213 protein-coding genes, 1 tRNA gene, 1 other RNA gene and 13 pseudogenes (2 of these 228 running past the window's edge) are annotated in these 222514 nt (G+C 64.5%); 136 read left to right on the top strand and 92 right to left on the bottom strand.

The annotated features are described in order from the left end of the window. Together ACRQ5J_RS07975 and ACRQ5J_RS07980 are read left to right on the top strand one after the other, a co-directional pair. On the top strand, positions 1-183 hold the final stretch of the coding sequence (locus ACRQ5J_RS07975; protein WP_432382407.1) for a hypothetical protein. Its footprint begins 597 nt before the window's first position; 183 of the gene's 780 nt are visible here — the last part of the coding sequence; its start codon lies beyond the left edge, outside the window; its stop codon occupies positions 181-183. 14 nt (positions 184-197) lie between these two features. Continuing rightward, on the top strand, positions 198-1070 hold the full coding sequence (locus ACRQ5J_RS07980; protein WP_432382409.1) for a hypothetical protein: 873 nt from the start codon (positions 198-200) through the stop codon (positions 1068-1070). Between the two features lie 288 nt (positions 1071-1358). Here the strand turns inward: ACRQ5J_RS07980 and ACRQ5J_RS07985 are convergent, their stop codons facing one another. After that, positions 1359-2267 (bottom strand): LysR substrate-binding domain-containing protein, encoded by a 909-nt coding sequence (locus ACRQ5J_RS07985; protein WP_432382411.1) that lies wholly within the window; start codon positions 2265-2267, stop codon positions 1359-1361. Positions 2268-2363: 96 nt separating this feature from the next. Here ACRQ5J_RS07985 and ACRQ5J_RS07990 point away from each other — a divergent pair, with 96 nt between their 5' ends. Next, on the top strand, positions 2364-3596 hold the full coding sequence (locus ACRQ5J_RS07990; RefSeq protein ID WP_432382412.1) for an MFS transporter: 1233 nt from the start codon (positions 2364-2366) through the stop codon (positions 3594-3596). Between the two features lie 172 nt (positions 3597-3768). Then, positions 3769-4098 carry a hypothetical protein gene (locus ACRQ5J_RS07995; RefSeq protein ID WP_432382414.1) on the top strand — a complete coding sequence of 110 codons (330 nt, stop codon included), beginning with the start codon at positions 3769-3771 and terminating at the stop codon, positions 4096-4098. A 19-nt stretch (positions 4099-4117) separates the two neighbouring features. Here ACRQ5J_RS07995 and ACRQ5J_RS08000 read toward each other — a convergent pair whose 3' ends face one another. Both ACRQ5J_RS08000 and ACRQ5J_RS08005 read right to left on the bottom strand, forming a co-directional pair. Then, positions 4118-4558: a GNAT family N-acetyltransferase gene (locus tag ACRQ5J_RS08000; RefSeq protein WP_432382416.1), complete on the bottom strand. Its 441-nt coding sequence runs from the start codon at positions 4556-4558 to the stop codon at positions 4118-4120. Continuing rightward, positions 4559-5788, bottom strand: coding sequence for a CaiB/BaiF CoA transferase family protein (locus ACRQ5J_RS08005; protein ID WP_432382417.1), 1230 nt, complete (start codon positions 5786-5788; stop codon positions 4559-4561). Between the two features lie 131 nt (positions 5789-5919). Between ACRQ5J_RS08005 and ugpQ the strand changes: the two genes are divergently transcribed. The 8 genes from ugpQ to ACRQ5J_RS08045 all read left to right on the top strand — a co-directional run bounded on the left by ugpQ (position 5920) and on the right by ACRQ5J_RS08045 (position 14489). Further along, positions 5920-6672, top strand: a complete 753-nt coding sequence (ugpQ, locus tag ACRQ5J_RS08010) for a glycerophosphodiester phosphodiesterase (RefSeq protein ID WP_432382419.1) — start codon at positions 5920-5922, stop codon at positions 6670-6672. 68 nt (positions 6673-6740) lie between these two features. Continuing rightward, entirely contained in the window at positions 6741-9353 is a 2613-nt protein-coding gene (gene alaS / locus ACRQ5J_RS08015; protein WP_432382421.1) for an alanine--tRNA ligase, read from the top strand. Positions 9354-9564: 211 nt separating this feature from the next. Then, positions 9565-9822: a sulfurtransferase TusA family protein gene (locus tag ACRQ5J_RS08020; RefSeq protein ID WP_432383609.1), complete on the top strand. Its 258-nt coding sequence runs from the start codon at positions 9565-9567 to the stop codon at positions 9820-9822. 172 nt (positions 9823-9994) lie between these two features. Further along, the gene (locus tag ACRQ5J_RS08025) at positions 9995-10744 is read left to right on the top strand and encodes an electron transfer flavoprotein subunit beta/FixA family protein (RefSeq protein WP_432382422.1); all 750 of its coding nucleotides are present in this window, start codon (positions 9995-9997) and stop codon (positions 10742-10744) included. A 12-nt stretch (positions 10745-10756) separates the two neighbouring features. Next, the gene (locus ACRQ5J_RS08030) at positions 10757-11689 is read left to right on the top strand and encodes an electron transfer flavoprotein subunit alpha/FixB family protein (RefSeq protein WP_432382424.1); all 933 of its coding nucleotides are present in this window, start codon (positions 10757-10759) and stop codon (positions 11687-11689) included. A gap of 146 nt (positions 11690-11835) precedes the next feature. Next, positions 11836-13626 carry an acyl-CoA dehydrogenase C-terminal domain-containing protein gene (locus ACRQ5J_RS08035; RefSeq protein WP_432382426.1) on the top strand — a complete coding sequence of 597 codons (1791 nt, stop codon included), beginning with the start codon at positions 11836-11838 and terminating at the stop codon, positions 13624-13626. 115 nt (positions 13627-13741) lie between these two features. Continuing rightward, a complete protein-coding gene (locus ACRQ5J_RS08040) occupies positions 13742-14095 on the top strand; it encodes a metallophosphoesterase family protein (protein ID WP_432382428.1) in 354 nt (117 codons plus the stop codon). Positions 14096-14111: 16 nt separating this feature from the next. Continuing rightward, positions 14112-14489, top strand: coding sequence for a metallophosphoesterase family protein (locus tag ACRQ5J_RS08045; protein WP_432382430.1), 378 nt, complete (start codon positions 14112-14114; stop codon positions 14487-14489). On the opposite strand, the gene ACRQ5J_RS08050 is transcribed toward ACRQ5J_RS08045, so the two are convergent. Continuing rightward, entirely contained in the window at positions 14470-15438 is a 969-nt protein-coding gene (locus tag ACRQ5J_RS08050) for a proline dehydrogenase family protein (protein ID WP_432382432.1), read from the bottom strand. The genes ACRQ5J_RS08045 and ACRQ5J_RS08050 overlap by 20 nt on opposite strands. A 56-nt stretch (positions 15439-15494) precedes the next feature. Continuing rightward, the gene (locus tag ACRQ5J_RS08055) at positions 15495-15923 is read right to left on the bottom strand and encodes an NINE protein (protein ID WP_432382433.1); all 429 of its coding nucleotides are present in this window, start codon (positions 15921-15923) and stop codon (positions 15495-15497) included. Between the two features lie 219 nt (positions 15924-16142). On the opposite strand from ACRQ5J_RS08055, the gene rpsP reads away from it, so the two are divergent. From rpsP to ACRQ5J_RS08095, 8 genes and pseudogenes are all read left to right on the top strand, one after another. After that, entirely contained in the window at positions 16143-16391 is a 249-nt protein-coding gene (gene rpsP, locus ACRQ5J_RS08060) for a 30S ribosomal protein S16 (protein ID WP_432382435.1), read from the top strand. Positions 16392-16409: 18 nt separating this feature from the next. Beyond that, the gene (rimM, locus tag ACRQ5J_RS08065) at positions 16410-16949 is read left to right on the top strand and encodes a ribosome maturation factor RimM (protein ID WP_432382436.1); all 540 of its coding nucleotides are present in this window, start codon (positions 16410-16412) and stop codon (positions 16947-16949) included. A gap of 24 nt (positions 16950-16973) precedes the next feature. After that, positions 16974-17720 carry a tRNA (guanosine(37)-N1)-methyltransferase TrmD gene (gene trmD / locus ACRQ5J_RS08070; protein WP_432382438.1) on the top strand — a complete coding sequence of 249 codons (747 nt, stop codon included), beginning with the start codon at positions 16974-16976 and terminating at the stop codon, positions 17718-17720. Positions 17721-17805: 85 nt separating this feature from the next. Continuing rightward, on the top strand, positions 17806-18189 hold the full coding sequence (rplS, locus tag ACRQ5J_RS08075) for a 50S ribosomal protein L19 (RefSeq protein WP_432382440.1): 384 nt from the start codon (positions 17806-17808) through the stop codon (positions 18187-18189). A gap of 81 nt (positions 18190-18270) precedes the next feature. Then, complete coding sequence (locus tag ACRQ5J_RS08080) at positions 18271-18939, top strand: CoA pyrophosphatase (protein WP_432382442.1); 669 nt, start codon at positions 18271-18273, stop codon at positions 18937-18939. A gap of 52 nt (positions 18940-18991) precedes the next feature. Next, a pseudogene (locus ACRQ5J_RS08085) lies at positions 18992-19955 on the top strand (CobD/CbiB family protein). Between the two features lie 189 nt (positions 19956-20144). Then, positions 20145-20474, top strand: a complete 330-nt coding sequence (locus tag ACRQ5J_RS08090; RefSeq protein ID WP_155463641.1) for a DUF3579 domain-containing protein — start codon at positions 20145-20147, stop codon at positions 20472-20474. A 73-nt stretch (positions 20475-20547) separates the two neighbouring features. After that, entirely contained in the window at positions 20548-23301 is a 2754-nt protein-coding gene (locus ACRQ5J_RS08095; RefSeq protein ID WP_432382444.1) for a M16 family metallopeptidase, read from the top strand. Positions 23302-23343: 42 nt separating this feature from the next. On the opposite strand, the gene ACRQ5J_RS08100 is transcribed toward ACRQ5J_RS08095, so the two are convergent. The 19 genes and pseudogenes from ACRQ5J_RS08100 to ACRQ5J_RS08190 all read right to left on the bottom strand — a co-directional run bounded on the left by ACRQ5J_RS08100 (position 23344) and on the right by ACRQ5J_RS08190 (position 37559). Then, positions 23344-23679 carry a DUF192 domain-containing protein gene (locus ACRQ5J_RS08100; protein WP_432382445.1) on the bottom strand — a complete coding sequence of 112 codons (336 nt, stop codon included), beginning with the start codon at positions 23677-23679 and terminating at the stop codon, positions 23344-23346. Continuing rightward, entirely contained in the window at positions 23670-25136 is a 1467-nt protein-coding gene (gene lnt / locus ACRQ5J_RS08105) for an apolipoprotein N-acyltransferase (protein WP_432382447.1), read from the bottom strand. Before lnt ends, ACRQ5J_RS08100 begins: the two co-directional genes overlap by 10 nt. 144 nt (positions 25137-25280) lie before the next feature. Then, on the bottom strand, positions 25281-25646 hold the full coding sequence (locus ACRQ5J_RS08110; RefSeq protein ID WP_432382449.1) for a hypothetical protein: 366 nt from the start codon (positions 25644-25646) through the stop codon (positions 25281-25283). A 20-nt stretch (positions 25647-25666) separates the two neighbouring features. Further along, positions 25667-26377 carry a TadE/TadG family type IV pilus assembly protein gene (locus ACRQ5J_RS08115; protein WP_432382451.1) on the bottom strand — a complete coding sequence of 237 codons (711 nt, stop codon included), beginning with the start codon at positions 26375-26377 and terminating at the stop codon, positions 25667-25669. A gap of 168 nt (positions 26378-26545) precedes the next feature. Further along, a complete protein-coding gene (locus ACRQ5J_RS08120) occupies positions 26546-26959 on the bottom strand; it encodes a tetratricopeptide repeat protein (RefSeq protein WP_432382452.1) in 414 nt (137 codons plus the stop codon). A gap of 11 nt (positions 26960-26970) precedes the next feature. Beyond that, the gene (locus tag ACRQ5J_RS08125) at positions 26971-27840 is read right to left on the bottom strand and encodes a type II secretion system F family protein (RefSeq protein ID WP_432382454.1); all 870 of its coding nucleotides are present in this window, start codon (positions 27838-27840) and stop codon (positions 26971-26973) included. A gap of 10 nt (positions 27841-27850) precedes the next feature. Next, on the bottom strand, positions 27851-28876 hold the full coding sequence (locus ACRQ5J_RS08130; RefSeq protein WP_432383610.1) for a type II secretion system F family protein: 1026 nt from the start codon (positions 28874-28876) through the stop codon (positions 27851-27853). Further along, a pseudogene (locus ACRQ5J_RS08135) lies at positions 28849-30412 on the bottom strand (ATPase, T2SS/T4P/T4SS family); the annotation flags it as partial. The gene ACRQ5J_RS08130 and the pseudogene ACRQ5J_RS08135, both read right to left, overlap by 28 nt. After that, a complete protein-coding gene (locus ACRQ5J_RS08140) occupies positions 30399-31799 on the bottom strand; it encodes a type II and III secretion system protein family protein (protein WP_432382456.1) in 1401 nt (466 codons plus the stop codon). The pseudogene ACRQ5J_RS08135 and the gene ACRQ5J_RS08140, both read right to left, overlap by 14 nt. A 28-nt stretch (positions 31800-31827) precedes the next feature. Next, positions 31828-32850: a Flp pilus assembly protein CpaB gene (gene cpaB / locus ACRQ5J_RS08145; protein ID WP_432382458.1), complete on the bottom strand. Its 1023-nt coding sequence runs from the start codon at positions 32848-32850 to the stop codon at positions 31828-31830. Then, the gene (locus tag ACRQ5J_RS08150; protein ID WP_432382460.1) at positions 32847-32987 is read right to left on the bottom strand and encodes a hypothetical protein; all 141 of its coding nucleotides are present in this window, start codon (positions 32985-32987) and stop codon (positions 32847-32849) included. The genes cpaB and ACRQ5J_RS08150 overlap by 4 nt, the downstream gene beginning before the upstream one ends. Positions 32988-33127: 140 nt before the next feature. Further along, positions 33128-33796, bottom strand: coding sequence for a hypothetical protein (locus tag ACRQ5J_RS08155; RefSeq protein ID WP_432382462.1), 669 nt, complete (start codon positions 33794-33796; stop codon positions 33128-33130). Then, positions 33787-34599: a hypothetical protein gene (locus ACRQ5J_RS08160; RefSeq protein WP_432382464.1), complete on the bottom strand. Its 813-nt coding sequence runs from the start codon at positions 34597-34599 to the stop codon at positions 33787-33789. Before ACRQ5J_RS08160 ends, ACRQ5J_RS08155 begins: the two co-directional genes overlap by 10 nt. A gap of 70 nt (positions 34600-34669) precedes the next feature. Next, positions 34670-35368: a hypothetical protein gene (locus ACRQ5J_RS08165; RefSeq protein ID WP_432382466.1), complete on the bottom strand. Its 699-nt coding sequence runs from the start codon at positions 35366-35368 to the stop codon at positions 34670-34672. Then, complete coding sequence (locus ACRQ5J_RS08170) at positions 35353-35919, bottom strand: hypothetical protein (RefSeq protein WP_432382468.1); 567 nt, start codon at positions 35917-35919, stop codon at positions 35353-35355. Before ACRQ5J_RS08170 ends, ACRQ5J_RS08165 begins: the two co-directional genes overlap by 16 nt. Then, positions 35850-36281, bottom strand: a complete 432-nt coding sequence (locus tag ACRQ5J_RS08175) for a hypothetical protein (RefSeq protein WP_432382470.1) — start codon at positions 36279-36281, stop codon at positions 35850-35852. Before ACRQ5J_RS08175 ends, ACRQ5J_RS08170 begins: the two co-directional genes overlap by 70 nt. Positions 36282-36377: 96 nt before the next feature. After that, positions 36378-36698 (bottom strand): pilus assembly protein TadG-related protein, encoded by a 321-nt coding sequence (locus ACRQ5J_RS08180; protein WP_432382471.1) that lies wholly within the window; start codon positions 36696-36698, stop codon positions 36378-36380. A 73-nt stretch (positions 36699-36771) separates the two neighbouring features. After that, on the bottom strand, positions 36772-37038 hold the full coding sequence (locus ACRQ5J_RS08185; protein WP_432382473.1) for a Flp family type IVb pilin: 267 nt from the start codon (positions 37036-37038) through the stop codon (positions 36772-36774). A gap of 281 nt (positions 37039-37319) precedes the next feature. Then, positions 37320-37559, bottom strand: coding sequence for a hypothetical protein (locus ACRQ5J_RS08190; protein WP_432382475.1), 240 nt, complete (start codon positions 37557-37559; stop codon positions 37320-37322). A 188-nt stretch (positions 37560-37747) separates the two neighbouring features. Between ACRQ5J_RS08190 and ACRQ5J_RS08195 the strand changes: the two genes are divergently transcribed. Further along, complete coding sequence (locus tag ACRQ5J_RS08195) at positions 37748-38593, top strand: OmpA family protein (RefSeq protein WP_432382476.1); 846 nt, start codon at positions 37748-37750, stop codon at positions 38591-38593. On the opposite strand, the gene ACRQ5J_RS08200 is transcribed toward ACRQ5J_RS08195, so the two are convergent. Then, positions 38509-39531 (bottom strand): glycosyl hydrolase, encoded by a 1023-nt coding sequence (locus ACRQ5J_RS08200; RefSeq protein WP_432382478.1) that lies wholly within the window; start codon positions 39529-39531, stop codon positions 38509-38511. The genes ACRQ5J_RS08195 and ACRQ5J_RS08200 overlap by 85 nt on opposite strands. Positions 39532-39629: 98 nt before the next feature. Here ACRQ5J_RS08200 and ACRQ5J_RS08205 point away from each other — a divergent pair, with 98 nt between their 5' ends. The 3 genes from ACRQ5J_RS08205 to ACRQ5J_RS08215 are packed head-to-tail and all read left to right on the top strand — an operon-like array spanning position 39630 to position 43304. Further along, positions 39630-40073 (top strand): Rrf2 family transcriptional regulator, encoded by a 444-nt coding sequence (locus ACRQ5J_RS08205; RefSeq protein WP_432382480.1) that lies wholly within the window; start codon positions 39630-39632, stop codon positions 40071-40073. Beyond that, positions 40060-40962, top strand: coding sequence for an NAD(P)/FAD-dependent oxidoreductase (locus ACRQ5J_RS08210; protein ID WP_432382482.1), 903 nt, complete (start codon positions 40060-40062; stop codon positions 40960-40962). Before ACRQ5J_RS08205 ends, ACRQ5J_RS08210 begins: the two co-directional genes overlap by 14 nt. Continuing rightward, on the top strand, positions 40959-43304 hold the full coding sequence (locus tag ACRQ5J_RS08215) for a winged helix-turn-helix domain-containing protein (RefSeq protein WP_432382483.1): 2346 nt from the start codon (positions 40959-40961) through the stop codon (positions 43302-43304). Before ACRQ5J_RS08210 ends, ACRQ5J_RS08215 begins: the two co-directional genes overlap by 4 nt. Here the strand turns inward: ACRQ5J_RS08215 and ACRQ5J_RS08220 are convergent. Continuing rightward, positions 43275-44462 (bottom strand): MFS transporter, encoded by a 1188-nt coding sequence (locus ACRQ5J_RS08220; protein WP_432382485.1) that lies wholly within the window; start codon positions 44460-44462, stop codon positions 43275-43277. The genes ACRQ5J_RS08215 and ACRQ5J_RS08220 overlap by 30 nt on opposite strands. A gap of 191 nt (positions 44463-44653) precedes the next feature. Beyond that, the gene (locus tag ACRQ5J_RS08225; protein ID WP_432382487.1) at positions 44654-47356 is read right to left on the bottom strand and encodes a TonB-dependent receptor; all 2703 of its coding nucleotides are present in this window, start codon (positions 47354-47356) and stop codon (positions 44654-44656) included. Between the two features lie 367 nt (positions 47357-47723). Here ACRQ5J_RS08225 and ACRQ5J_RS08230 point away from each other — a divergent pair, with 367 nt between their 5' ends. Then, positions 47724-48464 carry a GntR family transcriptional regulator gene (locus ACRQ5J_RS08230; RefSeq protein ID WP_432382489.1) on the top strand — a complete coding sequence of 247 codons (741 nt, stop codon included), beginning with the start codon at positions 47724-47726 and terminating at the stop codon, positions 48462-48464. 39 nt (positions 48465-48503) lie between these two features. After that, on the top strand, positions 48504-49667 hold the full coding sequence (locus ACRQ5J_RS08235) for a glycoside hydrolase family 18 protein (protein ID WP_432382491.1): 1164 nt from the start codon (positions 48504-48506) through the stop codon (positions 49665-49667). Positions 49668-49769: 102 nt separating this feature from the next. On the opposite strand, the gene ACRQ5J_RS08240 is transcribed toward ACRQ5J_RS08235, so the two are convergent. The 7 genes and pseudogenes from ACRQ5J_RS08240 to ACRQ5J_RS08270 form a co-directional block, all read right to left on the bottom strand. Beyond that, on the bottom strand, positions 49770-51077 hold the full coding sequence (locus tag ACRQ5J_RS08240) for a tetratricopeptide repeat protein (RefSeq protein ID WP_432382493.1): 1308 nt from the start codon (positions 51075-51077) through the stop codon (positions 49770-49772). A gap of 72 nt (positions 51078-51149) precedes the next feature. Beyond that, a complete protein-coding gene (locus ACRQ5J_RS08245) occupies positions 51150-52415 on the bottom strand; it encodes an MFS transporter (protein ID WP_432382495.1) in 1266 nt (421 codons plus the stop codon). Positions 52416-52499: 84 nt separating this feature from the next. Next, the gene (gene nagZ, locus ACRQ5J_RS08250; protein WP_432382497.1) at positions 52500-53999 is read right to left on the bottom strand and encodes a beta-N-acetylhexosaminidase; all 1500 of its coding nucleotides are present in this window, start codon (positions 53997-53999) and stop codon (positions 52500-52502) included. Between the two features lies 1 nt (position 54000). After that, complete coding sequence (locus ACRQ5J_RS08255; protein WP_432383611.1) at positions 54001-55014, bottom strand: SIS domain-containing protein; 1014 nt, start codon at positions 55012-55014, stop codon at positions 54001-54003. Between the two features lie 5 nt (positions 55015-55019). After that, a pseudogene (gene nagA / locus ACRQ5J_RS08260) lies at positions 55020-56116 on the bottom strand (N-acetylglucosamine-6-phosphate deacetylase). Between the two features lie 13 nt (positions 56117-56129). Then, on the bottom strand, positions 56130-57005 hold the full coding sequence (locus ACRQ5J_RS08265; RefSeq protein ID WP_432382499.1) for a BadF/BadG/BcrA/BcrD ATPase family protein: 876 nt from the start codon (positions 57003-57005) through the stop codon (positions 56130-56132). Between the two features lie 299 nt (positions 57006-57304). After that, the gene (locus tag ACRQ5J_RS08270) at positions 57305-58384 is read right to left on the bottom strand and encodes a GIN domain-containing protein (protein ID WP_432382501.1); all 1080 of its coding nucleotides are present in this window, start codon (positions 58382-58384) and stop codon (positions 57305-57307) included. Between the two features lie 244 nt (positions 58385-58628). Here ACRQ5J_RS08270 and ACRQ5J_RS08275 point away from each other — a divergent pair, with 244 nt between their 5' ends. From ACRQ5J_RS08275 to ACRQ5J_RS08285, 3 genes are read left to right on the top strand one after another with little or no spacing between them, the layout of a single operon-like run. Then, positions 58629-58814: a hypothetical protein gene (locus tag ACRQ5J_RS08275; RefSeq protein WP_218303964.1), complete on the top strand. Its 186-nt coding sequence runs from the start codon at positions 58629-58631 to the stop codon at positions 58812-58814. Continuing rightward, the gene (locus ACRQ5J_RS08280; protein WP_432382502.1) at positions 58796-59326 is read left to right on the top strand and encodes a hypothetical protein; all 531 of its coding nucleotides are present in this window, start codon (positions 58796-58798) and stop codon (positions 59324-59326) included. The genes ACRQ5J_RS08275 and ACRQ5J_RS08280 overlap by 19 nt, the downstream gene beginning before the upstream one ends. Before the next feature lie 25 nt (positions 59327-59351). Next, positions 59352-61160: an AAA family ATPase gene (locus ACRQ5J_RS08285; protein WP_432382504.1), complete on the top strand. Its 1809-nt coding sequence runs from the start codon at positions 59352-59354 to the stop codon at positions 61158-61160. Here ACRQ5J_RS08285 and ACRQ5J_RS08290 read toward each other — a convergent pair whose 3' ends face one another. Beyond that, positions 61161-61508: a GFA family protein gene (locus tag ACRQ5J_RS08290; protein WP_432382506.1), complete on the bottom strand. Its 348-nt coding sequence runs from the start codon at positions 61506-61508 to the stop codon at positions 61161-61163. A 64-nt stretch (positions 61509-61572) separates the two neighbouring features. On the opposite strand from ACRQ5J_RS08290, the gene ACRQ5J_RS08295 reads away from it, so the two are divergent. From ACRQ5J_RS08295 to bufB, 6 genes are all read left to right on the top strand, one after another. Next, positions 61573-62271, top strand: coding sequence for a general secretion pathway protein GspB (locus ACRQ5J_RS08295; RefSeq protein ID WP_432382508.1), 699 nt, complete (start codon positions 61573-61575; stop codon positions 62269-62271). A 68-nt stretch (positions 62272-62339) separates the two neighbouring features. Continuing rightward, a complete protein-coding gene (locus tag ACRQ5J_RS08300) occupies positions 62340-62525 on the top strand; it encodes a hypothetical protein (RefSeq protein ID WP_432382510.1) in 186 nt (61 codons plus the stop codon). A gap of 46 nt (positions 62526-62571) precedes the next feature. Continuing rightward, on the top strand, positions 62572-63108 hold the full coding sequence (gene mobB, locus ACRQ5J_RS08305; protein ID WP_432382511.1) for a molybdopterin-guanine dinucleotide biosynthesis protein B: 537 nt from the start codon (positions 62572-62574) through the stop codon (positions 63106-63108). Positions 63109-63164: 56 nt separating this feature from the next. Then, the gene (locus ACRQ5J_RS08310; protein ID WP_432382513.1) at positions 63165-63356 is read left to right on the top strand and encodes a YjfB family protein; all 192 of its coding nucleotides are present in this window, start codon (positions 63165-63167) and stop codon (positions 63354-63356) included. A gap of 150 nt (positions 63357-63506) precedes the next feature. After that, positions 63507-63758 carry a BufA1 family periplasmic bufferin-type metallophore gene (locus ACRQ5J_RS08315; RefSeq protein ID WP_432382516.1) on the top strand — a complete coding sequence of 84 codons (252 nt, stop codon included), beginning with the start codon at positions 63507-63509 and terminating at the stop codon, positions 63756-63758. 3 nt (positions 63759-63761) lie between these two features. Next, complete coding sequence (bufB, locus tag ACRQ5J_RS08320) at positions 63762-65465, top strand: MNIO family bufferin maturase (protein ID WP_432382517.1); 1704 nt, start codon at positions 63762-63764, stop codon at positions 65463-65465. Here bufB and ACRQ5J_RS08325 read toward each other — a convergent pair. Together ACRQ5J_RS08325 and ACRQ5J_RS08330 are read right to left on the bottom strand one after the other, a co-directional pair. Next, positions 65439-65711, bottom strand: a complete 273-nt coding sequence (locus ACRQ5J_RS08325) for a DUF883 family protein (protein ID WP_432382519.1) — start codon at positions 65709-65711, stop codon at positions 65439-65441. The genes bufB and ACRQ5J_RS08325 overlap by 27 nt on opposite strands. A 164-nt stretch (positions 65712-65875) precedes the next feature. After that, positions 65876-66094 (bottom strand): RNA-binding S4 domain-containing protein, encoded by a 219-nt coding sequence (locus ACRQ5J_RS08330; RefSeq protein ID WP_432382521.1) that lies wholly within the window; start codon positions 66092-66094, stop codon positions 65876-65878. Between the two features lie 184 nt (positions 66095-66278). Between ACRQ5J_RS08330 and ACRQ5J_RS08335 the strand changes: the two genes are divergently transcribed. After that, a complete protein-coding gene (locus tag ACRQ5J_RS08335) occupies positions 66279-67199 on the top strand; it encodes a hypothetical protein (protein WP_432382522.1) in 921 nt (306 codons plus the stop codon). On the opposite strand, the gene fumC is transcribed toward ACRQ5J_RS08335, so the two are convergent. Then, on the bottom strand, positions 67196-68593 hold the full coding sequence (gene fumC / locus ACRQ5J_RS08340) for a class II fumarate hydratase (protein WP_432382524.1): 1398 nt from the start codon (positions 68591-68593) through the stop codon (positions 67196-67198). The two genes, ACRQ5J_RS08335 and fumC, sit on opposite strands and share 4 nt — an antisense overlap. Before the next feature lie 118 nt (positions 68594-68711). Between fumC and ACRQ5J_RS08345 the strand changes: the two genes are divergently transcribed. Both ACRQ5J_RS08345 and ACRQ5J_RS08350 read left to right on the top strand, forming a co-directional pair. Further along, positions 68712-70589 carry a type IV pilus assembly protein FimV gene (locus ACRQ5J_RS08345; protein ID WP_432382526.1) on the top strand — a complete coding sequence of 626 codons (1878 nt, stop codon included), beginning with the start codon at positions 68712-68714 and terminating at the stop codon, positions 70587-70589. Between the two features lie 123 nt (positions 70590-70712). Further along, positions 70713-71930: an aminotransferase class I/II-fold pyridoxal phosphate-dependent enzyme gene (locus ACRQ5J_RS08350; RefSeq protein ID WP_432382527.1), complete on the top strand. Its 1218-nt coding sequence runs from the start codon at positions 70713-70715 to the stop codon at positions 71928-71930. Positions 71931-72020: 90 nt separating this feature from the next. Here ACRQ5J_RS08350 and ACRQ5J_RS08355 read toward each other — a convergent pair whose 3' ends face one another. The 3 genes from ACRQ5J_RS08355 to ACRQ5J_RS08365 all read right to left on the bottom strand — a co-directional run bounded on the left by ACRQ5J_RS08355 (position 72021) and on the right by ACRQ5J_RS08365 (position 73670). Next, a complete protein-coding gene (locus ACRQ5J_RS08355) occupies positions 72021-72299 on the bottom strand; it encodes a flagellar protein FliT (RefSeq protein WP_432382528.1) in 279 nt (92 codons plus the stop codon). A gap of 155 nt (positions 72300-72454) precedes the next feature. Next, a complete protein-coding gene (locus ACRQ5J_RS08360) occupies positions 72455-73282 on the bottom strand; it encodes an HDOD domain-containing protein (RefSeq protein ID WP_432382530.1) in 828 nt (275 codons plus the stop codon). A 94-nt stretch (positions 73283-73376) separates the two neighbouring features. Beyond that, positions 73377-73670 carry a hypothetical protein gene (locus tag ACRQ5J_RS08365; RefSeq protein WP_432382531.1) on the bottom strand — a complete coding sequence of 98 codons (294 nt, stop codon included), beginning with the start codon at positions 73668-73670 and terminating at the stop codon, positions 73377-73379. Positions 73671-73917: 247 nt separating this feature from the next. Here ACRQ5J_RS08365 and ACRQ5J_RS08370 point away from each other — a divergent pair, with 247 nt between their 5' ends. Together ACRQ5J_RS08370 and ACRQ5J_RS08375 are read left to right on the top strand one after the other, a co-directional pair. Beyond that, positions 73918-74556 (top strand): class I SAM-dependent DNA methyltransferase, encoded by a 639-nt coding sequence (locus tag ACRQ5J_RS08370; RefSeq protein ID WP_432382533.1) that lies wholly within the window; start codon positions 73918-73920, stop codon positions 74554-74556. A 68-nt stretch (positions 74557-74624) separates the two neighbouring features. After that, complete coding sequence (locus ACRQ5J_RS08375; RefSeq protein WP_432382535.1) at positions 74625-74816, top strand: CsbD family protein; 192 nt, start codon at positions 74625-74627, stop codon at positions 74814-74816. A gap of 101 nt (positions 74817-74917) precedes the next feature. Here the strand turns inward: ACRQ5J_RS08375 and ACRQ5J_RS08380 are convergent, their stop codons facing one another. Then, on the bottom strand, positions 74918-77122 hold the full coding sequence (locus ACRQ5J_RS08380) for an alpha/beta fold hydrolase (protein WP_432382537.1): 2205 nt from the start codon (positions 77120-77122) through the stop codon (positions 74918-74920). 105 nt (positions 77123-77227) lie between these two features. Next, positions 77228-78580, bottom strand: a complete 1353-nt coding sequence (locus ACRQ5J_RS08385) for an MATE family efflux transporter (RefSeq protein WP_432382538.1) — start codon at positions 78578-78580, stop codon at positions 77228-77230. Between the two features lie 93 nt (positions 78581-78673). Here ACRQ5J_RS08385 and ACRQ5J_RS08390 point away from each other — a divergent pair, with 93 nt between their 5' ends. Both ACRQ5J_RS08390 and ACRQ5J_RS08395 read left to right on the top strand, forming a co-directional pair. Continuing rightward, positions 78674-78988, top strand: coding sequence for a beta/gamma crystallin-related protein (locus ACRQ5J_RS08390; protein ID WP_432382540.1), 315 nt, complete (start codon positions 78674-78676; stop codon positions 78986-78988). Positions 78989-79084: 96 nt separating this feature from the next. Beyond that, positions 79085-79744, top strand: coding sequence for a beta/gamma crystallin family protein (locus ACRQ5J_RS08395; RefSeq protein ID WP_432382542.1), 660 nt, complete (start codon positions 79085-79087; stop codon positions 79742-79744). A gap of 258 nt (positions 79745-80002) precedes the next feature. Here the strand turns inward: ACRQ5J_RS08395 and ACRQ5J_RS08400 are convergent, their stop codons facing one another. Beyond that, positions 80003-80446, bottom strand: a complete 444-nt coding sequence (locus ACRQ5J_RS08400; protein ID WP_432382544.1) for a DUF6641 family protein — start codon at positions 80444-80446, stop codon at positions 80003-80005. 600 nt (positions 80447-81046) lie between these two features. Here ACRQ5J_RS08400 and ACRQ5J_RS08405 point away from each other — a divergent pair. The 7 genes from ACRQ5J_RS08405 (at position 81047) to ACRQ5J_RS08435 (ending at position 88463) form a co-directional block, all read left to right on the top strand. Further along, positions 81047-82555: a hypothetical protein gene (locus ACRQ5J_RS08405; protein ID WP_432382546.1), complete on the top strand. Its 1509-nt coding sequence runs from the start codon at positions 81047-81049 to the stop codon at positions 82553-82555. 488 nt (positions 82556-83043) lie between these two features. Further along, entirely contained in the window at positions 83044-84078 is a 1035-nt protein-coding gene (locus tag ACRQ5J_RS08410; protein ID WP_432382547.1) for a ParA family protein, read from the top strand. Next, the gene (locus tag ACRQ5J_RS08415) at positions 84078-84656 is read left to right on the top strand and encodes a HEPN domain-containing protein (protein WP_432382549.1); all 579 of its coding nucleotides are present in this window, start codon (positions 84078-84080) and stop codon (positions 84654-84656) included. The genes ACRQ5J_RS08410 and ACRQ5J_RS08415 overlap by 1 nt, the downstream gene beginning before the upstream one ends. Positions 84657-84864: 208 nt before the next feature. After that, positions 84865-85431, top strand: a complete 567-nt coding sequence (locus ACRQ5J_RS08420; RefSeq protein ID WP_432382550.1) for a tyrosine-type recombinase/integrase — start codon at positions 84865-84867, stop codon at positions 85429-85431. A gap of 388 nt (positions 85432-85819) precedes the next feature. Further along, positions 85820-86308 (top strand): hypothetical protein, encoded by a 489-nt coding sequence (locus tag ACRQ5J_RS08425; RefSeq protein ID WP_432382552.1) that lies wholly within the window; start codon positions 85820-85822, stop codon positions 86306-86308. A 71-nt stretch (positions 86309-86379) separates the two neighbouring features. Next, the gene (locus ACRQ5J_RS08430; RefSeq protein WP_432382554.1) at positions 86380-86736 is read left to right on the top strand and encodes a winged helix-turn-helix domain-containing protein; all 357 of its coding nucleotides are present in this window, start codon (positions 86380-86382) and stop codon (positions 86734-86736) included. Positions 86737-87086: 350 nt separating this feature from the next. After that, a complete protein-coding gene (locus ACRQ5J_RS08435; RefSeq protein ID WP_432382556.1) occupies positions 87087-88463 on the top strand; it encodes an FG-GAP repeat domain-containing protein in 1377 nt (458 codons plus the stop codon). 31 nt (positions 88464-88494) lie between these two features. On the opposite strand, the gene ACRQ5J_RS08440 is transcribed toward ACRQ5J_RS08435, so the two are convergent. The 4 genes from ACRQ5J_RS08440 to ACRQ5J_RS08455 all read right to left on the bottom strand — a co-directional run bounded on the left by ACRQ5J_RS08440 (position 88495) and on the right by ACRQ5J_RS08455 (position 91319). Then, positions 88495-88659 carry a hypothetical protein gene (locus ACRQ5J_RS08440; protein ID WP_432382558.1) on the bottom strand — a complete coding sequence of 55 codons (165 nt, stop codon included), beginning with the start codon at positions 88657-88659 and terminating at the stop codon, positions 88495-88497. Positions 88660-88892: 233 nt separating this feature from the next. Next, positions 88893-89678 (bottom strand): AAA family ATPase, encoded by a 786-nt coding sequence (locus tag ACRQ5J_RS08445; RefSeq protein ID WP_432382560.1) that lies wholly within the window; start codon positions 89676-89678, stop codon positions 88893-88895. A 71-nt stretch (positions 89679-89749) separates the two neighbouring features. Beyond that, positions 89750-90571: a hypothetical protein gene (locus tag ACRQ5J_RS08450; RefSeq protein WP_432382561.1), complete on the bottom strand. Its 822-nt coding sequence runs from the start codon at positions 90569-90571 to the stop codon at positions 89750-89752. A 121-nt stretch (positions 90572-90692) separates the two neighbouring features. Further along, positions 90693-91319 (bottom strand): hypothetical protein, encoded by a 627-nt coding sequence (locus ACRQ5J_RS08455; RefSeq protein WP_432382563.1) that lies wholly within the window; start codon positions 91317-91319, stop codon positions 90693-90695. Between the two features lie 368 nt (positions 91320-91687). Between ACRQ5J_RS08455 and ACRQ5J_RS08460 the strand changes: the two genes are divergently transcribed. Further along, positions 91688-93259 carry a hypothetical protein gene (locus ACRQ5J_RS08460; RefSeq protein ID WP_432382565.1) on the top strand — a complete coding sequence of 524 codons (1572 nt, stop codon included), beginning with the start codon at positions 91688-91690 and terminating at the stop codon, positions 93257-93259. 177 nt (positions 93260-93436) lie between these two features. On the opposite strand, the gene ACRQ5J_RS08465 is transcribed toward ACRQ5J_RS08460, so the two are convergent. Next, positions 93437-94471 carry a tyrosine-type recombinase/integrase gene (locus ACRQ5J_RS08465; RefSeq protein WP_432382566.1) on the bottom strand — a complete coding sequence of 345 codons (1035 nt, stop codon included), beginning with the start codon at positions 94469-94471 and terminating at the stop codon, positions 93437-93439. A gap of 341 nt (positions 94472-94812) precedes the next feature. Here ACRQ5J_RS08465 and ACRQ5J_RS08470 point away from each other — a divergent pair. Both ACRQ5J_RS08470 and ACRQ5J_RS08475 read left to right on the top strand, forming a co-directional pair. After that, positions 94813-95753 (top strand): annotated as a pseudogene (locus ACRQ5J_RS08470) (DnaJ C-terminal domain-containing protein). Between the two features lies 1 nt (position 95754). Then, positions 95755-96078, top strand: a complete 324-nt coding sequence (locus tag ACRQ5J_RS08475; protein WP_432382568.1) for a MerR family transcriptional regulator — start codon at positions 95755-95757, stop codon at positions 96076-96078. Here the strand turns inward: ACRQ5J_RS08475 and ACRQ5J_RS08480 are convergent. Then, complete coding sequence (locus tag ACRQ5J_RS08480; protein ID WP_432382569.1) at positions 96056-97219, bottom strand: LysR family transcriptional regulator; 1164 nt, start codon at positions 97217-97219, stop codon at positions 96056-96058. The genes ACRQ5J_RS08475 and ACRQ5J_RS08480 overlap by 23 nt on opposite strands. Positions 97220-97319: 100 nt before the next feature. On the opposite strand from ACRQ5J_RS08480, the gene ACRQ5J_RS08485 reads away from it, so the two are divergent. The 3 genes from ACRQ5J_RS08485 to pncB all read left to right on the top strand — a co-directional run bounded on the left by ACRQ5J_RS08485 (position 97320) and on the right by pncB (position 100099). Further along, a complete protein-coding gene (locus ACRQ5J_RS08485; RefSeq protein ID WP_432382570.1) occupies positions 97320-97931 on the top strand; it encodes an FMN-dependent NADH-azoreductase in 612 nt (203 codons plus the stop codon). Positions 97932-98018: 87 nt separating this feature from the next. Then, a complete protein-coding gene (locus tag ACRQ5J_RS08490; RefSeq protein ID WP_432382571.1) occupies positions 98019-98906 on the top strand; it encodes a cysteine hydrolase in 888 nt (295 codons plus the stop codon). After that, positions 98903-100099 carry a nicotinate phosphoribosyltransferase gene (gene pncB, locus ACRQ5J_RS08495; RefSeq protein ID WP_432382572.1) on the top strand — a complete coding sequence of 399 codons (1197 nt, stop codon included), beginning with the start codon at positions 98903-98905 and terminating at the stop codon, positions 100097-100099. The genes ACRQ5J_RS08490 and pncB overlap by 4 nt, the downstream gene beginning before the upstream one ends. Before the next feature lie 28 nt (positions 100100-100127). Here pncB and ACRQ5J_RS08500 read toward each other — a convergent pair whose 3' ends face one another. From ACRQ5J_RS08500 to ACRQ5J_RS08510, 3 genes are read right to left on the bottom strand one after another with little or no spacing between them, the layout of a single operon-like run. Further along, positions 100128-100430 carry a hypothetical protein gene (locus ACRQ5J_RS08500; protein ID WP_432382573.1) on the bottom strand — a complete coding sequence of 101 codons (303 nt, stop codon included), beginning with the start codon at positions 100428-100430 and terminating at the stop codon, positions 100128-100130. Between the two features lie 25 nt (positions 100431-100455). Next, on the bottom strand, positions 100456-100755 hold the full coding sequence (locus ACRQ5J_RS08505) for an antibiotic biosynthesis monooxygenase family protein (protein WP_432382574.1): 300 nt from the start codon (positions 100753-100755) through the stop codon (positions 100456-100458). Between the two features lie 26 nt (positions 100756-100781). After that, positions 100782-101417, bottom strand: coding sequence for a TetR family transcriptional regulator (locus tag ACRQ5J_RS08510; RefSeq protein ID WP_432382575.1), 636 nt, complete (start codon positions 101415-101417; stop codon positions 100782-100784). A gap of 157 nt (positions 101418-101574) precedes the next feature. Between ACRQ5J_RS08510 and ACRQ5J_RS08515 the strand changes: the two genes are divergently transcribed. Continuing rightward, positions 101575-101961, top strand: a complete 387-nt coding sequence (locus ACRQ5J_RS08515; protein WP_432382576.1) for a hypothetical protein — start codon at positions 101575-101577, stop codon at positions 101959-101961. A gap of 149 nt (positions 101962-102110) precedes the next feature. Further along, positions 102111-102470, top strand: a transfer-messenger RNA (tmRNA) gene (gene ssrA / locus ACRQ5J_RS08520). Between the two features lie 326 nt (positions 102471-102796). Here ssrA and ACRQ5J_RS08525 read toward each other — a convergent pair. The 5 genes and pseudogenes from ACRQ5J_RS08525 to ACRQ5J_RS08545 all read right to left on the bottom strand — a co-directional run bounded on the left by ACRQ5J_RS08525 (position 102797) and on the right by ACRQ5J_RS08545 (position 105649). Then, entirely contained in the window at positions 102797-103264 is a 468-nt protein-coding gene (locus ACRQ5J_RS08525) for an RES family NAD+ phosphorylase (RefSeq protein WP_432382578.1), read from the bottom strand. Next, positions 103261-103659, bottom strand: coding sequence for an antitoxin Xre-like helix-turn-helix domain-containing protein (locus tag ACRQ5J_RS08530; RefSeq protein WP_432382579.1), 399 nt, complete (start codon positions 103657-103659; stop codon positions 103261-103263). Before ACRQ5J_RS08530 ends, ACRQ5J_RS08525 begins: the two co-directional genes overlap by 4 nt. 324 nt (positions 103660-103983) lie before the next feature. Continuing rightward, positions 103984-104103 (bottom strand): annotated as a pseudogene (locus ACRQ5J_RS08535) (DUF3761 domain-containing protein); the annotation flags it as partial. A 123-nt stretch (positions 104104-104226) separates the two neighbouring features. After that, positions 104227-104691 (bottom strand): carboxymuconolactone decarboxylase family protein, encoded by a 465-nt coding sequence (locus tag ACRQ5J_RS08540; protein WP_432382581.1) that lies wholly within the window; start codon positions 104689-104691, stop codon positions 104227-104229. 85 nt (positions 104692-104776) lie between these two features. Further along, positions 104777-105649: an RNA polymerase sigma-70 factor gene (locus tag ACRQ5J_RS08545; RefSeq protein WP_432382582.1), complete on the bottom strand. Its 873-nt coding sequence runs from the start codon at positions 105647-105649 to the stop codon at positions 104777-104779. A 154-nt stretch (positions 105650-105803) separates the two neighbouring features. Here ACRQ5J_RS08545 and ACRQ5J_RS08550 point away from each other — a divergent pair, with 154 nt between their 5' ends. Continuing rightward, entirely contained in the window at positions 105804-107075 is a 1272-nt protein-coding gene (locus ACRQ5J_RS08550) for an O-acetylhomoserine aminocarboxypropyltransferase/cysteine synthase family protein (RefSeq protein WP_432382584.1), read from the top strand. Here the strand turns inward: ACRQ5J_RS08550 and ACRQ5J_RS08555 are convergent. The 5 genes from ACRQ5J_RS08555 to ompA all read right to left on the bottom strand — a co-directional run bounded on the left by ACRQ5J_RS08555 (position 107072) and on the right by ompA (position 111706). Next, the gene (locus tag ACRQ5J_RS08555) at positions 107072-108169 is read right to left on the bottom strand and encodes a hypothetical protein (protein ID WP_432382585.1); all 1098 of its coding nucleotides are present in this window, start codon (positions 108167-108169) and stop codon (positions 107072-107074) included. The genes ACRQ5J_RS08550 and ACRQ5J_RS08555 overlap by 4 nt on opposite strands. 104 nt (positions 108170-108273) lie before the next feature. Next, positions 108274-109311, bottom strand: coding sequence for a hypothetical protein (locus tag ACRQ5J_RS08560; RefSeq protein ID WP_432382586.1), 1038 nt, complete (start codon positions 109309-109311; stop codon positions 108274-108276). 169 nt (positions 109312-109480) lie between these two features. Then, entirely contained in the window at positions 109481-110173 is a 693-nt protein-coding gene (locus ACRQ5J_RS08565) for an HAD family hydrolase (RefSeq protein WP_432382587.1), read from the bottom strand. A gap of 2 nt (positions 110174-110175) precedes the next feature. Continuing rightward, on the bottom strand, positions 110176-110871 hold the full coding sequence (ubiG, locus tag ACRQ5J_RS08570) for a bifunctional 2-polyprenyl-6-hydroxyphenol methylase/3-demethylubiquinol 3-O-methyltransferase UbiG (RefSeq protein ID WP_432382588.1): 696 nt from the start codon (positions 110869-110871) through the stop codon (positions 110176-110178). A gap of 121 nt (positions 110872-110992) precedes the next feature. Further along, positions 110993-111706 (bottom strand): outer membrane protein OmpA, encoded by a 714-nt coding sequence (gene ompA, locus ACRQ5J_RS08575; protein WP_432382589.1) that lies wholly within the window; start codon positions 111704-111706, stop codon positions 110993-110995. 402 nt (positions 111707-112108) lie between these two features. Here ompA and gyrA point away from each other — a divergent pair, with 402 nt between their 5' ends. The 16 genes from gyrA to ACRQ5J_RS08655 all read left to right on the top strand — a co-directional run bounded on the left by gyrA (position 112109) and on the right by ACRQ5J_RS08655 (position 129852). Then, complete coding sequence (gyrA, locus tag ACRQ5J_RS08580; RefSeq protein ID WP_432382591.1) at positions 112109-114739, top strand: DNA gyrase subunit A; 2631 nt, start codon at positions 112109-112111, stop codon at positions 114737-114739. A gap of 84 nt (positions 114740-114823) precedes the next feature. Continuing rightward, positions 114824-115372 (top strand): DUF2059 domain-containing protein, encoded by a 549-nt coding sequence (locus ACRQ5J_RS08585; protein WP_432382592.1) that lies wholly within the window; start codon positions 114824-114826, stop codon positions 115370-115372. 19 nt (positions 115373-115391) lie between these two features. Continuing rightward, positions 115392-116498: a 3-phosphoserine/phosphohydroxythreonine transaminase gene (gene serC, locus ACRQ5J_RS08590; protein WP_432382594.1), complete on the top strand. Its 1107-nt coding sequence runs from the start codon at positions 115392-115394 to the stop codon at positions 116496-116498. Positions 116499-116504: 6 nt separating this feature from the next. Continuing rightward, on the top strand, positions 116505-117578 hold the full coding sequence (pheA, locus tag ACRQ5J_RS08595) for a prephenate dehydratase (protein ID WP_432382596.1): 1074 nt from the start codon (positions 116505-116507) through the stop codon (positions 117576-117578). Between the two features lie 15 nt (positions 117579-117593). Next, complete coding sequence (hisC, locus tag ACRQ5J_RS08600; RefSeq protein WP_432382598.1) at positions 117594-118703, top strand: histidinol-phosphate transaminase; 1110 nt, start codon at positions 117594-117596, stop codon at positions 118701-118703. Next, positions 118704-119726: a prephenate dehydrogenase gene (locus ACRQ5J_RS08605; RefSeq protein WP_432382600.1), complete on the top strand. Its 1023-nt coding sequence runs from the start codon at positions 118704-118706 to the stop codon at positions 119724-119726. A 99-nt stretch (positions 119727-119825) separates the two neighbouring features. Then, positions 119826-121139, top strand: a complete 1314-nt coding sequence (aroA, locus tag ACRQ5J_RS08610) for a 3-phosphoshikimate 1-carboxyvinyltransferase (protein ID WP_432382602.1) — start codon at positions 119826-119828, stop codon at positions 121137-121139. A gap of 5 nt (positions 121140-121144) precedes the next feature. After that, positions 121145-121813, top strand: coding sequence for a (d)CMP kinase (gene cmk, locus ACRQ5J_RS08615; protein ID WP_432382603.1), 669 nt, complete (start codon positions 121145-121147; stop codon positions 121811-121813). Positions 121814-121883: 70 nt separating this feature from the next. Beyond that, on the top strand, positions 121884-123560 hold the full coding sequence (gene rpsA / locus ACRQ5J_RS08620; protein ID WP_432382605.1) for a 30S ribosomal protein S1: 1677 nt from the start codon (positions 121884-121886) through the stop codon (positions 123558-123560). Between the two features lie 10 nt (positions 123561-123570). Then, positions 123571-123876 (top strand): integration host factor subunit beta, encoded by a 306-nt coding sequence (locus tag ACRQ5J_RS08625; RefSeq protein WP_008446215.1) that lies wholly within the window; start codon positions 123571-123573, stop codon positions 123874-123876. Positions 123877-124088: 212 nt separating this feature from the next. Continuing rightward, positions 124089-124394 carry a LapA family protein gene (locus ACRQ5J_RS08630; RefSeq protein WP_432382610.1) on the top strand — a complete coding sequence of 102 codons (306 nt, stop codon included), beginning with the start codon at positions 124089-124091 and terminating at the stop codon, positions 124392-124394. Between the two features lie 9 nt (positions 124395-124403). Beyond that, positions 124404-125579 (top strand): lipopolysaccharide assembly protein LapB, encoded by a 1176-nt coding sequence (gene lapB, locus ACRQ5J_RS08635; RefSeq protein ID WP_432382612.1) that lies wholly within the window; start codon positions 124404-124406, stop codon positions 125577-125579. Between the two features lie 88 nt (positions 125580-125667). After that, positions 125668-127035, top strand: coding sequence for a UDP-glucose dehydrogenase family protein (locus tag ACRQ5J_RS08640; RefSeq protein ID WP_432382613.1), 1368 nt, complete (start codon positions 125668-125670; stop codon positions 127033-127035). Positions 127036-127046: 11 nt separating this feature from the next. Continuing rightward, positions 127047-127970, top strand: coding sequence for a D-glycero-beta-D-manno-heptose-7-phosphate kinase (rfaE1, locus tag ACRQ5J_RS08645; RefSeq protein ID WP_432382614.1), 924 nt, complete (start codon positions 127047-127049; stop codon positions 127968-127970). A 103-nt stretch (positions 127971-128073) separates the two neighbouring features. After that, positions 128074-128370, top strand: a complete 297-nt coding sequence (locus tag ACRQ5J_RS08650; protein ID WP_432382615.1) for a ComEA family DNA-binding protein — start codon at positions 128074-128076, stop codon at positions 128368-128370. Positions 128371-128529: 159 nt separating this feature from the next. After that, a complete protein-coding gene (locus ACRQ5J_RS08655) occupies positions 128530-129852 on the top strand; it encodes an MBL fold metallo-hydrolase (RefSeq protein WP_432382616.1) in 1323 nt (440 codons plus the stop codon). A gap of 10 nt (positions 129853-129862) precedes the next feature. Here ACRQ5J_RS08655 and ACRQ5J_RS08660 read toward each other — a convergent pair whose 3' ends face one another. Beyond that, complete coding sequence (locus ACRQ5J_RS08660; protein ID WP_432382618.1) at positions 129863-130159, bottom strand: hypothetical protein; 297 nt, start codon at positions 130157-130159, stop codon at positions 129863-129865. Positions 130160-130212: 53 nt separating this feature from the next. On the opposite strand from ACRQ5J_RS08660, the gene ACRQ5J_RS08665 reads away from it, so the two are divergent. Next, positions 130213-130635: a hypothetical protein gene (locus tag ACRQ5J_RS08665; protein ID WP_432382620.1), complete on the top strand. Its 423-nt coding sequence runs from the start codon at positions 130213-130215 to the stop codon at positions 130633-130635. On the opposite strand, the gene ACRQ5J_RS08670 is transcribed toward ACRQ5J_RS08665, so the two are convergent. Next, positions 130632-132398 (bottom strand): FAD-dependent oxidoreductase, encoded by a 1767-nt coding sequence (locus ACRQ5J_RS08670; protein ID WP_432382622.1) that lies wholly within the window; start codon positions 132396-132398, stop codon positions 130632-130634. The genes ACRQ5J_RS08665 and ACRQ5J_RS08670 overlap by 4 nt on opposite strands. A 123-nt stretch (positions 132399-132521) precedes the next feature. On the opposite strand from ACRQ5J_RS08670, the gene cysM reads away from it, so the two are divergent. Then, positions 132522-133424, top strand: a complete 903-nt coding sequence (gene cysM, locus ACRQ5J_RS08675) for a cysteine synthase CysM (protein ID WP_432382623.1) — start codon at positions 132522-132524, stop codon at positions 133422-133424. Between the two features lie 73 nt (positions 133425-133497). On the opposite strand, the gene ACRQ5J_RS08680 is transcribed toward cysM, so the two are convergent. The 6 genes from ACRQ5J_RS08680 to ACRQ5J_RS08705 form a co-directional block, all read right to left on the bottom strand. Next, positions 133498-133854 (bottom strand): hypothetical protein, encoded by a 357-nt coding sequence (locus ACRQ5J_RS08680; protein WP_432382625.1) that lies wholly within the window; start codon positions 133852-133854, stop codon positions 133498-133500. A gap of 424 nt (positions 133855-134278) precedes the next feature. Next, on the bottom strand, positions 134279-135280 hold the full coding sequence (gene mltB, locus ACRQ5J_RS08685) for a lytic murein transglycosylase B (protein ID WP_432383612.1): 1002 nt from the start codon (positions 135278-135280) through the stop codon (positions 134279-134281). Next, on the bottom strand, positions 135169-135441 hold the full coding sequence (locus ACRQ5J_RS08690) for a hypothetical protein (RefSeq protein ID WP_432382627.1): 273 nt from the start codon (positions 135439-135441) through the stop codon (positions 135169-135171). The genes mltB and ACRQ5J_RS08690 overlap by 112 nt, the downstream gene beginning before the upstream one ends. Continuing rightward, the gene (locus ACRQ5J_RS08695; RefSeq protein ID WP_432382629.1) at positions 135438-137618 is read right to left on the bottom strand and encodes a transglutaminaseTgpA domain-containing protein; all 2181 of its coding nucleotides are present in this window, start codon (positions 137616-137618) and stop codon (positions 135438-135440) included. Before ACRQ5J_RS08695 ends, ACRQ5J_RS08690 begins: the two co-directional genes overlap by 4 nt. After that, positions 137615-138619, bottom strand: a complete 1005-nt coding sequence (locus ACRQ5J_RS08700) for a DUF58 domain-containing protein (RefSeq protein WP_432382630.1) — start codon at positions 138617-138619, stop codon at positions 137615-137617. Before ACRQ5J_RS08700 ends, ACRQ5J_RS08695 begins: the two co-directional genes overlap by 4 nt. Before the next feature lie 6 nt (positions 138620-138625). Beyond that, positions 138626-139546 (bottom strand): AAA family ATPase, encoded by a 921-nt coding sequence (locus tag ACRQ5J_RS08705; protein ID WP_432382632.1) that lies wholly within the window; start codon positions 139544-139546, stop codon positions 138626-138628. 45 nt (positions 139547-139591) lie between these two features. Here ACRQ5J_RS08705 and ACRQ5J_RS08710 point away from each other — a divergent pair, with 45 nt between their 5' ends. Then, positions 139592-140518: a histone deacetylase family protein gene (locus ACRQ5J_RS08710; protein ID WP_432382633.1), complete on the top strand. Its 927-nt coding sequence runs from the start codon at positions 139592-139594 to the stop codon at positions 140516-140518. 60 nt (positions 140519-140578) lie between these two features. On the opposite strand, the gene ACRQ5J_RS08715 is transcribed toward ACRQ5J_RS08710, so the two are convergent. Together ACRQ5J_RS08715 and ACRQ5J_RS08720 are read right to left on the bottom strand one after the other, a co-directional pair. Then, entirely contained in the window at positions 140579-141928 is a 1350-nt protein-coding gene (locus tag ACRQ5J_RS08715; protein ID WP_432382635.1) for an OPT family oligopeptide transporter, read from the bottom strand. Positions 141929-142040: 112 nt separating this feature from the next. Next, positions 142041-142721, bottom strand: a pseudogene (locus tag ACRQ5J_RS08720) (OPT family oligopeptide transporter); the annotation flags it as partial. Here ACRQ5J_RS08720 and ylqF point away from each other — a divergent pair. Further along, positions 142695-143645 (top strand): ribosome biogenesis GTPase YlqF, encoded by a 951-nt coding sequence (ylqF, locus tag ACRQ5J_RS08725; RefSeq protein ID WP_432382637.1) that lies wholly within the window; start codon positions 142695-142697, stop codon positions 143643-143645. The pseudogene ACRQ5J_RS08720 and the gene ylqF sit on opposite strands and share 27 nt — an antisense overlap. An 80-nt stretch (positions 143646-143725) precedes the next feature. Here the strand turns inward: ylqF and ACRQ5J_RS08730 are convergent, their stop codons facing one another. Continuing rightward, the gene (locus ACRQ5J_RS08730) at positions 143726-144520 is read right to left on the bottom strand and encodes a DODA-type extradiol aromatic ring-opening family dioxygenase (protein ID WP_432382639.1); all 795 of its coding nucleotides are present in this window, start codon (positions 144518-144520) and stop codon (positions 143726-143728) included. A gap of 140 nt (positions 144521-144660) precedes the next feature. On the opposite strand from ACRQ5J_RS08730, the gene ACRQ5J_RS08735 reads away from it, so the two are divergent. The 5 genes and pseudogenes from ACRQ5J_RS08735 to ACRQ5J_RS08755 all read left to right on the top strand — a co-directional run bounded on the left by ACRQ5J_RS08735 (position 144661) and on the right by ACRQ5J_RS08755 (position 149311). Beyond that, entirely contained in the window at positions 144661-146589 is a 1929-nt protein-coding gene (locus ACRQ5J_RS08735) for a TonB-dependent receptor (protein WP_432382641.1), read from the top strand. Beyond that, positions 146589-147479, top strand: coding sequence for a cobalamin-binding protein (locus ACRQ5J_RS08740; RefSeq protein ID WP_432382643.1), 891 nt, complete (start codon positions 146589-146591; stop codon positions 147477-147479). The genes ACRQ5J_RS08735 and ACRQ5J_RS08740 overlap by 1 nt, the downstream gene beginning before the upstream one ends. Before the next feature lie 78 nt (positions 147480-147557). Next, complete coding sequence (locus ACRQ5J_RS08745) at positions 147558-148211, top strand: thiol:disulfide interchange protein DsbA/DsbL (RefSeq protein ID WP_432382645.1); 654 nt, start codon at positions 147558-147560, stop codon at positions 148209-148211. 22 nt (positions 148212-148233) lie between these two features. Further along, positions 148234-148566, top strand: coding sequence for a hypothetical protein (locus ACRQ5J_RS08750; protein ID WP_432382646.1), 333 nt, complete (start codon positions 148234-148236; stop codon positions 148564-148566). Next, positions 148566-149311: pseudogene (locus ACRQ5J_RS08755) on the top strand (SDR family oxidoreductase). Before ACRQ5J_RS08750 ends, ACRQ5J_RS08755 begins: the two are co-directional and overlap by 1 nt. A gap of 176 nt (positions 149312-149487) precedes the next feature. Here ACRQ5J_RS08755 and ACRQ5J_RS08760 read toward each other — a convergent pair. From ACRQ5J_RS08760 to ACRQ5J_RS08790, 7 genes are all read right to left on the bottom strand, one after another. Further along, the gene (locus tag ACRQ5J_RS08760) at positions 149488-150387 is read right to left on the bottom strand and encodes a LysR family transcriptional regulator (protein WP_432382648.1); all 900 of its coding nucleotides are present in this window, start codon (positions 150385-150387) and stop codon (positions 149488-149490) included. Continuing rightward, positions 150380-151240 (bottom strand): efflux RND transporter periplasmic adaptor subunit, encoded by an 861-nt coding sequence (locus tag ACRQ5J_RS08765; RefSeq protein ID WP_432382649.1) that lies wholly within the window; start codon positions 151238-151240, stop codon positions 150380-150382. The genes ACRQ5J_RS08760 and ACRQ5J_RS08765 overlap by 8 nt, the downstream gene beginning before the upstream one ends. Positions 151241-151262: 22 nt before the next feature. Continuing rightward, positions 151263-151436 (bottom strand): DUF1656 domain-containing protein, encoded by a 174-nt coding sequence (locus tag ACRQ5J_RS08770; protein ID WP_432382651.1) that lies wholly within the window; start codon positions 151434-151436, stop codon positions 151263-151265. A 15-nt stretch (positions 151437-151451) separates the two neighbouring features. Next, positions 151452-153590 (bottom strand): FUSC family protein, encoded by a 2139-nt coding sequence (locus ACRQ5J_RS08775; protein WP_432382653.1) that lies wholly within the window; start codon positions 153588-153590, stop codon positions 151452-151454. 10 nt (positions 153591-153600) lie between these two features. Beyond that, positions 153601-154047: a MarR family winged helix-turn-helix transcriptional regulator gene (locus ACRQ5J_RS08780; protein WP_432382655.1), complete on the bottom strand. Its 447-nt coding sequence runs from the start codon at positions 154045-154047 to the stop codon at positions 153601-153603. 100 nt (positions 154048-154147) lie between these two features. Beyond that, complete coding sequence (locus tag ACRQ5J_RS08785; RefSeq protein ID WP_432382657.1) at positions 154148-155575, bottom strand: efflux transporter outer membrane subunit; 1428 nt, start codon at positions 155573-155575, stop codon at positions 154148-154150. Between the two features lie 71 nt (positions 155576-155646). Next, complete coding sequence (locus ACRQ5J_RS08790) at positions 155647-155850, bottom strand: hypothetical protein (protein WP_432382658.1); 204 nt, start codon at positions 155848-155850, stop codon at positions 155647-155649. Between the two features lie 155 nt (positions 155851-156005). Between ACRQ5J_RS08790 and ACRQ5J_RS08795 the strand changes: the two genes are divergently transcribed. After that, entirely contained in the window at positions 156006-156356 is a 351-nt protein-coding gene (locus tag ACRQ5J_RS08795) for a hypothetical protein (RefSeq protein WP_432382660.1), read from the top strand. Between the two features lie 16 nt (positions 156357-156372). Here ACRQ5J_RS08795 and ACRQ5J_RS08800 read toward each other — a convergent pair whose 3' ends face one another. The 5 genes and pseudogenes from ACRQ5J_RS08800 to ACRQ5J_RS08820 all read right to left on the bottom strand — a co-directional run bounded on the left by ACRQ5J_RS08800 (position 156373) and on the right by ACRQ5J_RS08820 (position 160038). Further along, a complete protein-coding gene (locus ACRQ5J_RS08800; protein ID WP_432382662.1) occupies positions 156373-157275 on the bottom strand; it encodes a LysR substrate-binding domain-containing protein in 903 nt (300 codons plus the stop codon). Further along, positions 157275-158315, bottom strand: coding sequence for an L-glyceraldehyde 3-phosphate reductase (mgrA, locus tag ACRQ5J_RS08805; protein ID WP_432382664.1), 1041 nt, complete (start codon positions 158313-158315; stop codon positions 157275-157277). The genes ACRQ5J_RS08800 and mgrA overlap by 1 nt, the downstream gene beginning before the upstream one ends. Before the next feature lie 69 nt (positions 158316-158384). Beyond that, positions 158385-158962 (bottom strand): annotated as a pseudogene (locus ACRQ5J_RS08810) (superoxide dismutase). A 120-nt stretch (positions 158963-159082) separates the two neighbouring features. Further along, positions 159083-159898 carry a substrate-binding domain-containing protein gene (locus tag ACRQ5J_RS08815; RefSeq protein WP_432382666.1) on the bottom strand — a complete coding sequence of 272 codons (816 nt, stop codon included), beginning with the start codon at positions 159896-159898 and terminating at the stop codon, positions 159083-159085. After that, entirely contained in the window at positions 159895-160038 is a 144-nt protein-coding gene (locus ACRQ5J_RS08820; RefSeq protein ID WP_432382668.1) for a LacI family DNA-binding transcriptional regulator, read from the bottom strand. The genes ACRQ5J_RS08815 and ACRQ5J_RS08820 overlap by 4 nt, the downstream gene beginning before the upstream one ends. Before the next feature lie 238 nt (positions 160039-160276). On the opposite strand from ACRQ5J_RS08820, the gene glk reads away from it, so the two are divergent. Further along, entirely contained in the window at positions 160277-161275 is a 999-nt protein-coding gene (gene glk / locus ACRQ5J_RS08825; RefSeq protein WP_432382669.1) for a glucokinase, read from the top strand. 33 nt (positions 161276-161308) lie between these two features. On the opposite strand, the gene xseA is transcribed toward glk, so the two are convergent. Both xseA and ACRQ5J_RS08835 read right to left on the bottom strand, forming a co-directional pair. Continuing rightward, positions 161309-162670: an exodeoxyribonuclease VII large subunit gene (xseA, locus tag ACRQ5J_RS08830; protein ID WP_432382671.1), complete on the bottom strand. Its 1362-nt coding sequence runs from the start codon at positions 162668-162670 to the stop codon at positions 161309-161311. A 304-nt stretch (positions 162671-162974) separates the two neighbouring features. Further along, positions 162975-163169 carry a hypothetical protein gene (locus ACRQ5J_RS08835; RefSeq protein WP_432382673.1) on the bottom strand — a complete coding sequence of 65 codons (195 nt, stop codon included), beginning with the start codon at positions 163167-163169 and terminating at the stop codon, positions 162975-162977. A 453-nt stretch (positions 163170-163622) separates the two neighbouring features. On the opposite strand from ACRQ5J_RS08835, the pseudogene ACRQ5J_RS08840 reads away from it, so the two are divergent. The 8 genes and pseudogenes from ACRQ5J_RS08840 (at position 163623) to ACRQ5J_RS08875 (ending at position 170447) form a co-directional block, all read left to right on the top strand. Then, positions 163623-164227 (top strand): annotated as a pseudogene (locus ACRQ5J_RS08840) (MotA/TolQ/ExbB proton channel family protein). Positions 164228-164236: 9 nt separating this feature from the next. Further along, entirely contained in the window at positions 164237-164671 is a 435-nt protein-coding gene (locus tag ACRQ5J_RS08845; protein WP_432382675.1) for an ExbD/TolR family protein, read from the top strand. Between the two features lie 96 nt (positions 164672-164767). After that, positions 164768-165892 (top strand): tetraacyldisaccharide 4'-kinase, encoded by a 1125-nt coding sequence (gene lpxK, locus ACRQ5J_RS08850; protein ID WP_432382677.1) that lies wholly within the window; start codon positions 164768-164770, stop codon positions 165890-165892. Beyond that, positions 165873-166049: a Trm112 family protein gene (locus ACRQ5J_RS08855; RefSeq protein ID WP_008446346.1), complete on the top strand. Its 177-nt coding sequence runs from the start codon at positions 165873-165875 to the stop codon at positions 166047-166049. The genes lpxK and ACRQ5J_RS08855 overlap by 20 nt, the downstream gene beginning before the upstream one ends. Before the next feature lie 13 nt (positions 166050-166062). Continuing rightward, positions 166063-166809: a 3-deoxy-manno-octulosonate cytidylyltransferase gene (gene kdsB, locus ACRQ5J_RS08860; protein WP_432382679.1), complete on the top strand. Its 747-nt coding sequence runs from the start codon at positions 166063-166065 to the stop codon at positions 166807-166809. A 176-nt stretch (positions 166810-166985) separates the two neighbouring features. After that, positions 166986-167642 (top strand): adenylate kinase, encoded by a 657-nt coding sequence (gene adk / locus ACRQ5J_RS08865; RefSeq protein WP_432382681.1) that lies wholly within the window; start codon positions 166986-166988, stop codon positions 167640-167642. Between the two features lie 124 nt (positions 167643-167766). Beyond that, entirely contained in the window at positions 167767-169902 is a 2136-nt protein-coding gene (locus tag ACRQ5J_RS08870; protein ID WP_432382683.1) for a sodium-translocating pyrophosphatase, read from the top strand. A 65-nt stretch (positions 169903-169967) separates the two neighbouring features. Further along, a complete protein-coding gene (locus ACRQ5J_RS08875) occupies positions 169968-170447 on the top strand; it encodes a hypothetical protein (protein WP_432382685.1) in 480 nt (159 codons plus the stop codon). Between the two features lies 1 nt (position 170448). Here ACRQ5J_RS08875 and ACRQ5J_RS08880 read toward each other — a convergent pair whose 3' ends face one another. Further along, entirely contained in the window at positions 170449-172449 is a 2001-nt protein-coding gene (locus tag ACRQ5J_RS08880; RefSeq protein WP_432382687.1) for a TonB-dependent receptor domain-containing protein, read from the bottom strand. 129 nt (positions 172450-172578) lie between these two features. Next, the gene (locus tag ACRQ5J_RS08885) at positions 172579-173019 is read right to left on the bottom strand and encodes an OsmC family protein (protein ID WP_432382689.1); all 441 of its coding nucleotides are present in this window, start codon (positions 173017-173019) and stop codon (positions 172579-172581) included. Positions 173020-173123: 104 nt separating this feature from the next. Between ACRQ5J_RS08885 and ACRQ5J_RS08890 the strand changes: the two genes are divergently transcribed. From ACRQ5J_RS08890 to ACRQ5J_RS08950, 13 genes and pseudogenes are all read left to right on the top strand, one after another. After that, positions 173124-173276 carry a hypothetical protein gene (locus tag ACRQ5J_RS08890; protein WP_432382691.1) on the top strand — a complete coding sequence of 51 codons (153 nt, stop codon included), beginning with the start codon at positions 173124-173126 and terminating at the stop codon, positions 173274-173276. Between the two features lie 124 nt (positions 173277-173400). Further along, the gene (locus ACRQ5J_RS08895) at positions 173401-174159 is read left to right on the top strand and encodes a 3-hydroxyacyl-CoA dehydrogenase (protein ID WP_432382693.1); all 759 of its coding nucleotides are present in this window, start codon (positions 173401-173403) and stop codon (positions 174157-174159) included. A gap of 94 nt (positions 174160-174253) precedes the next feature. Further along, positions 174254-176032 (top strand): gamma-glutamyltransferase, encoded by a 1779-nt coding sequence (gene ggt / locus ACRQ5J_RS08900; protein WP_432382695.1) that lies wholly within the window; start codon positions 174254-174256, stop codon positions 176030-176032. Between the two features lie 37 nt (positions 176033-176069). Continuing rightward, positions 176070-177244 (top strand): annotated as a pseudogene (locus ACRQ5J_RS08905) (patatin-like phospholipase family protein). Positions 177245-177247: 3 nt separating this feature from the next. Further along, a pseudogene (locus ACRQ5J_RS08910) lies at positions 177248-178399 on the top strand (ligand-binding sensor domain-containing protein); the annotation flags it as partial. A 265-nt stretch (positions 178400-178664) separates the two neighbouring features. Beyond that, positions 178665-182093, top strand: coding sequence for an ATP-binding protein (locus ACRQ5J_RS08915; RefSeq protein WP_432382697.1), 3429 nt, complete (start codon positions 178665-178667; stop codon positions 182091-182093). A gap of 81 nt (positions 182094-182174) precedes the next feature. Beyond that, entirely contained in the window at positions 182175-182888 is a 714-nt protein-coding gene (locus ACRQ5J_RS08920) for a response regulator (RefSeq protein WP_432382699.1), read from the top strand. 92 nt (positions 182889-182980) lie between these two features. Then, entirely contained in the window at positions 182981-184576 is a 1596-nt protein-coding gene (locus ACRQ5J_RS08925) for an AMP-binding protein (protein ID WP_432382701.1), read from the top strand. Position 184577: 1 nt separating this feature from the next. Then, positions 184578-186866 carry a bifunctional salicylyl-CoA 5-hydroxylase/oxidoreductase gene (locus ACRQ5J_RS08930; RefSeq protein WP_432382703.1) on the top strand — a complete coding sequence of 763 codons (2289 nt, stop codon included), beginning with the start codon at positions 184578-184580 and terminating at the stop codon, positions 186864-186866. Further along, entirely contained in the window at positions 186856-187338 is a 483-nt protein-coding gene (locus tag ACRQ5J_RS08935; RefSeq protein ID WP_432382705.1) for a MarR family winged helix-turn-helix transcriptional regulator, read from the top strand. The genes ACRQ5J_RS08930 and ACRQ5J_RS08935 overlap by 11 nt, the downstream gene beginning before the upstream one ends. Further along, positions 187335-188189: an enoyl-CoA hydratase family protein gene (locus tag ACRQ5J_RS08940; protein WP_432382707.1), complete on the top strand. Its 855-nt coding sequence runs from the start codon at positions 187335-187337 to the stop codon at positions 188187-188189. The genes ACRQ5J_RS08935 and ACRQ5J_RS08940 overlap by 4 nt, the downstream gene beginning before the upstream one ends. Beyond that, on the top strand, positions 188189-189349 hold the full coding sequence (locus ACRQ5J_RS08945; RefSeq protein ID WP_432382709.1) for an acyl-CoA dehydrogenase family protein: 1161 nt from the start codon (positions 188189-188191) through the stop codon (positions 189347-189349). Before ACRQ5J_RS08940 ends, ACRQ5J_RS08945 begins: the two co-directional genes overlap by 1 nt. 1 nt (position 189350) lies before the next feature. After that, positions 189351-189739, top strand: a pseudogene (locus ACRQ5J_RS08950) (RidA family protein). A 1-nt stretch (position 189740) separates the two neighbouring features. On the opposite strand, the gene ACRQ5J_RS08955 reads toward ACRQ5J_RS08950, so the two are convergent. Further along, a tRNA-Arg gene (locus ACRQ5J_RS08955) sits at positions 189741-189815 on the bottom strand. A 63-nt stretch (positions 189816-189878) separates the two neighbouring features. After that, a complete protein-coding gene (locus ACRQ5J_RS08960) occupies positions 189879-191813 on the bottom strand; it encodes an acyltransferase family protein (RefSeq protein WP_432382711.1) in 1935 nt (644 codons plus the stop codon). Positions 191814-192044: 231 nt separating this feature from the next. On the opposite strand from ACRQ5J_RS08960, the pseudogene ACRQ5J_RS08965 reads away from it, so the two are divergent. From ACRQ5J_RS08965 to ACRQ5J_RS09110, 30 genes and pseudogenes are all read left to right on the top strand, one after another. Then, positions 192045-193950: pseudogene (locus tag ACRQ5J_RS08965) on the top strand (ATP-binding cassette domain-containing protein). A 1-nt stretch (position 193951) separates the two neighbouring features. After that, complete coding sequence (locus ACRQ5J_RS08970) at positions 193952-194611, top strand: CAAX prenyl protease-related protein (RefSeq protein ID WP_432382713.1); 660 nt, start codon at positions 193952-193954, stop codon at positions 194609-194611. Between the two features lie 40 nt (positions 194612-194651). Then, positions 194652-195866 (top strand): XrtB/PEP-CTERM-associated polysaccharide biosynthesis outer membrane protein EpsL, encoded by a 1215-nt coding sequence (gene epsL, locus ACRQ5J_RS08975; RefSeq protein ID WP_432382715.1) that lies wholly within the window; start codon positions 194652-194654, stop codon positions 195864-195866. A gap of 7 nt (positions 195867-195873) precedes the next feature. Next, complete coding sequence (locus ACRQ5J_RS08980; protein WP_432382717.1) at positions 195874-197256, top strand: undecaprenyl-phosphate glucose phosphotransferase; 1383 nt, start codon at positions 195874-195876, stop codon at positions 197254-197256. Positions 197257-197451: 195 nt separating this feature from the next. Then, positions 197452-198318, top strand: a complete 867-nt coding sequence (locus ACRQ5J_RS08985; RefSeq protein WP_432383613.1) for an EpsD family peptidyl-prolyl cis-trans isomerase — start codon at positions 197452-197454, stop codon at positions 198316-198318. Between the two features lie 58 nt (positions 198319-198376). Further along, positions 198377-199159, top strand: a complete 783-nt coding sequence (gene epsE, locus ACRQ5J_RS08990) for a polysaccharide export protein EpsE (RefSeq protein ID WP_432382719.1) — start codon at positions 198377-198379, stop codon at positions 199157-199159. Between the two features lie 40 nt (positions 199160-199199). Beyond that, on the top strand, positions 199200-200612 hold the full coding sequence (epsF, locus tag ACRQ5J_RS08995; RefSeq protein WP_432382721.1) for a chain length determinant protein EpsF: 1413 nt from the start codon (positions 199200-199202) through the stop codon (positions 200610-200612). A gap of 16 nt (positions 200613-200628) precedes the next feature. Then, complete coding sequence (epsG, locus tag ACRQ5J_RS09000) at positions 200629-201510, top strand: chain length determinant protein tyrosine kinase EpsG (RefSeq protein WP_432382723.1); 882 nt, start codon at positions 200629-200631, stop codon at positions 201508-201510. Positions 201511-201570: 60 nt separating this feature from the next. Continuing rightward, positions 201571-202488 carry an exosortase B gene (gene xrtB, locus ACRQ5J_RS09005; protein WP_432382725.1) on the top strand — a complete coding sequence of 306 codons (918 nt, stop codon included), beginning with the start codon at positions 201571-201573 and terminating at the stop codon, positions 202486-202488. Between the two features lie 179 nt (positions 202489-202667). Then, on the top strand, positions 202668-203186 hold the full coding sequence (epsI, locus tag ACRQ5J_RS09010; RefSeq protein ID WP_432382727.1) for an exosortase-associated protein EpsI, B-type: 519 nt from the start codon (positions 202668-202670) through the stop codon (positions 203184-203186). After that, the gene (locus ACRQ5J_RS09015) at positions 203183-204556 is read left to right on the top strand and encodes an O-antigen ligase family protein (protein WP_432382729.1); all 1374 of its coding nucleotides are present in this window, start codon (positions 203183-203185) and stop codon (positions 204554-204556) included. The genes epsI and ACRQ5J_RS09015 overlap by 4 nt, the downstream gene beginning before the upstream one ends. Further along, positions 204549-205814 carry a lipopolysaccharide biosynthesis protein gene (locus tag ACRQ5J_RS09020; protein ID WP_432382731.1) on the top strand — a complete coding sequence of 422 codons (1266 nt, stop codon included), beginning with the start codon at positions 204549-204551 and terminating at the stop codon, positions 205812-205814. Before ACRQ5J_RS09015 ends, ACRQ5J_RS09020 begins: the two co-directional genes overlap by 8 nt. Before the next feature lie 42 nt (positions 205815-205856). Then, positions 205857-206522: an acyltransferase gene (locus ACRQ5J_RS09025; RefSeq protein ID WP_432382733.1), complete on the top strand. Its 666-nt coding sequence runs from the start codon at positions 205857-205859 to the stop codon at positions 206520-206522. Positions 206523-206543: 21 nt separating this feature from the next. Further along, positions 206544-207434 (top strand): glycosyltransferase family 2 protein, encoded by an 891-nt coding sequence (locus ACRQ5J_RS09030; RefSeq protein ID WP_432382735.1) that lies wholly within the window; start codon positions 206544-206546, stop codon positions 207432-207434. 49 nt (positions 207435-207483) lie between these two features. Next, on the top strand, positions 207484-207657 hold the full coding sequence (locus tag ACRQ5J_RS09035) for a hypothetical protein (RefSeq protein ID WP_432382737.1): 174 nt from the start codon (positions 207484-207486) through the stop codon (positions 207655-207657). Then, positions 207630-208769, top strand: coding sequence for a glycoside hydrolase family 5 protein (locus ACRQ5J_RS09040; protein ID WP_432382739.1), 1140 nt, complete (start codon positions 207630-207632; stop codon positions 208767-208769). Before ACRQ5J_RS09035 ends, ACRQ5J_RS09040 begins: the two co-directional genes overlap by 28 nt. Positions 208770-208889: 120 nt before the next feature. Then, positions 208890-209852: a glycosyltransferase gene (locus tag ACRQ5J_RS09045; protein ID WP_432382741.1), complete on the top strand. Its 963-nt coding sequence runs from the start codon at positions 208890-208892 to the stop codon at positions 209850-209852. Between the two features lie 114 nt (positions 209853-209966). Further along, positions 209967-210986, top strand: coding sequence for a capsular biosynthesis protein (locus tag ACRQ5J_RS09050; RefSeq protein WP_432382743.1), 1020 nt, complete (start codon positions 209967-209969; stop codon positions 210984-210986). Positions 210987-211005: 19 nt separating this feature from the next. Continuing rightward, complete coding sequence (locus ACRQ5J_RS09055) at positions 211006-211731, top strand: WecB/TagA/CpsF family glycosyltransferase (RefSeq protein ID WP_432382747.1); 726 nt, start codon at positions 211006-211008, stop codon at positions 211729-211731. A gap of 47 nt (positions 211732-211778) precedes the next feature. Further along, positions 211779-213101 (top strand): UDP-glucose dehydrogenase family protein, encoded by a 1323-nt coding sequence (locus ACRQ5J_RS09060; protein ID WP_432382749.1) that lies wholly within the window; start codon positions 211779-211781, stop codon positions 213099-213101. A 24-nt stretch (positions 213102-213125) separates the two neighbouring features. Continuing rightward, entirely contained in the window at positions 213126-214274 is a 1149-nt protein-coding gene (locus tag ACRQ5J_RS09065; RefSeq protein ID WP_432382751.1) for a sugar phosphate nucleotidyltransferase, read from the top strand. A gap of 16 nt (positions 214275-214290) precedes the next feature. Continuing rightward, complete coding sequence (locus ACRQ5J_RS09070) at positions 214291-215709, top strand: mannose-1-phosphate guanylyltransferase/mannose-6-phosphate isomerase (RefSeq protein ID WP_432382752.1); 1419 nt, start codon at positions 214291-214293, stop codon at positions 215707-215709. Next, positions 215690-216376, top strand: coding sequence for a hypothetical protein (locus tag ACRQ5J_RS09075; RefSeq protein ID WP_432382754.1), 687 nt, complete (start codon positions 215690-215692; stop codon positions 216374-216376). The genes ACRQ5J_RS09070 and ACRQ5J_RS09075 overlap by 20 nt, the downstream gene beginning before the upstream one ends. Before the next feature lie 278 nt (positions 216377-216654). Further along, positions 216655-217191 carry an FxDxF family PEP-CTERM protein gene (locus tag ACRQ5J_RS09080; protein WP_432382755.1) on the top strand — a complete coding sequence of 179 codons (537 nt, stop codon included), beginning with the start codon at positions 216655-216657 and terminating at the stop codon, positions 217189-217191. A 114-nt stretch (positions 217192-217305) separates the two neighbouring features. Next, positions 217306-217593: a hypothetical protein gene (locus tag ACRQ5J_RS09085; protein ID WP_432382757.1), complete on the top strand. Its 288-nt coding sequence runs from the start codon at positions 217306-217308 to the stop codon at positions 217591-217593. Further along, positions 217578-218330, top strand: coding sequence for a TIGR03790 family protein (locus ACRQ5J_RS09090; RefSeq protein ID WP_432382759.1), 753 nt, complete (start codon positions 217578-217580; stop codon positions 218328-218330). The genes ACRQ5J_RS09085 and ACRQ5J_RS09090 overlap by 16 nt, the downstream gene beginning before the upstream one ends. Before the next feature lie 102 nt (positions 218331-218432). Then, positions 218433-218684 carry a lamin tail domain-containing protein gene (locus tag ACRQ5J_RS09095; protein WP_432382760.1) on the top strand — a complete coding sequence of 84 codons (252 nt, stop codon included), beginning with the start codon at positions 218433-218435 and terminating at the stop codon, positions 218682-218684. 8 nt (positions 218685-218692) lie between these two features. Next, positions 218693-221434: an ExeM/NucH family extracellular endonuclease gene (locus ACRQ5J_RS09100; RefSeq protein ID WP_432382762.1), complete on the top strand. Its 2742-nt coding sequence runs from the start codon at positions 218693-218695 to the stop codon at positions 221432-221434. A gap of 20 nt (positions 221435-221454) precedes the next feature. Then, positions 221455-222084, top strand: a complete 630-nt coding sequence (locus ACRQ5J_RS09105; RefSeq protein ID WP_432382764.1) for an NF038129 family PEP-CTERM protein — start codon at positions 221455-221457, stop codon at positions 222082-222084. A 91-nt stretch (positions 222085-222175) separates the two neighbouring features. Continuing rightward, on the top strand, positions 222176-222514 hold the start of the coding sequence (locus ACRQ5J_RS09110) for a winged helix-turn-helix domain-containing protein (protein WP_432382766.1). 360 nt of this gene lie beyond the right edge of the window; the window shows 339 of its 699 coding nt (coding positions 1-339); its start codon is at positions 222176-222178; its stop codon lies off the right edge, out of view.

The raw sequence follows: 222514 nt of genomic DNA on the forward strand, positions 1-222514 counted from the left end.
TTCCCGGAATTCCGCCACAGCGCCGACCTGGCCGACGCCGAGTACGACGACGACCCGGACGCCGAGCCGAGCATCCTGCAGCGCTCGACCAAGGAGCTGTTGTACCGGCTGCGCAAGCAAGTGCCGTCCACGCGCAGCGCGAAAACCTCGCGCCGCTCGGTCGGCACCAACATCTTCTCGTAACGGGTGCCTGATCGATGCTGCCTGCCATTGTAGTAGCAACCCTGCCGCGCCTGACCCGCGCGATCCAGCAGTTCGCCAAGCACCCCGACGATGACGCCGCCTACACGCTGGCCGACGAGCTGACCGGCATCACCGCCATGGTGGCCGAGAAGTTCACCAACGACCGCACCGCCGAGGGCATCCAGAAGGCATTGCAGCTGACCACCGGCTGCGTGTCGCTGGGGCTGGACAGCGCGCTGCCGGGCGAGGACGACCTGGCCGCGCTCGACCTGCTGATCGACGAGGGCGCCGAGCATGCGTTCCAGATCGGCTTCCGCATGATCAAGGACCTGGCGAGCCTGCCGGAGGACACGCTAGTCGGCGAGTACGACACCGACCCGGTGTACGCCGCGCGGCGCCTGCGCGAGAAGTTCATCGACATCTGCCTGACCGATCCGAACCAGAACTGGGATGGCGCCGCGCGCTATGCGGTGCAGCTCAGGCAGCGCAAGGAAGTGCAGGCGGTGGTGCGGCTGGCCGGCTGGCTGCGCCGCCACAACACCGACGGCCCGGTCAGCGATGCCGACCTCAACGCCGAAGGCGTGATCGCGCTGGCGATCATCTTCGCGGTCGAGGGCGGCGGCATGATCGTCGCCCGCACCGGGCAGAAGGAGTTCGAGCGCTTCGTCAAGGCGGTGCGCAAGAACAAGCCGGACTACGAGGCCGGCTGGGCCGAGCTGGTGGCCAAGGTGCCGGCGCAGCATCATCCGGTGCTGCTGGAGCGCATCGACAGCTATCGCCAGAGCTGCACGGTGCTGCAAAACATCAAAGGTCGCACGGCGATGAAAACGCTGTTCGCGGAACTGGAAAACTACGCCGGCTCCGAGCTGGACGCCGACTACTCCTGAGCAGCGAAACCGCCCGTCGCACCCGCGCAGGCGGGTGCCCATGCGGCGTATCGCCAACCGCCGCACAGCCGTCGCACCCGCGCAGGCGGATGCCCATGCGGCGTATCGCCAACGGCCGCACAGCCGTCGCACCCGCGCAGGCGGATGCCCATGCGGGCATCGCCAACCGCCGTACAGCCGTCGCACCCGCGCAGGCGGATGCCCATGCGGGCATCGCCAACCGCCGTACAGCCGTCGCACCCGCGCAGGCGGGTGCCCATGGAGTGCATGCTCAGCACGGGTTGCCGCCTACGCAGCAACGACGGCGGCGCCGGCCTCAGCGCTTGCCACCTCCACGAACGCCGCCACCAGCGGCGAAATCGCATCCCGCCGCTTGGCCAGATACAGCGCCGTAGTGGCCTCCGCATCCGCGAGCGGCCGATAACACACCTCGCGCATACGAATAATATCGAACGAACCCGGCAACACCGACACGCCGCAACCGGCCGCCACCAGGCCAATGATGGTGGACGCCTCGCCGGCCTCCATCGCAATGGTCGGCTTGAAGCCGGCCGCGCGGCACAGGCGGTTGATCTGCGGATGGATGCCGGTGCCGGCGCTCTCCGGATACATCACCAGCGGCTCACCCTTCAGATCGCTGACCGCGATGCGCTGCTTGGCCGCCAGCGGATGGCCGACCGGCAGCACCATCACCAGCGGATCGCGCCGCAAAATCGTCAACTCCACCGAATCGGGCAGGTTCAGCTCCGGCGGCCGCACCAGGCCCAGATCCAGCTCGCGCGCGGCCAATGCCTCGATCTGGCCGACGGTCGACATCTCCTTCAGCGTCAGCTGCACGCCCGGATAGCGTTGGCGATAACGGTTGATCACCGCCGCAAACAGCGGCGTCAGCGGTGTGGAAAACGTAAAGCCAACCTTGATCTCGCCGGCTTCGCCGCGCTCGGCCCGGCGCGCGGTCAGCATCGCCTGTTCGGACAGGGCCAGCACGCGGCGCGCATCCGCGAGGAACAGCTTGCCGGCCTCGGTCAGCCGCACCCAGCGCTTGCTACGTTCGAGCAACTGCGCGCCCACCTCGGCCTCCAGCATCTGGATCTGATGGCTGAGCGGCGGCTGGCCGATATGCAGCCGCTCGGCCGCGCGGGTAAAGCTCAATTCCTCGGCAACGGCGACGAAATAGCGCAGATGGCGTAGTTCCATTATCTTTAAAAAGTATGACTGAAGGTTTAAATATATATTGGACGGATTAATGACGCAATCCTAAGATGGGTTCATCGCACCTCGCAGGAAAAGCCCATGTCCCTCAGCGCCCACTCGGCCACCGCCATACCGGCCACCGCTGGTCCCCGCATCGCCGGCGGCAGCGCGGAATTCAAGCGCAGCAACCGCGCCATGTTCTTCGGCGGCTTCGCCACGTTTGCCCTGCTGTACTGCGTGCAGCCGCTGATGCCGCTGCTATCGCACGAATTCGCGCTGACGGCGGCGCAAAGCAGCATGGTGCTGTCGATCTCGACCGGCGCGCTGGCCGTCTCGCTGCTGGCGTCGAGCGCCATCTCCGAGCGCCTCGGGCGCAAGCCGCTGATGGTGGGCGCGATGGCGGTGGCCGCCATCATGACCCTGCTGTGCGCCTTCGCCCACAACTACCCGCAACTGCTGGCGATGCGCGCCTTGCTGGGCGTGGTGCTGGGCGGCATGCCGGCCATCGCCATGGCCTACCTCGGCGAAGAGATCGAACCGCAATCGCTGGGCCTGTCGATGGGCTTGTACATCAGCGGCAGCGCCTTTGGCGGCATGGCGGGGCGGGTGCTCACTTCGGTGCTGAGCGACCATTTCTCGTGGCGCCTGGCGTTGGCGGTGGTCGGCGTTGCGGGCATCGCGGCGGCGCTGGAATTCTGGCGCAGCCTGCCGGCATCGCGCCACTTCCACCCGGCGCGCGGCGGCTGGCGCATGCTGCCGGCCGGCTTCAGGCTGCACCTGTCGGACGCCGGGCTGCCGTGGCTATTCGCGCTGGCCTTCCTGGTGATGGGCGCGTTCGTCAGCCTGTACAACTACATCGCCTACCGGCTGTTGGGCGGGCCGTTCGGCCTGAGCCAGAGCGTGGTGGGCGCCGTCTCGTTCTTCTACCTGCTGGGCATCTACAGTTCGGTCTGGGCCGGCCGCCTGGCCGACCGGTTCGGCCGCCGCCACGTGTTGTGGGTAATGGCGCTGATCATGCTAAGCGGCCTGTTGCTGACCTTATCGAACTGGTTGCCGCTAATGCTGCTGGGCGTAGCGGTATTCACCTACGGCTTCTTCGCCACGCACTCGGTGGCCAGCAGCTGGGTAGGGCGGCGCGCGGCCAGCAACAAAGCGCTGGCGTCGGCGCTCTATCTATTCTTCTACTACCTCGGCTCCAGCGTTATCGGCTCGGCGACAGGCGTCATGTGGGGGCAGGCTGGGTGGCCAGGCGTGGTCGCCGTGCTAGCGCTCTCCCTCGTGCTGGCGCTGTTGGTCGCCGTCCGCCTGCGCCGTCTCCGGGGTCAGGTCTGACATTCGCACACGGGCTCAACTGCGCAGCAGTTGAGCCCGTGCGAATGTCAGACCTGACCCCGGATGTATTTGCGCGCGGGCTGATCTGGATCAGTGTTTGGCGCGATGGATGAAACTGCTTTTGGCCTCTGCGGTCGAATTCGCATCGGCGGATTCTTGATAGGAGGTCATCATGTTGCATGCTAATGATTTACAACACCGGTTTTATTTTGTCGAACGCGCGGTGCGATTGGCCGCCCAGGCGGCGTCGGCGGAGCCGGGCTTGCCGCGCGAGCTCCGTGATTGCATCGAGCTGATGGATAGGCACGCCGACAATGCGCGCGAGGTGTTGCAATCCGCCGATGACGCGCGCGTCCGCAAGCTGGTGCGCGATCTTGAGATCCTGGCCGAACGGGCCAGGCGCATCTGCAATTACATCCCTACCTTGTCCGGTCAGATCAAGGGCGCCGTGACCCATATGCATAGCCAGATCCAGGAACTGAAGCGTGACATGAGTGTCTGACAGGAGGACGCGCTGACCGCTACGGCCGGATCACGGCGATCATCTCGCCAATGTCGTCGAGGCCGGTTTCTTCAAAGCCGAAGCCGCGGTAGAAGACCCGGGCTTTGGCGTTGTCCGGCTTGTAGCAGATGGTGATCAGCTTGACGTCGGGCTTGGCTTTCAGCTCGGCCAGCAGCAGCTCCATCGCGCGCCGGCCTATGCCTTTGCCTTGCTGCGCGTAGTCGACCATGAAGCGGTAGATGCCGTATTCGCCGATGTTGTTGTTTGACTGCTTGTCGTACAGCAGGAAGCCGGCCGGCTTGCCCTGATGGTAGATGCCGCGCGGGATGTAGTCGTCGTAATACCTGGCCTGCGCGATCGAATACGCGTTGCTGGCCAGGTAGCCGCGCTGGTGCTCGGGCAGCTCCATGTCCATGAAATCTTCGAAATTTTGGGCGGTAATCTCTTCTAAGGTGACCAATTACAAAACTCCTTTTGCCCGCAGGGCTGCGATGTCTTCGTCGCTGCGGCCCAGCAGCTCGCGCAGCACCGCGTCGGTGTGCTGGCCCAGCAGTGGCGGGGCGACGGCGTTGTCGGTCGGCGTGGCGGACATCCGCATCGGACTGCGCACCAGTTTGGTGGTGCCGGCGGTCGGGTGCTGCACGTCCATGACGATGCCGCGCGCTTCCACCTGCGGGTTGCGGTAGACCTCGTCCAGGTTGTTGATCGGCCCGCACGGCACGCCGACCGATTCCAGCTTGCTGATCCAGAACTCGCGCGATTGCTGCAGCACCATCTCGGCCAGCAGCGGCACCAGTTCGTCGCGGTGTTTCACCCGCAGCGGGTTGGTTGCGTAGCGCTCGTGATGGGCCAGATCCGCGCGTCCGCCGGCCTCGACAAACTTCTGGTACTGGCCATCGTTGCCGGTCGCCACGATGATGTAGCCGTCCGCGCACTGGAAGGTCTGGTACGGCACGATATTCGGATGTGCATTGCCCCAGCGCCTGGGCGCCTTGCCGCTGTTCAGGTAGTTGCTGCCGGCGTTGGCCAGCATTGCCACTTGCACGTCCAGCAGCGCCATGTCGATGTATTGGCCTTCGCCGCTGCGGTCGCGGTGCGTCAGCGCGGCGAGGATGGCGATGGTGGCGTACATGCCGGTCATCAGGTCGGTCAGCGCGACGCCGGCTTTTTGCGGTCCGCCGCCCGGCAGGTCGTCGCGCTCGCCGGTCACCGACATCAGCCCGCCCATGCCTTGAATCAGAAAATCATAACCGGCGCGGTGCGCGTACGGCCCGTCCTGGCCGAAGCCGGTCACCGAGCAGTAGACCAGGTCCGGCTTGATGGCGCGCAGCGATTCGTAATCGAGGCCGTAGCGCTTGAGCTGGCCAACCTTGTAATTTTCCAGCACGACATCGGACTGGCGCACCAGTTCGCGCAGCAGTTGCTGCCCCTCGGCGCTGGCGATATCCACCGTCACCGAGCGCTTGCCGCGATTGGCGGACAGGTAGTAGGCCGCCTCGGTCGTGTCGTTGCCGTCGGCATCGCGCGCATACGGCGGCCCCCAGGCGCGGGTGTCGTCGCCGCTGCCGGGACGTTCGATCTTGATGACGTCCGCGCCGAGATCGGCCAGATTCTGCGAACACCACGGTCCCGCCAGCACGCGGCTCAGGTCGAGCACGCGGATATGGCCTAACGCTTTGTGAGCTGTCATGATGCGTTTTACCTTTTGAGTAACAATCTGGCCGCTAGTGTAGTGCTTAGTCCACGCGCTTGCCACCTGTTTGACGGCGCCGCCATTCGTGATAACGTTGCTATCCTTGCCATGACAACCAAGACACTGCCATGTGGCCCTATCCCAAAATTGTTGCACATCGCGGCGGCGGCACGCTGGCGCCGGAAAACACCCTGGCCGGCCTGCGCGCCGGGCTGGCGCGCGGCTTTCGCGCCGTCGAGTTCGACGTCATGCTGTCGCGCGACGGCATCGGCATGGTGGTGCACGACCCGGAATTCGGTCGCACCGTGGCGGGGCAGGGCAGCGTGGCGCAGACCGACGCCAGCGCGCTGGCCCGCATGGACGCCGGCGGCTGGTACGGCGATGCCTTTCGCGGCGAGCCGGTGCCGTTCTACACCCAGTTCATCGATTTTTGCAAGGCCGAAGGCATCTGGATGAACGTGGAAATCAAGCCGGCCGACGGCTTCGACGCGGCAACCGGCGCCTGGGTTGCCAAAGTAACACAGGACAGCTACGCCGCCGAGTTGGCATCCGGCAACCCGGCCGCCTGTCCGCTGCTGTCCTCGTTCAGCTATGCGGCGCTGGCCGCCGCCCGCGACGCCGCCCCCGAGTTGCCGCGCGGCTATTTGCTGGACCAGATCCCGGCCGACTGGCAGCAGCAGGCGCGCGAGCTGGGCGCGGTTGCCATCCACACCAACCACAAGCACCTGACGGCCGCGCTGGCCGCCGCGATCAAGAGCGCCGGCTACGGCTTGTTTTGCTATACCGTCAACACGCCCGAGCGCGCCCGCGAGATCCTGTCGTGGGGCGTGGACGGTTTTTGCACCGACCGTATTGATTTGATCGGCCCGGCCTTCACCTGAAACCCTGCGGCCCCTGTGGTCATATATAATCAACCCTTTGCATTTGCCAGTTACCACTAGCTCACGACATGAAATCATCCGAAATTCGCGAAAAATTCCTCAAATTCTTTGAGTCCAAAGGTCACACGATTGTTCGTTCCAGCTCCCTGGTGCCTGGCAATGACCCGACCCTGCTGCTGACCAACAGCGGCATGGTGCAGTTCAAGGATGTGTTCACCGGTACCGACAGCCGCCCGTACTCGCGCGCCACCTCGGTGCAGCGTTGCGTGCGCGCCGGCGGCAAGCACAACGACCTGGAAAACGTCGGCTACACCGCGCGTCACCACACCTTCTTCGAGATGCTGGGCAACTTCAGCTTCGGCGACTATTTCAAGCGCGACGCCATCAACTTCGCCTGGGAGCTGCTGACCAAGGTGTATAACCTGCCGGCCGAAAAGCTGACCGTCACCGTCTACCAGGAAGACGACGAAGCCTACGATATCTGGGCCAACGAAGTGGGCGTGCCGAAAGAGCGCATCATCCGCATCGGCGACAACAAGGGCGCGCGCTACGCCTCGGACAACTTCTGGCAGATGGCCGACACCGGCCCGTGCGGCCCGTGCACCGAGATCTTCTACGACCACGGCCCGGACATCTGGGGCGGCCCTCCAGGCTCGCCTGAGGAAGACGGCGACCGCTTCATCGAAATCTGGAACCTGGTGTTCATGCAGTTCAACCGCGACGAGGCCGGCGTGCTGCACAAGCTGCCGAAGCAATCGGTCGACACCGGCATGGGCATGGAGCGCCTAGCCGCCGTGCTGCAGCACGTGCACTCGAACTACGAGATCGACCTGTTCCAGGCCCTGATCAAGGCTGCCGCGCGCGAAACCGGCACCACTGACCTGGAAAACAAGTCGCTGCGCGTCATCGCCGACCACATCCGCTCGGCCGCGTTCATGATCGTTGACGGCGTGATACCGGGCAGCGAAGGCCGCGCCTACGTGCTGCGCCGTATCATCCGCCGCGCGCTGCGTCACGGCCACAAGCTGGGCCAGACCAAGCCGTTCTTCTACAAGCTGGTGGCCGACCTGGCCATCGAGATGGGCGCCGCCTATCCGGAGCTGGAAGAAGCCAAGGACAACGTCGCCAAGATGCTGAAGGCCGAGGAAGAGCGCTTCGGCGAAACGCTGGAAACCGGCATGAAAGTGCTGGAAGCGCAGCTGGCCAAGGACGGCAGCGGCATCGACGGCGCCACCGCCTTCACGCTGTACGAAACCTACGGCTTCCCGCCGGACCTGACCGCCGACATCTGCCGCGAACGCGACATCAAGTTCGACCAGGAAGGCTATGACGCCGCGCTGAAGGAAAGCCAGGAACTGTCGCGCAAGGGCGGCAAGTCGGTCAAGGACGCCAAGGTTGAATACTCGGGCGAGAAGAACAAGTTCATCGGCTACGACAGCCTGAGCCACGCGACCGCCAAGGTCATCGCGCTGTACGCGGCCGGCTCGCCGGTGCAGCAACTGGCGGCTGGCCAGCCGGGCATCGTGGTGCTGGACACCACGCCGTTCTACGCCGAGTCGGGCGGCCAGGTCGGCGACCAGGGCGTGATCGGCAACGCCGGCGCGCGCTTCGATGTCAGCGACACGCTGAAGATCCAGGCCGACGTGTTCGGCCACCACGGCGTGCTGGCGTCCGGTTCGCTGAAAGTCGGCGACGCGGTCAGCGCCGACGTCGACCAGGCCAAGCGCGCGCGCACCATCCGCAACCACTCGGCCACCCACCTGATGCACAAGGCCCTGCGCGAAGTGCTGGGTTCGCACGTGGCGCAGAAAGGCTCGCTGGTCGATCCGGACAAAACCCGCTTCGACTTCAGCCACAACGCGCCGCTGACCGCCGAGCAGATCGCCGAAGTGGAAGCCAAGGTCAACAAGGAGATCCTGGAAAACCACCCGACCAAGGCGCAGCACATGTCGTTTGACGACGCCGTCAAGCACGGCGCGATGGCGCTGTTCGGCGAGAAGTACGGCGACGAAGTGCGCGTGCTCGACATCGGCACCTCGAAAGAGCTGTGCGGCGGCGTCCACGTGCAGCGCACCGGCGACATCGGCTTGTTCAAGATCGTCTCGGAAGGCGGCGTCGCCGCCGGCATCCGCCGCGTCGAAGCCGTGACCGGCGAAGGCGCGCTGGCGCTGGTGCAAGGCATGGCCCGCAAGCTGAACGAAGCGGCCGCCGCGCTGAAATCGAATCCGGACGAGCTGACCGTCAAGATCGGCGCCGTGCAGGACCAGGTCAAGTCGCTGGAAAAAGAACTGGCGGCGCTGAAGTCGAAACTGGCGGCAGGGCAGGGCGACGAGCTGGCCTCGCAGGCGGTCGACGTCAAAGGCATCAAGGTGCTGGCGGCAACGCTGGACGGCGCCGACGTGGCCGGCCTGCGCGAGACCATGGACAAGCTGAAGGACAAGCTGAAGACCGCCGCCATCGTGCTGGCCTCGGTCAACGACGGCAAGGTCAGCCTGATCGCCGGCGTCACCGCCGACAGCACCGCCAAGGTCAAGGCGGGCGAACTGGTCAACTTCGTCGCACAACAAGTGGGCGGCAAAGGCGGCGGACGCCCCGATATGGCGCAGGCCGGCGGCACCGATCCATCGGGTCTGCCAGCGGCGCTGGCCGGTGTTCCGGCGTGGATCGGCGAGCGTGTCTAAGCCCCGTTAAACCGCTATAGAGCTGTGTTTATGCGGCCTGCGGGCGACTGGTTGTCGCGCGCAGGCCGTTGTCGTCTGCACGGTCCTGTTGTATACTTTCCAGCTTCCGTTGTGAACTTGCAACGTACAACGAACTATTTTGGTGCAGCGCGTCATCCCCTCAAAAAGGAGTAGTATGGCGACACCTCCCAACAAACGAGCGGGTTTCTTGATGAGCGACACGATACTAGAAAACGAAATCATCGAATTCCACAAGGAATTGGATGCACGCGGTCTGAATTGCCCGCTGCCTATCTTGAAGGCCAAGAAAGCACTTTCCGAATTGCAAAGCGGCGAAGTGCTGCGCATCATGGCGACCGACCCCGGTTCCGTGCGCGACTTCCAGGCATTTTGCAAACAAACCGGCAACGCCCTGTTGTCGCACGTCCAGACTGGCCGTGAATTCGTCTTTTTGATGCAGCGCAAATAATCGCCGCTGGATTTTCCCCTTAGAAATTCGTCTGAAGGATTTATTTTTTAGACGATTTCTACTAGCGAAAAATAGCACGATCGTGCTTTGATTTCTTGTGCGGGGCGGATTTCTCATATAATCTAGCCCACATTATTTGTCCCGAATTCTAATTTTTCCCAAAGGCACAGCTATGAAAGTCTTGGTACCTGTCAAACGCGTGGTGGACTACAACGTCAAAGTGCGTGTGAAGTCCGACAACACCGGCGTCGATATCGCCAACGTCAAAATGTCGATGAATCCGTTCGACGAGATCGCGGTGGAAGAAGCCACCCGTCTGAAAGAAGCTGGCAAAGTGACTGAAGTGGTGGCCGTGTCGGCCGGCGTGACCCAGGCGCAGGAAACCCTGCGCACCGCGATGGCCATCGGCGCCGACCGCGGCATCCTGGTGGAAACCAGCGCCGAGCTGGAGCCGCTGGCGGTCGCCAAGCTGCTCAAGGCCGTGGCCGACAAAGAGCAGCCACAACTGATTATCCTGGGCAAGCAGGCAATCGACGACGACTCCAACCAGACCGGCCAGATGCTGGCTGCGCTGCTGGGCTGGCCGCAAGCGACCTTCGCCTCGAAAGTGGTGCTGGAAGACGGCAAAGTCACCGTCACCCGTGAAGTCGACGGCGGCCTGGAAACGCTGGCGCTGACGCTGCCGGCCATCGTCACCACCGACCTGCGCCTGAACGAGCCGCGCTACGTGACGCTGCCGAACATCATGAAGGCGAAGAAGAAAACGCTGGACGTGACCAAGCCGGAAGACCTGGGCGTCGATGTCAGCCCGCGCCTGAAAACGCTGAAAGTCGCCGAACCGGCCAAGCGCTCGGCCGGCATCATCGTCCCGGACGCCGCCACCCTGGTCGCAAAACTGCGCACCGAAGCTAAAGTTATCTAAAGGAACCCGAACATGGTCGCATTAGTTATCGCAGAACACGACAACGCCAGCCTGAAGGCAAGCACCCTGCACACCGTGACCGCGGCGGCGCAAGCCGGCGGCGACGTGCACGTCCTGATCGCCGGTTCCAACGCCGGCGCTGCCGCCGCTGCCGCCGCGCAGATCGCCGGCGTGTCGAAAGTCATCCACGCCGACGCTGCCTACTTCGCCGACGGCCTGGCCGAGAACATTGCCGAGCAGGCGCTGGCCATCGCCGCTTCGTACAGCCACATCCTGGCGCCAGCCACCGCCTACGGCAAGAACATCCTGCCGCGCGTGGCCGCCAAGCTGGACGTCGCGCAGATTTCGGAAATCACCAAGGTCGATTCGCCGGACACCTTCGAGCGCCCGATCTACGCCGGTAACGCGATTGCCACCGTGCAGTCGTCGGACAAGGTCAAGGTCATCACCGTGCGCGCCACCGGCTTCGACGCCGCTGCCGCCAGCGGCGGTTCGGCTGCCGTGGAAACCGTGGCTGCCGTGGCCGACTCGGGCAAATCGTCGTTCGTCGGCCGCGAAGTGGCCAAGTCGGACCGTCCGGAACTGACCGCCGCCAAGGTGATCGTCTCCGGCGGCCGCGGCATGGGTTCGGGCGAGGCGTTCAAGATCCTGGAGCCGCTGGCCGACAAGCTGGGCGCGGCCATGGGCGCATCGCGCGCCGCGGTGGACGCCGGCTACGTGCCGAACGACTGGCAGGTCGGCCAGACCGGCAAGATCGTCGCGCCTAACCTGTACATCGCGGTCGGCATCTCGGGCGCGATCCAGCACCTGGCCGGCATGAAAGACTCGAAAACCATCGTCGCCATCAACAAAGATCCGGAAGCGCCGATCTTCTCCGTTGCCGACTACGGCATCGTAGGCGACCTGTTCGAAGTCGTGCCACAGCTGGTGTCCGAACTGGGCTAACAGCACGTAAAACACACCCGAGGCCACGCTGATCCGGATGCCGGATTGCCGTGGCCTTCTTTTTAACCTCGTCGCTCCCGCGCAGGCGGGAGTCCATACTCAGCATGGGTTTGCGCCTGCGCGCGAACGACGGTGAGGAGACAAAAATGGCATACCAACCACCGATCAAAGACATGCTGTTCGTAATGAACGAACTGGCCAACCTGAAAGCAGTCAGCGAACTGCCGGGCTGCGAAGACGCGACGCCGGAAACCGCCGAAGCGGTGCTGGAAGAGAGCGCGAAATTCGTCGCCGCCGAAATCGCCCCGCTGAACCACGCGGCCGACAAGGAGCCGAGCTACTGGACCAAGGACGGCGTCGTCACCTCCAAAGGCTTCAAGCAAGCCTTCCGCCAGTTCGCCGAAGCCGGCTGGCAAGGCCTGCAACACCCGACCGACTTCGGCGGCCAGGGCCTGCCGAAGCTGGTCGGCACCCCCTGCGTGGAAATGCTGCATGGCGCCAACATCTCGTTCGCGCTGTGCCCGCTGCTGTCGGACGGCGCCATCGAAGCGCTGCTGACCGCCGGCGACGACCAGCTCAAAGCCACCTACCTGGAAAACCTGGTCACCGGCAAATGGACCGGCACCATGAACCTGACCGAGCCGCAAGCCGGCTCCGACCTGGCCGCCGTGCGCACGCGCGCCGAGCCGCAGGGCGACGGCACCTACAAAATCTTCGGCACCAAGATCTTCATCACGTATGGCGATCACGACATGACCGACAACATCGTCCACCTGGTGCTGGCGCGCACGCCGGACGCGCCGGCGGGCGTGAAGGGCATTTCGCTGTTCATCGTGCCGAAATTCCTGGTCAACGCCGACGGCTCGCTGGGCGCGCGCAACGACGCCCACTGTGTTTCGATCGAACACAAGCTCGGCATCAAGGCCAGCCCGACCGCCGTGCTGCAATTCGGCGACAACGGCGGCGCCATCGGCACGCTGGTGGGCGAAGAGAATCGCGGCCTCGAATACATGTTCATCATGATGAACGCGGCGCGTTTTGGCGTCGGCCTGCAGGGCATCGGCCTGTCTGAGCATGCCTACCAGCATGCGCTGGCGTATGCCAAGGAGCGTGTGCAATCGCGCGACCTGAACGGCTCGCCGGCCGGCGTGGCCATCATCAACCACCCGGACGTGCGCCGCCTGCTGATGAATATGCGCTCGCAAACCGAGGCCGCGCGCGCGCTGGCCTATGTCGGCGCCTCGCTGTACGACAAGGCGCACCACAGCGCCGACGCCGATGAGCGCGCGCAGCACCAGGCCGTGTACGAATACCTGGTACCGATCATCAAAGGCTGGTCGACCGAACTGTCGCAGGATGTCGCCAGGGATGGCGTGCAGATTCATGGCGGCATGGGCTTCATCGAAGAGACGGGCGCCGCCCAGCATTACCGCGACGCCAAAATCCTGACCATCTACGAGGGCACGACCGCCATCCAGGCGAACGACCTGATCGGCCGGAAGACCGTGCGCGACGGCGGCAAAGTCGCCAAGGACCTGATCGCCCAGGTGCGCGCCACCGAAGCCGAACTGGGCACGCAGGACGGCGCCGACTTCGCCGCCATCCGCAAGCAGCTGGCGCAGGGCGCGGCCGAACTGGAGGCGGTGGTGGACTACGTGGTTGCCAACATCAAGTCCGACATCAAAGGCGTGTTCTCGGGCAGCGTGCCTTACCTGAAGCTGGCCGGCATCGTGCTGGGCGGCTGGCAGATGGCGCGTGCCGCGCTGATCGCGCAGCAGAAGCTGAGCGCCGGCGAGGGCGATGCCGGTTTCTACAAAGCCAAGATCGCCACGGCCCGTTTCTTTGCCGAGCACATCCTGTCGCAAGCGGCCGGCATCCGCACCTCGATCACCGAAGGCAGCGCCGGCGTTCTCGCCCTCGACATCGAGCAGTTCTAGTAGCTTCTCCGCCCCGTCATTCCCGCGCAGGCGGGAATCCATACAGCGCCTGATCATTGGCTCAGCATGGATTCCCGCCTGCGCGGGAATGACGTTGGGAGGGTATGATGTGCTGATGCGCATTGCTTTCGTTTCTGACATTCACGGTAACCTACCGGCCCTGGAGGCGGTGGTGGCGGATATCGCCCGGCGCGGCGCCGATCTCGTCGTCAACCTGGGCGACAGCCTGTCGGGCCCGCTGTTGCCGCTGGAGACGGCGCACTTTTTGATGGCGCGGCAGGACTGGCTGCACCTGGCCGGCAACCATGAGCGCCAGATCCTGCACCCGCACCAGCGCACTGAATCGGATGTGTTTGCCCATGCGCGGCTCGGCGCGCCCGAGCTGGCATGGCTGGCGGGCCTGCAGCCGCAGCGGCGGCTGAATCCGGAAGTGCTGCTGTGCCACGGCAACGCCGCGCAGCGATCATGAGTATTTTCTGGAAACGGTGGCGCCGGGCGGCGCGCGCATGGCGTCGCCGGCCGAGGTCGAGGAGCGCCTTGCTGGCGCTGAAGCGGCCTTGGTCGCTTGCGGCCACAGCCACGTGCAGCGCGCCATGCGTTCGGCGTCGGGCTGCCTGATCGTCAATCCCGGCAGCGTCGGCTTGCAGGCTTACGACGACGATCATCTCCACTATCACATCATGCAGAACGGCTCGCCCGACGCGCGCTATGCCATTGTCGAACGCGGCGCGGCAGGGTGGGGCGCCGCGCTGATCGCCGTGCCCTACGACTGGCGCCCGATGGCCGAGCTGGCCGCGCGCAACGGCCGGCCCGACTGGGCGCACGCGATCGCCACCGGCTACGCTAGGCCATCACATCAATAATCGCCTGGTAGACCCGCAGCGGTTCCTCGGCGATGCGGTTGAGCACGTAGAGGAAATGCTCCTGGCCGAACACGGCGTATTCGCGTGTCGGCAAGCCGCGCGCCCGCAGCCCGTCGATCTGTTCGGTGCCGAGGCCGATCAGCGATTCAAATTCGAACCAGCGCGGGTCGATGCGTTCTTTCAGGATTAGCGCGCCAAGATCGGCCTGGATGCTGCGGTCGTGCGTGGCGATCGAGCATTTGTGGCCGCTCAGTAGCAGTTCCTGCGCGTAGCGGCGATAGGCCGCCGCCAGTTCTGGGCTGTTGCGCTCGTGGGCCACGCCGTCTGGCTCCAGGAACGCGCCTTTGACCAGGCGGATGCGGCCGGGCAGCTTCATCAATGCGGGCAGGTCCCGCGCGGTGCGCAGCCGTTTGGCCGGCACGGTGATGCCGACATTGCGCAAGTCGTCTTCGCGGTGCAGCCGCGTGTAGAGGGCGTAGATGTCGTCGGCACGGTCGATGCCTTCCATCGAGATCATCACCTCGCGGTTGATCTCGGCGGCGGCCAGCGCAATGCGGCGCGCATTGCGGTAGCCCAGTTCGCCATCGACCAGCAAGCCGAGGTGCGACAGGTCGAACGACACCGAACAGTTCAGATTGCGCGCGCCGATGCCGCGCACCAGTTCCATGAACACCTCCGTCTCGGCCATGGCGAAGGCTTCGTCACGCACGCTTTCGCCCATGTATTCGGCGGACGCGGCGTGGCCGCGCGCGATGATCTGCGTCACCCGGTCCAGCGCCTCGTCCACGGTCTGCCCGGCCACATAACGCTGCGAGACTTTGTGCATATAGGGCCGCAGCAGCGGATCGGTGCAGAATTTTTCCTTGGCAGCCTCGTCCAGCGCCAATGCGCGCAGCGTGCTGGCGGCCTGGTCAACTATGCCTTGCCATTCGGTGGGGAAGGTACTCATGAAATCCTTGCGCGAACACGACCGCAACCGCACGGGGGGCGTGGTGGTTCTTGTGGTTAGCCGTAAGCGCCGCCAGTGTACAGCAAGTCAAACAGGCGCGAGATGGTGGCGATCAGGCCGCCGGCGCCTATCATCATGCTGGCGACCAGCAGCACGGCCACCGGCCAGCGCGTGTCGGACCGGCGGCCGCTGGCGGGGTTGTAGCGGGCGTCCCATTTTTCGTCGGGCGTGAGGCCGAGGATCAGCGCCTGCAACATGCCGGCCAGGCCGGACAGCATCACCGGCAGCAGCTTGTAGAAGCCGTCCGCCTGCGGCGCCAGTTGCGCCACCAGCCAGGCTGTCGGCAGGCTGGCCAGATGCAGCCACAGCCACGGATCGCGCCAGCCGCGCAGATACAGCCGCTGCATGCCGATGCCGCCGAACAGCAAGGCCAGCAGCGTGGCGAATGTCTTGTTTTTGTGACGGGGCTGGTGCAAAACAGTCATGGTTGTTCAGTTAATAGCCGTGAAAGCAGCAGTATCAGGCATAATACCGCCCCCGGCACGCCTTTTTGCGGGCAAGCCTATTGCCCTGAACGCCGGAACAAGGGATAATCTTTGATTACCCTACATGCCCAATTATTTCATTAACGCTTGCTGCTCCGCGGCAAAGCGCGCTATAATTTGCGGCTTTTTCCGTCCTAGCACAAATTTTTTGGAAATATTATGGTCGTTATTCGTTTAGCTCGTGGTGGTGCCAAGAAGCGCCCTTTCTTCAACATCGTTGCAACCGATTCGCGTAACCGTCGCGATGGCCGTTTCATCGAGCGCATCGGCTTCTACAACCCAATGGCTTCGGGCCAGGAAGTAGCCCTGCGCATCACCGAAGACCGTCTGGCGCACTGGCAATCCGTTGGCGCACAACTGTCGCCTACCGTTGCTCGTCTGGTTGCTCAAAACAAAAAAGCAGCCTAAGCAAGACTGGTTACCGGTTTGACCGATAAGATTGCATCCGGGGTGAAAGTCCCCGACGATTTGGCACAGGTAGGCTTTGTCTTCGGTGCTTACGGCGTTGCTGGCTGGGTCAGGATTCGTCCTTTCTCGGAAGATGCGGATGCACTCCTCAAGGTCAAAACCTGGTGGTTGGAAAAACCGTCGTTGCACGATGTGGACGTTCAGCAGGTCAAACTGCATGGCGGCGATGTCGTGGCGCGTCTGGTGGGTGTGACCGACCGGAACGTGGCTGAGTCGCTGAAAGGCGCCGCAGTGTTCATTCCGCAAAGCCGCTTCCCGGCGTTGTCCGACGATGAGTTTTACTGGGCCGATCTGATCGGTCTGGAAGTAGAGAATCAGCAAGGTGAGCACCTGGGTAAGGTGACTGACATGATGAGCAACGGTCCGCAGTCGATCTTGCGCATCACCCCTGGCGAAGTGGAGGCGCAAGAGCGCCTGATCCCATTTGTGGACGCGTTCATCATCAAGGTGGACAAGGACGCCAAGAAGATCATCGTCGACTGGGGCCTTGATTACTAAGCGCAACATTGAGGGCGGTTCGCCATGCAATTCGATGTCGTAACCCTGTTCCCGGAAATGTTTGCCGCGATTACGCAGTCGGGTGTCACCCGGCGCGCGTTTGAACAGAATAAATGTGGCCTGTCGTTGTGGAATCCGCGTGATTTCACCACCGACAATCACCGCACCGTGGATGATCGCCCGTATGGCGGCGGCCCCGGCATGGTGATGCTGGCCAAGCCGCTGGAGGCGACGCTCAACGCCGCGAAGCAGCGCCAGACCGATGCCGGTCTGCCGGCGCCGCGCGTGGTGTTCATGTCGCCGCAGGGCAAGCAGTTGACGCATGAACGCGTGATGCAGCTGAAGCAGGAACCCGGCCTGGTGATATTGTGCGGCCGCTACGAAGCAGTGGACCAGCGCCTGCTCGACCGCATGGTCGACGAGGAAATCAGCCTCGGCGATTTCGTGCTGTCCGGCGGCGAGCTGCCGGCGATGGCCTTGATGGACGCGGTGATCCGCCTGCTGCCCGGCGTACTGAACACCGACGCCTCGGCCATCGAAGACAGCTTCTTCAACGGCCTGCTGGATTCGCCGCATTACACGCGGCCTGAAACGTATGAAGGAGTGGGCGTGCCGCCGGTGCTGATGGGCGGCAACCACGCCGAGATTGAAAAATGGCGCCGCCAGCGCATGCTGGAGGCGACCGCGCGCAAGCGACCGGATTTGCTTGTCAAGGCGCGTGAGGCAGGACTGCTCACCAAGCGTGACGAGCAATTTTTGGCAGGCCTCTGAGCCTGTCTGTTATAACCCCATCCTCTACTGGGCACGAGTGGCAGCACTCAGAGCGCGCCAGCACGATGGTTTATGGAGTCTCAAAATGAACGTGATTCAACAACTCGAGCAAGAAGAAATCGCTCGCCTGGGCAAAAACATCCCTGAATTTGCTCCTGGCGATACCGTGGTAGTCAACGTGAACGTAGTCGAAGGCACCCGCAAGCGCGCCCAGGCTTACGAAGGCGTGGTGATCTCCCGTCGCAACCGTGGCCTGAACTCGAACTTCATCGTTCGCAAGATCTCGTCCGGCGAAGGCGTTGAGCGTACCTTCCAGCTGTACTCGCCGCTGATCGCTTCGATCGAAGTGAAACGCCGCGGTGACGTACGTCGCGCCAAGCTGTACTACCTGCGTGATCGTTCCGGCAAATCGGCACGTATCAAGGAAAAACTGCCAAACCGTCGCCCAGCGGCGAAAGCAGCCGTTTAATCACGGTTGTGTTTGGAAAGGGCGCCGCGCAGGCGCCCACGAAAGGCGCCTCGGGCGCCTTTTTGTCATTAAGGAGTTGTCATGGCCAAGCCCCCGTTCGATCCCCAGCAACTGCCGATAGAAGCGATTGCCGGCGAAGCCGCCGTCGCCGCCGAGCGCCTGGCGCCGGCCTGGCTGCGCAGCCGCTTCGCCGCGCCGCCCGCCTGGACGCCCGAAGGCGGCGAACGCGCCTTGCCGGGCCGTGGCGAGCGCGCGCCGACGCCGGCCTCGGTGCTGATACCGCTGGTGCAGCGCGAGCACGGCCTGACGATACTGCTGACCCAGCGCAACGCCGACCTGACCGACCATCCGGGCCAGGTCAGCTTTCCGGGCGGCCGCGCCGAGCGCTACGACCAGGACGCCATCGATACCGCGCTGCGCGAGTCGGAGGAGGAGATCGGCCTCGACCGCCGCCACGTCGAAATCCTCGGCACGCTGCCGCAGTACCTGACCGGCACCGGCTATTGCGTCACGCCGGTGGTGGGGCTGGTGCAGCCGCCGTTCGCGGTGACGGCCGACCCGTCCGAGGTAGCGGCGATCTTCGAGGTGCCGCTGGCCTTCCTGATGGACGGCATGAACCACCAGCGCCTGTCGGTCGACATGGCGGGCGGGCGCCGCACCTTTTATGCGATGCCGTACGAGGGTTATTACATCTGGGGTGCGACGGCCGGCATGCTGCGCAACCTGTTCCATTTCTTGCGCGCGGGGTAAGAACTAGGCTATCGTACTGCCATTAAGGCTATGCCAACGCAAAGGACGTTTAATGACATTTCTTTCCATCTTGTGCGCGCTGCTGATCGAGCAGATGAAACCGCTGCGCGCAGACAATCTGATTTACGCCGAGATCAAGAGTCTGGCGTTGCGGATGGAGACCTGGTTCAACGCCGGTCACTCGACCCACGGCCGCCTCGGCTGGTTCCTGATGATGGTGCTGCTGGTGGTGCCGACCGGCGCCATCTACTGGGTACTGAAGTACTACAACTGGACGCTGGCGGCCTTCGCCTGGAACGTGCTGATCATTTACCTGACGCTGGGCTTCCGCCATTACAGCCACTACTTCACCTCGATCCAGCTGGCCCTGAACGCCGGCGACGAGACCGGCGCGCGCGCTGCTGGCCGAATGGACCAGACTCGACACCGTTGGCATGGAAGTATCGGAAATCACCCGCATCGCCGTGGAAAAGTCGCTGGTGACCACGCACCGCAATGTGTTCGGCGTGTTCTTCTGGTTCCTGATGCCGCTGGGCCCGGCCGGCGCGGTGATGTACCGCGTGTCCGAATACCTGGCGCGCGCCTGGACCGAGCCGGAGCACATGCGCAACGAAGCCTTCGGCCAGTTCGCCGCGCGCGCGTTCTACTGGATCGACTGGATACCGGTGCGCCTGACCGCCGTGGCCTTTGCCGTGGTCGGCAACTTCGAGGATGCGATCTACGCCTGGCGCAACTTCGCCCATCGCTGGACCAATGAGGCGCTGGGCATCATCCTGTCGGCCGGCGGCGGCGCCATGGGTGTGCGCCTCGGCACGCCGGCGGAAAACGCCGTGCGTGCGCAGGTGGTGGACGCCAACACCGTCGATATCGAACTGGAAGACGATGTGATGCCGGGCGAGGAGCCGAATATCCGCTCGCTGCAAAGCACGGTCGGCCTGGTCTGGCGGGCGCTGTTGTTGTGGATGCTGTTGTTGTTGCTGATCTCTAGCGCGTGGTGGCTCGGCGCATCGCCTTAAGGGGTACAATAGCGGTATTGCTCTGGTGCAGGTATGGATATTCCTGCACCAAAGTGGAATTCGGTAGGGAAATGGCTTTACGAATCAATGGCTTACTAATTTAACTCTTCTATAAGATATAATACGTAAGATCCTATCCTCCACGCACTCTTGTTACCAACAAGTATCAACGCAGAAGCAGCCGCGCCTATGTCAGTTCAAAAACCGGCAGAACAGCAAGATTCGTTCTTCATCCTTGGCCAAACCAGCAATGGCAGGCAGTTCCGTCCCAGCGACTGGGCCGAGCGCCTGTGCGGCGTCATGGCCTGTTTCAAGCCGGAAGGCTCGGGTGGCGGCCGCGACTCGCACCTGCAATTCTCTCCTTACGTCACGCCTACCGTGGTCAACGGCGTCAAATCGGTGGTGGTCAACGGCAAGCTGCGCGCGCTGGAACCGATGGCCTATCACTTCGTGCTGTCCTTCGCCAAGGACAACGACCTGCAAGTGGTCGACGCCTGCCTGGTCCCGGAAAAGAATTAATTTTTCCTTAAGTATCTGTTCAGCGTAGCGTGCTGGGCGTATGCTGCGAGTTCTATCTTTTTTGCGAGAGACCATGAACCACAGCCGTCTGAAACACGCCGCCGCCGCCAGCTTCCTGCTGTGCGGCTTGTCCTTCGTCGCCACCGGAAGCGCCTGGGCTGCCGCAGCCGCGCCAGCGCTGCCGGCCGGCGTGGTCAAGGGACCGTCCGTGGAAGGCATCACCGAATACCGGTTGCCGAACGGCCTGAAAGTGCTGCTGTTCCCGGACGCCTCCAAGCCCACCGTCACCGTCAACGTCACCTACCTGGTCGGCTCGCGGCACGAGAACTATGGCGAGACCGGCATGGCGCACTTGCTGGAACACCTGATGTTCAAGGGCTCGCCGAAGAACAAGAGCATTCCGCAGGAGTTCTCCAATCGCGGCATGGAATTCAACGGCACCACCTCCAACGACCGCACCAACTACTTCGAAGTGTTCCAGGCCAGCCCGGAGAACCTGAAGTGGGCGCTGGAGATGGAGGCCGACCGCATGACCAGATCCTTCATCTCGCGCAAGGACCTGGATTCGGAAATGACCGTGGTGCGCAACGAATACGAAAGCGGCGAGAACAGCCCGTTCGGCGTGCTGCTGAAGCGCATGCAGAGCGTGGCCTACGACTGGCATTCCTACGGCCGTTCAACCATCGGCAACCGCAGCGACATCGAGAACGTCAAGATCGAGAACCTGCAAGCGTTCTACAAAACCTACTACCAGCCGGACAACGCGGTGCTGCTGGTGGCCGGCAAATTCGATCCGGCGCAGACGCTGTCGTGGATCACCAGGTCGTTCGGCGCGATTCCGAAACCGAAGCGCGCCTTGCCGCCGTTCTGGACCGTCGAGCCGACGCAGGACGGCGAGCGCAGCTTCACCGTGCGCCGCAAGGGCGATGTGCAGATCGTCGCGCTGGGCTACAAGATTCCAAGCGCGCTGCAGGCGGACAGCGATGCGCTGAGCTTTATGTCGCAGATACTTGGCGACGAGCCGACCGGCCGCCTGCACAAGCAGCTGGTGGAAAGCGGCAAGGCGGCGCAGGTGTTCAGCTTCGGCATGACCGGCTACGCGCCGGGCCTGCAAATCATCGGCGCGGTGGTCAAGGCGGGCCAGCCGCTTGAGCCGGTGCGCGAGGCGCTGACCGATGCGGTCGAGAGCTTCGCCAAGACGCCGCCTACCGAAGAGGAGATGGAGCGCACCCGCCGCAACTTCGCCAACAGCATCGAGAAGTCGCTCAACGATCCGCAGCAAGTCGGCGTCGCCTTGTCGGAAGAGATTTCGCTGGGCGACTGGCGCCTGCTGTTCAAGAGCCGCGACCAGCTGCCCGAGATCACCTCGAAGCAGGTGGCCGATGCCGCCGCGCGCTATCTGAAGCGCGATAACCGCGTGGTCGGCGAGTTCATCCCCGAGGATAATCCGCAGCGCGCCGACATTCCCGCCGCGCCAGGCGTGGCCGAGGTGATGAAGGACTTCAAGGGCAAGGACAGCGTGCTGACGTCGGAGGTGTTCGATCCGAGCCAGGACAACATCAACGCCCGCACCGAAATCAAAACCATCGGCGGCCTGAAAGTGGCGCTGCTGCCGAAGAAGAATCGCGGCGAGGCGGTGTCGGTCAGCCTGTCGCTGCACTGGGGCGATGAACAAAACCTGAAGAACAAGCTGGTGGTCTCGGAGTTCGCCAACGAGATGCTGATGCGCGGCACCAGCAAATACACGCGCGAACAACTGGCGGACCATTTTTCCAAACTGAAGATGACCGGCAGCCCGTATCGCTTCGACACCACCGGCCCGAATCTGGACGCGGCGCTGCGACTGGTGGCGCATGTGCTGAAGGACGCTTCGTTCCCGCAGTCCGAATTCGAGCAGTTGCGCCAGCAATGGATCGTCGGCCTGGAATATTCGCGCAGCGAGCCGCAGGTGCTGGCCAGCGAGGCGCTAGACCGTCACTTCAACCACTATCCTGAAGGCGATGTGCGTAACGCGCTGACCGTGGACGAACGCCTGGCGGCGGCCAAGGCGCTGAAGCTGGAGGACGTGATCGCCTTCCACCGCGAGTTCTACGGCGCCAGCCAGGGCGAGCTGGCCATCGTCGGCGATTTCGACAAGGCCGCGATCAGCAAGACCATCGACGAAAGCTTTAGCGGCTGGAACAGCAAGGCGTCGTATGCGCGCATCCTCAACACCAACGAGGACAAGAAGCCGGTGCACGTGGTGCTGAATGCACCTGACAAGGAAAACGGCTTCTACACGGCGCGCATGAATCTGGACCTGAACGACAACGATCCTGAGTATCCGCTGCTGGACCTGGCCAACTACATGTTCGGCGGCGGCGCGATGAAGTCGCGCATGATGGACCGCATCCGCCAGAAGGACGGCCTGTCCTACGGCGGCGGCAGCGGCATCCAGGCCGGCGACGACGACCGCGCGGGGCAGTTCGGCATGAGCGCCATCGCCGCGCCGCAAAACCTGAAGAAGCTGGAGGCGGCCATTCGCGAGGAACTGGAGCGCGCGCTGAAGGACGGCTTCACGCAAGCGGAGCTCGATGGCGCCAAATCGGGCCTGTTGCAGCAGCGCGTGCAGAACCGCTCCAAGGACAACGTGGTCGCATCGGGCTGGACGCGCAACCTGTACAACAATCGCACCTACAGCTGGAGCAAAGAGTATGAAGCGAAGCTGAAGGCCGCAACGCTGGCGCAAGTCAACGCCGCCTTCCGCAAGGTGATCGATCCGGCGAAACTGTCGATCGCCATCGCTGGCGACCAGTCCAAAGCCAATGCCCCGGCGGCCAAGCCATAGGCCCGCTGGTATGCGCCTGGATGCCAGGCGCATGTTGCCGGCTTAAGGCGCCAGGTTGGCGGCGGCCAGTTGCGGCCAGCGCTGGCCCGGCGCCAGGCCGTGCCGTGCGGCCGCTCCGCTGGCCAGTTCAAGACAGCTATGGGCGTGCCATGTGGCGGCCGTGCGCCAGGGCCTTACATCCGGCGACACCGACAGGATGGTGCCCTCGCGGTCGAGGAATACTACGTCGATGGCAAAGCGCATCCAGGCCGTGTGGATGTTCGAACAGGGCAGCAGCAGCAGGGCCTCGTCGGGCGCCAGTGCGCGCCGTCCCAGCAGGCCAAGCAAGCGTTGCCGGAAGCTGCGGGCAATAGTGATGTGCAGTCCATTCAATTGCATAGGCGTTTCCAGGTAGCGATCAGCAGCACGGCCAGCATCGTCAGCAGCAGCGGGGTGTCGCCGGCGCGCATATACGGTGTGGCGCCGTCGCGCAGGCCGGCGCGACCGGCCAGCACCCCGGTGGCCTGCTCGGGCAGCGCATCGACGATGGCGCCGGATGGATCGATCAGCACGCTAGGCCCGCCGTTGGAGGCCTGCAGCACCCAGCGCCCGGTTTCCATCGCCCGCAGCTGGCTGGCCTGCGTGTACTGGGCGGCGGCGTAGCTGCCGTGCCCCCAGCTCAAACTGTTGAGGACGGCCAGCAGCTGGCCTTGGCCGGCCTGCTGCGCTATATAGTTCCCAAATTGGTTTTCATAGCAAATGGCCAGGGCCACCCGCACGTCGGGATGCGTCAGGCGCAGTGGCGCCTGTGTGGCGGCGCCGGGCAGCAGGCCGCCGAACTGCACGCTCAGGCGGCGCGCCAGCCAAGCCAGCGATTGCGGCATGCGCTCGGCCAGCGGCACCAGCTTGACCTTGTCATAGCGGTAGGCCTGGCGCGCGCCGGGCAGCAGGCCAAAGGCGCTGTTGCTGCTGGCGCCGATCAGCCCTGGCTGCGGCTGCGCACTCGCCATCGCTCCGAGCACGATGGCGCCATTGCGGTTGGCCAGCTGCTGCCATTGCTCGCGCACGGCCGGCGGCATGGCGTCCCACTGGATCGGCAGCGCGGTTTCGGGCAGCACGGCGAGGTCGGCCTGGCCACCGTCGACCAGGCGGGTGTAAAGCGCATGGGCCAGGTACGCCGATTGCGCACCGGAGCGCTCGGCCGGGCGCTGATCAGCCTGCACGATACGCACGCTGAGCGAGCCGCTGTCGGCGGTCCAATGGTGGCTGCGCAGGAGCTGGCCGGCCAGCAGCAGTGCGGCCAGCGCCAGGGCTTGGACGGCGGCCAGGCGCACCGCATGGGCTGGCCACTGTGCGCGCGGCAGCAGCCACTGTGCGGCCAAGGCTGCGGCCAGCGCGTTAAGCAGGCCCAGGCCGTGCACGCCAAGCAGCGGCGCGTAGCCGGCCAGCGGGCCGGCGCTATGGGCGCTGCCGCTGGCAAGCATGGGCAGGCCACCCAGCAGGCTGCTGCGCAGCCAGTCGCACAGGGTCCAGGCGCTGGCGATTGCGGCTGCCCGCAGCCATGGCGAGCCGATCCGGGACAGCGGGCCGACAGCCAGCGCGGCGGCGGCCGGGAACAGCGACAAGTAGCCGATCAGCAGCGCGCCCAGCGCCGCAGACAGGGCCACGCCTGCTTCGGAGGTTTGCATCAGTCCCTGGATTACCCACCACAGGCCGGTTCCGAACCAGCCCAGCCCAAAAGCAAAGCCGCAGGCGGCGCGGCGCAGCGGCGCCATGGCGGGCAGCAGATAAAACAGGGCCGCCAGACAGGGCGGCGCGAACCACCAGGCGTGAATGGGCGCCAGCGATACGCTCATGGCTGCGCCCAGCAGCAGTGCTACTGGCAACGCCTGGGCAAAGACAACGCGGCCGCCGGCGGAACCCAGGGATGGCGCGTGCAGTGGCGCGATGCAGGCCATTTCAGCGCACGCCAGCCAGCTCACGGGTGAGGGCCTCGACATTCATGCGGTGGCGGTGCAGCACCTCAGCGGTGGCGCGCAGTGCGCGCGCTTGCTGCAGCGCCTTTTTTCGTTGAGCAATTCATCCTCCAGGATGGCGCGGCGGCCTGCATCGAGTTCGCGCTGGCGTTCGCGCGCGAGCACCGGGAAGCCTGTCACAGCGGGAGCGGCGCGCGCCACCCCGGCCGGCGCGGCGGCCACCGGCGGCGTCTGCGGCGCCACATTGCTCAGTACTTCCATTCCGCTGGCAGGGTCGACGTGGCGGTGCACGTCGGCGCGTGCCGGGCTGGCCAACAGCGCCAGCCAAAGGACTGGCAGCGCGGCTGTACGCAATGCAATGCTCAATTCGGTGTTCAATTCGGTGCTCAATTCATTGCTCCATGCCACGCTCAATTGAAGTTGGAGGCCAGCGGCGGCACGGTCATGCGCACCACTGCCTGGGAAATCAGCGGCACCCCGTCGCGCGCATAGCACAGGCGGTCGGCGGGCGGAACGGCAGGGTTCTTGTAATCATTGAGTACCCCAGCCACTATCTTGTTGATGATGGGGAAGACCATCACATAGCAGTGTCGCACCTGCACCTTGAGCAGCAGCGCGTCGGAGCGGCGCTGCTGCGATGCGCTGCCCACCGGGTTGCTGGCGGCCAGGCCATACACCGGGATCACTGTGGCGCCATTGCGGGTCACGCCGAAATCCTTGAACGCGTCCCTGGTGGGGTTGAGCGCGGTGAAGCTGCTGAGGGTCAGGCCGATGTCGGCCATGGCGCCGGCATAGGCTGCACCCATCACCTGGGCGTAGTTACTGGCGGTGATATCCTTGAGGCCGCCGCTACCCATGGCGCGCATGCCTTGCGCCACGTATAGCGGTGCCAGCGCGGTGGCGTAAGCGCGCCGCATTTCGCTGCGGTCGCCACCCGAGGCGGCGCCGGCGCGCGCCACCGACAGCGCGGCCAGGTTGACCGTGTTCTTGGCCAGCATGAACATCCCCATCTGCAGCACCGCCATCAGCAGCGGCACCAGCACGAAGAAGGCGACCACGTAGAACTCGACGGTGGCGGCGCCGCGCTGGCGGCCGCGCCCGGCAGCGCCGCCCAGCTTCACGGCAATTCCGCCCGGATCGCGGTGTTGTCGCTGACACCGGCCGGGACAGCCACGGCCGGCGGCACCGGCGCGGTGACGGGGGAGACGGCGCCGGCGGGGGGACCGCCGCTGGCCGCGCCAGCGCTGTCGCGGACGGCATGGTCAGTTCCACGTCCTGTAGCAGCGCGGTCAGGGCGCGGCGGTTGTCGGCCGAGATCTGACCGCTGGCCACGGCGCGCTGGGCCGCTTCGCGGAACTGTCCCAAGTGCGCCAGGGCCAGGTTGGCGTAGGCTTTTGCAGCCGTGGATCGAGCGTCAGCGCACGCTCAAAGGCCTGCTGAGCATAGCCCGGCTGGTTGGTGCGCAAGTAGACGGTGCCAAGCCGGTACCAGCCCGGCGCACTGTCGGGATAGGCCGTCACCAGACGCACATACAGGCGCCCGGCGCTGCGCATGTCGCCAATGGCGATTGCCTGTTCGGCCAGGGCGCCCAGTTCTTCCATGGCGGCCGGGATCGGCGTGTCGGCGCTGGCCGCAGGCGTGGTAGTGGCGCAGCCGGCCAACTGCAGGCAAAGCAGGACGGCGGCGAAGCGGAAGTATTTCATCATATTCCTCGTCAGTGAAAGGCGGTCATCATCTTGACCGCGATCGGAAAGCCCAGCACCACGAAGGTGCAGGGGAAGATGCACAGGATCAGCGGACCCAGCATCTTGACCGGCGCCTCCATGGCCATCTTTTCGGCGCGCGCGAAGCGTTCGTTGGTGCGTTGCGTCGATTGGGCGCGCAGCACCGCGCCCAGGCTGGCGCCGGTCTTCTCGGCCTGCACCAGGGTGGTGGTGAGCGAAGTGACCGCGTTTGTGTCCATGCGCTCTTCAAGCATGCGCAGCGCGTCGACCCGGCCGCGCCCGGAGCGCACCTCGCGCAACAGGCGGGCGAAGGCGCGCCGCAGCGGGCTCTCGGCAGTCTTTTCCACCGCCACCGTGATGCCCACCGTCAGATTGCAGCCCGATTCCACGGCCAGGGTCAGCATGTCCAGGAAGTTGGGCAAGTGTTTGATCACTTCCAGTTCGATGCGCTTGACCCGGTCGCGCATCCAGACGTCCAGATAGACATAGCCGAAGGCGGCCCCGGCCAGCGGCAGTACCAGGCTGCTACGCTGCAGCATCAGGCACATCAGCAGCACCAGCAGCATGAACACCAGCGCGTAGGCCAGCTTGGCGGCGAACCACTGCTGCGGCGAGAGCGCGTAGTCCAGTTCCACCTTGCGCAGCTTGCGGATGGTTTTTTCGCGGTATTCCACGCTCAGGCGCGGTCCCAGGTAGAAGGCCAGCACATTGATCAGCGGCCAGACCGCGCGCAGCATGGACGGCGGCTTGTCGGCATAGGTGCGGTCCTCGTTCTGCACCGCCGTCAGGATGCGGTAGAAGAATACCGCCAGCGCCAGCACGGTGAGCGCGAACAGGGCGGGCAACAGGATCTCTATCATAGACGCGCCCCTAGACGTCGATGTTGACGATTTTGCGTATCAGGACGAAGCCGGCCAGCAGCATCATCGCGATCACGCCCAGCACGGCGTAGCCGTACCAGGTGTTGAACAGCGGCGCCATGGCTTCCGGCTCCATCTCCGACAGCACCCACATCAGCAGCAGCGGCAGCGAGCCGACGATCCATCCCTGCAGCTTGCCCTGCGAAGTCAAGGCGTCGATCTTGTCTTCCATGGTCAGCTTGCGGCGCATGGTTTCGGCCAGGCGTTCCAGCGACTCGGTCAGGTTGCCGCCCACCTCGCGCGCAATGCGCATGCAGGTGGTAAACATGGTGTACTCCTGCGAGCGCACGCGCTGCTCCAGCCCTTCAAGCACTTCGTCCATCGCCACCCCCATGCGTAGCTCGCGCACCACCAGGCCGAACTCCTGGCGCGACGGCAGCGGCAACTGGTCGGCCAGCAGGCCTAGCGCCTGCTGCAGGCTCAGGCCCGAGCGCAGCGCGCCCACCAGCGCGTCCAGGGTGTCGGGCAACTGCCGTATCATGGCCTTGCGGCGCTTGATGTTCAGGCGCTTGTGAATGTACTTGGGGCCGAGCAGGCAGGCCGCCGCCGCCAGCCCGGCCAGCAGTGGATTGCCGGTCAACAGCAGCAGCGCCAGCGTCACCACCAGCATCGCCGCCAGGCTCACCCGGGTCAGCTGGCGCGCTTCCATGAAGATGAACATTTCCGACAGGGCGGTACGCGTTTGCTCCAGCACGTTCTGGCGGTAATTCTGGGCGAAGCGCCGGCCCAGCGTCCACAGCGCCAGGCTGGCCATCACCACGCACAGGGCAAAGCCCAGCGCCAGCAGGGTGGGCAGCATGCCGTCAGCCATGGACGCCCCCTTGTCGGTACGGCCGAACAGCGACATGTCGACCGGCACGCCCTGCTCGCGCAGGTTTTCGTAAAAGCTAGGAACGTAACCGGAAGGCATGAATTGGCCGCGCACCTTGCCGTCTTCGTAGAAACCGTGGCGCTGGAAGCGGAAGATCTCCTGCATCTGGATCACACCACCCTCCATGCCGGTGATCTCGGTGATGCTGGTGACCTTGCGCGTGCCGCAGGCATAGCGGGTCTGCTGCACCACGATCTGCACGGCAGCGGCGATCTGCTCGCGGATGGCCGCCGCCGGCAAGTCCATGCCCGCCATCATCACCATCACCTCCAGGCGCGACAGCATGTCGCGCGGGGTATTGGCGTGGGCCGTGGTGAGCGAGCCGTCGTGGCCGGTGTTCATGGCTTGCAGCATGTCGAGCGCCTCGCCGCCGCGGCACTCGCCGATGACGATGCGGTCCGGCCGCATGCGCAGCGCGTTCTTGACCAGTTCGCGGATCGTAATCTGGCCGCGTCCCTCCACGTTGGGCGGGCGCGCCTCCAGCGTCACCAGGTTGTCGTGGTACAGCTTCAGTTCAGCCGCATCCTCGATGGTGACGATGCGCTCCTGCGCCGGAATCAGGTTGGAAATCACGTTGAGCAGCGTGGTCTTGCCCGAGCCGGTACCGCCCGAGATCACGATGTTCTTCTTCTGCTCCACGCAGATGCGCAGGAACGCCACCATGCCAGGGTCCAGCGTGCCGTAGGCAACCAGGTCCTCCACCTGCAAGCGGCGCTTGGCGAATTTGCGGATCGAGATGGTCGGTCCCTTGAGCGCAATCGGGCGTATCACGATATTGACACGCGAGCCGTCCTTCAGGCGCGCGTCGCACAGCGGCGAGGACTCGTCGACGCGGCGCCCGATCGGCGAGACGATGCGCTCGATCACGCCCATCAGCGCCTTCTCGCTGCTGAAGGCAATACTTGAGCGGGCGGTGCGGCCGGCCCGCTCGATGAAGATGTCGTCGGCGCCGTTGACCATGATTTCAGTCACGCTGTCGTCGGCAAGCAGGCTCTCCAGCACCCCCAGGCCGACCGCCTCGTCCAGCACGAAGCGCGCCAGTTCTTCGCGATCAAGCTCCTCGCCCAGCTCCAGCCTGGGCATCAATTCGTCGATCAGCTTGTGCGCTACCAAGCGCAGTTCGGCATCGCCCATGCGGGTGACATCCCGGCGCCGCAGGTCGAGTGTCTGGATCAGTTCCGCATGCACCAGGCCGGCCGCCTGGGAAAGCGCCTGCTGGCGCGCCCGTTCGGCCTCGCTGGCTGCGCCCTGGGCGGCGGCGTGGCTGCTGGGCGGGTCGCTGGCGGCGGCGCGATCGTTGAAACCGGCCGCCGGCGCGGACACAGCGGCGGCGGGCTGGCCGCCATGCGCAACTTCGCGCGCCGGTTCGCCCAGGGCCTTGACCCGCATCAGCTTGCCGCCGATGGCGATATTGTCGTCCACCCGCAGCGGACCGTAGCGCACGATGCGCTCGCCGTTGACGAACACGCCTGACAGCGAGGCCAGGTCGGTGGCGCTGACGCTGCCATCCGGCTCGCGCGCCAGGCGCAGTGCGCGCTTGCCTGCCGCCGCGCCCAGCGGCAGCGGCGAATCGGCTTGCGCGCCGAGCACGGCGGCTTCCTCCAGCACGCAATCGGCGCCTTCATATTCAAGGGTGATCATGGCTTACTCCGTCACGCTCAGGGTGGCGCGCGGCGTGGCGCCAAGCTGGTGCTCGCGCATCTTGCGTTCGATGTCGTACAGCTTGTCCTTGTTTTACATCTTCCGGGTCGCGCGCCTGCGGCGTGGCCTGCACCAGGCGCGGCGTGATGATGATGGCCACATCGCGCTGGGTTTTCTCGCTCTGCTTATTGCGGAACAGACCGCCGACCAGCGGCACGTCGCCGAAGCCAGGCACCTTCTGCTTGTCGCCGGTGGCCTCGTAGGCGTACAGCCCGTTGAGCACCACGGTCTCGCCGTCGCGCGAATTGAATTCGGCGCTGGAGCGGCGCTTGAGCAGACCCGGTATGCCGTTGACGGCGACCGCGCGGTCTATGCTGCTGACCTCGATATCCACCTTGGCGTAGATGGCGCCAGTCTTGTCGGTCACCGGCGTCACTTCAAGGATGATGCCGTACTCCTTGAACTCGACCGTCATCGCGCCCAGGCCGTTGGAGACGGGCAGCGGGATTTCCCCGCCGGTGATGAAGCGCGCCTTCGAGCCGCTGCGCGTGCTCAGGCTGGGCGCGGCCAGCATCTGGGCGTCGCCGTCCTGCACCAGCAGATTGATGCGCGAGGTGATGGTCGAGGCCAGCGTGATGAAGCCCTTCGGCGGCCAGACCTTGTTGGGCAGGCCGGGGCCGATCTCGAAACCGGCGTCGGCCGGGTTGGGGATGTAGCGGAAGGTGTTGTTGCCGGCGATGTCGGCGATCAGGCCGGCGGCCGGGCCGTTGATGGACGAGTCCCAGGCGATGCCCAGGTCGCGCGAACCGCGCTTGGTCAGCTCGACCACCTTGACGTCCAGGTGCACCATCTGCTCCCAGCCGATCTTGCCGATGAAATTGACCACCTGGTCCGGGTACATCTTCTGGATTGCCTGGGCCCGTTCCTGGTTGGTGTCGCTGACCATCTCGCCTTCCAGCACAATGCGCGAGCCGGCAATGCGGGCGTGCACGTTTTCCACCGAACCAAGCAGGCGGTTGACGTCGTCCAGCGTGCGCTTCAGGTCGGCCGCCAGCACCCGCACCACCAGCTCGCGCTGGACGCCGTCCTTGAGCCACAGGTGTAGCGTGGTGGTGCCGGGCGCCTCGGCCAGGATCAGCAGCTGGTTGGCCGCCACGGCGGAGGCGGAAATCACCTTGCCGTCGCCGATGGCGATGCGGGCTGCTGTCAGCGGCAGCACGCGCGCCTCGCCGGCAAACAATTCCAGCTGGTCGGGAATGGCCGGGCTTGCGGCCGGGAAGGCGGCCGCTGGCGCCGCAACCGGCGCCGCCACCAGGCGCGCGTGCGGCAACATGGCCAGGCACAGTGCCAGGCAGGCGCTGTGGTACAGGGTAGGAAGCATTTTCATGTTGTGGGTTGGGAGTGCTGGAGTGGGTTCAGGGTTTGGTGGTCAACATATAGGTGGGACGGCTGGCCGGCGCCGCCGGCGCGATGCCGAGCCGGCTCTGGACGTCGGCGGCGCTGGGTGCCGGCTTGGCTGCTGGGGCGGGCGTGGCAGCCATCTGTGGCGCCAGGCTGGCCAGCAGCGTCTTGCCGACCTCGGCCTGCACCTTCTCGGCGCTGCCGCTGCCGCCGATGATCATCTCTATCTGGTTGCCGGCCGCAGCGCTGGGCGCGGCCACCACCTGCTTGAAGCCGACTTCGTCGAGCAGCTGGTGGGGCGGTACCGGCGCCTTGTCGTCGGGATTGCGCAGCACAGCCGTCAGCTGGCCCAGCTTCTGGCCCAGCAGCACCTGCTCGGCCTGGGCCGGCGGCAGTTTCAGCGTCACGGTGGTGAAGTCCACTGCCACCTCGCGCGCCTGGCCGTCGGCGTCCTGCACGGTGCGCTTCTGGGTGGTTTTGCCGGTGGCGATCACCGGTACCGACTGCAGCAGGGCCCGCACATGCAGCATTTCCTTGCCGCCGGCGCCGTAGGAGTTGGCGGTGCGGCCGGGGCCGGTAAACATCAGGTCGATAATGTCGCCCGGCACCAGCATGCCGGAAATGGAGCTGATCTCGTCGACCGGGAAGGTGATGGCGCGCTCGCCTTTTTCCACCGTGGTGGACAGCGCCGCGCGGTCCATCCGTTCCAGCGCGCCACGGTCGATCGGGTCGCCCGGCTTCATGGGCACCATCAGCTTCTGGCCGGCCACCTGTTCCAGGTCGTCCGGCACCAGCGCCGTGCTCGACAGGTAGCGCTGCGGGATCGAGCGCACCGCCAGATTCTCCTCGGACAGCGGGGCGCCGGCCGGGATCTCGGTCTTGGCGACGATCACCTGCTTTTTCTCATAAGAGTTGATCAGCTTTTGCTCGGCGTTGGAGAGGTAGCTGCGGAAATAATGCTGGGCGCCGATGAAGCACAGCGCGCCCAGGGCGATGGCGCCGCCCAGCAGCAGCGTGTTCTTGGATATTTTTTTCACGGGGTCACCACGCACTCAGAACACGGACACGAGCAGGCTGTAGGCGCGGAAAAGCTGCGCACCGCGCGCGCCAGGTATTCCGCCAGCGGCATATTGTTGCTCAGCGCGTGCGGCACCAGCATGATCAGCGCCACCACGGTGGTGACCAGCAGGTATTCGATGATGGCCTGGCCGTGCTGGCGCAGGGGAGGGGCGGAGTGGTCATGATGTTCCTAATTGAATGATCATTTATGGTAATAATTTCGGCGCACGCATCATCCGCTGATGCGGCGCCGGCCTAGCGCTTGCGTATCAGGGTGTTCATCATCAGCATGGCGCCATCGCGCTGCGCGCTCACGGTAGCGTCGAACTGCTGTTCGCCGCGGTTGGCGGCCAGCAGCACGCCATCGGCCGACTTCTGCAGTGTGTGGCGGGTCCAGCCGCGCGCGCGCAGCGCCGCCTCCAGCGCCTGGGCGCTGGCCTCGACTGAACGGCTGGAAAAGGCAATCACCTGCTGCGACTGCTTTCCCTGGTCAGTCGAGTCGATCACCGACACTGCCGTCATGGCGGCCGGCAGCGGCACGGCCAGGCTAGGCTCGCGGCGCAGCTGCGGCGAGGTCAGCGCAACCATGCCTTCCAGTCCGGCGCCGGCCTGGCGCACCTGGAAGCTGCGGTGCTCGGGGCCAAGGGTCTGGTTCAGCACGGTCCAGCCGGCCACCTGGCTGCGGCTGACGCTGCCGCGCACATGGCCACGCTCCCAGCTGTCCTGCACCTGCTGCAGCAATGCCTCGGCCTGCAGCGTGGTGTTGAAGCGGCGCATCTGCATCGGGACGCCGTTGACCACCATCGCGTCGCCCAGCGGCGCCAGCGCCAGGCTGTCGGGAAGATCCTGCCAGCCGGCTGTGGCGGCTGCCGGCAGCGCTGCCAGCAGCGCGCCCAGCACCAAGGGACGGCGTGCTAGTAACATGGTCCGGCCCCGTTGTAGGCTGCCAGGTTGCGCGGCTGGCGCAGGCGGTCGGCCGGCACGATGTCGGGGCAGATCCGGCCCAGCGCCAGTTCGCGCATGTCCGGCTCGATCACCGACACGACCGTGGTGAGTGCCCCGATCACGCCGCGGATGTCGTCCAGGCGCCCGGCTGCGACGTAGGCGCGGCTGCGCTCGGCCGCCTGGCGGGAATTGGCCGCATCCCATTGCTCGGTGACCACCGAGGCGCTTTCCTTCAGCTTCAGGTTGAACTTGTTCCATGGCGCCGGCAGCGACGCCACGTTGGCTACCGCCACGCTGACGGTGCTGGTATTCACGCCGCCCGCTGGCAAAGGCTCGCCGCCGGTCAGCGCGCCCAGCGCCGGCCCCAGGCTGCCGGCCACGCTGCCGACGGCAGCGGCGGCCTTGCCTGGCAAGCCGCCGGCAGACATGCCCAGCTGCACGTCACGCGGGCGGGCGATCAGGCGGGCGTTGCCGGCGTGATCGCGCCACACGGCGCTTTGCGCACCCCAGCTGTCGCTGGCGGCCTTGCTGTCGGTGTGCTTGTAGGCGTCACGGTTCCAGCTGAAAAGGCGGGCGCGCAACTGGTTGCCCAACTGCGCGTCGCTGAGCTGGGCGCTGCTTTGCGCGGTGCGCTCCCAGGCCGCATAGCGCGCGGCCTGAATGGTGGTGGCTTGCAGGTCGTGAAACTTGCCCAGGTACCAGATGCCGAGGAACAGCAGGCCGCAGATCCCGACCACCACCACCAGTTCAACCATGGCCTGGCCCCTGGCGAGGCGGGCCATCAGTGCGCTCCCGGCTCGGCGAAGGCGTTGGCCGGCAGCTTCCCGCCGACGCTGGCGCGCTCCACTTCGGTCACCAGCTCGGTGTCTGCCAGCGGACTTTTTTGCGCGCGTAGGCGACGATGGCGCGGCCGTCGATGTTGGACAGGATAGCGCCCTTGGTGTCGAGGATGCACATCTCTTTCATGCTAGGCAGGAAGCCGGGGCTGCCCGGCGCCATGCACTTGTAAGCGCGTCCGCCGATCTGCTTGGCCACGCTGTAGATCTCGGCCGCGCCCTGGTCGGGGCCGGCCGCCGGCTGCGGTTCGTTGTCCCGCACCTCCCGTTCGCCCTCGGCGGAGACGCCAATATAGCGGCTGCGCTCCGGGCTGCCAACGGTGGTGCTGCTGCTGTAGGCGATCTGGGTGGCACAGCCGTTTTGCGGGGTGGCCAGGTGGCTGGCGAGGGTATAGAGCTCTTCCTGTTCAAAGAAGCGGTGCCCGTCGCTGCGATAGGTCGTGCGTATCATCACATAATCCTTGGGCAGCGTGACCAGCGGCTTGACTGCCACACCGCTGGCCTTGGCTGCCGCAGCGCACATCTGGTAGGCCGCGCGCGCGATGGCGGTTTCCTTTTCCACCGAGACCGGCCTGGTGGCGATCACCAGTTCGTAGCTTTGCCCGGCCTTGCCTTGGGCCGCTCGGTCCGCCCCGCCGGCGTTCGATTCGCTGCACGCCGCCAACATCATCGCGGCAGCGCCCGCCACTACACCCGCCATTATTTTGAAACGCATGTTCCAGCTCCTCCTAATAAAGCATTAATTGACGGCAGTCCCTTGGCGGTATCGGCGGTGATACGCGCGTCGCGGCTGTCGGTGGCCATGAAGGCGTGCCAGTAGGGATTGAACAGGCCGGCCTTTTCGCCGGCGCCATCGCTGCGTGCCACCGGCCGCTCGAAGGCCACGCAGGCCTCAGCCATGGCGTACACGCCGGCGTCCTTCCCCTGGTATTGCGGGTCCTGCTCGATTACTGCGCCGTTCAGCAAGGCTGTTTGGGCGCGCCCGGCGCTGCGCGCGGTGGCGATGTTGGCGCCGGCCACCACCACTTCAATGGCGAAGGGCAGGCGCGGATCGGTCTTTTGCAATTGCGGTGCTTCCAGGTCGCGGTAGCCAGGGAAGCGCAGCTGGATATTCTTGGCATACTTGCTGCTGTTGGCGGCGCTGCGCGCGTTGCGCCCATCCTGGTGGTTCCACTCGTTGATCTGGCCGTGGCTGCCTATGCCGGTGGCTTGATTGTTGCCATAGGCCTGGGCGCCCCCCAGGCAATCGGGGCCTTGACCTTCCACTCGCCCTTGAGCGGATTCCAGACTGTGCGCAGCTCCAGCGAGTCCAGTCCCTTCCACGCGTCGTAGTCGATCAGGTCGGTGCCGCCCTGCTTGCGCAATTCAAACACCCACGGCAGGCCGGCCTTCCAGTCGCGCTCCTGCACAAAGCCGTCGCGCGAGTTGAGTGTGACCTCGCGCAGGCGCACGCGCTGGTCGCTATTGCCCATATTGCGCCGCCCAGCGCTGTAGTTGCGGGTAAAACCGGCCCAGTCGCGCAGGTTGAGCGCCACCAGCGCCTTGCCGCCTATGCTCACCGACGCACCGTTCTGCTGGGCCACATTGAAGGCCAGTTCCTCGGCCGCCAGCGGCGCCAGGGCTGTCAAAGGTGATCTGCGCCGCGTGCTCAGCGTTGCTCAGGCCGCGCATGCCCAGTTCGGCTATCGGCAACAAATCCTGCATGCTGCGATCGACCTGGCTTATCACCTGTTTGACCGCATTGACCTCAAGCGCGATGGGGGCACGAACTTGGCAATCATATTGATGTTGCTTACCAGCTTGTCGAGATACCCGACCCAGGAACGCAGGCTGACCGACTGGGCGATTGTCACTTCGTTGACCACCATCGCCCGGTTCATATAGGCCTGGAAATTCAGATTGCGTGCCTGCCAGACCGCGCCGCTGTAAGCGGCGGCATCGGCAGCGTTCATGGCACGCATCTTGGCATTGGTAACCTGGCCCGAGTTAAAAGCGACCAGCATCATGCCTATCATGGCGGCGGCGAAGCCGAGGAACAGCACCATCGATTGTCCTTGTTGCCGGTGAACGTACAAAGCCATCGCCCGCTCCATGTCCGTAGTGATACGCAGTGCCCGATTACTTGGCGGTGGTAGCGCTTTCGAAGTCTTTGAGGCCCTTGGTCTTGGCGCGCGAGTTCGAATCATTGCCGCCAGTGTCAGCCAGGGTACGGGCGCCGCCACTGGCCTGGCCTGCCAAGGTGGATGCTGCGATCGAGGTCTGGCCGCGCACCACGTCGCCGAAGGCGGTGTAGACGCCGACTGCGCCAATGGCGATCAGCGCCACGATAATGATGTATTCGGTCATGCCTTGGCCGCGCTGCGATTTCAGGGAAAGACGTTTCATATTGACTCCTTGAGGTGGTTGGATTGCTTGCGGTAGAGAGGGTTGAAACTACGTCGGCTGCGCAGCCAAGGCGAATCTTAAGACTGACTGAAGAGTGCGATAAAGCGTTTTTTTCAGTTCATTTCCCTATAAAAATTTCCTATTTGTATCGAACGCACCCCTCAAAAATGTCTACGGTAAACTTCGCCACTTTTGTTTTTGTTGCATCATTTCCTGATGTTAATATATTATCTTTCTCAGGAGATATGCTCGTAGCAGGCAGTAATTTTTTGGGAAAACTATTAACTAGCAGCTTGCTCGTCATGACAATGCTGTAAATCGTTGTTTTTAATGAATCTGTTTTCTATGCTGGCCAAAGAAAGCGGACCTGGGCATTGCTTGGGGCAGGCTGAAAACGCAGCAGTGTGAGTATTGATTAGTATTGCGAGGAAAATTTTCTCGATATAAATAAAATAATTTTTATTTGTTGTTTTTTTAATACGCCGCAGGCGCCCACTTTTATGCAGGAGTATCGATTTCATGTCCTATAAAACGCTGGTAGTGCTCACTATGTCGTGCCTGGCGCTGGCTGCCTGCCAAAAAAGCCGAGCCGGAGGCTGCCCCGTCCGCCGCCGCAGTTGCTGCGTCCACCACAGCACCTGCTTCGCCGGCGCCCGCAGCGCCCGCCGCCGCACCCGCCGCCACACCAGCCGCCTTCGATCCGGCCAGCGTGCCACTGTCGAGCGCGCAACTGCCGCCGTTTCCATATTTCGACTGGCCTGCAGCGGTGCAGGCCGGTGGCAAGAACCAGGTGGTCGATGCTGAATTCGAGCGCGGCTACATCGCCATCGGCCAGCAATTGCGGCCGGTGGAAGGGCGTATCAATGTGCGCTCGTTTTATCATTCCGACGCCAAGCTCAGCGAGCTGGCGTCGCTACGCAACTATGAGAATGTCATCACGGCGCTGGGCGGCGTCAAGCTGCCGGCCGCCGATCCGTCCAGCGACGCCTTCATCCAGGCCAATGGAGGCGAGCGCTACAAGATCGAGCGCACCTTCCTGCACCTGCCGGATATCCGCTACAACTACAGCGCCTACCTGATACGCCGGCCCGACACCAACATCTGGGTCAGCCTGGGCATCAGCGACTCGCGCACACTGATCAGCGTGATCCAGGAAAAAGCCATGAGCCAGAGCGTGGCCCTGATCTCGGCCGACGACATGGCGCGCGAACTCGGCGCCAAGGGCCGGGTGGCGCTGTACATCAACTTCGATGTAGACAAGGCCACGCTGCGCGACGATGGTATGCCGGTGGTGGCGGAAATCGACAAGCTGCTGCGGGCCCAGCCAGATCTCAAGCTTGCCATCGAGGGCCATACCGACAATAGCGGCAACGCCCAGCACAACAAGGACTTGTCGCGCCAGCGCGCCGAGGCCGTGCTGGCCAGGCTGGCTGGCGGCGGCATCGACAAGGCGCGCCTGTCGGCCGCCGGTTATGGCGCGGAAAAGCCGCTGGCCGACAACGGCAGCGAGGAAGGGCGCGCCAAGAACCGGCGCGTGGAACTGGTCAAGCGCTGACGCGTTTCAAAACTTTGGCAGGCGGTCCAGCGTGATGACGCGTGGGTCGTTATAGACCCTGCGCTTGTGGGCGTTGGTGTTGTGGTGTTCGCCGGTCCAGAAGTTGTCGGGGAGGTAACGCCGGCGGGGCCGGCGCTATCGTTCCAGACCAGGAACCACAGCCACCATTCGCCATCGGCCGCGCTTTGGGCGGGATCGGGGATGTGGCTGGTTTCGGTGAGTGCGACCGGCTTGCCGTGCTGCCGGGTTTTGCGATACGCCTCGCTGTAATTGTTTTCGTAGACGTCGTAGCCGGTGATGTCCACCACGTCATCGCCCGGATACCAGGCCGGGTCCTGGCCATTCCATACCCAGATCAGATTGCGCAAGCCATGCTTGTGCGTCAGGCGCTCGTGCATGTGGCGCCATAACGCGATATAGCCCTCGCGCGACGTGCCCCACCAGAACCAGCCGCCGGCCGCCTCGTGCAAAGGGCGCCACAGCACCGGCACGCCGGCATCCTGCAAGCGCTTGAGTTCCAGCGCGATGCGGTCGATGGCCGGATCGATGTCGCTCCAGTCTTCCACCGGCAGCTTGAATGGCGTCTTCCTGGTATAGAACTCGCCGTTCTGCATGCGCCAGTGCCAGTGAAAACTCACCAGCCCACCTTTGCGCGCCCAGGCGATGGCTTCCTCGGTCTGGTGGCGGCCATCGGCTTCGGTGGCGTCGTAATAGTTCATGAAATCGTAGCCCATCAGCGCCGGGTATTTGCCGGTGTCGTCGTGCACGCGTTCGGCCATGTCGATGCTGTCCTTCCACGTCAGGTCCGCCTGGCCGGCGATGATGTTCTTGCCCCAGATGCCGCGCAGGTAGTCGTAGACGGCCTGGGTGCGCGCATCGCGTGGCGTGGCGCCGGCGGTGGTGAGGGCGAAAGCGAGGAGGAGGGCGAGGTATCTCATGCATTCAATGTACCGCCGCCGCGTGCCGCCTGCAATGGCGCAGCTTCAGTTTAGCGTGTTGCGTGCACGTTGTGCGATTATGTACTATCATTAGTTACATGAGACGAGACAGCAAACTTTCCTCCATCCTGCACGTGCTGCTGCATATGGCGCATGGCGACAGGCCGTTCACCTCCGACGAACTGGCGGGCTTCCTCGGCACCAATCCGGTGCTGGTGCGGCGCGTGCTGGCGGGTTTGCGCGAGCGCGGCTACGTCGGCTCCGGCAAGGGCCATGGCGGCGGCTGGAGCATCACCTGCGACCTGCGCAAAGTGACGCTGCACGATATCTACCAGGCGGTCGGCTCGCCGACCGTGTTCGCGATGGGGAACCGCGTCGAGCAGCCGCAATGCCTGGTGGAGCGTGCTGTCAACGAGGCGCTAGGCAGCGCCTTCGACGAGGCCGAGGCATTGCTGATCTCGCGCTTCAAGGACGTCACGCTGGCGGAGCTGTCGGCCAGTTTCAACACCCACCACAAAGGAGTACACCATGCGCACCGCTGAATTTGACGTGATCGTAGTAGGCGGCAGCTATGCCGGATTGTCGGCAGCCACACAACTGGCGCGCGCCCGCCGCCGTGTGCTGGTGATCGACGCCGGCCAGCGCCGCAACCGGTATGCCCGGCATTCGCATGGCTTCCTTGGCCAGGATGGCAGCGAAGGCGCGGCCATCGCCGCCGAAGGGCGCGCACAGCTGATGAAGTATCCGACCGTGCGCTGGCAGGAGGGCGCGGCCACGCAGGCGACGCCGCACGACGGCGGCTTCCGCGTTACGCTGGCCGACGGCAGCGCGCACCACGCGCAGCGGCTGGTGCTGGCTACCGGCATGGCCGACGAGCTGCCGTCGATTCCGGGCCTGGCCGAACGCTGGGGCAGCAGCGTGTTCCACTGCCCGTACTGCCACGGCTACGAACTGAATCAGGGCCGCATTGGCGTGCTGGCCACCAGCCCGCATTCCTTTCATCATGCGATGATGCTGCCTGATTGGGGCACTGTCACGCTCTTCCTCAACGGGGCGTTCGAGCCGGATGCGGAGCAGCTGGGCAAGCTGGCGGCGCGCGGCGTCGCGATCGAGCGCACGCCGGTGCGCGCGGTCAGCGGCACCGCCACAGTGGCCTTGCAGGACGGCCGCGCGACGGAACTGGACGGCCTGTTTGTGCTGAGCCGCCTGCACAGCGCCAGCCCGCTGGCCGAAGCGCTGGGATGCGAGATGGAAGAAGGGCCGATGGGCCGCTACGTCCGTACTGATATGATGAAGGCTACCAGCGTACCCGGCGTGTACGCCGCCGGCGATGCCGCGCGCATGGCCGGCAGCGTCGCCTTTGCGGTGGCCGACGGCGCCATGGCCGGTGCGGCCTCCCATCAATCATTGATCTTCGGTTTGCCTACATGAGTCTTCGCGACGACCGCAGCGCCGCCTTCGGGCGCTACCAGATTTTCCCCGAGCTGCGCGTGCTGCTGCGGGACGGGGAGAAAATCGACCTCGGGCCGCGCGCGTTCGACGTGCTGTGGATGCTGGTGGAGGCCAACGGCGCGGTGGTCGGCAAGGATGAGTTGATCGCCCGCGTGTGGGGCGGCGCCATCGTCGAGGAAAACAATCTGCAGGCGCAGATGTCGGCCATCCGCAAGGCGCTGGGCACGGACCGCGACATGATTTCGACGGAGTTCGGCAAGGGCTATGCGCTGTCGGCCGGCAGGCAGGAGCGCAGCGCGCCGCAGCCGGATTTCCCGCATCCGGTAACCTCGCTGGTGGGGCGCGCCGGCGAGCTGGATGAGATCCAGCGCCTGGTCACCGAGCGCCGTTTCGTCACGCTGACCGGCCCCGGTGGCATCGGCAAGACGCGCCTGGCCATCGAGACGGGCCATCAACTGCGCGCGGCATTCGCGGATGGCGTCTACATGGCGGAGATGGCCAAGATCGCCGAGAGCGAACAGGTTCCGGCCGCCATTGAGGCCTGTCTGCTGCTGACGCAGGCGCAGCTGCGCACCAAGCGCCTGCTGCTCATCGTCGACAATTGCGAACACCTGGCCGAGCCGATTGCGGCGCAGGTGGAAGCGCTGCTGAACAACGCTCCCCGGCTGCACATACTGGTGACGGCGCAAGAGCCGCTGGATGCGGCGGGCGAGCATGTCTATCGTCTGGCGCCGCTGTCGGTGCCGCCGGCCGATATCCAATCCGCCGACGCGGCGCTGGCGCATGCGGCGGTGCGGCTGTTTGTCGAGCGGGTGGCGGCCGGCATGCATCAATTCGCGCTGGACGATGCGCTGGCGCGCGATGTCGGCGCCATCTGCCGCCAGCTGGACGGCATGCCGCTGGCGCTGGAGCTGGCCGCCGCGCGCGTGCCGGTGCTGGGCATCGCCGGTGTACTGGCGGGACTGAACGACAGGTTCAAGCTGCTGACCGCCGGCCGTCGTACCGCCTTGCCGCGCCAGCGCACGCTGCGCGCGACGGTCGACTGGAGCCACAATCTGCTCGACGAGGAGGAGCGCCGTCTGTTCCGCCGCCTTGCGGTATTTGCCGCCGGCTTCACCGCCGACGCGGCGCGCCATGTCGGCGCGCCGGAGCATGCGGAATCGTGGGATACCATCGATGTGCTGAGTAGCCTGGTCGCCAAGTCGCTGTTGCAGCCAGAGTTGAGCGGTCCTGTGCCGCGCTACCGCTTGCTGGAGACGATCCGCGTGTACGCGCTGGAGAAGCTGGCCGACAGCGACGAAGTGGCGGCGACGGCGCAGCGCCACGCGGCCTTCTTCGCGCAGCTGGCGCGACAGGCCTCCGACGATTGGCGCTTGAGCTATCAGGCCGACATCGACGATATCCGCGCCGCGCTGGATTGGGCGTTTTCGTCGGATGGCGACGAGCAAACCGGCATCGACATCCTTACCCACTCGGCGCCGTTCTGGAACCAGCTGTCGCTGCATGGCGAATGCCAGCGCTGGCTTACGCTGGTGCTGAACGGCGAAGGGCCGGCCATCGCGCCACGCCAGGAGATGGCGCTGCAGGTGTGCTACGGCACCTCGCTGGCGTGGGCGCGCGGTCCGGTCGATGAAACGCTGAAGGCGTGGACGCGCGCGCTCGACCTGGCGCATCAACTGTCGGACCTGGAGACGCAATTGCAGGCGCACTACGGCCTGTGGCTGTACAACCTGCGCTGCGAGCGCTACGCCGAATCGCTGGCGCATGCGAACCAGCTGGCGGACCTCGCGGGCGGCGCCGGCGATCAGGAAGCGTTTGTCGTCGGCCAGCGGCTGGCAGGCGTGGCGCAGCTGTTCATGGGCCAGCAGGACGAATCGCGCCAGCAGATCGAAGCATCGCTGCGCTGGTACGAGCAAGGCCGGCCGACGCAGCTATCGCGCTTCGGCATGGATCAACACGCGGCGGCGCTGGCGTATCTGGCGCGCGTGCTGTGGTTCCAGGGACATGCCGGCGAGGCGCTGGAAGCGGCAGCGGCGGCGGTGGAGCGGGCACGCGATATCGATCACGCCTGCTCGCTGTGCTGCGCGCTGGCGGAAGGCTGGTGCCTGGTGCACGCCTTGCATGGCGACGAGGTGGCGGTCGAGCAGGCCGCCGCCACGCTGATACGCACGGCGGCCAAGCACGGCCTGGGACTATGGGAGAGTTACGGCGATACGTTCGAGCGCTGGGTCGAGGCGCGCCGCGCCGGCGATGCGGATGCCGCCGCCGCTATCCTCGAGCGCCTGATCCACTCAGGCGCGCCGCCGGGACTGGGCGACTAGCGCCAGCAAGGCCAGCGTGATGCCCAGCGCGGACACGCCGGTCCAGCCGTAATCCTTCCACGCCAGCATGGCGCAGGCGGAACCCGCCGCGCCGCCGAGGAACATGCCGCCCATCAGGATGGCGTTCATGCGGCTGCGCATTTCAGGACGCAGCGCCTGGATGATGTGCTGGTTCGACACCTGCGCGCTCTGCGCGCCGAAGTCCAGCATCAGGATGCCGACCACCAGGCCGGCCACCATGCCCCATACGCCCAGCAGCAGCCACGAAATCACCATCACAAAGCAGGCGAAGCCGATCACCACGTGCGGGCCGCGACGGTCCGAAACCTTGCCGGCGATGGGCGCGAACAGCACGCCGGCCGCGCCGACAAAGCCGAACAGACCGGCCACTTGCGCGCTCAGATGGTATTGCCCGTCCAGGTGCAGCGTCAGGGTGGTCCACAGCGCGCTGAAGGAGCCGAACACGCAGGCCTGCACGATGGCGGCGCGGCGCAACGCCGGTTCCTCGCGCCAGATGCTGAACAGGGACGCGATCAGCGAAGCGTAGCTGTCCTTCGTCTTCGGCTGGTTGCGCGGCAGGATCTGCGACAGGATCGCGGTCATGATGACCGCCATGCCGATGCCGACCCAGAACATGGCGCGCCAGCCATAACGCTCGCCGATGGCGCCGGCCAGCACGCGGCCCAGCAGGATGCCGCACAGCAGGCCGCTCATCACGGTGCCAATGGTGGCGCCGCGCCGCTCGGGCGCCGACAGCTCGGCGGCGAACGGCAGGATCTGTTGCGTCACGCTGGTGACGACACCGAGCAGGATGGAGGCAGCCACCACCGACCACGCGTTCGGCGCCAGGGCCACGCCGGCCAGCGCCACGGTCAGGGCAATGTACTGCGAAAGAATGAGACGCCGGCGCTCAATGCGATCGCCGAGCGGCACAAGAAACAGCAAACCCAGGGCATAGCCAAGCTGGGTGACGGTCGGCACGAAGCCGATGATGGATTCCTGGCCGGGGAAGGCCGCTTGCATAATCACCAACAGCGGCTGGTTGTAGTAGATGTTGGCGACGGCGACACCGCAGGCCATCGCCATCATCAGCGTCATGCCGAAGCTGATGGAGGTGGATGACGGCAGCGTACCGTTGATGGATTGTGAATGATTCAACAACTGCTCCAGCTTGATCAAAGCGGGAGTGTGAGGCAGGGCGGGGAAAAGTCTTTGCCGCGAATTTTCAGAGGTCTGAAAGTGCAGTGCTGCGTCCGGGGAGAATATCCCGTCGTTCCCGCGCAGGCGGGAACCCATAGAACGCGTGCGTGCACGCTCAGCATGGATTCCCGCCTGCGCGGGAATGACGGTTAGTATTTGCCGTGCAGGGTCAGGTACACCTGGCGGCCGTTTTTGTACAGCGAGCCTGGCAGGTCCATCACGCCGCCGGTGTGGATCACCGAACGCACCATCGGGTTGTTCAGGTCCTTGCCGTCCAGGGTCACGCTGTAGTTCTCGGTGATCTGGTAAGCCAGCGACGCCGACAGCGTGCCGATCGACTGCTGGAAGGCCGCGCTGTTACGGCTGGTGCCGTTCAGGAAGCCCGAACGCCAGCTGTAGGTCAGGCGCGCGCTCAGCTTGTCCTGCTCGTAGAACAGGCCGACGTTGTAGGCGTTCTTCGAGGTGCCGATCAGCGTGCAGTCCGGGTAGTTCAGGTTACCGCACGGCGAGCCAGGCGCCTTGCCGGTTTCCTTGCCCAGCGTGTAGGTATAGTTGGCATTGATGCCGAAGCCCTTTGGCAGCTCCTGCACGTAGGCGAACTCCAGGCCCTTGACTTCCGCCGAGGTGTTGACCGGGGTGCTGACCTGGTACACCGTGTTCTTCTTCTGCAGCTGGTTGTAGAAGGTGGCGGTGCTGGAGCCGTAGGTCACGTAGCCGTCCAGCGACGAGTAGAAGGCGCCGGCCGACAGCATCGATTTGGGCGCGAAGTACCATTCGACGCCGAGGTCGAAGTTGCTGGCGCGGATAGGACGCAGGTTCGGGTTGCCGACGTTGCCGGTGCCCTGAACGTCGCGCAGGTCGACGCCGGCCATCATGCCCAGCTCCGGGCGCGCCATGGTGCGGCTGGTGCTGAAGCGCGCCACCAGGTCCTTGTGCAGGTCGAGGCGGAAGTTCGCGCTCGGCAGGAAGTCCAGATAGCTGTTGGAATAGCGTTTCGGCTCGAAGCCGCCCGATGGGCCGATCTCGTAGCGGTTCACTTCCTCGGTGGTGTGCACCACGCGCACGCCGAAGTTACCCGACAGGCTCTCGGTGCCGAAGTTGGCCATCACGAACACCGACTGGGTCGGTTCCTTGATGACGAATTCGTTCTGGCGCAGATTGCCCGAGTAGCTGCCGTACTTCGACAGCCAGCCGTTGACGGCGTCCTGCGAGAAGGTCCAGTAGCCGGCGCCGTTGGCGCCGATGTCCTTGAAGTCGTTCGGGAACGAGATCAGGCCGGACATCGGCAGGTTGGCCACCGAGTCCAGGCCGGGCAGCGCGTTGATGCCGATGGCGGTCAGGTCGCGCTTGTGCTCTGCCACGCGCGCGCCGAATTCCAGGCTGCTGACGGCGCCCCAGTCGGTGCGCAGGTTGCCGCTGACTTCACCGTAGGTTTCCTTGTCGTTGGCGGTGACGTGCGAGCCGTAGGTGTAAGGCGTTGCCTGATTGCCGCCGATGGAGAATTTATCGGCGCCCGGAATGTTGTAAATCACAGCCGAGCCGGCGTCCTTGATGGTGTAGCTGCCGCCGGTCCACGGCATCCATACGCCCAGCGCGCCGCTGACGGTGTTGCCGACGCCCTTGGTGGTGCCGATGCGGCCCTTCATGGTCAGCTGTTCGTTGACGCGCCACTTGGCGTCGATGTCGAAGAAGCGCGATTTGCTTTCCGCCACGGGGCGGCTGAATTCCTCCTGCACGGCGCTGGACATGGTGGCGCAGGCGGTGCAGTTGGCCGGCACGCCGCCGGTCAGCTGGGTGATGGCGCCGTTGCTGACGGTGCCGCTGACGGCGCCGGCCGGGAAGTTGGTGGTGGCCCACGACGGCGCCAGGAAGCGGCCCAGCGACGACATGAAGTTGTGGTTGATGTTAGGCGCATCCAGGTGCGAGCTGAAGGCGGTGACGTCGATCATCAGGTCGCGGTTAGGCTTGAACTGCACGTCGAGCAGGCCGCCCTTGCGGGTGCGTTCCTGCTCGAACCAGGCGGTGCCGCCGAGGTAGTTGGCCATGGCGCCGGCGGCGCCGGGAATCGCGTTGGCGGCCGGGCTGCCGGCTTCCGCGCGGTCGTACCAGATCTGGTTTTCCTGGCCGACGCGGCTCAGCTTGCGCTTCTGGTGGAAGCCTTGCACCAGCACGCCCAGCGTGCCTTCGTCGTTTTTCCACGCGACCATGCCGCTCAGTTGCGGGTCGGTCTTGCCGGCGTTGGACGAGTAGACGCCGCCGGCGCTCACCTGGGCGTTGAAGGTTTTCTTGAAATCCAGCGGCTTGCGGGTCTCGATATCGACCACGCCTTCGGCGCCGCCTTCGAGCAGGCTCGCTTGCGAGCCTTTGTGCACCGTCACGCGGCCGATCAGTTCGGAAGGGAATAGCGAGAAGCTGACGCTGCGGCCGCCGCCGATGATGTTGTCGGCGAACCAGTCGCCGCTCGACACGGTGTGGCCGTTGAGGGTGGTCAGGGTCAGGCCGAACGGCGTGCCGCGCAATGCCACGCGGTCATTCTCGCCGAACGAGCCTTCGCCGCCGCCGGCCGCCGCCACGCTAACGCCGGGCAGGCGTTGCAGCGAGTCGGCCACGTTCTTGTCCGGCATTTTGCCGACGTCTTCGGCGGTGATGACTTCGACCAGCGTGTCGGAATTACGCTTTTGGTTCAAGGACTGCTGCAGCGAAGCGCGGATGCCGGTGACCACCACTTCCTGTGGCGCCTCCTGTGCTTCCTGCGCCTGGGCGGAGATGGCCGCGCCCATGATCATCAGGCCGACCGCTGCCGCGATGGGTGTCAGTTTGGACTGTTTCGTGTTATTCGAATGGTGATACATATTCCCTCCCGTTGTTGAAGGCTCCGCCGAGCCCACTGATTGTTGATGTGTCGTCTGTCTTTTTTAAATCACGTTCAAAACCAATCCAACGCCAATATACTCGCGTTTTAATACCAGATCGCTACCACTTTAAAATTCTTTTTGTTATGTTGTATGCGGCATACAAAGTGACATTCTGACAATGCATCAATACCGGATTGATAGTGGTATGGAAAACCGCTGTGCACGTTTGCAACAGGCAGAGAGGCTTTACCTAAAGGGATTATGCCGAAGAAAAGATTTTATTTGGACTGCCGGGACGGAAGGTGCTGGATTGCTGGTATTTTGTTGGTATTATCGTCGCACAATGTCACCGTGGAGCGGGCCGATGACCTTACTGGTACATATCCGACAGCACCTCAATGAGACCAGTAAGCTGCCGCTTTATCAGCGATTGCAGCGCGCGCTGCGCTCGGCGATCGAGCAGCATTTGCTGCAACCGGAGGACGCCTTGCCGGCCGAGCGCCAGCTGGCGGCAGACCTGGCGATGTCGCGCATCACGGTGCGCAAGGCGATCGACGGCCTGGTGAGCGAGGGCGTGCTGGTGCGCCGGCCCGGCTCGGGCAATTTCATCAACACGCGCATCGAGAAAAATTTCGCCAGGCTGACCTCTTTTTCGGAAGACATGCGGGCGCGCGGGCGCACGCCGCGCAGCGTGTGGCTCAAGCGTTCCGAGGGCATGGTGACGCCGGACGAGGCGATGCGCCTGCGCCTCAGTCCCGGCTCCAGGGTGTACCGTTTCAACCGCATGCGTTATGCGGACGATGTGCCGATGTGCCTTGAATACGCGACCATCGTGGCGTCCTGCCTGCCGTCGCTGGAGTCGGTGGACGTGTCGATGTACGACGCGCTGGAAAAAACTGGCAACCGCCCGGTGCGCGCCTTGCAGCGCCTGTCGGCGCTGTTGCTGAATGCGGAGCAGGCCGCGCTGCTGCAGGCGAAGGAGGGCGATGCCGGCCTCGCCGTCGAGCGGCTGGGCTTTTTGCGCGACGGACGCGCGGTGGAATTCTGCCGCTCGTACTTCCGTGGCGATATGTATGACTTTGTGGCGGAACTCAATGCAAACTAAATTACTCCCCTGATCGCCGCGCTGGCGATCTCCCCGGCCATGGCGTCGGAAGTGATTGGCTATTATCCGGGCTGGAAGCATCAGGCCTATCCGGTGTCGTCGGTGGACGCCTCGAAGCTGACCATGGCGCTGTACGCGTTCGCGGACCTGTGCTGGGACGGCAAGCATGGCAACGCCGATCCATCGGTGAACGATGTGGCGCCGTGCCAGGAGCCGCTGAACGGCGCGCTGGCGTGGCGCAACGAGGGCGAGGACGGCGCCAACCTACGCGCGCTGGTGGCGCTGAAGCAGCGCAATCCGCGCTTCAAGGTGGTGCTGTCGGTCGGCGGGTGGGACTGGTCGAACCGCTTTTCGAATGTGGCGGCGTCGCCGGAGGCGCGGGCCAACTTCATCGCCTCGTCGCTGAAGACCATGCGCCGCTATGGGCTGGATGGCGTGGATCTGGACTGGGAATATCCGGGCGAAGCCGGCGTGCCTTGCGTGAAGGGCGAGGTGTGCGCGCGTGCGGAGGACCGGCAGAACTTCATCACCTGGGTGCGCGAGCTGCGCACGGCTTACGATGCGGCGGGTAAGCAGGATGGCAGGCATTACAGCATCACCATCGCGGCCGGCGCGAATGGCAATTACGTTGGCGATGGCGTGTGGCTGAAGGAGCTGGCGCGGCAGCTGGACTGGATCAATATCATGTCCTATGACTACCATTCGCCATGGGCCGGCAAGACCAGCGGTCATCATGCGGCGCTGTTTGCCGATCCGCAGGACCCGGTCACTTCCGGCGGCGGCCACGCGGCGCGTTCGGTGCAGCGCTATCTGGCGGCCGGCGTGGCGAAGGAGAAGCTGGTGCTGGGCGTGCCGTTTTATGGCTACGGCTGGAAGGGCTGCGCAGCGGGGCCACAGGGCGACGGCCAGTACCAGCAGTGCGAGGGCGGCGTGACCGACGGCGGCAGCGGCGGTCCTTCGTATGGCTACAATGTGCTGCTGCGGCGTGGCGAGGATTACAGGCGCTATCGCAATGCGGCGGCGCGGGTGCCGTTTATGTACAGCGCCACGGAGCGGGTGTGGATTTCGTATGAGGACCCGCAGTCATTGCGGGAGAAGGCCGGGTTTATCAAGCAGCAGGGCTTGCGTGGGGCGATGTTCTGGGAGCTGAGTGCGGATGGCGAGGGGGAACTGCTGAATACCTTGTCGTCGGCGATGAAATAACCCCCGTCGTCATTCCCGCGCAGGCGGGAATCCATACTGAGTTTGCCGTTGAGGCGTTCCATGGATTCCCGCCTTCGCGGGAATGACGGTGGGGGGAAGGTCTTACTTCTGTTCGGCCGGTGCGATTTTTGGCGCGTTCTGGTAGTTGATCCAGTAGCGGGCCAGGTCGGCGCGCGGGTCGTTGCCGCTGGCCAGTGGGGTCAGCACGGCGATCGACTCATCCTTCTTGCCCGAGATGGCCAGCGCATAGCCCAGGCGCAGCTTGGCGTCGTCAGGGTTTTTCGATACGCCCTTGGCGATACCTTGCTTCATCAGGTCGATGCCCTTGTCGTTCTGGCCCAGGGTCACGTAGTTGTAGCCCAGGTTGACCAGGCCGACGCCGTCTTTCGACTTCTGCGCGGCAGGGATGCCGGCGTCGATGTTTTTCGCATCGTCCGCAGCGCCCTTGTTGGCGGTGGCGCGGATTTTTTCGATCTGCGCCTTGTATTGACCGGCAGGGATGGCGCCTGGGTAGGCCTTGTCCAGCGCGATCTTCGCTTCGGTGAAGAAGCCGCCCAGCGATGCCAGCTCGGCCTGTTCGACGTAGTCCTCAGGCTCCATGCGGCCCGGCACGGTGACGGCCTTCAGGCGCACCAGGTCCAGGTCCAGGCGGTTGTTGTAGGTCTTCTTGCCACGGGTGCGGCTCAGCAGGTCGTTCCAGTAATCTTCGGTCGGGTAGTAGCGGGTCAGCTCTTCCACGGCTTGCAGATAGGTGTCGGCTTCCTTGTTCTTGGCGCCGACGTTGGCCAGCACCAGCAGCGTGTCTTTCGGCGGCGCGGTGTTGGCGGCCTTGGCGGCGGCGATGTCCTTCTGCGCTTCGGTCTTGGCGGTGGCGAAGTCGTTTTTCAGGAAGTAGGCGCGCAGCGCGTATGGACGGAACTTGGCTTTGTCGCCGGTCTCGTTGCCATAACGGTCGAACCATTCGATCGCTTTGTCGAAGTCTTTCAGGTTGCTGTAATAGATGTTGGCGGTGGCTTCGATGAAGCGCGCTTTTTCTTCAGGCTTCAGCTGGCCGGAATCGATGATCGCCGCCAGCGCCTTGACGCTGGCTTCATTGTTTTCCTGTGCCTGGGCCAGTTGCAGGCGCATGCGGTTCAGGATGAAGGCTTCGTAAGGCGTGACGTTCGGCAGCGCGGCTGCCTGGTCGATGCGGCTCTGGAATTCGGTGTAGTTCTTGGCGTCGATCAGCGGCTTGGTTTGCGCCGGGTCGATCAGTTTGTACATCTCTGGACGAACGGTGTTCGCTGGCTGTTCAGGCGCCTTCTTTTCTTCCGCGGCGTGGACTGGGGCCAGGCCCATGATGGCCGGTGCGGCGTTCAGGCCAATGGCGGCCAGGAGCAGGCTGATACGAGCAAGACGTTTATGGGACATGGTTATCCTTCAATCAAACAAATAGGGATGTTAACCCGCGTATTGTTACACAAAACCGGGCGATCGCCGAATTCAACGGTGCTGTGGCCGGGCGGTCATCGGAATCAGCTGCGACAGCACCGCCACCGGGACGGCGCAGACCATCACCCAGATGAAGAAGTGTTGATATCCGAGCGCGATCTGGATGTCGCCGCTGAATAGCTTGAACAGCACGAAGCCGAGCTGCATGATGCCGGTGGCGAAGGCGTAGTGCGCGGTCTGGTATTTGCCCGGCGCGACCACCTGCATCATGTACAGGATCAAGCCGACGAAGCCGAAGCCATAGCCGAACATCTCCACACTGAGCGCCGCGCCGATGATGCTCAACTGCGTCGGCTGGAAGTAGGACAGCAGGTAGAAGGCGGCGTTGGGCAAGTTGACCGCGAGGATCAGCCACAGGATGGCGCGCTTGAGGCTCAGCCACGAGGTGAAGTAGCCGCCGGCGATGGAGCCGACCAGGAAGGCCACGGTGCCGACCGTGCCATACACGGCGCCCACTTCGGCGGTGGTGAGTCCAAGGCCGCCGAGGTGGCGCGCCTCGCGCAGGAACAGCGGACCGATCGACTGCACCTGCGCCTCGCCGGCGCGGAACAGGATGATGAAGACGATCGAAACCCAGATGCCCGGCTTGCGGAAAAATTCGACGATCACCTCGCGCAGCGTGCGGGCGATGGCGGCGGCGTTGTTGTCGGCGCTGACCGCGTTCTTTGCCAGCGGCAGCGCCCAGCCGTTGTACAGGCCCAGTGCCACCATCATGGCGCCGAGGATGCAGAAGCAGATGGTCCATGCCGGCACCACGCCCAGCGTTTTTTCAAAGTGGCCGGCCAGCAGCAGCAGGGCGCCGGTGGTGAAGAACTTGGCGGCGTTGAAGAAGGTCCCGGTCCAGCCGGCGTATTTGGCCTGTTCTTTTTCATCGAGGCTGGTGATGTACAGGCCATCGCAGGCGATGTCGTGGGTGGCGGCGGAGATGCCGACCAGCGCCAGCATCGCCATGCAGGCGGCGAACCAGAACGGCGCGTGCAGCGCCAGCGCCACGCCGCCCAGGCACAAGCCGCCGAACACCTGAAAGAAGGTGACCACCAGTTTTTTGCTGCTGGCCAGTTCGAGGAAGGGGCTCCACAATGGTTTGAATACCCAGGCGAAGCCGATCAAGCCGGTCCAGTGATTCAGTTCGTCATTGGGCACGCCCATGCTCTTCAACATCTGGTTGGCGACGATGGCTACCGCGAAGAAGGGCAGGCCCTGCGCGAGGTAGAGGCTGGGGACCCAGAACTTCGGATTGCGTACTTGCTCTTTCATGCAGCGTATCTCCGCCAGCACGTCATTCCCGCGCAGGCGGGAATCCATGCCGAGTATGGGCTCCCGCCTGCGCGGGAGCGACGGTTATTGTTCGAAGCCGGGGACCGGTGCGTTGCCGGTGGCTTGCAGTTCGCCCGACAGCCAGGCGTTGACGGCGTCCAGCGCCGGCCTGGCGAAGCCGTAGGTCAGCAGCGCCGGCGCCTGGATGTCCAGCGCCTGATACGGATTCCACAGCGCCAGATGCAGGTCCGGACGCCAGGTGGCCCGCGCGTGCTCGCCATAGCGCAAACGCGAAGTGGATGCCAGCATGGTGTAGCGGCCGTCCTGCGGCAGCGTGTTCCAGTCAGAGGTGCCGGCGTCGGCAAAGGTCACCAGATCGACGTCATACAGCTTGCGCAGCGACTCGGCCACCACGGCGGCCGGCACGCCGGCTTCCGAAACGCCGTCGCTGACCACGTCCTGGCGCGCCACCAGCCGCACCTTGGCGCCGGCCGCTGGGCGCTGGGGCGCGCTGCCGCCAGCGCTGTAGGCGGTGAGCGCGCGGCGCCAGCCCTCGGCCATGATCTCGCGGTCGGTCGCGTCCTCATCGTAGGCGCGCGGCTGGCATGGATAGGCGCGCGCCAGCGACGCCAGGCGCGCCAGGCGCGTGTCGATGTCAGCCTGCGACAGTTCGCCCGAAGCGATGGCGGCGGCGATGGCGTCCAGCGTTTCGTTCTGCGTTTCGGTGGTGCCGAGCGCCATCACCATGTCGGCGCCGGCGGTCAGCGCGCGCACGGCGGCGTTGCCGACGCCATAGCGTCCGGCGATGGCGTGCATGTCCATGCCGTCGGTGATGATGATGCCCTTGTATTGCCACTCGTCGCGCAGCAGGTCGTTGAGGATGCGGCGCGACATGGTGGCCGGGTTGTCGGCGTCCAGCGTCGGGTAGACGATGTGCGCGGTCATCATGGCCGGCGCGGCAGCGGAAGCGATGCGGAACGGCGCCAGTTCCAGCCGGTTCAGTTCTTCGACCGGCTTGTCCACGGTCGGCAGGTCGCGGTGCGAGTCGACATTGGTGTCGCCGTGGCCGGGGAAGTGCTTGACGCAGCAGGCCACGCCTTGCGCGTGGCTGCCGGCCATCCACGCCATCGCCAGTTCGGCGGCGCGCCGCGGCTCGGCGCCGAAGGAGCGCTCGGCGATGACCGGATTGTGCGGGTTGTTGTTCAGGTCCAGCACCGGCGCGAAGTTCCAGTTGAAGCCCAGCGACTTGACCGCGCGCGCGACGGCGGCGCCGGTGCGCCAGGCCAGGTCGGTGTCGTCGGCCGCGCCCAGGCCCATGGCCGCTGGCGGCGCCGGCACCCAGGTCGAACGCACCACGGCGCCGCCCTCCTGGTCGATGGCGATCAGCGCTTCCTCGCCCATGACGGCGCGCAGGTCGGCGGTCAGCCTGGCCAGTTGATCGGAGTCGGTCATATTGCCGCGGAAAAGGCAGACCGCGCGGATGCCGTTCTCCTTCAGGAACTGCGCGGTGGCCGCGTCCAGCACCGTGCCCGGAAAGCGGATCATGATCAGCTGCCCGGCGATTTTTCTCAGCTTGTTTTGCATATCAGTTGGTCTTGGTGACTTTGCTCAGGTGGCGCGGCTGGTCCGGGTCCATGCCGCGCGCGGCGGACAGTTCGGCCGCCATCTTGTAGAAGGCCTGGATGGCGACGATCGGATCGAGATCCGGCGTGGCGGCAACCGGCAAGGTCAGGTCGCGTTCCGCCACGTCGGCCGGCGCGGCCAGCAGCACACGCGCGCCACGGCCGCGCATCTCGTTCGCCAGCGCCAGCAGGCTCGCTTGCGTCGGGCCGCGCGTGGCGAAGATCACCAGCGGGTAGCCCTCGTCGATCAGCGCCATCGGGCCGTGCTTGATTTCCGCGCCGCTGAAGGCTTCCGCCTGCAGCGCCGAGGTTTCCTTGAATTTCAGCGAGGCTTCCAGTGCGACCGGGAAGCTGATGCCGCGCCCGACCACCATGATGTTGCGCGCCGGCGTAAGCACCTCGACGGCCTTCGACCAGTCCTCGGTGGTGGCGGCGCGCAGCGATTCCGGCAGCGCTTCCAGCCCGGCCAGCAGTTCCGGGTCGTTCTGCCACGCGGCCACCAGGCGCGCGCTGGCCACCAGGCTGGTGATGAAGCTCTTGGTGGCGGCCACGCTTTGCTCCTTGCCGGCGCGCAGCGGCATCGCGTATTCGGCGGCCTTGGCCAGCGGCGAGTCGATGTCGTTGACCAGCGCGATGGCGGTGGCGCCGCCATCGCGGAAGTATCTGATCGGCTCCACCACGTCCGGGCTTTGGCCGGACTGCGAGATCGAAATGGCCAGCGTGTCGCGCGTGATCAGCGGCGATTTGTTCAGCGTCACCAGCGACATCGGCAGCGACGCCACCACCCGTCCCAGGCGCGCCATGATCAGGTAGGCGGCGTAGGCGCAGGCGTGGTCCGAGCTGCCGCGCGCGATGGTCAGCGCGGTGGAGAACGGCGTGCTCCTCAACTTGCGGCCCAGTTCCGCGTACTGCTCGCCGTCGTTGGCCAGTTGCAGGGCGACGCAGTCGGCGGCGGACAGGGCTTCTTTCAACATCATTGAGGTCACAGCGGTTCTCCTTCGATATAGACGGCTTTGAGGTTCAGGTCACGGTCGAGCACCACGAAGTCGGCGAACGCGCCGGGGGCCAGGCGGCCCCGCTCGGAGAGGCCGAGATAGTCGGCCGCATAAGTGGAGACGCGCGCCGAGGCATCGGCCAGATCGAGGCCGAGTCCGACCAGGTTGCGCAGCGCCTGATCCATGGTGAGGGTGCTGCCGGCCAGCGTGCCGTCGGGCAGGCGCACGCCGCCCATGCATTTCATGACCTTGTGCCGGCCCAGCATGTACTCGCCGTCCGGCATGCCGGTGGCGGAGGTGGAGTCGGTGACGCAGTAGAGGTTGGGGATGCAGCGCAGCGCGGTGCGGATGGCGCCCGGGTGCACGTGCAGCAGGTCCGGTATCAGCTCGGCGTAGCTGGCGTGGGCCAGCGCGGCGCCGACCATGCCGGGTTCGCGATGGTGCAGGCCGGGCATGGCGTTGAACAGGTGGGTGAAGCTGCGTGCGCCTTGCCTGAGCGCGGCCACGCCATCCTCGTAGCTGCCCAGCGTATGGCCGATCTGCACGCGCATGCCGGCGTCGGCCAGTTCCTTGACCAGCGCCTGGTGGCCGGCGATTTCCGGCGCCACGGTGATGACGCGCAGCGGCGCCAGTTGTTCCAGCTTCTCGACATCGGCCAGCGTGGCCGAGCGGGCGTAGGGCGGCTGCGCCCCAGCTTGCCGGAGTTGATGAACGGCCCTTCGAGGTGGGCGCCCAGCACCCGCGCCTCGCCCTTGCCGCGCGCGGCGGCGGCCTTGCCGATGCCTTGCAGCGCCAGATCGATGTCTTCCGGCGGCGCGGTCATGGTGGTGGCCAGCATGCTGGTGGTGCCGTGGCGCGCGTGGACGGCGGCGATGGTGTGGACGGCGTCGCCGCCTTCCATCACGTCGCGGCCGCCGCCGCCGTGCACGTGCAAATCGATAAAGCCAGGCAGGATATACCGCGCTGCGTTGAGCGCGGGATCGGCGCTGGCGCCGCTGATGGCGGTGATGCGGTCGTTGAAAGTGAGTTCACCGTGGACCCAGCCGGAAGGGGTCAGGATATTACCTTGGATTGCATCGCTCATCTGCGCGACTCCGCTACGAATTCGTGTGTTGTTGGATCAGGCGCAGGGCGCCGGCGGCCGAGTCGCCGCGCGGGCTGGCGAGGCGCGGCAGCAGCGACGCCGGCAGGTAAGGGCGCAGCGGCGCGGCCAGGCCGCCGCACAGGGCGATCGGCAGGGTGCCGCCGGCGTCGAGCGCATCGGCCATCAGCAGCACCTGGCGGCCCGCTTCGAGCAGGATGGCGCGTGCCGTGTCGTCGCTGTCGCCGTGGCGCAGGACGATGCGCGCCAGCTGCGCGAAGGCGGTCTGGTTGGCGTGGCCGAGCCAGCGCTGCACGGCGTCGCGGTCGCCCGCCTCGCCGCAAGCGCGGGCGATGTCGGCGGCGAAGGCGCCGGCCGGCACGCGGCCGTCGAGCGCTTGCTGCACGTGGTTGATGGCGCGCAGGCCCATCCAGGCGCCGCCGGCCTCGTCGCCGGAAGGGAAGCCCCAGCCGCCGACTTCGACGTGGCGGCCGTCGGCCAGCTTGATTTCGCCGACGCTGCCGGTGCCCAGCGCGATGATGGCGCCGGGCTGGCCGCCGTGGGCGCCGAGCACGGTGGTGTGGCCATCGCTTTCCAGCGCCACGCGGGCGTAGCCGGGATTGGCGGCGACGAATTCGGCCGCCCATTGTCGGTTGTGGACGCCGGCCAGGCCGAGGCCGATGGCGACGGCGGCTTTGTCGGGGAAGTCGAGGCCGGCGTTGCGGAAGGCCTGGGCGGCTGCCGCGTCGACGGCGGCCCAGGCGTTGGCGATACCGTGGAGCAAGGCGGACGGGCCGCCGGCGCCTTGCGCGATTTCGCTGCCGTCGGCGCGCGCCAGGCGCACCCTGGTGCCGCTGCCGCCGCCGTCAACGCCGATGAAAAAGTCGATCATGTTTACCTGGAGAAAGCTCTGGCCGGGATGGCCCGCGATGAAGGGCACTATAGGGTTGGCCAACCAGCTTGTCAACAGGTATTTAACTGGTATTAAAAAATATTGAAGTGGACTATCCCTAATCAAATCGAATCGCCGCGCAAGTCATTGTTTCTGCTAAATAAAATGCATTTTCCAGCTTGCCGCTGCCAAGTGTCATTTGCATGCCACTTTTGTCCGGGGTCAGGTCTGACATTCGCACACGGGCTCAACTGCGTAGCAGTTGAGCCCGTGTGCGAATGTCAGACCTGACCCCGGTTTTAGCGGTGGTAGGTGACGAGATGGGTACGCTTGCTGTCGGCCTGGTCGGCCAGCGCTACCACGGCGTTGCCGCTGCCGCGCACCGTGACGTCGGTCTGGCGCGTGCATAGCTCGCGCGCGTCGAGGTCGCCCGAGCCGCTGACTTGCGCGCTTAGCACGGCGGCGTTGCCGGCCAGCGTCATGTTGCCGGGGCCGCTGAGGCGGGCGCGCACGCTTTGCGCGTCCAGCCCGCGCACCGTCAGGTCGCCCGAACCATGCACTTCGGCGTCGAGCTTTTTGATGTGGCCAGCCAGGCAGGCGCCGCCCGAACCGCGCAGTACGGCGCTGGCAGCGTCGGTGCTCAGCGCGCAGGCGTCGAGGTCGCCCGAGCCGCGCACCTCGGCCCGCACTTCCCTGGCCGTGCCGCGCAGCGCCACCGAGCCGGCGCCGTGCAGCGAGGCGCTGACGCGGCCGGCGCGCAGGTCGCCGATGTCGAGGTCGCCCGAGCCGCTGACCACCAGGTTCAGGTCTTGCGTGACGTTGCCGGCGTCGAGGTCGCCCGAGCCGTGCATCTGCACATTCAGGCCGCCCGCCTGCAGGCCGCGCAGGTCGAGGTCGCCGCTGCCGTTGGCCGTGACGCTTAGTTCGCCGACCTTGCCGCTGGCGCGCAGGTCGCCCGAGCCGTCCGACACCACCGTCAGCGCCCGCCCCTGGTAGCGTTGCAGCTCGACGTCGCCGCTGCCGGCGTTGCGCAGGCTTTTGAGGTTGGCGGCGCTGATGCGCAGCGTCATTTCCTGCGCGCTGTGCTTGCCCCAGCCGAGGTTGATGGTCCAGCCTTGTTGCTGCTGGCGCGGCGCGCGCACCGTCAGCGTGTCGTTGGCTACCGAGGTTTCGATCTCGGCCAGCCGCTGGCGCGGGCCGCGCAGTTCGATGGTGTTGCCGGCGTCCGGCGTGATGATGACGGTGAACGGGCCCATCAGGTTGATGGCGCTGAACGCCGGCACGGTGCGCGTCTCGCTGCCGCTGTCGGCGGCGTGGACGGCGGTGCCGGTCAGTAGTACGCTGCCAGCGAGCGCGGCGCGGAGGATCGTCTGCTTCATGTTGGTCTCGGTATGGGAAGTGGCGAAAACTGGACGATATGGCATTGCCGCGCCGCCGTCGCGGGCTTTCGGACGGACGCGCCAAAGCGTGGGATCAACTGCAAAAAACCGGGGCTGAGCCGCGCTTGGGCCGCGCCGTTGCGCCGCCGTCGTTGTTTGTGTGGCCGCGCCGCGGCCGTGGTGTCATAATGCATGCATCAAGTTGCAGCAGCGATCGGCGCGCGCAGGTTGAACGGGAGGGCACATGATCAAGTACTTGGGTTCCAAGAGCACCAGCGATGGTGGTGTGCTGTATGTGTTTTTGATTAACGGCTTGCAGAAGGAAATCAAGGAGCATGCCTTGAAACAGTATCCGGGCTGCTATGAGGCATTGCCGCCGACGGCCAAGGCGCGCATCAGCGCCAACCGCGCGTGGCTGTCCAAGACGTGATGCGGGCGCGACGATGCTGGACCGGCGTCGTGCTGGCGCTCGCCTGTGGCGCGGCCGCCGCGCAGTCGGCGCCGACGCATTTCGGCACCGTGGTCGGCAATGGTCTGCTGTGCCGCGACCATACCGACAATATCTTTTTCTACAATTATTTCGTCAAGCATTTCGGCAACTGGTATAAGCACGAGGGCGGGGCGTACTGGTTCCGCACGGCCGGCGCCTCGCTGTGGGGCACCGAGATTTCCGAGGTGATGGTCAGCGACGATACCAGCACCTTTATCTTTGTCGGCGCGGTGGCCGAGGCGACGCCGGAGGACCTGGAGAAGGCCATCATCCGTCAGGTCGGCACCCATTACACCGTGATCGATACCTCGGCCTATCCGGTGCGCGAGGCCAAGCCGGCCAGCCGCATCGTGTATTTCGACACCAAGGCGAAGATTTATTGCGCCAAGTACAAGCCGCTGCCGCCGGTGCAGCCGCCGCCCGTGCGCCAGCAGCCACAACGGCTAAAATAGGCGACCGCGCACTCTCTGGGCTTTCATGTACACGCAATTTTTTCATCTGAAGCAATCGCCGTTTTCCATCGCGCCTGATCCCCGCTACCTGTTCATGAGCGAGCGCCATCGCGAGGCGCTGGCGCACCTGCTGTACGGCGTCGGTTCCGGCGGCGGCTTTGTGCTGCTGACCGGCGAGATCGGCGCCGGCAAGACCACCGTGTGCCGCTGCTTCATGGAGCAGATTCCCGACAACTGCAAGCTGGCGTATATCTTCAATCCCAAGCTGTCGGTGGAGGAGTTGCTGCTGTCCATTTGCGACGAGTTCGGCATTGAGCTGGCGCCGGCCGGCGCCGGGGCGGTCAGCGTCAAGGCGTATGTCGATGTGATCAATGCGTATCTGCTGGCCAGCCATGCGCAGGGGCGCAACAATGTGCTGATTATCGACGAGGCGCAGAATCTGTCGGCCGAGGTGCTGGAGCAGTTGCGCCTGCTGACCAATCTGGAAACCAGCGAGCGCAAGCTGTTGCAGATTATCCTGATCGGCCAGCCGGAGCTGCGCGCGATGCTGGCGCGGCCGGAGCTGGAGCAACTGGCGCAGCGGGTGATCGCGCGCTATCACCTGGGCTCGCTGTCGGAGGCGGAGACGGCGACCTATATCGAGCACCGGCTGGCGGTGGCCGGGGCGACGGCCATCGCGCCGTTTCCGCGCAAGCTGATGGGGCTGGTGCATGGCTTGACCAAGGGCGTGCCGCGCCGCATCAATCTGTTGTGCGACCGGGCGTTGCTGGGGGCGTATGTGGAGAATTTGCCGCAGGTGACGCGCAAGATTATCAAGCGTGCGGCCAGCGAGGTGTTTGCCGGGCAGCAGGCGGCGCCCGGGCGTGGCGCCTGGGCTGGCGGCGTGGACGCGGGCGCTGCTGCGCGCTGGCCGCTGGTGGCGGCGGGCGTGCTGGGCGGCGTGGTGGTCAGCGCGCTGGCATGGCAGTTGGCGTCGCGCGACGTGCGGCCGGTGGCCGACGCGCTGGCGCCGGCCGGCATTGTCGGCACGGCTGCTAATGCGTCCGCGGACGGCGGCCAGGTCAGACTGGCGCCAGGCGCGGCCCCGGGCGGAGCGCCCGGCGGTATTGCCGCCGGCGCGGCACTCCCCGGCGGGCCATTCGGCGATGTTGTAGGCGGCGCAGCGGTTTCCGCCGCAGCGCGCGGCGGTGTTGCAGGCGGCACGGCGGTTTCCGGCGGAGCGCTCGGCAATGGCGGCGGCGGCGGGGCGGCGCTGCCGCGCCCGGGCGGCGATGCGGCGGCGGCGCTGCGCCAGCTGGCCGGCCTGTGGGGGCTGAAACTGACCGATGGCGAGCCGTGCCAGACGGCCGCGCGCGCCAATCTGCGCTGCCTACCGGTGAAAGGGGGCATCGAGGAGTTGCGCCTGCTCGACCGTCCCGCCATGCTGAAACTGCACGACGATCCCGCCGCGCCCAATTACGTGCTGCTGACCGCGCTGACCGACGACCACGCCACCATCGTGGCCGCCGGCGGCCAGCCGCAGACCGTCAGCCTGGCGGCGCTGGCAAGCCGCTACGACGGCGAGTTCACCACGTTCTGGCGCGCGCCGCGCGCGTGGCGCGACGAGGTGCGTGTTGGCGACCAGGGCGCGGATGTGGACTGGCTGGCCAAACGCCTGTCGCAGCTCTACGACCTGCCCAAGCCGCGCGAGAACCAGCCGCTGGACGCCGCCTTGCGCAAGCGGCTGGTCGAGTTCCAGGGCGCGCAAAACCTGAAGGCCGACGGCGTGGCCGGGCCGAAGACCTTCATCCGCCTGTATCAGCTAGGCGGCGTGCAGGAGCCGCGCCTGCGCTGATTAGCTGGCGCGGCCGTCGTAGTGGTGCACCGGGATGGCGTCGAGCTCGATGTTGTCCAGGCAGCGCAGGTTGATGGCGGCGGTGGCGTCGCCGTTGGGCGCCGTGCCTTCGGCGTACGGGTGGATGCCGCAGTGGGGGCAGAAACGGTGGCGGATGTGGTGCTTGTTGAACAGGTAGGTGCTGGCGTTGCTGTCGGGCGTGAGCAGCGTCATGGCGCTGCGCGGGATGAACCACAGCAACGATCCCTTGCGCTGGCACATCGAGCAGTTGCAGGCGAGGGCGCCGTCGATGTCGCCCTCCGCCTCGAATCGGATTTGGCCGCAATGGCAGCTGCCGGTGTATTTCATGGGTTGTCTCCGTCGCGTTGTCGCTGACGTGTAAGATAACGCGATATCGGATTCATTTAAAGCTATGTCTTATATTTTGGAAGCCTTGAAGAAGGCGCAGGCAGAACGTCAACTGGGCAACGCGCCCACCATCCACGCGCCGGGCTTGCAGTCGGCCGAGCAACGGCCGGCGGCGCGCTTCAGCCTGCCGATGCTGGCAGCTGTGCTGGGCATGGCGGCAGTGATCGGCGTGCTGCTGGTGCTGGTGTGGCGGCCGTTCAGCCCATCCGCGCCGGATGCGGCGACGCCAGCGGCCACCGCGCCAGCCGCCTCGCCGGCGTCCGCGACAACTGCCGCAACACTGGCCGCCGCGCCCGCAGCGCCGATTCCGCTGCCGGCGCCGGTGGCGGACCTGCCGCCGTCGGTGGCCAATCTGGCGCGTGCGACGGCTGCGGCGCCGGCTGCGACCACGGCACAAGCTATGCCACTGTCCAGCGCACCGGCACCCGCCGCCGCCGCCGCCGCCGCCGCCAAACCAGCCGTCGCGGCCGAGGAGCCGGTGGTCAATCTGCGCGAACTGCCGGAGCCGATCCAGCGCGCCATCCCGCCGGTCACCGTGGGCGGCTATATCTACTCGAAGAACGCCGCCGACCGCCTGTTGCTGGTCGATAAGGTGTTGCGCCGCGAAGGCGAGGAGGTCGCCCCCGGCCTGCTGCTGGAAAAGCTGCACCCGAAAGAGGCCGTCTTCAATTTCAAAGGCTACCGCTACCGCGTTCCGTATTGAACGGTAACTCGCCTGTCACAAAGTCATGATATTTTTCTATCATTGTGAACTCAGCAAGGAAAAATATCATGAAACAGATGAAGTATCTGCCGTTCCTGATCGCCGCCGCTTCCTATATGCCGCGCGTGCATGCTGCCGAGCTGGCCCCGTCCGGCGAGCTGGACACATGGAGCCTGCTGCTGGTGTGCCTCGGCCTGATCGTGCTGGCCGCCGCCGGCCGCCGCCGCGCCGCCGCCATCAAGCTGGAGGACTGAGCGGGGCGTATAATGCCTGCCATCAATAAGTTGTAAGGGGCAGGCGATGCAACAAGACAGTCCGCGCCAGGTGCTGGGCGTGATCGGCACGTCCGGCAGCGGCAAAACCACGCTGCTGGAACATTTGCTGGCGCAGTTGGCCGCGCAGGGCCTGAAGGTCAATGTCATCAAGCACAGTCACCACGATTTGCAGTTCGAGCCGCCGCACAAGGACAGCGCCCGGCTGCGCGCGGCCGGCGCCGCCGAGGTGATGGTCGGGTCGCCGTTCCGCTACGCCATCATCCACGAGCTGCGCGGCGCGCCCGAGCCGACGCTTGACGAGCAGCTGGCGCGCATGGCGCCAGCCGACCTGACGCTGCTGGAGGGATTCAAGACCTATCCGATCGATAAGCTGGAAGTGTACCGCGTCGAGGCCGGCCGCGATCCGCTGTATCCGCACGACCAGCGGGTGGTGGCGGTGGCGGCCGACCATCCGCGCCCGGAGGGCCTGCGCGCCAGCGTGGCCTGGCTTGATATTAATCAGCCGCAGCAAGTTCTTGCCTGGTTGCTCACGCATCTGAAAAAAACTTCAGCGCCGGGCTAAAGTTGGCCCGGCGCAGGCCGTCAAACATCGGTGATAGCCCTTATTGGAGGTACACCATGGACGTGACGAGCATTGCCCAAACCGCGACTTCGATTGCCGATACCGGCACCAAGCAGGCCGTTGGCATCGCTGTGTTGAAGAAGGCGCAGGATATCGCGGCGTCCAGCGCCAGTGCGCTGATCGAGTCGATCCCGCCGGTGCCGAACCTGCCGCCGCATCTGGGCAACAATATCAACACCAAGGCCTGACCGGGCCCTCGCGGCCGCCGCCGCGACCTTCTCGCGCGCCGCCCGGCGCGTGGCGCGTTCGCGCATTTTCCCCACCACTCAGACGACAGGTGCGTACCGGCAAGATTGCTGGTACGCTGCGGGTGCTTTCAACTTTTTGGAGACCTCACCATGAATAAACGTCATGCCCTGATCGCCGCCGCGCTGGCGACCGTATGCGCGACGCAAGCCGGCGTCGCTGCCGCCGCCGACGACAAGGAAAAGTGCTACGGCGTGGCCAAGACGGGCCAGAACGATTGCGCCACCGCCGCCCATTCCTGCGCCGGCCAGGCCAAGACCGATAACGCGGCCGACGAATGGAAGTATGTTGCCAAGGGCACTTGCGAGAAGACCGGCGGCAAGACCACGCCGCCCGCCAAGTAAGCCGTGACTGCGGTGATGGGCGGCCTTGGCCTCGGCGTGGGCGTTGGCCTGAGGGCGCCGCATTACCGCGCATTTCTCGACCAGCGGCCGCGCGTCGGCTGGCTGGAGGTTCATAGCGAGAATTATCTTGATGCCGGCGGCTGGGACTGGCATGTGCTGGAGCGTTTGCGCGCCGATTATCCGGTCAGCCTGCACGGCGTGGGGTTGGGGCTGGGCTCGGCGCAAGGGTTTTCCGACTCGCATTTGCAGCGCGTACGCGCGCTGGTGGCGCGGGTGCAGCCGGCGCTGGTGTCCGAGCATTTGTGCTGGGGGGCGGTGGCCGGGCGGCAGTTGCACGATTTGCTGCCGCTGGTGCTGGACCGGGCGGCGCTCGACCTGATGGCGGCGCGCGTGGCGCGGGTGCAGGATGCGCTCGGGCAGCGCTTGTTGCTGGAGAATGTGTCGAGCTATGTGCGCTTCCATGCGGATGCGATGAGCGAGGCGGAGTTTCTGGCCGCGCTGGCGGCGCGCACCGGCTGTGGGCTGCTGCTCGATATCAATAATTTGTACGTGAACCAGTGCAACCATGGCGAGGATGCGCTGGCGGCCATGGCGGCGATCGCGCCCGGCATGGTGGGCGAACTGCATCTGGCCGGGCATCTGGTGACGCCGCAGGCGGTGATCGATCATCACGGCGACCGCGTGGCGGAGCCGGTCTGGCGCCTGTATGAGGCCGCCTTGCAGCGCTTCGGCGCGGCGCCGACCCTGATTGAATGGGATAGCGCCATACCGCCGCTGGACGTACTGCTGGCCGAGGCCGCCAAAGCCGAAACCCTGCACGCCCGCGCGCCGGCCGTGAGCGCCGCGCCGGCCCCGCGTTGCCCGGCCCCTCGCACGGATACCGCGGCAGCAGCGCCGCACGTGGCTGCTGCGCCCGGCGATGGCGATGGCGATGGCCTGGCGGCGGGGCAGCGCTTGTTTGCCGGCGCGCTGTTCGATGCCGCACTGGGCGCGCCGTTGCTGGCGCAGTGCAAGCCGGCGCACGCCGAGCAGCGACTCGCCTTGTATCGCGGCAATCAGACCGAGACGTGGCGCAAGACGCTGGCGGCTGCGTTTCCAGTCGTGCTGGCGCTGGTCGGCGAAGAGTTTTTCGGCGGCCTGGCGCGTGCCTACGGGCGCGCGCTGCCGCCCGATAATCCTGATCTGAATCAATTCGGGGCCAGTTTCGCCGCTTTCCTGCGCGACTTCGCGCCTGCCGCCGAGCTGCCTTACCTGGCCGACATGGCGGCGCTGGAATGGGCGCTGCACCGCGCCCATTATGCGCCGGCGACGCCGGCGGTCGATGCCGGCTGGCTGGCGGCGCTGTCGCCCGGCGAAGTTGAGGCCGCCACGTTCCGGCTCCATCCGGCTGCGCAGCTGCTGTCGTCGGCTCATGCGGTGGCGCCGCTGTGGCTGGCGCACCAGCCCGGCAGCGGCGTGGCGTTTCCGCAAGACATGCGGCAAGCCAGCCACGCGCTGGTGGCGCGGCCGCAGTGGACCCCGCTATTGGCGCCGCTAGGCGCGGCCGCCCACGCGGCGCTGACGGCGCTGGCGCAAGGGCAAAGCTTCGGCGCCGCGCTCGATGCGGCGTTCGCGCTGCAGGACGATTTTGATGTGACGGCCAGCCTGCAACAGTGGCTGGCGCTGGGCGTGCTGGTGGCGTCAGACGTCGCGCTTGAAGGCGCGTAGCAGCTTGGCCTCGCCGGTAAGGTCGCGGTGCAGCCGGCTGGCGATGGCGGTCAGCTCGATCATGCGGTCGATCTGCACGTCTTCGAAGCGCGCCAGTTCGGCGGTGGCGTTGTGCAGCGCCTGGGCCAGCTTGTCGCGCGCCGCCTGATACAGCGCGCCGTGGTAGTCGCCGGTGTTCTTCAGCAGTTCTTCGGCGTTTTCGATGACCTGGCGTAAGTCGTCCAGCAGGCTTTCCTGGCTGGGCATGCTGGGTTCCTGCGCGTCCATGACATCCCCCCGGTGAGCTACTGGTTGAAAAGACAAGCATCCGTCAGCCCACTATAGCGGGGCCGGCGGCGCCGGATTTGCGCCAGATCAAACGCCGGCGCGTCTGCCCATCTTAACTGATTATTTCTTTCGGGAAAAATAAATTACGCGCTGACCACAGTTATTTGCACGTCACCGAGGCTGACCCGCTGGCCGGCGCGGATCTTGGCGGTCTTGCGCAGTTCCTGCTTGCCGTCGACCTTGACGTCGCCGCTGGCAACGATCTGCTTGCCGGCGCCGCCGCTGTCGCACAGGCCGACCAGTTTTAACAACTGGTTGAGCTCGACAAATTCCCCGTTCAATTCGAAACTTACTTTCTGCATTTTATCCTCTGCTGCCGTGATGTGAAGCCGGCGTTGCCGCGCCCATGAGCTAGTGTAGCGGCATTCCGACAGGCGCGCAGTTTACCTTATTGCTTGTCATTGCTAGGTAGAAAAGAAGTTGCTATTCTGATTTTGACTGCTGAAGTTTTAAGCAGGGCGCAACGACCTTCGAGCGAGTTGCATCATGAATAAGCTTGCCTTTGCCGCAGCCGTGCTGGGCTGCCTTGCCGCCGTCCACGCCGCCGCCGATCCGTTGGCGCCGGTTTCTCCGTTCGATACGCGCGCCGATGCCGCCTTGCTGTTCGCGGCGGCCGACCGCCAGGCGGCGCTGGCCGAGGCGCTGGGCGGCGCCGTCACGCCGCGCTGGCGGGTCGGCATGACGCCGCTGCCCGATCCGCTGCGGCCGGCGCCGGAGCCGCGCCGCCAGCGCTATTTGAGCGGCGCCGAGTTTGAGCAGAAGATGGGACGCGGAACCGGCATCGTCAGCGTCGGCCTGTTGCGCGAGGCTGGCGGCGCGCCCGGCATGCAGAGCATGTCGATGCTGCTCAATACGCGGCCGACCACGCGCTTTACCTCGCTGTCGCTGGGTTATGCGCTGTCGCCGCGCAATGCGCTGGTGGCGATGGCCTCGTATGGCAAGACCGAGGGCATCGGCAGCCCCGATAGCTTGCTGGCGCAGGTGTCGGCGGTGCGCACGCTGGCTTATAGCATCGGCTATGCGCGGCGGCTGGACGACCGCGACCGGCTGGCGGTGACGTGGTCGATGCCGGCGCGGGTGCGCGGCGGCGCGCTCGACTACAGCGGCGCGGCCGCTGGCGTGGGTAGCGCCGGTGGCGCGGCCAGCATGGCCGGGGCGGGCGGCACGGCTGGCATGGCGGCCGGCGGCAGCGCCGGGACGTATGGCATGGCGCTGGGCGCGCCGCGCTTGAACCTGCGGCCGACCGCCGTTGAGCGCGACCTGGAGTTCAGCTACACGCGCGCCTTCGGCCGTGACGGCGGCCGCGGCCGCCTGACCGGGGCGGTGATGTGGCGCGTCAACCCCGGCCACGACGCCAACGCGCGGCCGGACCTGCTGACCGGGGTGCGCTATTCCTACGGTTTTTAGCCCTTGGCGCCCGGCCGGGTCATGTCCAGCGGCACGATCCATTGGGCGAACTGCTCGGCCGTGACGTAGCCCAGCGCCAGCGCCGCCTCCTGCAGCGTGCTGCCTTCGTGCTGCGCCTTTTTGGCGATGGCGGCGGCCTTGTCGTAGCCGATGTGCGGCGCCAGCGCCGTCACCAGCATCAGCGAGCGCTCCATCAGCTCGGCGATGCGGGCGCGGTTCGGTTCGATGCCGTGCACGCAGTGCTCGTCGAAGCTACGCATGCCGTCGGCCAGCAGGCGTGCGCTTTGCAGGAAGTTGTGGGCGATCAGCGGCTTGTAGACGTTCAGTTCGAAGTTGCCGGAGGCGCCGCCCATGGTGATGGCGACGTCGTTGCCGAACACCTGGCAGGCCAGCATGGTCAGCGCCTCGCATTGGGTCGGGTTGACCTTGCCCGGCATGATCGAGCTGCCCGGCTCGTTTTCGGGGATGGTGATTTCGCCCAGGCCCGAGCGCGGGCCGGAGGCCATCCAGCGCACGTCGTTGGCGATTTTCATCAGCGCGGCGGCCAGCGTTTTGAGCGCGCCGTGGGCGCTGAGCAGGGCGTCGTGGCCGGCCAGCGCGGCAAATTTGTTGTCGGCGCTCTCGAACGGCAGCCCCAGCGCCTGTGCCAGTTCGGCGGCGATGCGGCCGGCGTATTCCGGGTGCGCGTTGAGGCCGGTGCCGACGGCGGTGCCGCCGGCCGCCAGTTGCAGCACGCCGGGCAGGGCGGCGCTGATGGCGCGCTCGGCGAAGTCGAGGTGGGCGACGTAGCCGGAAAATTCCTGGCCCAGCGTCAGCGGCGTGGCGTCCTGCAGGTGGGTGCGGCCGATCTTGACGATGTCGGCGAAGGCGTCGACCTTGCTTTGCAGGCTGGCCCGCAGCTGGCGCAGCGCCGGCAGCACGTTGTTGGCCAGCGCCTGGGCGGCGGCGACGTGGATGGCGGTGGGGAAGATGTCGTTGGACGACTGGCCCTTGTTGACGTCGTCGTTGGGGTGCAGCTTGCGCGCCTCGCCGCGCACGCCGCCCATCAGCTCGGAGCCGCGGTTGGCCAGCACTTCGTTCATATTCATATTCGACTGGGTGCCAGAGCCGGTCTGCCAGACGGCCAGCGGGAATTCGCCTGGGTGGCGGTTGGCCAGCACTTCGTCGGCGGCCTGGGTGATGGCGCTGGCCTTGGCGCCGTCCAGCAGGCCGAGGTCGAGGTTGACGCGGGCGGCGGCGCGCTTGACGCTGGCCAGCGCGTGGATCAATTCGACCGGCATTTTTTCGCTGGAGATGCGGAAGTGTTCCAGCGAGCGCTGGGTTTGCGCGCCCCACAGTTGCGCGTCGGGCACGTCGATCGGGCCGAAACTGTCTTTTTCGCTACGGGTGCTCATGTGAATCCTAGGTAGGGAAGGGAAGGTGAATGAGTGTAGCGCAGTTTGGAAAAATTAACCGAGGGCTACAAAAACGCGAAATCGCGCCGTTATAGCTGTTACACTTTTTGGAATGATGATGCAGCACAAGCTCCTGACCTTGCTAATTTGTTCATGGCTGGGCGCCGTTCAGGCGGCCGAGCTGGGCGATGTCGCGCCGCGTTCGTATATCGGCCAGCCGCTGGCGGCCGATATCGACCTACTGGCGCTGACGCCGGACGAGCTGGCCAATCTGCAGGTGCGGCTGGCCGACGCCAATGTGTATCGCGGCGCCAATGTGGCGATGAATCCGGCCTTGGCGACGGTACGCGTGCAGGTGGAGCGGCGCGGCCAGAAGCCGGTGCTGCATGTGACGACTACCCGGCCGGTCGAGGCCGATTATGTGCATTTGTATTTGCGGCTGGGGGCGCCGGGACGGCAGGATGTGCGGCTGGCAACCGTGTGGCTGCAGCCTGATCCGAATCCGGCACCGCCGCCGCAACCTGCCGTGCCGCCGGCCAGCACGCTGACCCCGGCCCAGGCGGAGCAGATCGCCGCGCAGGCCAGGGCCACCCGCGAAACCGCTGCCAGGGATGCGGCGCTGAAAGAGGCCGCGAGCAAGGCGTCTGCGGCGAAAGAGGGCGTGGCGAAGGAGGCGGCGCGTGATGCGGCGGCGCCGACGAAGGAGGGCGTGTCGAAGGAGGTCGCGGCGCGCGATGCGGTAGCGCCGTCGAAGGAGGGGGCGGTGAGGGAGGCGGCGCGCGATGCGGCAGCGCCGGTGAAGGAGGCTGCGGCGAAGGCGGCGTCGGACGAGGCGGCCAGGCAGGCTGCTGCGGCGCCGGTGCGCGACCGCAGCAAACCAGCGCCGTTGCCGTCGATGCATGAGGCGGAAACCGGTACGCCCGGCGAGGTGAAGGCTGCTGCGGCCGCGCGCCGTATCGCCGGCGTGTGGGTGACCGCCGACGGCAAGCCGACCCGCGCGCCGACAAGTGCGGACGCGGCGCCAGTGCCGGAAGGCGTGGCGCAAGCCTTGCTGCCGTTGGCGCCGCTGCCGCTGCCCAAAGGCGTCAAGCGGCCGGCGCCACGGGCGTGCGCGCCGACCGGCATGAGCGCCAAGGAGTGCCAGGCGCTCGATGCGCATAACGCTGAATTGTCCAGCAAACTGGTTGAGCTGGAGGGCAAGATGCGCGCGTTGCAAGGCGCGCTGGGCGGCGCGGCGCCGGCCGCCCTGGCAGCCGCGTCGAAAGCGACGCCCGCCAGCGATTCGCCAGCCACGGCTGCATCGCCGGCTGCAAAGGCCGGTGTGGCGCCCGGCGCGGCAGCCGCTTCCGGAGCGACGTCGAGCAACATAGCCGCTTCGAGCAACGTAGGGCCGTCCGGCGCAATGTCGGCGACGGCCAGCTTGTCGACACAAGCGGCGCCGGAGGCGCATGCGGCCAAGGCCACGGCCGGCGAGGGCGCCTCGGCGCAGCCGGGGGCGGGCGCCGCGGACAAGGGCGGCAAGACTGACGGGGCGCATAGCGCGGTTGCGAATGCTGACAGCGTTGCGGGCGCTGGCGCGGCGTCAGCATCTGGCGCATCGCCCGCATCGGCTGCGTCGGTCGCGTCGGCTGCATCGGCGGCATCGGGCGAGGCCGGTGCAGCGGACGCGGCGGCGGCGGCGCCGGTGGCGACCAAGCAGGTTCGCGTGTTGCCCAAGCTGAAGTACAAGAAGGAGAAGCCGCCCGAGCCGCAGACCGATTACACGCTGCCGCTGGTCGCCGGCGGCGTCGGCTTGCTGGCGCTGCTGGGCGCGGGCTTCTTCTGGTGGCGCAAGAAAAAATCCGGCAAGGGGCCGCTGAAGATCTGGCAAGGCTTCCGCAAGAAGAAGGCGCCCGACGCCGCACCGACCGCCGCCGAACCGGCTGGCGCGCCCGCCGCGCCGGCATCGGCGCCTGCCGCCGCTGCGACCGCCATGGCCGAGCCGGTGGCGCAGTAATGCGTTTTGCGCATGCGCTCATGCGATATGTGCATAAGCATATAGCTGTAAGCTCTGTCTGATGGCTCTCTTTCTGGGGTATAGTGTTTGGCGCTAATTTCCCACCATTGAAAGACTTCCCACATGAGCGCAGCAGCAGATTACCAAGCCCAATACCAAGCCTTCAAACAACTCGGCCTCAAGCTCGATATGTCGCGCGGCAAGCCGGCGCCAGCGCAGCTCGACCTGTCCAACGCCTTGGCCGACGCGCTGGCCAGCTACAAGGCCGCCGACGGCACCGACGCCCGCAACTACGGCGGCAGCGTCGGCCTGCCGGAAGCGCGTGCACTGTTTGCCGAGCTGCTCGCGGTGCCTGCCGCGCAGGTGGTGGTCGACAGCAGCGCCAGCCTGTCGCTGATGCACGATGTGATCGTCTACGCGCTGCTGAATGGCGTGCCGGGTCACGCGCCATGGGTGCAGAACCCGGTCACCTTCCTGTGCCCGGTGCCGGGCTATGACCGCCATTTCGCCATCTGCGAGGCGCGCGGCATCAAGATGATTAATGTGCCGATGAACGACGACGGCCCCGACATGGATGTGGTCGAGAAGCTGGTGGCCGAGGACGCCAGCATCAAGGGCATGTGGGTGGTGCCGAAGTACAGCAATCCGGGCGGCGTGGTGTTCTCCGACCAGGTGGTGCAGCGCCTGGCCGCGATGAAAACCGCCGCGCCGGACTTCCGCCTGCTGTGGGACGACGCTTACCGCTTCCACCATCTGGGCGAGCAGAAGCTCGCGGTGGCCAGCATCCTGGACGCTTGCGCCGAGGCTGGCAACCCGGACCGCGCGATTGTGTTTGCCTCGTCGTCGAAGATCAGCTGGGCCGGTTCGGGCGTGGCTGCGCTGGCGGCGTCGCCGGCCAATATCGCCTGGTGGACCAAGCATGCCGGCTTCCGCAGCATCGGCCCGGACAAGATCAACCAGTTGCGCCATGTGGCGTTCCTGAAGGACCTGCCGACGGTGGAGGCGTTGATGGAAAAACATCGCCAGCTGCTGAAGCCGAAGTTTGATGCAGTGCTGGAGCAGTTCCAGGCGCTGCTGGGGGATGTGCCGGGCGTGTCGTGGACTCGTCCGCAAGGCGGCTATTTCATCGATCTGGTGACGCCGGACGGTGCGGCCAAGCGCACTGTGGCGCTGGCCAAGGAGGCCGGCATTACGCTGACGCCGGCCGGCGCGGCTTTCCCGTATGGGCTTGATCCGAAGGATAGGCATATCCGCATCGCGCCGAGCTTCCCGTCGCTGGAGGAGATCAATCAGGCGGCCCAGGGGATTGCGCTGTCGCTGCGGGTGGCGTTGGCGGGATAAGCACGTGGTTCCCGCGCGGGCGGGAATTCGTGCCGGGCGTCCGGTGGGCGCTCTATGGATTCCCGCCTGCGCGGGAATGACGGAGGGGGATTACTGGCGGGTGAGGCCGGGGACGGCGTTCATCCACGGCTCGGTGATGTCGCGGATTTCGCGGTCGTTGGCGAGGATTTGTTTCAGCAGGTCGATCTTGCGCAGACGCTGGCCGCCGCTCAGGGCCGGCACGCCGGCGCCGGCGGCGCGCGCCTCGGTGGCGCATTGGCCTTCCAGCTTGCCCAGGCGGTCCAGGTCTCCGATGCGTGCAGCGGCGGCCATTTGATTGGTCAAACCGGCAATGTTTTCGTACATCGAGAGAACGTCGGAAGAGGTCATATACCCACCTGGCAAAAGTTAAGCGGAGTACCGCATGTCTTGATTAACGTCGCCTCGCGGGGGAACTTTAGGGTTTTTTTGAAAAAAATCTGAAAAAAATCGAAAAAAAATCCGCCTGCAGCTAAACAGGCGGATTTTGATGATGGAAGAATAACTTATTTGACCAACTCTTCCAGGCCGGCGCTCAGTTCGTCCGGCGGCGGCATGTCGTCGACCAGCGCGTTGTCTTCCAGGCCCAGCTCCTCGGCCAGGTCGACCGGGTAGCAGGCGGCGATTTCCTCGTCGTTCAGGCCGGCCTGGGCCACGCGGGCGCGCCATGCGGCCAGCGCCACCACGGCGGCCAGGCGGTTCAGTTCGCCATTATGGTGGGGGTCCGGGAAGGCCGAGATGGTTTCCGAGAAGGCGGCCGGGAATTTCCAGCGCTTGGCCAGCTCGGCGCCGACGTCGGCGAAGGTGAAGCCCAGCGATTGCTGTTCAGCGTCGAGGCGGCGCGGGTCCATCGGGCCGGCCACCTTGTCCAGCGCCATCGCGTGTTCCGGCGCGGCCGAGTGGATCACCAGCTGGCCGATGGCGTGCATCATGCCGATGGTGAAGGCGAGGTCGGTGTTTTCCTTGGTTTTCTTGGCGATCCATTTGGCCGCCACGGCGGTGTGCAGGCTGTATTTCCAGAACTGCTTGAGGTCGAGGCCGGGCACGGTCTTGAAGCCGCTCACCAGGCCGGAGCTGATGACCAGCGTGCGCACGGTAACGAAACCGAGCATCAGCACGGCGTCTTCGACGGTGCCGATGCTGCGCGAGACGTGGTAGTAGGCCGAATTGGCCAGGCGCAGCAGCTTGGCGCTCAGCACCGGATCCGTCGACAGTTTTTTTGCAATCTCTTCGGTCGAGACGCTGGCCTTGTCGAAGCTGCTGATCAGCTCTTCCACGACCTTGGGCGCGGTAGGCAACGCAGTCGGATTCTGGAACAGGGCATCAAGTTTCATATTTAATCTCCTTGGTGATAGTCGCGTTGCTATAGGCTAACTATATAGGGATTCTTCGATTACCAGAAGAGATTTGGGCCGCATTCGTCGCTTTTCAGTGATCGTCGTCGAGCAGGTCATGGGCGCGGCGCTGTTTCGGAAAACGCCGCTCGGTGATGGTAGTCGGTTGGTGGTCAACGTGCTGGATCAGCAGCATGGCGGCGTTCAAGGTGGTGTTCATGGCCTTGGCCGCCTTCGCGACCGCTTCGGCCGGCGACAGCGGCTGCTTGTCGAGGCGCCTGGCGATGTGCGCGCGCAGCTGCGCGGCGTTACTCCAGTGACGTTCGTCGGGCAGCAGCACCCACAGGTCACGCCAGGCATTGCGGCCGTCGCCGGTGATCTCGGTCACCGAACAGCTGCTTCCATTGGTAGCCGCGCAGCAGCGAGCGCACGGCAGCGCTTTGCGCCATCCACAGCTTGAGTGCGCAGGTCTCCGCTTCGGTCGGCGACAGCGTGCTGGCTGTTTTGTGCAGATGAGAAAGTAGCTCGGCATATACAGCCGGGGGTATAAAATCAATGCGTGCGGCATCCGTGCTCGTTTGGATGTCGCACTCAATCAGGCAATAGGAGCAGGGTAGGTATTCTCATGGCAATTTATGGATAAGATACAAGACATCACGCAGGCGACGCTGCGCCACTACGAGGCGACGGCTGAGCAGTTCTTCGCCGGCACCATCGATCACGATGTGAGCCAGAACATCGCCGCCTTGTTGCAGGCGATCCAGTCGACAGCGCCGTATCGGCTGCTGGACCTGGGCTGCGGGCCGGGCCGCGATTTGAAGGCGTTCAAAGCGCTCGGGCACGAGCCGGTCGGCGTCGACGGCTCGGCGCGTTTCGTCGAGATGGCGCGCGCCTACAGCGGCTGCGAGGTGTGGCAGCAGGATTTCGTCGGACTGGATTTGCCGGCGCGGCATTTCGACGGCATCTACGCCAATGCCTCGCTGTTCCACGTGCCGCGCGCGGCGCTGCCGCAAGTGCTGCGCGACCTGCATGCCGCGTTGAAGACCGGCGGCGTGCTGTTCAGCTCCAATCCGCGCGGCGACAACCGCGAAGGCTGGACCGGCGCGCGCTACGGCAGCTACCACGACTACCCCGCCTGGGAGCGTTACGTGACCGCAGCGGGATTCGAAGCAGTCGAGCATTACTACCGCCCAACAGGCCTGCCGCGCGAACAACAGCCATGGCTGGCCAGTGTTTGGCGTTGTGTACGTGAGCGCACGGAAGCGCGAGCATGAACAGCCTATAGTGGAGTCCATGCACACAGCACTGGGCTGTGTGTCCTTTAGCTAATAAGGAGTTCATCATGAACAAGGACCAAGTCAAAGGCAAGGCCAAAGAAGTCGGCGGCAAAATCCAGGAAGAGGCTGGCAAGCTGGTAGGCAGCTCGGAGCAGCAGGCCAAAGGCCTGAACAAGCAGGCTGAAGGCAAAATCCAGAAAGGCTACGGCGACGCGAAAGAAGCCGTCGAGGATGTGGTCAAAGGCAACCGCAACTAATTGCGCTAACTACGTCGTTCCCGCGCAGGCGGGAATCCATAGGGTGTTGGCAAACCAGCGCTCCATGGATTCCCGCCTGCGCGGGAATGACCGTTGGTGAATCACTCGGGCTTCAGGTTCTTCTTGAAGAAGGCCTCGATATTGCCCCAGACGTGACGCTGGGCGACCTGGCCGGAGATGCCATGCTTGGCGCCCGGATAGGTCATCAGGTCGAAACGCACCTGGCGCTTGACCAGCGCGTCGATCATGCGCGTGGTGTTGGTAAACAGCACGTTGTCGTCGGCCATGCCGTGGATCAGCAGCAGCGGCGACTTCAGGCCATCCAGATGCGAATACACGCCGCTATATTCATAGCCGGCCTTGTTCTCCTTCGGCGTACCCATGAACTGCTCGGTGTAGTGGGTGTCGTACAGCGACCAGTCGGTCACCGGCGCCACCGACACGCCCATGGCGATCTTGTCCGACGCTTCCGCCAGCAGGCGCAGCGACATGAAGCCGCCGTAGCTCCAGCCGAACACGCCGATGCGCTTGGCGTCGACAAAGCTCTGCTGGCCCAGCCACTCGATGCCGGTCAGCTGGTCTTCCACTTCGACGCGGCCCAGCTGACGGTAATTGGCGTCGGTAAAGGCGCGCTCGCGGCGGAAGGAGCCGCGGTTATCCAGCCGCCAGACGACAAAGCCCTGCTGCGCCATGTACTGGTCGAAGAAATTGCCCCATTTGCGCGACACGTGCTGCGAGTGCGGGCCGCCGTAGGTCGACAGGTAGACCGGGTATTTTTTCGACGCGTCGAAGCCGGACGGCTTGATGATCGAGTAGTACAGCGTCTGGCCGTCCTTGGCCTTGAGCGTGCCGTACTCGGTCTTCAGGTGGGCGTCGAGGTATTTGCCGTAAGGGTGACTGGCGTTCAGCTCGTTTTTTTCCAGCCACTGGATCATCGCGCCGTCCGGCTTGCGGATGCTCACTTGCGGCGGCGTGTCCGGGTTCGAATAGGTGTCGACGAACACTTCGCCGTTGCGGGCGAAGGCCGAATCGTGCCAGCCGTCGCCCTGCGTCACGCGGGTCGGCTGGTCGGCCGTGCTGCCGTCGAGCTTGAGCGCATAGGTCTGGCTGTCGATCACGGCGTCGCGGTTCGACTGCACGAACACGCGGCCGTTCTTCTCATCGACGGCCAGCAGGCGGTCGATGCCCCATTCGCCCTGGCTGATCGCATGTTTCAGCTTGCCGTCCAGGCCGTACAGGTACAGGTGCTTGCGGCCGCTGCGTTCGGACGACCAGATGAAGCTCTTGTTGTCCGACAGGAAGCGCAGGTCGTCAAAGATGCTGACCCAGGTTGGCGAGGTTTCGGTGATCAGCACTTTTTGCGCCAGCGTGGCGGCGTCGACCGAGACCAGTTCCAGCTTCTTCTGGTCGCGGCTCTGGCGCTGGAACAGCAGCGCCTTGCTGTTGGCGCTCCAGTCGGCGCGCACCAGGTAGATATCCTTCTCGGCGCCGAGGTTGACGTCGCGGATCGCGCCGCTGACCGGCGAGACGATCTTCAGTTCGACCAGCACGTTCGGATCGCCGGCGGCCGGGTAGCGCTGCTCGACCACCTCGGTGCGGTCGGCGAAGATTTCAAAGCGGCGCACCACCGGCACCGGCGCTTCGTCGTAGCGCTTGTAGGCGATGGCGGAATCGTCCGGCGCCCAGTAATAGCCGGTGGTCTGCGACATTTCCTCCTGCGCCACGAACTCGGCTTCGCCATTGTGGATGGTGCCCTTGCCGTCGCTGGTCAGCTGCTTCTCTTTGCCGGTGCTGAGGTCGATGACGAACAGGTTCTGGTCGCGCACGTAGGACACATAGCGGCCCTGCGGCGAAATCTTCGGATCGAGCACATTGCCGCTGGCGACCATGCGCGCCTGGTCCGGCTTGCTCGCCTCGATCAGGTACAGGTTGCCGGCGATCGGCACCAGCAGGCGCTTGCCGTCCGGCGACCAGCTATAGCTCAGGATGCCCTTCAGGCTGGCGGTGCGGGCGCGCTCGCGGCGCGCCTTCTCGGCGTCCGACAGGTTTTCCTCCGGCACCAGCACCTTGGAATCGACCAGGCGGTGGGTGGTCTTGTCCTTCAGGTTGTATTCCCACAGGTCGAGCTGGAACTGGTTGTCGTCGCGGCCGCGCAGGAAGGTGACGCGGGCGCCGTCGGGCGACACTTTCAGGCTGCGCACGCCGGGGCCGGACAGCGACGGGTCGCTGTGGATGCGGTCCAGGGTCAGTTTTTCCGCCGAGGCGGCGCCCGACAGCAGGGCGAGGAAGCAAAGGATGAAGCGCATGGAGTCTCTCGAATAGGCAGAAGCCGAGACGATACCAGACGCACACCGCCGTGGCGAGACGGCAAGATTGGGAATCCGTGGCCGAAAACCGTTTTTCCTTCGGCGCTAGCCGATCTTCTCCAGCGACAGCTTGTGCAGCGCCCAGCTCAGCAGCACCGCCGCCACCGTCAGGCCGATGGTCAGGCCGATCCAGAAACCGGCCGCCGCCATGTCGTGGCCCAGCCCCAGCCAGCAACCGAGCGGCAGCGCGAAGCCCCAGAACGCCAGCAGCTGGATCTGCATCGGCTGGCGCGTGACCTTGTAGCCGCGGATGGCGCTCGAGGTCGCCACCTGGGTGGCGTCCGACAGCTGGAACAGCGCGGCAAACAGCAGCAGGTAGGCGCACAGCGCCTGCACCGCCAGGTCGGAGGTGTAGGCGGCGGCGATCTGCTGGCGCAGCGCCACCATCAGCAGCGCCGACAGCAGGCCGACGCCCAGCGCCATGCCGACCCCGACCCAGGCGACAAAGCGCGCGCGCACCGGCTGGCCCTCGCCCATGGCCTGGCCGACGCGGGTGATCAGGGCGATGCCAAAGCTGAGCGGCACCATGAAGGTCAGCGAGCTGAAGTTGAGTGCGATCTGGTGCGCGGAAATCTCCACCACGCCGTAGCGCGCCACCAGCAGGCTGACGGCGCCGAAGGCGCTGACCTCGGCGAAATACGTGACCCCGATCGGCAGGCCGAGGCGCAGCATGGCGCCGATCTCGGGCCAGTGCGGCCACTCCCAGTGGGTGAACGGGAAGGTCGGGCGGTACACCGGCTGGCGGCACACCCACCACAGCATGGCCGCCAGCATCAGCCACATGCACAGCCCGGTCGAGACGGCGCAGCCGACGCCGCCCAGCGCCGGCAGGCCCCAGTTGCCGAACACCAGCAGCCAGTTGACGAACACATTGAACAGCAGGCCGGCGATGGCGATCACCATCACCGGCTTGGTCTGGTTGATGCTGGTGCTGTAGCCGTACAGCGCGCGGTAGGCGGCGAACGGCGGCAGGCCGATGCTGATGATGTGCACGAACAGCGCGGCCTGGTCGTGCACATGCGGCGCCAGCCCCAGGTGGTCGAACACCAGGGTCGCCAGGTTGGCCAGCAGCATCGCCACCACGCCCACGCCCAGCGCCTTCCACAGCGACTGGCGCACCGCGTGCGGCACCCTGGCCAGCGCGCCGGCGCCGACGTCGTGCGCGACGATGGAGTTAATCGCCATCATCACGCCGCTGACGGTGACCAGGATGATCGACCACACCGACGCCCCCAGCGACACGGCCGCCAGCTCGTCGGCCGAGGTATGGCCGGTCATGGCGACGTCGGCCACGCCCATGCCGACCGTGGCCAGCTGGCCGACCAGCACCGGCCAGGCCAGCGTCCACAGGGCGGCGATTTCACGGCGGACGTTGGGCAGGGTAAAGGTATGCGGCATGGCAAATAAAGTCGTTACAGAAAGGCACAATTTTACTGTGTTGCCAACACTTTTGCGCGCTATGATGCAGCCACCTTTGCTCCGGAGACCGCCATGCGTTCCATTCTCGCCGCCGTGCTCTGCACCGCCTGCGCCGCCGCCCAGGCCGGCGACATCACGCTGTACTCGCACGCGCGGCTCGGCGGGCCGGCCATCACGCTGCACGAAGCCACGCCCGACCTCGACCCGCTCGGCTTCAACGACAAGACTTCCAGCGTGGTGGTGCACAAGGGCAGGTGGCAGGTGTGCGCGGAAAAGCACTACCGCGGCAAATGCATGATTCTGGACGTGGGCGAGTACGCCGAATTGCCCGGTTTCGACAATATGGTCTCGTCGGCGCGCGAAGTGGACGCGCCGGCGCGCAAGTGAGGCCTTACAATTGCTTGCACATTCATCATAGTTTCCTGTCAGCGACATTTACCTCGCCGGCGTTAACTGCCCATTTCATCATTAACGAGTCACCCCATGAAAACGATACTCTCGCGCCTGTTGACCACCACCTTGCTGCTGGCCGGCTGCGCCCACGCCGGCGAAGTCACCCTCTACACCGACGACAACTACGGCGGCCGCGCGGTGACGGTGCGCGGCGCCACGCCGGACCTGTCGCAGCTCGGCTTCAACGACCGCGCCTCCAGCGTCATCGTCCGTTCCGGCACCTGGGAACTGTGCGAGCACGCCGGCTTCCAGGGCCACTGCATCACCCTGCAGCGCGGCGAATACCGCCAGCTGCAGGGCTTTAACGACGTCGTCTCGTCGGTGCGCGAGGTCGGCGACCGCCGCGACGACCGCGATGGCCGCGATGGCCGCGATGGCCGCGGCCCGGGCTGGCGCGGCGACCGCGATGAGCGCGACGGCCGTGGCGGCGGCTATGGCCGGCGCGAGCCGATCGTGCTGTTCGCCCAGGCCGGCTTCGGCGGCCGGCGCGCCGAGCTGACCGGCGACGTGCGCAAGCTCGACGACTACGACTTCAACGACCGCGCCGGCTCGGTGATCGTCAACGAAGGGCGCTGGGAACTGTGCGAGCACGCCAACTTCGGCGGCCGCTGCATCGTGCTCAATCCGGGCCGCTACGACGTCCTCGACGACATGAACAACCGCATCTCGTCGGTGCGCCGCCTGCGCTGATGGGAGGGGCCGCCACGCGGCCCGCACGGATGGTGCAATTGCGCTAGACTGGCGCTAGTACAAAACGGAGCGGGCAACGTGGAATACAAGGATTACTACCAGACCCTGGGCGTGGCCAATTGCCAGTAGGGCTAAATCGTCGGTAGACCCTGGCGTACAAAATACGTACAAAATTTGCGAACTTTCGGCTAGCTTATTGCACCTTCGAAAATGACAAAGCGCCCATTGCGGGCGCTTTTGCTATCTGGGCTTTACGGATCACTTCTTAGCGAAGCCTTTGCGCAGCGCGCCGCTCGTCACTTCGATCTGCGCATCCAACTCGCCAGCCGATACAGCAGCTTTCAGCGTTTCCAGCGTCGGGATCAGGTCAGCTTGTGCCGCCAGCTCGATTGCTACTTTACCCTTTGCCAGTTCCAGCGGCTTGGTGCCGTATTTGACGACCAAGCACAGCTTGCCGCTGTCATCGGTAAACCACCAAGGCTTAACGCGTTTCGGCATTTCAACGCGCTTGCTCTCGCCGGATTCCTGATCTTTTACAGTGCGCAGACGCGTTGGCGCGTACACGCCGCCGTCTTGCTGGGCTTGGGCGTAAGCGACTTGTTCGTTCAGTTTTGCGATCAGCATATCGCGGCGACGTGCGATTGGCGAAACAGGGGCAGGGCGTTTTGCGGTAACGATTTTCAAGCTGTTGAGCAGGGACATTTTTGCCGTCCTTAGTAGTTGTTCATGTAAAGGATGGTGCGCTAAAGTTGATAAAAAATCAACAAAAGAGTGATTTGTCGCGCTACAAGTGTCGGATCAACCGACACTAAGCGCCCATCTCTCTGGCTAGGTGATCTAAATGAGTAGGAAGGTATTACTGGAACAGTAGTTAGATCAGCTATAGCAACCTGACAAAAAGACATTTGACTGTACAAAAAGACAGCGAATGTGAGTTACAATCGGCTTGTACCATCCCTTCACGGCAACACCCTTTATTGGAGTGAAATATGTCGAACAAAGTAACGGGCACGAAAGCGGCAAGTAGCGCATCGAAGGTGCTTCACAGCAATTCCACCGGTGCAAATTCTAAAACTAGCGCGGGGAGTACGCTGTCGCAAGTCGCGCCAGCAAAGGTGACTTCGGCTAAGGCCGCCACAGCAGCCTCTGCTGTATTACGAGACGGTCGGACAAGCGCCGCATCTAAGAGCGCAGCAGGTTCAGCGTTGGCCCAACGAAAAAAATAACATGTAATAACGACGGCTCCATAAGTGGGGCCGTTTTTATACTAATTAAAAATAACTCAATAGCTAGGGTAGAGGAATGTTTGATTTATTCGGTGGCGCTAATTATGTGAAAACTGACGAATTTGATTCGTTTAAAAAAGCAGTGGCTGAGCAAATTGCTGGGCTGAAGAGTGAAATCGCATTAAAAGTGACGGATTCAGAGGAACTGGCGAGAAATGCTGCTGAGAATGCAGTGGCCGCGGAGTTGCGCGTTAAGGGGTTAGAGGATCAGTTTAAAAACGCGTTGACTGCATTAAATCAATTCCAAGCCTCCGCCAAAGAGGAATTGGATAGTCTTTCGCTTGAATGCAATAAAGCGAGAGAGACGAGTAACATACTACAATCATCTATTAATGAAGTGCAAGCGCTCTATTCATCGGTATTGGCTGCAAAGTCCGAGGTGGATGCTGCTAAAGAAAGCATACATTCAGACATAGACTTAATCAACGAGGCGCTGGAAACGAGTAAAACTCTTCCAGATTCGGTTGATGAAATACAAGGTATTTTAAAAAATTCGGAAGGGATTTACGCGAACATAAGTGATCTTTTGTCTCACTCCGCATCTAAGAAGGGGGAAATTGATGAGCTGAGAGATAAAATATTGGGAAAGGATATGGAAGTTGACGGATCTAACGTGCACGTCGACGGAATAAAGGATAAGTTGGAAAAATCCTATTTTGATGTTGAATCTAGGGTGAAAAACTTAGAATCTGAAATCCAGATTGTTACTGACGCTGTTAATTATAGCCATGAAAAACAACTGGAAAAGAATTTGGCAGATTTCGAGCATTTAGTCTCAAGATCAAATGCGCGAATAGACGAGGTTGATAGTCAACTGAAGGATTTGTTGCCAGGAGCGATGGCAGCGGGCCTAAGTGCAGCCTACGCAAAGAAGAAAGATGATGAAACTAATTCTTTAATTAAATCGGAAGAAAAGTTTCAAAAATCGATATTCGCTATGGCTGCCATATCGGGTATTCCTCTTATCGTTGACACGTATTTGTTATTCGGGGAGAAAATAGGCATTATAAAAGTTATTCAAGATACGCCTAATCTTCTGTTGGCTATTTTGCCTTTATATTTACCAGCGCTTTGGATAGCGGTTTCTCTTAATAAGAAAATAAATTTATCAAAACGTTTAATTGAAGAGTATACGCATAAAGAGGTTTTGGGTAAGACTTTTGCTGGTATTTCCAATCAAATAGACACGCTTAATTCTGGAGACGGGGTAAGGGAAGAGTTACGAACACGCTTGCTCTTTAACCTGCTTCAGGTCAGCGCTGAAAATCCCGGCAAGCTTATTACAGATTATAATAAAACCGATCACCCTTTAATGTCTGTGCTTGATAATAGTAAGAAACTCTCTGACTCAATGGAGGCTTTGTCGAAAATTCCCGGCCTAGAAGCTATTACAAAAGGACTTGCAGCCAGAGCAGCAAAGAAATTTGAAGAAACAGCTAAGGATGTTGCTAACGGAATCAATGCCAATACTACCTTAGAAGATAAGGATGAGAGCGACAACAAAGTGGACGAAAAGAAGGAATAGGCAGGTGGCTAGTTACCTCGTTCATTCACGAAACCACCTTACCCCTTAGCATTGTCGGGCTACCACGCGGTCATATATGTCGGTTCACATACAGCTTTGGTGAACCGCAGTAGGCACGCATCAAATGCCCCGTTGCTTACATGGCTTTGAGGTCCGCCTTGCGCCAGTTTGATAGCTGCAATGAGTATTGATTCAAGTCGCTAGATAATCGTGCTTTGGAAATGAGTGCTCGGTTAGTTTGGACCGTACATAGAACTGCCTGGTGTTCCGTCAGACGCGTAGTGGCGGCGTCGAATTATTCCTAGCAATGCCACGTCGATCACTCTGAACACTTGCCAATGAGTCCGGGTGGGAGCCTGCTACTGAGTTGGGCCAGATCTGCTACAAATTTATGCAAAAGATCTCGACAGATTCGGTGCAACCTAACGCAGAGTGATATAGTTCGTAATATTTCTTGTATCTAACAACTGTCACCGGTAGAGAACAACATGTCATCCTATGCTTTTTGGAATAACAAGGGCGGAGTCGGTAAGAGCTTTTTGTGTTTCGCTGCTGCTTGCGAGTACGCACATCAGAATCCAGATATTGATGTCGTTGTGATAGATCTTTGCCCGCAGGCTAACACATCGGAAATGATTCTTGGAGGCCAGCCGGAAGGTGCGAAGACAATCAAGAAATTTTTGAAAACTGGAGTGGATCGTATCAGTGTCGGTGGTTACTTGGAGCAACGATTAAATTCTCCATTCCAACAAATTGACGATGCAGAACGATACACGATTCAGGCTTCTACGTATAATGACAAGATCCCGGGAAATCTTTCACTTGTGTGCGGAGATAACTTGGTTGAGGTTTTGGGGGAGGCAATTCGACAAACTGCCCAATTAGTTGTTCCGGTTACGGCGTGGAAAAAAGTCATTAGCTGGATAAAAGATTTACAGGATGCCATACGAGAAACCAGAGATAACGATTGCGTATTCTTTATCGATTGTAATCCAAGCTTTGCCATTTACACACAACTAGCAGTTGTTGCGGCAGATAATCTTGTAATTCCCTTTACAGCTGATGAAAGTTCAAGGCGAGGAATTGAAAATATTATCGCTTTGCTTTATGGACAAGGCGATGAATATATCGCGTCGTTTGCTCGGCTGAGTTTTTTCAAGAGGGCTAAAGAAGAGGGGATAGCTCTTCCCCGACTACATACCTTCATATCTAATCGTGTTACTTTATTTGATGGCGAACCTAGTAAAGCTTTTCAGGCCGCCCACAAGGCTATTAAAGCAACTATTGAAAGTATCTTTAAAAAGCATCGCACGGTTTTCGCATATCCTAAAGTCGCCGTCAGCGATAGATTTGTTGACTTCCCGGATTATCATGGTGTTTCAATCGTCGTATCCCTTACGGGTACTCCGATTCATAAGTTGAAAGCGGGTCCTAAAACAATTAATGGCGAGCGTATTCAAGTTAATATCGGCTCTCTGAATAGTTATAAGGACGCGCTTAAGACTCTTGTCGAGTTTCTTTAATGGCCTCCGCCGCTAAAGTGAAGTTTGACGTTCTGTTGGAGCGCTCGGAAGCTTTATCTAAAGTAGCAGGAACGTTAAAGAAAAAAACTGAACAACCATCTAAGACGGTACTGCTTCATGCCGCCTTAGCTAGTCAAGTGGCGGCTTGGGAAGTTTATATTAAAAACTTGTTGGCGGAATATTTTCTGAAGACAGGAAAGCCTACTGATGCAAGTTTTTCTGCAATACACAGTTTGCTGCAAGCACGTATGAAGGTCGCGGCAAAGAAATTAAACACGCCTAATAGCGAGCATTGTCGCGAATTTTTATACACCTTCAGTGGGTTCGATCCCTGGCCTAGTTGGGCCGGTGCTAAATTTGATAAAACTATCTTTGGCAACTCCTTACATAGCCGAAATCGACTGGATGAAATATTTCTGGTGCGTCATAGTTTTGCTCACGGATTCACCATGCCTGCTCACTCTTGGAACACTAATGCTGCGGGAGCCCCGCATTTAGATTGTAAAAACGTAAGCTGTTGTGCAAAGTTTTTTCTGATCTGTGTATTCGAACAGATAACGCATTTTCGAGCTACATAGCAACGCAGCATGGTATTGCTAAACCTTGGTAGTGATTTGATTTTTCAATAAGAAATTTCGATAACATAGAATGTAAGAAAATAGCGAAATCCTTACATTTCTTGCTAGTCAGTTGAAAATAAAGGCTTTTCTGTAAAGTCACTTTTCGATTGATTTATTAAACCAAAGGTTGCATCCTCCGATGCGTTAAATCCTTTGGTTTTCTTATATGGCACAGGCAAAAACACTCACCGAAAAAGAACTTAAGCGCATGCTTGCGTTCGTTGCGATTAAACGGCATGCAGCCAGAAACCGCGCAATGTTGTTGATGACTCACTTAGCAGGAATGCGCGTCGGCGAATTGGCTGCGCTGTTGGTTAAGGATGTGCTATCCGAAGATGGCCGTGTTAGGCCCGAAATCCGATTGCTGCCGGAGCAGACAAAAGGAAATAGGGCACGTACAGTCTTTTTAAACGAACGCCTGCAAAAGGAACTTGCCGCGTATCTGGCAACATTGAAGCGAGTGCAGGCCGACATGCCGCTGTTCTATACACAGAAGCGCCTGGCTTTCAGCGCTAATACGTTGTGTCAGCACTTTCACTTCCTGTACAAAGAAGCAGGTATCGACGGTGCCAGCAGTCATTCAGGCCGTCGGACGTTCATCACAAATCTGGCAAGCAAAGGCGTGGGCGTCCGCGTGTTAATGGCATTAGCTGGGCACCAGAACATTGCGACCACGCAGCGCTACATTGATGTAAACGACGAGATGCAGCGGGTAGCCGTGGAGCTTGCGTAGTCCACTATGCCGTAGTGGAGAACAGCTGCAAATAAATATTGCAGGAGGCTACAATCAAATGCGATATTCCGAACTCATCGAAAACAACGTAACAGTCAAGGCCCCGCTTACTGCGGACCCGAAATGTAAAGCGAAGACCAAATTAATTCGTATCCCAGCGGGGGCAGGACCGGTACGTATATACATCAGGGATGGCAAGCTCTTTGTCATTTCTGACCAACCGCTAGAGCGCAGCACGTTGCCTTAATCTAGTTGCAAACGGCGTTGCCCGTTACAATGCTACAAAGCATCTTTAATAGGTTGCACGCACAGCATGACTCGGCCAACTTCACCTTCGAATTTAAGTCTGTACATGGTACTTGGCACGATATGCCTTCATGGACTGATGATGATCGCGAACGAGCTATTTTTTCGACGTGCTGAATTCCTACAGGGCATCGGCTGGGTTTATTTGCCAGCCGGTACACGCTTATTATGTACACTGATGTTTGGACGAGCTGGGGCCATCGGGTTACTGATATCGGGTTGGCTCGCCTGCTACTGGTATTACTTCCCTGGCGACGCGTTACGTGCGACGAGCGGCACAATTGCAGGTGCGATAGGTCCGTATCTGATCTATCTCGCCGCGCAATCGCGATATGGATTGCAGGCGTCGTTGACGAACCTGACGCCGCAGCGATTACTGCTGTGCGCTGTCGGCTGTTCTATCGCGAGTCCTGTACTTCATCATTTATGGTTTTCCATACATGGCGGTCGCGATCTGCTGCCGGGCCTGTTTGTAATGATGATCGGTGACTTGCTGGGAACATTGATTGTTCTGTACACAGCGAAAGGTATTCTGTCTTTGCTGCCGCTACCTGAGCGCAGACTACGGTAAACCGTGTGCTAAAATTTGTAGCGATTCAATTGTCGGTTCAGCCGACAATGTCCGAGTAGTTTAAAACGAACATGACACCTCCTAAACGCCCAGCTGAAATCTACATGCGCTTCCTGCAATTGGCCGATGCCCTGCGTGGCCTGCCATCTCTGGAAGCGCTTGATCCACTGGAAGAACGCATTCTTAGCATCGTCGCGCTTGCTACTCAACAAGATGAGCGGTTGTCAGTCCGCGATATGATGGGCAAGAAAGAATTAGGTGCTCCTGCCACAGTTCATAGCCGCTTGACTTCTATGCGGGAAAAGGGCTGGCTGATGTTGACCGATACCGAAGACACCCGCCGTAAGCAGGTAGAGCTAACCCAAGAAGCCTTGAAGTATCTCGATAAGCTCTCCAAGTGCATGCTCAAGGCTGCTACTTTAAGCTGAATCATGGATCTGTCATAGATCTGCTGCGTAGCGGGTTTATTGCCTTGATGGGCGCAACACGTAATACCTTTTAGGATGTGTTTCGTTGCACCTGCTATCTACCTCTAGTCCTTCCTAATCCGAGTCGCCTTCCTAGTTGCTGCGGTGTGAGCATTGCCGTCTTTTTCTTTTCGATGCAAGTATCACCAGCTCGGTTGACTTGCGGCGGTCCCTGACCGACGTTGTTTTCCTATGCGCGGCATATTTCGAAAGTTGCACTTAGGCTATTTTTCGGTTAGATTGATCTAATATTCATAACGATCTAAAAAATAGATCGGTTTGGATTGGCCTTAACCAACTAGGGGAAATAAATGAAGCGTTTCAATCTGCTGTTTGCTGGAATCGTGGCTAACGCCATCGTAGGTTGTGGTGGTGGTTCCGGTAGTGCCACGCCAAGTAACCCAATAGCTCCTACCACTCCGGTCCCAACTGTATCGCTAAATATTGACTCATCAAGGGTTGCGGTAGGACAGTCCGCTAAGCTCACGTGGTCTTCGACAAACGCGACGTCTTGTACGGCGTCGGGAGCTTGGGCGGGTACGAAGGAAAATTCGGGAACTATATCGCAAGTGTTAAGCGCGCCGGGATCACTGACATATACATTGACATGTACAGGCGCAGGTGGCTCAGCAAATCAATCAGTCCTTTTGACAGTTGCGATTCCGCTCCAAAAAACGTCTTACGCGAACGCTAAGCAAGTAGGCCTTGAGCAGATAGAGTTGCCGCAGGCAGCCGATACCGTCCAAGCATACGCTCGCGCTGACTTCAAAGGGAGCGGAGCTATCTCGCTCTTCACTGCTAAGGTGATGTATAAGTTAGAGACTAGTACTGCCGCAACGGCAGAGCCTAGTGTGTTCGCTTTCTGGACGAAGTCTGCAAACGGTTCTTGGGTTAAAGAAGACGCAATGATCGACAGCACGGTCGGGTGCGTGCATCCACGTAAGGCTGTGGTGGCAGATTTCAACAACGATGGCAAGCCAGACGTCCTTGTTGCTTGCCAGGGGTACGATGGTGGTCAATACGCCGGCGAAAAAATGTTCTTGGTTCTCAGTACCCAGAGCGGCGTGTATCACAGCACGCCATTGCAAGACTTTGTGGGTTTCTTCCACTCGGTATCGGCTGCTGACCTGAACGGCGACGGCAATGTAGATTTTGTGGCCGTTGATCCGAACTCCCCACAAGCGCTGCGTATGTTCATGGGGAAAGGCGACGGCACTTTCACCGAAGCGTTTGACAAGTTCCCAGCATATGTTCAAAACCGTGATTTTTATACTGTTGAGCTGGTAGACGTTAACGGCGATAACATGCTCGATATGCTGGTTGGCGGACATGATTGGCAGGGTGACTCAAAGGCTGCTTACATTCAAGGCAACGGAACAGCAAACTTCAATACCGCTGTGGTTACGGTATTGCCTACCGTTCCGGATCATGGCGTAGTGTTAGACTTTTTGGTGGCGAACGGTTCGATTTACGTTGATCGTACTTCTGGTGGCGGAAACGCAGGCTTCTACCAGAGCAAGGTGATCCAGAAAATTGATATCGCGAGTATGCGATCCTCGGTACCGTTCATCAAACTTCTTTCGACAGCGGAGCCGGGAGAGTACTACCCGTGGTTCCCTTGGCTATTGAAGACTGGTGCAGGAATTCAAAGTGATAACGTCCATTTGTCGACTGCGATTGTTGAGTGACATTTTAGGCCAGTAAGCTTTGCGCTCTGTCCTATCGCACTTCCATGGGGCCGCGCCACCAACTGACAAAGCTGCTTCCGTACTGAGCCTCGATGGCAGCTTTGGCATTCCAGCTGTTGTGGGCGTGGACTCTGACGTCAATCGGTTTTTGCGTGCCATTGATGCGGATAACGATAGTGCCTTCATATAGGTCCATCTGACTCTCCTGTTGTTGGAAAATCAGATGGTAGGACGGCCTGGCATATAGATCAACTTGTTGGGATGGTGAATGCAGCGCAATCCGGCAGAATGGCCAGGCAGTCAGGCCTGCGATTTTTGGAGCTTGGGACTAGCTTACTACTAGCTGATGCTGAATTCCTTGCCAGGCGTCGATGTCGTCTGCTCTTGCAATAAAAAAGCGACCCAGCTTAACTCTGGGTCGCTTTCGTGTTACGGAGTCGTTGGACCCGGCTGCGGTTGCTGCGCCACTGGTTGACCGGCCATAACAATGGGAGTCATAGGGATGGCTTGCTGCTGTTGTGGCATAGTTGGTGGAGCGGTCACTGCAACGGAATTAGCAGTGGTGGCTTGCTGCTGGATGATTGCCATCTTCAGCTGGAATATTATTTCACGCGCATCGAATTTTGCGACCAATACCAAATTCTCCAAGAATGCATCGGAAAAAGAACTTGCGCTAACACCCTGCTTTGCGAGAAGAACGCGCAAGCGTGGAAGCCAAATTTTCGGATTTGTTGGGTTGAACGATACTTCGATACAGCGGCTGCGTAATGCAGCTTCAAGCACATGCAGGTTATTAGTCGTGAAGATAAAAACTGCATCAACCATCTCCATCACGGATTTCAACTGAGTACGCGCTTGAGGCGTCAAATTGTCTACTTCATCCAGAATGATGTAGCGAATTCCACTGCCCGGACTGACTGAGATATGGCTTAGCTGCTTTTGCAAAGATTGGATGAATTCGACGCCATTTTTACCGACGGTGCATTGATGCTTTTGTACATCTGGGGTATTACCGCCATTGGGCTGACAAGCTTCAATCAGCGGCGGCATAAAAGCAGCCAGCGCTGTCTTGCCAGTCCCAGGTTCGCCATGCAGCAGAACTCCCGTTTTTCCAGCGTAGGGAAACTCAATTTCACCATTGGCGATCAGCGAAATTTTCCGCGCTTCGGCAAGGGACTCAAAAACGATGTCATTGATGGTTTGCGGTGCGGACATGTGTGTTCCTTATATAAGTTTAATGATGCTGGTGCAATTTGCACCAGCAACAACTAACGAGATTAGGATTGTTATTTCAGCGTACGACCAAGTGCGGCGTAGATCGAATCAACCATCTTCGAGTCGTTCAAAACGAGTTTAATGACAACGCTGCCGTCAGCCTGCTGGCGCAGAATCGCCAATCCATCGCTTTCATTGCCCAGTTTCGCAATCGCTGGCAACTGACCATATGGAATCTTCGTCAGGCAAGCATTCAGAGTCGAATCTTTAGCCTTGTTGATGCGCTCAGTCATGATTTCTTCAGGACTGCGGACGGACTGCATTTTCTCCGTACCATCGGAGTTGAGCTTTTTCCGGACTTCCTGAATACCACCGTTATCATTCAGCCACCGGATAAAGTCTTTAGGCTCGACACTTGGTTTCTGATTCTGAGCGGCTTTGATGACGTGGACAAAGCCAGACGCGCGCTTGGATTCTTTTCCAAAGGCGAGCTTAACGATCAACTGATAGTAGGACTTTCCCTCGATGCCGAGGGCGGCGCATTTTTCTTCAAGAGTAGCTTTGTTTGCTGCTCTTACAGACTCTGATTTGTCGTTGAAGACGATGCAGGCAGAGTAGGTTACACCTAGCAGCTGCTGAAGCGTGTCACGATATTTACCTTGGTATTCGGCGATTTTTACCAAGTGATCTGCAAAGGTCAAAATTTCATGCGACGGAGTGCTGGTCTTGATTGACGTACTTGCCTCTACCGCGGGCAATGACAAGTTATATGCAGCCGGATAGGCATGATTCAGATGCGACTGGAACCACGAGCGTCGCTTGAGAATACGTTGACGCGCCGCGAGCTTAGCAATGGTTGGACTCGGGGCAAAATTGGGTTTATTAGTTCTCATAAAAACTCTCCTATTCAGGGCGGTGTATAAAGTTGTCCGCTGCGCAGTGGATAGGAGAATCTTAATTTTCTGCTGTAGGTAGGTCTATGCGTTTGCTACTTTGACGGTTGCGTTTGCTACTTTAGCGTTTGCTTTTGCTACCAAACTGCATATCCGAAAGCCACGAAGTGATGGTGCGTTCGGCCTGATCAGGCTTCAATCTCACGTCGGCTACGGATGCCGCAAGTATCTGATCCTTAATCTTTAGCGCTGCCTGCCGACGACTAGGGAACGGTTTGTTAGTGACCGGATCTCCTTTTTCTGCTAGTTCACGTGCAAGTTCTCTCAATGGCGTGTAGCGCTCCTTTCGCTGAGCTCCACCTGATTTCGCACGATTTACAAAAGCCTTCTTGACCAATCCCTGCGTAAATCCAAGGCCATAGGCGACGCCCATCCAATACTGGGCATGACTTACACCAAGCCATGAATTCTCATCGTCCGTGCCATAGCAGTGGAGCGCACCGACGACGTAGGCACAGGACAGGCGGATCATGTCTATATTTGAGATTTCGTTTGTTGTTTCGAACCCATCTTCTATCTCATTGGGATCTGGTTGCAACTCCATCATTGGCTCGAAAATTTCGGTATAAAAAGCATCGACCTCGCTGCTGATGCCGAGCTGATAGTACATATCACTTAGTTGGGCAACCAGCTGTTGAGCGATTGCGATGACGGTAGGTGTGTTGTCCGGGGATGTGGTTGAATTCATTGCGATATAAAAATTGTATCGGTATTGAAGTTATAGCGGTTTAGGCCAGTGTCACTATACCGCGCTTATGCCAAAAGTTGAAATCCACTGAAGCTAAATATGTGCGAGAGCATTCGTCAGCTCTCATCATCAGGAGATAACATTGAGTAACACAACATCCCAGCACGAGTCCGTGCGCCCATCCCATTTCACATCAAAACAGCGTGCGGATGCACGAAATCAAGCATTTGGCTACAACCGAAAAAAGTGCGCGACGTAGTAGAAGAAAGCACGGCAAACAACAAGCCAGAACACTTGGCATTTGGTACTGCACATCCGATTGACTCATTTGCTTTCCGTTCGTGCGTCATTTCCCGCGAGGTACAGAAATGAAAGAACGAATTTCTGCCGCTCTTATAGCCAAGTACTCGACGTTGAAGCCGTACCAGATCGAGAAGAGTGTCGACAAATATGTAACTGTCATGTTGAGCGCAATTGCTGAGTCTGTTCGTAAGTTCGGCTTTGAAGATGATCAGGTATCGCTATCCCTCGATGACATTGCGAAGCTGGTTGGTCGCATAAAAATCAAGGGCAAAGATTTTAAGGTGTCCACGCTGTTTAATGCAGATCGCAATACATCGTTGGTCATTGTGGATTTTCCGGGTCAGATAGGCAAGATTGCGCGAGTGTCTCTTAATCCTGTGTATCAGACTGAAATCATGCAGGCGCTCGCTAAAATCGATGCGCCTGTTGCCAGCGCGGGGAGTGAGGATCGAGCGGCCAATATATATACGTCGATTGATTTGCTAACGCTTGATAGCTTTATCGAAAACACCAAAGACGCTTACATGACGGCCTGTCAAAAAACACTTTCGAGCAATGAGAATTATCGGAAGGCGCTTCTTAGAAACCTTTTGAATGCTCGGCACATCAAGTCATCGATCACAGAAGAAGACGGCCAGTATGTGTTTGCCGAATACTGGGAGCAAAGCGACAGTGGCCGCTGCTATGGGCATGGCACTAGTTTGCAGCGAGTATCAAAAGAAGTCAGGCATGCCGCGCTTGGACGTTGCCACATGTATGACGTCAAGGCCGCCAGCTATGCATTGCTGACAGGCTTGGCACTTGAAATTGATCCGACGCTTGATGTTGATGTGCTTGTAGACTACGTTAGTCATCGAAGCCGAATTCGGAAAGCTATTGCCGCTGATGTTGGCATTAATGAAGAGAAGATGAAAGAGATCTTTACGTCGCTGGGGTTCGGCGCGAAGACAGCCAATAATCCATTCGCCTCAATCCGCAAGACACTGGGCGAAACTGCTTACTGCCGCCTGATGGTTAATGATCAATTCGTCAGAATTGGTGATGCTATGAACATGGTTCGTGAAACGATAGCCGGGCATTTCCCAGACAGTTTTGAGTTTTTGGGTCGGCACTACGATTCGGTTTGTCCGCGCACAGGAAAGACGCGTAAGAAGGATCAAAAGCTGGCTTGGATATATCAGGCTATGGAAGCTGAAGCGATTACGCGCTTTGGTGTTGATGCCGCCGAAGCTGGCTACCAACCTCTGCTGTTTGTTCATGACTGTGTGTACTTCAAACATAAGTTGCCAGAGGCTGTGTTGTCGAAGATTACGAATGATTTGCAGAAGACGTTCCCGTTGTTGGAAGCCGATTACGAAGGGATCTATCCGATACACACTGATGACTTTATCGATCCCGTTTATGCACAAGAGGCCAAGCGTATTGAACAGCACAAGGCATTGATACGACAACTTAGCGGTGATGCAATGTCCCCAGAACCGGTGCAGACGGATACCAGTCCTTGGCATGAAGAATTTGCAGGTTGGATGGCGATGAGCGATGTGCCGGATTTTTCAAAATTCGTATCAGTGGAAGCTTTGCCAGGAGGGAGTATTGATTTGGGGCGCAGCATCGATCTATGGCATGCCTGTAGGTAGGACTGTGAGTTGAAGCCGATGCTGCAAAAATGAAAAGGCCCGGTCACAAACCGGGCCATGTCTAGCAGTCGTCAAATTGCACAGCGGAGGAGATGCCCGCAAATCTATTTATACATGCGGCATTATTCGTTTAAAACGAATGCTAACGAGCGGCACCAGAGTGTAAAGCGAAGAAGTTCAATTGCGCTCGAATACCGCCAATGCCTTGCTGGCCACTTCGCTTGGCTGGGAATGCAGATAGACCATCGTGCTACTAATCTGTTTGTGGCCGAGGAATTTCTGCACCATAGTAATGTCCATGCCTGCACGCAGTAGGCGAGTTGCAGCGGTATGCCGGAACGTGTGGCTGGTGATCTTGCCAGCATCAAGGTTAATGCCGGCGCGTTTGACGATAGTGTTGACCCAAGCTGCATTGGTCTTATAGGTGCCGCGTTTGGAAGGGAACACCCAGTCGTCGATTCTGGCCTTGTATCGACGTTCCATGACGGCACGCAATGCGCTAGTCATCAGCAGCAATGTATCGTTGCTGCGTTTGAGTCGGCGGACAAGAACAGTGTTGGCGGTAAAGTCGATGTCGGACCAACGAAGGTTTTGCGCTTCGTTGATCCGTGCGCCAAGGTGCAGCAGGCATACCAGAACGTCCTGATTGTCCCGACGTTGCGCATCGGTGAGTGCGGTCTTTCCCGGGTACTTCGTGTTAGGGCAAGTGGCGGAAAGTATGGCTGCTTCTTCTTGCTCGGTGATGATACGGAAGCGCGTCTGTTTTGGTTTGATCTTATCGACTTTGGGGCCAGCTGAAAGCTGGTTCTCAGCGCAGTAGTTGACCAAAGCATTCCAATACATGATCGCTACCGTGATCGTGTTATGGGCATAGCCATCAGCCTGCATAATTCTCACAACTGCTTGTACTTGGCGCTTTTGCACAGCAGAGAAAGGGATGTTAGGAATGGCTGCTTTCCAGCGGGTCATATGCGTGCAGGCATTGCCGTAACCGCCTGTGTTTTCACGTTGCTCCAGAAAGGCTCTAATCGCGTCATGGACATTTATCGGTCGTTCGCCGTCGTAGATGACGGATTGCACTGCTTCGTGTTCCCATTTGCGGGCCAATGTTTCGGCCAGCTTTTTGTCAGCCGTCTTAGTTGAACGGTTGAACATTACGCCGTCGATCATTTTGCGCCAATACCAGGAGCCGTTGCGAAATTCCAATGCCATTTAATCGTGACCTTTGTGCTTTACGGCTGCGTACAAAATACGTACAAAAAGCAGTAGCAGCCGCATACAAAAACAGTATTGCGGAGGCCTTGGAGGATGCATTCTGGTTGGTTTTTAATCAACAAAAGAATGACGTTACTCAACTGTGAGAAATCGTAAAGCTGACCCTGCCCGACAAAATTGGAAAAATCGAATTAACTTAGAAGTTGACAGCTTGCGGTAGCCTTCCTGATTTCTTCCTCGCTGGACGTCTTGGCCACGACTTAAGGGTGACAGTATCTGCCTACACGTTTCGGGCTTTTTCGGTAGACTGACAGTCATAGCATACGGGAGCGCGTAACGTGGAATACAAGGACTACTACCAGACCCTCGGCGTGGCCAGGAGCGCCAGCGAGGACGACATCAAAAAGCGTATCGCAAGCTGGTGCGGAAATACCATCCGGACGTCAGCAAGGAAGCCGACGCGCAGCAGAAAACCCAGGACATCAACGAGGCCTACGGCGTGCTCGGCGACGCGGAAAAGCGTGCCGCCTACGACGAGCTCGGGCGCGGCCAGCAATACCGCGCCGGCCAGCAATTCCGTCCGCCGCCGGACTGGGGGCGCGGCTTCGGCGGCGGCGCCGGCCCCGGCCCCGGCCCGGGCAGCGCCGGCGGCGGCTTCGGCGACAGCGACTTCTTTTCCGACCTGTTCGCCAACTTCGGCGGCGGCCGGCGCCGGCAAGCGCCGCAGCGGGGCGACGACCATCACGCCAGCATCACCATCGACCTGGCCGACACCTACAGCGGCGCCACCCGCACCATCAGCCTGATGGTGGCCGAACGCGACGCCCAGGACCGCATCGTCACGCGCGAGCGCAACCTCAGCGTCAACATCCCGAAAGGCGTCACCGCCGGCCAGCAGCTGCGCCTGTCCGGGCAGGGGCAGCAGGGCGCCGCCGGGCCGGGCGACCTGTACCTGGAAATCCAGTTCCGGCCGCACGCGCGCTACCGCATCGACGGCCGCGACGTCTACCAGACGGTGCCGGTGGCGCCGTGGGAGCTGGCGCTGGGCGGCGAGATCGAGGTGACGACGCCGTCCGGCAAGGTGCACGTGACCGTGCCGGCCGGCTCGCAAAGCGGGCGCAAGCTGCGCCTGCGCGGGCGCGGCATTCCCGGCAAGGAGGCCGGCGACCTGTATCTGCTGCTGGAAGTGGTGCTGCCGCCGGCCGCCACCGACAAGGCCAGGGAACTGTATCAAACGATGGCGCGCGAGCTGGCCTTCAACCCGCGCGCGGGAGGCTGACATGGGAGAGATATTGACCGCGGTGGTGATCGACGACGCCGCCCTGACGCTGGAAGAACTGGCCCAGGCCTGCGCGGTGACGCCGGACTGGGTGGTGACGCGGGTGCGCACCGGCATCCTGCTTGGCGGCGGTCACGACACCGACCGCAGCGCCGAGCCGAGCAGCGCCTGGCGCTTTGCCAGCGCCGACCTGGTGCGCGCGCGGCGGCTGTGCCAGATCGAGCGCGACTTCGACGCCAACGACGACGTGGCGGCGCTGGTGGTCGACCTGTCGGAGGAAATCCGCCGCCTGCGCGGCAAGCTCAACGCGGCCGGAGTGAAATAGGCGCGGCCAGCGCCAGCCCGTCCGCCGCGTCCGGCGTCGGCAGGCGCGGCCGCCGGCGCGCCGGCTTGTCCGGCGCCGCGCCGGTGCTGGCCGCTGTGGCCGCGCCCTCGGCGCGCGCGGCCGGCGCCTGCGCGCACTCGCTCAGCGCGTGGTAGGCGTGCGGCTGCGCCGCCCAGCGCGACGCCTCGGCGGCGTGGGCCGCATGGGCCGCCAGCTCGGCCTGTTCGCGCTCGGTCAGCGGCGCCGGCTGCGCCAGGTCGAGGAACTGCTGCATCAGCCAGCGCGTGGCCGGCCCCGGCTCCTCGTCGCCGCGGCGGATCACATACAGCGGGAAGCTGAACGAACTGCCCTCGGCGATCTGCAACTGCACCAGCCGGCCGGCGTCCAGGTCCCACTGCACCACCTCCAGCGGCATATTGCCCCAGCCGACGCCGTTGCGCAGCAGCGCGTGCTTCGAGCTGAGGTCGCCCAGGCGCCAGTCGCGCAGCGCCAGCACGCCGAAATCCTGGCCTTCGGTCAGCGTGCTGCGGTCGGTCAGCACCAGCTGCGTATGCTCGCGCAGCAGCGCGCTCGGCACGATGCCGTCGATCTGCGCCAGCGGATGGTCGGGCGCCACCACCGGCACCATGGTGACGAAGCCGCAGGCCTGGCGCTCGATCACGTCCGGCGTGCCCGGCATCCAGCCGCTGATGCCGATGCGGCAGGTGCCGTCGGCCACCAGTTGCGTGACCGCGCCCAGCGCCTCGGTGCGCAGGCGCATCGACACGGTCGGAAACTCGCTCTGGAAGGCGCGCAGGATGCGCACCAGCTTGCAGGTGGAAAACATCACATCGACCACCAGCGACACCTCGGCCTCCAGCCCGGCCGACAGCGCCTTGGCGCGGGCGCGCATGCCGTCGACCTTGAGCGACACGGCGCGGGCGTCGGCCAGCAGCGCCTTGCCGGCCTCGGTCAGGGTGGGCTTGCGCTTGCCGCGGTCGAGCAGCGCGACGTTGAGCTGCTGCTCCAGGTTGGCGATGGTATAGCTGATGACCGACTGCGTGCGGTGCAGCGCCCGCGCCGCATGGGCGAAGCCGCCATGGTCGATGACGGCGATGAACACGCGCAGCTGGTCGAGGGAGGGCAGGCCGGGATCACGCATAATCGAAATTCTCGATAGATCAAATAGAAATAAACAGGATTCCATCGATATTATAAGCGCTTTATGATCGTCCCATCTCCCACCCCCAAGGACAGCGATCATGACCACCATTCTCCACATCGACAGCAGCGTGCGCAGCACCGGCTCCCTGACCCGTCAGCTGGGCGGCGAATTCGTCGCCAAGCTGCGTGCCGCCGACCCGGCCGCCAGGCTGGTCACGCGCGACCTGGCGGCCAGCCCGGTGCCGCACCTGACCGAACAGACCATCGGCGCCTTCTTCACGCCGGCCGCGCAGCGCAACGCCGAGCAGGCCTACGCCGTCAAGACCTCGGACACGCTGGTCGACGAGCTGCTGGCGGCCGACACCATCGTCATCGGCGCGCCGATGTACAACTTCTCGATCACCTCGGGCCTGAAGGCATGGATCGACCACATCGCCCGCGCCGGCCGCACCTTCCAGTACGGCGCCAACGGTCCCGAGGGCCTGGTCACCGGCAAGAAAGTCTACGTGGTGGTCGCCAGCGGCGGCGTCTACAGCGAAGGCCCGGCGGCCGCCTACGACCACGTCACCACCTACCTGCGCGCGGCGCTGGGCTTCCTCGGCATGAGCGACGTCACCTTTGTCGTGGCCGAAGGCGTGGCGATGGGCGAGGCGGCGGTCGACAAGGCGCTGGCCGACAGCCGCGCCAAGCTCGACGCCATCGCCGCCTGATCGCCGGCGGCCGGCAGTCGGCCGGCAACCGGCAACCGGCCGCGCCGCGCTGCGGTATGATGCAGGCTTCATTCCATGGAGCCTCACATGAAACGGAATCTACATCTGTTGATGATAGACCCGCAAAACGACTTTTGCGACCTGCCCGCCAGCTACCTGCCAGTGGACCCCGTCACGCGCCAGCCGCTGGCGCCGGCCCTGCCGGTGCCGGGCGCGCACCAGGACATGCTGCGCCTGGCCGGCCTGATCAACCGCGGCCGCGCCGGCATCACGGCGATCAGCGTCACGCTCGACTCGCACCACCGCTTCGACATCGCCCACCCGACCTTCTGGCGCCACGCCGACGGCGCGGAAGTCGCGCCGTTCACCGAAATCACCGCCGCCGACGTGCGCGCGCACACCTACCAGCCGCGCCACCTGGCCGCGCTGCCGGTCGCGCTGAACTACCTCGACCGGCTGGAAGCGGCAGGCCGCTATCAGCTGATGGTGTGGCCGGTGCACTGCGAAATCGGCAGCTGGGGCCACAACGTCCACGCCGACGTGCGCGCCGCCTACGGCCACTGGGAAGAGGCGTCGCTGGGCATCGTTGCCAAGCTGGCCAAGGGCGCCAATCCATGGACCGAGCACTATTCGGCGGTGCAGGCCGAGGTGCCGGACGCGGCCGACCCGGACACGCAATTCAACACCAAATTCGTGCGCACGCTGGCCGAGTCCGACTGCATCTACGTCGCCGGCGAGGCCGGCAGCCATTGCGTCAAGGCCACCGTCGAACACATCGCCGACTATTTCGAGCAGGAATACGGCGCCGCGTCGCTGGCCAGGCTGGCGCTGATCACCGATTGCATCAGCCCGGTCACTGGCTTCGCCGCCCAGTACCAGGCTTTCCTGCAAGCGATGGCGGCGCGCGGCGTGCGCCTGCTGCAGGCCGCCGACGTGCAGGCCGAACTGCTGGCCAACGCCGGGGAGGCGGCATGAAGGCGCCGGTCGTCCGCAGCCTGCTGGAAACGGACCTGTACAAATTCACCATGTGGCAGGCGCTGCTGCACGGCCACCCGAACTCGCACACCGAATACGAATTCGTCTGCCGCAACACGCCGGCCTTCCCGCTGACCGAGCTGCTGCCGCAGATCGAGCACGAGCTCGACCACCTGTGCTCGATGAGCTTCCGCGACGACGAGCTGAACTACCTGCGCTCGCTGCGCTACATGAAAAGCGACTTCGTCGACTTCCTCACGGTCTTCCGCTTCCAGCGCAAATTCATCGCCGTCAGCGCCGACGGCGAGACGCTGAAAATCCACGCGGCCGGGCCGCAGGTGCACGTGATGGGGTTCGAGATTTATGTGCTGTACATCGTCAACGAGCTGTACTTCCGCCGCTTCGACCAGGACGCCGCGCTGGCCGAGGGGCGGGCGCGGCTGGCGGCCAAGATCGCCAGGCTGAAGGCCTTCGGCCAGGAGCCGGCGCAGTACTACCCGTTCGAGCTGTCGGACTTCGGCACCCGGCGCCGCTTCTCGGGCGCCTGGCACGACGAGGTGGTGCAGCGGCTGGCGCGCGAGGTGCCCGAGTACTTCAAGGGCACCTCCAATGTCTACCAGGCGATGCGATACAACCTGATACCGATCGGCACCATGGCGCATGAATACATGCAATCGTTCCAGGCTTTCGGCGTGCGCCTGCGCGATTTCCAGAAAGCCTCGCTGGAGGCGTGGGTGCAGGAATACCGGGGCGACCTCGGCATCGCCCTGACCGACGTGGTCGGCATGGATGCCTTCCTCGACGACTTCGACCTGTACTTCGCCAAGCTGTTCGACGGCCTGCGCCACGACTCGGGCGACCCGGTGGCGTGGGGCGAAAAAGCCATCGCCCACTACGCCGCGCTGCGCATCGACCCGAAGAGCAAACGGCTGGTGTTCTCGGACGGCCTCAACCTGGACAGCGCGATCGCGCTGTACCGCCACTTCGGCGACCGCATCATGACCGGCTTCGGCATCGGCACCCACCTGACCAACGACGTCGGGCTGGCGCCGCTGAACATCGTCATGAAGCTGGTGCAGTGCAACGGCCAATCGGTGGCCAAGCTGTCGGACTCGCCGGGCAAGACCATCAGCAAGGACGAAACCTTCCTGGCCTATTTGCGGCAGGTGTTCCACCACCCGCTGGTGTCCTAGCGGGCACGGCCGGCCGTCCGCGCCGGCGTCAGGCCTCGGTGGCGCCGAAGCCGCCCATGATGGCGTCGGCGCGCTCGCGCTCATCGTCGTCGTAGACGTCGACCGACAGCATGGCGCCGGCGCGGTGGCGCGCCGCGGCGGCGGCGGCCGGGCCGCCCGGCGTCAGCGCATCGAGCAGGTTGCCGACGGTGCTGGTGGCCACCGACGGCGGCAGCTCGGCGTGCCGGGTCAGCTTGACGCTGGCCAGCGCGAAGCCGCCGGACAGCAGCGCGCTGCGGGCGCTTTCGGCGTCCGACGGTTGCGGGAAATTGCGGTGGATGGTGCGGGACATGATGGCCTCCTTGTTGTTATGTGATTCAAAAACCGGCGACGACGGTGCGGAAATGCTCGACCTTGGGGGCCTGGGCGAAAAAGCCGCCGACCAGCGCGCGCCAGTCCTGAAAGCCGGCGCTGCCGCGGAAATCGACCGTGTGGTGTTCCAGCGTCTGCCAGCCGATCACCAGGTGATAGGTGTCGGGCGTTTCGATATCGCGGTCGAGGCGCAGCGACAGGCAGCCGGTCGCGGCCTGGAAGATCGGCACGGCGCGGGCCACGGCGGCCTGGAAGGCGTCATGCTCCGCAGGTTTGATATACAGCTCGGCAATCTCGTAAATCATGAACGGTCCTGGCAGTTGGGATGGCCCTATTGTGCCTCAAGCGCGGCCGGCGTGCGCAGGATGAAGCGCATCGCCTGGTGCGCCAGCTCACCGACATCGGCGCCGCTGCCGGGTTTGTACCACTGGACGGTCCAGTTGAGCGCGCCGAACAGCAGCAGGCGGTCGAACTGCGACGGCGCGCCCCAGGCGCCGGACTGCTGCAGCGCGGCGATGGCGTCGTCCCACACCGCCTCGTAGCGGTCCTTCAGCGGCGCCAGGCGGGCGCGCGCGGCCGCATCGAGCGAGCGCCACTCGTACAGCAGCACGGCTACGCAATGCTGGTCCGGCGCCAGCAGCGTGTGCAGATGGGCCGCGACCAGGCGCTGCAGCATGGGGCCGGGCGCCAGCGGCTCGGCGGCAATCGCCTCGACCTCGGCCAGCGCGCGCTGCATGCCTTGCTCCATGATGGCGGTCAGGATCTCCTGCTTGGTCTTGAAATGGTAAAACCAGCTGCCGGCCTGGATGCCGGCGGCGGCGGCGATGTCGCGCACGGTGGTGTTGTCATAGCCCTTGGTGCGGAACAGCAGGGCGGATTTTTCGATCAGTTCGGCGCGCAGGCCGCCGCCTTCGCCCTTGTGCGGGCGGCCGCGTTTCTTCGGGGGCTGGACGGCGTCGTCGGGCATGGCGGCGTGCGGGCGGAATGATGACCAGCCCATTCTAATGCAGCCCACAAGCCGTCTCAACAGTGTGCTGCAACGCAACAACAGCCAGCGCTTTGCGCTGCCTCAAACCGCAGGCCCGAACCGCGCCTAAGCTCAGGCGAGGACACCGGAGACGATCATGCGATCCCCGGCTCAGCTTGACAACGAACAGCCCGCGCGCAAGGATGAAGACATGGACAACGCCACCGACAAACTCAGGGACGACATGAACGCGGCCTTCCGCGAAATCAATGCCAACTTCCGCGAAGTCAACGCCCGCATCGACGCCTTGCAGCGCGAAACCGCGGCGCGCATCGCCGAGCTGCGCCAGCAGACGCTCGACCAGTTCAGGCTGGTGGACGCCAAAATCGACGAACTGCGGCGCGAAACCCGTGCGCGGATCGACGCCCTGATCCAGGAGAGCAACCGCCGCCTGGAGCGCAGCGACGCACAATTTCGCTGGCTGGTCGGCCTGATGCTCGCCGCCCTGCTAGGCACGGCCGGCCTGCTGGTCAAAGCGTTGTAGGAAGTGTTGGTGCCGGTATATTTCCCGACCGCCGGCGCCGGTAGTAGTCGCCGTGGGGCGCTAATGAAAGACATCATAGCGGCCAAATATGACTGGCGTTTGACGCGGATGGCAGGTCCGGCCAAAGTCGGGTAGAATACAAGTTCTGTGGGGCCGACCTGGTTTCGACGTGGGTTGCAAAGCAGAACAGGGCATACCGAGGCCTGGTTACCTCGTAAATACACCCAGAAATCAATAACTGCAAACGATAACTCGTACGCACTGGCAGCCTAAGGGCTGTTAGCTCCTAAACGCTTCTTCCCTGGGGCGGACCGTTAAAAGTCAAGGAGTCATTTACAGGGAATCGCGCTGTAACGGGTCACTTGAAGCAGCGCTAAATTTAAGGTGAATCGCCTGTCCAAAACGTGCACATCCGTGTTGTACAGGTTAAATTAAATGATAGTGCTAAGTATGTAGAACTGTCTGTAGAGTGCTTGCGGACGCGGGTTCGATTCCCGCCGGCTCCACCACTTATTCGCTTTAAGCGGCCTCAGCCGCACCAAAAACCCGCCTCCGAGCGGGTTTTTTACTATGAGCCCCGTCCTGCGTAGTCCAACAATGACCGCCGGCATCCGGAGAGAGTGTGGGGTACCTCCTTCGGGTATGTGCTGTCGAGCTTTCGACGTTACCCCTGTTCCCTTTGGCGCCTCCAGTAAACGCTAAGCCGACAGCAAAGTCGTACAAGCTTTACGACGAGCGCGGACGGTTATGTGCCGAGCTTCTATTATCAAGCGTAGCATCTTGCTTGCGTGAAAGGTTCACACTTTGTCACTCAACCGCTGAAAGGGGAGGCGGTTCAAAAGTAGCGCGGATCGTAGTGCCATTTGCGCAGGACCGTCGCTACTATTCTCGCGGTGTCGGGGTGCTGCGGATTGATGAGTACGTTAGATTCTTCCGGGACGATTACCGAAGGCACTACCAACAGCGCGGTTGCCCGACTCATTAGCCATGTCTCGCCCGCTTGGATGCTGATCATCCCAGCTGGCGTGGCATCCCAGCCGACCGGCGGTGACAGCACCTGGCGTGCAGCCCATACGTCGTCTGGCACGTCGACACGTACGAGGTAGCGATTCAGCGGTAAGCCGCCGCTACGCAGATGCACAATGGTCTCGTGGACGGCCAGCGAAATATTCTCGGAGGTGTAGGTCACGGCCAAGCCAATGGGGTTCCAGCGTCCGCCCGTGTTCTTCGCTCCGGTACCTGAAAGGTCATTGGCGGCGTATTTGGCGGTAGTCGCCGCGATTCGCCACAGCGCTACCGTCACGCGTATGCCCCGCTCTGGGCCATCTCTAGCAAGTTACCCACGTACTTCTGGCCTTCCACGGTATCCATGAAGCTGCCTGGGGTGGCGCCACCCAGTGCGGGCAGCGGCGCGGCCAACCAGTTTGCCAGCCACTTCGCAGCATCGAATTCCGGGGCGTTCTCGCTATCGATCATTGCTTCCACCTGGCCGATCAATGCTTCCATCCCCATGACGCGTTCGGATTCCTCGGGCGACAGGGATTGATCGCGCAGTACCTTGCGGTTAATCGTTGCACGCGATAGGCCGAGCGAGTCCATCAACGCCTCTTTCGGTATGCCCATGATCGAGGACAGTTGGCCTACGCGCTGCGCAGCCACGCCGGTGCGAATGGTGTGGATCTTGTCGGTGAAGTCCATCTTGTACAAAGCAACGAATGCTCCCGCTTTGCCGACCTTCCTTACAGCGACGGCGCTTCTCTTCGTAGCGACTTTTTTACTGCGGGCGCAGTTGCCGGTCGCACCGCCGCAGGGGAGGTGCGCTTGGTGGCGGGTTTGGCGGGCTGGACTCGAGTGCGCATGCATGGCTCCTTTGATCCTTCAGAATAGCTCAAGTGAGTGAGTCGGGCAACTGGCTCGTATCGCTGGTGCTCCCTATGAAGGCCAAGCAATTCAAATGACGCCGGCCCACCATCCGGATGCAAGTCCAAAGGCCCCGGCGCGCCAGCTCCGGGGCCTTTGTTGTTATAGCCAGGCCGCCACGCCGCCGTGTTGCGAGCAGGTGCCGCGCCGGCTTTGGCTGAAGCTGTAGCTGCCATCGCGGCACTTGGCGCTGGCGGCGGCCGGCGCCTCGTAGGCCGGGGCTTTTGCGCCGCAGCCGGGGTGGCCCACATCAAGCCCAGCGCGAACAGCGCGCCGACGATCGCCTTAATGGTAACTCCTGATTAATTGCCAAGTTACCATCTTAACCGAATTTCCTGTCGGAATTTAGAAGCCGGGGGCGGGCACTTCGGGGATCTGGTTGTGCAGGCTGGCGTTGATGGCGTTCCAACCGCGGATCACGGCGATGGCGTAGCTCAGTTCGGCGATTTCGTTGTCGGTGAAGTGTTCCTTGAGCTGGGCGAAATCGGCGTCGGTCGGGTGCTGATGGGGCAGGGCGTTGACCGCCTCGGCCCAGTTCAGCGCCGCGCGTTCCAGTGCGCTGAAGAACGGCGCCTCGCGCCATCCGGCGACGGCGTTCAGGTGGCGCGGCTCGGCGCCTTGCTTGATCAGGTCGCGCCAGTGCATGTCGACGCACACGCCGCAGCCGTTCAGCTGCGACACGCGCAAATTGACCAGCTCGACCAGCCGGGTGCCCAGCGAACTTTTCTTGACCGACGCCGATAGCGCGATCATGGCTTGCAGGTTGGCCGGGGCCAGTTGGAAGAAGGGAATACGGGCTGCTTGCGTCATGATGATGCCTTTCACAGGAGCGCGGGACGCACCGCGCGCCCCGCATATGTCTAAGACGGGCCGCTCGCGCCGCTTGTGACGGCTTTCAGCAAATAGTTTGCGGCACGCCGGTCAGCTTGTCCGGATTGCGGACCACGAAGACGGCGGCGATGCGGCCTTGTTCGATGCGGAACGCCTGCGCCGACTCCAGCTGGCCGTCGACATAGCGCAGCAGCCCCGGCTCGCCGTTGACGCGCGCCGGGCGGTACAGCACCCGCTGCGGAAACTTGTTCTCCAGCGACCAGAACGAGCCGGCCACGCGGCCGGCGCCATGCAGCACGCGCAGATAGGCTTGCACCTTGCCGCCGCCGTCGGCCACCAGTTGCACGTCGTCGGCCAGCATGGCTTTCATGGCCGCCCGGTCGCCGAGCTGGGCGGCGGCCATGAAGCGGCCCAGCAGCGCGCGGTGCTGCTCGCGCGGCACCTCGAAGCGCGGCCGGTGCTGCTGCACGCGTTGCTGCGCGCGGTGCACCATCTGCCGGCAGGCTGCCTCGCTCTTGCCCAGCAGGGCCGCGATGTCGGCGTAGTCGTGCTCGAACACCTGGCGCATCAGGAAGGCCGCGCGCTCCTCCGGCGACAGCCGTTCGAGCACCCACAGCAAGGCCATCGACACCTCGCTGGCCAGCTCGGCGCTGCTTTCCGGGGTCTGCTCGTCGGGTTCGACGATGGGTTCGGGCAGCCACCAGCCGACGTAGGCCTCGCGCTCGGCCAGGCGCGCGCGCAGGCGGTCGATCGCCAGCCGGGTGGTGATGGTCACCAGCCAGGCCTCGGGCGATTGCAGCCCGGCGCGGGCGCTGGCGTGCCAGCGCAGCCAGGCGTCCTGCACCACGTCCTCGGCGTCGGCGCGGGTGCCCAGCATGCGGTAGGCGGTGGCGAACAGGCGCGGGCGCAGCGCCGCGAAAATTGTCGTGTCAGTCATCATGAACCTTAGACGGGGCAGACGGTCTGTCTGTGACAGCCGCCGTGTGACAGCTTAGCTTATCCGGAATGCGCATTTGCATTTTTGGAATCATTCGTCGCCAAGCGGGCGGCTTCGCGCTAACTTGGGCGGCGCCAACCAAGGAGACCACCCCATGCAACTCGAAACCATCGCCGTCCACGGCGGCTACCAGCCCGACCCGACCACCCGCGCGGTGGCGGTGCCGATCTACCAGACCGTCGCCTACGCCTTCGACGACACCCAGCACGGCGCCGACCTGTTCGACCTCAAGGTGCAGGGCAATATCTACACCCGCATCATGAACCCGACGCAAAACGTGCTGGAAGAACGCGTTGCCGCGCTCGAGGGCGGCGTGGCGGCGCTGGCGCTGGCCTCCGGCCAGGCCGCCATTACCTACGCCATTCAGACCATCGCCGAGGCGGGCGACAACATCGTCTCGGCCGCCACGCTGTACGGCGGCACCTACAACCTGTTCGCCCACACGCTGCCGCAGTACGGCATCAGCACCCGCTTCGCCGACGCCGCCGACCCGTCATCGTTCGCCGCGCTGATCGACGCGCGCACCAAGGCGGTGTTCATAGAATCGATCGGCAACCCGCTCGGCAACATCACCGACATCGCGGCGATTGCCGCCGTCGCCCACGCGCACGGCGTGCCGCTGATCGTCGACAACACGGTCGCCACGCCCTACCTGCTGCGCCCGTTCGAGCATGGCGCCGACATCGTGGTGCACTCGCTGACCAAATACCTCGGCGGCCACGGCAACTCGATCGGCGGCGCCATCGTCGACTCCGGCAAGTTCCCCTGGGCCGAGCACAAGGAGCGCTTCAAGCGCCTCAACGAGCCGGACGTGTCCTACCACGGCGTGGTCTACACCGAGGCGCTGGGGCCGGCCGCCTACATCGGCCGCGCGCGCGTGGTGCCGCTGCGTAACACCGGCGCCGCGCTGTCGCCGTTCAACGCCTTCTTGATCCTGCAAGGCATCGAAACGCTGGCCCTGCGCATGGAGCGCATCGTCGACAACACGCGCAAGGTGGTGGACTTCCTCGGCGCCCACCCCAAGGTCCAGTGGGTCAACTACGCCGGCCTCGAAGGCCACAAGGATTACGCGCTGGCGCGCAAATACCTCGGCGGCCGGCCGTCGGGCGTGCTGACGTTCGGCGTACTGGGCGGCAAGGAGGGCGGGGCGCGTTTCCAGGACGCGCTGCGGCTGTTCACGCGGCTGGTCAACATCGGCGACGCCAAGTCGCTGGCTTGCCATCCGGCCAGCACCACCCATCGCCAGCTCAACGAGGCCGAACTGGCCAAGGCCGGCGTGACGGTGGACACGGTGCGGCTGTCGATCGGCATCGAGCACGCCGACGATTTGCTGGCGGACCTGGAGCAGGCGCTGGCGGCGGTTTAGGACGGCGCTTTGTCCGGCACCGGTACGCGCTCGACGATGACGTTGCCGTCGACCACCGTGCAGTCGATGACATGGCTGCGCGAGACGCCGGCGTGGCGCGAATACAGCTGGTGGTAGTCGCCCGTCTCCTCCAGCCGCAGGTCGATGCGGAAGCTGGCCAGGTTGTTGGCCTGCGCCACCTCGCGCACGCGCTGGCGGCGCACGTCGGCCTCCTTGTCGCTGCGGCCGTGCATCTCCGGCCCCTCGAAGTAGCGGATCAGCGCGCACTCGACCACGTCGATGCGGTCTTTTTGCAGCATGTCGGCCGCCACCGCGTTCTGGTTGACCGGCATCGCGGCCGGGTCGCCGGCGGCCGACATCACCTCGACCGACATGCGCTGCACCAGCAGCAGCATGTCGCGGTCCTCGCTGTGGCGCTGGTGCACGCGCTGCACGCCCATCACGCGCGCGCGCGCCAGGCGGCCCAGCGGGTCGCGCGTCTGGCCGACGTACTGCACCTCGGTGGCGTCGTGGTAAGGGTTGGCATACTGCTGCAACACGTCGTGGATCGACAGCGCCTCGATCAGGCCGCCCCAGTTGAGCGTGACGAAGCGGTCGCTCAGCACCACGGCCGGCTTTTTCAGCGTGGCGGCAAACGGCACCGTCAGCTCGATGGTCAGCGTCTCCTTCTTTTCCTCGACGCCGACCAGCAGCGGCAAGCTCAGCTTGAGCGAGAAGAAGCCCCAGCTGATCTTGCCGTTGGGGTCGAAGCGGATGCGCGGGCGGTTGACGGCGAAATAAATCAGCCGCTTCTCGCTGGCCGCCTCCAGGTCGAACTGCATGCGCCGCAGGTAGCGGCCGACCGGGTCGCGGATGTCCGGCACTTCGGGGAAGCCGGCGATCAGGTCATACCAGTGGAATTTGGCGTCGGACACGGTGACCGCCCAGGTCTGCGGCGCGGCGCTGCGCTGCGGCATCAGCGGCAGCAATTCCTCCATGGCGTCCTGGGGCGGCGCCACCAGGTCGTGGAATGGCTCGGGCGCGTCCTCGAACAGCGCGCCGATGCCCAGCTCTTCCGGCGACGGATCGGGATAATCGTCGTCGTCATTGCTCATGTGCGCGCTCCAAGTGTGTCATAGTGTGGTGATTATAGTGCCTGGCACGTGTTATTTCCATGTGGAAATGTGTCGCAGCGTCAAGAAACCACCCACTGTAGCACTTACTGCTGGCGCGCGCCCCTGGCTGGCGCCGGCAGTGGCATGGGCGCAACCTGGGCCTGGCCGTCGGCCACATAGCAGCTCAGCAGATGACGCCGCGCGGCGCTGACGAATTCCGAGCACAGGTAGTTGTAATAGCCGGCGTCCTCGGGCGCCAGCGCCAGGTCGATGGTGTATTGCACCAGGTGGTTGCTGGCCTGCACCGCCGTCAGCCGCTCGGCGCGCGCCTTGCGCTCGTCGCTGTGGCGCCAGCGCGGGGTGCTGCCCTCGAAGTAGCGGATCAGCGCCGCCTCGATGAGGTCGGCGCGCTCGGCCTGCAGCGCCGCGGCCGCCAGCGGATGCTCGTTGTGCGGCAGGGCGGCCGGGTCGCCGTCGGCGCAGCTGACCTCGACGTCCATGCCGACCACCAGGATCAGCGTGTCGAAATCCATGCCGCACTGGGCGCGCAGCTTGTGCAGCGCCGGCAGCCGGCCCTTGCCGAGCCGGCCCTCGGGGTCGCGGGTCTGGCCCACGTACGCCACCTTGCTGGGCAGCTTGAGCGCGTGGGCGTAGGTCTGCAGCAGGTCGTGCACCGACAGCACCTCGACCAGGCCGCCCCAGTTCAGGCTGACGAAATTCTCGGTCAGGATCACGGTCGGCTTCTTCATGGTGGCGGCGAACGGCACCTTCAGCTCGACGGTGATGGATTCCTTGGCCGCCTCGGCGCCCAGCAGCAGCGGCAAGGTCAGCTTGAGCGAAAAGAAGCCCCACTGGACCACGCCGGTGATGTCGAAACGCACGCGCGGGCGGGTCACGGCGAAAAACAGGTGGCGCTTTTCGGCCGTGGCCTCCAGCTCGAACTGCATGCGCCGCATGTAGCGGCCGATCGGATCGCGGATGTCGGGCCGCTCGGCGAAGCCGGCGATCAGGTCGTACCAGTGGTATTTGGCGTCGGCCACGCGCACCATCCAGCTCTGCGGCGCGCTGGTGCGCTGCGGCAGGGTGGCGAATGAATCTGCATAAGGCTGCGGGAGTTGGGCAACCTGTTCAGGAAAATCCATGATGCACCTGATGGGAAAGTTGAGTTGTCGGCGACTGTGCTTCCCCTCATCAGCGTGGTCTTGGCTATCAGGAAATAAGTAATGCTACGCAGTCATGCGGGAGACTACGCCTGATCTGTCTGTGCGGCAACAAAAATAATATGACATGCATCTTCCGCGCAACGCCGGCTCAGGCCGCCAGCGCGCTGCCGGCCAGCGCCGCGCGCAGCAGCGCCAGCAGCTCGTGCGGCTGCTGGAACAGGTAATCGGCCTGCCAGCTTGCCGGCTCGGTGGCGCCGCAGTAGCCCCAGCCGCAGGCGATGGTCAGCATGCCGGCCGCCTTGCCGGCCTGGATGTCGCGCAGGTCGTCGCCGACATACCAGCACTGCGCGGGCGCCAGCTGCAGCCGGTTGGCGGCCTCCAGCAGCGGGGCGGGGTGGGGTTTGGCGTGGGCCGTGGTGTCGCCGGAAATCGCGCAGGCCGCGTGGCCGAGGCCGATCTGCGGCAGCAGCGGCACGGTGAAGCGTTGCGACTTGTTGGTCACCACGCCCCACGGCAGCCCGGCCGCCTCGATGCCTTCGAGCAGCGCCGGGATGCCGTCGAACAGCCGGCTGTGCACCGCCATCGCCGCCTCGTAGTTGCTGAAGAACTCGTCGCGCAGCGCGACATAGCCGTCATCGTCGGGCGTCATGCCGAACGCGGCGCCGATCATGCCGCGCGCGCCGGCCGAGGCGGTCGGGCGCAGGACGGCGTAGTCGGTGGGCGCCAGGCCGCGCACGCTGCGCAGCAGGTTGACGGCGGCGGCCAGGTCGGGCGCGGTGTCGGCCAGCGTGCCGTCGAGGTCGAACAGGATGGCGCGTGGCGCGGCGGGCGTGGTGGTCATGGTCACAGGGGGCGGCGCGCGGCCACCAGGTAGTTGACGCTGGTGTCGTCGTTGAGCGAATAGATCTTGGTCAGCGGGTTGTAGCCCATGCCCTTGAGGCCGGCCACTTCCAGCCCGGCGCTGCGGATGAACTGCGACAGCTCGGACGGCGTGATGAACTTTTCGTAGTCATGCGTGCCCTTGGGCAGCATGCGCAGGATGTACTCGGCGCCGATGACGGCGAACAGATAGGACTTCGGATTGCGGTTCAGCGTCGAGAAGAACACCTGGCCGCCCGGTTTGACCAGGGTGGCGCAGGCGCGCACGATGGCGGCCGGGTCCGGCACGTGTTCGAGCATCTCCATGCAGGTGACCACGTCGAACTGGCCCGGCTCCTGCGCCGCCATCTCTTCGGCGGCGATCAGCTTGTAGCGCACCGGCACGCCCGATTCCAGCGAATGCAGGTCGGCCACCTTCAGCGCTTTTTCGCCGAGGTCGATGCCGGTGACGGTGGCGCCCTTGCGCGCCATCGACTCGGACAGGATGCCGCCGCCGCAGCCGATATCGATCACCTGCTTGCCGGCCAGCGGCGCGCGGGCGTTGATCCATTCCAGGCGCAGCGGGTTGATCTCGTGCAGCGGGCGGAACTCCGAGGTCGGGTCCCACCAGCGGTGGGCGAGTTCGGCGAATTTTTGCAGTTCTAATGGATCAGCATTCATGGCAACAATTGGAAAAGACTAATACCGCTATTCTAAAGCACGGACGAAAAAGCCCCGTCAGCCTGAACGCGCTCAAGATCGCGTTCAGTGCGGACGGGGCTTTTGGGGTCAGGCTAAGCGATTACTTGCTGGTGCCGACCACTTCGATTTCCACGCGGCGGTTTTTGGCGCGGCCTTCGGCGGTTTTGTTGTCCGCCACAGGTTGTTTCTCGCCCTTGCCTTCGGTGTACACGCGGTTGGCTTCAACGCCTTTCGAGATGATGTAGGCCTTGACCGCTTCAGCGCGGCGTACCGACAGCTTCTGGTTGTACTCGTCCGAGCCAACCGAGTCGGTGTGGCCGACGGCGATGATGACTTCCAGGTTGATCGAACCCAGTTTCGAGGTCACGTCGTCCAGCTTGGCTTTGCCTTCTGGTTTCAGCACGGCCTTGTCGAAGTCGAAGAAGGCGTCAGCGGCGAAGCTCACTTTTTGCGCGGTTGGCACTGGTGCCGGGGCCGGGGCCGGGGCTGGTGCGGCTGGCGCCGGCGCCACTGGCGGCGGTGGTGGCGGCGGTGCTACGCACTTGCCGTTTTCCAGTTTCTCTGGCTCAACGCAGATCGGCAGATCGCAACCTGGCACGGCGTCGGCCGGGGTCCAGTAGCCGGTGCGCCAGCACAGGCCGAACGGGTCGCGGGCGATGACGCCGCGGGCGTCCTGCACGTAGGCGCTTTTCGGCGTCGCGGCCTGGATGTCCTGGGTTACCGGTGCGTACGGTGGTGCGGTAGGTGCGGTCTGCGCGATGGCCGAACCGGCAAATGCAGCCGAGATGGCCAGCATCGAAATCAGTTTTTTCATATTTTTCTTCCTTTCGGGGTGATATCTGCAGAAAACTGCGCCATGAGTTCTTTGCGTGGAGGAATTCTACCACGCAGGGGCGTCAGGCTCGGTTCCCGCTTGTGAATCAAGCAATTGACTTCTCGGCTATTTTGCCACAAGCGGTTAAAGTCGTTTAAAAAGCTCCAACATGGCGCCATTTCGGATTCGACCAAAATGTTGTTTTGTTGCAACGTGATTGTCGATAATAATTGAGTAATGTGTCATGAATATTACAACTTGTTACCGATCGCAATCGTGCGCAACACCGCATAGGTACGGGCGCGACGCGGATTTCCGCTAGTTGCCGTACACCCATGCTAAAATCGTACGCTTGCCTGTCTCTTGGGAGAGGCTCAATAAACCACAGTAAACGACCCGCCAATGGATCAATTCGCAAAAGAAACAATTCCTATTTCCCTCGAAGAAGAGATGCGCAAGAGCTACCTCGATTACGCGATGAGCGTGATCGTCGGCCGTGCCTTGCCGGACGTGCGTGACGGCCTCAAGCCGGTGCACCGTCGGGTCTTGTACTCGATGCATGAAATGAACAACGTGTGGAACCGTCCGTACGTCAAGTGCGCCCGTGTGGTGGGTGAGACCATGGGTAAGTATCACCCGCACGGCGACGCGTCGATCTACGACACGCTGGTGCGGATGGCGCAGGACTTTTCGCTGCGCTACATGCTGGTGGACGGCCAGGGCAACTTCGGCTCGGTCGACGGCGACGGCGCCGCGGCAATGCGGTACACCGAGTGCCGTCTGGACAAGATTTCCAGCGAACTGCTGGCCGACATCGACAAGGACACGGTCGACTTCCAGCCGAACTACGACGGCAAGGAAAAAGAGCCGACCGTGCTGCCGACGCGCATCCCCAACCTGCTGATCAACGGCTCGTCCGGCATCGCGGTGGGCATGGCCACCAATATTCCGCCGCACAACCTGCACGAGGTGATCGACGGCGCGCTGCACGTGCTGAACAACCCGGACTGCTCGATCGACGAGCTGATCGAACTGATCCCGGCGCCGGACTTCCCGACCGGCGGCACCATCTACGGCGTCTCGGGCGTGCGCGACGGCTACCGCACCGGCCGCGGCCGCGTGGTGATGCGCGCCAAGACCCACTACGAGGAATACGGCAAGGACGGCGGCCGCACCGCCATCATCGTCGACGAGCTGCCGTACCAGGTCAACAAGAAGTCGCTGCTGGAGCGCATCGCCGAGAACGTCCGCGACAAGAAGCTGGAAGGCATTTCCGACATCCGCGACGAGTCCGACAAGTCGGGCATGCGCGTGGTCATCGAGCTCAAGCGCGGTGAAGTGCCGGAAGTGGTGCTGAACAACCTGTACAAGCAAACCCAGCTGCAAGACACCTTCGGCATGAACATGGTGGCGCTGGTCGACGGCCAGCCGAAGCTGCTGAACCTGAAGGAAATGCTGCAGTGCTTCCTGTCGCACCGCCGCGAAGTGGTGACGCGCCGCACCGTGTTCGAGCTGCGCAAGGCGCGCGAGCGCGGCCACGTGCTCGAAGGCCTGGCCGTGGCGCTGGCCAACATCGACGAGTTCATCGCCATCATCAAGGCGGCGCCAACGCCGCCGGTGGCCAAGACCGCGCTGATGGAAAAATCGTGGGACTCGTCGCTGGTGCGCGAGATGCTGGCCCGTACCGGCGAGGGCGACACCGTGGGCGGCATCGACGCCTTCCGTCCCGAGCACCTGCCGAAGCACTACGGCATGCAGGCCGACGGCCTGTACAAGCTGTCGGACGACCAGGCGCAAGAGATCCTGCAAATGCGCCTGCAACGCCTGACCGGCCTGGAACAGGACAAGATCGTCAACGAATACAAGGACGTGATGGCGGAAATCGCCGACCTGCTGGACATTCTGGCCAAGCCGGCCCGTGTGACCACCATCATCACCGACGAAATGACTTCGATGGTGGCCGAATTCGGCGACCGCAGCAAGGACCCGCGCCGCTCCAACATCGAGCACAACGCCTCCGACCTCAACACCGAAGACCTGATCACGCCGCAGGACATGGTGGTCACGCTGTCGCACACCGGCTATATGAAGGCGCAGCCGATCTCCGAGTACCGCGCGCAGAAGCGCGGCGGCCGCGGCAAGCAGGCCATGGCCACCAAGGACGAGGACTGGATCGACCAGCTGTTCATCGCCAACACCCACGACTACATCCTGTGCTTCTCCGACCGCGGCCGCCTGTACTGGCTGAAGGTGTGGGAAGTGCCGCAAGGCTCGCGCAACTCGCGCGGCAAGCCGATCGTCAATATGTTCCCGCTGGCCGACAACGAGAAGATCACGGTGATCCTGCCGCTGTCGGGCGAGAACCGCAGCTTCCCTGAAGACCACTATGTGTTCATGTCGACCAGCCTGGGCACCGTGAAGAAGACGCCGCTGAAAGACTTCAGCAATCCGCGCAAGGCCGGCATCATCGCGGTCGACCTCGACGAGGGCGACTTCCTGATCGGCGCCGCGCTGACCGACGGCGAACACGATGTGATGCTGTTCTCCGACGCCGGCAAGGCGGTGCGCTTCGACGAGAACGACGTGCGGCCGATGGGCCGCAATGCCCGCGGCGTGCGCGGCATGAACCTCGACGAGGGCCAGCGCGTGATCGCGCTGCTGGTGGCCGAGAACGAGCAGCAGTCGGTGCTGACCGCCACCGAGAACGGCTTCGGCAAGCGTACTCCGATCACCGAGTACACCCGCCACGGCCGCGGCACCAAGGGCATGATCGCGATCCAGACCTCCGAGCGCAACGGCAAGGTGGTGGCCGCCACGCTGGTCGATTCGACCGACGAGATCATGCTGATCACCACCGGTGGCGTGCTGATCCGCACCCGCGTGTCGGAGATCCGCGAGATGGGCCGCGCCACCCAGGGCGTGACGCTGATCGCGGTGGAGGACGGCACCAAGCTGTCCGGCCTGCAGCGCGTGGTGGAGACCGACATCGACGAAGTCGAGCTGGAACCGGGCCCGGATTCAGCGACGGCGTAACGCTCACTTAACAGGAGCCAGCGGGGCCACGACTATTGCGCGCCAATAGAACTGGCCCCGTTTTTATTGATAACAGGAGATCGCATGAAAAAAATCGTAGCATCGTTTATCACTGCGCTGGCGCTGGTGGCCCCGGGCGTCCACGCGCAAACCGCCGACGCGGCTTCCACCGCGGCCGCCAAGGAATTGTTCGAGTCGATGAATTACCGCGTGGTCCTGCAAGGCATGATGCAGCAGATGACGCAGGGCATGGCCGCCTCGATGCGCGGCGGCGCCGAAGCGGCGATCAACAACAACCCGAAGTTCGGCCCGGAGGAGAAGAAGCAGGCGCTGGCCAAGATGGAAGCCGAGCTGCCGGCCGTGGTCAACGCCATGCAGCAGGTGATGAGCGATCCGTCGCTGGTCGACGATATCCTGAACGAGACGGTGCCGGTCTACGCGCGCAATTTCAGCGCCGATGAACTGAAACAGATCACCGCCTTCTACCGCACGCCGGTGGGCGCCAAGATGCTGGCCAAGATGCCGCAGCTGACCGGCGAGGGCATGCAGATCGGCCAGCAGATCGTCCAGCGCCGCATCGGCCCGATGCTGCAAAAGCTACAGCAACAACAGCAACAACAGCAACAGAAATAAATCACACTGAAGGAACGCAATGACGCACATCTACAATTTTTCCGCCGGCCCCGCCGTACTGCCGAAGGAAGTGCTGACCCAGGCTGCCGCCGAAATGCTGGACTGGCACGGCAGCGGCATGTCGGTGATGGAGATGAGCCACCGCGGACCGGAGTTTATGTCGATTTACCAGGCGGCGGAGCGCGACCTGCGCGCGCTGCTGGCAGTACCGGACAATTACAAGATCTTGTTCATGCAGGGCGGCGGACTGTCGCAGAACGCCCTGATTCCGTTGAACCTGCTGGGCCACAAGCCCGCCGGCGCAACCATCGATTTCATCCACACCGGTTCGTGGTCGGGCAAATCCATCAAGGAGGCCGGCAAGTACGCCAACGTCAACATTGCCGCCGCGTCGACGCGGGCGGTGCCGCCGCAGGCCGAGTGGCGGCTGACGCCCGGCGCCGCCTACCTGCACATGTGCACCAACGAGACCATCGACGGCGTTGAATACGACTTCGACGCCGGCGCGCCCGACGCGGCCGACCCGCGCCTGGCCGGCGTGCCGCTGGTGGCCGACATGTCGTCGCACATCCTGTCGCGCGTGATCGACGTCTCGAAATACGGCGTGATCTTCGCCGGCGCCCAGAAGAACATCGGCCCGGCCGGCGTCACCATCGTCATCATCCGCGACGACCTGCTAGGCAAGGCGCTGCCGGCCTGCCCGTCGGCGTTCGACTTCAAGCTGGTGGCCGACAACGACTCGATGTACAACACGCCGCCCACCTACGGCATCTACATCGCCGGCCTGGTGTTCCAGTGGCTGAAGGCGCAGGGCGGCGTGGCCGAGATGGAGCGCCGCGCCAAGGCCAAGGCCGACCTGCTGTACGCCGCGCTGGACGCCGACGACTTTTACCAGAACCGCGTGGCGCCGCACAACCGCTCGCGCATGAACGTGCCCTTCTACCTGAAGGACGAAAGCAAGAACGAGGCATTCCTGGCCGGCGCCAAGGCGCGCGGGCTGCTGCAACTGAAGGGCCACAAGTCCGTCGGCGGTATGCGCGCATCGATCTACAACGCGATGCCTATCGAGGGCGTGCAAGCGCTCGTGGACTACTTGAACGAATTCGCCGGCCGCGCCGGCAAATAAGCCCCTATGAACGACAAACTCAAACCCTTGCGCGAAAAGATCGATTCGATCGACGCGCAAATCCTCGACCTGCTGAACCAGCGCGCGCGCGTGGCGCAGGAAGTCGGCCATGTGAAGGCCGAAACCGGCGCGCCGGTGTTCCGCCCGGAGCGCGAGGCGCAGGTGCTGCGCGGCGTGGCCGAGCGCAATCCGGGCCCGATGGGCAACGCCGAGCTGCAAACCATCTGGCGCGAGATCATGTCCGCCTGCCGCTCGCTGGAAAAGCGCGTCACCGTGGCCTTCCTCGGCCCGGCCGGCACCTACAGCGAGCAGGCGGTGTACGAACAATTCGGCACGGCGGTCGATGTGCTGTCGTGCGCCTCGATCGATGAGGTGTTCCGCGCCACCGAGGCGGGGACGGCGGAATTCGGCGTGGTGCCGGTCGAGAATTCGACCGAGGGCGCCATCGGCCGCACGCTGGACCTGCTGCTGCATACGCCGCTGACCATCAGCGGCGAGGTGTCGATCGCCGTGCGTCACAGCCTGCTGACCGGCAGCGGCAATATGGACGGCGTGACCGCCATCTGCGCCCACGCGCAGGCGCTGGCGCAGTGCCAGATCTGGCTCAACAACAACTACCCGGACCTGGAGCGCATCGCCGTTTCCTCCAACGCCGAGGCGGCGCGCATGGCGCGCGACAACCACACGCTGGCGGCCATCGCCGGCGAGCGCGCCGGCGTGCGTTACAGCCTGGGCACGGTCAAGGCCAACATCCAGGACGACCCGCACAACCGCACGCGCTTTGCGGTGATCGGCTCCCTGCAGGCCGGCCCGTCGGGCGAGGACCGCACCTCGCTGGCGCTGGCGGCGCCGCACAAGGCGGGTTCGATTTATCGCCTGCTTGGATCGCTGGCGCAGCATGGCGTGTCGATGACGCGCTTCGAGTCGCGCCCGGCCCGCACCGGCACCTGGGAGTATTATTTCTACGTCGACGTGCAGGGCCACGCGCAGGACGAATCGGTGGCCAGGGCGCTGGCCGAACTGCAAGGCAACGCCGCCTTCTTCAAGGTGCTGGGTTCCTACCCGGTGAGCCTGACCTGAACTGAGAGAGACACTATGAGCAAGAACTACGGTCCTGAATACGTCCGCGCCATCGCCCCTTACCAGGCCGGCAAACCGATCGCCGAGGTGGCGCGCGAGTTTGGCCTGGAGGAAGCCGGCATCGTCAAGCTGGCGTCGAACGAGAATCCGTTCGGCGTGCCGGAATCGGCCCGGCAGGCCATGGCCGCCGCCGTGGCCGAACTGGGGCGCTATCCGGACGCCAATGGCTTTGACCTGAAAGGCGCGCTGTCGAAGCGCTACGACGTGCCGGCCGAATGGCTCACGCTGGGCAACGGCTCCAACGATATTCTGGAAATCGCCGCCCATGCGTTTGTGGAGCGCGGCCAGTCGGTGGTGTATTCGCAGTATTCGTTCGCGGTGTACGCGCTGGCGACGCAGGGCGTCGGCGCGCAGCACATTGTGGTGCCGGCCAAGGCCCACGGCCATGACCTGGCGGCGATGCTGGCGGCGATCCGCGACGATACGCGCCTGGTGTTCATCGCCAATCCGAACAACCCGACCGGCACCTTCATCCCGGCCGCCGAGATCGAGGCTTTCCTGGCCAAGGTGCCGGCGCATGTGGTGGTGGTGCTGGACGAGGCGTATAACGAGTTCCTGGCGGCCGAGAATCAGTTCGAGTCGGCGGCGTGGGTGAAGAAGTATCCGAATCTGCTGGTGTCGCGTACTTTCTCGAAGGCCTACGGCCTGGCGGGTTTGCGCGTTGGCTTTGCGATTGCGCAGCCGGCGCTGACGGATCTGATGAACCGTATCCGCCAGCCGTTCAACGTCAATTCGCTGGCGCAGGCGGCGGCGATCGCGGCCTTGAACGACAAGGCGTTCCTGCAGCGCAGCGCGGAGAACAACACGGCCGGCTATCAGCAACTGGTGACGGCGTTCGACAAGCTGGGGCTGGAGTATGTGCCGTCGTATGGCAACTTCGTGCTGGTCAAGGTGGGCGACGATGCCGATGCCGGCGCGCGCGTGAATCTGGCGCTGCTCAAGCAGGGCGTGATTGTGCGTCCGGTCGGCGGCTATGGGCTGCCGGAGTGGCTGCGTATTTCGATCGGCCTGCCGGAAGAGAACGAGGCTTTCATCGAAGCGCTGACCAATGCATTGGCGGAATAAATGCTGAACAAAGTCGTAATCTTCGGCGTAGGCTTGATCGGCGGCTCGTTTGCGCGGGCGCTGAAGAAGGCCGGCGCGGCGCGCGAAATCGTCGGCGTCGGCCGCGCCGCCGCCGCCATGGCGCGGGCGCTGGAGCTGGGCATTATTGACGCCGTTGGCGTCAGCGGCTCCGCCGCAGTACCAGCTTCCGCCGCCGCCAACGCGGCCAACGCGGCCAGCACGGCACCAGCCGTTGCGCCAGGCTTGGCCGCAGGCGGCCCGGCGTCTGCCGCCGCGCCGCTGTCGCTGGCTGACGCGCTGGCGGGCGCTGACCTGGTGTTGCTGGCGGCGCCGGTGGCGCAGACCGAGGCGATTCTGGCCGCGATCGCGCCGCACCTGCAAGCCGGCACTATCGTCACCGACGCCGGCAGCACCAAGTCCGATGTGGTGGCTGCCGCGCGCCGCGCGCTGGGCGCCAAGGTCGCGCAATTCGTGCCCGGCCATCCGATCGCCGGCCGCGAAACCAACGGCCCGGACGCCGCCATCGATCATCTCTACATCGGCAAGAAAACCGTGCTGACCGCGCTGGCAGAAAACAGTGAGGCCGATATCGAACGCGTGGCCGCCGCCTGGCGCGCCTGCGGCGCTATCATTCACCGCCTGACGCCGGAGGAACACGATAAGGTGTTCGCCGCCGTTAGCCATCTGCCGCATTTGCTGGCTTATGCGCTGGTCGACGATATTGCGCGCAAGCCGCATGCCGATCTGCTGTTCCAGTATGCGGCCAGCGGCTTCCGCGATTTCACCCGCATCGCCGGGTCGTCGCCGGAGATGTGGCGCGATATCAGTCTGGCTAATCAGCCGGCGTTGTTGACCGAGCTGGATGCGTATATGGCGCAATTGGCGCTGCTGCGCGCGCAGCTGGCGACCGGCGATGGTGCGGCGCTGGAGCGCGTGTATAGCAATGCGCAGCATGCGCGGCACCAGTGGATTAGCGCGATCGAGGCAGCTGAAGCGCCGCCGTCGCCCGATAAAGCAGAATAACCGCCCCGTCACTTCCGCGCAGGCGGGAGTCCATGGAACGCGCGCTCAGCATGGGTTCCCGCCTTCGCGGGAACGACGGCGGGGCGCTAAAGGAATTGTATGAATCACGAATATCTTGACCTGCAAACGGTCGCTCACGTTGAGGGTGCGGTGCGTTTGCCCGGCTCCAAGTCCATCTCCAACCGCATCCTGCTGCTGGCGGCGCTGTCGCAGGGCAAAGTCGCCATCGTCGACCTGCTGGCCTCGGACGATACCGCTGTCATGCTGGCCGCGCTGCGCGCGCTCGGCGTCGAGTGGACCGAGGAGAAAACCGCTACCGGCACCATTCACCACGTTACCGGCGTGGCCGGCGTGCTGCCGAATAAATCCGCCGATCTGTTCATGGGCAACGCCGGCACGGCGATCCGCCCGCTGACCGCGGCGCTGGCCGTGATCGGCGGCGACTATACGCTGCACGGCGTGCCGCGCATGCACGAGCGCCCGATCGGCGATCTGGTCGACGCGCTCAACGCCGCCGGCACCAACGTCGAATACACCGGCAATCCGGGCTTCCCGCCGCTGCACATCAAGCAGGGCAAGATCACCACGCAGCGCCTGTCGGTGCGCGGCGACGTGTCGAGCCAGTTCCTGACCGCGCTGCTGATGGTGGCGCCGCTGATGGCCACGGAGCACGCGATCACCATCGACGTCGTCGGCGAACTGATCTCCAAGCCGTATATCGAAATCACGCTGAACCTGATCCGCCGCTTCGGCGTCAAGGTCGAGCAGAACGGCTGGGAGTCGTTCACCGTCCAGCCGGGCCAGGTCTACCAGTCGCCGGGCACCATTCACGTCGAGGGCGACGCCTCGTCGGCCTCGTACTTCCTGGCGGCCGGCGCCATCGGCGGCGGCCCGGTGCGGGTGGAGGGCGTCGGCAACAACAGCATCCAGGGCGATGTGCGCTTTGCCGCCGCGCTGGAGCAGATGGGCGCGCAGATCACCATGGGCGACAACTGGATCGAGGCGCGCGCCAACGGCCCGCTGAAGGCCATCGACGCCGACTTCAACCACATCCCCGACGCCGCCATGACCATCGCCGTGGCCGCGCTGTACGCCGACGGCCCGTCGACGCTGCGCAACATCGCCAGCTGGCGCGTCAAGGAGACCGACCGCATCGCCGCCATGGCAACCGAGCTGCGCAAGGTCGGCGCCACGGTGGAGGAGGGGCCGGACTATATCAAAGTCACGCCGCCGGCCGCCATCGCAGCTGCTACCATCGATACCTACGACGATCACCGCATGGCGATGTGCTTCTCGCTGGTGGCGCTGGACGGCGCGCTGCGCAAGGGCGCGCCGACCCGCATCAACGATCCGAAATGCGTGAACAAGACCTTCCCCGACTATTTCACCGCGTTTGCGAAAATTGCAAAGTAACTGATATGCCAACTTCCCAGATTCCAGTCATCACCATCGACGGCCCGACCGCATCCGGCAAGGGCACGGTCGCCCACCGCGTTGCCGATAAGCTCGGCTTCCATTACCTGGATTCGGGCGCGCTGTACCGTTTGACCGCCTTGTCGGCGCTGCGCCGCCAGACCGACCTGGCCGACGAGCACGCGCTGGCCAAGCTGGCCGAGCACCTGCATTGCAGTTTCCAGGGCGGCGACATCATTCTGTCGCATGAAAACGTCACCGACGCCATCCGCGCCGAGGAGGTCGGCAACACCGCCTCGAAGATCGCCACCTTCCCGGCGGTGCGCCACGCGCTGACCGGGCTGCAACTGAGCTTCCGCAAGGCGCCCGGCCTGGTGGCCGACGGCCGCGACATGGGCTCGGTGATCTTCCCGCACGCCCCGCTCAAGGTGTTTTTGACCGCCTCCGTGGCCGCGCGCGCGGGGCGCCGTTATAAGCAATTGATAGACAAGGGAATTTCTGCTAATATGGAAGACCTCCTGATGGATTTGCAGGCCCGCGATGACCGTGATACGAAACGGACCATCGCGCCGCTGGTCCCGCCAGAAGGCGCGCACGTGCTCGATACCTCGGAAATGACGGCTGACGAAGCGGTCGACCAGGTCTTGCAATGGTACGCCGGCATCACCAAGTAGTACCTTTTATTAACCTAACCCAGTTGAAGTCGCATTGTGCGAGCCTTACTGGCTGACCTGGAAGTTTATTATGGAAAGTTTTGCAGCCCTCTTCGAAGAATCCCTGTCGCGTCAAGATATGCGCTCGGGCGAAGTAATTTCGGCTGAAGTCGTTCGTCTGGATCACAACTTCGTGATCGTCAACGCAGGCCTGAAATCGGAAGCTTTCATCCCTGTTGAAGAATTCAAAAATGACCAAGGCGAACTGGAAGTCAAAGTAGGCGACTTCGTTTCCGTGGCCATCGAATCGCTGGAAAATGGTTTCGGCGATACCATCCTGTCGCGCGACAAAGCCAAGCGTCTGGCGTCGTGGCTGGCACTGGAAAAAGCCATGGAGTCGGGCGAGATCGTCGTCGGCACCGTGAACGGCAAAGTCAAGGGCGGCCTGACCGTGCTGACCAACGGCATCCGTGCCTTCCTGCCAGGTTCGCTGGTGGACACCCGTCCAGTCAAGGACACCACCCCGTTCGAAGGCAAAACCCTCGAATTCAAAGTTATCAAACTGGACCGCAAGCGTAACAACGTGGTTCTGTCGCGCCGCGCCGTGATCGAAGCTTCGATGGGCGAAGAGCGTCAGAAACTGATGGAAACGCTGAAAGAAGGCACCGTGGTGACCGGCGTTGTGAAAAACATCACCGACTACGGCGCGTTCGTGGATCTGGGCGGCATCGACGGCCTGCTGCACATCACCGACCTGGCATGGCGTCGTGTGCGTCACCCATCGGAAGTGCTGACCGTTGGTCAAGAGATCACCGCCAAGGTCCTGAAATACGATCAAGAGAAGAACCGTGTTTCGCTGGGCGTGAAGCAACTGGGCGATGACCCATGGACCGGTCTGTCGCGTCGTTACCCACAAGGCACCCGCCTGTTCGGTAAAGTCACCAACCTGACCGACTACGGTGCGTTCGTTGAAGTCGAGCAAGGCATCGAAGGCCTGGTGCACGTGTCGGAAATGGACTGGACCAACAAGAACGTCGCGCCTAACAAAGTTGTCCAGCTGGGCGACGAAGTTGAAGTGATGGTACTGGAGATCGACGAAGAGCGTCGCCGTATCTCGCTGGGCATGAAACAGTGCAAAGCCAACCCATGGGACGACTTCGGCGTGACCCATAAGAAAGGTGACAAAGTCAAAGGCGCGATCAAATCGATCACCGACTTCGGCGTGTTCATCGGCCTGGCTGGCAACATCGACGGCCTGGTGCACCTGTCCGACCTGTCGTGGACCGAGTCCGGCGAAGAAGCCGTGCGCAAGTTCAAGAAAGGTGACGAGCTGGAAGCCATCGTTCTGGCCATCGACGTTGAGCGCGAGCGCGTTTCGCTGGGCGTCAAGCAACTGGAAGGCGATCCATTCAACAACTTCGCAGCGATGAACGACAAAGGTTCGCTGGTCACCGGCACCGTGAAATCGGTGGAGCCTAAAGGCGCCGTGATCCAGCTGTCGGAAGAAGTTGAAGGCTACCTGCGCGCTTCGGAAATCTCGCGTGACCGCGTGGAAGATGCTGGCACCCACCTGAAAGTCGGCGATTCCGTCGAGGCTCTGGTGATCAACATCGACCGTAAAGCACGTTCGATCCAGCTGTCGATCAAGGCCAAGGATTCGGCCGACACCGCTGAAGCGATGAAAAACATCGCCGCCGACAGCAGCGCCGCTTCGGGCACCACCAGCCTGGGCGCTCTGCTGAAAGCCAAGCTGGACAACAAGAACTAAGAACTAGTCGATGACTAAGTCCGAACTGATTAACCGCCTGGCTGAGCGTTACTCTCAGCTGGTGGCCAAAGATGCGGAATATGCCGTCAAGACCATTCTCGATGCGATGACCAACGCCCTGGCGACCGGTCAGCGCATCGAGATCCGCGGTTTTGGCAGCTTTGCCCTCAACAGCCGGCCACCGCGCATCGGACGCAATCCGAAGTCGGGCGACAAGGTGATGGTGCCGGAAAAACGGGTGCCGCACTTCAAGCCGGGCAAGCAATTGCGCGAGCGGGTTGACGCGATGGTCGGGCAACCGATTATCGAGGACTGAAGCATTCCATGGTTAAGCAAAAGCGGCGTCCTTCGGGGTGCCGCTTTTTTTCACGTCATTCCCGCGCAGGCGGGAATCCATGCTGAGCGTGATTCGCAAACGTTCTATGGATTCCCGCCTGCGCGGGAATGGCGGCGGGGCGCCGGTCGCATTGCGGGGTGGCGCGTCTAGTGCGATACTGGCGCTCTTGGCATTCCACAGGATTCTGGCTGATGAAATTCATCTCCCCCATCGTAGGCTTCATCATTTTTGTCTTGTTCTTCGGCTTCGCGCTGAAGAATTCGCAGGAGGTCGACCTGCAGTTGTTCCTGCATTACGAGCTGCGCGGCCCGCTGGTGCTGATGCTGCTCGGCTTTTTTGTCGCCGGCGCCGTGCTTGGCGTGCTGGCGCTGACGCCGACCGTGTTCCGTCACCGCCGCGAAGCCAACAAGCACAAGACAACCATTCATACGCTGCAAACCGCGGCGCAGCAGGCCACCCGCCAGCCGCAGCCGGACAGCGTCAATACCCAACAATAATCAGCACACATGGAATTTGAACTCTGGTGGTTACTCGGCATCCCGGTCCTGTTCGGCCTGGGATGGCTGGCCGCGCGCGTCGATATGCGCGCCGTGGTGTCGGAGTCGCGCACGCTGCCGCGCGGCTATTACAAGGGCCTGAATTTCCTGCTCAACGACCAGCAGGACAAGGCGGTCGACGCCTTTATCGAAATCGTCCGGCTCGACCCGGAATCGGCCGATATGCACTTCGCACTGGGCAATCTGTTCCGCCGCCGCGGCGAGACCGAGCGCGCCATCCGGGTCCACCAGAACCTGCTGGCGCGGCCGGACTTGCCGCAGGACCAGAAGGACCACGCCAAGTATGAGCTGGGCATGGATTACCTGAAGGCCGGCCTGCTCGACCGCGCCGAGGAAACCTTCAATGCCCTCATCAACGGTTCCTACTCGGTGCAGGCGCGCCGCGCGCTGCTGGAGATTTTCCAGCGCGAGAAGGAGTGGCCGCGCGCGATCGAGGCGGCCATCGGCCTGCAGGAGTCGGGCGCCGGCTCGCGCCAGAAGCAGATCGCCCAGTTCTACTGCGAGCTGGCGCAGGACGCGCTGGTGCACCTGCACCCGGACCAGGCGCTGGAGCTGCTCGATAAATCGTTGCAGGCCGACCGCGTTAACGTGCGCGCGACCATGCTGACCGGCGACGCCCAGCTGGCACAGGGCGATGTCGAGGCGGCACTGCTGACCTGGCGCCGCGTTGAGCAGATCAGCGTGCCGCACGTGGCGCTGGTGGCGCAGCGGCTGATGGACGGCTACCGCAAGGTCGGCCGCCCGCAGGAGGGCTTGAACCTGCTCAAGTCTTACCTGGAGCAGGCGTCGTCGATCGATCTGATCGAGGTGGTGTACAAGGCGGTGCTGGAGCTCGACGGCGTCGACGCCGCCAAGCAGCTGGTGTCGAACGAATTGCGCCGCACGCCGACCTTGCTGGGACTGGACAAGCTGCTGGAGGCGCGGCTGGTCGATGCGCCGCCTAATCTGGTGACCGAGCTGTCGATGGTGAAGAATCTGGTGCATGGGTATACGCAGAAGCTGGCGCGCTATCAGTGCAGCCATTGCGGCTTTAAGTCGCGCCAGTTCTATTGGCAGTGCCCCGGTTGCAGCCGTTGGGAAACTTATCCGCCGCGCCGCACTGAAGAATTGAATGTTATGAATTGATACAGCGCGTCGTTCCCGCGCAGGCGGGAATCCATGCTGAGTATGGGTTCCCGCCTGCGCGGGAACGACGCCGGAAAGATTGCCCACCATGAAAATCACCATTATCGGCACCGGCTACGTCGGCCTGGTCACCGGCGCTTGCCTGGCCGAACTCGGCAACGATGTGTTCTGCCTCGACGTCGACCAGCGCAAGATCGACCTGCTTAACAGCGGCGGCATCCCGATCCACGAACCGGGCCTGGAAGAAGTGGTCGCGCGCAACCGCGCCGCCGGCCGCCTCCAGTTCTCGACCGACGTCGCCGCCTCGGTGGCGCACGGCGAGGTGCAGTTCATCGCGGTCGGCACGCCGCCGGACGAGGACGGTTCGGCCGACCTGCAATACGTGCTGGCGGCCGCGCGCAACATCGGCAAGCACATGACCGGCTTCAAGGTCGTCGTCGACAAGTCCACCGTGCCGGTCGGCACCGGCGACCGCGTCAAGGCGGTGCTGCAGCAAGAGCTGAGCGCGCGCGGCGCCGACGCCAGCTTCTCGGTGGTGTCCAACCCGGAATTCCTGAAGGAAGGCGCGGCGGTCGAGGACTTCATGCGCCCGGACCGCATCGTCATCGGCCACGACAAGACCGCCGCCGGCGAGCAGGCGGCGGCGCTGATGAAGAAGCTGTACGCGCCGTTCAACCGCAACCACGAGCGCACCTACTGGATGGACGTGCGCTCGGCCGAGTTCACCAAGTACGCCGCCAATTCGATGCTGGCCACGCGCATCTCGTTCATGAACGAGCTGGCCAACCTGGCCGACCGCGTCGGCGTCGACATCGAGGCGGTGCGCCACGGCATCGGCTCGGACCCGCGCATCGGCCACAGCTTCCTGTACGCCGGCGCCGGCTACGGCGGCTCGTGCTTCCCCAAAGACGTGCAGGCGCTGGAACGCACCGCGCGCCAGTACGACCAGGATCTGCTGATCCTGCGCGCGGTGGAGGCGGTCAACGAGCGCCAGAAGCAGGTGTTGGGCGGCAAGGTGCTGGCGCGCTTCGGCGCCGACCTTGGCGGCCAGCACTTCGCGCTGTGGGGCCTAGCCTTCAAGCCCAATACCGACGACATGCGCGAAGCGCCGGCGCGGGTACTGGTGCGCCAGTTGCTCGACGCTGGCGCCACGGTGGCGGTGTACGATCCGGTCGCCATGGACGAGGCCAGGCGCGTGCTGGCGCTCGACCTCAGCGCCGCCGAGCTGGCGCGCGTGCGCTTTGCCGCCAGCCCGATGGACGCGCTGGACGGCGCCGCCGCGCTGGTCATCGTCACCGAATGGAAGGCCTTCCGCAGCCCGGACTTCGAGCAGATCAAGGCGGCGCTCAAGCACGCCGTCATCTTCGACGGCCGTAACCTGTTCGAGCCGGAGGCCATGGAAGAGGCCGGCTTTGAATACCACGGCATCGGCCGTTCCATCCTGACCCGCAATTAACGAGGCATATAGTGACGACGAATCTGGACAAAGTACGCATACTGGTGGTGGGCGACGTCATGCTGGACCGCTATTGGTTCGGCGACGTCAGCCGCATTTCGCCCGAGGCGCCGGTGCCGGTGGTGCGCATCGAGAAGCGCGAGGCGCGCCTCGGCGGCGCCGCCAACGTCGCGCGCAACGCCGCCGCGCTGGGCGCGCAGGCCGGCCTGTTGGGCATCGTCGGCAACGACGAGGCCGGCGACGAGGTGCAGCAGCTGCTCGAAGGCGGCGGCATCCGCAGCTACCTGAAACGCGACGACGCCATCTCCACCATCATCAAGCTGCGCGTGATCGGCCGCCAGCAGCAGATGGTGCGCATCGACTTCGAGGAAGCGCCGACCGACACCGTGCTGCGCGACAAGCTGGAACAGTTCAAGGCGCTGCTGGCCGACGTTGACGTGGTGGTGCTGTCGGACTACGCCAAGGGCAGCCTGGTGGCGGTGGCCGACATGATCGCCGCCGCGCGCGCGGCCGGCAAAGTGGTGCTGGTCGACCCGAAAGGCGACGACTTCAGCCGCTACGCCGGCGCCACCGTGCTGACGCCCAATAAATCGGAGTTCAAGCTGATCGCCGGCTCGTGGAGCAGCGAGGAGCAGCTGACCGCCAAGGCGCAGGCCTTGCGCGCCGAGCTGAAACTCGACGCGCTGCTGCTGACCCGCTCGGAAGAGGGCATGACGCTGTACACCGACGGCGCGCAGTTCCACATGCCGGCGCAGGCGCGCGAGGTGTTCGACGTCTCCGGTGCCGGCGACACGGTGATCGCCACGCTGGCCTGCATGCTGGGCGCGGGCGCCGGCTGGCAAGAGGCGGTGGAAACCGCCAACCGCGCCGGCGGCATCGTCGTCGGCAAGCTGGGCACGGCCACCGTGACCCACGCGGAGCTGTTCGCGTCTTGATGTGCGTCAGTGGTGCGGCGTCAACCGCGCCACGGCTGGGCTCCGTTTAGATCGATGCAAGGCGCGAATGGTCGCCCTTGCTTCACCTTAACGGAGATGCATTATGTTCAAGAAACTACTGCTGGCTGTGGCCACGCTGGCGGCCACCATGACCTTTGCCTGGGCGCAGGTCGACGTCAACAAGGCTGACGAGGCCGCGCTGGATACCATCCGCGGCCTGGGCCCGGCCAAGACCAAGGCCATCCTCGAAGAACGCAAGAAGGGCGAGTTCAAGGACTGGGCCGATTTTGAGGCGCGCGTCAAAGGCATTGGCGCCAAGAACGCCGCGCGGCTGTCCGAGGCCGGCCTGCAAGTGAACGGCAAGTCCAAGGACGGCGCGCCCGCCAAGTCCGCCAAATAAGCGCCTGCTGAAAGCCCCGCCGGCAACCGCCGCGTGGGGCTTTTTCTTCTGACGCATATTTGATGCGCTACACGCAGCTTTGGCAGCCAGCCAAGCTAATTCCCGATGCCGAGCGTTTGAACTGGCGCAAGCCGCGTCACGCATGCGATGATGCAGTCTATGAAAATCTCCCGCATCCTCCACGCCGGCTACGCTTTTGAAAGCGACGGCACGCAGATCCTGTTTGACCCGGTGTTTGAAAATCCGTTCAGCAGGAATTGCCACGCGTTTCCGGACGTGCGCTTCGATTTGCACCAGGTGCGCGCGCTGCGGCCGGACGCGGTGTTCATCTCGCACTTTCATGACGATCACTGCTCGCTGGAGAGCCTCGATCTGCTGGACCGCGCTACGCCAATCTACTTGTATTGCCTGTTCGATCAATTGTTCGCGATGATACGTGAACTGGGCTTTGGCAACGTGCAACCGCTGGCGCTGGACGTGCCGGTGCGGGTGGGCGGCTTTGAGGTGATCGCGCGCCGCGCGCTGGAGGCGGATGTCGATTCGATGTTCCATATCCGCGCCGAGGGACTGAATGTGCTGAACGTGGTCGATTCGTGGATGGACCCGGAAACGCTGGAGCAGCTCAAGCCTGACGCGCCGTGGGATATGGTGCTGTGGCCATTCCAGACCATGCGCGAGGTCGATGTGATCGCGCCGTCGCGCGCCGAGCGCGGGCCGGTGGCGTTGCCGGAAGAGTGGCCGGAGCAGTTGCAGGCGCTGGCGCCGCGCTATGTGGTGCCGAGTTCCTGCCAGTTCCGGCAGGAGCCGTGGTCGTGGTACAACCATGCGCTGTTCCCGATCACCTATCGCCAGTTCGCGCAGGCGGTGGGAGAGTGGCTGCCGGCGGCGCAGGTGGTGCGCCTGAATCCGTCCGTGTCGGTGGAACTGAGCGCCGCCGGGTTGACGCCCTCGTCGCCGCTGCCGTGGGTGCTGCCGGTGGGCGAGCAGGATGTCGATTACGACTATCAGCCGGACAGCGTGCCACCGCCCACGGCCGATATCGCGCGCCACTTCGCGCCGCTGACGGCGGAGCAGACCGCGCAGGTGCTGGATTTCTGCCGCAATGGCTTGCTTGCACGCTACGAGGAAATGGAGCTGCCGGAAGACAGCTACTTCGCCACACCGTGCGTGTGGCAGCTGTCGGTCTACGATCATGCCGGTGCCGTGCAGCAGTTCCGCTACCAGATCCATGGCGACAGCATCGCCTTGAGCGACGGCGATGAAGCGCCCACCTGGAGCACCGAAATCCCGATCGCCAAGCTGTATGCAGGACTGGCCCTGGGCGAATCGCTGACCAGCATGTATATGCGCATTGCCGGCGCGCCCGCCGATGCCGACATCGTCGACGATCCCTTGATCCGCACGCTGTTCGACGACGCTTTCGCCGCCTATCAGGCGGCACAACTAAAGCGCATCAAGGCGCGCGCGCAACAGGCAGAATGAGCGCCGGCCGCTAATCGACGTCTTCCAGCGTATCCCATGCGCGGCGATATTTCGGCAGCCGCCGTTCCAGCGTATTTTGCGCCTGATGGTTCGCATGGGCGACCAGCGTTAGCGCGGTGCTCAACGTGTCGCTCATGGCTTTGGCGGCGACGCTCATCGCCTCCGCTGGCGTGGGCGGCACTTTCGCCGCTTGTTTAAGCAATTGCGCGCGCAGCACAGCGGCGTTGGCCCAGTTCTTGTGGCCCGGCAGCAGTACCCATAGCGCGCGCCAGGCGTTGCGGCCATCGCCGATGGCTTGCCTGGTCATCTGATGGGGCGAGACGGCGCGGCCTTTTCCGGGAGTATGGGTGGGGGTGCTATGTGCACGGGGTGTGCGGGAATCATTCTCTTTTCTCCTTCTTTTTCGTTCTCTTTTTTCTCTTTCTGTCTCTTGGACCGCAATCTGCGGCAGGAGTTCAAAAGAGAGAAAAGAGACAAAAAGAGAAAGCCAAAAGAGACAGTTTCCTGCAGGGGCGTGTGCAGGCTACCCCATACCTGTGTCCTCTGGATGCCGGGAGGATCGAACTGGCCGCGAATCTGCCGCCCGATCAGCGCCCGACGGTTTATTGCGTGGGCACGGCATCACCTTTCGGCGCCGTCAGAACGATGGCGCTCAAGGCGCTGCCTGGCGTGGAGGTGCATCGCGCGGCGATGGCTGCGCTGAACGACGTGCAAGGGGCGGTGCGCCAGGCGTCGATCGCCTGTCTGCTGGCGCTTTCACGGGATTTCTGCCGCACCGTTTAACTTGATTTGTCCGCAGGCAGGTTGGCCAGGAACTGGTGAATCTGCGCCACCACGGCCGCGCCTTCGCCAACGGCGGCGGCGACCCGCTTGGTCGAGGCGGCGCGCACGTCGCCGATGGCGAACACGCCCGGCACGCTGGTTTCCAGCGCCGCGCGCGACGGCAGGTCCGGCGGATACACGCCTTTGGCGAAGTTGGCCTTGCACTGCGCCTTGGTGACGTCGAAGCCGGTGCGGATGAAGCCATTGCTGTCGACGTCCACACCGCAGTCGCTCAGCCAGCCGGTGTTCGGTTCCGCGCCGATGAACAGGAACACGCGGCACACATCGTAATCGCGCTCCGCGTCGGCGCGGGCGTCGCGGACGCGCACCTGTTTCAGGCCGTCCTCGTCGCCTTCCAGCGCGACGATCTCCGAGCAGGTGTGCAGTTCGATATTCGGCGTCGCCTCGATGCGCTCGATCAGGTAGCTGGACATGGTGGACGACAGGCTGTCCTTGCGGATCAGCATGTGCACCTTGCGCGCATAGCCCGACAAAAACACCGCCGCCTGGCCGGCCGAGTTGCCGCCGCCAACCAGAATGATTTCCTCGGTCTTGCACAGTTTGGCCTCGACCGGCGACGCCCAGTAGTACACGCCCTTGCCCTCGAACTGCTTCAGATTGGCCAGCGACGGCCGGCGGTAGCGCGCGCCGCACGACAGCACCACGGTCCTGGCCTGCAGGCGTTGCAGGCTGCCGCACATTTCCACTTGCAGCGGATAGGTGTCGCAGATCAGCCGCCCGGCCGGCGCCGGGATGGCGATCTCGACGCCGAACTTCTGCGCCTGCACATACGCGCGCCCGGCCAGCGCGCGGCCCGACACGCCGGTCGGGAAGCCGAGATAGTTTTCGATGCGCGCGCTGGCGCCGGCCTGGCCGCCGTAGGCGCGGGTTTCCAGCGCCAGCACCGACAGGCCCTCGGAGGCCGCATACACCGCCGTCGCCAGCCCGGCCGGCCCGGCGCCGACCACGATCACGTCCCACACCTTGTCGCTGTCGAGCGGCGGCAGCATGCCGAGGCAGCGGCCGATGTCGACCACGCTCGGGTTCTTCCACACGGCGCCGTCCGGGCACACCACCAGCGGCAGCTCTTCGGGCTGCGGCTGGTAGTGGGCCAGCAGGTCGGCCGCCTGCTGGTCGTGCTCGGGATCGAGCACAACGTGCGGATGGCCGTTGGCCTGCAGGAAGGTCTGCAAAGCATGGATGCGGCCATGGCCGCGCGGGCCGACGATCACCGGTCCGCCCGAGGCCTGCTCGATCAGGCCGACGCGGCGCAGGATCAGCGCGCGCACGATGCGCTCGCCAAGGTCGGCGTGCGCCACCAGCAGCTGGCGCAGCGATTCCGACGGCACCACCAGCACCTCGACATCGCCGGCCGCGTGGCCGTTGCCCAGCGCCGGCCGGCCCGACAGCTGCGCCACCTCGCCGCTGAACTGGCCGGGCAGGTGGGTGGTCACGTACGAGGTGTTGCCCAGGCCGTCATAGCGGCTGACCTCGATGCCGCCCTTGAGCACCAGCATCAGGCCGAAGCTGGTCTTGCCGGCTTCGAAGATGCGCTCGCCATTCTTGAAGCACACCACATGGCCGAAGCGCTGCATGTGGCGGATGTCGGTGGCGCTCAGCGTCGGGAAGATCTGGTGGCTGCGCTGTTCCAGGTTGAGCGCGGACGATGGCGCCGGGTCGTCCGGGGTTTCTTCGGGGAGCAGTTCTGCGGGAGCGGTGGCCATGGCGATTCCGGATATGAAGCTGGTTGCACGAGTGTTGCAGTCTAGCGCAAGCGGCGGGGTCTGTGGGCCGTTTGCCGCAACTCGGCTAAAATGGCTGTTTTGGCGAACTCCAACAAGAACACGATGGCTTACAAGACTTTGCAAGATACGATCGGCAATACGCCGCTGGTCCAGCTGACGCGCCTGCCCGGCGCCGACGCGGCGGCCCGCAACAACATCATTCTCGGCAAGCTGGAAGGCAACAATCCGGCCGGTTCGGTCAAGGACCGCGCGGCCATGTCGATGCTGCAGCGCGCCGAGGAGCGCGGCGACATCAAGCCCGGCGACACGCTGATCGAAGCCACCAGCGGCAACACCGGCATCGCGCTGGCGATGGCGGCCGCCATCCGCGGCTACAAGATGCTGCTGCTGATGCCGGAAAACCTGAGTGTGGAGCGGCGCCAGAGCATGGCCGCCTACGGCGCGCAGATCATGCTGACGCCGAAGACTGGCGGCATGGAATACGCGCGCGACATGGCCGAGCAGTTGCAGAAGGACGGCAAGGGCATCATCCTCGACCAGTTCGGCAACCAGGACAATGCCCGCGCGCACTACGAGTCGACCGGGCCGGAAATCTGGCGCGACACCGACGGCCGCGTCACCCACTTCGTCAGCGCCATGGGCACCACCGGCACCATCATGGGCACCTCGCGCTACCTGAAGGAGCAGAACCCGGCGATCCAGATCATCGGCGCCGAGCCGGAGGAGGGCTCGTCGATTCCCGGCATCCGCAAATGGCCGGAGGCCTACCTGCCGAAGATTTACGACCGCGCGCGCGTCGACCGCGTGGAGTCGGTGTCGCAGGCCGCCGCCGAGCGCATGGCGCGCCGCATGGCCGCCGAAGAGGGGATTTTCTGCGGCATCTCGGCCGCCGGCGCCTGCGAAATCGCGCTGCGCATCTCGCAGACGGTGGAGAACGCGACCATCGTGTTCATCGTCTGCGACCGCGGCGACCGCTACCTGTCGACCGGCGTGTTTCCCGCGTAACGGCGCCGCATAACAAGCAAAACGCCCTCGTCCCCTGGTCGGGGAGGAGGGCGCTGCGGGTCAACCGGGCCGATCAGCTCTGGTTGTTATTGGTGTTGCCGCCGTTCGGGGTTTCACCTTCTTTTGGCTTGAACTGCTTGTCGCTGATGCGGAACTTGTTGCGGCGGTCGCCCATCAGGTAACGCAGGTCGCGGATGCTCAGGTCCGACACCTCGTGCATGCGGATCAGCAGCGAAGCGCCGACCGGCAGGCGGTGGTGACGGATTTTCGAGATCACCGGCGGCGCCACTTCCAGCGCGCGCGACAGGGCTGCGTCGTTTTTCAGGCGCAGGTTCTCGATCAGGGTATCGAGCAGGCGGTTGGGATTGTATTGCAGCAGATCATCGCCATCCGCATCGTTGTTCATGTCTATGCCGACTTGGTTTGTCATGTCGTCTTTTCCTTCTGTAAAGTTGTCCTGCAAAGTACAACACTCGGGGCTTTGCTGCCGTCAATGTCCAATCCTTACCAGGAGTATTCGCACACGGACACGGATTTCAGGATAACAAGTTATATAATATATACACAATTGTACAACATCTCGCAATCTAATACCCGACAGCAATTTAAAAAGACGCTATTCCCGTTGGGTATTGTTGTCGCTTTGCAACAATGTGTGAGAATTATACACTGACTTCTGTGCTATGCTGCCTATGCACACTTTTAATTATCCATTAAAGTTAGCTGTATAACAATTATTACCGATTGGCAGCGTGTTTTAACGCGCGTTCACAGCCAGCGCCAGTATTTTATTTCCAAGTGTCAACAAAACAATACCGTGGGCGGCCCCACGGTACAAGCCGTTTTACGCTTGCTTACATCCCTGAAGCGCTGGCCGTCGCCGCCGCGCCGCCGCGCGCCTGGCGCACCGCCCGCCCCAGCTCCACCACCGACATCGCGTAGAAATAGCTGCGGTTGTACTGGGTGATCGCAAAGAAATTCGTGTTGGCCAGCCAGTACTCGGTCGGCTCGGCGCCGTTTTGCAGGTCGATCAGGCCGTACAGCTGATCGGGCGCCGGCGTGCTGGTGCTCACGCCGGCTGCGGCCAGCTCGGCCGGGCGATAGGTCGCCTTCAGGCCCTGGCCCAGCATCGGCTCCCAGGCGCGGTTGGGCGACACGTTGGCGGCCTGCACGATCGGCCCGGTCTGCGCGCGCTCCCAGCCGTGGCTGGTCAGGAAGGCGGCCACGCTGCCGATCGCGTCGGTGCTGGAATTGAGCAGGTCGATCTTGCCGTCGCCGTCGAAATCGACCGCGTACTTCATCACGCTGCTGGGCATGAATTGCGGCATGCCGAGCGCGCCGGCAAACGAGCCTTTCAGCGACAGCGGATCGATGCCGCTCTGGCGCGCGAACAGCAGCGTGGCCTCGATTTCGCCGCGGAAGAAGGCCATGCGCTCGCGCCGCTGCGGCGCCTCCGGATACGAGAACGCCAGCGTGGTCAGCGCGTCGAGCACGCGGAAGCGGCCGGTGTTGCGGCCGTACACCGTCTCGACGCCGATGATGGCGACGATGATCTCGGCCGGCACGCCGTACAGCGATTCGGCGCGCTGCAACGCCTCGGCGTTGTCGTTCCAGAACTTGACGCCGGCGTCGGTGCGCACCGGGTCGATCATCAGCTTGCTGTAGGCCTGCCAGTTCTTCGGCTTGCCCGGCGGCGCCGGCTTGACCAGCTGCACGGCGGCGTCGACATAGCGCACCTGGTGGATCAGCGCGTCGAGCTCGGCGCGGTCGAAGCCGTTGCGGGCGGCGACGTCGTCGAGGAAGGCACGCACCTCCTTCCAGTCGCCGAAGTTGACGTATTCGCCGCTGTAGTCGATAGCCGGCACGGCTTTTTCTTCGGCGCGGCGGCCGGCTTTTTCTTCTTCTGCTGTTGCTGCATGGCGGGCGGCAGCTTGTAGCCGTAGCGGTCCACCTGGGCGGTGGCGGTGCTGCTCAGGGTCGCTGCGCTCAGCAGCAGGGCGGTCATCAAAGTCTTCATCGGCATAAGGGTAACAGGTTGTTCAGCGTCGCCAGCGACGCCTTGCGTGATTCGGTCCCGCCGGCGCCATACCGCAGCATACCGTACAGGTGTAAAAACTGCGCCATCGCAGCGTGCTTGGCGGCGCTGGCCGGCATGCCGCGCAGCCGTTCGGCGTAGGCGCGCGGCCCTTCGGCCGGATCGCGCGCATAGCCGTGGCGCGCCTGCTGGCGGCAAAACGCCGCGTACAGCGCCGCCAGCGGGTCGGCCCGGCGGCGCCGCCGCGCCCGCCACGCCGCCAGCGCCAGCGCGGCCGCCACCGGCAGCGCCAGCAGCGCCGCGCGCTGGCCCGCGACGGCAGCGCTTAGTTCCTCAAGGAAACTTCGCTGCCTCTCGGGATTGTAATCGAGTACCCATTGATTCCAAGAATTATTCAGCGCGGCATAGCCGAAACGCAGCTGCGCCAGCCACGAGCCGGGGTCGTCCTGCAGCGCCAGCAGCGGGCCGAAGCCGAAGGCGGCCGGGCGCGGCAGCGCGCTGGCCAGGTTGCGCGCCACCCGTTCGGGGGCGACGGCGGCGGTCGGATCGACCCGCTGCCAGCCGGCCGCCGGGGTCCAGATCTCGGCCCAGGCGTGGGCGTCGGACTGGCGCACGGTCAGCACCCGGTCCAGCGGGTTGCGTTCGCCGCCCTGGTAGCCGGTGACCACGCGCGCGTGGACGCCCATGGCGCGCATCAGCACCACGTAGGCGCCGGCGTAGTGCTCGCAAAAGCCGGCCTGGCTATCGAACAGGAACTCGTCGACCGCGTGGCGGCCGGCCAGCGGCGGCTCGAGCGTGTAGCGGTAGTTGTCGCCGCGAAAGCGCGCCAGCACCGCCTGGCTCAGTTGCTGCGCGCTGGGGCCGGGCGCGGCGGCGGGGGATGCTGCCGCAGCGCGGCCGCCGCCGGCCGCCGGTCGCGCCTGCGCCGTAGCGGCGAGCGGCGTGGCGTCGGTGGCCTCGCTGGCCGCCGCGCGCAGCTGCCGGGCCAGCGCCAGCGTGCGCGGGTTATAGCCGTCGGGCAGCGCCAGCCAGCGCGCCATGCGCTGCGGCTGCTCGCCGGCCTGCAAGCGGTACTCGGGCCAGGCCTGCGCGGTGAAGCGCACCCGCTGCGTGAGCGGCTCGGTGCTGAACTGCTCCAGCTCGTCGGTGTCGCGCAGGCGGTGGCCGGGCAGGTGCGGCGGGCGGCCGGGCAGCTCCAGCAGCGCCAGCCAGCGCGTGTTGCTCGGCTCCAGCGTGACAGCGTAGCGCAGCGGCGCACCGCGCGTCTGCACCGCCACCTCCAGCCGTTCCAGTCCGCGCTTGCGCGGCACCCGGGTCCAGGTGCGGCCGTCGTAGTCGCCCAGCACAATGCTGCGCCAGTACAGCAGCGGCTGCGGCGGCGCGTCGCCGCCCTCGAAACGCACGCGGAAGGCGATCTCGTCGGACTGCGCCAGCGCGGCCAGCGAGCCCGGCGCCATGGTGTCGCCGAGGCCGGTCTTGCCGCCGGCAGCGTCGCTGGGCAGGCCCCACAGCGGGCCCTGGATGCGCGGGAAGGCGACAAACAGCAGCAGCGCCAATGGCGCGGCCAGCGCCGTCAGGCGCGCCGTAGTCAGCAGGCGCTGGCGCAGCGGCGGCACGGCGCCTGTGTACTGGAACGACTGTTGCGCGGTCAGCAGCACCGTCAGCGCGGCGGCGGTCCACAGCGCGGTCGGCATCGATTGCGAATACAGGAAGCTGGTCAGCAGCACGAAAAAGCTGAGGAAGGTGACCACGAACAGGTCGCGCCGGGCGTGCATCTCCAGCAGCTTGAACGTCAGCAGCAGCACCAGCATGGCGACGCCGGCGTCGCGGCCCAGCAACGTGCGGTAGGTGACATAGACGCCGGCCATGGCGGCCAGCGCCACCGGCACCAGCAGCCACACCGGCGGCATGCGCCGGCCGCGCCAGGTAATGGCGGCGCGCCACACCAGCGTGGCGCAGGCGAGGGCGCTGATCCACGGCGGCAGATGCAGAAAATGCGGCGCCAGCACCATCAGGGCGGCGGCCAGCAACAGCAGCGTGTCCGACTTATCGCGCGTCAGCCCCAGCGCCCACCGCGCCCGCGCGCCCTCCGCGCCAGGCGCGTGCGGCGGCTGGCCCGGAGGCGCCGGCGGCGATGCGGGCGGCGGCGTGGCGTTCATGGCGCTTCGTCCTGGCCGTAGAGCGCGAGGGCGCGCAGGCAGGCGGCGCGGTGGGCGTCGCCGAGGGCCGGGCCGTAGTCGTGCTGCGCGAGGCGGAAGCGGTAGGGCAGCGCGCGCTGCTCGGCCTCCAGCACCCAGGCCGCCATGCGCGACAGCTTCTGTTCCAGCCCCAGCGCCGCCGGCAGCGCGGCGAAATCGAGTCCCAGCTCGGCCACCGCGCCGCCCTCGAAATGCTTGGTCACCAGCTGTCCGCCCAGCGCCGGATCATGGCGCGCGATCTGCCGCCACGCCAGATGCCGCAGCGCATCGCCGGGCTGATACGCGCGGATGCCGGCAAAGTTGTCCAGCCCCACCGTGCCATGCCCATCCTCGCTGGCCGCGCCGGCCGAGGGCAGCGCCGCCGCCGGCAGCTCCGGCGCCGGATACACCAGCACCCGCGCGTCCGGCTGCCAGTAGCTCCACGCGCGAAACAGGCCCAGCGGAAAGCGCGTCACCAGCCGCACGCGCGGCGCCGCCAGCCAGCCGCGTTGCAGCGCCGGCGCCGCCAGCACCAGCGCGGCGCCGGCGCCGGCCGCCACGTCGACCGCCTGACGCGGCTGACCGTCGGCCTGAAAGCCGAGCCACAGCGCAAAGCGATCGCGCCGGCCCGGGTTATGCAGCAGCAGCTCGAAGCGCGCCGCCTCGCCGGCGAACACCGGCTGCGCCCGTCCCGGCGCCAGCCGCAGGCCGGCCAGGTTGCGCGCCGTCAGCACCATATCGGCCACCGCGCAGGCGCCGGCAAAGAAGGTCAGCGCAAAGCCCAGCCCGAGGCTGTAGTTGAGCGCGCCGATCAGCATCACCAGCAGCAGCAGCGCGAACGCCAGCCCGGCGCCGGTCGGCACGATGAACACGCGGCGCATGGTCAGGCTCACCGTGCCCGGCTCGTGCGCGCGCAGCCGGAACAACCACTGGTCGCGGCCCCGGCGGTACAGTGATCGCAGCGATGGCAGCGCGGCCGGCATGGGCGCTCAGACCGGCACTGAGGCCTGCAACTGCAACACCAGGTCGCGGCTGGCCAGCGCCACGCCGTGCGCCGACTTCAGCGGCCGCAGCCGGTGCGCGCACACCGGCACCAGCACCGCCTGCACATCCTCGGGCAACACATGGTCGCGCCCCTCCAGCGCCGCCCACGCGCGCGCCGCCTGCAACAGCGCCAGCGCCGCGCGCGGGCTCAGGCCCTCGGCGAACAGGCCGCTCTGGCGCGACGCCGCCGCCAGCGCCTGCACATAATCGATCAGCGCGGCCGCGGCGTGGATCTGCCGCAACCCCTGCTGCGCCTGCGCCAGCTCGTCCGGCGTCATCGCCGCCGGCAGCGTCTTGAGCAGCATGCGCCGGTCCTCGCCCATCAGCAGCGCGCGCTCGGCCGCCGCGTCCGGGTAGCCCAATGAAAGGCACATCAGAAAGCGGTCCAGCTGCGATTCCGGCAGCGGGAACGTGCCGACCTGATGGGCCGGATTTTGCGTCGCAATCACAAAGAACGGCGCCAGCAGCGCGCGCGTGACGCCGTCGGCGCTGACCTGGCGCTCCTCCATCGCCTCCAGCAGGCCGGACTGGGTTTTCGGCGTGGCGCGGTTGATCTCGTCGGCCAGCAGAACCTGGGTGAAGATCGGCCCCGGATGGAACACAAAGCCGTTCTGTTCGCGCGCGTAGATCGAAATGCCGTTGACATCGGCCGGCAGCAAATCGCTGGTGAACTGCACGCGGTTAAAGCGCAAGCCGAGCGAAATGGCCAGCGCGTGCGCCAGCGTGGTCTTGCCCACGCCCGGCACGTCCTCGACCAGCAAATGGCCGCCGGCCAGCAGGCAGGTCAGCGCCTGGCGGATCTGCAACTCCTTGCCGACGATGATCTCGCCGACCTGGCGGGCCACGGCATGCAATTTTGTGCTCATGATATGTATGGTAGATTAGCGCCTGAGGGGATTCTACAGAAAAACATGACCACCGCCATTTACAGTCATCCGGATTGCCAGCGCCACGACATGGGGGATTGGCACCCCGAATCGCCGGCGCGCCTGCAAGCCATCTCGGACCAGCTGATCGGCTCGCACATCAGCGATCTGCTGGAACACCGCGAGGCGCCGCTGGTCGAGCTGGCCGACCTCGAACGCAACCACAGCCGCAACGCCATCGCCATCGTGCGCGACAACGTGCCGGCCGAGGGCGACACCTACCCGCTCGACAGCGACACCGCGCTCAACGCCTGGAGCTGGCGCGCGGCGCAGCGCGCGGCCGGGGCCGCCGTGGCAGCCACCAACGCCGTGCTCGACGGCGAAATCGCCAACGCCTTCTGCGCGGTGCGCCCGCCGGGCCACCACGCGCGGCCGATCGAGCCGATGGGCTTCTGCCTGTTCAACAACGTCGCCGTGGCGGCCAAGCACGCGCTCGACGTGCGCGGGCTGGCGCGGGTGGCCATCGTCGACTTCGACGTCCACCATGGCAACGGCACCGAGGAAGCCTTCCTCCACGAGCCGCGCGCGCTGATGGTCAGCTTCTACCAGCACCCGCTGTACCCGTACAGCGAGCCGCGGCCGATCGACGGCCACCTGGTCAACGTGCCGGTGCCGGCCCACACCAAGGGCGACGTGGTGCGCCAGATCGTCACCGAGCAATGGCTGCCGGCGCTGCACGCGTTCAAGCCGGAAATGATCTTCATCTCGGCCGGCTTCGACGCCCACCGCGAGGACGACATCGGCGGCATGGGCCTGGTCGAAGCCGACTACGCCTGGATGACCGAACAGATCATGGCGGTGGCGCGCCAGCACGCCGGCGGCCGCATCGTCAGCTGCCTCGAAGGCGGCTACAACCTGTCGGCGCTGGGCCGCAGCGTGGTGGCCCACCTGAAGGCGCTGGCCGAGCTGTAAACGGCCAGCGGCCCGTGCGCGCTGGTCGCACGGGCCGCTGGCGGCGGGCGGCAAGGCCGCTCAGGCCTGGCCGTGGACGCTGGCGCCGCTGCGCGCGGCCCAGCGGTACAGGCCGCTGACGATGGCGGCGCCGAGCACCAGCGCGATCAGCATAGTGGTGTGCTCGCCCATGCTGTTGGCCACGGCCAGCGGCTCGCCGACGCCGGACAGCACGATCATGCCGGCCAGCGCCACGTTGAACAGGCTCTCGCCGACGATGAAGCCGGACATCACCAGCACGCCGATGCGCTTGGCCGACTCGCCGCCGGCCTTTTTCTCGACCGCGCGCTCGAACAGCCAGCCGGCTACAGCGCCGATCACCACCGGCGTGATCACCGCGCTCGGCAGGTAGATCGCCAGGCCGACGCCCAGCGGCGGCAGGCTGTACTTGTCGTTGCTGGCCTTCTTCAGGGCGAAGTTCAGCAGCACCAGCGCCAGGCCGATCAGCGCGCCATAGCCGAGCAGGTTCCATTGCAGGTTGCCGCCGATGACGCCCTTGGCCAAGGTCGAGATCAGCAAGGCCTGCGGCGCAGCCAGTGGCTGGTCCGAGATCGAATCCAAGTTGGGCGCGCCGACGAAGCCGTTGGCGTGATTCAGCAGTTCCAGCACCGGCGGCACCACGCAGGAGCCGGCGGCCACGCCGATCAGCAGGCCGACCTGTTGCTTCCACGGCGTGGCGTTGACCAGCTGGCCGGTTTTCAAGTCCTGCAGGTTATCGTTGCCGATCACCGCCACCGCCAGCACCACGGTGGTGACGAACAGCGCGAAAGCGATCAGCGCCTGCGCCACCTCCGGGCCCATGACGCTGCGGCCGACGAAGCCGACGCTGAGCGCGGCGCCGAGAATGGTCAGGATGGCGATGCCGGACACCGGCGAGTTCGACGAACCGATCAGGCCCGCCATATAGCCGCATACCGCTGCCGCGAAGATGCCGGCGATCAGGATGTAGCCGACGCCAACGGCCACCAGCGGCGCCGACAGCGAGGCCAGCGGGCCGCCTTGCAGGAAGCTGGCCAGCAGCCAGCCGGCCGGCACCAGCGAAATCAGCGTCACCAGGCCGACGATGAAGATCGGGATATCGAGCTCGGTGCGCTCCAGCGCCGCGCCGTCCAGCTTGGCCTTGCGCGCCGTCTCCATGGCCGACTTCAGGCCGCCCAGGATGGGCTTGGCCAGGCCGGCCAGCGTGATGATGGCGGCGATGCCGATCACGCCGGCGCCCATCATGCGCACCTCCTTCGACCAGATGCTCAGCGCATGGTCGGCCACGGCCATGCCGGCGGCGGCCGGCGACAGGCTGGTCATCAGCGGCACCAGGATGCCCCAGGCGATCACCAGGCCGGCCAGCATGGCGATGCCGACGGTGATGCCCATCAGGTGGCCGGCGCCGATCAGGGCCAGCGAGCTGGACGCGCCGATGCCGGCTGGCGCCGCTGCCGGTGCGGAAGAAGATCGCCACTTCGGCGGCCATCAGCTTGGCGGCGGCCAGGGCGGCGAAGGCGGCCGAGGTCAGCGCGCCCCACACCACCGCGCGCAGGCCGGCCTTGCCTTCAGCCGCGCCTTCGCGCGAGGCCATGCCGACCTTCAGCACCTCGGCGGCGGCCACGCCTTCCGGATACGGCAGCGTCGACTGCGACACCAGCGCGCGCCGCAGCGGCACCGTGTACATCACGCCCAGCACGCCGCCGATGGCGCAGGCGCCAAAGGTCGGCCAGAACGGCACATGCGCCCACCAGCCGATCATCAGCAGGCCTGGCAGCACGAAAATCACCGAGGCCAGCGTGCCCGCGGCCGAGGCAATGGTCTGGACGATGTTGTTTTCCTGGATGGTGGCGTCCTTGAACGCGCTCAACAGCGCCATCGAGATCACCGCGGCGGGGATCGAGGTGGCGAAGGTCAGGCCCACCTTCAGGCCCAGGTAGACCTGGGCGGCGGTAAATACCAGCGTAATCAGAATGCCCAGGATAATCCCGCGCAGGGTGATTTCCCTCGGGTTGGACGGTGCAGCTATGCTCATCTTCAGCACTCCGGAGTTGTTGTTTATGTAATGTATGAGGTAAAGCGCCCCATGATAAACGAATACCGGCCCCGTTAGCAGGTAAAATAGCAGGTTGTCAGAACGATTTTTGAAGGTCAGAGCATGTCGATACAATGGTACCCGGGGCATATGAACGCCGCCAAGAAGAAGGCGGCGGAACAGATGGAGAACACCGATCTGGTGATCGAAGTAGTCGACGCGCGCCTGCCCGAGGCCAGCACCAATCCGATGGTGGAAGAGCTGCGCAAGTTCCGCCAGCGGCCGTGCCTGAAGATCCTCAACAAGATCGACCTGGCCGACCCGGCCGCCACGGCCGCCTGGACCGCGTACTACAACGCGCAGGAAGGCGTGACCGCCTACGCCATGACCACCAAGAAGCCGGCCGACGTGGCGCGGATCCCGGAGCTGGCCAAGCAGCTGGCGCCGCATCGCGGCGTGCCGACCAAGCCCTTGCGCATCATGATCATGGGCATTCCCAACGTCGGCAAATCGACGCTGATGAACGCCTTGCTGAAAAAGCGCGTGGCCAAGGTCGGCGACGAGCCGGCCGTCACCAAGCAGCAGCAAAAGCTGTATCTGGACAAGAACACCGTGCTGGTCGACACGCCCGGCATGCTGTGGCCGAAGATCGCGCTGCCCAGTGACGGCCTGATGCTGGCCGCCAGCCACGCGATCGGCTCGAACGCGCTGATCGAAGAGGAAGTGGCGGAATTCCTGGCCGGCGAGCTGCTGGTGCACTACCCGGCGCTGCTGGTGGCGCGCTACGGCTTCAAGGAGCTGGACAAGATGGACGCCATCGGCGTGGTGGAAGGCATCGGCATCAAGCGCGGCTTCCGCCAGCGCGGCGGCGACCTCGACTACGAAAAGGCCGCCCACACCTTCCTCGGCGACTACCGCAGCGGCGTGCTGGGCCGGATCTCGCTGGAAACGCCGGACACGCGCCGCGCGCGCCTGGCGCAGCATGAGGCGGAGATGGCGGTGAAGGCAGCCGAAAAAGCCGCGATCGCCGCCGAAAAAGCGCGCGCAGCCGCCAACGGCAAGCGCGGCACCTGACCGTCGTTCCCGCGCAGGCGGGAACCCATGGAACGCCTGCAAAGGAATAATGGCGGAATAACGGCGGAATAACGGCGGCGCTATCCCAGGCGGAAGCTACTCACCGCCAGCGCCCCCATAAACGCGTCCTCATGATACGGCACGCTCGCCGCATCCTGCTCGGCCGCGCCCAGCACCACCATCAGCGGCAGCAAATGCTCCTCGCGCGGATGCGCCAGGCGCGCGGCTGGCGCCTGCTCCCACTGCAACAACCGCGCCGTGCGCTGCTGCGGCGGCAGCGCCATCGTCGCGCGCAGCCAGCCGTCGAACGCATGCGAAGCCGCCGCCCCGGCCGCGTTGAAGGCGCGCAGGTTATGGTAGCTGAGGCCGCTGCCGACGATCAGCACGCCCTGCTCGCGCAACGGCGCCAGCAGGCGGCCGACTTCCAGGTGTTCCTGCGGGTCGAGGCCTTGTTTCAGCGACAGTTGCACGATCGGCATGTCCGCCTGCGGATACACCGGATACAGGGCGCTGAACGTGCCGTGGTCGAAGCCGCGCTGCGCGTCCAGCACCGCGCGGTGGCCGCCGGCTTCCAGCAGCAGCTGCACCTGTGCCGCCAGCTCGGGCGAGCCGGGGGCCGGGTATTGCACCTCGTAGGTGTGCGGCGGGAAGCCGCCGTAGTCGTAGATCATCGGCGGCTGGGGCGACGACGACAGCATGAAGTCGCGTCCCTCCCAGTGCGCGGTAACCACCAGCAGCGCCTTCGGCCTGACGCCGAGCTGGCGCGGGATATCGCGCAGCGAGGCGTCCAGCTTGCCGTATAAATGGCCGACCTGGTCCATCATGAACGGCCATGGGCCGCCGCCGTGCGACAGGAAATAGGTAGGTAGGGTCATCGTCAATTCCTTTCTACCTTCACTATAAGCACGCAAGCTGGTGCAATCAATGGGGGAAATATAGATGGATCATATCTAAAAACTGGATGGTCTTGCCGGGCGTATAATGCCGGCTCATCCAATAATCAGTACTGAAGATCATGATCCGTCCTTGCCTGCTGGCTGTCGCCGTCTCCCTCTGTTTTAACGCCATGGCGGAAGACGCCGCCACCGTCGTGGTCACCGGCGCGCGCTTCGACGCCGAGCCGGCGCTGGCGCCGATCGGCGCCACCATCATCAGCGCCGACGAGATCCGCCGCGCCGGCGTCAGCGACGTCAACGCGGCCATCCGCAAGATCGGCGGCGTCTACGGCCGCCAGAGCCTGGACGGCAGCCCGGACTTCAGCCTCGACCTGCGCGGCTTCGGCACCAACAGCAGCCAGAACATGGTGGTCGTGGTCGACGGCGTGCGCCGCTCGGAAAACGAGCTGCTCAATCCCGTGCTGTCGGCCATCCCGATCGACAGCGTCGAGCGCATCGAGATCCTGCGCGGCGGCGCCAGCGTGCTGTATGGCGACGGCGCCACCGCCGGCGTGATCAACATCGTCACCAGGCGCCCGGGCCAGTACAGCAGCCGTGGCAGCGTGTTCGTCGAGGGCGGCCAGTTCAATGCCGGCGAGCTGCGCGTGTCCGGCGCCCAGGCGTGGGACGGTTTTGCTGCCGACGCCAGCATCGGCCACCAGCGCACCGACAACTACCGCGATAACAATGACTTCAAGCAGACGCAGTTCAGCGGCGGCGCGCAATGGTACGCCAACCAGTTCGACCGCGCCGGCTTCCGCTACGAGGGCGCGCGCCAGGATACGCGCCTGGCCGGCTCACTGAACGAAGCACAGTACAACGCCAACCCACGGCAGACGCTGACGCCGAACGACCACGGCTCGCTCGACAGCGACCGCCTGACCGTGTTCGGCCAGTACCGCCTGTTCGGCCATGACGTCGCCGCCGATCTGTCGTACCGCAAGAAGACGGTGGAGTCGACCTACTTCTTTGGCGGCACGCCGTCGGCCGCCACCTATGACAGCAAGCAGTGGCAGTTCTCGCCGCGCGTGCGCAAGCTGGGCGCCATCAACGGCATGGTCAATGAACTGGTGGCCGGCTTCGACTTCGCCAAGTGGGAGCGCACCACCAGCGCCGCTTACTCGGCCGCCGACGCCGACCAGAAATCCAGGGCCATCTACCTGCGCGACGAGCTGCGTTTCGATCCGTCGCACGAGGGCCGCATCTCCGCCGGCGTGCGCCGCGAGATCTTCGACAAGGACTACGCCGATCCGCTGGCGTTCGCCGCCTATGACGCCAAGCAGGCGCTCAACGCCTGGGAGCTGCAAGCGAGCTACATGCCGCTGGCGCAGGTGACGGTGTTCGGCAAGCTGGGCCAGAGCTACCGCGTCGCCACGGCCGACGAGGATTCCTACACCCCGGTTTTCAATCGTGCGCTGAAGGCGCAGCAATCGCATGACGCGGAACTGGGCCTGAGCTACGCCAACGCCGCGCAGAAGGTCACCGCGCGCGTGTTCCGCCATAACCTGACCGATGAAATCTTCTTCGACCCAACGGCGAATCCTTTCGGCGGCGCCAACACCAACCTCGATCCGACCCGCCGCCAGGGCTTCGAGCTGGATGCGGAGCAGCGCATCAACGCCGCGTGGGCCGTCAACGCCCACTACCAGCACGTGCGGGCCGAGTTCCGCGAGGGCGTCAACGACGGCAAGGAGATGGTGCTGGTGCCGAAGAACACCGTGAGCGCGCGCCTGAGCTGGACCGGCCAGGGCCAGAGCGCCGACGTCGGCGCGCAGTGGGTCGACAAGCAGCGCTATGGCTCGGACTTCAGCAATACCTGCGCGGGCGAGATGCCGTCGTACACCACGCTGGACGCGCGCTACGCGCGCAGCTTCGGCCAGTGGGAGTGGGCGCTGTCCGGCCAGAACCTGACGGACAAGAACTACTTCTCGCAAGCGTTCAGCTGCAAGGGCGGGATTTATCCATCCAACGGCCGCCAGCTGAAACTGTCGGCGCGCTACGCGTTCTGATGCGCGCCATCGGCCACCTGCTGCTGGTAGCGCCGCTGGCGCTGGGCGCCGGCGCGGAAGCTGGCGCCGCGCCTGTCACCGTGCAGGACGACGCCGGCCACCGCGTCACGCTGGCGCGGCCGGCGCAGCGGGTGGTGGCCACCGCGCCGCATATCACCGAGCTGCTGTTCGCGGCCGGCGGCGGCGAGCGCGTGGTCGGCGCCATGAACTATAGCGACTATCCGGAAGCGGCCAGGCGCATCCCGGTCATCGGCAGCAACGCGCAGATCGATATGGAGCGGCTGCTGGCGTTGCGCCCGGATTTGCTGGTGGTCTGGCAGAGCGGGAATACCGAGCGCCAGCTGGCGCAGCTGAAAAGCCTGGGCATCCCGATCTTCTACAGCGAGCCGAAAAAGCTCGACGATGTCGCCACCAGCCTGACGCGCCTCGGCCAGTTGCTGGGCACCGACACCGTCGCGCAAGCGGCCGCGCGCGACTACCGCCAGAAAATCGCCCGCCTCAGCGCCGCCTACGCCCAGCGCGCGCCGGTGCGGGTGTTCTATCAGATATGGGAAAAGCCGCTGTTCACGCTCAACGGCGCGCATATCGCCAGCGACGCCATGCGCGTGTGCGGGGGCAGCAATGTCTTCGCCGGCCTGAAAGTGACCGCGCCGTCGGTCAGCACCGAGGCCGTGTTGCAGGAAAATCCGGAAGCCATCATCGGCGGCGGCCAGCATGACGGCCAGGCCGGCATCACCCTCTGGCGAACGTACAAGGGCTTGCAGGCGGTCCAGCGCGACAACCTGTTCACGCTGGACGGCGAACTGCTGGTGCGCGCCACGCCGCGCATTGCCGACGGCGTCGCCACGCTGTGCGACAGGCTGGAGGAGGCGCGCCGGCGCCGCCCTTAAAGCCGGCTTAATCGCTAGGCCGGGCGCGCTAAAAGGTGGTAATCTGCCGGCGTTTATCGTCTATTTGAAGGATGGTCCATGCGTTTCCTGAACCTGCTGCGCCCGCTGGTCGCCACGTTTGCCTTTGTTGCCGCCGCTGCCGCCGGCGCCGCCGATTTCAAGAATGGCCTCGACTACAACACCGTCGAAGGCCCGCGCCCGGACACCGGCAAAAAGGTCGAGGTGCTGGAGTTCTTCATGTATCACTGCCCGCACTGCAATGTGCTCGATCCGCTGCTGGCCGGCTGGGTCAAAAAGAACAGCGACAAGGTGGTGTTCCGCCGCATGCACATGGGCGATGACGCCCAGGCGCGCGCCTTCTACACGCTGGAGGCGATGAATATCACCAATCTGCATGAAAAAATCTTCCACGCCATCCACGTCGAGCGCAACCGCCTCAATACCGATCAGGCCTTGCTTGATTTCGTGGTGAAGAACGGCGTCGACAAGGCCAGGTATCTGAACGCCTTTAATTCCTTCGGCGTACAGGCTAAACTGAAACGCGCGCAGCAGGTGGCGACGCAATATAAACTGGACAGCGTGCCGGCGCTGGTCATCGACGGCCGCTACACCACGTCGCCTGCGGTGGCCGGCCACGGCCTGACCTCGGCCGACGAGGCGCACAAGGCGATGTTCGCGGTGGTCGATCATCTGGTGGCCAAGTCGCTGCAAGAACGCGCGGCGAAGAAGTAATCAAGGAAGGACGGGTAAGAAAATGAAATTCCCACGTAACGAGCAAGAGGAAGCCGAAGGCCAGGTCATGAAGATCTACAAGGAGTCTTCGCCCGCGCTGGAAACGCTGTTTGAATGGTCGCACATCAACCACCTGGCGTGGAGCCTGGTGATTATCTTCATGGGCCTGATCTTCTGGATGGCGCTGGCATTGGTCAATGCCGAGAACCAGCGCAATGCGCTGATCAACAAGCAGTGCCGCGATCCGGTGTTCAAGACGGAACTCGATAAAAAATGCCTGGCCAGCGTGCAGTCGCGCGATCACTGGTGGCAGCACCTGACGTATGCGATGTCCAACCTGAGTCCGGAGAAGTGATGAAACAGGTTTTGCTGGTGACCGGCAGCAGCCGCGGCATCGGTGCGGCGACGGCGCTGCTGGCCAGTCGCCGCGGCTATGCCGTCTGCATCAACTACCACCGCAACGCGGCGGCGGCCGACCAGCTGCGCGCGCAGATTGTGGGCGAGGGCGGCGAGGCGATCGCCGTGCAGGCCGATGTCGGCATCGAGGCCGACGTGCTGCGCTTGTTCACCACCATCGACGAGGAACTGGGGCCGTTGACGGCGCTGGTCAACAATGTCGGCGTGCTGGAGCAGCAGGGGCAGTTGGCGGATATGTCGGCCGAACGCTTGCAGCGGGTGCTGACCACCAATGTGTTGAGCTACTTCCTGTGCAGCCGCGAGGCGGTGCGGCGCATGTCCACCGCGCGCGGCGGGCAGGGGGCGGCATCGTCAACGTGTCGTCGGGCGCGGCGCGGCATGGCGCCGGCAATGTGTATGTGGATTATGCGGCCAGCAAGGGCGCGGTGGATGTGCTGACGCTCGGGCTGTCGAAGGAGGTCGGGCCCGAAGGGATTCGCGTCAACTGTGTGCGGCCGGGGATTATTTATACCGACATCCACGCCAGCGGCGGCGACGCGGATCGCGTCAGCAAGCTGGCGTCGACCGTGCCGCTGGGGCGCGGCGGCCAGCCGGAGGAAATCGCCGAAACTATTCTGTGGCTGCTGGGCGAGCAGTCCTCCTACGTCAGCGGCGCCATCATCGACGCCGCCGGCGCGCGCTAAGTCGGTCGACGGCTGGCGCCACACGGCAACACGCCCGCCGCATCGCCGCATCGCCGCACCCGCCGCATCGCGACACGACCGCACGGCCACACATCAGCATCGCTGCGCGGCTGCGCGGCTGCTCGGCTTTACGGCAGCGCGGCTGGTCCAGTCAGCGCGGCTGCCCCGGCTAGCGCTTACGCCAGCTCGGCGAAGCGCTGCTGGAGATAGGCGATCAGCAGCGCCACGCGCGGCGGCTGATAGCGGTCGCGGTGATACAGCAGGGTAAGCGGCTCGCTGTCGGTGAAATATTCGTCCAGCACCGTCGCCAGCCTGCCGCAGCGCAGGTCATCCGAAATGTCCAATAACGCCTTATAGGCATAGCCCTGGCCGGCGATGGCCCACTTGCGCAGGATCTCGCCGTCATTGCTCTGCTGTCCGCGCTGCACGCGCACCGAGCGGCGTTCGTCCGCTTCATCGTTGGTGCAGTAGCGCCACTCCTGCAACGCGCCCATGGCCGTCACCAGCACCAGCGTCGGCAGATACGCCAGATCCTCCGGCGTGGCCGGGCCGCCGGTGCGGGCGATCAGCGACGGCGCCGCGCAGACCACGCGCCGGCTCGGCGCCAGCACGCGCGTCACCATGTCGTTGCCGGCCAGCAGGCCGTAGCGCAGCACCAGGTCCGGATCGTCCTGCACCATATTGGAGGCGTTGCCGCTCAAGGTCAGCGCGTACTCCACTTCCGGATGGCGGGCGCGGAAGTCGTCCAGCATCGGCATCAGCACATTGCGGCCCAGGTCCGACGGCGCCGAGATTTTCACCACGCCGCGCACGCTGCCGGTGCCCGCTTGCAGGCTGGCTTCCGCCTCGCTCATCAGCGCCATCGCCTGCTCGGCAAAGTGGCGGTACAAGCGGCCTTCCTCGGTCAGCCGCAGCTGCCGCGTGGTGCGCTCGAACAGCTTCACCTGCAGCGACGCTTCCAGCCGCTGGATGCTGGCGCTGGCCGCTGCCGGCGACAGGCCCTGCTTGCGGCCGGCCGCGGAAAAGCTGCCCAGCTGCGCGGCGTCGATGAACAGGCGTATCAGGTTGTTATCCATGGATCACCACCGAGCAGGTGGTGCCCGCCACCAGTTGCAGGTCCTTCGGCTTGGCGTCGATGTGGATGCGCACCGGCACCCGCTGCGCCAGCCGCACCCAGTTGAAGGTCGGATTGACGTCGGCCAGCAGTTCGCGGCCCAGGTTCGCGTCGCGGTCGGTGATGCCGCGCGCGATGCTCTCGATATGGCCTTGCAGCTGCGCCGCGCCACTCATCATGTGTACTTCCACTTTATCGTTCACTTTCAACAGCGGTAGCTTGGTTTCTTCGAAATAGCCTACAACGTAGAACGACGCCGCGTCGATCAGCGCCAGCTTGGCCGCGCCAACGGCGGCAAAATCGCCCGGATGCACATTCAGGTTGGTGACATAGCCGGTGACCGGCGCGCGCACCACGGTGCGCTCCAGGTTCAGCTGCGCCAGCTCGCGCGCGGCCACGGCGGCCTGGTACTGCGCCGACGCGCTGCCCACCGCCGCCTGCGCCGTCTCCTTGCTTTCGGCCGAGACGATGGCGTCGTCCAGTCCCGCGCGGCGCCTGGCCTCCTGTGCGCGGCGGCCTTTCTCGACCTGCTGCGACGCCAGCAGCGCCTTGCTCTGCGCCAGCGCATTCTCGTAGCGCGCCTTGTCGACGATGAACAGCACATCGCCTTTCTGCACCAGCTGGTTATCGTGCACCAGCACCTCGGTCACGGTGCCCGCCACGTCGGCGCTGATGGTGACCACGTCGGCCTTGACGCGGCCGTCGCGGGTCCACGCCGACTCCATGTAATGGTCCCAGGCGGAACGGCCCATCCACAGGGCCGCCGCCAGCAGCAGCATGGTCAGGCAAAAGCGAAAAATTTTAGATGCGCTCACAAAAGGCTCTCGAAGAATAAGGTTATTGGTAGAGGACGACCAGCAGGGCGCTGAAGATGCAGACGAACATGCACAGGCGCACCAGCGCCGGGTGCCAGCTGCCGCGATACGCGCCGACGTGGCTCAGCACCGCGTCCAGCGCCAGTTGCAGCAGGCCGCTGAGTAAAAACACCGGTAGCACGCCGGGCAGCAGCACGCCAAAAAATCGATTTCACGCGGCATGGATATCTCCTGTCGAAAGCTGGTCCAGCAAGGACGTATAGATGGAATGTAAATCGGTCAGCGCCATGTGCAGCCGCGCCAGGCGCTCATGCTGCGCGTCGGGCAGGGCGGCGCGCACCGCCGTGCCGGCGCTGAGGATGGCCGCCAGCGCGGCCTCACCGGCGGCGCGCGACGGCGCATCGAGATAGGCGGCCAGCTCGCGCAGCACGGCTTGCAGGCTGTCGCGCGCATCGCCGGCATGCGAGGCGGCGATCAGCTGGCGCAGTTCGATCACGGCATGGCCCAGCTCCAGCAAGGTCAGTCCCTGGCGCACCACGGCGCGCGTTTCGGCGCTCGGCGCCGGGCCGGCGGCGGCGTTCAACTGGCTCAGCAGGTCGCGCACGCGGTTGTCGAAGCGGCGTTTCAGGCGATACAGGCGCGCGCTGCAGGCGTGTTGCGCCTCGCGCCACAGCGCGGCGGCGACATGGCCGCGGTGGCCCATCGTGTGCTCCGGCAGCACCACCTTGAACATCAGGTAGGACACGGCCACGCCCATGGTCAGCGACAGTTCGCTGCTGAGGAAGGACTCGACGTCGTAGCGCATCATATTGGCCGGCACCACCAGCGTGGCCGAGAACATGCCCAGGCCGATGCCGACGCCGGCCCAGCGCGGGCTGCTGCTCAGGTATGCGGCGAAGGCAAACAGCGGCAGCGCCGCCAGCATCATCGGGAAGAAGCTGTCCGCTTTGGCGACCATGAAAAACTCGGTGATGAAGTCGAGCGGGATGGCCAGCAGGAAGCCGATCAGCACCTGCTGCACCAGCGCCGTCGGCCGCGGCGACGACGACGCCAGCGCACAGAAGATGGTTGCCATCAGGATCGCGTTGACCATGCCCGGCCACGCCAGCCAGTACCACATGGCGGCCGTCACCAGCAGCGTGGCGCCGGCGCGGAAGCCGCTGGCGGCGATGATGGCCGGCGGCGTCTTCGGCGAATACGAGCCGGGGTCGCTGACCTGCTGGCGCTTCTGCTGCGTCAGGCCGTGGTACAGCGCGGCGAAATCGGCCAGGTTGCCGGCGAAGCGCTGCAGCAGTTCGACCGCCGTGTCGAAGTCGATCAGCAGTGGGCGTTCCAGCGCCGGCGCGCCGCCGGCTGCGAGCCGCGCGCGGGCGGCGGCGATGTCGGCGTTCAGCGTGGTGCGCATCTGCGCCAGCCGCGCCGCCGTCAGCTCCTCGCCCAGCACTTGCGCCATGTGCGCGTACATCGGTTCCACCAGCGCCAGCACCGGCCCTTCGCCGGCGGCGCGCATGCGGTGGCTGAGCCGGTGCAGCGTGTAGAAGGTGGTCAGCGCAGTCATGAAGGCGGCGTTGAAGGCGTGCAGCTGGCGCGTGTGCGAGCGCGAATGGCCGGCCTCGAAGAAGGCGGCGGCGCGGCCCGATTCCAGCGCGGCGATATCGGCGGCAAACTTCAAGTGGTTTAACTCGGCGTCCGCCGGCGTGATGCGGTGTTCCAGCACCTGGCGGCAAAAGCCGATAAAGCCGGCGTAGCGCGCCTGCACGGTGCGCATCACCGCGCGCGAATGGCGGCGCGGGAAGATCACGTCGTGCACCACCGCCGAGCAGAGGATGCCGAGACTTACTTCGGTGACGCGCGTTACCGCCAGCATGAACACGCCGGACGGCGCATCGACCGCCGGCACGGCGATCATCACGGCCGTGTAGCCGGCCAGCACAAAGCTGTACGACTGCTGGTTGCGGTGCATGGCGGCGCCGCCGGTGCACAGCGCCACCCACAGCGCCAGGCCGATAAACAGCACCGTCGGCGCTTGCGGGAACAGCGCCACCAGCGTCAACGCGGCGGCGCAGCCGACCAGCGTGCCGAGAAAACGGTGCAGCGCCTTCTCCAGCACCATGCCGCTGCTGGGCAGCGCCAGCACGATGGTGGTGGCCAGTGCGGTGAAAGGGGAGTCGAGGCCGAGGCGGAACGCCAGCCACAGGGCGGAGAAGGCGGCCAGCATGGCGCGCACCACGTAGATCCAGCGTTCGCCCTCGGTGCGCAGCCAGTCGGCCGTTTGCGCCCGCACCCAGGAGAGGGCTCTCCGCGCCGCGCTGTGGTCCGATGGAGGCGAGGCGGCGGGAGAGGCGTTCATGAGGTCAGGTTCAGGTGATTGATTCTAAATTGTCGAGCTGCCGTTTCAACAGCGCTTCCAGTTGTTTTACTTCGTCCGCGCTAAAGCCATCGTAGGCGCGGGTGGTTTTGCCCCAGACTTCCGGCAGCACCTTCTCGGCCAGCGCGCGGCCCTGGTCGGTCAGCGAGATCATCACGCAACGGCGGTCGCCGGGCCGGTTGCCGCGCGTGATCAGGCCCTGCGATTCCAGGTCGTTGCACACGCGCGTCAGGTTGGCCGGCTTTTCCATGCAGGCCTCGCCCAGCGTCGACGCGGTCGAGGTCTCGTTGTCCGAACCGTACAGCACCGCCAGCACCATGTAGCTGGCGTCCACCAGCTCATACTTGCGCAGGGCGGAGTTGGTTGAATCCTTCATCCGTTTCTGGATGTGATATGTCATGCGCACCAGGCGCATCAGCTCCTCTGGAAACTCCGGCATTCGGCCATGGATGTTTTTTAGGCGTTTTTTAGTCGCTTCAAAACTACTCATTGCCACTCCTCTAATAATTTTGGAAAGGACTGATTGTACTATTTAAGTGTCAGTTCAAATCCAGTTTTATGCCCCCGCCCAGCGCCGCCATCAATAAAGCGTAATTATCCAGCTGCCTGCTGGCCACCTGCGCCATCTGCTGCTGTTCGTTCAACAGCGCCAGTTGCGCGTTGATGACGTTCAGCGTGTCGGTCAGGCCGGCGCGGTAGGCCAGCTCGGCCAAGGCCTGCTGGCGCCGCGCCGAAGCCAGCGCGCGTTGCGCCAGCTGGTCCTGTTCGCGCACCGAGGCGATCTTCACCACCGCGTTGGCGACGTCCGACATCGCCTGCACCACGCTGGCGTTGTATTGCTCGACCGCGCCGTCGTAGATCGCGGTCTGGTTGCCCAGCTGCGCGCGCAGGCGGCCGCCGTCGAACAGCGGCAGGCTGATGGCCGGCGTGATGCCGCGCGTCTGCGAGCCGCTGTCGAGAAAGTGGCCGAAGCCGAGCGACTGCTGGCCGACAAACGCGGCCAGGTTGATGTTCGGGTAGAAGTCCTTTTTGGCGGCGCTGATGCGCGCGTCCGCAGCCTCCACCCGCCAGCGCTGCGCGGCGACGTCGGGCCGGTGTCCCACCAGCTCCGCCGGCAGGTTGGCCGGCAGCGCGTTGGCGCGTGTCGCCGCAAGGGTAAGCATCGGCCGGGCGATCGTTTCGCCGTCGCCCGGTCCTTTGCCGATCAGTGCCGCCAGCTGGTTGCGCAGCAGGGCGATGCTCTCGCCGTGTTGTTCATGCTCGCGCCGACCCGCCGGCAGCGTGGTCTCGATGCTCGTTACGTCAATATCGCTGGCCAGCCCGGCCGCCCTGCGGCGGCGCGTGATGTCGAGGATGCGCTGGCGCTGCGCCAGGTTCTCCGCCACGCTGTCCTGCAACGCGTACTCCAGCGACAGCTGGATGTAGGTGCGGACGATGGAGGTCTCCAGCGTCAAACGCGCCATCTGCGATTCGGCGGCGGCCAGATGGACTTCATCCAGCGCGGCGGCCAGCGCATCGCGATTGCGACCCCACAAATCCAGATCGTAGGAACCGGATAGCGTGGCGGTGTTCTTCCACGCGTAGTTCCCGGCGAGTGGCGCGGGGATCGTACTGTGCGCCGAGTACAGCTCGCGGTCGGCGCTGGCCGAGGCGTCCACGCGCGGCCGCGTGGCGGCGCGGCTGACGCCGGCCAGCGATTCGGCCTGGCGCACGCGCGCCAGCGTGGCGCGCAAGGTCGGGCTGTCGCTCAACGCGGCCGTCACCAGCTTGTTCAACTGCTCGTCGTGCAGCGCTTCCCACCAGCGTTCGTCCGGCCAGGCGACGCTGCCGCCGGCCGTGGCGCTGGCGATGGCCTGGCCCGGATTGAGGGCGGACGGCGCGATGCGGCTGGCCTGTGGCTCGACCTTGCCCATGCTGGCGCAACCGGCCAGCACGCAGGCGGCAAATGCAAACGAGAGTTTCTTCACTGCCGCTGACGCTTAGTGCTTGACGATGTGCTTGCGGGTCTGGGCCACGTCCATATCGGCTTCAGTCTCGATCAGCGTGCCGTTTTTGCGCGCTTGCAGGTACTCGGCCTGCACTTCGGCGCGGGTTTTGCCGGCCGGCTGGTCAGCTTTTTCTCGGCGACCACCACGCCAGGCGCGGTCTGCGCAAATGCGTTGGTGACGGTGGTGGCGGTGGCGGCGATCGCAAAGGCCGCGGTGGCGGCTGCGGTCAGCAAGTGTTTGGCGGTCATGCTCATGATGTTCTCCATATCTGATGAGTAGAAGTATGAAGATGAATAATACATTTGTAAAGTAAAAAATTCCTATGAGCACGATAGTGTTAAGCGCGTCCGCGCACCGACCTGGGGCGCGGCCCGTGGTGGAATATGATTTTTATAGCAAGGAGGTCATCATGGCGGACAGCACTTTAGATCCTGATAACATCCCGGCCGGGGCCGACCGCACCCTGGGCAGCGGCCATGGCACGCGCGCGCTGGGTCCGAGCGACAACTCGGACAGCGGCAGCGACATGGTCGGCCAGCCGGGCGGCGAAATGGATAGCGACACCGACGCGCAAGGCACAGGCGAACGCGCCAGCGTGGCGCGCGAGGACATCGAGTCCGACATCGGTTACGACCATGTTGAAACGATGCCGGTGGTGGACGGCGAATTCCGCGACGCGCTGCCGGACGAAAACGCCGAGCGCGACGTGCCGCCGCAGGCGCAGCGCGAAGAACGCCGCGACTGGTCGCGCACGCAGTAGTCGCACGCAGTCACTGCTAGCTGGCGGCGCCCATCACGTCCGACAGCCAGTCGACGAACACCCGCACGCGCGGCGACAGCTGCCGCTGGTGCGGGTAGAGCACCGACACCGGCATCGGCCGCGGGCGCCACTGCGCCAGCACTTCGACCACGGCGCCGCTGCGCAACTGCCCGGCGATGTGATAGCGCGGCATCTGCACCAGCCCCAGATCGTTGATGCAGCACGCCGCGTAGGCTTCGGCGCTGGTGACCGACACCCGGCCCGGCAGGTTGATGCTGACATCTTCGCCGTCGACGATGAAATCGAAGGGGAACATCCTGCCGCTGCTGGGCGAGACGAAGTTCACCGCGTGATGGCCTTGCGCCTGCAGGTCTTCCAGCGTGTGCGGCGTGCCGCGCTCCTTCAGGTAGGCCGCGCTGGCGCAGGTCAGCTGCTGCAGGCTGGCGACGCGCCGCGCCACCATCGACGAATCCCGCAGTTCGCCCACGCGCAGCACGCAATCGACGCCGTCGCGCACCAGGTCGACCAGGCGGTCGCCGATGCCGATTTCCAGTTCGATGTCCGGATAGCGCGCGAAGAACTCCTTCAGGCGCGGCAGCACATAATGCTGCGACAGCGTGCCTTGCAAATCCACGCGCAGCTTGCCGCGCGGCGCCACGCCGCTGTTGCCGAAGCCCGCTTCGGTTTCCTCGACGTCGGCCAGGATGCGCACGCAGCGCTGGTAATAGGCCTGGCCGTCCAGCGTGGGGCTGACGTGGCGCGTGGTTCGTTGCAGCAGCCGCACGCCAAGGCGCGCCTCCAGTTGCTTGATGGTGTAGGTCGCCGTGGCGGCCGGTATCTGCAAGTCCTCGGCCGCCTTGCTGAAGCTTTCCAGCTCGACGATGCGGGTGAACACGCGCATGGCGTTGAAGCGATCCATCAGCGGTGCGACGACGAGCCGGCCCAGAGGTTGATCGCGCCTTCCTGTGCCAGCGCGTCGATCCGTGCCAGTTCGTCGGCGCTGAAGCTCAGGTTCTGCAACGCCGCGACGTTCTCGCGGATTTGCGTGGCGTTGCTGGCGCCGATCAGCGTCGAGGTAATGCGCGGATCGCGCAGCACCCAGGCCAGCGCCATCTGCGCCAGCGTCTGGCCGCGCTGCCGGGCGATGTCGTGCAGGCCGCGCACGCGCTGTAGATTGGCCTCGCTCAGGTGCGATGGCAGCAGCGAGCCGCCGCCTGGGCGGTTGACGCGCGCATCGGCCGGCACGCCGTTCAGGTACTTGTCGCTGAGGAGACCCTGCGCCAGCGCGGTGAAGGTGATGCAGCCGATGCCTTGCTTGCCGAGCGTGTCGAGCAGGCCTTCGGTTTCGATCCAGCGGTTCAGCATATTGTAGGAGGGCTGGTGGATCAGGCACGGCACCTGCCACTCCTTCAGCAGACGCGCTGCTTCGGCGGTTTTCTCGGCCGAGTAGGATGACACGCCGACGTACAGCGCCTTGCCCTGCCGGACCGCGTGGGCGAGGGCGCCCATGGTTTCTTCCAGCGGCGTGTCCGGATCGAAGCGGTGCGAGTAGAAGATGTCGACGTATTCAAGGCCCATGCGTTGCAGCGACTGATCGAGGCTGGCCAGCACATATTTGCGCGAGCCGCCGCCCTGGCCGTAGGGGCCGGGCCACATATCCCAGCCGGCCTTGGTGGAAATGATCAGCTCATCGCGGTAGGGCTTGAAGTCTTCCTTGAACAGGTGGCCGAAGTTGGTCTCGGCCGCGCCGTACGGCGGCCCGTAGTTGTTGGCCAGGTCGAAGTGGGTGATACCGAGGTCGAAGGCCGTGCGCAGCATCTCGCGCTGCGCGGCGAGCGTGGTGCTGTCGCCGAAGTTATGCCACAGGCCGAGCGACATCGCCGGCAGCTTCAGGCCGCTGCGGCCGCAGCTGCGGTACGCCATCCCATCATAGCGCTGCGGGGACGCGGTATAGGTCATCGGGTGTCTCCAATAAAAAAGCCCGCAGGCGCGGGCGCTGCGGGCTTTGACTCAGGCTGCCGTTGTCGCTTACGCGAAGTTGGCGGCAGCGAAGTCCCAGTTGGCGAGCTTGAAGAAGGTCTCGATGAACTTAGGACGCACGTTGCGGTAGTCGATGTAGTAGGCGTGTTCCCACAGGTCGATGGTGATCAGCGCCTTGGCGTCGGTGGTCAGCGGGGTGGCGGCGTTCGAGGTGTTGACGATGTCCAGCGAACCGTCGGCTTTTTCACCAGCCAGGTCCAGCTCGAACCGAAGTTGCCGACGGCCGACTTGGTGAACTCTTCCTTGAACTTGTCGAACGAGCCCCACTTGGCGTTGATGGCCTCGGCCAGCGCGCCGTCCGGTGCGCCCTTGCCGTTCGGGGTCAGGCTGTTCCAGAAGAAGGTGTGGTTCCAGATTTGTGCCGAGTTGTTGAAGATGCCGCCCGACGATTTCTTGATGATTTCTTCCAGCGACAGGTTTTCGAACTCGGTGCCCTTGATCAGGTTGTTCAGGTTGGTGACATACGCCTGGTGGTGCTTGCCGTAGTGGTATTCCAGGGTTTCTTGCGAGATGTGCGGCGCCAGGGCGTCGATAGCATATGGCAGAGGTGGCAGAGTATGTTCCATCGTTCTTCCTTTTGATTGAATGGTTTAAAAAAACCGGGTCATTTTATTGAAACGTCCACCATTGTAAAGCGGATGGGGCGTCGCCGCAGAAAACACCGCGGTTTCGTGTGGATTAAGGATTCAGCGCAGCCGGCGGGTGGTTTCGCGCACGATCAGCTCCAGCGGCGGCACCTCGCCGCGCGCCTCCTCGCCGTTGATGACGCGCAGCAAGGCCTGGGTGGCGATGCGGCCGATGTCGTACAGCGGCTGGCGGATGGTGGTCAGCGGCGGCGTCGTGTACGACGAGCCGGGCAGGTCGTCGAAGCCGACCAGCGAAATATCGTCCGGCACGCGCACGCCCTTGCGGTACAGCGCCAGCCGCGCGCCGTAGGCGCTCAGGTCGTTGGCGGCAAAGACGGCGGTGAACTGCCGGCCGCTATCGAACAGGCGGTTCATCGCCAGCATGCCGCTGGCCTCGTGGTAGTTGCCGTCGACGATCAGCTGCTCGTCCACCGGGATATTGGCCTCGCGCAGCGCGCGCCGGTAGCCGGCCAGGCGGTCGTCGGCGTCGGTGTTGTTGGCCGGGCCGGAAATGAAGGCGATGTGGCGGTGGCCCAGCTCGATCAGGTGATGCACCGCCAGGTAGGCGCCGTGTTCATTGTCCATCTTGAAGCCGAGCGCGCTGCGGGTCTTGATCGCGCGGCCGGTCGAGACGATCGGCCGCTGGCCGGAAAAGGCCAGCACCGTCTCGTCGTCGATGCGCCCGGACAGCAGGATGATGCCGTCGACCTTGCGCGCCAGCAGCAGGCGGATGCGGTCGGCCTCTTCCTCGGCGTTCCAGTGGCCGCTGACGATCACCGACGCGTAGCCGGTGCCCTTGAGGCCGTCATCGACGCCGCGCAGCGTTTCGTCAAAGAACGGGGAGGAGATGTCCTGCACCACGATGCCGATGGTCATCGAGCGGCCTTTTTCAGGCCCTGCGCCATCTGGTTGGGCGCGAACTTCATTTCCGCGATGGCGGTCAGCACGGCGCGGCGCTTGTCGTCCGACACCTTGGCGGTGCCGTTGAGAATGCGCGAGACGGTACTGGGCGACACTCCGGCCTGGCGTGCAACATCCAACAGGGTTGAGGGGCTGGAGGAGGAGGGAGTGTCTGCCAAAGTAGGACCTTGCTGATGGTGTTATGAAAACCTTTTCGCCGGAAGAGTAGCACATTGACTTTCCCCGGTCGGCGGTATTTAATGAAAAAGGCGCTTGAAAACGTTTTCACAACTATACGTGACATATAATCAAGCCGCCAGACCAGAACAAAAAAGAGACAGAACGGAAAGAGACATGAAACGCGATGTATTCTCGCACCGCGCGCACGGCCCGCGCATCCTGGCCGACGTCGGCGGCAGCAGCGCCAGCTTCGGGCTGGAGACGGCGCCCAAGCAGATCGAGGCGATCTGGGTCACCGAGTGTGAAGCCTACCCGACGCTGGGCGCGGCCATGGTGGCCTACCTGTCGCAGCCGGCGACGGTGGCGGCCGGCGGCTACCGGGCGCGCTTCGCCGGCATCGCCATCGCCAACCCGATCGACGGCGACTGGGTGACCATGACCAATCACCACTGGTCGTTTTCGATTGAGGCCGTGTGTTCGCAGTTCAGCCTGAAATCGCTGGTGGTGGTCAACGACTTCACCGCGCTGGCCAGCGCCTTGCCCTACCTGGCGCCGGAGCACAAGCACCAGGTCGGCGGCGGCATCGTGCGCAGCGGCGCCACCGTCGGCCTGGTGGGCGCGGACGCGGGGCTTGGCGTGTCGGCGCTGGTGCCGGCCGGCGACCGCTGGATCGCCATCGACAGCGAGGGCGGCCACGCCACCTTCGCGCCGATGAACGAGCGCGAGATCGACATTCTGCGCTACGCGCGGCGCTACCACGAGCACGTGTCGAGCGAGCGGCTGGTGTCCGGCATCGGGCTGGCGCTGGTGTACCGCGCGCTGTGCGAACGCGCGCGCGTCGAGCCGCACAAGCTCGGCGCGGCGGAGATCATGGAGCGCGGCCTGCACCGGCTCGACCCGGTGTGCGAGGAAACGCTGCTGGCGTTCTGCGAGATGCTCGGCACGGTGGCCGGCAACGTCGCGCTGACCCTGGGCGCCAAAGGCGGCATCTACATCGGCGGGCGCACGGTGCTGAAGATGAGCGAGTTCTTCGAGCGCTCGGGCTTCCGCGCCCGCTTCGAGCAGAAGGGGCGCTTCTCCGATTACCTGGCGCATATTCCCACTTACGTCATCACCGAAAAGCACCCGGTGCTGATCGGCATGTCGGCCATGCTGAGTCTGGCCGAAGCCTGAGCGACGGGGCGCGGCGCCCGGCCAGGGCAGGCGTCAGTCCAGTGCCGGTTGGACGGTGGCGATGCCGACCTGCGCGCTGCCCGCCGCCAGCCGCACGGTAACGGTGCTGCGCGCTTGCAGTTGATCCGGCGCGCGCACGATCGCGCCTTGTTGATCGCTGACGATGGCATAGCCGCGCTCCAGCGTGCGCTGCGGGTTCAGCAACTCCAGCTGCGACGCCAGCGCGGCCAGCGCGTCGCGCTGTTGATGCAGCTGGCGCGCGACCGTGGTGCTGGCGCGGTGCTGCAGGTTGTCCAGCGTGGCGCGCGCGGCGCTGACGTCCGGCTTGCGCGCGCCGAGACGGCCGCCGAGGCGCTCCAGCTGGTGGCGCGCCTGCGTCAGCGGGGCGCGGTTGGCGTGCGTCAGCGCGGTGGCGTGGGCGCGCAGCTTGTGGCGCTGCTGGTCGATCTGCGCTGTCGGATTCAGCAGGCGGCGCTGGTGGTTGTCCAGCGTCTGTTCTGCATCGTTCAGCGCACGGCGCATGGCGCGGCGCAGGTCGATGACGTCGGCGCGCAGGGACGCCATCCAGTCGGCGCGCGGCGTGGCCGCCAGCTCCGCCGCTGCCGTCGGCGTGGCGGCGCGCAGGTCGGCGGCGAAGTCGCAGATGGTGAAGTCGGTTTCGTGGCCGACGCCGGAAATCACCGGCATGCGGCAGTTGGCCACCGCGTACGCCACTTCCTCGTCGTTGAACGACCACAGGTCCTCGATGCTGCCGCCACCGCGGCAGACGATCAGCACGTCGCATTCGCCGCGCAGCGAGGCGGTATCGATGGCGGCGGCGATTTTCCCTGCCGCCAGCTGGCCCTGCACCGGCGTCGGGTAGAGGATCACCTGCACATGCGGCGCGCGCCGCTGCAGCGCGGTCAGCACGTCGCGCAGCGCGGCCGCCTGCGGGCTGGTGACGATGCCGATGGTGCGCGGGAACATCGGCAGCGCGCGCTTGCGTTCCGGGTGGAACAGGCCGGCCGCGTCAAGCTTTTCCTTGAGCCGCTGGAAGGCTTCGAACAGCGAGCCGACGCCGGCCCGGCGGATGGCCTCGACATTGATCTGGTAGTCGCCGCGCGCGCCATACAGCGTGACCAGCGCCCGCACCTCGACCTTGTCGCCCTCGCGCGGGATGAAGTTGGCGTACTGCGCGCGGCCGCGGAACATCACCGCGCGCACCTGGGCGCCGTCGTCCTTCAGCGTGAAGTACCAGTGGCCCGACGCCGCCCGCGTGAAGTTGGACACTTCGCCGGATATCCACTGCAAGGGGAAGCTGCGCTCCAGCAGCCGCGCCACCGCCTGATTGAGCGCGCTGACGGTGAGGACGGGCGCGGCGGCGGGGGCGGAATCGGGTTGATCGTCGAAGTTCATAGATTTCAAAAAGGAAACTATCCACACTATGTGTGTTTGGTCACACAGCGGTCACAGAGTAGCAAATACGCTAGCTATTATAGGTAGGTCCATGATTTTAAAGGGTAAACATTTGTGCCGTATTTACGTGCAGCGAGGAAAAACCCTTATGGATCAAGCACTTTGCCCTGGCTGCTGGTGGTTACGCACAAAGTTATCCACAAAATTTGTGTGGAACTTGGGTGAGCGATAGCCTTTTTCTTGTTGCCTGAATTGCCATGCTTAAAATTTACGCACGGAAATTATATCGTGACAAATCAATGACTTAATACGTGCGGCGCGCTGTTTCGCACACTTTTATCCACAGAATTTGTGCAAAACTCGACAGCGGAGCAGACTTCGGCCCGGTCCGGCAGCGGCAGGCGCGGCCTTTTTGCCTGCGCTGGGTGCGCCCGAAAACGGCTGCATTATTTTTGCGCAAGGAAATAAAATCAAACCAAATCAAGGGCTTGGATTTCAATTGCGGGCCTTGCTAACAATCTTATCCACACAAAATGTGTAGAAGTGCACAGTCGTGTTCGATAGGCGAAAGCGATTGGTCGCTTTTCTCCCCGCAGCGGTGGATAAGCCGGTTTTGGCGCTCGCAGGCGGCGCAAAACAGCTGACTGCCAAATTTTTACGCAGGGCAAAAAACCCTTATAAATCAATAGGTTTAGGGTTTGCGGCGGGGCTTGCTCACAATCTTGTCCACAAGAAGTGTGGGGAAGTGCACAGACGAAACCGCTTCTGGTATTGCGTATTTTTTGAGCTGACTTGGTATTTCCTTTTAAATCAACGACTTGAAACACCATGCATGGCTTTGCTCACATTATTGTCCACAGAAAATGTTGAGAACTCCACCAGGCACTTGCCGTTCGCGCCCCAACAAGATACATTGCGCCATTCAGTTCCAGATTTTCTACAGGAGTTCGTTTTGCTCGCCATCTTCCAAGCCGCCGGCTGGCCTATCTGGCTGTTGTTGATCGCTTCCATCGTTGCAACCGCGCTGATTATCGAACGCCTGATGTATCTCCGCCGCGGCAAGCTGATCCCGAAAAAGCTGCTGGACGAAGTGGTGCAGGTCTACCGCAACAAGCAAATTACGCCCGACATCATCGACAAGCTGGAAAAAGTTCGCCGCTGGGCGTCGTGCTATCAGCCGCGCTGCGCAATGTGGACGCGCCGCGCGAGGTGATGAAGGAATCGATCGAAGAGGCGGGCAGCGGCGTCGCGCACACGCTGGAACGCTTCCTGACCACGCTGGGCACCATCGCCACGCTGGCGCCGCTGATGGGCCTGTTCGGCACGGTGGTCGGCATGATCGAGATTTTCGGCTCGCAGAACGCGGCCGGCTCCAACCCGGCGCAGCTGGCGCACGGCATTTCGGTGGCGCTGTATAACACCGGTTTCGGCCTGGCGATCGCGATGCCGACGCTGGTGTTCTACCGCCATTTCCGCGCGCTGGTGGACAGCTTCATCATCGACATGGAGCAGCAGGCGGTGAAGTTCGTCGACATCGTCCATAGCAAGCGCAAGTAAGGACTGGTCATGAATTTCCGCAAAGGCCAGCGCCGCGAGGACCCGGAGATCAACCTGATCCCGTTTATCGATGTGCTGCTGGTGATCCTGATTTTCCTGATGGTCAGCACAACCTACAGCAAGTTCACCGAGTTGCAGATCACGCTGCCGACGGCCGAGGCGCAGAAGGCGGCCGACAAGCCATTCGAGCTGAGCGTGACGGTCGATGCCAAGGGCAACTACACCATCAATGGCGAGCCGGTGTCGTTCCGCGATGTGCACGGCCTGGCGCAGGCCATGCGCGACGAGGCCGCCAAGGCCGGCGATGCCGGCAAGTCGCCGGTGGTGATCGTCAATGCCGACCAGTTCGCCATGCATCAGATGGTGATCAATGTGATGGAAGCCGCACGCATCGCCGGCTACGAGAAACTCACCTTTGCCGCGCAAACCGGTGGCGCAAAGTAAGGTCATTCCCGCGCAGGCGGGAATCCATGGAACGTGAAATTGGATGCTCAGCCTGGATTCCCGCCTGCGCGGGAATGACGGGGGGCGGATTTTATATTGTCGAATCAAAACACATCATCGCTGGAATCGACGCTGACGCGTAACTGGCTGCGGCGCGGCCCGCTGGCGTGCGCCTTGTGGCCGGTGTCGCTGCTGTTCCGCCTGCTGACCCGCCTGCGCGTGGCCCTGTTCCGCGCCGGCGTGCTGGCGTCGTCGCGGCTGCCGGTGCCGGTGGTGGTGGTCGGCAACATCTACATCGGCGGCACCGGCAAGACGCCGCTGACCATTTGGCTGGTGCAGGCCTTGCAGGCGGCAGGCATGCGGCCGGGGGTGATTTCGCGCGGCTTCGGCAGCGCCGGGGAGGGCGCGCGCGCGGTGACGCTGGCGTCGACGCCGGCGCAGGTCGGCGATGAGCCGCTGCTGATCAGGCAGCGCACCGGCGCGCCGGTGATGGTGGGCCGCGACCGCGCCGCCACCGGCCGCGCCTTGCTGGCCGCGCACCCGGAAGTCGATATCCTGCTGACCGATGATGGCTTGCAGCACTACAAGCTGCAACGCGATGTGGAAATCATTCTGTTCGACAGCCGTGGCGCCGGCAACGGCTGGCTGCTGCCGGCCGGTCCGCTGCGCGAACCGGTTTCGCGCCGGCGCGACTTCACCGTCATCAATACGGCGCAGCTGACGCCGGAACTGGCCGCCGCCGTCGGCAGCCAGTTCGCGCGGTCCGGCCAGGCCGCGCCGGCGGCCGGCGGTCCGGCGCGCGGTCCGGGCGGCGCCTGGCAGATGACGCTGGCCGGCGATGTCGCCGAGCAGCTGCGCGACCGCGGCCAGCGGCGCACGCTGGCAGAACTGGCGCGGCAGCAGGCGGCAACTGGCGGCGGGCTGCGCATCGCCGCCGCCGCCGGCATCGGCAATCCGGCGCGCTTCTTTGGCATGCTGAAGGCGGCCGGCCTGCACATCACCGAGCTGCCCTTGCCCGATCATCACGACTTCCAGGACCGGCCATTTGCCGCCCTCGACGCCGACCTAATCTTGATGACCGAGAAGGATGCAGTAAAATGTGCGCAAATTGAAGAACTCAGCGGCGACCCGAGACTATGGGTCGTCCCGGTAACGGCGCGCATCGACCGCGCGCTGGCCGACCAAATTGTGGAGAAATGTCGTGGACGCTCGATTGCTTGATATCCTGGTTTGCCCGGTCTGCAAAGGCCCTCTGGAGTACGATAAAAAAGCCCAGGAAATGATTTGCAAAGGCGACCGCCTGGCTTATCCGATCCGCGACGGCATCCCGATCATGTGGGCCGACGAGGCGCGCACCCTGCAGGACAAGGCCGAATAAGGAAACCGACGCCGTGTCCTTCATCGTCATCATTCCGGCGCGCCTGGCCTCGACCCGGCTGCCGAACAAGCCGCTGGCCGATCTCGGCGGCAAACCCATGGTGGTGCGCGTGGCCGAACGCGCGCAGCAGTCGGGCGCCGCGCGCGTCATCGTCGCCACCGACCATGAGGACATCCGCGCCGCCTGCCAGCAGCACGGCGTGGAAGTGTGCCTGACCCGCGCCGACCACCCGTCCGGCACCGACCGCATCGCCGAAGTGGCGCGCACGCTGAACCTGGCGGCCGACGCCGTCATCGTCAACCTGCAGGGCGACGAGCCGCTGATCGACCCGGCGCTGCTGCAAGCGGCCGCCGCGCGCATCGGCGCCGAGGTGCCGATGTCGACCTGCGCCCACCCGCTGCACGAGGTGGCGGACGCGTTCAACCCGAACGTGGTCAAGGTGGTGCTGGACCAGGCCGGCCGCGCGCTGTACTTCTCGCGCGCCACCATCCCGTGGCACCGCGACGGCTTCGCGCAGTCGAAGGACAGCCTGCCCGCGGGCTATGTGCCGCTGCGCCACATCGGACTGTACGCCTACCGCAACGACTTCCTGCAAGCCTACCCGGCGCTGCAAGTGTCGCCGCTGGAATCGATCGAGGCGCTGGAACAGCTGCGCGTACTGTGGCACGGCTATCCGATCGCCGTGCACGTCACCGACTCGGCCCCGGCCGCCGGTGTCGATACGCCGGAAGATCTGGAACGTGTCCGCCAGTTCTATTGATTTAGCTCAAATTTAAGTCAGTCAGCCGTCAGTTCACGCTGATATAACAAGCATAACTGTGCGATATTCATACGGTCTATCGGCGGGAAATTGGCGTAACGACGGCGTTTTGTGGTAAGTTTCGTACGATCTGATACTCACCAACCATACCCATATCTGTTTTTTAGGAATTCTTCATGCGTCTTATTCTTTTAGGAGCACCAGGTGCCGGCAAGGGCACCCAGGCTAATTTCATCAAAGAAAAATATAACATCCCACAAATTTCGACTGGTGACATGCTCCGCGCCGCGATCAAGGCCGGCTCCGAGCTGGGCCTGGCCGCGAAAAAGGTGATGGATGCGGGTGGTTTGGTATCGGATGACATCATTATCGGCCTGGTCAAGGATCGCCTGACGCAGCCGGACTGCGCCAACGGCTACCTGTTCGACGGCTTCCCGCGCACCATCGCGCAAGCCGACGCCATGAAGGACAGCGGCGTGGCGGTTGACTACGTGCTGGAAATCGCCGTGCCGGACGAGCAGATCATCGAGCGCATCGATGGCCGCCGCTGCCACCCGGCCTCGGGCCGCGTGTACCACGTCAAATTCAACCCGCCTAAAGTCGAAGGCAAGGACGATGTCACCGGCGAAGACCTGGTGCAGCGCGACGACGACAAGGCCGAGGTGGTGAAGAAGCGCCTCGACGTTTACCACAACCAGACCGAAGTGCTGCTGAGCTACTACAACAACTGGGCCCAGACCGGCGAGCCGGGCGCGCCGAAGTACCGCCGCATCGAAGGCGTCGGTCCGGTCGATCAGATTCGTGACGCAGCGTTTGCCGCGCTATCGAAATAAGGTTTAAAGTAGAGCGGACCGATGGTCCGCTTTTTTTGCCAGCGCCATCCCGATTTTTGAAGTTTTGCAGTTCGCACGTGCAGTGTGGTTTGTAAGCTTGATCAACAAAAATAAAGGGGACATTATGGCAGCCAGTATCTGGTTAGCAGTGGCGTGCGGCGTTATCGCCGTGATCTATGGTCTGGTGTCGCGCAGCTGGATCTTGCGACAGGACGCGGGCAATCCGCGCATGCAGGAAATCGCGCTGGCGATTCAACAGGGCGCCGCGGCCTATCTCGCGCGCCAGTACCGCACCATCGGCATCGTCGGCGTGGTGCTGCTGGTACTCATTGCTGTGCTGCTCGACGTGAGCACCGCCATCGGCTTCCTGATCGGCGCGGTGCTGTCGGGCGCTTGCGGCTTCATCGGCATGAACGTCTCGGTGCGCGCCAATGTGCGCACCGCGCAGGCGGCCGCCAAGGGCATGAACGAGGCGCTCGACGTCGCCTTCAAGGGCGGCGCCATCACCGGCATGCTGGTGGTGGGGCTGGGCTTGCTCGGCGTGGCCCTGTTCTATATGTTCCTGGTGGCCGGTGTGGCGCCGGGCGTCGACCTGCACCACGTGATCGAGCCGCTGATCGGGCTGGCGTTCGGCGCCTCGCTGATTTCGATTTTCGCGCGGCTCGGCGGCGGCATCTTCACCAAGGGCGCCGACGTCGGCGCCGACCTGGTCGGCAAGGTCGAGGCCGGCATTCCGGAGGACGACCCGCGCAATCCGGCGGTGATCGCCGACAACGTCGGCGACAACGTCGGCGATTGCGCCGGCATGGCCGCCGATCTGTTTGAAACCTATGTGGTGACGCTGATCGCTACCATGCTGCTGGGGGCGCTGCTGATGGGCGGCGTCGGCCGGGAAGCCGGCGCGGCCACCACGGCGGTGGTGTATCCGCTGTTGCTGGGCGCGGTGTCGATCATCGCCTCGATCATCGGCTGCGCCATGGTCAAGGCCAAGCCGGGCAAGAAGATCATGTCGGCGCTGTACACCGGGCTGTGGTGGGCGGCCGGGCTGTCGCTGATCGGCTTCGTGGCCGTCACCTGGCAGCTGTGGCCGGATGACGCCATGCGCGCCAGGATGATCGGCTGCACCGTGGTCGGCATCGTGCTGACCGGGCTGATGGTCTACATCACCGAGTACTACACTGGCACGGATTTCCATCCGGTCAAGCACATCGCCGAGGCCTCCACCACCGGCCACGGTACCAACATCATCGCCGGCCTGGGCGTGTCGATGAAAGCCACCGCGTGGCCGGTGCTGGCGGTGTGCGTGGCGATCCTGGCGTCCTACCAGCTGGGCCAGCTGTACGGCGTGGCGATCGCGGCGACGTCGATGCTGTCGATGGCCGGCATCGTGGTGGCGCTGGACGCCTACGGCCCGATCACCGACAACGCCGGCGGCATCGCCGAAATGTCGGGCATGCCCGACTCGGTGCGCGCGATTACCGATCCGCTCGATGCGGTGGGCAACACCACCAAGGCCGTCACCAAGGGCTATGCGATTGGCTCGGCCGGGCTGGCGGCGCTGGTGCTGTTTGCCGACTATACGCACGCGCTGGAATCGGCCGGGCGCGCGATCACGTTCGACCTGTCCAACCCGATGGTGATCGTCGGCCTGATTATCGGCGGCCTGATTCCCTACCTGTTCGGCGCCATGGCGATGGAGGCGGTGGGCCGCGCGGCCGGCGCGGTGGTGGTCGAGGTGCGGCGGCAGTTCCGCGACATCAAGGGCATCATGGAGGGCACCGGCAAGCCGGAGTACGACAAGGCGGTCGACATGCTGACCGCCTCGGCGATCAGGGAAATGATCGTGCCGTCGCTGCTGCCGGTGGTGGTGCCGGTGCTGGTCGGCATGCTGCTGGGACCGGCCGCACTGGGCGGCATGTTGATGGGCACCATCATCACCGGCTTGTTCGTGGCGATTTCGATGACCACCGGCGGCGGCGCCTGGGACAACGCCAAGAAATATATTGAGGATGGCCACCACGGCGGCAAGGGGTCGGAAGCGCACAAGGCGGCGGTGACCGGCGACACGGTCGGCGATCCATACAAGGACACGGCCGGCCCGGCCGTCAATCCGCTGATCAAGATCATCAACATCGTCGCGCTGCTGCTGGTGCCGTTGCTGCCGGCCTCGGGCTGGCTGTCGGTGTCGGCGCCGCCGGCGCACCCGCCGGCGCTGGTCGCCCCGGCCGAGCTGCTGCCGCCGCCACCGCCGCCACGGTAACTAAATGTATCGCGGGCTTCCCTCCTGGCGTGCACCTGCTAATAATGGAGAGAGGAGGGAAGACCATGGGCATGATGAAACCAGCCGCGTTGGCGGCAGCATTTCTGTTCGGCATGCTGGTGTGCGAGTCAGCCTGGGCGCAGCAAGCGGCTGCGCCCGCCAGCGACGCCAAGGCCGCCGAAGAGGCAGACGCCGCCTACGCCAGACTGCCGTTCTGCGCGCTGAATGCCGAGGGCACCGGGCTGGCGGTCCAGCCGTGCCGCAAGGCGCCGGCGCAGGTGCCGATGCCGCGCCGTCCGGTGCCGCAGATCATACAGCCGATGCCGCAGCCCAAGCGCGCGCCGCAGGTGGCGATGCCCGGCATGCCGCCGTCGACGCCGCTGCCGGCGCTGACCCCGCCGCCGCACGCGCCGGTGCCGGTCACCACGTGCGACGCGGCCGGCTGCTACGGCGCCAACGGCGTGCGCTACAACAACATGGGCGGCGGCGTGGTCGGCCCGAACGGCAAGGTCTGCAACCGCTCGGGCGCCACCATCCAGTGCTAGATCAGAAGCGCGCGGTCAGGCCGGCGAACATGCGTCGGCCCGGCACGTAATAATCGACCAGGCCGTCGGCGGTCGGCCCCTTCCTGAACAGGTTTTCGACGCCGCCGCGCACGGTCCAGCGCGGCGTGACCTTGTACGAGACGACCGCGTCGACAATGGTGTAAGCGCGGTTCGACAGCGGCCCGGCATCGAGCTCCTTGCCGGTGTACTGCGCCGCTACCTCGCCGAACAACTGGTCGCTGACCTGCCAGCCCAGCGCCGAGTACCACGACAGGCGCGGCGTCGACAGCAGGTTGGCGCCGGTGGTCAGGTTCTTCGCCTCGCGCATATAGGTGAAGTTGTTGCGCCAATTGAGGTTGCGCGTGATCGGCACCGTGGCGGTCGCCTCCAGACCGCGGGTGCGCGCCTTCTGGATGTTGGTCAGCCGGGTCCACCACAGCCTCTGGTAAAAGCCCAGCGGCGCATAGTCGATCTTGTTCTTGAAGTCGTTGTGGAAATAGGTGATGCCGAGGTCCCAGCCCTGATGCTCATAGGCCAGGCCCAGTTCGGCGGCGGTGCTGGTTTCCGGCTTCAAATCCGGATTGCCGGCCATGTAGCAGCCGCCGCGCACATAGCCCAGCGGGAACAGGCTGGTGCAGCCCCGGCCGCCCGAATTGGTGGCCGAGGCCGGCGAGTTTTCCTTCAGGCTCGGCGCGCGGAAGCCCTGCGACACGCCGCCCTTGACGGTCCACGCTGGCGCAGGGTGGTAGACCAGGTATGCGCGCGGACTGTAGTGGTTGCCGAACTTGCTGTGGTGGTCGAGGCGCAGGCCGAGCGTGGCGCTCAGGTCCTCGCGCAGGAACAGCTGGTCTTCGGCAAACAGCGCCGAGGTGGTGCCGGACAGCGTTGCGCCTTCGACCTTGTTGCCCAGATAATCGGTCGGCACGGTGCCGATGGTGTCGGTATTGGTCAGCTGCTGGTCTTTCCACTGCGCGCCTACCACCAGCAACTGCTCGACGCCCCAGCCCAGCCGTTTTTCCAGCGTGGCGTCCAGCGTGGTGTCCTTGGCGCGCGCGACCGTGTTGGCGATGCGGTTGTCGAAGTCATTGTGATAGAGGTTGAGCTTGGCCGTGCCGAGGTCGAAGCGGCCCTCGTAGCCGAGGCTGACGCTCTTGCGTATCAGCTTGCTGGCGCCCCAGGCGTAGAACAGCGGTTCGCCGTCCGGGTCCAGCGTCGATGAGTCGCTGGCCTGCTGGCGGCCGTAGCTGGCGTCCACGGTCAGGCTTTGGCGCTGGCCGAGCTTCCAGCTCAGTTGTGCGCTGGCGCTCTGGTTGCGTTCGCCGCCGATGCCGCCGGCGTTGCCGCGCACCTGTTCATCGGGATTCTGCTTGCTCTGGCTGACGCCGAAGCGCATGCCGACCGTGTCGCTCAGCGGGCCGGCGACGTTGAAGCCGAGCTGGGTCGCGTGGCCGCGTCCGCTGTCCTGCGGGCGGGTGGTGTTGGCGGTGGCCGAGCCGTTCCATTTGCCCGGCACTTTGCGCGTGATGATGTTGATTACGCCGCCCATGGCGTCCGAGCCGTACAGCGACGACATCGGGCCGCGCACGACTTCGATGCGCTCGATCATGTCGGGCGAGATCCAGTTCAAGTCCTGGCGGCCGAGGTCGGGGCGGTAGGCGGTGTCGGCCGAGCTGCCGACGCGCTTGCCGTCGACCAGGATCAGCGTGTATTTATCGGGCAGGCCGCGCAGCTTGATCTTCGATTCCTCGCCGACCGGGCTGGTGCCGCCGGTGACGCCGGGAATGCGGCGCAGCAGCGTGTTGAGGTCGTAGACGGGCTGGCGCTCGATCTCTTCGCGGGTGATGACGCTGACGCTGGCCGGCGCATCCTTGATATCGACGGCGGTGCCGGAGGCGGTGACGACGACGGTCGGCAGGGCGGCGTCAATGGCCGCGTCGGCGGCCCAGGCCTGGTGGACGGACAGCGCCAGCAAAGTGGCAACAACAGGACGACAGGTAGACATAAGGCTTTCCAGAGTGGTGGTGCCTGGCTGCCTACCGGGTGCTAGGTGGTTCGTAAAATGCGGTCGCTTGCCGCAATGAGAATGAAAATCATTTGTATTGTAGCTGTTGCTTGGCAAAAAATAAAGTGCTTACACGATGGACGGTTCGCACAGGATGGGGAAGTTGACCGAGTTGGCGATGTAGCACTTCTGGTGCGCCACGTGGTGCAGTTGCAGCGCCAGTTCGCGGTCGCCGGCCGCGATGGTGACGCGCGGGCGCAGCACGATGCGCTCGAAGCGGTCGTCGTGCATGGTGCCGGCGGCCGCATCTTCGTAGGCGGTGACGATGATGCCGGCGTCCGCGCACAGGTGCAGATACCACAGCTTGTGGCAGGCCGACGCCGACGCCACCAGTAGTTCTTCCGGATTCCAGCGCGTGGCGTCGCCGCGGAAGGCCGGGTCGGACGAGCCTGGAATGGTTGGCTTGCCGGCGGCGCTGATGGCGTGGTCGCGGTCGTAGTCGCGGTAGCCCGAGGTACCGCTGCCCCGGTTGCCGGTCCAGGTTACGGTGAGTTGGTAGTGGTGTTTCATGACTTCCTCCTTGCCGGGTAGTGTAGTGGATTGTTGCCAGGCGGCTTGTGAAAAATGCATAGCATCCCCATTTGCCTTTCCAATAACAAGTTCAGGGGAAAACCATGCTCGCACCGAAAGCGCCACGCTCCGTCCACGATAATCGCCCGGTCGCCGTCCAGGTGGTGAAACAACAAAAGTCCGGCGCGGTCGATAAACATGTTCTGGTTGTTGATGATGTCAGGAAAAAGGATGTGCCCCCGCTGCGATCGAAGTAGCCGTCATTCCCGCGCAGGCGGGAATCCATGCTGAGCCGTTCCATGGGTTCCCGCCTGCGCGGGAACGACGGGTGCTACAATGATGACGTTTACGTAAAACGTCAAATAAGAATGGGAGACAGGCATGCAGATACAGGACAGCGTATTCATCATCACCGGCGGGGCGTCGGGTTTGGGCGCGGCGACCGCGCGCATGGTGGCAAAGCAGGGCGGCAAGGTGGTGCTGGCCGACGTGCAGGCACAGGCCGGCCAGCAATTGGCCGCTGAACTCGGCGGCGTTTTCGTCAGGTGCGATGTCACCTCGGAGGACGATGGCAAGGCGGTAGTTGCGGCAGCGCTGGTGCAGGGCACGCTGCGCGGCATCGTCAACTGCGCCGGCATCGCGCCGGCCGCCAAGACGGTCGGCAAGGACGGCCCGCACGCGCTGGAGCTGTTTCAGAAAGTGGTGATGATCAATCTGGTCGGCACCTTCAACATGGCCCGCCTGGCCGCCGACGCCATGAGCAGGAACGCGCCGCTGGAGACGGGCGAACGCGGCGTCGTCATCAACACCGCCTCGGTCGCCGCGTTTGACGGCCAGATCGGCCAGGCGGCCTACGCCTCGTCGAAAGCCGCCGTCGCCGGCCTCACGCTGCCGATGGCGCGCGACCTGTCGCGCAATGGCATCCGCGTGATGACCATTGCCCCCGGCATTTTCGAAACGCCGATGTTGATGGGCATGCCGCAGGAGGTGCAGGACGCGCTGGGCGCGATGGTGCCGTTCCCGCCGCGTCTCGGCAAACCGGATGAATACGCGCTGCTGGCGAAAGCCATCATCGAGAACCCGATGCTGAACGGCGAAACCATCCGCCTCGACGGCGCGATCCGCATGCAGCCCAAATAGCGACGGCATGCCTACGCAATAACACGCAAAACAGCACGCAAAACGATCTAAACGAATTCGTGTACGATGCCAGATGATTTGTTTGGGAGAGTACATGATTCGTTTGAAGACCCTGGCGCTGAGCGTCGCCATCATCGGCGCGCTGCACGCGCCAGCCTGGGCGCAGCGCGCCACGCCGGACCACGCGCCGGAAATCGCCACCGGCTATGCCGAGAAGGCCGGCAAGTCGGCGCAAAAATTCATGGTGGCAGCCGCCAATCCGCTGGCCACGCAGGCGGGCTATCAGATGCTCAAGCAGGGCGGCGCCGCCATCGACGCGGCCATCGCCGTGCAAATGGTGCTGACGCTGGTTGAGCCGCAATCGTCCGGCATCGGCGGCGGCTCCTTCCTGGTGTACTCCGACGGCAAGCGCGTGCAGTCGTATGACGGCCGCGAAACCGCGCCCGCCGCTGCCGACGAACACCTGTTCCAGGACGCCGCCGGCAAGCCGGTGTCGCGCGAAGTAGGCGTGGTCGGCGGCCGCTCGACCGGCGCGCCCGGCGTGCTGCGCATGCTGGAGCTGGCGCACAAGCGGCACGGCAAGCTGCCGTGGAAAACGCTGTTCCAGCCGGCCATCGAACTGGCGCAGAACGGTTTTGCCGTCAGCCCGCGTTTGAACGCGCTGATCTCCTACGACAAATTCCTGGCGCGCGATCCGGTCGCCCGCGCCTACTTCTACGACGCCGACGGCAAGCCTCGCCCGGTCGGCTACATCCTGAAAAATCCGGAGCTGGCCAGGACGCTGCGCGAAATCGCCGACGGCGGCGCGGACGCCTTCTACAAGGGCCGCATCGCCAGCGACATCGCGGCGAAAGTGGCGTCGCACCCGACCAATCCGGGCAAGCTGACCGCCGCCGACATCGCCGGCTACCAAGCCAGGGAACGCGCGCCGATCTGCAGCGACTACAAGCAGTGGACCGTGTGCGGCGCGCCGCCGCCATCGTCGGGCGGCATCGCCATCGCGCAGATGCTGGGCATTTTGGAGAACCAGGACATCAGCGCCTACAAGCCGGTCAACGGCCAGCTGACCGCCGAGGGCATCCACCTGTTCAGCGAAGCCGGACGACTGGCCTACGCGGACCGCAACCGCTACGTCGCCGACACCGACTTCGTGCCGCTGCCCGGCAAAGGCGTTGCCGCCATGCTGGACAAGGGCTACCTGAAACAGCGCGCGGCGCTGATCGGCGAACAGTCGATGGGCACTGCCAAATACGGCACGCCGGACACCATGCAGGTCGCCTGGGGCGCCGACACCGCCATCGACAAGCCATCCACCTCGCACCTGGTGGCGGTCGACGCCTTCGGCGGCGGCCTGTCGATGACCACCTCGGTGGAAGACGCCTTCGGCGCGCGCCAGATGGTCGACGGCTTCATGCTGAACAACCAGCTGACCGACTTCTCGTTCGACTCGCAGGACGAAAACGGCCCGATCGCCAACCGCGTCCAGCCGGGCAAGCGCCCGCGCAGCGCCATGTCGCCGACGCTGGTGTTCGACAAGGGCACGCACAAGCTGGTGCTGGCCACCGGCTCGCCGGGCGGCTCGGCCATCATCAACTACGTGGCCAAGGTGCTGGTCGGCACGCTGGACTGGGGGCTCGATGTGCAGCAGGCCATCAGCCTGCCCAATATCGGCAGCCGCAACGGCCCGACCGAGCTGGAAAAGGGCCGCGTCAGCCGCGCCGTGGTGGCGCAGCTGAAAGCGCGCGGCCACGATATCCGCGAATATGATCAGAACTCGGGTTTGCAAGGCATTCAGCGCCGCACCGTCGACGGCAGGCAGGAATGGTTTGGCGGCGCCGATCCGCGCCGGGAAGGGGTGGTTTTGGGGGATTAAGCTCCCCAAATCGCGCAGACCCTGCTAATCTTGCAAGATGGGACTCCAAAAGAAAACAGGCTTGATACTGACCGGGGGCGGTGCGCGCGCCGCCTACAGGTTGGCGTGTTGCAGGCGATCTCGGAGATCTTGTGGGAGGAGGGCTGGCCGCCGGCGCGCAATCCGTTCGAGATCATCTGCGGCACCTCGGCCGGCGCGATCAACGCCACGGCGCTGGCCTGCCGCGCCGACAACTTCGGCGAGGGTGTGCAAAAGCTGCTCGACGTCTGGCAGCACATCGAGGTGGAGCAGGTGTACCGCGCCGACTCGCTGGGCGTGATCCGTTCCGGCGCGCGCTGGCTGTCGCTGTTGTCCTTCGGCTGGCTGCTGCGCAAATGGCGCGCGGCGCCGCCGGCGTCGCTGCTGGACAATACGCCGCTGGTCGGCCTGCTGCACCGCATGCTGGACCTGCCGCGCCTCGACAGCGTGCTGTCCGAAGGCCTGCTGCACGCGCTGGCCGTCACCGCCTCGTCCTACACCGCCGGCAATCACCTGACCTTTTACCAGACCGCCGCCGACATCGCGCCATGGGTGCGCATGCAGCGCGTGGCCTTGCAGGACCAGATCGGCGTCGAGCACCTGCTGGCGTCAGCGGCGATCCCGTTCATCTTCCCGGCCACGCCGCTGTACATGGGCGGCCACCGCGAATACTGTGGCGACGGTTCGATGCGCCAGCTGGCACCGATCTCGCCGGCCATCCATCTCGGCGCCAGCAAGGTGCTGGTGGTGGGCGCCGGGCGCCTGACCGAGCCGGCGCGCAGCGCGGCCGAGAAGAACGCGGCGCGCTATCCGAGCCTGGCGCAGATCGCCGGCCATGCGCTGTCGTCGATTTTCCTCGACGGCCTGGCGGTCGACATCGAACGGCTGGAGCGCATCAACCGCACGCTGTCGATGCTGCCGCCGGAACTGCTGGAGCAAACGCCGCTCAAGCCGGTGAAGCTGCTGGTGATCGCGCCGTCCGAACGGCTCGACGATATCGCCACCCGCCATATCGCCAGCCTGCCGGCGCCGATCCGCACCATGTTGTCCGGCATCGGCGCCACCGAGGCGCGCGGCGCCGCGCTGGCGTCCTACCTGCTGTTTGAATCCACCTATACCTGCGAGTTGATACGCCTCGGCCAGCGCGATACCTTCGCGCGCAAGAGCGACGTGCTGGCCTTCTTCGAATCCTGATCCATGTCCCGTTTTACACGTCTTTGCCGCCGACTGCTGTTGCCGGCGCTGCTGCCGGTGCTGTTGCTGTGGGAAGCGACGGCCAGCGCCGGCGCGCCGCCGCGCACTTTGCGCTTCGAGCAGCTCAGCGTGGAGCATGGGCTGGCGCAGGAAACCGTGCTGGCCATCGCGCAGGACAAGCAGGGCTTCATCTGGCTCGGCACGCAGGCCGGCCTGACGCGCTTCGACGGCTACCGCAACATCACCTACAAGAGCGCCGTCTCCGATCCGAGCAGCCTGGTGGACAACTGGGTGCGCGTGCTGCACCTCGACCCTTCCGGCCAGCTGTGGGTAGGCACCGACGGCGGCCTGGATCGCTACGACTCGGCCACGCGCACCTTCACCCACTTCGTGCCGCGCGAGTCGGCGCAGCGCGGCAACGGCAACCGCCACGTGCGCGCGATCGTCGATGACGGCAAGGGCGGGCTGTGGGTGGCCAGCGCCGACGGCCTGCATCACTTCGACCCGGCCAGCAAGCGCTTCACCAGCTGGCACCACGACCCGGCCGATGACGGCAGCCTGGCCAACGACCATGTGAACGCGCTGGCGCGCGACGCCGACGGCCGCCTGTGGGTGGGCACGGCCGCCGGCCTGGACATGCTGCCGCCGGGCGGCACGCGCTTCCGCCATTACGCGGTGGACGCCAGCGGCGACAGCAAGTTCAATTCGGTGGTGGCATTGCAGGTGGACCGCGCGCAAACCCTGTGGGTGGGTACGCAGGGCGGCCTGGAACAGTGGCGCTTGCAGGACGGCGAGCCGCAGCGCCGCCGCTTTGGCGCGCGCGAGGGACTGCAACCCGGCGTGAGCATCACCGCGCTGTACGAGGACGCGGAAGCCAACCTGTGGGTAGGCTCCTTGGCGGATGGCTTGTTCCGCTGGCTGCCGACCGAGGAGCGGCTGGCGCAGTACCGCCACCAGGTCAGCGACGCGCACAGCGTGGCGGACAACCAGATTTCCGCGCTGTTCCGCGACCGCGTGGGCACCTTCTGGGTCGGCACCTGGAACGACGGCGTCAGCCGCGTCGACATGGGCAGCGGCGGCTTCGCGCGCATCGTCCACCAGGCCGACCAGCCCAATTCTCTCAGCGACAACAAGGTGCGCGCCATGGTCGCCGACGGCCGCGGCAAGCTGTGGCTGGGCAGTAGCGCGGGCCTGAACCTGTACGATCCGCTGACCGGCACCAGCAAGGTGTGGCGCCACGATCCGCGCCAGCCGAACAGCATCAGCGACGATCAGGTCACCGCGCTGTGGCGCGAAAAGAACGGCAACCTGTGGATCGGCGGCCCGGCCGGCATCAATCATCTGAACCTGGGCAGCGGCGCGGATCCGCGCGCTGTCCTTCGTGCGCGGCGATCCCGCCAGCGACACCATCCGCAACATCGTGCAGGACCGCAGCGGCATCCTGTGGGTGGCTTCGCGCGGCGGCCTGCATCGGGTCGATCCGCAAACGCTGGAGACGCGCACCTTCCGCCACGATCCGTCCGACATCACCAGCCTGGCGGACAACGTGGTGCGGCCGATACTGGAAGACAGCAAGGGCCAGCTGTGGATCGGCACCTTCAACGGCCTCGATCTGCTGGACCGCAAGACCGGCAAGTTCCGCCACTTCCGCCGCGATCCCGCCGATCCGAACAGCCTCAGTCACGACGAGGTGCATTACCTGTACGAGGACCCGCGCGGTGTCATCTGGGTCGGCACGGCGGCGGGCCTGAACAGGATGGAAGTGGCGGCCGACGGCAATCCGCGCTTCCGCCGCTACCTGCGCAAGGACGGCATCGCCGACGACGCCATCGCCTCGATCCTGCCGGACGACTGGGGCAATCTCTGGATCAGCACCAACAGCGGCCTGTCGCGCCTCAACACGGCGACTGGCCTGGTGCGCAACTACAGCGGCGCCGATGGCACCATCGAAGGCGCTTACTTCGACGGTGCCGCGTTGCGCACGGCGGACGGCACGCTGTACTTCGGCGGCTTCAATGGCATTACCGCTTTCTCGCCGGCCGATGTGCGCGAGAACAGCGTGGCGCCGACAGTGGCGATCACCGACTTCCAGATCTTCAACCGTTCGCTCAAGCCGGGGCAGGGCGATCATCCGGATGTGCTGAAGACCGCCATCGAGCACACCAGCGCCCTCACGCTGCTGGAAGCGGACTCGGTGTTTTCGCTGGAATTCGCGGCGCTGCACTACGCGGCGCCGCAGCGCAACCGCTTCGCCTACCAGTTGCAGGGCTTCGATGAAGACTGGGTGGTGACCGATTCCACCAAGCGTTTTGCCACCTACACCAACCTCGATGCCGGCAGGTACACCTTCCGCGTGAAGGCCGCCAACAAGGACGGCATCTGGAACGACAACGCCGCCACGCTGGAAATCACCATCCTGCCGCCGTTCTGGAAAACCTGGTGGTTCCGCACTTTGCTTGGCGTGCTGGCGCTGGGCGGCGCCTACGCCGTTTATCACGCACGCGTGCGCAGCCTGCGGCACCAGCAGATGCGATTGGAAGAACTGGTCGGCTCGCGCACGGCGGAAGTCGAGTACAAAAACCAGCAACTGCAACAGCAGAAGCACGAACTGGAACGGCGCCGCCTGGAAGCGGAGGCGCAGCGCGCCGAGGCCGAGCAGCGCCGCATCGACACCGAGCGCCAGAAGGAGGAAGTGGAACAGGCGCACCGCAACATCTCGGTGCTGAGCGAGCTGGGACGCGAGATGAGCGCCTCGCTGGACATCGAGGCCACCATGGGCGCGCTGTACCGCCATGTCAATCACCTGATGAACGCGCGCATTTTCGGCATCGGCTTCGTGCGCGAGGAGGCCGGCGTGATCGAGTTCCCGTTCGCCATCGAGGACGGCGTGCGCGCCTTGCCGTACCAGCGCCGCCTCGATCAGCCCAACCAGCTGGCCGTGTGGTGCCTGACGCATCGCCAGCCGATCCTGATCAACGATTTCCACAGCGAGTACCGGCAGTACATGGACGATTCCGGCCTGGAGCTACTGACCCCCTGCGTGCGCGAGGACGGCCTGCTGCCGGTGCCGGTGCAGTCGCTGATGTATGCACCGCTGATCGCCGGCGACAAGGTGGTCGGCCTGCTCAGCGTACATAGCCGGGAGAAGAACAGCTACCAGCGCATCCACATGGACATGCTGCAAACGCTGGCGTCGCACGCCGCCGCCGGCCTGGAAAACGCGCGCGCCTACCAGGAGCTGGAGGAAACGCTGCAAACGCTGCGCCAGACGCGCGACCAGCTGCGCTACGCCAAGAAGAAGGCGGAAGACGCCACCCGCCAGAAGTCCGAGTTCCTCGCCAATATGAGCCACGAGATGCGCACCCCGCTGGCCGGCGTGATCGGCATGCTGGGCTTCGCGCTGCGCGACCTGCAAGTGGCGGCCGGCACCCGCGAGCAGATCCTGCGGGCGCAGGCCAACGCGCAGTCGCTGCTGTCCATCATCAACGACCTGCTGGACTTCTCCAAGATCGAGGCGGGCAAGCTGTCGATCGAGAATATCGACTTCTCGCTGTCGTCGGCGGTGGAGAATGTGGTCAGCCTGTTCGAGGAGCAGGCGGCCGCGCACAGCGTCGGCTTTGCACTGGAGTTTGGCGAGGGACTGCCGCAGTTCGTGGTCGGCGATCCGACGCGGCTGCGCCAGGTGCTGGTCAACCTGGTCGGCAACGCCTTCAAGTTCACCCAGCAGGGCATGGTGAGGATGCGCGTTGAGCGCGTGCCGGACGAAGAGGCGGACAACCGCATCCGCTTCAGCGTCTCCGACACCGGCATCGGCATCGAGGCGGAAGCGATACCGCGCCTGTTCCAGCAGTTCGAGCAGGCCGACGCCTCGACCACGCGGCGCTATGGCGGCACCGGGCTGGGACTGGCGATCTGCCGCCAGCTGGTGGACCTGATGGGCGGCAGCATCAGCGCCGTCAGCACGCCGGGCATGGGCAGCACCTTCATGTTCGAGCTGCCGCTGCCGAACGGCGTGGCGCCGCCGGTGGTGCCGCATGTGCCGCGCGAGCCGCACAGCCATCAGCTCAAGGTGCTGTGCGCCGAGGACTTCCCGACCAATCAGATCATCATCCGCATGATGCTGGAAGACCTGGGCCACAAGGTCGATATCGCCGCCAACGGCGCGCTGGCGGTGCGCGCCTGTTCGCTGACGCGCTATGACCTGATCCTGATGGACGGCCGCATGCCGGAAATGGACGGCGCCAGCGCCACACGCCTGATCCGGTCCGGCGGCCCGGACGACGCGCCGGTGCGCGACCAGGAGCTGATGATCATCGCGCTCACCGCCAACGCCAGCGAGGAAGACCGCAGCCGCTACCTGGCCGCCGGCATGGACGATTTCCTCACCAAGCCGATCGACGAGGACAAGCTGCACTTCCAGTTGAGCCGCGCGATTGAACGCCAGTTGCAACGGGGCTTCCGCCTGCCGGTGATGCAGCCGCGCCGCAACCCGGCGCTGGGCACGCCGGAGCTGGACGCGATGTTCGGCGTGGCGCCGGCGGCGCTGGAGACTTCGCGCCTGGCGCAGCACAGCGGCGGCAGCGACCTCAAATCGCGCCTGCGCAGCGCCTTCAATCAGGACGCGCCATTGCGGCTGGCGGAGCTGGAGCAGGCGCTGGCCGCGCGCGACAGCGACAAGGCCGGCCGCCTGCTGCACGGCATGAAGGGCAGCGCCGGCTACCTTGAAGAGCAGGAGCTGCAAGCCTTGTGCAGCGACCTGGAACTGGAAGCGGATCACGGCAACTGGGCGCAGGTGGCGGCGGCCATGCCGCAGTTGCGCCGCCTGCTGGCGGCGGCCAGCGCGCAATAAGCGGGGTTTTATCTTGTCCTGCACGTTGCAAGCGGCTGTTATTGATGTAATATCATCACAACACGCGACTCAGGGAGCTTCATGAAAGTTTTGGTAGTGGACGATGATGTCGTCTCACGCATGGTGCTGATGCACCTCATTGACAGCTGCGGCAAGTTTGAGATTGTCGAAGCAGAAGATGGCGCCGACGCCTGGGAGCAGTTGGAGGCCGGCTTGCGGCCGGCCATCTGCTTCTGCGACCTGCGCATGCCGCGCCTGTCCGGCATGGAGCTGCTGCAGCGCGTGAAGGGCCATGCGGACATCGGCGCCATGCCGTTCGTGCTGGTCACCTCGGCCAACGACAAGGATACCGTCAGCGAAGCCATTCAGGCCGGCGCCGCCGGCTATATCGTCAAGCCGTTCCAGGCGGACCAGGTGCGCGTGCACCTGGCAAGCTTTCTCGACCAGGCGGCCAGTGGCTACGACCATCAGGCCGAAGTCCCGGCCGACACGCAGCGCCGCCTCGGCATCAATGGCGAGCGCCTGCTGGTCTACCTGAGCGGCTTCCAGAACCAGCTGACCGCCGCCGCCGGCGATCTCGAATCCCTGCTGTCCCGCGGCGAGCAGCGCGAGGCGCAGGCGCGCCTCGACCGCCTGCACGCCGGCTGCGCCACACTGGGCCTGCACGGCGCCGCCGACGCGCTGAAAAGCGTGGCGCCGGGGCAGTTGTCCAATGACGCGGTGCAGGCCGTGCTGGCCGATGTGCTGCGCGCCGTGGTGCACCAGGCCGGCCTGGCGCGGCAGGACGCCGGCTGAAAATTACAAGAAGCACTTGATGCTGAGATAGTTTAAGTTTAAAGTATCTGCGGTGCAGCGGATACCCTTCGACTTCCCACTTCAAGGCGATTATGAACCCACCTCTCGCAGCCAGCGCCTATACCGACCATTTTGCGCGCGCGCATTTGCCGCCGCCCGAACAATGGCCGGAACTCCGCTTCGACCTTCCCGAGTTGCAGTATCCGCCGCGCCTCAACTGCGTGGCGCTGCTGCTGGACGGCGCCGCGCCGGAGCGCGTGGCGCTGCGCGGCGCGCAAGAGGAGTGGACCTACGCCCGGTTGCAGCGGCAGGTCAACCGCATCGCCAACGTGCTGCGCGGCGAAATGCGGCTGGAAACCGGCAACCGCGTGCTGCTGCGCGGCGCCAACAGCCCGATGATGGCGGCCTGCATCCTGGCGGTGATGAAGGCGGGGCTGATCGCCTTGCCGACCATGCCGCTGCTGCGCGCGCGCGAGCTGGGCGCCATCGCCAACAAGGCGCAGGCCAACGCGGTGCTGTGCGCTGACAGCCTGCGCGAGGAAATGGCCGCGGCCGACCAGCCGGCGGCGGCGCGCGCCAACACGCTGTGGTTCAGCGAACTGGAAACGCGCATGGCCGCTCAGCCGGAGCATTTCGACGCGGTCGATACCTCGGCCGACGACGTCTGCCTGATCAGCTTCACCTCCGGCACCACCGGCATCCCCAAGGGCACGATGCACTTCCACCGCGACGTGATGGTGATCTGCGACTGCTTCCCGCGCTCGGTGCTGCACTCGCAGCGCAGCGACATTTTCATCGGCACGCCGCCGCTGGCCTTTACCTTCGGCCTTGGCGGCCTGCTGCTATTTCCGCTGCGCGTTGGCGCGACGGCGGTGCTGCTGGAGAAGCTGACGCCCGAGACGCTGCTCCAGGCCATCGAGACGCACCGCGCCACCGTGTGTTTTACTGCGCCCACGTCGTACCGCCAGATGGCGGCGCTGGCGCCGCAGTTCGACATATCGAGCTTGCAGAAGACGGTATCTGCCGGCGAAACGCTGCCGGTGGCCACGCGCGAAAGCTGGCGCCAGGCCACCGGCCTGCAAATGATCGACGGCATAGGCGCGACCGAGATGCTGCATATCTTTATCTCCGCTTCCGGCGATCAGGTGCGGCCGGGCGCCACCGGCAAGCCGGTGCCCGGCTACCAGGCCTGCATTCTGGATTTTCAGGGCAATCCCGTGGGGCCCGGCGTGATCGGGCGGCTGGCGGTGAAAGGCCCGACCGGTTGCCGCTACCTGGCCGACGAGCGCCAGCGCGATTATGTGCTGAACGGCTGGAACCTCACCGGCGACGCCTATGAGATGGACGCCGACGGCTACTTCTACTATCGCTCGCGCACGGACGACATGATTATTTCGGCCGGCTACAACATCGCCGGGCCGGAAGTGGAAGATGCGTTGCTGCGTCATCCGGCCGTGGCGGAGTGCGGCGTCATCGGCAGGGCGGACGAGGAGCGCGGCCAGATTGTGGAGGCGCACGTGGTGCTGCGCGCGGGCGTCGAGCCATCGGCGCTGCTGGCGGCGCAACTGCAGGAGTTTGTGAAGGAGCAGATCGCGCCCTACAAATATCCGCGCTCGATCAAGTTCCTCAACGCCTTGCCGCGCACCGAAACCGGCAAGCTGCAACGCTTCAAACTGCGTACCGACTGACATGAAGATACTTTGCATAGGCGGCGGCCCGGCGGGCCTGTACTTCGCGCTGCTGATGAAGAAGCAGAACCCGGCCCACGAAATCACCGTGGTGGAGCGCAATCGCCCCTACGACACCTTCGGCTGGGGCGTGGTGTTTTCCGACCAGACGCTGGGCAACCTGATGGAAGCGGACGCGCCGACGGCGCAGGCCATCGAAGCGTCGTTCAATCACTGGGACGACATCGACGTCTTCTTCAAGGGGCAGAAGCTCACTTCGGGCGGCCATGGCTTCTGCGGCATCGGCCGCAAGCACCTGCTCAACATCCTTCAGCACCGTTGCGAGGAACTTGGCGTGACGCTGGTGTTCAAAACTGAGGTTACCGACGAACAGCAGTACGATGCGGACCTGATCATCGCCTCGGATGGCCTCAACAGCCGCATACGCACGCGTTACGCGGACAGCTACCAGCCGCAGATCGAGCAGCGTCATTGCCGCTTTGTGTGGCTGGGCACCCGTAAGAAGTTTGACGCCTTCACCTTCGCCTTCAAGCAAACGGAGTTCGGCTGGTTCCAGGCGCATATCTATCAGTACGATGCCGACACCTCGACCTTCATCGTCGAAACCCCGGAGCCTGTGTGGCGCGCGGCGGGCCTGGAGGCCATGAGCCAGGAGGAGTCGATCGCATTCTGCGAACGCCTGTTTGCCCAGCAGCTGGACGGTCACAAGCTGATGTCCAACGCGGCGCACCTGCGCGGCTCGGCGATGTGGATCAAATTCCCGCGCATTGTCTGTGGCCACTGGGTGCACTGGAACGGCGCGGCGCCGGTGGTGCTGATGGGCGACGCCGCGCATACCGCGCATTACTCGATCGGCTCCGGCACCAAGCTGGCGCTTGAAGATGCGATAGAGCTGGCGCGCTGCCTGGGCACGCAGCCGGACTTGCGGGCGGCGCTGGCCGCCTACGAGGCCGCGCGCGCGGTGGAAGTGCTCAAGCTGCAAAACGCCGCGCGCAACTCGATGGAGTGGTTCGAGAACGTCGAGCGCTATAGCGCCCTGGAGGCGCCGCAGTTCGCCTACTCGATGCTGACGCGCAGCCAGCGCCTGTCGCACGAAAACCTGCGCCTGCGCGACGCGAACTACGTCGGCGACTACGAATGCTGGTTCGCCCGGCGCGCCGCAGAACAGGCATCGACGCCAGCGGCCGTCGCCGTCTCGCCGCCGATGTTCACGCCGTACAAGGTGCGCGGCCTCACGCTGAAGAATCGCATCGTGGTCTCGCCGATGGCGCAATACAGCGCCGTTGATGGTGTCGTCGGCGACTACCACCTCGCACACCTCGGCGCGCGTGCATTGGGTGGCGCGGCGCTGGTGATGGCCGAAATGACCTGCGTCTCCGCCGATGCGCGCATCACACCATACTGCCCCGGCCTGTACACGCCCGAGCATACGGAGGCGTGGCAGCGCATCGTCGACTTCGTGCACCAGCACAGCGACGCCGCCATTGGCGTCCAGCTCGGCCACGCCGGCGCCAAAGGCTCCACGCGCGCCATGTGGGACGGCATCGACCAGCCGCTGGACAAGGACAACTGGCCGCTGATATCGGCCTCCGTGCAGCAATACCTGCCCGGCGTATCGCAAACCGCGCACGCGATGACGGCGGCGGACATGGACCGCGTGCAGGCCGACTTCGTGCGCGCCACCCTGGCCGCCGACGACGCCGGCTTCGACTGGCTGGAGCTGCATTGCGCGCACGGCTACCTGCTCTCATCGTTCATCTCGCCGCTGACCAACCAGCGCGACGACGACTATGGCGGCACGCTGGAAAACCGCTGCCGCTATCCGCTGCGCGTATTCGCGGCAGTGCGGGCCGCCTGGCCAGCGCACAAGCCGATGAGCGTGCGCATCTCCGCGCACGACTGGACCGAAGGCGGCATCACGCCTGACGACGCGGTACGCATCGCGCGTCTGTTCAAGGCCGCCGGCGCCGACATGATCGACTGCTCATCGGGCCAAGTCAGCAAAAAGGAAAAGCCGGTGTATGGCCGCATGTTCCAGACGCCGTTTGCGGACCGCATCCGCAACGAAGCCGGCATCGGCGCCATCGCCGTCGGATCGATCTACGAAGCCGATCACGCCAACAGCATCATCGCCGCCGGCCGCGCCGACCTGTGCGCCGTCGGCCGCCCGCACCTGGCCAATCCGGCTTGGACGCTGACGGAAGCGGCGCGCATCGGCTACAAATCAGTGGCATGGCCAAAACAATACCTGGCCGGCAAACATCAATTGGAAAGAAATCATGGAAGATGAAGAACAGCTGGACCTGGCCAGCCGATTAACTCAAGACCATCACCAGTCGCTCAAACTGTGGCTGCGCATGTTGTCGTGCACCGTCAAGATCGAAAACGAAATCCGCAGCCGCCTGCGCGCCACCTTCGGCATCACGCTGCCGCGCTTCGACCTGATGGCGCAACTGGAACGTTATCCGCAAGGGCTGCGCATGGGCGAACTGTCCAAGCGCATGATGGTCACCGGCGGTAACATCACCGGCATTACCGACCAGCTGGAACAGGAAAAGCTGGTGGTGCGCGTGCCCGACCCGAAAGATGGCCGCGCCTACAGCGTCAAGCTCACTGCGGCCGGCCGCAAGGCCTTTGCCACCATGGCCGAAGTGCACGAAGGCTGGATCGCCGAACTGCTGCAGGACGTGTCTGGTGCCGACAAGGCGCGGCTGATCGAACTGCTGTCCGAGATGAAGCACAAGCTGAGGACCGAGCCATGAAATACCTTCCCGGCGAATCGCAGCAACTGCCCGGCAACCGCGCATCGCTGGCCGGTTACCAGGCCAGCCACTTTCTGTTTGAGGTCAGCGACGGCGTGGCGACGCTGACGCTGAACCGCCCCGAACGTAAAAATCCGCTGACGTTTGACTCCTACGCCGAGCTGCGCGACCTGTTCCGCGCACTGGCCTATGCCGATGACGTCAAGGCTGTGGTGCTGACCGGCGCAGGCGACAACTTCTGTTCGGGCGGCGATGTGCACGACATCATCGGCCCGCTGACCAAGCTCGATATGCCCGGCATGCTGGCCTTCACGCGCATGACGGGCGACCTGGTGAAAGCCATGCGCCACTGTCCGCAGCCGATCATCGCGGCGGTGGATGGCATCTGCGCCGGGGCCGGCGCCATCCTCGCGCTGGCATCGGACATCCGGCTTGGCACGGCGCGCAGCAAAACCGCCTTCCTGTTCACGCGCGTGGGCCTGGCCGGCGCCGACATGGGCGCGTGCTCGCTGCTGCCGCGCGTGATCGGGCAGGGGCGGGCGGCGGAACTGTTGTACACCGGGCGTTCGATGTCCGGCGCAGAGGCGGAGTGCTGGGGCTTCTTCAACAGCGTGCAGGAGCCGGAAGCGTTGTTCGACGCCGCGCGCGCCTTCGCGCGAGGCCTGGCCGACGGCCCGACCTTCGCCCACGGCATGACCAAGAAAATGCTGCAACAGGAATGGAACATGGGCGTGGACGAAGCCATCGAAGCCGAAGCGCAGGCACAGGCGATCTGCATGGCGACCAACGATTTTCATCGCGCCTACCATGCCTTCGTGGCCAAGCAAAAACCGCAATTTGAAGGCGACTAATGAGCGACAAGCTTTATCTTGAATGGCCTTTCTTCGCGCCGCATCACGCCGCGCTGGAACGGGCGCTGGACGCGTGGGCCGCGCAGCACGTGGCCGGCGCGCATGCGGACGACGTGGACGCGGCCTGCCGCCATCTGGTGCGCCAGCTGGGCGAGGGCGGCTGGCTGCGTCACGCCATCGGTGGCACGGCTTACGGCGGCGCGGGCGACAGCATCGACACCCGCGCCATTTGCCTGATCCGCGAAACGCTGGCGCGGCATAACGGCCTGGCCGATTTCGCCTTCGCCATGCAGGGCCTCGGTTCCGGCGCCATCAGCCTGTTTGGCAGCGAGGCCAATCGCGCCGCGTACCTGCCGCGCGTGGCGCGTGGCGAAGCGATAGCGGCGTTTGCGCTGTCGGAGCCGCAGGCCGGTTCCGACGTCGCCGCCATGCAGTGCGCGGCGGTGCGTGACGGCGACGACTACGTTCTCAATGGCGAAAAAACCTGGATCTCCAACGGCGGCATCGCCGACTTCTACGTGGTGTTCGCACGTACAGGCGAGCAGCCGGGCGCGCGCGGCATCAGCGCTTTCATCGTCGATGCCGATGCGGCGGGGCTGAGCATAGCGGAGCGCATCAACGTCATCGCGCCGCACCCGCTGGCGCGCTTGCGGTTCAACGATTGCCGCGTTCCTGCGGCCAGGCGGCTGGGTGAGGCGGGGCAGGGCTTCAAGGTGGCGATGGCGACGCTCGACGTGTTCCGCACCTCGGTGGCAGCCGCCGCGCTGGGCTTCGCGCGCCGCGCGCTGGACGAAGCGCTGGCGCGCGCCACGCAGCGGCAGATGTTCGGCCAGGTGCTGGCCGACTTCCAGCTGACGCAGGCCAGGCTGGCCGAGATGGCGACCGGCATCGACACCTCGGCGCTGCTCACCTACCGCGCCGCGTGGCAGCGCGACCGGGGCGGCAAGGTCACCAAAGAAGCTGCGATGGCCAAGCTGCACGCCACCGAAACCGCGCAGCAGGTCATCGACGCCGCGCTGCAAATGTTCGGCGGCCTCGGTGTGGTCAGCGGACAGATAGTGGAAAGCCTGTACCGCGAAATCCGCGCGCTGCGCATCTACGAAGGCGCGACCGAGGTGCAGCAACTGATCATCGCGCGCGAGCTGCTGAAGGAGATCTGAGATGGAGATACTGCAACCGCCAGGCTGGCGCGTCCGCGCGGCTACTCGAACGGCATCGCGGCCTGCGGCCGCATGGTATTCGTCAGCGGCATGATCGGCTGGGACGGCGAAGGCGTGTTCCACACCGACGATTTCGCCGGCCAGGTGCGCCAGGCGCTGCTCAACATCGTCGCCGTGCTGGCCGAAGCCAACGCGCGGCCCGAGCACATCGTGCGCATGACGTGGTACGTGGTGGACAAGAACGAATACGTGGCGGCCTACAAGGAAGTCGGCGCCGCCTACCGGGAAGTCATCGGCGCCCATTATCCGGCCATGACGGCGGTGCAGGTAGCGGCGCTGGTGGAAGACCGCGCGCGGGTGGAAATCGAGGTGACGGCGGTGGCGCCGTAAATGGTCCCCCCGACTGGAATCGAACCAGTATCCCACGCTTAGGAGGCATGTGCACTATCCATTGTGCTACGGGGAGGACGCGGGCAGTCGAAAAACTGCGCTCGCATTATAGCCGATGACCGCGTCCCTACAGTAGTTTTTAATTAGCCTTAGCCTGCTGCCCGACTGCGGCCGCCGGCGCTGCGCCACGAATGCTTGGCATCAGCAGGCCGGTGACCAGTTTCGAGCCGCCTGCGGTCAGATGGCCGTAGTCGAATTGCAGCGGCTCGTCCGGACCGGCCATGGTGACGCAGCGGCGCTGCTGGCACAGCGATTCGAACAGCGAAACGTAAGTGGCGCCGGCGTTGATGGCCACTTTGCGCATCTGCGGGTCCAGTTCCAGCGGGCCGTTGACTAAGCCACGCTGCGTCAACGTGTCGTCATGCGTCTGTTCTTGGCGAACCAGGAAGCGTGGCAGCGCGGCGGCGTATTGCGGAATCGGGCCGACCACGATGACGTGCTTGGCGTACTGGCGCGCGGCGGCGATAGTGTCCGGCAAGCGCGCCAGGTCGGCGCGTTCCCAGCGGCCGGCCAGCAGCACTGTGTCGACCGGATGCTGCGGCAGCCAAGTGCTGAGCATGTTGCGCGTGAAGCGTTGGCAGGCGCTGCCGCCCTGACCGCTGGTCAACAGCGGCCGGCAGCCGGTGTGGGTGGCTTGCAGGATGTTGAGGTCGTCGCCGAGCGCGTTCAGGCCCGGCCACAAGTGGGCCGCGTGGCTGTCGCCCAGCAGCAGCACCGATGGCCGTTCGCCGTTGCGCGCCAGGCAGCGCGCGTCGTCGTAGCGCTGCTCACCGATGACAAAGCAGCTGCCGCCGCGATAGCGCTGGTCGCCGTTGTAGTCTTCATAGCTGGCCAGCGTCAGTTCATGCTTGGTGTAGCGGTCCTGCATGCCGTGCTCGACGATGGCGGCGATGCCGACCGCTGCCGCCGCCGACATCGCCAGCGCGGCGCCGCAGATGATGCGGCGCGTCGGCCAGCGCACGCCGCCGTTGCGGATCGGCGTTTCCACATAGCGCCACGACAGGTAGGCCAGCGCGAACGAAGCCGCCAGTTCGATGGCGCGCATGCTCCAGTTCTGCTCGCGCAGCAGGCCGATTTGCGCGAACACGATCACGGGCCAGTGCCACAGATACAGCGAGAACGAGATTTTGCCGACGAACACGACGGGACGCCAGGCCAGCAGGCGGCTGCCCAGCGCATTGCCGCCGCCTTCGCTGCTGCCAGCGACGATGATGGCCGCCGCCGCCAGGCAGGGCAGCAGCGCCGCCGGGCCGGGGAAGCCGAAGCCGGCGTTATAGGTTTTCACGCCGATCAGGATGGCGATGATGCCGCCGCCGGCCAGCGCTTCGCGCAGCCAGCGGTGGCCGGCCGGCAGCACCGGCATGACGGCGATCAGCGCGCCGACCATCAGTTCCCAGGCGCGTGTCGGGATCAGGAAGAACGCCGCGCTCGGATCGCTTTTGAGCAGCCAGACGGCAAAGGCGAACGAGGCTGCCGTGATGATCAGCGAAATCCAGCGCACCGAGCTGAGCGCGCGGGCGTGCAGGCCGGCCAGGATCAGCGGCCAGAACAGGTAGAACTGCTCTTCCACTGCCAGCGACCAGGTGTGCAGCAGCAGCTTGGTGTCGCTGGCGCGCTCGAAGTAGCCGCTCTCCAGGTAGAACACGAAGTTGGAGCTGAAACCGGCGGTGGCCGCCAGCGCCTTGCCGTAGCGCACCAGTTCGCCCGGCAGCAGCACGAAGGCCGCGCCGACCGACACCACCGCCAGCATGGTGAACAGCGCCGGGAAAATGCGCAGCACCCGGCGGCGATAGAACTCGCCGATGGAGAAGCGGTTGTGTTGCAGGTCGCGCACGATGATGCTGGTGATCAGGTAGCCGGAAATGACGAAAAACACGTCGACACCGATGAAGCCGCCGCCAAAGCCGGGCACGCCCATATGGAAGAGCACCACCGGCAGCACGGCCAGTGCCCGCAGGCCGTCGATATCGGGGCGGTAAGAGAGGTGGGAAGCAGGGGAGTGCGGAAAACTCATGTGATGATGTGCGGGAAAATTAGTTTATCGGAAACAATAATAAAAAAGCACCGATTATTATTCTAATTTAAAAACAATTCAGGGCGCTGCTGCACGTTCAATCGTGCGCACGGTCCAGACCGCTCCGCGCACGCGCTTTTTCGCGCCCAAGGGCAGGGCAAGCCAGTACAATGGCTGCTTTGTTTTTATTCACTAGGCATGTTTTTTTGACATGCTCACACCGAGTTTCCTATGGCAGTCATCTCTCTTTCTTCCGCGCAGCTGGCGTTCGGCCACGTCGCGCTCCTCGATCACGCGGAGTTCTCTCTTGAACTCGGCGAACGCGTCGGCCTGATCGGCCGCAACGGCACCGGCAAGTCCTCGCTGCTGAAAATTATTTCCGGTCGCTTCAAGCTCGATGACGGCCTGCTGGTGATGCAGCAGAACCTGCACATCGTCTACGTCGAGCAGGAGCCGGTGTTCGACCCGGCCATGACGGTGCACGACGCGGTGGCCTCCGGCCTGGGCGAGTTCCCGGCGCTGCTGAAGGAGTACGAGGCGCTGACCGGCCAGTTCGGCCAGGGCGACGACGACGCCGTCATGGCGCGCATGCACGACATCCAGGTGCAGCTGGACGCGGCCGACGCCTGGAACCTGTCGAACAAGGTCGAGACCGTGCTCGACAAGCTGAACCTGCCGGGCAGCCTGCTGATGCGCGAGCTGTCGGGCGGCATGCAAAAGCGCGTGGCGCTGGCGCGCGCGCTGGTGTCGGCGCCCGATGTGCTGCTGCTCGACGAGCCGACCAACCACCTGGACTTCACCTCCATCATGTGGCTGGAGGGCTTGCTGCGCGACTTCAAGGGCAGCGTGCTGTTCATTACCCACGACCGCTCCTTCCTCGACAACGTCGCCACCCGCATCATCGAGCTGGACCGTGGCCGGCTGCTGTCCTTCCCCGGCAACTTCACCACCTACCAGACGCGCAAGGCGGAACTGCTGGAGAACGAGGAAGTCGAAAACGCCAAGTTCGACAAGGTGCTGGCGCAGGAAGAAGTGTGGATACGCAAGGGCGTCAAGGCGCGCCGCGTGCGCGACGAGGGCCGCGTGCGCCGGCTCGAGGCGCTGCGCCTGCAACGGGCCGCGCGCCGCGAGCAGCAGGGCCAGGTCAAGCTGGAGGTGTCGTCGGGCGAGCGCTCAGGCAAGATCGTCGCCGAGCTCGAAGGCATCAGCAAGTTTTACGGCGAACGCGCCATCGTCAAGAATTTCACCGGCACCATTCTGCGCGGCGACAAGGTCGGCCTGATCGGCGCCAACGGCGCCGGCAAGACCACGCTGTTGAAAATGATCCTCGGCGAGCTGACGCCCGACAGCGGCGTGGCCAAGCTGGGCACCAAGCTGCAGGTGGCGTACTTCGACCAGATGCGCACCCAGCTCAACGAGGAGGCCAGCCTGCTCGACACCATCGCGCCAGGCAGCGACTGGGTCGAGATCAACGGCCAGCGCAAGCACGCGATGAGCTACCTGAACGATTTCCTGTTCGCGCCCGAGCGCGCCCGGTCGCCGGTCAAGTCGCTGTCCGGCGGCGAGCGCAACCGCCTGCTGCTGGCGCGCCTGTTCGCCAAGCCGGCCAACTGCCCTGGTGCTGGACGAGCCGACCAACGACCTCGACATCGAAACGCTGGAACTGCTGGAAGAGCTGCTGGAAGAGTACGACGGCACCGTGTTCCTGGTCAGCCACGACCGCACCTTCCTCGACAACGTGGTGACCCAGGTCATCGTGGCCGAGGGCGAGGGGCATTGGCGCGAGTTCGTCGGCGGCTACAGCGACTGGGAGCGCGTGCGCGACACCGTGGCAAGCAGCGCCAAGGCCGCCGCCAGGCCGGCCGCCGTCAAGGCCGAGGCGGCGCCGGCGGCGCCGGCCGCCAAGCCGAAAAAGCTCAGCTTCAAGGAGCAGCGCGAACTGGAGGAGCTGCCCAAGCGCATCGCCGCGCTGGAGGACGAGCAGAGCGCGCTGAACCTGCAGCTGTCCGACCCGGACTTCTATAAGAAGAACGCGGCCGAGGCGCGCCGCGTGCACGGCCGCATCGAGGAAATCGAGGCGCAACTGCTGGTGGCGCTGGAGCAGTGGGAAGCGCTGGACGCCAAGGCGGGGGGCTGACATGTTCGACGCCTCGGCGCGCCCGCGCGTGCTGCCTTTCCTGGCCTACATGCTATTTATTGTGCTGGCTGATTTGTTGCAGCGCAGCGGACTCGACGAGGCGCAGCTGCGTTATGTCTATCCTGTCAAGATTGCGGTGGTCGCCGCGATGTTGTGGCATTATCGCCACGCTTATGTAGAGCTGGCAACGCCCATGAACCTGGGGCAAGGCTTGCTGTCGGTAGCGGTGGGCGTGCTGGTGCTGGTACTCTGGGTGAATCTGGACGCCGGCTGGATGGTGATCGGGCAGTCGGCCGGCTACGATCCGCGCGACAACGGTGTGGTCAATTGGCCATTGGCAATGATACGCTTGGCCGGCGCAGCGCTGGTGGTACCGGTCATGGAGGAGTTGTTCTGGCGCTCGTTCCTGGCGCGCTGGCTGCAATCGGCGAATTTTCTGGAGCTGCGCCCGATTGCCATAAAATTACGTTTTCTTGTTGTCACGGTGATACTATTCGGTTTTGAACACAACTTGTGGTTCGCCGGCATTATTGCCGGGATCGCATACACATTGCTGTACTGCCGCACCGGCTCGCTACGCACCGCTGTACTGGCGCACGCGGTCACAAATGGCTTGCTGGGCGTGTGGATTATTTGCACTGCACAATGGACTTACTGGTAATATTTCTGCAATAATGCTTGCCTCAACTTCAAGAGATACAATGTCTAGCCGAAACCATCTGCCCACGCGGCAACAACTTGCAATCGGTGTCGCTTGCGCCAGCGGCATGTTGCTCAGCCAACTCGCCCACGCCGACATCAGCGACACCATCAAGCCCTTCGCGCAAGTGTCGATCGCCCACGACGACAACCTGCTGCGCCTGCGCGACGGCGAGACCAGCGATGGCGAACGCAGCGACACTTACAAGACCGTCACCGGCGGCTTTTTCCTCGAACGCCCGATCGGCCAGCAGCTGATCACCGGGCGCGCGCTGTTCAGCCGCGTCAAGTTCGACAAGTTCACCCAGCTCGACTACAACAGCAAGGACATTCTGCTGGCCGCCAACTGGCATATACTCAGCCATCTGTCCGGCAACGTCGGCGTCAGCTACAACGAAACGCTGGCGCCGTACTCGGACTTCCACAGCGACGAGCGCAACCTGCGCACCCAGCGCAAGGCCTACTGGGACGGCGCCTGGCAGTTCCACCCGAGCTGGCAGGTGCGCGGCGCCGTCTCGCGTGAAAAATTCGACTACGACCTGTTCATCCAGCGCTTCAACACCCGCACCGAGGACGCGGCCGAGGTCGGCTTCGACTACCTGCCGGCCACCGGCAGCCGCTTCGGCCTGGTGGCGCGCCGCCTGAAGGGCACTTACGACAATGTGCTGACCATCGGCGGCTTCACGTTCGACAACCGCTATGTGCAGGATGAGATCAAGGCCAACGTCTACTGGATCATGAGCGGCCACACGCGGCTGCAGTTCCTCGGCGGCTGGGAGCGCCGCGACCACCCGCAGCAGAACCGCAGCGACAGCGGCACCAACGGCCGCATGATCATGACCTGGACCCCGACCGGCAAGCTGAACGTGGTGGGCAGCGCCTGGCGCGAGTTCTCGGCCTACGAGGGTACCACCATCCGCAGCAGCCTGAACAAGGGCGTCAGCCTGAAGACCGTGTGGAACGCCACCGCCAAGGTCAGCGCCAACGTGCTGCTGCGCGACGAAAAGCGCGACTTCGACACCGCCAACACCACGCTGGCCGGCATCGCGCTCGACGACAACACCCGCACCGCGCAGGTCGGCCTGAGCTACGCGCCGCAGCAGCGCGTGGTGCTGAGCCTGAACGCCTTCCGCGAGCAGCGCACCGGCACCAACAACCCGGCCGTCACCACCTTCAAGGCCAACGGCGCCTCCTTCAACGCCAGCGTGCAGTTCTAATAAGAATATGACGATTACCGACATCCCCCTGATCTCGTTTTTCCAGCGCGTGCTCGACCCGCTGGTGATCATGGCGGCGCTGTATCTGAGCGCGCTGTTCCTGGGCACGCCGTTCACCGGCTACCTGCTGGTGCTGATGGTGATGGCCTTCTTTATTTCGACCTCGGCCTTCGAGTACATCGACCCTTACCGTAACTGGCGCGCCGGCAACACCGTCGGCTATGTGCGCAACGTCTTCCTCGGCTGGGCGCTGACGGTGGCGATCCTGGTGGTGCTGGGCGTGTGCACCGGCTTCGACGGCAACTACGACCGCCGCCTGTTCTGGGTGTGGGTCGGCGTCACGCCGTTCATGCTGCTGGGCGCGCACGTGGCGGCCGGCAGCCTGAACGGCACGCACGAGCACGCCACGGGCGCGCGCTCGGTGGTGCTGATCGGCGCCAACAACCTGAGCCTGCGTTTCGCCCGCACCGTCGAGCAGCAGCCGAAGCTGATGATGACGGTGCGCGGCTACTTCGACGACCGCGCCGAGGACCGCTGGCCGGCCGACATGCGCCACCCGATGCTGGGCGGCATGGGCGACATCGCTGCCTATGTGCGCGAGCACAGCGTCAACATGGTGTTCATCAGCCAGCCGATCTCGGCGCAGCCGCGCATCCTCAAGCTGCTCGAAGAGCTGCAGGACACCACGGCCTCGGTCTACTTCCTGCCCGATATCTATGTGTTCGACCTGGTGCAGGCGCGCTTCGACTCGGTCGGCGGCATGCCGGTGATCGGCATCTGCGAGTCGCCGTTCACCGGCATCAACGCGCTGATCAAGCGCGCCAGCGACCTGGTGCTGGGCGCGCTGGCGGTGATCTGCCTGCTGCCGGTGATGATCCCGGTGGCGCTGGCCGTCAAGCTGAGCTCGCCGGGCCCGATCATCTTCAAGCAGCGCCGTTACGGCCTCAACGGTGAAGAGATCTATGTCTACAAGTTCCGCTCGATGACGGTGACCGAGAACGGCGACAAGGTGGTGCAGGCCACCAAGAACGACCAGCGCGTCACGCGCGTCGGCGGCTTCCTGCGCCGCAGCTCGCTCGACGAGCTGCCGCAGTTCTTCAATGTGCTGCAGGGCCGCATGAGCGTGGTCGGGCCGCGGCCGCACGCGGTCGCCCACAACGAGCAGTACCGCAAGCTGATCAAGGGCTATATGTTGCGCCACAAGGTCAAGCCGGGCATTACCGGCTGGGCCCAGGTGCACGGCCTGCGCGGCGAGACCGAGACGCTGGAGAAGATGGAGGCGCGCGTGCACTACGACCTCGAATACCTGCGCAACTGGTCGCTGTGGCTCGATTTGTGGATCATCGCGCGCACCGTGCTGGTGGTGCTCAAGCGCGAAAACGCCCATTGAGAATGTGGCGCCAGCGCAACGCGCGTTGTCATTTTGTTTGCACTGTTTAGTTTATTGACAATCAACGGTGCGGCTTGCATACTGCCGTGATGCCGCCCGCCCCATCTTGAACAATATGATTATTAAGGAAAATATGCTCATGCACCGTACCGCCGTCCGCGCCGCGTCGCGCGCGCTCAAACCGTCCTGCTGGCGCTGGCGGCTGCACTGGCGCTGGCCGCCTGCGGCGGCAAGGACAAGCCGGCCAGCCAGACGCTGGCGATCGTCGACGGCGTCGAGATCACCACCTCCCAGCTCAACGAGGAGCTGGCGCTGGCCAATGTGCCGGCCGCCCAGCAGCAGGCCGCCAGCAAGCGCCTGCTGGACTCGCTGGTCGAGCGCCAGCTGCTGCTGGCCGCCGCCGAGAAGGACAAGGTCGACCGCGATCCGAAGGTGCTGCAGCAGATCGCCCGCGCCAAGGCGCAGATCATCGCCCAGGCGTATGTGCAGAAGCGCGTCGGCGGCCCGGCGCGGCCGACCCGCGCCGAGGTCAACACCTACTTCCAGGAACACCCCGAGTATTTTAGCCAGCGCAAGCAGTTCAAGCTGCGCCAGCTGGTGCTGGCCAGCGCCGACATCAGCGACGAGCTGCGCAAGCTGATCGACAGCGCCAAGTCGCTGGACGAGGTGGCGGCCTGGCTGAAAGAGCATAACGTGCGCTACGCCAACAACCAGAGCGCGCCGACCGCGACCGACCTGCCGGCCGAGCTGGGCAAGCGCCTGCTGGCCATGAAGCCGGGCCAGCTGTTCATCGTGCGCGAGGGCGAGCGCTCGGTGCTGGCGACCATCGAGGAGGTCAAGGACGTGCCGCTGACGCTGGAGCAGGCGACGCCGCAGATCGAGCAGTTCCTGGTGGCCCAGCGCAACAAGGAGACCGTTACCGCCGAGATCGCCCGTCTGCGCGGCGCCGCCAAGATCGAGTTCCCGAACAAGGACTACGCCGCGCCGGCCGCCCCGGCGGCGGCCAAGCCGGCCGACGACGCCAGCAAGGCAACCGAGCGCGGGGTGGCGGGCCTGAAGTGATATGCTCGCCGCTAATTTTGATTGATTATTGATTAACACCACCAGAGATCGATTTATGATGAAACGCTTTATCTTTTGGATGCTGGCCGCGCTGCTGGCCTCTGGCGCCGCCGGCGCCGCCGAAGTCCTGCTGGGACCGGGCGACGTGGTCAAGGCCACCGTCTACAACAACCCCGACCTGACCACCGAGGCCCGCATCACCGAGGCCGGCACGCTGACCTTCCCGCTGATCGGCGCGGTGCCGGTGGCCGGCCTGTCGAGCACGGCGGCGGAGCAGCGCATCGCCAAGCTGCTTGAAAGCGGCGGCTACATCAAGAACGCCCAGGTCAACCTGCTGGTGACCGTGCTGAGCAGCCAGATGGTGTCGGTGCTGGGCCAGGTCAACCGTCCGGGCCGCTACCCGGTCGACGGCAAGCGCAGCATGCTCGACCTGCTGGCGCTGGCCGGCGGCATCGCCCCGGACGGCGGCGATACCGTCAGCCTGATCCGCAAGCGCAACGGCGTCACCACCAAGGAAGTGATCGACGTGGTCAAGATGGTGCGCGACGGCGACCTCAACCGTGACTTCGAGCTGGCCAGCAACGACGTGCTGTACGTCGAGCGCGCGCCGCGCTTCTACATCTACGGCGAAGTCCAGCGTCCCGGCCCGGTGCGCCTGGAATCGCAGATGACGGTGCTGCAGGCGCTGGCCGCCGGCGGCGGCCTGACCACCCGCGGCACCGAGCGCGGCCTGCGCGTCAAGCGCCGCGGCGCCGACGGCAAGCAGGTGGTGCTGGACGTCCAGCCGGACGACCTGGTGCTGCCGGAAGACGTCGTCTACGTCAAGGAAAGCTGGTTCTGACCGCTTGCCCCTCCCATCCGATCCGACTGAAAGTTAAGCCATGAATTTCTCGCAATTTTTCACCATCCTGCGGGCCCGCCAGCGCATCATCTGGGTCACGCTGGGCGTGGTGGTGGCGCTGGTGCTGGCCATCAGCCTGCTGCTGCCGAAGACCTACCGCGCCACCGCCTCGGTGCTGCTCAACTACAAGGGCCTGGACCCGGTGACCGGCATGATGATGCCGGGCCAGCTGATGACCGGCTACCTGGCCACCCAGGTCGACATCATCGGCAGCAAGAACGTCGCGCTGCGCGTGGTCGACTCGCTGAAACTGGCGCAGAACCCGGCCGTCATTGAGCAGTTCAACGACGACACCGGCGGCCAGGGCACCGTGCGCGACTGGCTGGCCAGCCTGTTGCTGAAAAAGCTGGAAGTCGAGCCGGGCCGCGAAAGCAGCGTGGTCGAGGTCAGCTTCATGGGCAGCGACCCGCAATTTGCCGCCGCCGTCGCCAACGCCTTCGCCGATGAATACCAGAAGGTGTCGGTGCAGCTGCGCGTCGAACCGGCGCAGAAAGCCGCCGAATACTTCAACAACCAGACCAAGCTGCTGCGCGACCAGCTCGAAGCGGCGCAGGCGCGGCTGTCGAAATACCAGCAGGAACACGGCATCGTCAGCGTCGACAACCGTCTCGACGTCGAATCGAACCGCCTGAACGACCTGTCGACCCAGCTGGTGATGGCGCAGGGCGCCTCGACCGAGGCCAGCTCGCGCGAACGCATGGCGCGCGACGGCACGCTGGGCGAGTCGCCGGACGTGGTGGCCAGCCCGCTGATCCAGAACCTGCGCATCTCGCTGGCGGCCGCCGAAGCCAAGTTCGCCGACGTCTCGGCGCGCCTGGACAAGAACCACCCGCTGTACCAGAGCTCCAAGGCCGAGCTGGAGAAGCTGCGCGCCGACCTGCAGACGCAGCTGCGCTCGACCTCGAACAGCGTCGGCAACAACGCCCAGATCCTGCAGCAGCGCGAAGCGGCGATCCGCGCCGCGATGAGCGCGCAAAAGGTCAAGGTGCTGGAGCTGAACCGCACCCGCGACGAGATGGGCGTGCTGATGAAGGACGTCGAGAGCGCCCAGCACGCGTATGACGCGGTGGCGCAGCGCTTTGCCCAGACCAAGGTCGAGGGCCAGGCCGACCAGGCCGACATCGCGCTGCTGAACCCGGCGACGCCGCCGACCAAGCCGGCCGGTCCGCGCGTGGTGCTGAACACGCTGGCCGCGATCATCCTCGGTAGCGTGCTGGGCCTGGGCCTGGCCGTGCTGACCGAGCTGCTGAACCGCCGCGTGCGCTCCGAGCGCGACCTGGCCGACGTGCTGCAGGTGCCGGTGCTGGGCGTGATCGACTGGAATCCGCCGAAACCGCGCCGTCGTTTCGGCAAGGCCAAGCCGGTCGCCGGCCAGCTGTCGCTCAACCCATAAAAATACAGGAAACACCATGAACCAACCCTTACTCCAAGAACCGGTCCAGGCCGCGGTCAAGCCGAAGCGCGGCGGCGCCAGCATCGGCCAGCTGCTGCTGGACTCGGGCAAGATCACGCCGGAAAACGCCGAGCGCGTGCTGCGCATGCAGAAAGAGCAGAACATCCGCTTCGGCGAGGCGGCGCAACGCCTGGGCCTGATCACCGAGGCCGACATCCAGCAAGTGCTGGCGCGCCAGTTCGACTACTCGTACGTGCAGCCGGGCGCCGGCGATTTCGCGCCGACGCTGCTGGCGGCCTACCAGCCGTTCGGCCCGCAGGTGGAAACGCTGCGCGCCGTGCGCAGCCAGCTGATGCTGCGCTGGTTCGCCCGTGAGCGCAAGGCGCTGGCCATCGTCAGCGTCGACGCCGACGACGGCGCCAGCGTGTTTGCCGCCAACCTGGCCGTGGTGTTCTCGCAGCTCGGCGAGCAGACGCTGCTGGTGGACGGCAATCTGCGCCAGCCGCAGCAGCAGGACATCTTCGGCCTCAAGCAGCGCCAGGGCCTGTCCGACGTGCTGGGCGGCCGCGCCGGCCTGGACGCGGTCGGCAAGATCGATTCCTTCGTCTCGCTGTCGGTGCTGGGCGCCGGCACCTTGCCGCCGAACCCGCAGGAATTGCTGAGCCGCGCCAACTTCGGCCAGCTCAACGAGCAGCTCGAGCAGCGCTACGACGTGGTGCTGTACGACGTGGCGCCGTTCCGCGCCGGCGCCGACGCGATCGCCATCGGCGCCCGCCTGGGCGGCGTGCTGCTGGTGGCGCGCAAGAACAAGACGTCGCTCGACGAGGTCGCCGCGTTCAGCGAGCAGCTGCAACGCGCCGGCATCGAAGTGGTCGGCTCGGTACTGCACGACTTTTAAGCGCGAGGGCCGGCGCCGCCGCGGGCGCCGCCGGCCGGGACTTTTTAGGGTAGGTTGATCATGCTGGAAACGAATTTACGCGCCGCGCTGACGCCGCAGGCGCTGGCGCGCTGGCGGCCGTGGGTACCGATGCTGCTGGGCCTGTGCGTGCTGTATGTGCCCAGTTTTGTCGACCTGTTCAGCGGCATCTGGGCCACCGACGCCCAGGCGCACGGCCCGCTGGTGCTGGCGCTGTCGCTGTGGCTGATTTACCGCAAGTGGCCGGCCATGATGGCCGCGCCGTCGCGCCCGGCGCCGGTGCTGGGCTGGGGCATGCTGGCCATCGGCCTGCTGTCGTACATGCTGGGCCGCTCGCAGGAATTGCTGCTGCTGGAAATCGGCTCGCTGCTGTGGGTGCTGGTCGGCCTGCTGCTGCTGCACCGCGGCGGCGGCGCCTTCAAGGAGGGCTGGTTCGGCTTCTTCTTCATGATGTTCATGGTGCCGCTGCCGAGCCCGATCGTTGACGCGCTGACGCAGCCGATCCAGCTGCTGGTGTCCACCGTGGCCGAGCAGATCCTGTACACGGTTGGCTATCCGGTGGCGCGCTCGGGCGTGATCCTGCAGATCGGCCAGTACCAGTTGCTGGTGGCCGAGGCCTGCGCCGGCCTGCACACGCTGTTCACGCTGGAGGCGCTGGGGCTGCTGTACATGAACCTGGTGCGTCACCAGTCGCTGGTGCGCAACGTCGTGCTGTCGCTGCTGATCATCCCGATCAGCTTTACCGCCAACGTCATCCGCGTGATGACCTTGACGCTGATTACTTATTACTTCGGCGACGCCGCCGGCCAGGGTTTCCTGCACGGCTTCTCCGGCATGGTGCTGTTCCTCAGCGCGCTGGCGCTGATCATCGGCCTCGACAGCCTGCTGAAGCTGCGCTTCGGTGGCGGCGGCGAACCGGCCGCGCGCGTCCCGACCCTGGCAAAGGAGCCGCAACCATGAACAGCAGCAGCTGGAAAAAAACCTGGTGGCGCTGGCGCTGATGGTGGCCGCCTCGGGCGCGACCTACGCGCTGCGCCCGACGCAGAAGGTGGCCGACCTCGGCGCCAAGGTCGACCTCGAACAAATGATCCCGGCCCGCTTCGGCGACTGGCGCATCGACCTCGACCATCGCGCCGCTGGTGGTCAGCCCGGAAGTGCAGGCCAAGCTGGACGCGATCTACAACCAGACGCTGTCGCGCACCTATGTCAACAGCCACGGCCAGCGCGTCATGCTGTCGATCGCCTATGGCGGCGACCAGAGCGACTCGACCCAGTTGCACCGGCCCGAGGTGTGCTACGTGGCGCAAGGCTTCCAGGTGTTCGGCAAGCACACCGCCATGCTCGACAGCGGCTACGGCCAGTGGCCGGTCAAGCGCCTGATGGCCACGCAGGGCCGGCGCGAAGAACCCATCACGTATTGGATTTCAATAGGCAACACCATGATTACCAGCCATTTCCAGCAAAAGCTGGTGCAACTGCAATACGGCCTGCGCGGCCTGATTCCGGACGGCTTCCTGGTCCGGGTGTCGTCGCTGAGCGACGACCAGGCGGCCGGCTACGCGCTGGAGCAGCACTTCGCACGTGACATGCTGGCCTCGATGAAGCCAGCCGACCGCCAGCGCATGTCGACCACCGCGTTCGCGGAGGCGGCGCAATGAGTGTTTCCACCGTGAACACCACCGGCCGCCGTCTGCTGCCGGCTGTCAAGCCGCGCGCCGCCGCCAAGCGCTTCGACTGGGCCGGCTGGATCGTGCCGGCGGCGTTCGCCTATGCCTTCATCCTGGCGCCGATCAGCAGCCTGCGCGGCGCCGCCGCCGGCGCCGGCACCGCCATCAATATGACCACCGCCGACGGTTCCACCGGCAACAAACTGATGTGGATCATGCTCGGCCTGGTCACCCTGTACGCCTGGGTCACGCGCGAGGACCGTTCGCCGCGCGCGGTCGGTTGGCCGATGCTGCTGCTGGCCGGCTACCTGCTGCTGGCCGTGGCCAGCTTCGGCTGGAGCGCCGTGCCCGGCATCTCGCTGCGCCGCTCGGTGCAACAGGTGCTGGTGGTGGCGGTAGTGCTGGTGCCGTTCCTGATCGTCAACGACGTGCAGAAAATGCTGCTGCGCGTCACCTGGGTGCTGGCGGCCGCCGTCGTGCTCAGCGTGCTGGTGATGCCGCTGGCCGGCGTGCCGGCCTTCGGCTACCGCGGCTTCTATGGCCAGAAAAACGCCATGGGACAGGTGGCGGTGATCAGTTTCTACTTCTTCATCTACGGCTTCCTGTGCGACCAGCGCACGCGCCAGCGCGTCGCCTACGCCTTCCTGCTGCTGGCGGCGGCCGGCCTGTGCGTGCTGAGCAAGTCGAAAACCTCGATGGCGCTGATGGCGCTGATGCCGCTGGGCGCGCTGTTCATTGTCGCCACCTCGCGCCTGAAGCTGGCGCTGGCGCGCATCGGCGTCGGCCTGGGCGCGGCGTTCGTGCTGGTCGGCCTGGTGTTCGCCGTGCTGATCATTCCGATCACGCTGGCCGACGTCTCCAATTTCCTGTTCCATGACACCACCTTCACCGGCCGCACCCGCATCTGGGCGTTCGCCGACTACTACATCGGCCGCGCGCCGTGGTTCGGTCACGGCTACGGCTCGTTCTGGGGCGTTGGCAGCGCCACCAAGGCGCTCAATGAGGGCTTCATCGGCGGCCTGCTGCAGGCGCACAACGGCTACCTCGACATCCTGCTGGAAAACGGCCGCGTCGGCCTGATCCTGCTGGTGACGCTGGTCCTGACGCTGGTGTGGGCGCTGTTCCGCCTGACTTGGGTGGACGGCAAGCTGGCCTTCCTGCTGGTGTCCAGCCTGATGTTCGTGCTGCTCAACAACACCATGGAATCGAGCCTGATGCGCGGCTATGTGCCGCTGTGGATGACCTTCCTGGTCTGCACCGGCGCCGCCAGCACGCTGCGCCTGCGGCGCCCGGCGGCGGCCGGGGCCAGTACCGCCGGCGACGTCGCCGGCATGGCGGGGCGGGGCGTGGTACATGGCTAAGCTGGCGCTGGGCCCGCTGTTGCAGAAGTTCAAACAATCCACCATCGCCCGCAACAGCTTTGTTTATACCGTCGACTTCAGCTTGCAGATCCTGGTCCAGGCCGCGTACCTGCTGCTGCTGTCGCGCGCGCTCGGGCCGGCCAACTTCGGCATTTTCGCCGGCCTGAGCGCCATTTCCATCATCGGCTCCACCTTTGTCGGCTGGGGCTGTGATCAGATCGTCATCAAGAACGTTGCCGCCGACCGCGGGTCGTTTGCCGCCAATTTCGGCAGCGGCCTGGTCAGCATCGGCCTCAGCTTCCCGCTGCTGCTGGCGCTCTGCTACGGCATTTCGGTGCTGATGACCGACACCCACAGCGTGTCGGCCACCACCATCGCCGCCATCATGGTGGCCGACCTGCTGTTCACCAAGCTGCTGTTCCTGTGCAAGGCCTGCTTCGCGGCGATCGAAAGCGCGCGGCCGCAGCTGGTGATCAACATCGTCGCCACGCTGGTCAAGCTGCTGGCGGCCGTGCTGGCGGTGCTGCTGCACAGCCACCTCAGCGCCGAGGAGTGGGGCTGGTGGTACTGCGGCAGCGCCGCCGTCAGCGCGCTGTTCGCGCTGGCCATGGTGGTCAGGCTGATCGCCTGGCCCAAGCTGTGCATCATGTGGAGCGAGTTCCGCGTCGGCATGCTGTTCTGCAGCGAGTTCGCCGCGCAGGCGGCGCTGCGCGACGCCGACAAGCCGATCATCGTCAGCGTGCTGGGACCGGAAATCGGCGGCTACTACGCGGTCGCGTTCCGCATTGTCGACGCCGCCAGCACGCCGGTGCGCGGCCTGTTGTACGCCACTTATACGCGCTACTTCCGCCACGCCGCCGGTGGCAGCCAGAAGGGCGTCGAGTTCGGCATGAGCGTGCTGCCGTACGCAGCCGGCTTCTCGGCCGTGGTGTCGCTGCTGTTGCTGATCTGCTCGGGGCTGATTCCGTGGCTGCTGGGACCGAAGTACGCGCCGGCCGTCAGCGTCATCCGCTGGATGGCGCTGTACCCGATGCTGTTCGCGCTGATGGGCGTGAGCGCCGACATCCTGCGCGCCATCGGCCTGCAGCGCACCCGCGTGCTGCTGATGGTGCTGGCGGTGCCGTTGCTGATGGCGGCGAGCTGGTTGTGCGCCGGCTGGGGCGGCGCTGACGCCGCTGCCGTCGGCCGCATCGTGGTGATGGCCGGCGTCGCCGGCGTTTCCTGGTGGCTGGTGGCGCGGCGCCGCCGCAAGCTGTGATTTGTTGTATTTGGGCATCATTTTTTTAACCGGGAGTCTAGTTTGTTTAAGTTCATCATTGCCGTTTTGATTGCGCTGATGCCGGCCGCCGGATTGCGCCGCGCGCTGTACCGCAGCGTGTTCTCGTACCAGATCGCCAGCAGCGCCCGCGTCGGCTGGCTGACCGTGATCCGCGTGCGCAGCTTCGCCATGGGCGAGGGCGCCCGCACCGGCCCGCTGAACCTGTTCTGGGGCCCGATCGAGGTCGACATCGGCGCCGGCGCCCGCATCGGCCGCCTCAACCGCTTCACCTGCGCCTGGCACGTGATGCAGGAGCGCTTCAAGTCGTGGAACTACACGCCGAAGCTGGTGCTGGGCAAGAATTCGCTGGTGCTCGACGAGCATTTCTTCGACATTTACGGCCTGGTGTCGATCGGCGACGGCAGCTGGATCGCCGGCCACGGCAGCCAGTTCTGGACCCACGGCCTGAGCGTCATGGAGCGCGATATTGTCATTGGTCAACGCAACTACATCGGCTCGGCGGTACGCTTTGCCCCGGGTAGCGGCCTCGGCGACGACAATATCGTCGGCCTCGGCTCGGTGATCTCGTCGCGCATCGCCTGCGACAACCACATCGTGGCCGGCTTCCCGGCCAAACCCATCCGTTCGGTGGCCGAGGACAAGGCCAACGGCAAGTACCGGTTCACCTTCGAGGACTGGAAAGACTAGCGTTTTACAAGGAAAATCGGCATGCGCTCTGTAACCATTTGTATAGCCAGTATCGGTCGAGAGTCGCTGTTGCAGACACTGCGCTCTCTGCAACAAAATGATCTTTCCACCGTAAACCTCGATATAATCATTGCTGACGACAGCGGCAAGGATGCCGTCGTTCAGTTGATTGCAGGTGAAAAGTGGTCACTTTCGATACAGGTCGTGACCGCCGGCGGCCGTAACGTGGCGCTGGCCCGCAACCGTTGCCTGGAGGCAGCGCGCGGCGATTACCTGGCTTTTATTGACGACGACGAACTGGCTGCGCCGGACTGGTTGGCAAACCTGGTCCGGCTGGCGGAGGAGCGCGGCGCGGATGCCGTGTTCGGTCCGGTCGACGCGATTTTTCCTGCGAACACACCTGAATGGATGCGACGCGCCGGGCCGTTCATCAAGCGGCCGGGCGCGCGCGGGGCGGCGGTGACGACGGGTTCCACCTGCAACGCGCTGGTGCGGCATGATTTCGTGCGGAAGCACGGCTTGCATTTCCGTGAACAGTTTGGCCGCAGCGGCGGCGAGGACACGGATTTCTTTGCACGCATGTCGGCGCTGGGCGCGCTGATGCTGGCCTCGGACGACGCCTTCCTGTCCGAGCATGTGCCGGCCGAGCGGCTGCGGCTGGCGGACCTGCGCCGCCGCTACACCCGCGGCGGCCAGACCTATGCCGGCATCATGCTGGAAGGGCGGGCGGCCGCTGCCAGGCTGCGCTTTTACGGCTCGGCACTGGTGCGGCTCGGCGTCAGCGCGCTGGTGGTGGCGGGCGGCATGCTGTTGAACCGGCGCGATGTGGCGATGCGCTATGGCTTCAAGGTGTGGTTGAACGTGGGGAAATTGCGTCATGGCTGTGGACTGCCGTTGTTTGATTACTATTAGGTATCTTTAACGCTCAACCTAGACGCATATCGCGTGATCGGAGTTCACCATGAAACGCTTCGCTGCACTGCTGCTACTGGCGGCCAGCTTTATCGCTGGCGCGTCGGCCCAGACGACCACCACCCCGACTGACGCAGTAGTGCCGGAATTCAAGCGCGGCATCAACCTGTCGCGCGTGTTCGGCTTCCCCTGCGCGTGGGCGCCACTAACACCTACCCGGTAGCGCCGTTCGCCGGCCCGCTGTCGCTGACCACCGTCAAGGACGCCGACCTGGTCAAACTACGCACCATGGGCTTCGATTTCGTCCGCCTGCCGGTCGACCCGGGCCCGTTCATCGTGGCCACCGGCACCCAGAAAACCGCGCTGTTCACCCAGCTCACCACTTTCATCAAACGCCTGCACGCGGCCGATCTCAAGGTCATGGTCGACGTTCACCCGGCCACCTACCAGTCCGACTGGAAGCCGGCCGACATCATCACCGACACCACCTTGCCGAAATTCGCCACCTACGGCGACTTCCTGGTGCAGCTGGCGCGCCTGCTGAAGGACATGCCTTACGACAAGATCGCGCTGGAAATCATGAACGAGCCGCAAGGCGTGTGCAAGCGCACCGACGGCGGCCCCGAGTGGAGCGTCACCCAGCGCCGTTTCTGGAGCAAGATCCGCGTCGCCGTGCCGAAGCTGCCGCTGGTGGTGACTGGCCCGTGCTGGTCGTCGGTCGACGGCATCATCAAACTGGAGCCGATCTACTTCGACGCCGCCACGCTGTATGACGTGCACTTCTACGATCCGCACGAGTTCACCCACCAGTCGCTGTCGTGGTCGGCCAACCCGATCAACCTGACTTCGGGCCTGAGCTATCCATACAACAGCGGCAACGCAGCCAAGACGCTGCTGTCGTCGGGCGTGTACCAGGCGGCGCAAGTGCCGAAGCTGGCGCCGACCACCGCGCTGCAAGCCGACCTCAACAACTTCCTGACGCGCTACTACACGGTCACCAAGCCGGACAAGGCGTACATCACCAAGCGTTTCGCCCTGGTCACCGCCTGGGCCACCAAGAACAAGGTGCCGGCCAAGAACATCATCGTTGGCGAGTTCGGCGCGGTGCGCTGGCTGCCGTCGATCGAGGACGGCAGCCGCGCGCGCTGGGTTGCCGACGTCAAGGACGTGGCCGAGGCCAGCGGCTTTGGCTGGGCGGTGTGGGACTATGACAAGGTATTCGGCCTGGTGCTGGACTACCCGACCCAGACCCTCGACACCCGCCTGGTCGAAGCGCTGGGCATGAAGGTGCCGGCGGCGGCGGCCACCACCACCACGACCTCGACCAAGAAGTAAAACGCCGTAAAAAAGTGCGCGCCGCCAACAATAACGGCGCGCACGACTGGATTTGGCTGGCTTTGCTGCGCTGCGACATGGTATATTCTGTTGTATTGAAGATAAAACCAGGAGAAGCCTTTGAGCCATGTCGCCGTCATCGCGTTGACGTACCGCCGTCCCGCCGGACTGAAAAAGCTGCTTGATTCGCTGGCCCGGCAGCGCGCCGGCGCCGAGCCGTTCAAGCTCACCGCGATCATCATCGACAACGACGCCGCCGGCTCCGGCGAGGCGGTCGCGCGCAGCTACCCGGCGCGCGACGATTTCGCCGTCCACTACCAGATCGAGCAGACCCAGGGCATCCCCTACGCCCGCAACGCCGGCCTCGACGCCGTGCCGGCCGACTGCGAATTCCTCTGCTTTATCGACGACGACGAGTTCGCGCCGGACGACTGGCTGGCCAACCTGCTGGCCACCCAGCGCGCCACCGGCGCCGAGTGCGTGCACGGCGCCGTCATCCCGGTCTATCCCGACAATGCGCCGCAATGGCTGGTGCGCAGCAAAGTGTTCGACAGCTGGAACTACCCCGACCGCGCGCCGCTGAAGGCGGCCGCCTCCAACAACGTCATGATCTCGACCGCTTTTGTGCGCCGCAGCGGACTGCGCTTCGAGGAGCGCATGCGCATGACCGGCGGCACCGACTACCTGTACTTCAAGCAGGCCGTGCGCCAGGGCCTGACCATCGTCTGGTCGGCCGGCGCGCCGGTCTACGAAGACATCCCGCGCAGCCGCATGACCTTGCGCTGGCTGGCGCAGCGCCAGTACCGCCTGGGCAATACCTTCACCGTCAGCGAGCGCATCGACGGCACCCGCCTGGGCCTGCTGCGCTGGGCGGCGATCGGCGTCGCCCGCGTCGGCCTCGGCATCGTGCTGCTGCCGGCCTTCCTGTTCTCGCCGCGCTACGCCATGCGCTCGGTGGTGCACCTGCTGCGCGGACTGGGCATCCTGGCCGGCGCCAGCGGCCATTCGCACCAGGAATACGCGCCGGCCAGCCTGGCCAAGGACCGCACCCAGGCCGCCAATTCCGCCAATGGCGCGGGCTGAGTCAAGCGGACGCGGCCCGCTTGCCGCGCTGTAATATAATCACAACGGTTGCTATCAAAATGTTATGATGCCGGCGACCGATTTTTTTAACGTTTCAACGCTCACCTTTTTCCTATGGAATTTGCACACCGGACCGCGCTTCAGATCAATATCTACCCGCTAGACTTGCCGCACCTGCGCGCCAGCCTGAGCAATCAGCTGAAGATGTGGGGCGCCCAGGTCGATGCCATCTCGATCACGCTGGACATCCGCCGCAGCAGCGCCGGCCGCTACCGCGGCGACCGCTACGACGAGTATCTGGGCGAAATGCGTACGCTGCTGGCGGCGCTGCGCGTCGAACACCCGACCCTGAGCGTGTCGGAAGTCGACTACAGCGACGCCGCCCGCGCCCAGGTGGCCGCGCGCTACTTCCGCGGCGGCGTGCTGCCCGACAAGGCCTGGGACGGCGGCCCGTTCTACTCGTATTTCTACGGCCTGTACGCGGCCGACGCCCGCTACATCTTCCACATCGACGGCGACATGCTGTTCGGCGGCGGCAGCCAGCGCTGGATCGAGGAAGCCATCGCCTACATGGAGCAGCATCCGGACACCTTGCTGATGGCGCCGCTGGCCGGCCCGCCGCATCCGGGCCAGGCCTCGGCCCAGCACCGCCTGCAGCTGGGCGGCATCGCCCGCGTGCTGCCGCACAGCTCGACCGCGCTGGAGTTCGACCACGTCAGCACCCGCGTGTTCTTCATGGACATGCAGCGCTTCGCCGAACGCGTCGGCGCGGTCGACCTGCAGCCGCTGAGCACCAGCCAGCGCCTCAAGGCCAAGCTGCTCGGCCATCCGCCGATCGCGCTGGAGGCCGAGAACCTGCTGTCGAGCACGATGCGCCGGCGCGGCCTGCACCGCGTCGACCTGCTGGGCGAGGGCGCCGGCATGTGGTCGCTGCACCCGCCGTTCCGTTCGCCGCAGTATTACCGCGACCTGCCGGCCATCATCGCCCGCATCGAGGCCGGCGACGTGCCGTCCGGCCAGCTGGGCGACCATAACCTGAACGACAGCATGATCGACTGGAGCTCGGCGCGCGCCCAGCAAACCTTCCAGAAGCGCATGCTGCGCCATTTCAAACACGTCGTCTCGCGCCGCTGAGATCTTACGAGAGCCCACCATGGAAGCAGTCGAGTCCCTGCGCATCGCAGGCTACACAGTGCACAGCACCACGCGCGAGGTGCTGGCCACGCATTTGCTGGAGCAGGTGGCCCACGGCCGCAAGCAGCTCCTGTTTTTTGCCAACACCAACTTCATCGTCAAGGGCCGTCCGCTGCTGGGCGCGCTCGGCAGCTCGCCGGTGTTGCTGGTCAATGACGGCGTCGGCATGGATATTGCTGCGCTGCTGGTGCAGCGCCACCGTTTCCCGCACAACCTGAACGGCACCGACTTCACGCCTTATCTGTTCCAGCGCGCGCCGCGTCCGCTCCGGGTGTTCCTGCTCGGCAGCGTCGCGCCGGTGCTGGCTGGCGCCGCGCGCCACCTGACCGACAAGCTGGGGCAGGTGGTGGTCGGCACCTGCGACGGCTTCGACGGCGTGCGCAACGAGGCGGCGCTGCTGGCCCAACTCGAGGCGGCGCGCCCCGACGTGGTGCTGGTGGCGATGGGCAACCCGCTGCAGGAACAATGGATTTTGCAGCACTACCAGCAGGTGCCCGCTGCGCTGTTCATGGGCATCGGCGCCCTGTTCGAGTTTTGGTCGGGCGGCAAATCGCGCGCGCCGGGCTGGGTCCAGTCGCTGCGGCTGGAATGGCTGTACCGCCTGAGCCTGGAACCGCGCCGCCTGCTGCGCCGATATACGTATGACATTGTGGTCTTTCTGGGCCATTGCCTGCGCTACCGCTAGGCGCTGGCTTTTCCTTGTTTTGTGTTTTTTGAGTCTTTGGAGCGTACATGAAAATTACCGTTATCGGCACCGGCTATGTGGGCCTGGTGACCGGCACCTGCCTGGCGGAAGTCGGCAATGAAGTGCTGTGCCTGGATCTGGATGCGAGCAAGATCGCCATCCTCAACGATGGCGGAATTCCTATCCATGAACCGGGCCTGCTGGAAATGGTCCGCCGCAACGTGGCCGCCGGCCGCCTGAAGTTCACCACCAACGTCGAAGAGAGCGTGGCCTTCGGCCAGGTGCAGTTCATCGCGGTCGGCACCCCGCCGGACGAGGACGGCTCGGCCGACCTGAAGTACGTGCTGGCCGCCGCCCGCAACATCGGCAAGCACATGACCGAATACAAGGTGGTGGTGGACAAGTCGACCGTGCCGGTCGGCACCGCCGACAAGGTGGCCGAGGTGCTGCGCGAAGAGCTGGCCGCGCGCGGCGCCGACACGCCGTTCGCCGTGGTGTCCAATCCGGAGTTCCTCAAGGAAGGCGCGGCGGTCGAGGACTTCATGCGCCCGGACCGCATCGTCATCGGCACCGAAGACCCGAAAGCGGTGGCGCTGATGCGCGAGCTGTATGCGCAGTTCAACCGCAACCACGACCGCATCGTGGTGATGGACCTGCGCTCGGCCGAGCTGACCAAGTACGCCGCCAACGCCATGCTGGCCACCCGCATCTCCTTCATGAACGAGCTGGCGGTGCTGGCCGACAAGCTGGGCGCCGACATCGAACAGGTGCGCCTGGGCATCGGCTCCGACCCGCGCATCGGCTTCCACTTCCTGTACCCGGGCTGCGGCTACGGCGGCTCGTGCTTCCCGAAAGACGTGCAGGCGCTGATCAAGACCGCCGCCGAGAACGATATCAAGCTCAAGGTGCTGACCTCGGTGGAAGACGCCAACGAGGCGCAGAAGCAAGTCCTGCTGAGCAAGATCACCGCCCGTTTCGGCAACGACCTGAAAGGCAAGCATTTCGCGCTGTGGGGCCTGGCCTTCAAGCCCAACACCGACGACATGCGCGCCGCCTCCAGCCGCGCGCTGATGGAAGGCCTGTGGGCGCTGGGCGCCACCGTCTCGGCCTACGATCCGGTGGCGATGCACGAGAGCCGCCGCATCTACGGCGACGAGCCGCGCCTGCGCTATGCCGACACCCAGATGGCGGCGCTGGACGGCGCCGACGCGCTGGTCATCGTCACCGAGTGGAAGGAGTTCCGCGTGCCGCAATTCGAGGAGATCAAGGCCAGGCTGAACACGCCGGTGATCTTCGACGGCCGCAATTTGTACGTGCCTGCGCAGGTGCGCAGCCACGGTCTGGAGTATTTCGCTATCGGCCGCCGCTAAGCCGCAACTGTAAAGGATACGACGATGAAAGCAATGATACTGGCCGCAGGCAAGGGCACCCGTGTGCGTCCGCTGACGTATGATCTGCCAAAACCGATGATCCCGATCCTGGGCAAGCCGGTGATGGCCTACATCATCGAGCACCTGGAAAAATACGGCGTCAAGGAGATCATGGTCAATGTCTCCTACCTGCACGAGAAAATCGAGGAATACTTCGGCGAGGGCCACCAGTACGACGTGCAGATCGGCTACTCGTTCGAGGGCTACACCAACGACGACGGCGAGGTCGTGCCGCAGCCGCTCGGTTCGGCCGGCGGCATGAAGAAGATCCAGGAGTTCGGCGGCTTCTTCGACGACACCACCATCGTGCTGTGCGGCGACGCCGTCATCAACCTGGACATCAAGTCGGCGCTGTTCGAGCACCGCCGCAAGGGCGCCAAGGCGTCGATCATCTGCCGCGAAGTGCCGCGCGATAAGGTCAGCAGCTACGGCGTGGTGGTCAGCGACAAGGACGGCCGCATCACCGCCTTCCAGGAAAAGCCGAGCGTGGAAGAGGCGCTGTCGAACTTCGTCAGCACCGGCATCTACATCTTCGAGCCGGAAATCCTCGACATGATCCCGAGCGGCAAGATGTTCGACATCGGCTCCGACCTGTTCCCGATGCTGGTGGAAAAAGGCGTGCCGTTCTACGCCCAGAACCGCAGCTTCAGCTGGATCGACATCGGCAGCGTCAAGGACTACTGGGAAGTGTCGCAAAGCGTGATGATGGGCGAAGTGGCCCACATGGACGTGCCGGGCATCCAGCTGGCCGATGGCATCTGGTCCGGCCTCAACACCAGCATCGACTGGGAAGGCACGACCATCGAAGGCCCGGTCTACATCGGCTCCGGCTGCAAGATCGAGGCCGGCTCGACCATCATCGGCCCGACCTGGATCGGCCACGGCAGCCATATCTGCGCTGGCGCAACGGTGGTGCGCAGTGTATTGTTCGAATACACCCGCGTGCTACATAATGTCAGCCTGGAAGAGATGATTGTCTTCAAGGACTACAGTGTCAACCGCGCCGGCGAGATGAAACACGTCTCGGAATACACGGAAAACGAGTGGAGCAACGCGCGCGACCGCCGCGCCCGCCGCCGTACAGCAGCGGAGGCGCAGCCGGACGCGGCATAACTAGGGATTGTTTTCGATGACAATTTACCCGGTAATCCTGTCGGGCGGGGCCGGCACTCGCCTGTGGCCGCTGTCGCGCGCGGTGCTGCCCAAGCAGCTGTTGCCGCTGGTATCGGACCGCAGCATGCTGCAGGAAACCGTGCTGCGCGTGGCCGATATGCCGGGCATGATGGCGCCGCTGGTGGTGTGCGGCAACGATCACCGCTTCATGGTGGCTGAACAGCTGCGGGAAATCGGCCAGCAGCCGCTGGGTATTTTGCTTGAATCGGTCGGCCGCAACACCGCGCCGGCGGTGGCCGCCGCCGCCCACTTCGTGGCGGCGCTGGACCCGGAGGCGGTACTGCTGGTGCTGCCGGCCGACCACGTCATCCAGGACAAGGCCGCCTTCCAGGCGGCCGTGCTGCGCGCGCTGCCGCCAGTCGGGCAGGGCGCGCTGGCCACGTTTGGCATCGTGCCGACCGCGCCGGAAACCGGCTACGGCTACATCCGCTGTGGCGACGCCATCGCCGGCGCCGCCGGCTGCTTCCAGGTCGCGCGCTTTGTCGAAAAGCCCGAGCTGGCGCGCGCCGCGGAATTCGTCGCCAGCGGCGACTACTTCTGGAACAGCGGCATGTTCCTGCTGGGCGCGCAAACCTATCTGAACGAACTGCGGCAATTCCAGCCGGCCATGGCCGACGCGGTCGAGGCCGCCGTGCGGCAGGCTTATCGCGACCTTGATTTCTGCCGCCTGGACGAACGGCATTTTGCCGCCAGCCCGGCCGATTCGATCGACTACGCGGTGATGGAACACACCCGCCACGCCGTGGTGGTGCCGGCCGACATCGGCTGGAGCGACGTCGGCTCGTGGTCGGCGCTGCACGACGTGCTGCCGGCCGATGACAACGGCAACGTCAGCCGCGGCGACGTCTATTTCGACGGCGTCAGCAATTCGCTGGTGCGCGCGGAAAGCGCCATGGTGGCGCTGGTCGGCGTGTCCGACCTGGTGGTGGTGCAGACCGCCGACGCCGTGCTGGTGGCGCACCGCGACCAGGTGCAGCGCGTCAAGCAGCTGGTCGACCACCTGAAGGCCGGCGGCCGCACCGAGCATATGCATCATCCCAAGGTCTACCGGCCATGGGGCAGTTACGAGGGCATCGACCTCGGCGAGCGCTACCAGGTCAAGCGCATCACCGTCAACCCGGGCGGCAAGCTGTCGCTGCAGATGCACCATCACCGCGCCGAGCACTGGGTGGTGGTGCGCGGCACCGCGCGCGTCACCTGCGGCGACAAGGTCACCTTGCTGACCGAGAACGAATCGGTCTACATCCCGATCGGCGTCAATCACCGGCTGGAAAATCCCGGCAAGCTGCCGCTGCACCTGATCGAAGTACAGTCCGGCAGCTATCTGGGCGAGGACGACATCGTGCGCTTCGAGGATGTCTACCAGCGCAGCTGAGCGCCGTCGCGGCGCGGCCCGCCGGCGCCAGCGCGGCGCGGTTTTGCTGCTGATGCTGCTGGTGATGATGCTGGGCGCCTCTGCCTTGCTGATGTCGCTGGCGGCCACGCCCTCGCGGCAGCGCGAACAGCGCACGCTGCAGGCCATGGCCGACGCCCGCGAGGCGCTGATCGGCTTTGCGCTGCGCAACGGCCGCCTGCCGCGTCCGGCCACGTCGGCCGACGGCGACGAACGCAGCGCCGAATGCCTGAACGACACCGACTGCACGGGCTTCCTGCCGTGGCGTTCGCTCGGCCTGGCGCCCGGCGATGGCTGGGACCACCTGCTGCGCTACAGCGTGACGCCGGCGTTTGCCCGCGTGCCGCTGGACCTCGACAGCGCGCTGCCGACCAAGCAGGTGGCCGGCGGTGCCGCGCAGCCGCCGGCGCCGGCCGTGATCCTGTCGACCGGCGCGCGCAATTACGGCGTCAGCCTGCTGGGCATCCCGCAGGCCAACGAAGCCGTCTCCTCCGCCGAGGAAGCGGCCAACGCGGTCGCCAGCGTGCGTTTCATCCGCCGCCCGGCCGGCAACGATGTGCTGGACAATCAGGCGTTCGACGATCTGGTCGACGTGGTGCCGCTGCGCCAGCTGCGCCAGCGCATGGCGGCGGTGGCCGTGCGTCGCTAGCATGTTGCATCGTCACAACGAGTTCGTCCTGGACAACAAAAATTTTTGGCTGGCGGGAAAACTCGCCATGTGTCACAGTTTTTGCCTATCAGAGGGAAAAATCGGATAGTTAGTTTCCCTTGGGAAATTTAAATTTCACTATCTAAAAATAATTGTCGTTCAGTAACTTTAAATTAAAAAATAGTAAGCATGGGCAGTAGCAATATGCTATGATCTTCATCAAGTTGTTTAATAACGCCAAAAACAGCGCCAAGCGCTGTATTTTCTAGGGATTCTTTATGAAGATTAAGTTCCAAGTAGCAATGGCTGCTTTTGCCGCCGCCACGATGTTCGCTCCACTGGCCGCCAAAGCTGCCGACGTCAGCCACACCGTGCAAACCGTCGACCTGTCGGAAGGTTCGAAAGACTACGGCGCCTCGTTCGGCCGCAACAACAAGAACAACACCTTTACCGATCTGTACACCTTCACCGTTGGCGGTGGCGAATTCAGCGCGCTGACCTCGTCGATCTCGACCACCCCTGGCCCGGACGTGCTGGCACTGACCGGCTTCTGGCTGACCCAGGGCACCAGCGTGGTTGCCACCGGCTCGCAGAAACAAAACGGTTCGACCGACCTCTGGTCGATCGACCTGACCACCCTGGGTTCGGGCACCTACACGCTGCACGTCAAAGGCACCGTGCTGACCAACCTGGCCGCCAGCTACTCGGGCAACCTGAACCTGGTCGCCGTGCCAGAGCCGGAAACCTATGCCATGCTGCTGGGCGGCCTGGGCCTGATCGGCTTCGCCGCACGCCGCAAAAAACAAGCGGCCTGATGGCCCGCCAGCGCGCTGCTGCCCTGGCGGCGGCCGCTGGGTCGCATAGTCGAAGCAGACTATAATGAAAGGAAGCCTGAGGGCTTCCTTTTTATTTTCTGTCGAGGCGCATATTTGAAACCGATCACTTTGTTATCGGCCCTGGCCTGGGCCCTGGCCGCCGCCACCGGCGCCGCGCACGCCGACGGCCTGACGTCATCGCAGCTGGGCCTGGTCGTCAATGACGACGAGCCGAACAGCGTCGCCATCGCCGAGCTGTACCGGGTGGCGCACGAGATTCCTGCGAAAAACATCGCCCACGTCCGCATCCCCAACAAGCCGCACCGGCTCACGCCGGCCGCCTTCGAGGAACTGAAAAAGACATCGACCGCCAGTTGCCGGCCGAGGTGCGCGCCACGCTGATGGTCTGGACCGCGCCGTATGCGGTCGAATGCAACGCCATCACCGCCGCCTACACCAATGGCTACGACGCCGCCCAGTGCCTCAAGCCCTGCGGTCCCGGCAAGGAAAGCCCGTACTTCGACAAGGCCGCCAGCGGCCATCCGCTGCCGGGCAATGGCGGCCGCCTGAGCATGCTGCTGCCGACCGAATCGGTGGAGCAGGCCAGGGCGCTGATCGAGCGCGGCGCCACCCGCTTCATGACCTTGCCGCGCGCCTCGGCCTATTTCCTCACCACCAGCGACCCGGCGCGCAACTCGCGCGCGCAATTTTTCCCGCCGACCAGCAAGCTGACGCCGAAGAACCTGACCATCCGCAGCATGAAAATGGATGCGCTGGACGGCATCGACGACATCATGATCTACCAGACCGGCCTGGCGCGCGTGCCCAAGCTGGACACGCTGCGCTTCCTGCCCGGCGCGCTGGCCGACCACCTGACCTCCAGCGGCGGCGCCTTGCTGGACGACCAGCAGATGAGCAGCCTGCGCTGGCTGGAGGCGGGCGCCACCGCCAGCTACGGCGCCGTCAGCGAGCCGTGCAACTACTGGCAGAAATTCCCTAATCCCATCCTGCTGCTGAAGAACTACGTCAACGGCAACACCGCGCTGGAAGCGTACTGGAGCAGCGTGGCCTGGCCGGCGCAGGGCGTGTTCATCGGCGACCCGCTGGCGGCGCCGTACCGCAAGTCCGGGCGCGATTGATCCATTCGGATCAAGGCGGCGTCATGATGTCGTCATGTACAGTCCCTAATATGATGCAAATTGCAAGACTTATAAACAATCTGTTCATCATCGGGGCTGTTCATGAAGAAAACTCTACCTCCACCGGCGCGCACCGTCCTCGCCGTAGCACTGCTGGGCGCGCTCTCGGCGTCGGCCCTGGCCGCCGCGCCGGTTGTCATCAGCCAGGTCTACGGCGGCGGCGGCAACTCGGGCGCTAACTACAAGGCCGACTTCGTCGAGTTGTTCAACCGCAGCGACGCGCCCGTCAGTCTGGCCGGCTGGAGCGTGCAATACGGCAGCTCCGGCGGCAGCACCGGCAAGTCACCAACCTGAACAACCTGGTGCTGCAACCGGGCCAGTACTACCTGGTGCAGCAGGCCACCGGCGCCGGCGGCAGCACCGACTTGCCAGCGCCGGACGCCACCGGCGCCATCGCCATGAGCGCCAGCGCCGGCAAGGTGGCGCTGGTCAGCAGCAGCACCGCGCTGAGCGGCGCGGCGCCGGCGGCCGGCAGCTTTGTCGACCTGGTCGGCTTTGGCGGCGCCAACTACGCCGAAGGCGCGCCGACCGCCACGCTGAGCAACACCAGCGCCGCGCTGCGCGCCGGCGCCGGCTGCACCGACACCGACAACAACAGCGGCGACTTCGCCACCGGCGCGCCGGCCCCGCGCAACAGCGCCAGCCCGCGCAACCAGTGCGGCGTGCCGCAACAGCCGCCGATCGTCGCCACCTGCCCGGCCAATCTGGCGCTGGCCTTCGGCGTTAACGGCGGCGCCGAACTCAGCGCCACCGACGCCGACGGCACGGTCAATAGCGCGCTCATCACCTCGGCCGCCGTGCCCGGCATCAGCCTGGCCAACTTCGTCGCCGCCAGCGGCGCCGGCGGCACCGCCAGCGCCAATCTGAATGTTGCCGCCAGCGTGCAGGCCGGCACCTATCCGGTGGTGGTCAAGTTCGGCAACGACCAGGCGCAGGAGGCAAGCTGCACGATCAGCGTCCATGTCAGCGCGCCGGCCGCGCTCAGCCACACGATCCCGCAAATCCAGGGCGAGGGCGACAGCAGCCCTTACGCCAACACCATCCAGACCACCGAGGGCGTGGTGACCGCCAAGGTCGGCTCTGGCTTCTTCATCCAGGACGAGAACGGCGACGGCAACCCGCTGACCTCGGACGGCCTGTTCGTCTACACCACCGCCGCCAACATCGGCACGGTGCAGGTCAACGACAAGATCCGCATCACCGGCACCGTCAGCGAATACACGCCGAGCGGCGCCAGCCGTTCATACACCGAGCTGACCAACGTGACCGCCATCACCAAGCTGGGCGCCGGCAGCATCACGCCCAGCAATGTGCAGCTGCCGCACGCCAACCTCGGCCAGGTGGAAGGCATGCTGGTGCGCTTCACCAGTCCGCTCACGGTGTCGCAGCTGGAATACCTTGGCGCGCGCGGCGAGGTGACGCTGTCGTCGGGCCGGCTGGAGATCGCCTCCAACCGCTACCGTCCGCGCAGCGCCGAGGCCATCGCGCAGGCGGCCGCCAACCAGCGCAACCAGATCATCCTCGACGACGGCATCTTCGTCACGCCAACCACCATTCCCTACCTTGGCGAGGACGGCTCGCTGCGCGCCGGCGATAGCGTGCACAACCTGACCGGCGTGATCGACTTCGGCGCCAAGGGCGGTGGCGGCGCGGCCTTCAAGCTGCAGCCGACCGAAGCGCCGCAGTTCTCGCAAGACCATCCGCGCGAGGCGCCGCCGGCGCTGGCGGCCGGCAACGTCAAGGTCGCCAGCGCCAATGTGCTGAACTACTTCACCACCTTCACCAACGGCACCGACGTCAACGGCAACAGCAATGTCGGCTGCACGCTCGGCAGCAGCGTGTCGAAGTCGAACTGCCGCGGCGCCGACAACCTCAACGAGTTCCAGCGCCAGAGCGCCAAGATCGTCGGCGAGCTGAAGGCGATCGACGCCGATGTCTACGGCCTGATGGAAATCCAGAACAGCGGCGAAGCCACGGTCGGCTATCTGGTCGACGCGCTCAACGAGGCGATCGCGCCGGGCACCGGCTTCAAGACCTATGCCGTGGTGCCGAAGCCGGCCGCCACCGGCACCGACGCCATCCGCGTGGCGATGATCTACAAGCCGTCCAGGCTGACGCTGGTGGGCAATGCGCTGTCCGACGCCGACGCCATCAACAACCGTCCGCCGATGGCGCAAACCTTCAAGGCCGCCAACGGCGCCAGGTTCTCGGTGGTGGTCAACCACCTGAAGTCGAAGGGCAGCTGTCCGAGCGGCAGCGGCGCCGACGCCGACCAGAACGATAGCCAGAGCTGCTGGAACGCCACCCGCGTGCAGCAGGCGCAGCGCCTGGTCAACAGCTTTGTGCCGCAAGTGGTGGCGGCCGCCGGCGACGCCCGCGTGCTGCTGATCGGCGACTTCAATGCCTACGGCCAGGAAGACCCGATCGCCGCCATCACCGCCAGCGGCTACGTCAACCAGCTGGAGCGCTTCGTGCGCGGCGCCGGCCAGCTGCCGTACTCGTATGTGTTCAACGGCGAAGCAGGCTACCTCGACCACGCGCTGGCCAGCGCCGCGCTGAACCCGCAGGTGGCGGATGCGGCCGAATGGCACAACAACGCCGACGAGCCGACCGTGCTGGACTACAACACCGACGGCAAGCCGGAAGACAAGTACACCAGCGCGCCGTACCGCGCCTCGGACCACGATCCGGTGGTAATCAGCCTCAAGCTGCAAGCGGCCGTCACCGACGTCAGCGCCAGCGTGCGCAGCACCGCCAGCGCGCTGGTGTACAACCGCGCCAGCGCCCGGTGGAGCGGCAGCGTCACGCTGACCAACACCGGCAGCGCGCCGCTGAGCGGCCCGTTCCAGTTGCAGTTCGACGGCCTCAACGCCGGCGCCACGCTGGCCGGCGCCAGCGGCACGCACGACGGCGCGCCTTACCTGAGTGCTAACCAGGCCACGCTGGCGCCGGGCGCCAGCATCACCGTGCCGACCAGCTTCAGCAAGACCGGTGGCGGCGGCGTGACCTACTCGGCCATCAAAATCTACAGCGGCAATTTCTAACTTTAAGAAAGCACACCACCATGTTTACTCTGCATAACTTCCGTCGCGCCGTGATGGCGCTGTTGCTGGCGGCCTGCACCGGCCTGGCCGCCGCCGGCACCCTCACCGTCGAACTCGACACCACCGGCTACGGCAGCAGCGGCTGGATCGATATCTCGCTGAACAATATGCCGACCGGCGCGGTCACTAGCTACGCCGACCTGAACCACTTTGTCAATTTCGGCAGCAGCGACGGCGCCGAGCTGTCCAATGTGACCGGCTCGCTGGCCGGCGGCTACCGCATCGAGAACGTCTACGGCGGCTACAACGACCTGTTCCACGCGGTCGATTTCGGCAACGGCAAGATCAGCTTCAGCGTCAGCTTCAGCGGCGACGCCGATCCGACCGGCCTGTACGGCTCGATGCTGGCGGTGGCGCTGTACGGCCCGGACAAGACCACGCTGCTGGGCGACAGCAGCAGCATCGACGGCAGCCTGCTGCACATCAACTGGACGCCGTCGCTGACCGCGGGCGGGCAGGGCAGCGTCAGCGCCGAGGTGCTCGCGTCCGGCGTGACGGTTACCGCCGTGCCGGAAGCGCAAACCTGGGCCATGCTGCTGGGCGGGCTGGCGCTGCTGGGCCTGGTTCGCAGCCGCCGCCGCGCCGCCTGATTTATATCGCGGGCCTCTGAATCCGCGATGGAAATCATATTAGTAAAGGCCTGGGCCTTGATGCATAGTGTTTCCTTTACAAGGAAACGCTATGCGCGCAGCCCACATCCTCGTCATTGAAAGCACGCCCGCGATCCAGGAGCTGATAGCGCTCAACCTGGGCATGGCGGGCCACCGGATCAGCCGCGCGGCCGACGCCGAAAGCGCCTTGCTGATGCTGGAAGACCAGCTGCCCGATCTGTTGCTGCTCGACTGGAACCTGCCTGGCCAGTCCGGCCTGTCGCTGGTGCGCTGGCTGCGCGCGCAGGCGCGCACACGCGGCTTGCCGCTGATGATGGTGACCGCCCGCTGCGGCGAGCCGGACAAGGTGATGGCGCTCGAAAGCGGCGCCGACGATTACATGACCAAGCCGTTCAGCCCGCGCGAGATG

The sequence above is a fragment of the Duganella sp. P38 genome (assembly GCF_050859475.1).
Taxonomy (GTDB): domain Bacteria; phylum Pseudomonadota; class Gammaproteobacteria; order Burkholderiales; family Burkholderiaceae_D; genus Rugamonas.

What these genes read in the sequence shown, in the direction of transcription:
- ACRQ5J_RS07980 (WP_432382409.1), top strand. Translation starts at nt 198, where the DNA reads ATGCTGCCTGCCATTGTAGTAGCAACCCTGCCGCGCCTGACCCGCGCG.
- ACRQ5J_RS07985 (WP_432382411.1), bottom strand. Translation starts at nt 2,267, where the DNA reads ATGGAACTACGCCATCTGCGCTATTTCGTCGCCGTTGCCGAGGAATTG.
- ACRQ5J_RS07990 (WP_432382412.1), top strand. Translation starts at nt 2,364, where the DNA reads ATGTCCCTCAGCGCCCACTCGGCCACCGCCATACCGGCCACCGCTGGT.
- ACRQ5J_RS07995 (WP_432382414.1), top strand. Translation starts at nt 3,769, where the DNA reads ATGTTGCATGCTAATGATTTACAACACCGGTTTTATTTTGTCGAACGC.
- ACRQ5J_RS08005 (WP_432382417.1), bottom strand. Translation starts at nt 5,788, where the DNA reads ATGACAGCTCACAAAGCGTTAGGCCATATCCGCGTGCTCGACCTGAGC.
- ugpQ (WP_432382419.1), top strand. Translation starts at nt 5,920, where the DNA reads ATGTGGCCCTATCCCAAAATTGTTGCACATCGCGGCGGCGGCACGCTG.
- alaS (WP_432382421.1), top strand. Translation starts at nt 6,741, where the DNA reads ATGAAATCATCCGAAATTCGCGAAAAATTCCTCAAATTCTTTGAGTCC.
- ACRQ5J_RS08020 (WP_432383609.1), top strand. Translation starts at nt 9,565, where the DNA reads ATGAGCGACACGATACTAGAAAACGAAATCATCGAATTCCACAAGGAA.
- ACRQ5J_RS08025 (WP_432382422.1), top strand. Translation starts at nt 9,995, where the DNA reads ATGAAAGTCTTGGTACCTGTCAAACGCGTGGTGGACTACAACGTCAAA.
- ACRQ5J_RS08030 (WP_432382424.1), top strand. Translation starts at nt 10,757, where the DNA reads ATGGTCGCATTAGTTATCGCAGAACACGACAACGCCAGCCTGAAGGCA.
- ACRQ5J_RS08035 (WP_432382426.1), top strand. Translation starts at nt 11,836, where the DNA reads ATGGCATACCAACCACCGATCAAAGACATGCTGTTCGTAATGAACGAA.
- ACRQ5J_RS08040 (WP_432382428.1), top strand. Translation starts at nt 13,742, where the DNA reads ATGCGCATTGCTTTCGTTTCTGACATTCACGGTAACCTACCGGCCCTG.
- ACRQ5J_RS08050 (WP_432382432.1), bottom strand. Translation starts at nt 15,438, where the DNA reads ATGAGTACCTTCCCCACCGAATGGCAAGGCATAGTTGACCAGGCCGCC.
- ACRQ5J_RS08055 (WP_432382433.1), bottom strand. Translation starts at nt 15,923, where the DNA reads ATGACTGTTTTGCACCAGCCCCGTCACAAAAACAAGACATTCGCCACG.
- rpsP (WP_432382435.1), top strand. Translation starts at nt 16,143, where the DNA reads ATGGTCGTTATTCGTTTAGCTCGTGGTGGTGCCAAGAAGCGCCCTTTC.
- trmD (WP_432382438.1), top strand. Translation starts at nt 16,974, where the DNA reads ATGCAATTCGATGTCGTAACCCTGTTCCCGGAAATGTTTGCCGCGATT.
- rplS (WP_432382440.1), top strand. Translation starts at nt 17,806, where the DNA reads ATGAACGTGATTCAACAACTCGAGCAAGAAGAAATCGCTCGCCTGGGC.
- ACRQ5J_RS08080 (WP_432382442.1), top strand. Translation starts at nt 18,271, where the DNA reads ATGGCCAAGCCCCCGTTCGATCCCCAGCAACTGCCGATAGAAGCGATT.
- ACRQ5J_RS08090 (WP_155463641.1), top strand. Translation starts at nt 20,145, where the DNA reads ATGTCAGTTCAAAAACCGGCAGAACAGCAAGATTCGTTCTTCATCCTT.
- ACRQ5J_RS08095 (WP_432382444.1), top strand. Translation starts at nt 20,548, where the DNA reads ATGAACCACAGCCGTCTGAAACACGCCGCCGCCGCCAGCTTCCTGCTG.
- ACRQ5J_RS08100 (WP_432382445.1), bottom strand. Translation starts at nt 23,679, where the DNA reads ATGCAATTGAATGGACTGCACATCACTATTGCCCGCAGCTTCCGGCAA.
- lnt (WP_432382447.1), bottom strand. Translation starts at nt 25,136, where the DNA reads ATGAGCGTATCGCTGGCGCCCATTCACGCCTGGTGGTTCGCGCCGCCC.
- ACRQ5J_RS08120 (WP_432382452.1), bottom strand. Translation starts at nt 26,959, where the DNA reads ATGAAATACTTCCGCTTCGCCGCCGTCCTGCTTTGCCTGCAGTTGGCC.
- ACRQ5J_RS08125 (WP_432382454.1), bottom strand. Translation starts at nt 27,840, where the DNA reads ATGATAGAGATCCTGTTGCCCGCCCTGTTCGCGCTCACCGTGCTGGCG.
- ACRQ5J_RS08130 (WP_432383610.1), bottom strand. Translation starts at nt 28,876, where the DNA reads ATGCAGGAGATCTTCCGCTTCCAGCGCCACGGTTTCTACGAAGACGGC.
- ACRQ5J_RS08140 (WP_432382456.1), bottom strand. Translation starts at nt 31,799, where the DNA reads ATGAAAATGCTTCCTACCCTGTACCACAGCGCCTGCCTGGCACTGTGC.
- ACRQ5J_RS08155 (WP_432382462.1), bottom strand. Translation starts at nt 33,796, where the DNA reads ATGTTACTAGCACGCCGTCCCTTGGTGCTGGGCGCGCTGCTGGCAGCG.
- ACRQ5J_RS08160 (WP_432382464.1), bottom strand. Translation starts at nt 34,599, where the DNA reads ATGGCCCGCCTCGCCAGGGGCCAGGCCATGGTTGAACTGGTGGTGGTG.
- ACRQ5J_RS08165 (WP_432382466.1), bottom strand. Translation starts at nt 35,368, where the DNA reads ATGCGTTTCAAAATAATGGCGGGTGTAGTGGCGGGCGCTGCCGCGATG.
- ACRQ5J_RS08180 (WP_432382471.1), bottom strand. Translation starts at nt 36,698, where the DNA reads ATGGTGCTGTTCCTCGGCTTCGCCGCCGCCATGATAGGCATGATGCTG.
- ACRQ5J_RS08185 (WP_432382473.1), bottom strand. Translation starts at nt 37,038, where the DNA reads ATGAAACGTCTTTCCCTGAAATCGCAGCGCGGCCAAGGCATGACCGAA.
- ACRQ5J_RS08190 (WP_432382475.1), bottom strand. Translation starts at nt 37,559, where the DNA reads ATGAAATCGATACTCCTGCATAAAAGTGGGCGCCTGCGGCGTATTAAA.
- ACRQ5J_RS08200 (WP_432382478.1), bottom strand. Translation starts at nt 39,531, where the DNA reads ATGAGATACCTCGCCCTCCTCCTCGCTTTCGCCCTCACCACCGCCGGC.
- ACRQ5J_RS08205 (WP_432382480.1), top strand. Translation starts at nt 39,630, where the DNA reads ATGAGACGAGACAGCAAACTTTCCTCCATCCTGCACGTGCTGCTGCAT.
- ACRQ5J_RS08210 (WP_432382482.1), top strand. Translation starts at nt 40,060, where the DNA reads ATGCGCACCGCTGAATTTGACGTGATCGTAGTAGGCGGCAGCTATGCC.
- ACRQ5J_RS08215 (WP_432382483.1), top strand. Translation starts at nt 40,959, where the DNA reads ATGAGTCTTCGCGACGACCGCAGCGCCGCCTTCGGGCGCTACCAGATT.
- ACRQ5J_RS08225 (WP_432382487.1), bottom strand. Translation starts at nt 47,356, where the DNA reads ATGTATCACCATTCGAATAACACGAAACAGTCCAAACTGACACCCATC.
- ACRQ5J_RS08230 (WP_432382489.1), top strand. Translation starts at nt 47,724, where the DNA reads ATGACCTTACTGGTACATATCCGACAGCACCTCAATGAGACCAGTAAG.
- ACRQ5J_RS08235 (WP_432382491.1), top strand. Translation starts at nt 48,504, where the DNA reads ATGGCGTCGGAAGTGATTGGCTATTATCCGGGCTGGAAGCATCAGGCC.
- ACRQ5J_RS08240 (WP_432382493.1), bottom strand. Translation starts at nt 51,077, where the DNA reads ATGTCCCATAAACGTCTTGCTCGTATCAGCCTGCTCCTGGCCGCCATT.
- ACRQ5J_RS08245 (WP_432382495.1), bottom strand. Translation starts at nt 52,415, where the DNA reads ATGAAAGAGCAAGTACGCAATCCGAAGTTCTGGGTCCCCAGCCTCTAC.
- nagZ (WP_432382497.1), bottom strand. Translation starts at nt 53,999, where the DNA reads ATGCAAAACAAGCTGAGAAAAATCGCCGGGCAGCTGATCATGATCCGC.
- ACRQ5J_RS08255 (WP_432383611.1), bottom strand. Translation starts at nt 55,014, where the DNA reads ATGATGTTGAAAGAAGCCCTGTCCGCCGCCGACTGCGTCGCCCTGCAA.
- ACRQ5J_RS08265 (WP_432382499.1), bottom strand. Translation starts at nt 57,005, where the DNA reads ATGATCGACTTTTTCATCGGCGTTGACGGCGGCGGCAGCGGCACCAGG.
- ACRQ5J_RS08270 (WP_432382501.1), bottom strand. Translation starts at nt 58,384, where the DNA reads ATGAAGCAGACGATCCTCCGCGCCGCGCTCGCTGGCAGCGTACTACTG.
- ACRQ5J_RS08275 (WP_218303964.1), top strand. Translation starts at nt 58,629, where the DNA reads ATGATCAAGTACTTGGGTTCCAAGAGCACCAGCGATGGTGGTGTGCTG.
- ACRQ5J_RS08285 (WP_432382504.1), top strand. Translation starts at nt 59,352, where the DNA reads ATGTACACGCAATTTTTTCATCTGAAGCAATCGCCGTTTTCCATCGCG.
- ACRQ5J_RS08290 (WP_432382506.1), bottom strand. Translation starts at nt 61,508, where the DNA reads ATGAAATACACCGGCAGCTGCCATTGCGGCCAAATCCGATTCGAGGCG.
- ACRQ5J_RS08295 (WP_432382508.1), top strand. Translation starts at nt 61,573, where the DNA reads ATGTCTTATATTTTGGAAGCCTTGAAGAAGGCGCAGGCAGAACGTCAA.
- ACRQ5J_RS08300 (WP_432382510.1), top strand. Translation starts at nt 62,340, where the DNA reads ATGAAACAGATGAAGTATCTGCCGTTCCTGATCGCCGCCGCTTCCTAT.
- mobB (WP_432382511.1), top strand. Translation starts at nt 62,572, where the DNA reads ATGCAACAAGACAGTCCGCGCCAGGTGCTGGGCGTGATCGGCACGTCC.
- ACRQ5J_RS08310 (WP_432382513.1), top strand. Translation starts at nt 63,165, where the DNA reads ATGGACGTGACGAGCATTGCCCAAACCGCGACTTCGATTGCCGATACC.
- ACRQ5J_RS08315 (WP_432382516.1), top strand. Translation starts at nt 63,507, where the DNA reads ATGAATAAACGTCATGCCCTGATCGCCGCCGCGCTGGCGACCGTATGC.
- ACRQ5J_RS08325 (WP_432382519.1), bottom strand. Translation starts at nt 65,711, where the DNA reads ATGCCCAGCCAGGAAAGCCTGCTGGACGACTTACGCCAGGTCATCGAA.
- ACRQ5J_RS08330 (WP_432382521.1), bottom strand. Translation starts at nt 66,094, where the DNA reads ATGCAGAAAGTAAGTTTCGAATTGAACGGGGAATTTGTCGAGCTCAAC.
- ACRQ5J_RS08335 (WP_432382522.1), top strand. Translation starts at nt 66,279, where the DNA reads ATGAATAAGCTTGCCTTTGCCGCAGCCGTGCTGGGCTGCCTTGCCGCC.
- fumC (WP_432382524.1), bottom strand. Translation starts at nt 68,593, where the DNA reads ATGAGCACCCGTAGCGAAAAAGACAGTTTCGGCCCGATCGACGTGCCC.
- ACRQ5J_RS08345 (WP_432382526.1), top strand. Translation starts at nt 68,712, where the DNA reads ATGCAGCACAAGCTCCTGACCTTGCTAATTTGTTCATGGCTGGGCGCC.
- ACRQ5J_RS08350 (WP_432382527.1), top strand. Translation starts at nt 70,713, where the DNA reads ATGAGCGCAGCAGCAGATTACCAAGCCCAATACCAAGCCTTCAAACAA.
- ACRQ5J_RS08355 (WP_432382528.1), bottom strand. Translation starts at nt 72,299, where the DNA reads ATGACCTCTTCCGACGTTCTCTCGATGTACGAAAACATTGCCGGTTTG.
- ACRQ5J_RS08360 (WP_432382530.1), bottom strand. Translation starts at nt 73,282, where the DNA reads ATGAAACTTGATGCCCTGTTCCAGAATCCGACTGCGTTGCCTACCGCG.
- ACRQ5J_RS08370 (WP_432382533.1), top strand. Translation starts at nt 73,918, where the DNA reads ATGGATAAGATACAAGACATCACGCAGGCGACGCTGCGCCACTACGAG.
- ACRQ5J_RS08375 (WP_432382535.1), top strand. Translation starts at nt 74,625, where the DNA reads ATGAACAAGGACCAAGTCAAAGGCAAGGCCAAAGAAGTCGGCGGCAAA.
- ACRQ5J_RS08380 (WP_432382537.1), bottom strand. Translation starts at nt 77,122, where the DNA reads ATGCGCTTCATCCTTTGCTTCCTCGCCCTGCTGTCGGGCGCCGCCTCG.
- ACRQ5J_RS08385 (WP_432382538.1), bottom strand. Translation starts at nt 78,580, where the DNA reads ATGCCGCATACCTTTACCCTGCCCAACGTCCGCCGTGAAATCGCCGCC.
- ACRQ5J_RS08390 (WP_432382540.1), top strand. Translation starts at nt 78,674, where the DNA reads ATGCGTTCCATTCTCGCCGCCGTGCTCTGCACCGCCTGCGCCGCCGCC.
- ACRQ5J_RS08395 (WP_432382542.1), top strand. Translation starts at nt 79,085, where the DNA reads ATGAAAACGATACTCTCGCGCCTGTTGACCACCACCTTGCTGCTGGCC.
- ACRQ5J_RS08400 (WP_432382544.1), bottom strand. Translation starts at nt 80,446, where the DNA reads ATGTCCCTGCTCAACAGCTTGAAAATCGTTACCGCAAAACGCCCTGCC.
- ACRQ5J_RS08405 (WP_432382546.1), top strand. Translation starts at nt 81,047, where the DNA reads ATGTTTGATTTATTCGGTGGCGCTAATTATGTGAAAACTGACGAATTT.
- ACRQ5J_RS08410 (WP_432382547.1), top strand. Translation starts at nt 83,044, where the DNA reads ATGTCATCCTATGCTTTTTGGAATAACAAGGGCGGAGTCGGTAAGAGC.
- ACRQ5J_RS08415 (WP_432382549.1), top strand. Translation starts at nt 84,078, where the DNA reads ATGGCCTCCGCCGCTAAAGTGAAGTTTGACGTTCTGTTGGAGCGCTCG.
- ACRQ5J_RS08420 (WP_432382550.1), top strand. Translation starts at nt 84,865, where the DNA reads ATGGCACAGGCAAAAACACTCACCGAAAAAGAACTTAAGCGCATGCTT.
- ACRQ5J_RS08425 (WP_432382552.1), top strand. Translation starts at nt 85,820, where the DNA reads ATGATCGCGAACGAGCTATTTTTTCGACGTGCTGAATTCCTACAGGGC.
- ACRQ5J_RS08430 (WP_432382554.1), top strand. Translation starts at nt 86,380, where the DNA reads ATGACACCTCCTAAACGCCCAGCTGAAATCTACATGCGCTTCCTGCAA.
- ACRQ5J_RS08435 (WP_432382556.1), top strand. Translation starts at nt 87,087, where the DNA reads ATGAAGCGTTTCAATCTGCTGTTTGCTGGAATCGTGGCTAACGCCATC.
- ACRQ5J_RS08440 (WP_432382558.1), bottom strand. Translation starts at nt 88,659, where the DNA reads ATGGACCTATATGAAGGCACTATCGTTATCCGCATCAATGGCACGCAA.
- ACRQ5J_RS08445 (WP_432382560.1), bottom strand. Translation starts at nt 89,678, where the DNA reads ATGTCCGCACCGCAAACCATCAATGACATCGTTTTTGAGTCCCTTGCC.
- ACRQ5J_RS08450 (WP_432382561.1), bottom strand. Translation starts at nt 90,571, where the DNA reads ATGAGAACTAATAAACCCAATTTTGCCCCGAGTCCAACCATTGCTAAG.
- ACRQ5J_RS08455 (WP_432382563.1), bottom strand. Translation starts at nt 91,319, where the DNA reads ATGAATTCAACCACATCCCCGGACAACACACCTACCGTCATCGCAATC.
- ACRQ5J_RS08460 (WP_432382565.1), top strand. Translation starts at nt 91,688, where the DNA reads ATGAAAGAACGAATTTCTGCCGCTCTTATAGCCAAGTACTCGACGTTG.
- ACRQ5J_RS08465 (WP_432382566.1), bottom strand. Translation starts at nt 94,471, where the DNA reads ATGGCATTGGAATTTCGCAACGGCTCCTGGTATTGGCGCAAAATGATC.
- ACRQ5J_RS08475 (WP_432382568.1), top strand. Translation starts at nt 95,755, where the DNA reads ATGGGAGAGATATTGACCGCGGTGGTGATCGACGACGCCGCCCTGACG.
- ACRQ5J_RS08480 (WP_432382569.1), bottom strand. Translation starts at nt 97,219, where the DNA reads ATGCGTGATCCCGGCCTGCCCTCCCTCGACCAGCTGCGCGTGTTCATC.
- ACRQ5J_RS08485 (WP_432382570.1), top strand. Translation starts at nt 97,320, where the DNA reads ATGACCACCATTCTCCACATCGACAGCAGCGTGCGCAGCACCGGCTCC.
- ACRQ5J_RS08490 (WP_432382571.1), top strand. Translation starts at nt 98,019, where the DNA reads ATGAAACGGAATCTACATCTGTTGATGATAGACCCGCAAAACGACTTT.
- pncB (WP_432382572.1), top strand. Translation starts at nt 98,903, where the DNA reads ATGAAGGCGCCGGTCGTCCGCAGCCTGCTGGAAACGGACCTGTACAAA.
- ACRQ5J_RS08500 (WP_432382573.1), bottom strand. Translation starts at nt 100,430, where the DNA reads ATGTCCCGCACCATCCACCGCAATTTCCCGCAACCGTCGGACGCCGAA.
- ACRQ5J_RS08505 (WP_432382574.1), bottom strand. Translation starts at nt 100,755, where the DNA reads ATGATTTACGAGATTGCCGAGCTGTATATCAAACCTGCGGAGCATGAC.
- ACRQ5J_RS08510 (WP_432382575.1), bottom strand. Translation starts at nt 101,417, where the DNA reads ATGCCCGACGACGCCGTCCAGCCCCCGAAGAAACGCGGCCGCCCGCAC.
- ACRQ5J_RS08515 (WP_432382576.1), top strand. Translation starts at nt 101,575, where the DNA reads ATGCGATCCCCGGCTCAGCTTGACAACGAACAGCCCGCGCGCAAGGAT.
- ACRQ5J_RS08530 (WP_432382579.1), bottom strand. Translation starts at nt 103,659, where the DNA reads ATGGACTTCACCGACAAGATCCACACCATTCGCACCGGCGTGGCTGCG.
- ACRQ5J_RS08540 (WP_432382581.1), bottom strand. Translation starts at nt 104,691, where the DNA reads ATGACGCAAGCAGCCCGTATTCCCTTCTTCCAACTGGCCCCGGCCAAC.
- ACRQ5J_RS08545 (WP_432382582.1), bottom strand. Translation starts at nt 105,649, where the DNA reads ATGACTGACACGACAATTTTCGCGGCGCTGCGCCCGCGCCTGTTCGCC.
- ACRQ5J_RS08550 (WP_432382584.1), top strand. Translation starts at nt 105,804, where the DNA reads ATGCAACTCGAAACCATCGCCGTCCACGGCGGCTACCAGCCCGACCCG.
- ACRQ5J_RS08555 (WP_432382585.1), bottom strand. Translation starts at nt 108,169, where the DNA reads ATGAGCAATGACGACGACGATTATCCCGATCCGTCGCCGGAAGAGCTG.
- ACRQ5J_RS08560 (WP_432382586.1), bottom strand. Translation starts at nt 109,311, where the DNA reads ATGGATTTTCCTGAACAGGTTGCCCAACTCCCGCAGCCTTATGCAGAT.
- ACRQ5J_RS08565 (WP_432382587.1), bottom strand. Translation starts at nt 110,173, where the DNA reads ATGACCACCACGCCCGCCGCGCCACGCGCCATCCTGTTCGACCTCGAC.
- ubiG (WP_432382588.1), bottom strand. Translation starts at nt 110,871, where the DNA reads ATGAATGCTGATCCATTAGAACTGCAAAAATTCGCCGAACTCGCCCAC.
- ompA (WP_432382589.1), bottom strand. Translation starts at nt 111,706, where the DNA reads ATGAAAAAACTGATTTCGATGCTGGCCATCTCGGCTGCATTTGCCGGT.
- gyrA (WP_432382591.1), top strand. Translation starts at nt 112,109, where the DNA reads ATGGATCAATTCGCAAAAGAAACAATTCCTATTTCCCTCGAAGAAGAG.
- ACRQ5J_RS08585 (WP_432382592.1), top strand. Translation starts at nt 114,824, where the DNA reads ATGAAAAAAATCGTAGCATCGTTTATCACTGCGCTGGCGCTGGTGGCC.
- serC (WP_432382594.1), top strand. Translation starts at nt 115,392, where the DNA reads ATGACGCACATCTACAATTTTTCCGCCGGCCCCGCCGTACTGCCGAAG.
- pheA (WP_432382596.1), top strand. Translation starts at nt 116,505, where the DNA reads ATGAACGACAAACTCAAACCCTTGCGCGAAAAGATCGATTCGATCGAC.
- hisC (WP_432382598.1), top strand. Translation starts at nt 117,594, where the DNA reads ATGAGCAAGAACTACGGTCCTGAATACGTCCGCGCCATCGCCCCTTAC.
- ACRQ5J_RS08605 (WP_432382600.1), top strand. Translation starts at nt 118,704, where the DNA reads ATGCTGAACAAAGTCGTAATCTTCGGCGTAGGCTTGATCGGCGGCTCG.
- aroA (WP_432382602.1), top strand. Translation starts at nt 119,826, where the DNA reads ATGAATCACGAATATCTTGACCTGCAAACGGTCGCTCACGTTGAGGGT.
- cmk (WP_432382603.1), top strand. Translation starts at nt 121,145, where the DNA reads ATGCCAACTTCCCAGATTCCAGTCATCACCATCGACGGCCCGACCGCA.
- rpsA (WP_432382605.1), top strand. Translation starts at nt 121,884, where the DNA reads ATGGAAAGTTTTGCAGCCCTCTTCGAAGAATCCCTGTCGCGTCAAGAT.
- ACRQ5J_RS08625 (WP_008446215.1), top strand. Translation starts at nt 123,571, where the DNA reads ATGACTAAGTCCGAACTGATTAACCGCCTGGCTGAGCGTTACTCTCAG.
- ACRQ5J_RS08630 (WP_432382610.1), top strand. Translation starts at nt 124,089, where the DNA reads ATGAAATTCATCTCCCCCATCGTAGGCTTCATCATTTTTGTCTTGTTC.
- lapB (WP_432382612.1), top strand. Translation starts at nt 124,404, where the DNA reads ATGGAATTTGAACTCTGGTGGTTACTCGGCATCCCGGTCCTGTTCGGC.
- ACRQ5J_RS08640 (WP_432382613.1), top strand. Translation starts at nt 125,668, where the DNA reads ATGAAAATCACCATTATCGGCACCGGCTACGTCGGCCTGGTCACCGGC.
- ACRQ5J_RS08650 (WP_432382615.1), top strand. Translation starts at nt 128,074, where the DNA reads ATGTTCAAGAAACTACTGCTGGCTGTGGCCACGCTGGCGGCCACCATG.
- ACRQ5J_RS08655 (WP_432382616.1), top strand. Translation starts at nt 128,530, where the DNA reads ATGAAAATCTCCCGCATCCTCCACGCCGGCTACGCTTTTGAAAGCGAC.
- ACRQ5J_RS08660 (WP_432382618.1), bottom strand. Translation starts at nt 130,159, where the DNA reads ATGACCAGGCAAGCCATCGGCGATGGCCGCAACGCCTGGCGCGCGCTA.
- ACRQ5J_RS08670 (WP_432382622.1), bottom strand. Translation starts at nt 132,398, where the DNA reads ATGGCCACCGCTCCCGCAGAACTGCTCCCCGAAGAAACCCCGGACGAC.
- cysM (WP_432382623.1), top strand. Translation starts at nt 132,522, where the DNA reads ATGGCTTACAAGACTTTGCAAGATACGATCGGCAATACGCCGCTGGTC.
- ACRQ5J_RS08680 (WP_432382625.1), bottom strand. Translation starts at nt 133,854, where the DNA reads ATGACAAACCAAGTCGGCATAGACATGAACAACGATGCGGATGGCGAT.
- ACRQ5J_RS08690 (WP_432382627.1), bottom strand. Translation starts at nt 135,441, where the DNA reads ATGAAGACTTTGATGACCGCCCTGCTGCTGAGCGCAGCGACCCTGAGC.
- ACRQ5J_RS08695 (WP_432382629.1), bottom strand. Translation starts at nt 137,618, where the DNA reads ATGAACGCCACGCCGCCGCCCGCATCGCCGCCGGCGCCTCCGGGCCAG.
- ACRQ5J_RS08700 (WP_432382630.1), bottom strand. Translation starts at nt 138,619, where the DNA reads ATGCCGGCCGCGCTGCCATCGCTGCGATCACTGTACCGCCGGGGCCGC.
- ACRQ5J_RS08705 (WP_432382632.1), bottom strand. Translation starts at nt 139,546, where the DNA reads ATGAGCACAAAATTGCATGCCGTGGCCCGCCAGGTCGGCGAGATCATC.
- ACRQ5J_RS08710 (WP_432382633.1), top strand. Translation starts at nt 139,592, where the DNA reads ATGACCACCGCCATTTACAGTCATCCGGATTGCCAGCGCCACGACATG.
- ACRQ5J_RS08715 (WP_432382635.1), bottom strand. Translation starts at nt 141,928, where the DNA reads ATGGGCATCACCGTCGGCATCGCCATGCTGGCCGGCCTGGTGATCGCC.
- ylqF (WP_432382637.1), top strand. Translation starts at nt 142,695, where the DNA reads ATGTCGATACAATGGTACCCGGGGCATATGAACGCCGCCAAGAAGAAG.
- ACRQ5J_RS08730 (WP_432382639.1), bottom strand. Translation starts at nt 144,520, where the DNA reads ATGACCCTACCTACCTATTTCCTGTCGCACGGCGGCGGCCCATGGCCG.
- ACRQ5J_RS08735 (WP_432382641.1), top strand. Translation starts at nt 144,661, where the DNA reads ATGATCCGTCCTTGCCTGCTGGCTGTCGCCGTCTCCCTCTGTTTTAAC.
- ACRQ5J_RS08740 (WP_432382643.1), top strand. Translation starts at nt 146,589, where the DNA reads ATGCGCGCCATCGGCCACCTGCTGCTGGTAGCGCCGCTGGCGCTGGGC.
- ACRQ5J_RS08745 (WP_432382645.1), top strand. Translation starts at nt 147,558, where the DNA reads ATGCGTTTCCTGAACCTGCTGCGCCCGCTGGTCGCCACGTTTGCCTTT.
- ACRQ5J_RS08750 (WP_432382646.1), top strand. Translation starts at nt 148,234, where the DNA reads ATGAAATTCCCACGTAACGAGCAAGAGGAAGCCGAAGGCCAGGTCATG.
- ACRQ5J_RS08760 (WP_432382648.1), bottom strand. Translation starts at nt 150,387, where the DNA reads ATGGATAACAACCTGATACGCCTGTTCATCGACGCCGCGCAGCTGGGC.
- ACRQ5J_RS08775 (WP_432382653.1), bottom strand. Translation starts at nt 153,590, where the DNA reads ATGAACGCCTCTCCCGCCGCCTCGCCTCCATCGGACCACAGCGCGGCG.
- ACRQ5J_RS08780 (WP_432382655.1), bottom strand. Translation starts at nt 154,047, where the DNA reads ATGCCGGAGTTTCCAGAGGAGCTGATGCGCCTGGTGCGCATGACATAT.
- ACRQ5J_RS08790 (WP_432382658.1), bottom strand. Translation starts at nt 155,850, where the DNA reads ATGAGCATGACCGCCAAACACTTGCTGACCGCAGCCGCCACCGCGGCC.
- ACRQ5J_RS08795 (WP_432382660.1), top strand. Translation starts at nt 156,006, where the DNA reads ATGGCGGACAGCACTTTAGATCCTGATAACATCCCGGCCGGGGCCGAC.
- ACRQ5J_RS08800 (WP_432382662.1), bottom strand. Translation starts at nt 157,275, where the DNA reads ATGGATCGCTTCAACGCCATGCGCGTGTTCACCCGCATCGTCGAGCTG.
- mgrA (WP_432382664.1), bottom strand. Translation starts at nt 158,315, where the DNA reads ATGACCTATACCGCGTCCCCGCAGCGCTATGATGGGATGGCGTACCGC.
- ACRQ5J_RS08815 (WP_432382666.1), bottom strand. Translation starts at nt 159,898, where the DNA reads ATGACCATCGGCATCGTGGTGCAGGACATCTCCTCCCCGTTCTTTGAC.
- glk (WP_432382669.1), top strand. Translation starts at nt 160,277, where the DNA reads ATGAAACGCGATGTATTCTCGCACCGCGCGCACGGCCCGCGCATCCTG.
- xseA (WP_432382671.1), bottom strand. Translation starts at nt 162,670, where the DNA reads ATGAACTTCGACGATCAACCCGATTCCGCCCCCGCCGCCGCGCCCGTC.
- ACRQ5J_RS08845 (WP_432382675.1), top strand. Translation starts at nt 164,237, where the DNA reads ATGAATTTCCGCAAAGGCCAGCGCCGCGAGGACCCGGAGATCAACCTG.
- adk (WP_432382681.1), top strand. Translation starts at nt 166,986, where the DNA reads ATGCGTCTTATTCTTTTAGGAGCACCAGGTGCCGGCAAGGGCACCCAG.
- ACRQ5J_RS08870 (WP_432382683.1), top strand. Translation starts at nt 167,767, where the DNA reads ATGGCAGCCAGTATCTGGTTAGCAGTGGCGTGCGGCGTTATCGCCGTG.
- ACRQ5J_RS08875 (WP_432382685.1), top strand. Translation starts at nt 169,968, where the DNA reads ATGGGCATGATGAAACCAGCCGCGTTGGCGGCAGCATTTCTGTTCGGC.
- ACRQ5J_RS08880 (WP_432382687.1), bottom strand. Translation starts at nt 172,449, where the DNA reads ATGTCTACCTGTCGTCCTGTTGTTGCCACTTTGCTGGCGCTGTCCGTC.
- ACRQ5J_RS08885 (WP_432382689.1), bottom strand. Translation starts at nt 173,019, where the DNA reads ATGAAACACCACTACCAACTCACCGTAACCTGGACCGGCAACCGGGGC.
- ACRQ5J_RS08890 (WP_432382691.1), top strand. Translation starts at nt 173,124, where the DNA reads ATGCTCGCACCGAAAGCGCCACGCTCCGTCCACGATAATCGCCCGGTC.
- ACRQ5J_RS08895 (WP_432382693.1), top strand. Translation starts at nt 173,401, where the DNA reads ATGCAGATACAGGACAGCGTATTCATCATCACCGGCGGGGCGTCGGGT.
- ggt (WP_432382695.1), top strand. Translation starts at nt 174,254, where the DNA reads ATGATTCGTTTGAAGACCCTGGCGCTGAGCGTCGCCATCATCGGCGCG.
- ACRQ5J_RS08920 (WP_432382699.1), top strand. Translation starts at nt 182,175, where the DNA reads ATGAAAGTTTTGGTAGTGGACGATGATGTCGTCTCACGCATGGTGCTG.
- ACRQ5J_RS08925 (WP_432382701.1), top strand. Translation starts at nt 182,981, where the DNA reads ATGAACCCACCTCTCGCAGCCAGCGCCTATACCGACCATTTTGCGCGC.
- ACRQ5J_RS08930 (WP_432382703.1), top strand. Translation starts at nt 184,578, where the DNA reads ATGAAGATACTTTGCATAGGCGGCGGCCCGGCGGGCCTGTACTTCGCG.
- ACRQ5J_RS08935 (WP_432382705.1), top strand. Translation starts at nt 186,856, where the DNA reads ATGGAAGATGAAGAACAGCTGGACCTGGCCAGCCGATTAACTCAAGAC.
- ACRQ5J_RS08940 (WP_432382707.1), top strand. Translation starts at nt 187,335, where the DNA reads ATGAAATACCTTCCCGGCGAATCGCAGCAACTGCCCGGCAACCGCGCA.
- ACRQ5J_RS08945 (WP_432382709.1), top strand. Translation starts at nt 188,189, where the DNA reads ATGAGCGACAAGCTTTATCTTGAATGGCCTTTCTTCGCGCCGCATCAC.
- ACRQ5J_RS08960 (WP_432382711.1), bottom strand. Translation starts at nt 191,813, where the DNA reads ATGAGTTTTCCGCACTCCCCTGCTTCCCACCTCTCTTACCGCCCCGAT.
- ACRQ5J_RS08970 (WP_432382713.1), top strand. Translation starts at nt 193,952, where the DNA reads ATGTTCGACGCCTCGGCGCGCCCGCGCGTGCTGCCTTTCCTGGCCTAC.
- epsL (WP_432382715.1), top strand. Translation starts at nt 194,652, where the DNA reads ATGTCTAGCCGAAACCATCTGCCCACGCGGCAACAACTTGCAATCGGT.
- ACRQ5J_RS08980 (WP_432382717.1), top strand. Translation starts at nt 195,874, where the DNA reads ATGACGATTACCGACATCCCCCTGATCTCGTTTTTCCAGCGCGTGCTC.
- epsE (WP_432382719.1), top strand. Translation starts at nt 198,377, where the DNA reads ATGAAACGCTTTATCTTTTGGATGCTGGCCGCGCTGCTGGCCTCTGGC.
- epsF (WP_432382721.1), top strand. Translation starts at nt 199,200, where the DNA reads ATGAATTTCTCGCAATTTTTCACCATCCTGCGGGCCCGCCAGCGCATC.
- epsG (WP_432382723.1), top strand. Translation starts at nt 200,629, where the DNA reads ATGAACCAACCCTTACTCCAAGAACCGGTCCAGGCCGCGGTCAAGCCG.
- xrtB (WP_432382725.1), top strand. Translation starts at nt 201,571, where the DNA reads ATGCTGGAAACGAATTTACGCGCCGCGCTGACGCCGCAGGCGCTGGCG.
- ACRQ5J_RS09015 (WP_432382729.1), top strand. Translation starts at nt 203,183, where the DNA reads ATGAGTGTTTCCACCGTGAACACCACCGGCCGCCGTCTGCTGCCGGCT.
- ACRQ5J_RS09020 (WP_432382731.1), top strand. Translation starts at nt 204,549, where the DNA reads ATGGCTAAGCTGGCGCTGGGCCCGCTGTTGCAGAAGTTCAAACAATCC.
- ACRQ5J_RS09030 (WP_432382735.1), top strand. Translation starts at nt 206,544, where the DNA reads ATGCGCTCTGTAACCATTTGTATAGCCAGTATCGGTCGAGAGTCGCTG.
- ACRQ5J_RS09035 (WP_432382737.1), top strand. Translation starts at nt 207,484, where the DNA reads ATGAAACGCTTCGCTGCACTGCTGCTACTGGCGGCCAGCTTTATCGCT.
- ACRQ5J_RS09050 (WP_432382743.1), top strand. Translation starts at nt 209,967, where the DNA reads ATGGAATTTGCACACCGGACCGCGCTTCAGATCAATATCTACCCGCTA.
- ACRQ5J_RS09055 (WP_432382747.1), top strand. Translation starts at nt 211,006, where the DNA reads ATGGAAGCAGTCGAGTCCCTGCGCATCGCAGGCTACACAGTGCACAGC.
- ACRQ5J_RS09060 (WP_432382749.1), top strand. Translation starts at nt 211,779, where the DNA reads ATGAAAATTACCGTTATCGGCACCGGCTATGTGGGCCTGGTGACCGGC.
- ACRQ5J_RS09065 (WP_432382751.1), top strand. Translation starts at nt 213,126, where the DNA reads ATGAAAGCAATGATACTGGCCGCAGGCAAGGGCACCCGTGTGCGTCCG.
- ACRQ5J_RS09070 (WP_432382752.1), top strand. Translation starts at nt 214,291, where the DNA reads ATGACAATTTACCCGGTAATCCTGTCGGGCGGGGCCGGCACTCGCCTG.
- ACRQ5J_RS09075 (WP_432382754.1), top strand. Translation starts at nt 215,690, where the DNA reads ATGTCTACCAGCGCAGCTGAGCGCCGTCGCGGCGCGGCCCGCCGGCGC.
- ACRQ5J_RS09080 (WP_432382755.1), top strand. Translation starts at nt 216,655, where the DNA reads ATGAAGATTAAGTTCCAAGTAGCAATGGCTGCTTTTGCCGCCGCCACG.
- ACRQ5J_RS09095 (WP_432382760.1), top strand. Translation starts at nt 218,433, where the DNA reads ATGAAGAAAACTCTACCTCCACCGGCGCGCACCGTCCTCGCCGTAGCA.
- ACRQ5J_RS09105 (WP_432382764.1), top strand. Translation starts at nt 221,455, where the DNA reads ATGTTTACTCTGCATAACTTCCGTCGCGCCGTGATGGCGCTGTTGCTG.